The 181,325-nt window shown below is 66.2% G+C and carries 177 protein-coding genes, 2 tRNA genes, 1 pseudogene and 1 riboswitch (1 of these 181 running past the window's edge); of the genes and pseudogenes, 89 read left to right on the top strand and 91 right to left on the bottom strand.

Features of this window, described 5'->3' with window-relative positions; all coding sequences use genetic code 11:
• Positions 1-255 precede the first annotated feature (255 nt).
• From AAFN89_RS06265 to folB, 3 genes are all read left to right on the top strand, one after another.
• Positions 256-879 carry a ribonuclease HII gene (locus tag AAFN89_RS06265; RefSeq protein WP_347537026.1) on the top strand — a complete coding sequence of 208 codons (624 nt, stop codon included), beginning with the start codon at positions 256-258 and terminating at the stop codon, positions 877-879.
• A 144-nt stretch (positions 880-1,023) separates the two neighbouring features.
• Complete coding sequence (locus tag AAFN89_RS06260) at positions 1,024-2,064, top strand: DNA methyltransferase (RefSeq protein WP_347537048.1); 1,041 nt, start codon at positions 1,024-1,026, stop codon at positions 2,062-2,064.
• Positions 2,065-2,119: 55 nt separating this feature from the next.
• Positions 2,120-2,530, top strand: coding sequence for a dihydroneopterin aldolase (folB, locus tag AAFN89_RS06255; protein ID WP_347537024.1), 411 nt, complete (start codon positions 2,120-2,122; stop codon positions 2,528-2,530).
• A 13-nt stretch (positions 2,531-2,543) separates the two neighbouring features.
• Here folB and AAFN89_RS06250 read toward each other — a convergent pair whose 3' ends face one another.
• The 4 genes from AAFN89_RS06250 to mutY all read right to left on the bottom strand — a co-directional run bounded on the left by AAFN89_RS06250 (position 2,544) and on the right by mutY (position 7,561).
• Positions 2,544-4,256: a methyl-accepting chemotaxis protein gene (locus AAFN89_RS06250; RefSeq protein ID WP_347537021.1), complete on the bottom strand. Its 1,713-nt coding sequence runs from the start codon at positions 4,254-4,256 to the stop codon at positions 2,544-2,546.
• Positions 4,257-4,389: 133 nt separating this feature from the next.
• Positions 4,390-5,646, bottom strand: coding sequence for an MFS transporter (locus AAFN89_RS06245; protein ID WP_347537019.1), 1,257 nt, complete (start codon positions 5,644-5,646; stop codon positions 4,390-4,392).
• Between the two features lie 90 nt (positions 5,647-5,736).
• On the bottom strand, positions 5,737-6,150 hold the full coding sequence (locus AAFN89_RS06240; RefSeq protein ID WP_347537017.1) for a hypothetical protein: 414 nt from the start codon (positions 6,148-6,150) through the stop codon (positions 5,737-5,739).
• A 295-nt stretch (positions 6,151-6,445) separates the two neighbouring features.
• Complete coding sequence (gene mutY, locus AAFN89_RS06235) at positions 6,446-7,561, bottom strand: A/G-specific adenine glycosylase (RefSeq protein WP_347537015.1); 1,116 nt, start codon at positions 7,559-7,561, stop codon at positions 6,446-6,448.
• 82 nt (positions 7,562-7,643) lie between these two features.
• On the opposite strand from mutY, the gene AAFN89_RS06230 reads away from it, so the two are divergent.
• From AAFN89_RS06230 to smc, 3 genes are all read left to right on the top strand, one after another.
• Positions 7,644-8,102: a DciA family protein gene (locus AAFN89_RS06230; protein ID WP_347537013.1), complete on the top strand. Its 459-nt coding sequence runs from the start codon at positions 7,644-7,646 to the stop codon at positions 8,100-8,102.
• Positions 8,103-8,180: 78 nt separating this feature from the next.
• Positions 8,181-8,891, top strand: a complete 711-nt coding sequence (locus tag AAFN89_RS06225; protein WP_347537011.1) for a DsbA family protein — start codon at positions 8,181-8,183, stop codon at positions 8,889-8,891.
• A gap of 46 nt (positions 8,892-8,937) precedes the next feature.
• Positions 8,938-12,411, top strand: coding sequence for a chromosome segregation protein SMC (gene smc, locus AAFN89_RS06220; RefSeq protein ID WP_347537009.1), 3,474 nt, complete (start codon positions 8,938-8,940; stop codon positions 12,409-12,411).
• Positions 12,412-12,413: 2 nt separating this feature from the next.
• On the opposite strand, the gene AAFN89_RS06215 is transcribed toward smc, so the two are convergent.
• The gene (locus AAFN89_RS06215) at positions 12,414-12,746 is read right to left on the bottom strand and encodes a type II toxin-antitoxin system PemK/MazF family toxin (RefSeq protein ID WP_347537007.1); all 333 of its coding nucleotides are present in this window, start codon (positions 12,744-12,746) and stop codon (positions 12,414-12,416) included.
• Complete coding sequence (locus AAFN89_RS06210; protein ID WP_347537004.1) at positions 12,746-12,982, bottom strand: AbrB/MazE/SpoVT family DNA-binding domain-containing protein; 237 nt, start codon at positions 12,980-12,982, stop codon at positions 12,746-12,748. The genes AAFN89_RS06215 and AAFN89_RS06210 overlap by 1 nt, the downstream gene beginning before the upstream one ends.
• Positions 12,983-13,355: 373 nt before the next feature.
• Here AAFN89_RS06210 and AAFN89_RS06205 point away from each other — a divergent pair, with 373 nt between their 5' ends.
• From AAFN89_RS06205 to AAFN89_RS06180, 6 genes are all read left to right on the top strand, one after another.
• On the top strand, positions 13,356-13,709 hold the full coding sequence (locus tag AAFN89_RS06205) for an AtpZ/AtpI family protein (RefSeq protein ID WP_347537002.1): 354 nt from the start codon (positions 13,356-13,358) through the stop codon (positions 13,707-13,709).
• Between the two features lie 33 nt (positions 13,710-13,742).
• Entirely contained in the window at positions 13,743-14,465 is a 723-nt protein-coding gene (locus AAFN89_RS06200) for a F0F1 ATP synthase subunit A (protein ID WP_347536999.1), read from the top strand.
• A 68-nt stretch (positions 14,466-14,533) separates the two neighbouring features.
• A complete protein-coding gene (locus AAFN89_RS06195; protein ID WP_347536994.1) occupies positions 14,534-14,758 on the top strand; it encodes a F0F1 ATP synthase subunit C in 225 nt (74 codons plus the stop codon).
• 73 nt (positions 14,759-14,831) lie between these two features.
• On the top strand, positions 14,832-15,323 hold the full coding sequence (locus AAFN89_RS06190) for a F0F1 ATP synthase subunit B' (RefSeq protein WP_347536992.1): 492 nt from the start codon (positions 14,832-14,834) through the stop codon (positions 15,321-15,323).
• Positions 15,323-15,955 carry a F0F1 ATP synthase subunit B gene (locus tag AAFN89_RS06185; protein WP_347536990.1) on the top strand — a complete coding sequence of 211 codons (633 nt, stop codon included), beginning with the start codon at positions 15,323-15,325 and terminating at the stop codon, positions 15,953-15,955. The genes AAFN89_RS06190 and AAFN89_RS06185 overlap by 1 nt, the downstream gene beginning before the upstream one ends.
• Before the next feature lie 125 nt (positions 15,956-16,080).
• Entirely contained in the window at positions 16,081-16,989 is a 909-nt protein-coding gene (locus tag AAFN89_RS06180) for an SMP-30/gluconolactonase/LRE family protein (RefSeq protein WP_347536988.1), read from the top strand.
• Between the two features lie 234 nt (positions 16,990-17,223).
• Here the strand turns inward: AAFN89_RS06180 and AAFN89_RS06175 are convergent, their stop codons facing one another.
• Positions 17,224-17,397, bottom strand: a complete 174-nt coding sequence (locus AAFN89_RS06175; RefSeq protein ID WP_347536986.1) for a hypothetical protein — start codon at positions 17,395-17,397, stop codon at positions 17,224-17,226.
• Between the two features lie 482 nt (positions 17,398-17,879).
• Here AAFN89_RS06175 and dmeF point away from each other — a divergent pair, with 482 nt between their 5' ends.
• On the top strand, positions 17,880-18,803 hold the full coding sequence (gene dmeF, locus AAFN89_RS06170; RefSeq protein WP_347536983.1) for a CDF family Co(II)/Ni(II) efflux transporter DmeF: 924 nt from the start codon (positions 17,880-17,882) through the stop codon (positions 18,801-18,803).
• Between the two features lie 117 nt (positions 18,804-18,920).
• Here the strand turns inward: dmeF and gcvPB are convergent, their stop codons facing one another.
• From gcvPB to gcvT, 4 genes are read right to left on the bottom strand one after another with little or no spacing between them, the layout of a single operon-like run.
• The gene (gene gcvPB, locus AAFN89_RS06165) at positions 18,921-20,480 is read right to left on the bottom strand and encodes an aminomethyl-transferring glycine dehydrogenase subunit GcvPB (protein ID WP_347537045.1); all 1,560 of its coding nucleotides are present in this window, start codon (positions 20,478-20,480) and stop codon (positions 18,921-18,923) included.
• A 5-nt stretch (positions 20,481-20,485) separates the two neighbouring features.
• A complete protein-coding gene (gcvPA, locus tag AAFN89_RS06160) occupies positions 20,486-21,832 on the bottom strand; it encodes an aminomethyl-transferring glycine dehydrogenase subunit GcvPA (protein ID WP_347536980.1) in 1,347 nt (448 codons plus the stop codon).
• Positions 21,832-22,209, bottom strand: a complete 378-nt coding sequence (gene gcvH, locus AAFN89_RS06155; RefSeq protein WP_347536978.1) for a glycine cleavage system protein GcvH — start codon at positions 22,207-22,209, stop codon at positions 21,832-21,834. The genes gcvPA and gcvH overlap by 1 nt, the downstream gene beginning before the upstream one ends.
• Positions 22,210-22,248: 39 nt before the next feature.
• On the bottom strand, positions 22,249-23,370 hold the full coding sequence (gcvT, locus tag AAFN89_RS06150; RefSeq protein WP_347536976.1) for a glycine cleavage system aminomethyltransferase GcvT: 1,122 nt from the start codon (positions 23,368-23,370) through the stop codon (positions 22,249-22,251).
• 176 nt (positions 23,371-23,546) lie between these two features.
• Positions 23,547-23,652: riboswitch (glycine riboswitch) on the bottom strand.
• 175 nt (positions 23,653-23,827) lie between these two features.
• Between gcvT and AAFN89_RS06145 the strand changes: the two genes are divergently transcribed.
• Positions 23,828-25,234 carry a HAMP domain-containing sensor histidine kinase gene (locus tag AAFN89_RS06145; RefSeq protein ID WP_347536974.1) on the top strand — a complete coding sequence of 469 codons (1,407 nt, stop codon included), beginning with the start codon at positions 23,828-23,830 and terminating at the stop codon, positions 25,232-25,234.
• Positions 25,235-25,360: 126 nt separating this feature from the next.
• The gene (locus AAFN89_RS06140; protein ID WP_347536972.1) at positions 25,361-25,825 is read left to right on the top strand and encodes a hypothetical protein; all 465 of its coding nucleotides are present in this window, start codon (positions 25,361-25,363) and stop codon (positions 25,823-25,825) included.
• On the opposite strand, the gene AAFN89_RS06135 is transcribed toward AAFN89_RS06140, so the two are convergent.
• The 6 genes from AAFN89_RS06135 to AAFN89_RS06110 form a co-directional block, all read right to left on the bottom strand.
• Positions 25,819-26,778 (bottom strand): EamA family transporter, encoded by a 960-nt coding sequence (locus AAFN89_RS06135; RefSeq protein ID WP_347536970.1) that lies wholly within the window; start codon positions 26,776-26,778, stop codon positions 25,819-25,821. The genes AAFN89_RS06140 and AAFN89_RS06135 overlap by 7 nt on opposite strands.
• Before the next feature lie 283 nt (positions 26,779-27,061).
• Positions 27,062-28,429: a glutamate--cysteine ligase gene (locus tag AAFN89_RS06130; RefSeq protein WP_347536968.1), complete on the bottom strand. Its 1,368-nt coding sequence runs from the start codon at positions 28,427-28,429 to the stop codon at positions 27,062-27,064.
• A gap of 56 nt (positions 28,430-28,485) precedes the next feature.
• Complete coding sequence (locus AAFN89_RS06125; protein ID WP_347536966.1) at positions 28,486-29,241, bottom strand: 16S rRNA (uracil(1498)-N(3))-methyltransferase; 756 nt, start codon at positions 29,239-29,241, stop codon at positions 28,486-28,488.
• A gap of 3 nt (positions 29,242-29,244) precedes the next feature.
• Positions 29,245-29,544, bottom strand: a complete 300-nt coding sequence (locus AAFN89_RS06120; RefSeq protein ID WP_347536964.1) for a CcdB family protein — start codon at positions 29,542-29,544, stop codon at positions 29,245-29,247.
• Positions 29,544-29,786 carry a type II toxin-antitoxin system CcdA family antitoxin gene (locus AAFN89_RS06115; RefSeq protein ID WP_347536962.1) on the bottom strand — a complete coding sequence of 81 codons (243 nt, stop codon included), beginning with the start codon at positions 29,784-29,786 and terminating at the stop codon, positions 29,544-29,546. The genes AAFN89_RS06120 and AAFN89_RS06115 overlap by 1 nt, the downstream gene beginning before the upstream one ends.
• A gap of 225 nt (positions 29,787-30,011) precedes the next feature.
• Positions 30,012-30,659 (bottom strand): glutathione S-transferase family protein, encoded by a 648-nt coding sequence (locus AAFN89_RS06110; protein ID WP_347536960.1) that lies wholly within the window; start codon positions 30,657-30,659, stop codon positions 30,012-30,014.
• A gap of 158 nt (positions 30,660-30,817) precedes the next feature.
• Here AAFN89_RS06110 and ubiA point away from each other — a divergent pair, with 158 nt between their 5' ends.
• Positions 30,818-31,744, top strand: a complete 927-nt coding sequence (ubiA, locus tag AAFN89_RS06105) for a 4-hydroxybenzoate octaprenyltransferase (RefSeq protein ID WP_347536958.1) — start codon at positions 30,818-30,820, stop codon at positions 31,742-31,744.
• Positions 31,741-32,388 (top strand): methyltransferase, encoded by a 648-nt coding sequence (locus AAFN89_RS06100; RefSeq protein WP_347536956.1) that lies wholly within the window; start codon positions 31,741-31,743, stop codon positions 32,386-32,388. Before ubiA ends, AAFN89_RS06100 begins: the two co-directional genes overlap by 4 nt.
• Here the strand turns inward: AAFN89_RS06100 and AAFN89_RS06095 are convergent.
• Together AAFN89_RS06095 and mepA are read right to left on the bottom strand one after the other, a co-directional pair.
• The gene (locus AAFN89_RS06095) at positions 32,368-33,063 is read right to left on the bottom strand and encodes a hypothetical protein (protein ID WP_347536953.1); all 696 of its coding nucleotides are present in this window, start codon (positions 33,061-33,063) and stop codon (positions 32,368-32,370) included. The genes AAFN89_RS06100 and AAFN89_RS06095 overlap by 21 nt on opposite strands.
• Entirely contained in the window at positions 33,060-33,920 is an 861-nt protein-coding gene (gene mepA, locus AAFN89_RS06090) for a penicillin-insensitive murein endopeptidase (RefSeq protein WP_347536951.1), read from the bottom strand. Before mepA ends, AAFN89_RS06095 begins: the two co-directional genes overlap by 4 nt.
• A 199-nt stretch (positions 33,921-34,119) precedes the next feature.
• Here mepA and AAFN89_RS06085 point away from each other — a divergent pair, with 199 nt between their 5' ends.
• Complete coding sequence (locus AAFN89_RS06085; RefSeq protein ID WP_347536949.1) at positions 34,120-35,298, top strand: multidrug effflux MFS transporter; 1,179 nt, start codon at positions 34,120-34,122, stop codon at positions 35,296-35,298.
• Positions 35,299-35,308: 10 nt separating this feature from the next.
• The gene (locus tag AAFN89_RS06080) at positions 35,309-36,649 is read left to right on the top strand and encodes a metallopeptidase TldD-related protein (protein WP_347536947.1); all 1,341 of its coding nucleotides are present in this window, start codon (positions 35,309-35,311) and stop codon (positions 36,647-36,649) included.
• On the opposite strand, the gene AAFN89_RS06075 is transcribed toward AAFN89_RS06080, so the two are convergent.
• On the bottom strand, positions 36,605-37,522 hold the full coding sequence (locus tag AAFN89_RS06075) for a diacylglycerol kinase family protein (RefSeq protein WP_347536945.1): 918 nt from the start codon (positions 37,520-37,522) through the stop codon (positions 36,605-36,607). The genes AAFN89_RS06080 and AAFN89_RS06075 overlap by 45 nt on opposite strands.
• 162 nt (positions 37,523-37,684) lie before the next feature.
• Here AAFN89_RS06075 and AAFN89_RS06070 point away from each other — a divergent pair, with 162 nt between their 5' ends.
• The 4 genes from AAFN89_RS06070 to lpxK all read left to right on the top strand — a co-directional run bounded on the left by AAFN89_RS06070 (position 37,685) and on the right by lpxK (position 41,848).
• Positions 37,685-38,488 carry a UDP-2,3-diacylglucosamine diphosphatase gene (locus AAFN89_RS06070; RefSeq protein WP_347536943.1) on the top strand — a complete coding sequence of 268 codons (804 nt, stop codon included), beginning with the start codon at positions 37,685-37,687 and terminating at the stop codon, positions 38,486-38,488.
• 41 nt (positions 38,489-38,529) lie between these two features.
• Complete coding sequence (locus AAFN89_RS06065) at positions 38,530-39,528, top strand: glycosyltransferase family 1 protein (protein ID WP_347537043.1); 999 nt, start codon at positions 38,530-38,532, stop codon at positions 39,526-39,528.
• 86 nt (positions 39,529-39,614) lie between these two features.
• Positions 39,615-40,880, top strand: coding sequence for a 3-deoxy-D-manno-octulosonic acid transferase (locus AAFN89_RS06060; protein ID WP_347536941.1), 1,266 nt, complete (start codon positions 39,615-39,617; stop codon positions 40,878-40,880).
• Positions 40,877-41,848, top strand: a complete 972-nt coding sequence (gene lpxK / locus AAFN89_RS06055) for a tetraacyldisaccharide 4'-kinase (protein WP_347536939.1) — start codon at positions 40,877-40,879, stop codon at positions 41,846-41,848. Before AAFN89_RS06060 ends, lpxK begins: the two co-directional genes overlap by 4 nt.
• On the opposite strand, the gene xseA is transcribed toward lpxK, so the two are convergent.
• Positions 41,845-43,392 (bottom strand): exodeoxyribonuclease VII large subunit, encoded by a 1,548-nt coding sequence (xseA, locus tag AAFN89_RS06050; protein WP_347536937.1) that lies wholly within the window; start codon positions 43,390-43,392, stop codon positions 41,845-41,847. The two genes, lpxK and xseA, sit on opposite strands and share 4 nt — an antisense overlap.
• Positions 43,393-43,464: 72 nt before the next feature.
• Between xseA and purD the strand changes: the two genes are divergently transcribed.
• Positions 43,465-44,757 carry a phosphoribosylamine--glycine ligase gene (purD, locus tag AAFN89_RS06045; protein ID WP_347536935.1) on the top strand — a complete coding sequence of 431 codons (1,293 nt, stop codon included), beginning with the start codon at positions 43,465-43,467 and terminating at the stop codon, positions 44,755-44,757.
• Here purD and AAFN89_RS06040 read toward each other — a convergent pair.
• Positions 44,728-45,192 (bottom strand): nucleoside deaminase, encoded by a 465-nt coding sequence (locus AAFN89_RS06040; RefSeq protein WP_347536933.1) that lies wholly within the window; start codon positions 45,190-45,192, stop codon positions 44,728-44,730. The genes purD and AAFN89_RS06040 overlap by 30 nt on opposite strands.
• A gap of 81 nt (positions 45,193-45,273) precedes the next feature.
• Between AAFN89_RS06040 and AAFN89_RS06035 the strand changes: the two genes are divergently transcribed.
• The 3 genes from AAFN89_RS06035 to AAFN89_RS06025 are packed head-to-tail and all read left to right on the top strand — an operon-like array spanning position 45,274 to position 46,988.
• On the top strand, positions 45,274-46,056 hold the full coding sequence (locus AAFN89_RS06035; protein WP_347536931.1) for a pseudouridine synthase: 783 nt from the start codon (positions 45,274-45,276) through the stop codon (positions 46,054-46,056).
• On the top strand, positions 46,031-46,600 hold the full coding sequence (gene rsmD, locus AAFN89_RS06030; RefSeq protein WP_347536928.1) for a 16S rRNA (guanine(966)-N(2))-methyltransferase RsmD: 570 nt from the start codon (positions 46,031-46,033) through the stop codon (positions 46,598-46,600). Before AAFN89_RS06035 ends, rsmD begins: the two co-directional genes overlap by 26 nt.
• Positions 46,590-46,988 (top strand): GFA family protein, encoded by a 399-nt coding sequence (locus tag AAFN89_RS06025; protein ID WP_347536926.1) that lies wholly within the window; start codon positions 46,590-46,592, stop codon positions 46,986-46,988. The genes rsmD and AAFN89_RS06025 overlap by 11 nt, the downstream gene beginning before the upstream one ends.
• On the opposite strand, the gene mutL is transcribed toward AAFN89_RS06025, so the two are convergent.
• The 11 genes from mutL to AAFN89_RS05970 all read right to left on the bottom strand — a co-directional run bounded on the left by mutL (position 46,985) and on the right by AAFN89_RS05970 (position 60,452).
• Positions 46,985-48,775 (bottom strand): DNA mismatch repair endonuclease MutL, encoded by a 1,791-nt coding sequence (gene mutL / locus AAFN89_RS06020; RefSeq protein WP_347536924.1) that lies wholly within the window; start codon positions 48,773-48,775, stop codon positions 46,985-46,987. The two genes, AAFN89_RS06025 and mutL, sit on opposite strands and share 4 nt — an antisense overlap.
• A gap of 64 nt (positions 48,776-48,839) precedes the next feature.
• Positions 48,840-49,658, bottom strand: coding sequence for a M48 family metallopeptidase (locus AAFN89_RS06015; protein WP_347536922.1), 819 nt, complete (start codon positions 49,656-49,658; stop codon positions 48,840-48,842).
• A 105-nt stretch (positions 49,659-49,763) separates the two neighbouring features.
• A complete protein-coding gene (pgi, locus tag AAFN89_RS06010; RefSeq protein WP_347536920.1) occupies positions 49,764-51,413 on the bottom strand; it encodes a glucose-6-phosphate isomerase in 1,650 nt (549 codons plus the stop codon).
• Positions 51,414-51,494: 81 nt separating this feature from the next.
• Positions 51,495-52,892: a pitrilysin family protein gene (locus AAFN89_RS06005; RefSeq protein WP_347536918.1), complete on the bottom strand. Its 1,398-nt coding sequence runs from the start codon at positions 52,890-52,892 to the stop codon at positions 51,495-51,497.
• Entirely contained in the window at positions 52,879-54,336 is a 1,458-nt protein-coding gene (locus AAFN89_RS06000; protein ID WP_347536916.1) for a pitrilysin family protein, read from the bottom strand. The genes AAFN89_RS06005 and AAFN89_RS06000 overlap by 14 nt, the downstream gene beginning before the upstream one ends.
• A 58-nt stretch (positions 54,337-54,394) precedes the next feature.
• Entirely contained in the window at positions 54,395-54,517 is a 123-nt protein-coding gene (locus tag AAFN89_RS05995; RefSeq protein ID WP_347536914.1) for a hypothetical protein, read from the bottom strand.
• Between the two features lie 91 nt (positions 54,518-54,608).
• Positions 54,609-55,169 carry a DUF3035 domain-containing protein gene (locus tag AAFN89_RS05990; protein ID WP_347536912.1) on the bottom strand — a complete coding sequence of 187 codons (561 nt, stop codon included), beginning with the start codon at positions 55,167-55,169 and terminating at the stop codon, positions 54,609-54,611.
• 26 nt (positions 55,170-55,195) lie between these two features.
• Positions 55,196-55,675, bottom strand: a complete 480-nt coding sequence (gene lspA, locus AAFN89_RS05985) for a signal peptidase II (RefSeq protein ID WP_347536910.1) — start codon at positions 55,673-55,675, stop codon at positions 55,196-55,198.
• The gene (gene ileS / locus AAFN89_RS05980; protein ID WP_347536907.1) at positions 55,672-58,536 is read right to left on the bottom strand and encodes an isoleucine--tRNA ligase; all 2,865 of its coding nucleotides are present in this window, start codon (positions 58,534-58,536) and stop codon (positions 55,672-55,674) included. Before ileS ends, lspA begins: the two co-directional genes overlap by 4 nt.
• 275 nt (positions 58,537-58,811) lie before the next feature.
• Entirely contained in the window at positions 58,812-59,096 is a 285-nt protein-coding gene (locus AAFN89_RS05975) for a MarR family transcriptional regulator (RefSeq protein ID WP_347536905.1), read from the bottom strand.
• Between the two features lie 417 nt (positions 59,097-59,513).
• Positions 59,514-60,452, bottom strand: coding sequence for a bifunctional riboflavin kinase/FAD synthetase (locus tag AAFN89_RS05970; protein WP_347536903.1), 939 nt, complete (start codon positions 60,450-60,452; stop codon positions 59,514-59,516).
• Positions 60,453-60,573: 121 nt separating this feature from the next.
• Between AAFN89_RS05970 and AAFN89_RS05965 the strand changes: the two genes are divergently transcribed.
• The gene (locus tag AAFN89_RS05965; protein ID WP_347536901.1) at positions 60,574-60,951 is read left to right on the top strand and encodes a glyoxalase superfamily protein; all 378 of its coding nucleotides are present in this window, start codon (positions 60,574-60,576) and stop codon (positions 60,949-60,951) included.
• Positions 60,952-61,049: 98 nt separating this feature from the next.
• Entirely contained in the window at positions 61,050-61,556 is a 507-nt protein-coding gene (locus AAFN89_RS05960; protein ID WP_347536899.1) for a ferritin-like domain-containing protein, read from the top strand.
• 12 nt (positions 61,557-61,568) lie between these two features.
• On the opposite strand, the gene AAFN89_RS05955 is transcribed toward AAFN89_RS05960, so the two are convergent.
• The 3 genes from AAFN89_RS05955 to folK all read right to left on the bottom strand — a co-directional run bounded on the left by AAFN89_RS05955 (position 61,569) and on the right by folK (position 63,327).
• Entirely contained in the window at positions 61,569-62,021 is a 453-nt protein-coding gene (locus AAFN89_RS05955) for a MaoC family dehydratase (RefSeq protein WP_347536897.1), read from the bottom strand.
• Positions 62,022-62,102: 81 nt separating this feature from the next.
• Positions 62,103-62,765 carry a hypothetical protein gene (locus AAFN89_RS05950; RefSeq protein ID WP_347536894.1) on the bottom strand — a complete coding sequence of 221 codons (663 nt, stop codon included), beginning with the start codon at positions 62,763-62,765 and terminating at the stop codon, positions 62,103-62,105.
• Between the two features lie 16 nt (positions 62,766-62,781).
• On the bottom strand, positions 62,782-63,327 hold the full coding sequence (gene folK / locus AAFN89_RS05945; RefSeq protein WP_347536892.1) for a 2-amino-4-hydroxy-6-hydroxymethyldihydropteridine diphosphokinase: 546 nt from the start codon (positions 63,325-63,327) through the stop codon (positions 62,782-62,784).
• Positions 63,328-63,485: 158 nt separating this feature from the next.
• Between folK and AAFN89_RS05940 the strand changes: the two genes are divergently transcribed.
• Both AAFN89_RS05940 and AAFN89_RS05935 read left to right on the top strand, forming a co-directional pair.
• On the top strand, positions 63,486-64,346 hold the full coding sequence (locus tag AAFN89_RS05940; protein ID WP_347536890.1) for a bifunctional 5,10-methylenetetrahydrofolate dehydrogenase/5,10-methenyltetrahydrofolate cyclohydrolase: 861 nt from the start codon (positions 63,486-63,488) through the stop codon (positions 64,344-64,346).
• Between the two features lie 5 nt (positions 64,347-64,351).
• Positions 64,352-64,990 (top strand): cyclodeaminase/cyclohydrolase family protein, encoded by a 639-nt coding sequence (locus AAFN89_RS05935; RefSeq protein ID WP_347536888.1) that lies wholly within the window; start codon positions 64,352-64,354, stop codon positions 64,988-64,990.
• A gap of 232 nt (positions 64,991-65,222) precedes the next feature.
• Here the strand turns inward: AAFN89_RS05935 and AAFN89_RS05930 are convergent, their stop codons facing one another.
• The 3 genes from AAFN89_RS05930 to AAFN89_RS05920 are packed head-to-tail and all read right to left on the bottom strand — an operon-like array spanning position 65,223 to position 69,323.
• Entirely contained in the window at positions 65,223-66,452 is a 1,230-nt protein-coding gene (locus tag AAFN89_RS05930; RefSeq protein WP_347536886.1) for an MFS transporter, read from the bottom strand.
• Positions 66,453-66,460: 8 nt separating this feature from the next.
• A complete protein-coding gene (locus AAFN89_RS05925) occupies positions 66,461-67,852 on the bottom strand; it encodes a M20/M25/M40 family metallo-hydrolase (protein WP_347536883.1) in 1,392 nt (463 codons plus the stop codon).
• A 52-nt stretch (positions 67,853-67,904) separates the two neighbouring features.
• A complete protein-coding gene (locus AAFN89_RS05920; protein WP_347536881.1) occupies positions 67,905-69,323 on the bottom strand; it encodes an APC family permease in 1,419 nt (472 codons plus the stop codon).
• Between the two features lie 483 nt (positions 69,324-69,806).
• Between AAFN89_RS05920 and AAFN89_RS05915 the strand changes: the two genes are divergently transcribed.
• Positions 69,807-70,814, top strand: a complete 1,008-nt coding sequence (locus AAFN89_RS05915) for a crotonase/enoyl-CoA hydratase family protein (RefSeq protein ID WP_347536879.1) — start codon at positions 69,807-69,809, stop codon at positions 70,812-70,814.
• Between the two features lie 173 nt (positions 70,815-70,987).
• Here AAFN89_RS05915 and AAFN89_RS05910 read toward each other — a convergent pair whose 3' ends face one another.
• The 8 genes from AAFN89_RS05910 to AAFN89_RS05875 all read right to left on the bottom strand — a co-directional run bounded on the left by AAFN89_RS05910 (position 70,988) and on the right by AAFN89_RS05875 (position 81,529).
• Positions 70,988-73,537, bottom strand: coding sequence for an ATP-binding protein (locus AAFN89_RS05910; protein ID WP_347536877.1), 2,550 nt, complete (start codon positions 73,535-73,537; stop codon positions 70,988-70,990).
• A gap of 29 nt (positions 73,538-73,566) precedes the next feature.
• Positions 73,567-75,180: a response regulator gene (locus tag AAFN89_RS05905; protein WP_347536875.1), complete on the bottom strand. Its 1,614-nt coding sequence runs from the start codon at positions 75,178-75,180 to the stop codon at positions 73,567-73,569.
• A gap of 333 nt (positions 75,181-75,513) precedes the next feature.
• Positions 75,514-76,302: a heme ABC transporter ATP-binding protein gene (locus AAFN89_RS05900; protein WP_347536873.1), complete on the bottom strand. Its 789-nt coding sequence runs from the start codon at positions 76,300-76,302 to the stop codon at positions 75,514-75,516.
• Positions 76,299-77,363, bottom strand: a complete 1,065-nt coding sequence (locus tag AAFN89_RS05895; protein ID WP_347536871.1) for an iron ABC transporter permease — start codon at positions 77,361-77,363, stop codon at positions 76,299-76,301. Before AAFN89_RS05895 ends, AAFN89_RS05900 begins: the two co-directional genes overlap by 4 nt.
• A gap of 5 nt (positions 77,364-77,368) precedes the next feature.
• Positions 77,369-78,229: an ABC transporter substrate-binding protein gene (locus AAFN89_RS05890; protein WP_347536870.1), complete on the bottom strand. Its 861-nt coding sequence runs from the start codon at positions 78,227-78,229 to the stop codon at positions 77,369-77,371.
• Positions 78,229-79,296, bottom strand: a complete 1,068-nt coding sequence (locus AAFN89_RS05885; RefSeq protein ID WP_347536869.1) for a ChuX/HutX family heme-like substrate-binding protein — start codon at positions 79,294-79,296, stop codon at positions 78,229-78,231. Before AAFN89_RS05885 ends, AAFN89_RS05890 begins: the two co-directional genes overlap by 1 nt.
• A 22-nt stretch (positions 79,297-79,318) precedes the next feature.
• Positions 79,319-79,510, bottom strand: coding sequence for a hemin uptake protein HemP (locus AAFN89_RS05880; protein ID WP_347536868.1), 192 nt, complete (start codon positions 79,508-79,510; stop codon positions 79,319-79,321).
• 9 nt (positions 79,511-79,519) lie between these two features.
• On the bottom strand, positions 79,520-81,529 hold the full coding sequence (locus AAFN89_RS05875; protein WP_347536867.1) for a TonB-dependent hemoglobin/transferrin/lactoferrin family receptor: 2,010 nt from the start codon (positions 81,527-81,529) through the stop codon (positions 79,520-79,522).
• 300 nt (positions 81,530-81,829) lie between these two features.
• On the opposite strand from AAFN89_RS05875, the gene AAFN89_RS05870 reads away from it, so the two are divergent.
• Positions 81,830-82,306 (top strand): prepilin peptidase, encoded by a 477-nt coding sequence (locus AAFN89_RS05870; protein ID WP_347536866.1) that lies wholly within the window; start codon positions 81,830-81,832, stop codon positions 82,304-82,306.
• Between the two features lie 22 nt (positions 82,307-82,328).
• On the opposite strand, the gene AAFN89_RS05865 is transcribed toward AAFN89_RS05870, so the two are convergent.
• Positions 82,329-82,454 (bottom strand): hypothetical protein, encoded by a 126-nt coding sequence (locus tag AAFN89_RS05865; protein ID WP_347536865.1) that lies wholly within the window; start codon positions 82,452-82,454, stop codon positions 82,329-82,331.
• Between the two features lie 532 nt (positions 82,455-82,986).
• On the opposite strand from AAFN89_RS05865, the gene AAFN89_RS05860 reads away from it, so the two are divergent.
• Positions 82,987-85,254, top strand: coding sequence for a polysaccharide biosynthesis tyrosine autokinase (locus tag AAFN89_RS05860; protein ID WP_347536863.1), 2,268 nt, complete (start codon positions 82,987-82,989; stop codon positions 85,252-85,254).
• 100 nt (positions 85,255-85,354) lie between these two features.
• Complete coding sequence (locus tag AAFN89_RS05855; RefSeq protein WP_347536861.1) at positions 85,355-85,987, top strand: LysE/ArgO family amino acid transporter; 633 nt, start codon at positions 85,355-85,357, stop codon at positions 85,985-85,987.
• 37 nt (positions 85,988-86,024) lie between these two features.
• On the opposite strand, the gene AAFN89_RS05850 is transcribed toward AAFN89_RS05855, so the two are convergent.
• Genes AAFN89_RS05850 through AAFN89_RS05835 form a run of 4 tightly spaced genes read right to left on the bottom strand, consistent with a single transcriptional unit; the run spans position 86,025 to position 89,770 of the window.
• The gene (locus tag AAFN89_RS05850) at positions 86,025-87,248 is read right to left on the bottom strand and encodes an outer membrane beta-barrel protein (protein ID WP_347536859.1); all 1,224 of its coding nucleotides are present in this window, start codon (positions 87,246-87,248) and stop codon (positions 86,025-86,027) included.
• Positions 87,245-87,823 (bottom strand): polysaccharide biosynthesis/export family protein, encoded by a 579-nt coding sequence (locus AAFN89_RS05845; RefSeq protein WP_347536858.1) that lies wholly within the window; start codon positions 87,821-87,823, stop codon positions 87,245-87,247. Before AAFN89_RS05845 ends, AAFN89_RS05850 begins: the two co-directional genes overlap by 4 nt.
• A gap of 46 nt (positions 87,824-87,869) precedes the next feature.
• Positions 87,870-88,754 (bottom strand): metallophosphoesterase family protein, encoded by an 885-nt coding sequence (locus AAFN89_RS05840; RefSeq protein WP_347536856.1) that lies wholly within the window; start codon positions 88,752-88,754, stop codon positions 87,870-87,872.
• Positions 88,751-89,770 carry a glycosyltransferase gene (locus AAFN89_RS05835; protein WP_347536855.1) on the bottom strand — a complete coding sequence of 340 codons (1,020 nt, stop codon included), beginning with the start codon at positions 89,768-89,770 and terminating at the stop codon, positions 88,751-88,753. Before AAFN89_RS05835 ends, AAFN89_RS05840 begins: the two co-directional genes overlap by 4 nt.
• A 412-nt stretch (positions 89,771-90,182) precedes the next feature.
• Between AAFN89_RS05835 and AAFN89_RS05830 the strand changes: the two genes are divergently transcribed.
• From AAFN89_RS05830 to AAFN89_RS05810, 5 genes are all read left to right on the top strand, one after another.
• On the top strand, positions 90,183-91,685 hold the full coding sequence (locus AAFN89_RS05830) for a lipopolysaccharide biosynthesis protein (RefSeq protein WP_347536854.1): 1,503 nt from the start codon (positions 90,183-90,185) through the stop codon (positions 91,683-91,685).
• Positions 91,672-92,628 carry a hypothetical protein gene (locus tag AAFN89_RS05825; RefSeq protein WP_347536853.1) on the top strand — a complete coding sequence of 319 codons (957 nt, stop codon included), beginning with the start codon at positions 91,672-91,674 and terminating at the stop codon, positions 92,626-92,628. The genes AAFN89_RS05830 and AAFN89_RS05825 overlap by 14 nt, the downstream gene beginning before the upstream one ends.
• Positions 92,629-93,116: 488 nt before the next feature.
• Positions 93,117-93,812 carry a sugar transferase gene (locus AAFN89_RS05820; RefSeq protein WP_347536851.1) on the top strand — a complete coding sequence of 232 codons (696 nt, stop codon included), beginning with the start codon at positions 93,117-93,119 and terminating at the stop codon, positions 93,810-93,812.
• Positions 93,813-93,898: 86 nt separating this feature from the next.
• Positions 93,899-95,059, top strand: coding sequence for a glycosyltransferase family 4 protein (locus AAFN89_RS05815; RefSeq protein ID WP_347536849.1), 1,161 nt, complete (start codon positions 93,899-93,901; stop codon positions 95,057-95,059).
• Complete coding sequence (locus tag AAFN89_RS05810) at positions 95,056-96,618, top strand: hypothetical protein (protein WP_347536847.1); 1,563 nt, start codon at positions 95,056-95,058, stop codon at positions 96,616-96,618. Before AAFN89_RS05815 ends, AAFN89_RS05810 begins: the two co-directional genes overlap by 4 nt.
• A gap of 8 nt (positions 96,619-96,626) precedes the next feature.
• On the opposite strand, the gene AAFN89_RS05805 is transcribed toward AAFN89_RS05810, so the two are convergent.
• Positions 96,627-97,910, bottom strand: coding sequence for a hypothetical protein (locus AAFN89_RS05805; RefSeq protein ID WP_347536844.1), 1,284 nt, complete (start codon positions 97,908-97,910; stop codon positions 96,627-96,629).
• A 182-nt stretch (positions 97,911-98,092) separates the two neighbouring features.
• On the opposite strand from AAFN89_RS05805, the gene AAFN89_RS05800 reads away from it, so the two are divergent.
• The 3 genes from AAFN89_RS05800 to opgC all read left to right on the top strand — a co-directional run bounded on the left by AAFN89_RS05800 (position 98,093) and on the right by opgC (position 101,457).
• Positions 98,093-99,223 (top strand): glycosyltransferase family 2 protein, encoded by a 1,131-nt coding sequence (locus AAFN89_RS05800; protein ID WP_347536842.1) that lies wholly within the window; start codon positions 98,093-98,095, stop codon positions 99,221-99,223.
• A gap of 30 nt (positions 99,224-99,253) precedes the next feature.
• Positions 99,254-100,192, top strand: a complete 939-nt coding sequence (locus tag AAFN89_RS05795; RefSeq protein ID WP_347536840.1) for a glycosyltransferase family 2 protein — start codon at positions 99,254-99,256, stop codon at positions 100,190-100,192.
• An 80-nt stretch (positions 100,193-100,272) separates the two neighbouring features.
• Positions 100,273-101,457, top strand: coding sequence for an OpgC domain-containing protein (gene opgC, locus AAFN89_RS05790; protein WP_347536838.1), 1,185 nt, complete (start codon positions 100,273-100,275; stop codon positions 101,455-101,457).
• A 342-nt stretch (positions 101,458-101,799) separates the two neighbouring features.
• On the opposite strand, the gene AAFN89_RS05785 is transcribed toward opgC, so the two are convergent.
• Together AAFN89_RS05785 and AAFN89_RS05780 are read right to left on the bottom strand one after the other, a co-directional pair.
• The gene (locus AAFN89_RS05785; protein ID WP_347536836.1) at positions 101,800-102,417 is read right to left on the bottom strand and encodes a DedA family protein; all 618 of its coding nucleotides are present in this window, start codon (positions 102,415-102,417) and stop codon (positions 101,800-101,802) included.
• Between the two features lie 101 nt (positions 102,418-102,518).
• Complete coding sequence (locus AAFN89_RS05780) at positions 102,519-103,766, bottom strand: MFS transporter (RefSeq protein ID WP_347536834.1); 1,248 nt, start codon at positions 103,764-103,766, stop codon at positions 102,519-102,521.
• Between the two features lie 121 nt (positions 103,767-103,887).
• Here AAFN89_RS05780 and AAFN89_RS05775 point away from each other — a divergent pair, with 121 nt between their 5' ends.
• The 7 genes from AAFN89_RS05775 to AAFN89_RS05745 all read left to right on the top strand — a co-directional run bounded on the left by AAFN89_RS05775 (position 103,888) and on the right by AAFN89_RS05745 (position 110,086).
• Positions 103,888-104,805 carry a LysR substrate-binding domain-containing protein gene (locus AAFN89_RS05775; protein ID WP_347536832.1) on the top strand — a complete coding sequence of 306 codons (918 nt, stop codon included), beginning with the start codon at positions 103,888-103,890 and terminating at the stop codon, positions 104,803-104,805.
• Positions 104,802-105,617, top strand: a complete 816-nt coding sequence (locus AAFN89_RS05770) for a helix-turn-helix domain-containing protein (RefSeq protein WP_347536830.1) — start codon at positions 104,802-104,804, stop codon at positions 105,615-105,617. Before AAFN89_RS05775 ends, AAFN89_RS05770 begins: the two co-directional genes overlap by 4 nt.
• A 173-nt stretch (positions 105,618-105,790) precedes the next feature.
• Positions 105,791-106,144, top strand: a complete 354-nt coding sequence (locus AAFN89_RS05765) for a VOC family protein (RefSeq protein WP_347536828.1) — start codon at positions 105,791-105,793, stop codon at positions 106,142-106,144.
• Between the two features lie 186 nt (positions 106,145-106,330).
• On the top strand, positions 106,331-107,035 hold the full coding sequence (locus AAFN89_RS05760; protein WP_347536826.1) for an SDR family oxidoreductase: 705 nt from the start codon (positions 106,331-106,333) through the stop codon (positions 107,033-107,035).
• Between the two features lie 120 nt (positions 107,036-107,155).
• Positions 107,156-107,971 (top strand): MipA/OmpV family protein, encoded by an 816-nt coding sequence (locus AAFN89_RS05755; protein WP_347536824.1) that lies wholly within the window; start codon positions 107,156-107,158, stop codon positions 107,969-107,971.
• 10 nt (positions 107,972-107,981) lie between these two features.
• Positions 107,982-108,662 carry a response regulator transcription factor gene (locus AAFN89_RS05750; RefSeq protein WP_347536822.1) on the top strand — a complete coding sequence of 227 codons (681 nt, stop codon included), beginning with the start codon at positions 107,982-107,984 and terminating at the stop codon, positions 108,660-108,662.
• Positions 108,662-110,086, top strand: coding sequence for an ATP-binding protein (locus AAFN89_RS05745; RefSeq protein WP_347536820.1), 1,425 nt, complete (start codon positions 108,662-108,664; stop codon positions 110,084-110,086). The genes AAFN89_RS05750 and AAFN89_RS05745 overlap by 1 nt, the downstream gene beginning before the upstream one ends.
• Before the next feature lie 61 nt (positions 110,087-110,147).
• On the opposite strand, the gene AAFN89_RS05740 is transcribed toward AAFN89_RS05745, so the two are convergent.
• A tRNA-Leu gene (locus AAFN89_RS05740) sits at positions 110,148-110,232 on the bottom strand.
• A 149-nt stretch (positions 110,233-110,381) separates the two neighbouring features.
• Here AAFN89_RS05740 and AAFN89_RS05735 point away from each other — a divergent pair.
• Genes AAFN89_RS05735 through AAFN89_RS05720 form a run of 4 tightly spaced genes read left to right on the top strand, consistent with a single transcriptional unit; the run spans position 110,382 to position 113,651 of the window.
• Entirely contained in the window at positions 110,382-111,434 is a 1,053-nt protein-coding gene (locus AAFN89_RS05735; RefSeq protein WP_347536818.1) for a M35 family metallo-endopeptidase, read from the top strand.
• Positions 111,435-111,449: 15 nt separating this feature from the next.
• Positions 111,450-111,773 (top strand): hypothetical protein, encoded by a 324-nt coding sequence (locus AAFN89_RS05730; RefSeq protein WP_347536816.1) that lies wholly within the window; start codon positions 111,450-111,452, stop codon positions 111,771-111,773.
• A 53-nt stretch (positions 111,774-111,826) separates the two neighbouring features.
• Positions 111,827-112,330 (top strand): disulfide bond formation protein B, encoded by a 504-nt coding sequence (locus AAFN89_RS05725; RefSeq protein WP_347536813.1) that lies wholly within the window; start codon positions 111,827-111,829, stop codon positions 112,328-112,330.
• 58 nt (positions 112,331-112,388) lie between these two features.
• On the top strand, positions 112,389-113,651 hold the full coding sequence (locus AAFN89_RS05720) for a trypsin-like serine protease (protein ID WP_347536811.1): 1,263 nt from the start codon (positions 112,389-112,391) through the stop codon (positions 113,649-113,651).
• A gap of 5 nt (positions 113,652-113,656) precedes the next feature.
• On the opposite strand, the gene AAFN89_RS05715 is transcribed toward AAFN89_RS05720, so the two are convergent.
• Together AAFN89_RS05715 and AAFN89_RS05710 are read right to left on the bottom strand one after the other, a co-directional pair.
• On the bottom strand, positions 113,657-114,244 hold the full coding sequence (locus tag AAFN89_RS05715; protein WP_347536809.1) for an HNH endonuclease: 588 nt from the start codon (positions 114,242-114,244) through the stop codon (positions 113,657-113,659).
• 145 nt (positions 114,245-114,389) lie between these two features.
• On the bottom strand, positions 114,390-115,052 hold the full coding sequence (locus AAFN89_RS05710) for a dienelactone hydrolase family protein (RefSeq protein ID WP_347536807.1): 663 nt from the start codon (positions 115,050-115,052) through the stop codon (positions 114,390-114,392).
• 69 nt (positions 115,053-115,121) lie between these two features.
• Between AAFN89_RS05710 and gluQRS the strand changes: the two genes are divergently transcribed.
• Positions 115,122-115,973 (top strand): tRNA glutamyl-Q(34) synthetase GluQRS, encoded by an 852-nt coding sequence (gene gluQRS, locus AAFN89_RS05705; protein WP_347537041.1) that lies wholly within the window; start codon positions 115,122-115,124, stop codon positions 115,971-115,973.
• 333 nt (positions 115,974-116,306) lie between these two features.
• Here the strand turns inward: gluQRS and AAFN89_RS05700 are convergent, their stop codons facing one another.
• Both AAFN89_RS05700 and AAFN89_RS05695 read right to left on the bottom strand, forming a co-directional pair.
• Positions 116,307-117,152 carry a DUF4743 domain-containing protein gene (locus tag AAFN89_RS05700; RefSeq protein ID WP_347536805.1) on the bottom strand — a complete coding sequence of 282 codons (846 nt, stop codon included), beginning with the start codon at positions 117,150-117,152 and terminating at the stop codon, positions 116,307-116,309.
• Positions 117,153-117,159: 7 nt separating this feature from the next.
• On the bottom strand, positions 117,160-117,453 hold the full coding sequence (locus AAFN89_RS05695; protein ID WP_347536803.1) for a hypothetical protein: 294 nt from the start codon (positions 117,451-117,453) through the stop codon (positions 117,160-117,162).
• 184 nt (positions 117,454-117,637) lie between these two features.
• Between AAFN89_RS05695 and AAFN89_RS05690 the strand changes: the two genes are divergently transcribed.
• Entirely contained in the window at positions 117,638-118,039 is a 402-nt protein-coding gene (locus AAFN89_RS05690; RefSeq protein ID WP_347536801.1) for a hypothetical protein, read from the top strand.
• On the opposite strand, the gene AAFN89_RS05685 is transcribed toward AAFN89_RS05690, so the two are convergent.
• Positions 118,036-118,479 (bottom strand): hypothetical protein, encoded by a 444-nt coding sequence (locus AAFN89_RS05685; RefSeq protein WP_347536799.1) that lies wholly within the window; start codon positions 118,477-118,479, stop codon positions 118,036-118,038. The two genes, AAFN89_RS05690 and AAFN89_RS05685, sit on opposite strands and share 4 nt — an antisense overlap.
• A gap of 90 nt (positions 118,480-118,569) precedes the next feature.
• On the opposite strand from AAFN89_RS05685, the gene AAFN89_RS05680 reads away from it, so the two are divergent.
• The 4 genes from AAFN89_RS05680 to AAFN89_RS05665 all read left to right on the top strand — a co-directional run bounded on the left by AAFN89_RS05680 (position 118,570) and on the right by AAFN89_RS05665 (position 121,318).
• Positions 118,570-118,767 (top strand): twin transmembrane helix small protein, encoded by a 198-nt coding sequence (locus tag AAFN89_RS05680; RefSeq protein ID WP_347536797.1) that lies wholly within the window; start codon positions 118,570-118,572, stop codon positions 118,765-118,767.
• Between the two features lie 51 nt (positions 118,768-118,818).
• Positions 118,819-119,382, top strand: a complete 564-nt coding sequence (locus AAFN89_RS05675; protein ID WP_347536795.1) for a cob(I)yrinic acid a,c-diamide adenosyltransferase — start codon at positions 118,819-118,821, stop codon at positions 119,380-119,382.
• Between the two features lie 154 nt (positions 119,383-119,536).
• Positions 119,537-120,409 (top strand): 3-hydroxybutyryl-CoA dehydrogenase, encoded by an 873-nt coding sequence (locus AAFN89_RS05670; protein ID WP_347536793.1) that lies wholly within the window; start codon positions 119,537-119,539, stop codon positions 120,407-120,409.
• Between the two features lie 162 nt (positions 120,410-120,571).
• Entirely contained in the window at positions 120,572-121,318 is a 747-nt protein-coding gene (locus AAFN89_RS05665) for a PRC-barrel domain-containing protein (protein ID WP_347536791.1), read from the top strand.
• 122 nt (positions 121,319-121,440) lie between these two features.
• On the opposite strand, the gene AAFN89_RS05660 is transcribed toward AAFN89_RS05665, so the two are convergent.
• Positions 121,441-121,998, bottom strand: coding sequence for a TlpA disulfide reductase family protein (locus AAFN89_RS05660; protein ID WP_347536789.1), 558 nt, complete (start codon positions 121,996-121,998; stop codon positions 121,441-121,443).
• Positions 121,999-122,047: 49 nt separating this feature from the next.
• Between AAFN89_RS05660 and argH the strand changes: the two genes are divergently transcribed.
• The 6 genes from argH (at position 122,048) to AAFN89_RS05630 (ending at position 129,403) form a co-directional block, all read left to right on the top strand.
• Positions 122,048-123,457, top strand: coding sequence for an argininosuccinate lyase (gene argH, locus AAFN89_RS05655; protein ID WP_347536786.1), 1,410 nt, complete (start codon positions 122,048-122,050; stop codon positions 123,455-123,457).
• Entirely contained in the window at positions 123,454-123,591 is a 138-nt protein-coding gene (locus tag AAFN89_RS05650) for a hypothetical protein (protein WP_347536785.1), read from the top strand. The genes argH and AAFN89_RS05650 overlap by 4 nt, the downstream gene beginning before the upstream one ends.
• Positions 123,588-124,847, top strand: coding sequence for a diaminopimelate decarboxylase (gene lysA, locus AAFN89_RS05645; RefSeq protein ID WP_347536783.1), 1,260 nt, complete (start codon positions 123,588-123,590; stop codon positions 124,845-124,847). The genes AAFN89_RS05650 and lysA overlap by 4 nt, the downstream gene beginning before the upstream one ends.
• 16 nt (positions 124,848-124,863) lie before the next feature.
• Entirely contained in the window at positions 124,864-127,473 is a 2,610-nt protein-coding gene (locus AAFN89_RS05640; protein WP_347536781.1) for a TIGR02302 family protein, read from the top strand.
• Between the two features lie 145 nt (positions 127,474-127,618).
• Positions 127,619-128,143 (top strand): peptide-methionine (R)-S-oxide reductase MsrB, encoded by a 525-nt coding sequence (msrB, locus tag AAFN89_RS05635; protein WP_347536779.1) that lies wholly within the window; start codon positions 127,619-127,621, stop codon positions 128,141-128,143.
• A gap of 135 nt (positions 128,144-128,278) precedes the next feature.
• Positions 128,279-129,403 (top strand): hypothetical protein, encoded by a 1,125-nt coding sequence (locus AAFN89_RS05630; protein ID WP_347536777.1) that lies wholly within the window; start codon positions 128,279-128,281, stop codon positions 129,401-129,403.
• A gap of 56 nt (positions 129,404-129,459) precedes the next feature.
• Here AAFN89_RS05630 and AAFN89_RS05625 read toward each other — a convergent pair whose 3' ends face one another.
• Positions 129,460-131,685, bottom strand: a complete 2,226-nt coding sequence (locus AAFN89_RS05625) for a primosomal protein N' (RefSeq protein ID WP_347536775.1) — start codon at positions 131,683-131,685, stop codon at positions 129,460-129,462.
• Positions 131,686-131,764: 79 nt separating this feature from the next.
• On the opposite strand from AAFN89_RS05625, the gene fsa reads away from it, so the two are divergent.
• From fsa to AAFN89_RS05610, 3 genes are read left to right on the top strand one after another with little or no spacing between them, the layout of a single operon-like run.
• The gene (gene fsa, locus AAFN89_RS05620) at positions 131,765-132,454 is read left to right on the top strand and encodes a fructose-6-phosphate aldolase (protein ID WP_347536773.1); all 690 of its coding nucleotides are present in this window, start codon (positions 131,765-131,767) and stop codon (positions 132,452-132,454) included.
• Positions 132,455-132,494: 40 nt separating this feature from the next.
• The gene (locus tag AAFN89_RS05615; protein ID WP_347536771.1) at positions 132,495-133,214 is read left to right on the top strand and encodes a DUF484 family protein; all 720 of its coding nucleotides are present in this window, start codon (positions 132,495-132,497) and stop codon (positions 133,212-133,214) included.
• Complete coding sequence (locus tag AAFN89_RS05610) at positions 133,193-134,191, top strand: tyrosine recombinase XerC (RefSeq protein WP_347536769.1); 999 nt, start codon at positions 133,193-133,195, stop codon at positions 134,189-134,191. Before AAFN89_RS05615 ends, AAFN89_RS05610 begins: the two co-directional genes overlap by 22 nt.
• Here AAFN89_RS05610 and AAFN89_RS05605 read toward each other — a convergent pair.
• The 4 genes from AAFN89_RS05605 to AAFN89_RS05590 all read right to left on the bottom strand — a co-directional run bounded on the left by AAFN89_RS05605 (position 134,184) and on the right by AAFN89_RS05590 (position 136,794).
• Positions 134,184-134,459, bottom strand: a complete 276-nt coding sequence (locus AAFN89_RS05605) for a PGPGW domain-containing protein (RefSeq protein WP_347536767.1) — start codon at positions 134,457-134,459, stop codon at positions 134,184-134,186. The two genes, AAFN89_RS05610 and AAFN89_RS05605, sit on opposite strands and share 8 nt — an antisense overlap.
• A gap of 60 nt (positions 134,460-134,519) precedes the next feature.
• Positions 134,520-135,914 carry a dihydrolipoyl dehydrogenase gene (lpdA, locus tag AAFN89_RS05600; protein ID WP_347536765.1) on the bottom strand — a complete coding sequence of 465 codons (1,395 nt, stop codon included), beginning with the start codon at positions 135,912-135,914 and terminating at the stop codon, positions 134,520-134,522.
• A gap of 102 nt (positions 135,915-136,016) precedes the next feature.
• Positions 136,017-136,433 (bottom strand): VOC family protein, encoded by a 417-nt coding sequence (locus tag AAFN89_RS05595; RefSeq protein ID WP_347536763.1) that lies wholly within the window; start codon positions 136,431-136,433, stop codon positions 136,017-136,019.
• A 97-nt stretch (positions 136,434-136,530) separates the two neighbouring features.
• Positions 136,531-136,794, bottom strand: coding sequence for an usg protein (locus AAFN89_RS05590; RefSeq protein ID WP_347536760.1), 264 nt, complete (start codon positions 136,792-136,794; stop codon positions 136,531-136,533).
• Here AAFN89_RS05590 and AAFN89_RS05585 point away from each other — a divergent pair.
• The gene (locus AAFN89_RS05585; RefSeq protein ID WP_347536758.1) at positions 136,793-136,918 is read left to right on the top strand and encodes a hypothetical protein; all 126 of its coding nucleotides are present in this window, start codon (positions 136,793-136,795) and stop codon (positions 136,916-136,918) included. The two genes, AAFN89_RS05590 and AAFN89_RS05585, sit on opposite strands and share 2 nt — an antisense overlap.
• A gap of 16 nt (positions 136,919-136,934) precedes the next feature.
• On the opposite strand, the gene AAFN89_RS05580 is transcribed toward AAFN89_RS05585, so the two are convergent.
• Positions 136,935-137,903, bottom strand: a complete 969-nt coding sequence (locus tag AAFN89_RS05580; protein WP_347536756.1) for a DMT family transporter — start codon at positions 137,901-137,903, stop codon at positions 136,935-136,937.
• Positions 137,904-137,929: 26 nt separating this feature from the next.
• Here AAFN89_RS05580 and AAFN89_RS05575 point away from each other — a divergent pair, with 26 nt between their 5' ends.
• From AAFN89_RS05575 to AAFN89_RS05560, 4 genes are all read left to right on the top strand, one after another.
• The gene (locus AAFN89_RS05575; RefSeq protein ID WP_347536754.1) at positions 137,930-138,361 is read left to right on the top strand and encodes a hypothetical protein; all 432 of its coding nucleotides are present in this window, start codon (positions 137,930-137,932) and stop codon (positions 138,359-138,361) included.
• A gap of 193 nt (positions 138,362-138,554) precedes the next feature.
• Complete coding sequence (groES, locus tag AAFN89_RS05570; protein WP_347536752.1) at positions 138,555-138,866, top strand: co-chaperone GroES; 312 nt, start codon at positions 138,555-138,557, stop codon at positions 138,864-138,866.
• A 47-nt stretch (positions 138,867-138,913) separates the two neighbouring features.
• Positions 138,914-140,554: a chaperonin GroEL gene (gene groL / locus AAFN89_RS05565; RefSeq protein WP_347536750.1), complete on the top strand. Its 1,641-nt coding sequence runs from the start codon at positions 138,914-138,916 to the stop codon at positions 140,552-140,554.
• Positions 140,555-140,699: 145 nt separating this feature from the next.
• Positions 140,700-140,948, top strand: a complete 249-nt coding sequence (locus AAFN89_RS05560; RefSeq protein ID WP_347536748.1) for a YMGG-like glycine zipper-containing protein — start codon at positions 140,700-140,702, stop codon at positions 140,946-140,948.
• A 92-nt stretch (positions 140,949-141,040) separates the two neighbouring features.
• On the opposite strand, the gene AAFN89_RS05555 is transcribed toward AAFN89_RS05560, so the two are convergent.
• Positions 141,041-141,613: a DJ-1/PfpI family protein gene (locus AAFN89_RS05555; RefSeq protein WP_347536746.1), complete on the bottom strand. Its 573-nt coding sequence runs from the start codon at positions 141,611-141,613 to the stop codon at positions 141,041-141,043.
• Between the two features lie 465 nt (positions 141,614-142,078).
• Between AAFN89_RS05555 and AAFN89_RS05550 the strand changes: the two genes are divergently transcribed.
• Together AAFN89_RS05550 and AAFN89_RS05545 are read left to right on the top strand one after the other, a co-directional pair.
• A complete protein-coding gene (locus AAFN89_RS05550) occupies positions 142,079-142,615 on the top strand; it encodes a sigma-70 family RNA polymerase sigma factor (RefSeq protein WP_347537039.1) in 537 nt (178 codons plus the stop codon).
• Entirely contained in the window at positions 142,612-143,343 is a 732-nt protein-coding gene (locus AAFN89_RS05545; protein WP_347536744.1) for an anti-sigma factor, read from the top strand. The genes AAFN89_RS05550 and AAFN89_RS05545 overlap by 4 nt, the downstream gene beginning before the upstream one ends.
• Positions 143,344-143,377: 34 nt before the next feature.
• Here the strand turns inward: AAFN89_RS05545 and AAFN89_RS05540 are convergent, their stop codons facing one another.
• Positions 143,378-144,040, bottom strand: a complete 663-nt coding sequence (locus tag AAFN89_RS05540) for a trimeric intracellular cation channel family protein (protein WP_347536742.1) — start codon at positions 144,038-144,040, stop codon at positions 143,378-143,380.
• 106 nt (positions 144,041-144,146) lie between these two features.
• Between AAFN89_RS05540 and AAFN89_RS05535 the strand changes: the two genes are divergently transcribed.
• From AAFN89_RS05535 to AAFN89_RS05525, 3 genes are all read left to right on the top strand, one after another.
• Positions 144,147-144,956, top strand: a complete 810-nt coding sequence (locus AAFN89_RS05535; protein ID WP_347536740.1) for a DUF72 domain-containing protein — start codon at positions 144,147-144,149, stop codon at positions 144,954-144,956.
• Positions 144,953-145,591 (top strand): DNA oxidative demethylase AlkB, encoded by a 639-nt coding sequence (alkB, locus tag AAFN89_RS05530; protein WP_347536738.1) that lies wholly within the window; start codon positions 144,953-144,955, stop codon positions 145,589-145,591. The genes AAFN89_RS05535 and alkB overlap by 4 nt, the downstream gene beginning before the upstream one ends.
• Positions 145,592-145,759: 168 nt before the next feature.
• Positions 145,760-146,731 (top strand): amino acid ABC transporter substrate-binding protein, encoded by a 972-nt coding sequence (locus AAFN89_RS05525; RefSeq protein ID WP_347537037.1) that lies wholly within the window; start codon positions 145,760-145,762, stop codon positions 146,729-146,731.
• 47 nt (positions 146,732-146,778) lie between these two features.
• On the opposite strand, the gene AAFN89_RS05520 is transcribed toward AAFN89_RS05525, so the two are convergent.
• Complete coding sequence (locus AAFN89_RS05520; protein ID WP_347536735.1) at positions 146,779-148,065, bottom strand: FAD-binding oxidoreductase; 1,287 nt, start codon at positions 148,063-148,065, stop codon at positions 146,779-146,781.
• A 1,587-nt stretch (positions 148,066-149,652) separates the two neighbouring features.
• Between AAFN89_RS05520 and AAFN89_RS05515 the strand changes: the two genes are divergently transcribed.
• The 3 genes from AAFN89_RS05515 (at position 149,653) to AAFN89_RS05505 (ending at position 153,498) form a co-directional block, all read left to right on the top strand.
• On the top strand, positions 149,653-150,735 hold the full coding sequence (locus tag AAFN89_RS05515; RefSeq protein ID WP_347536733.1) for an IS630 family transposase: 1,083 nt from the start codon (positions 149,653-149,655) through the stop codon (positions 150,733-150,735).
• 412 nt (positions 150,736-151,147) lie between these two features.
• Entirely contained in the window at positions 151,148-152,338 is a 1,191-nt protein-coding gene (locus AAFN89_RS05510) for a glycosyltransferase family 4 protein (RefSeq protein WP_347536731.1), read from the top strand.
• Between the two features lie 101 nt (positions 152,339-152,439).
• On the top strand, positions 152,440-153,498 hold the full coding sequence (locus AAFN89_RS05505) for an IS630 family transposase (protein ID WP_347536729.1): 1,059 nt from the start codon (positions 152,440-152,442) through the stop codon (positions 153,496-153,498).
• Positions 153,499-153,521: 23 nt separating this feature from the next.
• Here AAFN89_RS05505 and AAFN89_RS05500 read toward each other — a convergent pair.
• The 16 genes and pseudogenes from AAFN89_RS05500 to AAFN89_RS05425 form a co-directional block, all read right to left on the bottom strand.
• Positions 153,522-153,692: pseudogene (locus AAFN89_RS05500) on the bottom strand (IS5/IS1182 family transposase); the annotation flags it as partial.
• 92 nt (positions 153,693-153,784) lie between these two features.
• Complete coding sequence (locus AAFN89_RS05495) at positions 153,785-154,654, bottom strand: methyltransferase domain-containing protein (protein ID WP_347536727.1); 870 nt, start codon at positions 154,652-154,654, stop codon at positions 153,785-153,787.
• 19 nt (positions 154,655-154,673) lie between these two features.
• Positions 154,674-155,828, bottom strand: coding sequence for a glycosyltransferase (locus tag AAFN89_RS05490; RefSeq protein ID WP_347536725.1), 1,155 nt, complete (start codon positions 155,826-155,828; stop codon positions 154,674-154,676).
• 28 nt (positions 155,829-155,856) lie between these two features.
• Positions 155,857-156,843, bottom strand: a complete 987-nt coding sequence (locus tag AAFN89_RS05485; RefSeq protein ID WP_347536723.1) for a hypothetical protein — start codon at positions 156,841-156,843, stop codon at positions 155,857-155,859.
• Entirely contained in the window at positions 156,840-157,988 is a 1,149-nt protein-coding gene (locus AAFN89_RS05480) for a glycosyltransferase (protein WP_347536721.1), read from the bottom strand. The genes AAFN89_RS05485 and AAFN89_RS05480 overlap by 4 nt, the downstream gene beginning before the upstream one ends.
• An 85-nt stretch (positions 157,989-158,073) precedes the next feature.
• Complete coding sequence (locus AAFN89_RS05475; protein WP_347536719.1) at positions 158,074-158,880, bottom strand: class I SAM-dependent methyltransferase; 807 nt, start codon at positions 158,878-158,880, stop codon at positions 158,074-158,076.
• Positions 158,881-158,926: 46 nt separating this feature from the next.
• Complete coding sequence (gene asnB, locus AAFN89_RS05470) at positions 158,927-160,912, bottom strand: asparagine synthase (glutamine-hydrolyzing) (protein ID WP_347536717.1); 1,986 nt, start codon at positions 160,910-160,912, stop codon at positions 158,927-158,929.
• Positions 160,913-160,977: 65 nt separating this feature from the next.
• Positions 160,978-161,745, bottom strand: coding sequence for a class I SAM-dependent methyltransferase (locus AAFN89_RS05465; RefSeq protein WP_347536715.1), 768 nt, complete (start codon positions 161,743-161,745; stop codon positions 160,978-160,980).
• On the bottom strand, positions 161,723-162,844 hold the full coding sequence (locus AAFN89_RS05460; protein ID WP_347536713.1) for a glycosyltransferase family 4 protein: 1,122 nt from the start codon (positions 162,842-162,844) through the stop codon (positions 161,723-161,725). The genes AAFN89_RS05465 and AAFN89_RS05460 overlap by 23 nt, the downstream gene beginning before the upstream one ends.
• The gene (locus AAFN89_RS05455; RefSeq protein WP_347536711.1) at positions 162,841-163,524 is read right to left on the bottom strand and encodes a class I SAM-dependent methyltransferase; all 684 of its coding nucleotides are present in this window, start codon (positions 163,522-163,524) and stop codon (positions 162,841-162,843) included. Before AAFN89_RS05455 ends, AAFN89_RS05460 begins: the two co-directional genes overlap by 4 nt.
• Complete coding sequence (locus tag AAFN89_RS05450; protein WP_347536709.1) at positions 163,521-164,300, bottom strand: TylF/MycF/NovP-related O-methyltransferase; 780 nt, start codon at positions 164,298-164,300, stop codon at positions 163,521-163,523. Before AAFN89_RS05450 ends, AAFN89_RS05455 begins: the two co-directional genes overlap by 4 nt.
• Positions 164,297-165,601 carry a lipid II flippase MurJ gene (locus tag AAFN89_RS05445; protein WP_347536707.1) on the bottom strand — a complete coding sequence of 435 codons (1,305 nt, stop codon included), beginning with the start codon at positions 165,599-165,601 and terminating at the stop codon, positions 164,297-164,299. The genes AAFN89_RS05450 and AAFN89_RS05445 overlap by 4 nt, the downstream gene beginning before the upstream one ends.
• Before the next feature lie 124 nt (positions 165,602-165,725).
• Positions 165,726-166,607 carry a Wzz/FepE/Etk N-terminal domain-containing protein gene (locus AAFN89_RS05440; RefSeq protein WP_347536704.1) on the bottom strand — a complete coding sequence of 294 codons (882 nt, stop codon included), beginning with the start codon at positions 166,605-166,607 and terminating at the stop codon, positions 165,726-165,728.
• Positions 166,608-166,782: 175 nt separating this feature from the next.
• The gene (gene metK / locus AAFN89_RS05435; RefSeq protein ID WP_347536702.1) at positions 166,783-167,952 is read right to left on the bottom strand and encodes a methionine adenosyltransferase; all 1,170 of its coding nucleotides are present in this window, start codon (positions 167,950-167,952) and stop codon (positions 166,783-166,785) included.
• 744 nt (positions 167,953-168,696) lie between these two features.
• Positions 168,697-169,272, bottom strand: coding sequence for an AAA family ATPase (locus tag AAFN89_RS05430; RefSeq protein ID WP_347536700.1), 576 nt, complete (start codon positions 169,270-169,272; stop codon positions 168,697-168,699).
• Between the two features lie 8 nt (positions 169,273-169,280).
• Positions 169,281-169,637 (bottom strand): ParD-like family protein, encoded by a 357-nt coding sequence (locus tag AAFN89_RS05425; RefSeq protein ID WP_347536698.1) that lies wholly within the window; start codon positions 169,635-169,637, stop codon positions 169,281-169,283.
• A 606-nt stretch (positions 169,638-170,243) separates the two neighbouring features.
• Here AAFN89_RS05425 and AAFN89_RS05420 point away from each other — a divergent pair.
• The 6 genes from AAFN89_RS05420 to AAFN89_RS05395 all read left to right on the top strand — a co-directional run bounded on the left by AAFN89_RS05420 (position 170,244) and on the right by AAFN89_RS05395 (position 175,250).
• Positions 170,244-170,420 carry a helix-turn-helix domain-containing protein gene (locus AAFN89_RS05420; protein WP_347536696.1) on the top strand — a complete coding sequence of 59 codons (177 nt, stop codon included), beginning with the start codon at positions 170,244-170,246 and terminating at the stop codon, positions 170,418-170,420.
• Positions 170,421-170,617: 197 nt separating this feature from the next.
• Entirely contained in the window at positions 170,618-172,447 is a 1,830-nt protein-coding gene (locus AAFN89_RS05415) for a hypothetical protein (RefSeq protein WP_347536694.1), read from the top strand.
• Positions 172,444-173,853: a hypothetical protein gene (locus AAFN89_RS05410; protein WP_347536692.1), complete on the top strand. Its 1,410-nt coding sequence runs from the start codon at positions 172,444-172,446 to the stop codon at positions 173,851-173,853. The genes AAFN89_RS05415 and AAFN89_RS05410 overlap by 4 nt, the downstream gene beginning before the upstream one ends.
• A 186-nt stretch (positions 173,854-174,039) precedes the next feature.
• On the top strand, positions 174,040-174,387 hold the full coding sequence (locus tag AAFN89_RS05405) for a hypothetical protein (protein WP_347536690.1): 348 nt from the start codon (positions 174,040-174,042) through the stop codon (positions 174,385-174,387).
• 74 nt (positions 174,388-174,461) lie between these two features.
• Positions 174,462-174,770 (top strand): DUF6634 family protein, encoded by a 309-nt coding sequence (locus AAFN89_RS05400; protein WP_347536688.1) that lies wholly within the window; start codon positions 174,462-174,464, stop codon positions 174,768-174,770.
• A 132-nt stretch (positions 174,771-174,902) separates the two neighbouring features.
• Entirely contained in the window at positions 174,903-175,250 is a 348-nt protein-coding gene (locus AAFN89_RS05395) for a hypothetical protein (RefSeq protein ID WP_347536686.1), read from the top strand.
• A 1,982-nt stretch (positions 175,251-177,232) separates the two neighbouring features.
• Here AAFN89_RS05395 and AAFN89_RS05390 read toward each other — a convergent pair.
• Both AAFN89_RS05390 and AAFN89_RS05385 read right to left on the bottom strand, forming a co-directional pair.
• Positions 177,233-178,618 (bottom strand): site-specific integrase, encoded by a 1,386-nt coding sequence (locus AAFN89_RS05390; protein ID WP_347536684.1) that lies wholly within the window; start codon positions 178,616-178,618, stop codon positions 177,233-177,235.
• A gap of 78 nt (positions 178,619-178,696) precedes the next feature.
• Positions 178,697-178,770: transfer RNA gene (locus AAFN89_RS05385), tRNA-Gly, on the bottom strand.
• Positions 178,771-178,837: 67 nt separating this feature from the next.
• Between AAFN89_RS05385 and AAFN89_RS05380 the strand changes: the two genes are divergently transcribed.
• Positions 178,838-179,047, top strand: a complete 210-nt coding sequence (locus AAFN89_RS05380; RefSeq protein WP_347536682.1) for a hypothetical protein — start codon at positions 178,838-178,840, stop codon at positions 179,045-179,047.
• 20 nt (positions 179,048-179,067) lie between these two features.
• Here AAFN89_RS05380 and AAFN89_RS05375 read toward each other — a convergent pair whose 3' ends face one another.
• Together AAFN89_RS05375 and AAFN89_RS05370 are read right to left on the bottom strand one after the other, a co-directional pair.
• Positions 179,068-180,102, bottom strand: coding sequence for a ribonucleotide-diphosphate reductase subunit beta (locus tag AAFN89_RS05375; protein WP_347536680.1), 1,035 nt, complete (start codon positions 180,100-180,102; stop codon positions 179,068-179,070).
• Between the two features lie 17 nt (positions 180,103-180,119).
• Positions 180,120-181,325, bottom strand: partial view of a ribonucleoside-diphosphate reductase subunit alpha gene (locus tag AAFN89_RS05370; protein WP_347536678.1) — the 3' portion only. Its footprint extends 624 nt past the window's final position; the window shows 1,206 of its 1,830 coding nt (coding positions 625-1,830); its start codon lies off the right edge, out of view; the stop codon is at positions 180,120-180,122.

The raw sequence follows: 181,325 nt of genomic DNA, 5'->3' as shown, positions 1-181,325 counted from the left end.
GGGAGGCAAGGATTCATGCGCTGGGGGTCTGGACGGCCGTCCAGACCCCATGCGCTACAGAACAAACCACAAAACCTGTAACCCATGTCTCCGGGCTAACTTGTCACCCCTCTTTCCGGTTGCTCATTGTTAGCCCTCTCCCCTCGTGGGAGAGGGTTGGGTGAGGGGGCGTTGGTTTTCCTCCTTCGGGCAGGTTGACTTCCCGCGCCGAAATCGGGTTATGGTCGGCCATCCTTCCGCAACCGATCCGCAACCATGCCCGACCTCTCCCTCGAACGCGCCGCCGGGGCGCCTGACCTGCTGGTCGCCGGGGTCGACGAGGTGGGGCGGGGGCCGTTGGCGGGGCCTGTCGTCGCCTGCGCGGTGGTGCTGCCGCTGGCCGGGCTGCCCGAGGCCATGGCCCTGCTGATCGACGACAGCAAGCGGGTCCGGCCGGAGGTGCGGGAAAGCCTGCTGCCCGTCCTCATGGACCTCTGCCATGTCGGGATCGGCCGGGCGAGCGTGGAGGAGATCGATACCCACAACATCCTCCAGGCCTCCCACCTGGCAATGTGCCGGGCGCTCTCGGCCCTGCCCCACGCGCCCGATTCGGCGCTGGTCGACGGCAACCGGCTGCCGCCGGATCTGCCCTGCCGGGGCCTGGCGGTGATCGGCGGCGACGGGCTCAGCCTCTCCATCGCGGCAGCCTCCATCGTCGCCAAGGTGACGCGGGACCGGGAGATGGCGCGCCTGTCGCTGGAGCATCCGGGATATGGCTGGGAACGGAACGCCGGCTACGCCACGCCGGAGCACCGTTCGGCGCTCCAGGCGCTGGGCTGTACGCCCCACCACCGGCGCAGTTTTGCGCCCGTGGCTGAACAATACGCCTTAACCCTCTGACTCGGCGCGATGAATCGCGAATAATGAGTTGACGTCGATTCGGGCTCGATTCATTTTGGGCCGGTGAACCGAATCGTCAGAATCCCCACCCCCGCAGCGGAGCTTCCGCTCGATCGCATCCTGATCGGCGATTGCGTGGAGAACATGCTCGCCCTGCCGGAGGGATCGGTGGATTGCGTCTTCGCCGATCCGCCCTACAACCTCCAGCTCGGCGGCGACCTGCACCGGCCGAACAACACCCGCGTCGACGGGGTGGACGAGGAGTGGGACCGGTTCGACGATCTGGGGACCTACGACGCCTTCACCCGCGCTTGGGCGGAGGCCGCGCGCCGCGCGCTGAAGCCGGACGGCGCGCTGTGGGTCATCGGCAGCTACCACAACATCTTCCGGGTCGGCGCGATCCTTCAGGATCTGGGGTTCTGGATCCTGAACGACGTCATCTGGCGCAAGACCAACCCGATGCCGAACTTCCGCGGCACCCGCTTCACCAACGCCCATGAGACGCTGATCTGGGCCGCCAAGTCGCCCAAGGCGCGCTACACCTTCAACTATGATTCCATGAAGGCGCTGAACGACGATCTCCAGATGCGCAGCGACTGGCTGCTGCCGCTCTGCGGCGGGCCGGAGCGGCTGAAGGATGGCGACGGGCGGAAGGCCCATCCGACCCAGAAGCCGGAATCGCTGCTCTACCGCGTGCTGATGGCTTCCACCCGGCCGGGGGAGGTCGTGCTGGACCCGTTCTTCGGCACCGGCACCACCGGGGCCGTCGCCCGCAAGCTGGGCCGCCATTTCATCGGGCTGGAGCGGGAGGAGAGCTACGCCAAGGTCGCCCGCGACCGCATCGCCGCGATCAAGGGGCCGGCCGATCTGTCGCTGGTCGCCACCACCGCGAAGCGGCAGGCTCCGCGCGTGCCCTTCGGGCTGGTGGTCGAGCGGGGGATGCTGAAGATCGGCCAGACCCTGTTCGACCAGCGCCGCCAGCACGCCGCCCACGTCCGCGCCGACGGCACGCTCATCTCCGTCACCGCCTATGGCGACCATCGCGGGTCCATCCATCAGGTCGGGGCCGCCGTCCAGGGCGCGCCCTCCTGCAACGGCTGGACCTTCTGGCATTTCGAGACGCCGCAGGGGCGCATGGCGCCGATCGACCTGCTGCGCGACCAGATCCGGGCGGAACGAGGCTGAGAGGCGTCGCAACCGCGCTTGTTTCGCCAGCCGGCCTCATGCTACCGCTGCCGCGATGAGCATCGTTCCCGCCACCCGCTCCTCCGCACCGCCCTCGGTCGCCCGCGCCGGCGTCCGCCACCTGTTCGTGCGTGACCTGGTGCTGGCCGCCTCCATCGGCGTCTATGAGCATGAGCACCGGCGTCCGCAGCGCATCCGCATCAACATGGATCTGGCGATCGAGGAGACCGGCCCGCTGTCGGAGGATTCGATCGAGGCCGTCGTCTCCTACGAACCTTTCGTCCTGGTCGCCCGCGACATCGTCGCCGCCGGACACATCCAGCTTGTCGAGACGCTGGCCGAAAGGCTGGCGGAGGAATGCCTTTCCGACCGCCGCGTGCTCAGCGTCCGCATCCGGGTGGAAAAGCTGGACGTCTTCCCCGACGCCGCCGCCGTCGGCGTGGAGATCGAGCGGATAAGGCGTTAGCCAGTCCGCCGGCTCAGGCCGCCCTGACCGACGCCAGGAATCGCTCGACCTCCAGCCGCAGCGTCTCGCTTTCCTCGCCCAGAGCGCCCGTCGCGTCCAAGACGCCGGCGGCGCGGCGGCCGGTATCCTCCGCGATGTCGGCGACCTCCGCGATAGTGCGGGATATCTCCTCCGTCCCCGACGCCGTGCGCTCGACGTTCCGGGCGATCGCTTCCGTCGCCGTTCCCTGCTCCCGGATCGCTCCGGCGACCGTCTCCGACATCGCGGAGATGTCGCGGACGGAGCCGGTGACGGCGGTGATCGCGGAAACCGCCTCCGCCATCTCCGTCTGGATGCCGGCGATATGGCCGGATATCTCCTCCGTCGCCCGCGCGGTCTGCCCGGCCAGCGACTTCACCTCGCCGGCGACCACTGCGAAACCGCGCCCGGCCTCCCCGGCGCGCGCCGCCTCGATCGTCGCGTTGAGCGCCAGCAGGTTGGTCTGGGCGGCGATGTCGCCGATGAGCTGGACGACCCGGCCGATCCGGTCGGCGGCGTCGGACAGCCGGACGATCCTCGCCTCCGCCGACCGCGCCTGATCGACCGCGACGCCGACCGCGCTTGCCGTCTCCGCCATTCGGCCGGTGATGTCCTTCACGGTGACGGCAAGCTGGGAGGCCGCGGCCGACACGCTCTGCACGCCGGCGGAGGCCTCGATGGCGGAGTGGGAGACGGCGGCGCTGCGGCCGCCGGTTTCCCGCGCGTTGGCGACCATCGCGTCGGAGGTCGCCTGCATCGTCCGGACGGCGGCGGCCAGCCTTTCGACCAGCACGCCGATCTTCTCGTTGAACGCGTCGGTCAGCCGGCCGCGCGCCTGCTGGCGGTCCGAGAGGTCGGCCTGGGATTGCGCCTCGCGCGCCGCCATCTCCGCATTCTCCGCCAGCCTGGCGCGGAAGATCAGCGCCGCCCGCTCGATCCGCCCGATCTCGTCGCGATGGTCGGCCTCGGCCAGCGGCGCGTCCATATCGCCCTCGCTCAGCCGCTGGATGCCCAGCGCCAGGGCGGTCACCCGCCGCGTCACCGTCCTGCCGGTCGCCCAGGCCAGCATCCCGCCCGCCGCGATGGCCAGCCCGGCCGTCAGCAGGAAGCGCAGGCGCGCGGCCTCGCCATCGGCGATACTCGCCGCCGAGGCGGCGTCGGCCTTCGCGGCGGCCGCCTGCTCCAGCGCGGCGAGGCGCGGCTGGATCGCGGTGAACAGTGCATCGGCCTCCAGCACCATCCGCAACGCCTGGGCTGAGCCGAGGGAGGCCATATCAGCGACCAGGGTCGCCTTCGATTCATATTCTTCCAGCCGGGCCGGCAAATCGGCGATGGCCGGGTCGGACGAAGCCGCCGGATTCTCCGCCAGCAACCGTTCCGCGCGGGACCGCAGATCGGCCAGCGCAGCCGCGATCTCCGCCAGCATGGCGTTCATGTCGAAGGCCGACCCGTCGATGACGTTGGTCGTGTTCGTGCCCTGCGCGGTCATGCGGTAGAGCATGGCGTGCGTCTTCGCCAGATCGGCGGACAGGGCGCTTGCCCGCAATCGCAGCCCGGCCGCCGCGCCGATCTCCCCGATCGCCTCCTGCTGACGGCCGATGCTGGATGTCGCGACGGCGGCGGTCAGCAGCAGCGCCGCCAGGATGACCGCCGGCGCCAGGGCGTATTTGACCGCGACCGGCCGGTCGTTGATCCATCTCGCGAACATCTGCCCTCTCTCTCCTGCCTGGAAAGCGGACGCCCCGGGGATTTGAGGGAGCGGCGCCGGACGGGCTTATCGGGAAAACCGGTGACTCGGCGCTGACTCTCCCATGAACCTTTTGTGAAGAGGGACGGGCGGCTCAACCCTCACCGGTCATCCCGTCCTCCGCGGAGGCGTCGGAGCCCAGGAGCGCCGCGCCCGGCGTCGCCTGATGGCTTATCGCGACGGCCGTCGCGGACGGTTCGGCCGGCGCCCTGCCGCGCCACAGGCGCAGCAGCGCCGACGCGGCGGTGAGGCCCTGGACGATCGCCAGCAGGTGGAAGAGGCCCGCCGGCCCGAACCGGCCGACCGCGAGGGAACCGAGGATCGGCCCGAAGACGATCCCCGCCCCCAGCACCAGGACCAGCGTGCCGCTGGCCGCCACGATCTGGCCGGGCTTCAGATGGTCGTTCATATGGGCGACGCAGATCGAATAGATCGGCAGGGTCAACCCGCCCAGCAGCGCCACGCCGGCATAGAGCGGGGTGAGGTTTCCCGCCGGCGCGCCCCAGACCGCCAGCGCGAGGCAGAGCGGAACGCCGAGCCCTGCCGCCACGGTGATGACCAGCCGCCGGTCGATACGGTCGGAAAGCCGCCCTAGGGGAAACTGGAACAGCATCCCGCCCAGCGTCGCGAAGCCGACCAGCGCGCCGACCGGCCCGGCCGCCAGGCCGATCGCCTGGCCGTAGAGGGCGAGCGCGATATAGAGCGCGCCCTGGGCGACGCCGTTGAGGAAAGCGCCCGACAGCGCCATGGGCGACAGGCGAAAGAGGCCGCCGATCGAGATCCATTCGGGCGCGGAGAAGGCAGGCGAGGCGTCGGCGGTGACCAGGATCGGCACCAGCGATATCGAGATCAGGACCGAGACCACGACGAACAGCACGATCCCTTCGGGGCTGGAGAATCTCAGCAGCGTCTGCCCCAGCGCCAGCCCGCCGGTCTGGATGACGAAATAGATCGACAGCAGGCTGGCCCGGCTGTCGTTGGTCGCCCGCCCGTTGAGCCAGCTTTCCGCGACCACATAGAGCCCGGCGAAGCAGAACCCCGCCAGCATCCGCATCGCCCCCCAGCTCCACGGATCGACGGTGACCATATGGATCAGCGCCGCGGTGCTGGCGGTGGAGGCGAGCGCCGCGAAGGTCCGGACATGGCCGACCCGCGCGACCAGTCGGGGCGCGACCAGGCATCCCAGCAGAGTCCCCACCGGATAGGCCGCCTGGACCAGCCCGATCACCGCCTCCCCGAACCCCAGCTCCGTCGCCCTGATGGTCAGCAGCGTCACTAGCAGCCCGTTGCCGACCATCAGCAGGGACATGCCGAAGAAGAGCGGCCATGAGGTTCTTATCGCGGCCCACATGCTTATGGCTCATTACAAGTTCTTGGCAATGAACCGAACGCCTTACGAGAGTGCTGAAAGGAAAAGCACCTCCATCCCACCACACTCCGCTCAGGTGATTGGAGTAGGCCCATTTACCGTCTCGGAATGATGATTATCACCTGTCAGCCTTACTATTTCAGAGAAAGTCCGTTTCTCCAGCATAGATACCAAAACAGATTCATCAACCGACAATCCAAAACGATCTAATATTTCTTGAGACAGATTATCTCCAAAGATTTTTTTAAAAATAAAGGCTATTTCGTCTTTCTCTATTTCTATTCTGACTCTGTAATCTCCATTTAATCTTATTTTGCGGCCATGAAATATTTCAAGTCTATCACTATTGATAAAAGCGGTGTTATTATCCCAACTGCTAGCGGCCGCGACCCAGGCATCATCACATATTACTAAATTTTCCAAATTTTTGTTAAAAATGGGATTGCTGCCCATGTGTCTAGACCAACCTGAAGCGGCGACTCTCATTGCCTCCTCCATATAATTTCACATTCATACATAAAATATAATTTAAATAGCTAATGAATGCAATATGCTTAGCTTAATCTGGAAACAAGGCTTTCCGAGAGTCAATCTCACCCCATTAACCGCCATTAAGCTAAGTTTAAACTGTCGGCACGCCGTTGCAGCCTACCTGCAGGCTTGGACGGGCAGCAACGCTCCTCCGAATCGTAGTTCCGCTGTCCCACAGGCCGATCGATATCGATCTGGAGTGAATGGCGAAAGCGACCCTGTCAGCGGGAAGGCCGGCCTTCACCTCTTCTCATGGTGACCCCGCCGGTCCACGCCCCGCCGCAGCCATCACATGGCGCGCCACCTTCGCCATCACGGTCGGCAGCGCCTCCTCGCCCAGCTGGTCGACCGGGACCCAGCGGCCGTTGAGCGGCGGTTCGTAGCCGACGCGGCCGACGGCGACCCGCATCTCCAGATGGAAATGCGTGAAGGTGTGGCGGACGATGCCGGGCAGCGCCTTCCAGGCCGTGCGCGCCGGGGCTGAGTCCAGCGCCGCCTCCACCTCCGGCAGGTCGGGGCGCGGTTCCCACGGGCCGGAGGGGAACTCCATCATTCCGCCCAGCAGCCCCTTCTCCGGCCGGCGGCGGATCAGCACCGCGCCCTTGCCGTTGACCAGCCAGAAGATCACCGCGCGACGGGTCGGCCGCTCCGGCTTCGGACGCTTCGCCGGCAGCCCCGCCTCGATCCCGGCGCGGCGGCCGGCGCAGCCGCCGCTCCATGGGCAGAGAATGCATTTCGGCTTCCTCGGCGTGCAGATGGTCGCTCCCAGATCCATCATCGCCTGGGCATGGTCGCCCGGCCTGTAGGCAGGCGTGAGCGCGCTTGTGAGGACTTTCAGCGCCGGTTTGGCGTCCGGCAGCGGCTGGGTGACGGCATGGAGGCGGGCGACCACCCGCTCCACATTGCCGTCCATCACCGCCGCCGGACGATCGAAGGCGATCGCCGCGACGGCGGCGGCGGTATAATCCCCGACGCCCGGAAGGCGCCTCAATTCCTCTTCATCTTCGGGAAACCTGCCGCCGCGATCATGAGCGACGACGCGGGCGCATTTGTGGAGGTTCCGCGCCCGGGCGTAGTAGCCGAGGCCGGCCCAGGCGCGCAGCACGTCGTCGAGATCGGCGTCGGCGAGGTCCTGGACGGTCGGCCAGCGGGCGACGAAGTCGCGGAAATAGGCGCCGACGGCCGCCACCGTCGTCTGTTGGAGCATGATCTCCGACAGCCAGACATGGTAGGGATCGGCCCGGCCGCCCGGCGGCGCGCGCCAGGGCAGCGTCCGCCGGTGGCGGTCGTACCAGTCGAGCAGACGGCGCTGAAGGTCGGCGGCGCCGGGGGAGGAATCTGGGGAGGAAGAGGATGAATCGGGCATGGCGCTCGAACCGGGATGACGGGGCGATGTCTACTACGCCCGGAGCCTCCGGTCGATTGGCAGAGCGATTTTGGAGGCGGCGATGAGCAGGCCGCGCACGCTGGCCGCGCTGATCCAGCCGATCGCCCGCCGCTCTCTCGGCAAGGCGAATGCCGGGCTTGGCGCGCTGCTGACCGATTGGGAGGCGATCGCCGGGGCCGATCTGGCCGGCCGCGCCGCGCCGGAGCGGCTGAGCTTTCCGCGCGGGCGGCGCGACGGCGGCACGCTGGTCCTGCGCACCGCCCCCGCCGACGCGCTGGAAATCCAGCATGACGAGCCGCGAATCCTGGAGCGGATCAACGGCCATTTCGGCTATCGCGCGATAGAGGCGCTGAAGCTGATCCAGGCCCCGCCCCCGGCGCGGAAGCGCAAAGCCGCGCCCCGGCCGCTGTCGCCGACCGACGAATCCTCCCTGGAAGCGGCGTTGAGTCGCGTGGACGACCCCGATCTTCGCGCCAGATTGGCTTCGCTGGGCCGTTCGATCTTCCAGAAGTCGCGGTAGGGATGAACGACATGGGGTCGCTTGCGGTTTCGAGGCCTCCGGGCATATAGTCAACATATTGTGGATAGGAGCGTTATAGTGGGTCGAAACACGCTACTTGTTGGTGTCGCGGTGATCATCGTGGTCGGCGCCGGCGCTTACTTTCTCACCGGCCGGAGCGAATCCGAGCCGACGCCGATCGCAACCGATGCGGCCGCCCAGCCGGCGGACGCCCCGTCGACCGACGAAAGTTCCGGCGGCGGCTCCGGCGAAAACTGGGACGCCGGCATCACCGATTTCGACGCCGTGCTGGGCGATCCCTCAGCACCGGTGACGATGATCGAGTACGCCTCCTTCACCTGCCCGCACTGCGCGGCCTTCCATACCGAGACGCTGCCGGAACTGAAGGAGCGGTTCGTCGACACCGGGCAGCTCAAGATCGTCTTCCGCGACTTCCCGCTGGACGGCGTGGCGCTGCAGGCCGGTCTGCTGGCCCGCTGCGTGCCGGACGACCAGTATTTCGACGTCGTCAACGTGCTGTTCGACACCCAGCGCCAATGGGCGACGGCCGAGGACCCGAGCGAGGCGCTGAGCCGGATCGGCCAGATGGCCGGGCTGGAGCAGTCCACGATCGATGCCTGCCTGGACGACCGGGAGATGGCCGACCGGCTGGTCGCGCTCCGGGAAGCCGGGGCCACGCAGTACGACATCAGCTCCACCCCCAGCTTCGTCATCGAGGGCGAGACCCATGCCGGCGCGTTGCCGCTGGAGGATTTCGTCGCCCTGATCGAGGAGGCGGCGGCGGACTGACCGTCCCAGTCCCGTCCCCCCGGCCAACCATGAGGGCCCGACGCGCTTGAAGTTCTCAAAGCTCCGTCTCACCGGCTTCAAATCCTTCGTCGATCCGACGGAACTGGTGATCGAGCAGGGAATCACGGGCATCGTCGGCCCCAATGGCTGCGGCAAGTCGAACCTCGTCGAGGCGCTGCGCTGGGTGATGGGGGAGACCTCCGCCAAGCGCATGCGCGGGTCGGAGATGGACGACGTCATCTTCGGCGGCACCACCGCCCGCCCGGCCCGCAACCTGGCGGAGGTGGTGCTGGAGGTCGACAACAGCCGCCGCACCGCACCCGCGATCTTCAACCATTTCGATTCGCTGGAGATCAGGCGGAAGATCGAACGCGGCGCGGGATCCGACTACCGGGTCAACGGCAAGTCGGTGCGCGCCCGCGACGTCCAGATCCTGTTCCAGGACAATGGCTCCGGCGCCGGATCGGCAGCCCTGGTCAGCCAGGGCCGCGTCGGCGCGCTGATCGCCGCCAAGCCGACCGAGCGCCGCCTGCTGCTGGAGGAGGCCGCCGGCATCACCGGCCTGCACAGCCGCCGGCATGAGGCCGAGTTGCGGCTGAAGGCGGCCGAAGCCAATCTCGTCCGGCTGGAGGACGTGATCGGCGCGATGGAGACGCAGCTTGCGGGCCTGCGCAAGCAGGCGCGACAGGCCGCCCGCTACCGCAACCTGTCCGAACGCATCCGCGCGACCGAGGCCATCGTCCTCCACCTCCGCTGGCGCGCTGCCCAGGCCGCGCTGGACGAAGCCCGCCGCGCCTATGAGGAGAACGAGGCGGCGGTCCGCGACCGGATGCTCGGCGTCAGCGGCTCCACGACGGAGGAGGCGGAGGCCGCCGCCGCCGTCCCGCCGCTGCGCGAGAAGGAAGCCGCCGCCGGGGCCGCGCTCCAGCGGCTGGCGGTGGCCCGGGAAGGACTGGAGGCGGAGGAACGCCGCATCCGCGATGCCCAGGCGGAGACGTCCCGGCGGCTGGAGCAGATCGAGGGCGACCTGAAGCGCGAACGCGGCCTGTCCGCCGACGCGGCCGAGGCGCTGGACCGGCTGGCCCGCGAACGCGACCGCATCGGCCAGGCCCAGGCCGGCGAGGAGGAGCGGGAGGCCAAGGCCGAATCCGCGCTGGCCGGCGCGACGGCGGAGATCGAATCGCTGGACTCCGAGCTGACCGCCCTGACGGAGAAGGTCGCCGCCGACGAGGCGGAGCGCCAGTCCCGCCAGCGCGAGACGACGGACCTTCAATCACGGGTCCAGGCCCTCCTCCGCCGGCAGGAGGATATCGACCGCCAGCGCGCCGCGCTGGAGAAGGAGATAGCCGAAAGCGCCGATGTCGCGGCGGCAGAGGCCGAGGCGATTGCGGCCGAAGGGGCGGTGGAAACGGCCCGGACCGCCGCCGAGGCCGCCGAGACCGCGCGGCAGGCGGCCGAGGCGGAGCGCACTGAGGCCGAGGAAGGTTTCCGCGCCCTCGACAGCGCCCTCGCCCGGCTGACGGCGGAGGCTGAAGCGCTGGCCGGCATCCTGGCCGGCGGCAACCGGGGCGACCATCCCCCGCTGATCGATTCGGTGACGGTGGAGCCGGGCTACGAGGCAGCGTTCGGCGCGGCGCTGGGCGATGATTCCGAACTTCCGGCCGACCCGGCGGCGCAGATCCACTGGTCCTCCCCGCCGGCCTACGAGAATGTGGCCGCCTTGCCGGACGGAACCGAGCCGCTGGCCGGCCGCGTGAAGGCCCCGGCCGCGCTTGCCCGTAGGCTCGCCCATATCGGCGTCGCCACCGATTCCACGACAGCGGAAGGGCTGGCGGAGTCGCTTCTGCCCGGCCAGCAGATCGTCTCCCGCGACGGCGGCCATTGGCGCTGGGACGGGCTGCGCGCCGCCCCCGGCAGCCCCAGCGCCGCGGCCGCAAGGCTGGAGCAGCGCAACCGGCTGGCGGGGCTGCGCCGGGAGAAGGACCGCATGGCGGCGGAAACCGAAGCCGCCCGCGCCCGCCGCGACGGCGCGAAGGCGCGCGCGACGGAAGCCAGGGAGGCCGAGCAGGCGACCCGCAGGGCGATGCAGGACGCCTTCTCCCGCCTCAACGCCGCCCGCGACCGGCACGCGAAGCTGACCCAGGCCGATTCCGGCCGCCGCTCCCGCCTTTCGGCCCTCATCGAATCGCTGGACGGGATCGCCGCCGACCGCAAGGCGGCCGAAGCCGATCTCGGAAAGGCGACCGACGCGCTCGCCGCCCTCCCCGACACGGCCGCCCAGCGCACCGCCATCGCCGACCGCCGCGCCGCGCTGGCCGACCGGCGGGCCGTCCAAGCCGAGAAGCGGAACGCGCTGGAGACCCTGCGGCGGGAGGCCGGCGGCCGGCGCAACCGGCTGCGGGGGATCGAGACGGACGAGAAAAGCTGGCGCGACCGCGCGGCCGGCACCTCCGACCGCCTCGGCGAACTCCAGTCCCGCGCCGACGAGGCCCGCCGCACGCTGTCTGGGCTCGAGAGTCGTCCGGCCGAACTGGCGGCGCAACGTGAAGGGCTGATCGAGGAGATCGAGGCGGCGGAGAAGAACTGCTCCGTCGCGGCCGATGCGCTTGCCGCCGCCGAAACACGGCTCTCCGAAGCCGGTCGCGCGCTGAAATCGGCCGAGGCCGCTTTGGCCGAGGCGCGGGAGGCGAGGGTGCGCGGCGAGGCGGAGGTGCGTGCGGCGATGACCGCGCTCGACGCCGTGCGCGACCGGATCGCCGAGCGTCTGGACTGCCCGCCGGAACGGACGGCCGCCATCGCCGGCATCGACCCGACAGCGCCCCTCCCCGACGAGAAGGAGCATACCGACCGTCTGGAGCGACTGATCCGGGAACGGGAGGGGATGGGGCCGGTCAACCTCCGCGCCGAGGTCGAGGCGACGGAGCTTGAGACGCAGATCGCCGCCATGATCCAGGAGCGCGACGACCTCGTCGCCGCCATCGCCCGGCTGCGCCAGGGCATCGCCAGCCTGAACAAGGAAGCGCGGGAAAGGCTCCTGGCCGCCTTCGACGTGGTCGACGGTCATTTCCGGGAGCTGTTCGTGAAGCTGTTCGGCGGCGGGCAGGCGGAGTTGAAGCTGACCGATGCGGAAGACCCGCTGAACGCCGGGCTGGAGATCTTCGCCAGCCCGCCGGGCAAGAAGCTCCAGCACCTTTCCCTGCTGTCGGGCGGGGAGCAGGCGCTGACCGCGCTTTCCCTCCTGTTCGGCGTCTTCCTCACCAACCCGTCGCCGATCTGCGTGCTGGACGAGGTCGACGCGCCGCTGGACGACGCCAATGTCGACCGTTTCTGCTCCATGCTGGAACAGCTCGTCCGCGACGAGGTCACCCGCTTCCTGGTCATCACCCACCATCGCATGACGATGGCGAGGGTCGACCGGCTCTACGGCGTCACCATGCGCGAACGCGGGGTCAGCCAGCTCGTCTCCGTCGACCTCCAGCGCGCCGAAACCATGCGCCAGACCTCCCTGGCGCTGGCTTGATCTTATAAGGGAAGCAGCGCCGCCAGCTTCGCCGCCACATCCTCCATGATGGCGGCAGGCGCCTTGCCCGCGAACTCGATCCGGCGCGCATGGCGGTCGATGCTCTTCACCTGGTCGGCCAGCACCGCGCCGGCGACCGGCAGCCCTTCCGGCAGCGCAACCTCGAACGGGTAGCCCCTGATCCGCGAGGTAATCGGGCAGACGATGCAGTAGGGCGTCTTCCGGTGATAGGCCCTGGGCGACAGGACCAGCGCGGGACGGCGGCCGGCCTGCTCATGGCCGGCCTGCGGGGAGAAGGATATCCAAACAAGGTCGCCCCGGTCGGGCGCGGCCATCAGAGCCGCTCCTCCCCGACCGGACCGTCATCGAAGCTCTCCGGCAGATTGTCCGGCCCGATCCCGGCCAGAAGGTCCTCCAGCCGGTAGCGCGGCCTGGCAGGCGTCACCTTCAGCGCGCCCTCCGCCACCTCGATCTCCACCGCTGAGCCCTCGGTCAGCGCCATGGCGTCCGCCAGCGGTTTTGGCACCCGCACGGCGAGGCTGTTTCCCCATCGGCTGATCTGTGCACGCATCACTCGTATATCCAAAGTTTCTACGTCGGCACTATACTGCGACGCTCAGGCATCGGTCAATCTTGGGAAGGACGGGCAAGGAAAGTCGTCATGCTGGACTTGATCCAGCATCCATACGGTGTCTATGGACATCCGGATTGCGCCTGTTCCTTCGCCGTTGGTGAAGCGGCGAGGGCCCATGGATTCCGGATCAAGTCCGGAATGACCCAACAACGAAACCTTCACGGCAGGCCTTCACGTCACTCAATATATTGAAAAACAACACAAAAAACCTTCTCCACCCCAAGCCTTGACAGGGTATGGGGCGCCTAACTAAGTTGCGGCGCGCCAAAGGTGCGGGCGCGGCAAGAATGCTGAGGTTTTTCCAGCCACCGTGGGTTCCGACGATCGCGACGATCCGGCATTGCCGGATGATTTCGACTCCCGATTGCGCGCTGCGAAGGCGCGGCGGCGGGAGAAGCAGTTCGGCGGAAGCTCCAGGGGCGGGATCAGATCGGAAGGCATGGCGGCCGGGCTGCGCATCGCGGTCGAATTGGCAGCGGCGGTGGTCGTCGGCACCGGTATCGGCATCGTGCTGGACCGGTGGCTCGGCACGGCTCCGTGGCTGCTGATCGTGTTTTTCCTGATCGGCTCGGCGGCGGGCTTCCTGAACGTCTACCGCGCCGCGCAGGATATCGACCGCAGGGCGAAGGAACGTAGGGCAGCCGAACGGGCCGCCGACCAGTAGGCCGGATTAAGGCGTCAGACCGGGAGAGACCGCGTGGCGGGTCCGCTAGAGCAGTTCGAGATCAAGCCGATCGTTCCCATCCAGGTGGGCGATCTGGATCTGTCCTTCACCAATTCGTCGCTGTTCATGGTGATCGCGGCGGTGCTGATCACCGCTTTTTTGACGACCTCCATGCGCGGCCGCGCGCTGGTGCCGACAAGGCTGCAGTCGCTGGCGGAGCTATCCTACGAAGTGATAGCCAACATGATACGCGACAATGTCGGCTCCGACGGGCGGAAATATTTCCCGTTCGTCTTCTCGCTGTTCATGTTCGTGCTGTTCGGCAACCTGCTGGGCCTCATCCCCGGCGCCTTCACCTTCACCAGCCACATCATCGTGACCTTCGCGCTGGCGGCGCTGATCTTCATCGGCACCACGATCATCGGCATCGCGCGCCACGGCACGAATTTCCTCCAGCTCTTCTTCCCGCCGGGCGCGCCCCTGTGGACCGCTGTCATCCTGGTGCCGGTGGAGCTGGTTTCCTACCTCTCCCGGCCGATCAGCCTGTCGGTTCGTCTTTTCGCCAACATGACCGTCGGCCACGTCATGCTGAAGGTCATCGGCGGCTTCGTCGTGGTGCTGGGCGTGTTCGGCGTGCTGCCGATCCTGGCGCTGGTGGCGATCACCGGGCTTGAGGTCCTGATCGCGGTCATCCAGGCCTATGTCTTCGCGATCCTGACCTGCGTCTATCTTCACGACGCGCTGCATCTGCACTGATCGCGGCGCCCGTCCCCGTTTCACCCTTTTCCCAAACCTTCAAAGCATATCTCAAGGAAGGAAGTACCATGGAACTCGAAGCTGCTAAGTTCGTGGGCGCCGGCCTCGCCGCCATCGGCATGATCGGCGCCGGCATCGGCGTCGGCAATGTGTGGTCCAGCTACATCACGGCGCTGGCCCGGAACCCGGCCGCGAAGGACGATATCGGCGCCAACATCTGGATCGGCTTCGCCGTCACCGAGGCCATCGCGCTGTTCGCCCTGATCGTCGCGCTGATCTCGCTGTTCGGCTAAGGCGTCCTGACGGAACCGGAATGCGCCGGCCGGCCCCTCGCGGCCGTCCGGCCGATCCCGTGAGGAGAGCCCGATGCCGCAGTTCGATCCCTCGACCTTCGCAAGCCAGGTCTTCTGGCTGGCTATCATCTTCGCCGCCCTCTACGTGCTGATGGCGCGCGTGGCCCTGCCGCGCATCGCCGAGGTGCTGGAGGAACGGTCCGAACGGATCGCCGACGATCTGGAACGCGCCGAAAGCCTCAAGAAGGAGGCCGACGCCGTGATCGAGCAGTATGAGGCCGCCCTGGCCAAGGCCAGGGGCGAGGCGTCCTCAGTGCTCGCCCAGGCGGCGCAGGAGATCGCCGAAATCTCGGCCAAGCGCCAGGCGGAATTCTCCGCCGAGCTGGGCCGCAAGACCGACGAGGCCGAAGCCCGCATCGCCGAGGCGAAGGACGAGGCCAAGGCCCATGTCCGCGAGATCGCGGTCGGCGTCACGAGCGAGATCACGTCCAAGCTGATCGGCGTCGAGCCGGCCAGGGACGAGGTCGCCAAATCCGTCGATGCCCAGTTGAAGGGAGCCGCCTGATGAGGGGCGTCGAACCCATCCTCCTGACCCAGGCCCCCGACGGCGCGCCCAATGGCGGGATTATCCTCGCCCAGGCCGGCGAGCCGGCGGTCGAGGATATCGAGACGCATGAGGTCGGCGGCGACGAGGCCCATGCGGAGGCCGAGCATCACGGCCCGCCGACGGAGCTGTTCCTCCTCGCCGCTTTGATCATCCTGATCGCCATCGCGTTCAAGCCGGCGAAGCGGGCGATCCTCGCCAGCCTCGACGGCCGCGCGGAGCGGATCAAGAACGAGCTGGAAGAGGCCCAGCGCCTCCGCGAGGAGGCCCAGGCTTCCCTCGCCTCCTTCCAGCGCCGCCAGCGCGACGCCATGGGCGAGGCGGAGGAGATCATCTCCCACGCCCGACAGGAAGCCGAACGGCTCCGCGCCCAGGCGGCGAAGGATCTGGAGGAGGTGCTGAAGCGGCGCGAATCCCAGGCAATGGACCGCATCGCCCAGGCCGAGGCCGCCGCGCTGACCGAAGTCCGCACCATCGCCGTCGACGTCGCCATCGCCGCCGCCCGGCAGGTGATCGGCGGCAAGCTGGACAAGGAAAAGGAAGCGGCCCTGATCGACCACTCGATCGCCGAACTCCCCTCCAAGCTCCACTGACCTCCCCCTATAGCCCTCTCCCCGCCGGGGAGAGGGTTGGGTGAGGGGTGTTAGTTAGCACCCTTGCCCCCGCCCCCTTCCCGGCCGATCCTGTCGCCCGTTCACGCAACCGCGCATGAAGGACGATGATGGCCGCTTCGGATTTCGAGATACTGGACGAGCGTTTCCGGCTCTGCGTGAAGCAGAGCGCCCGGCTGGAACGACTCTATGAAGGCTGCCGCTGGGCGGAAGGCCCCGCCTATTTTCCCGCCCACCGGTCGCTGGTGTGGAGCGACATCCCCAACGACCGGATGCTGCGGTTCGACGAGACGACAGGCCGGACGGGTATTTTCCGTCAGCCCGCCGGCTACTCCAACGGCAACAGCGTCGACCGCGAAGGCCGCCTGGTCACCTGCGAGCATGGCGGTCGCCGGGTCAGCCGGACCGAGCATGACGGGACGGTCACCCTCATCGCCGACCGCTTCCAGGGCAAGCGTTTCAACAGCCCGAACGATGTGGTGGTGAAGTCCGACGGCTCGATCTGGTTCACCGATCCGGCCTATGGCATCGATTCCGACTATGAGGGGCGGAAGGCCGAAAGCGAGATCGGCGCCTGCAACGTCTATCGCGTCGAGCCGGATTCGGACCAGGTGATCCTGGTCGCGGACGATTTCGTGCGCCCCAACGGCCTCGCCTTCTCGCTGGACGAGACGCTGCTCTACGTCACCGACACCGGCGCCAGCCATGTCGAGAACGGCCCGCGCCACATGCGGGTGCTGAACGTGTCTGACGACGGCAGGCTGTCCGGCGGCAAGATCTTCGCCACCGGCTCGTTCGACGGGTTCCGCCTGGATGACGAAGGCCGGATCTGGACCAGCGAGGCCGACGGCGTCCATTGCTACCACCCCGACGGCACGCTGATCGGCAAGGTGCTGGTTCCGGAGACGGTGGCGAACGTCGTCTTCGGCGGCCCGAAAGGCAACCGCCTCTACATCTGCGCCACCACCTCCCTCTACGCCGTCCTCCTGCCGGTCAACGGCGCAAGGACGTTCTGAGGGACACCGCCGGTCGTCATTCCAGCGAAATCGGGATCCGACACGACATTGTTTTTATTGGTCATTCCGGACTTGATCCGGAATCCATGGGCCGGAGACGCCGCGCCGGCGATGCAGGACCGGACGCGGCCCCGCCCGCCCTCGACGCCGCATGGATGCCGGATCAAGTCCGGCATGACCACAAATAATTGGGAGAAGCGGGAGGACGCAGGTATTTCGCGCCCTCCCGCCCCCTTACGGGCTGAGCCCTATGTCCCGCCGTAAATGCTCGCTCAGATGGTTGAGCGTGCGGGGCTTGCTGCCGCGCCGGGGGGACTGCCGGACGACCAGGCTCCGCAGGATGCGGAGGGTGCGGCGGATCGCCGAAGACGAACCGCCGGCGGACTGACGATAGCGAACGTCGTACATTTTATGCTCCCATAGGTTGCATGTTGATGGCCGGGAATGGCCGGGGCAGCCGGCATGCGGAAAAATTCCGCGAGGCCGGTGTTCGGGTGGACGGGGAAAGGGCGACGATCGATGGGAAGGACGGACCCGCGCCGATGCGACCGGAGTCGCGGCGTTCAGGTCGTCGATCGACCGGCTAGGATAGTTCTGGGTCTACGAGAAAAGGATCGCGAGAACCGGGAAGCGGCCTTAGCCGGCGAAGTCGCCCGTGCTGGAAAGTCGATAAACCATGCGTTCCCTCCGCGATCTGGAGTGCATCAAGGCGTCCAATATGCAGGTCCTATTGTCGCAGGCAAGGGGCATTTGTCGGCCATTCATCCGCACCTGCACTTTTCCCTGACCCTGTGGCATGGATGCCACGAGCCGTCGGGAACGGGCTTCCATTCCGCGCCGCCCGCGTCCATGTGTGACCGGAAGCTTCCATGTCGAGGATGATTCGCCCCATGCACCGACACACGCTGGATCGCTGGCAGACCGACCATGTCTTCGGCCAGGACCGGCCGCGCGCGGGGGAGCGACGGACGCTGATCGTCGTCGCCGTCACCGCTGCGATGATGGCGGTGGAGATCGCCGCCGGCCTCGCCTTCGGCTCCATGGCCCTGCTGGCCGACGGGCTGCATATGGGCTCCCATGCGGTCGCGCTGGGCATCGCGGCCATGGCCTATGTCTATGCCCGCCGCCATGCCGGCAACCGGCGATTCGCCTTCGGCACCGGGAAGGTGAACGCGCTGGCAGGCTTCACCGGCGCGCTGCTGCTGATCGGCTTCACGGTTCTGATGGCGGTCGAGAGCGTCGCCCGGTTCCTGGACCCCGTCCCCATCGCCTTCGACCAAGCGATCTTGGTCGCCCTCCTTGGGCTTGTCGTCAACGGCGTCTGCGCGGTGATCCTGGGCGGCCACGGCCACACACATGAACATGGGCACGGGCATGACCACGAGCACGACCACAACCTGCGCTCGGCCTATCTGCATGTGCTGACCGACGCCCTGACCTCGATCCTGGCGATCGCCGGGCTGCTGGCCGCGAAATATGCCGGCGCCGGCTGGGCCGATCCGGCGATCGGCGTGCTGGGCGCGCTGCTGGTCGCCCGCTGGTCCTGGGGACTGCTGAAGGACACTGCCGGCGTGCTGCTGGACCGGGAGGCGCCGGCGGAGATCCGCGACGCCCTCCGCCGCGCGATCGAGGATACCGGCGACGCCAGGGTCGCCGACCTCCATGTCTGGTCGATCGGCCCGGCGATCCACGCCGCTGAGGTGACGCTGGTCGCCCGCAAGCCGCTGTCGCCCGACGGCTACAAGGCCCTCATCCCCCGCCATCTGGGAATCGTCCACCTGACGGTGGAAACAAACCGCTGCCCGGATTGCTGAGGAACCAACCGCCCCTCACCCAACCCTCTCCCCGGCGGGGAGAGGGCTTTTCTTACCCTCTCCCGCCTGCGGGAGAGGGAGGGACCCGCGAAGCGGGAGGGTGAGGGCGGTTGGTTCCTATTCCGCCGCCTCCTGCATGCCCGTTTCCGGCCGCCAGCGCAGGATCGGCTTCCTCGCGGCGGCGGTTTCGTCCAGCCGGCGGCGGGGCGTGTGGTAGGGCGCGCCCCGGAAATAGTCGGCATCGCCCGCCTTCGCCCGGTCGGCCAGCGCGCGGAGCGTTTTCACGAACTCGTCCAGCGTCGCCTTCGATTCGCTCTCCGTCGGCTCGATCAGCATCGCGCCATGGACGACCAGCGGGAAGTACATGGTCATAGGGTGGTAGCCCTCGTCGATCATCGCCTTGGCGAAATCGAGCGTTGAGACATCCGTGCCCTTGAGGAACCCGTCGTCGAACAGCGCCTCATGCATGCACGGCCCCTCGAAGGAGGGCGTCATCGCGCCGCTGAGTCCGGCCATCACATAGTTGGCGTTCAGCACCGCATCCTCCGACGCCTGCTTCAGCCCGTCCGCCCCGTGGCTCAGCATGTAGGCCAGCGCGCGGACGAACATGCCCATCTGGCCGTGGAAGCCTTTCATCCGGCCGAAGCTTCGGGCCTGACCGCCCTCAATATGCTCCACCAGATGCAGCGCGCCGTCGGGCCTGCGGACCACCGTCGGCACCGGCGCGAACGGCGCCAGCGCCTCGGACAGCACCACCGGCCCCGCCCCCGGCCCGCCGCCGCCATGGGGGGTGGAGAAGGTCTTGTGCAGGTTGATGTGCATGGCGTCGACGCCCAGATCGCCCGGCCGCACCCGGCCGACGATGGCGTTGAAGTTGGCGCCGTCGCAATAGAAGAAGGCCCCGGCCGCGTGGACGGCCTCGGCGATCTCCACGATCTCGTCCTCGAACAGGCCGCAGGTGTTCGGGTTGGTCAGCATGACCGCCGCCACGTCCGGCCCCAGCTTCTCCTTCAGGGCCGCCAGATCGACCCGCCCACGATCGTTCGCCGGGATCGAATCGACGGTGTAGCCCAGCGCCGCCGCCGTCGCCGGGTTGGTCCCGTGGGCCGATTCGGGCACCAGCACGCGGCTGCGCGGGTCGCCCTTCGCCTCCAGGGCGGAGCGGATCGCCATCATGCCGCACATCTCGCCATGGGCGCCCGCCCCAGGCGTCATGGCGACGGCCGGCATGCCGGTCAGCAGCTTCAGCCAGCGCGCCAGCTCGTCAATCAGTTCCAGCGCCCCCTGGACCGTGCTTTCGGGCTGCATCGGATGCAGATCGGCGAAACCGGGCAGGCGCGCCATCTTCTCGTTCAGCCGGGGATTGTGCTTCATCGTGCACGACCCCAGCGGGTAGAGCGCGCTGTCGATGCCCATATTCTTCTGCGACAGGCGGGTGTAGTGGCGCACCACTTGCGGTTCGGAAAGCTGCGGCAATCCGATCGCGCCGCGCGGCTTCACCGGCCCCAGCCGGCGCTTCGCCGTTGCCGGCGGGGCCAGATCGACTCCGGTCGCGCCCGGATTGTCCTGCTCAAAGATCAGCGCTTCCTCGATCATCAGCGCCCGGTTGCCGGTGAAGGTCTCCGCCCCGCCTGCTCCGGCGCCGGACGGCCGCGTCGGGCGGCCCTGCCTGTTCATGCCGGTCATGCCAGCGCCTCCTTGAGACCATCCGCCAGAGCGTCCATGTCTTCCTCCGTCGTCGTCTCCGTCGCCGCGACCAGCATCAGGTCGGCCAGCGCCGGCCGGTTCTTGTAGAGCCGGGAGACCGGGACTCCCGCCAGCACCTTCGGGGCCAGCTTGTCGACGACCGCCGCCGCCGGCTTCGCCAGCCGCACGGTGAATTCATTGAAGAAGCTGTCGTTCAGCACCGTCACGCCCTCGACCCAGGACAGCCTGTCGGCCAGCAGCGAGGCGTTGGCGTGGTTGATTTCGGCCAGCCGGCGGAAGCCCTGCTCGCCCAGCAGGCTCATATGGATGGTGAAGGCCAGCGCGCAGAGGCCGCTGTTGGTGCAGATGTTGGAGGTCGCCTTCTCCCGCCTTATATGCTGCTCCCGCGTCGACAGGGTCAGCACGAAGCCGCGCTTGCCGTCGGCATCTACCGTCTGGCCGCACAGCCGCCCGGGCATCTGGCGCAGGAACTTCTCCCGCGTGGCAAACAGGCCGACATGCGGCCCGCCGAAATTGAGCGGATTGCCGATCGACTGGCCTTCCGCCACCACGATGTCCGCGCCCATTTCGCCGGGCGACGTCATCAATCCCAGCGACACCGCCTCCGTCACCACGACGACCAGCAGCGCGCCTTTGGCGTGGCAGGCCTCGGCCAGCGGCGACAGGTCGCGCACCTGGCCGAACAGCGTCGGGTTCTGCACCACCACGCAGGAGGTGTCGTCATCGATCAGGGAGGCCAGATCCTCCTCCCCCTCCGGGTCCGGGTCCGGCCGGACCAGGTCGAAGCCGACGAACCGGCCCTGGACCGCCGTCGTGTCGCGATAGTGCGGGTGCAGCCCGCCGGACAGCACCGCCTTCTTCCGCCGCGTGATGCGGTTGGCCATCAGCACGGCCTCCGCGCAGCCGGTCGCGCCGTCATACATCGACGCGTTGGCGACCTCCATGCCGGCGATCAGCGCCACCTGGGTCTGGAACTCGAACAGATATTGCAACGTCCCCTGGCTGACCTCCGGCTGGTAGGGCGTGTAGGAGGTCAGGAACTCGCCGCGCTGGATCAGATGGTCGACCGACGCCGGCACATGGTGCCTGTAGGCCCCGGCGCCCAGGAAGCTGGGAACCGATCCGGCCGGCACGTTCCGCGCCGCCATGACGCCGACCAGCCGCTCGACCTCCATCTCGCCCCGCCCCATGGGCAGGTCGGCGATGGGGCCGGAGAGGCGGGCCGATTTCGGCACGTCGCGGAACAGATCATCGATCGATCCCGCGCCGATCGCCGCCAGCATGGCCGACCGGTCGTCGAGGGTCAGCGGATGATAGCGCATCAGGAAAGCCCCTCGACGAACTCCTTGTAGCCGTCCTCGTCCATCAGCGCGTCGAGCTGCGACGGGTCGGAGAGCTTCAGCTTCAGGAACCAGCCCTTGCCGGCGGGATCGCTGTTGACCAGCCCCGGCTCGCCTACCAGCGCCTCGTTCGTCTCCACCACCTCGCCATCGGCGGGGGCGTAGATTTCGCTGGCCGCCTTCACGCTCTCGACGACCGCGGCGTCGCCGCCCTTGGTGATCGTCTTGCCGACGTCCGGCAGATCGACGAACACCACGTCGCCGAGCTGTTCCTGCGCGTAGTCGGTGATGCCGACGGTGCCGACATCCCCGTCGACGCGGATCCATTCATGGTCCTTGGTGTATTTGATCGTGCTCATGCTTGTCCGTCTCCCCAGAAAAGTTTGTCCAAGAGTTTGCTATCCGCGAAAATATCGATGCGCCACGAAGGGCAGTTCGGCGACCGTGGCGGCCAGCGGCCGGCCGCGCACCATGAGCGTCACCGCCGTTCCCGGCGCGGCGAAGTCGGATTCGACATAGCCCATGGCCACCGGCCCGTCGGCGCTGGGCCCGAAGCCGCCGCTGGTGACGACACCGATCGGCCGCCCTCGGCCGTCCCGGATCTCCGTCCCCTCCCGCGCCGGGGCACGGCCGTCGGGCCGGATGCCGACACGCTTCTTCTCCGGCCCTTCCTCGATCTGCTTCATGACGACGCCGTGGCCGGGAAAGCCGCCTTCCTCCCGCCGCCGCTTGCCGATGGTCCAGCCAAGGTCGGCCTCGATCGGGGTGGAGGTTATGTCGATGTCGTGGCCATAGAGGCACAAGCCCGCCTCCAGCCGCAGGGAATCCCGCGCGCCCAGGCCGATCGGCGCGACCTCCTCCTCGGCCAGCAGCCGCCGGGCCACCGCCTCCGCGCGATCCGCCGGAATGGACAGCTCATACCCGTCCTCGCCGGTATAGCCGAGCCGCGAGACGACGATTTCCGCCCCCTCGATGGTCATTTCGGCCGCGCTCATGAACTTCATGGAAGTCGTCTCGGGCGCCAGTCGGGCCAGCACCTCGGCCGCCTTCGGCCCCTGCAGCGCCAGCAGCGCCCGGTCGGTCAGTTCCTCCACCGCGCAGCTATCGGACAGATGCCGCCTCATATGCGCCAGGTCCTGCTCCTTGCAGGCGGCATTGACCACGACGAACAGATGGTCCGCGCGCCGCGTCACCATCAGATCGTCCAGGATGCCCGCCGTGTCATTGAGGAATAGGGTGTAGCGCGTGCGGTCCTGGCCCAGCCCCTCGATATTGCCGGGCACGATGGTCTCCAGCGCCTTGGCGGCGTCGGGGCCAGAAAGCCTGACCTGCCCCATATGGGAGACGTCGAACAGCCCCGCCGCCGCGCGCGTGTGCAGATGCTCCTTCAGCACGCCCATCGGATACTGGACCGGCATGTCGTAGCCGGCGAACGGCACCATCTTGCCGCCCAGTTCCCGATGCAGCGCATGGAGCGGCGTCGTTTTCAGAGAATCTAAGGATGTGGGGGAATCGGCCATAGGGTCTCAGCACCTCGCCCAAAGGGTTGCGCCGTCCGGCAACATTGCCGGATCGGTCACCCCCTCTGTCCGGGACCTGAGAGATTCACCGCCGGCGCCCGATCGCGCCGCTGCGGTTTACTCCTTCGGTGAGGTCGGGAACGGCCCCATCGCCGTCCGGCCTGCTTTCCAGAGTGCCTCCCCTTGCGGTCCTTTTGCCTGAGAGTTTCCGGGGCGTTTGCTCCTTCGGCGCCGGTTCCGGGGCGTTTCCGCCCCCTCGCCGGTCTCTCCCGCAAGGGTCGATGGCTGAACTTGTCGACCTTGAATTGGCGGTGAAGCTAGACGACCGGCCCCAAAAGTCAATCGGCGGCGCGCCCGTCATCATCCTTACCAAAGATTAACCTCCCTGCCCGGATAGTTCCCTTATCGCCGTCCGCGGCGGCCATCATCGCTTCCAGAGCCACCAGCCAACCGGACCATGCATCCAGCCTCCGGCGTCCCGACCGATCGCCGCATCCTCGGCGAACTGAACGACCTCTTCGGCAGGGCGCGCCGCTGGCACCTGCTGGCGCTCCACCTGGCGGTAGCGGGGCTAATCGCCTGGGCCCTGCGCGATCAGGCGAGCCCGGCCGCGCTCACCATCTTCCTTTCCGCCATCAGCGTTTCGGTCGCAATCAACGCCGCCGCCCGTTTCGCCTATGCCCGCGCCCGGTTCCGGCGGATAACGCCGGAGAAGTGGCGGCGGACCTTCGCCGGCTGCGCGGCGCTTGCCGGTCTCTCCTGGGGGCTGACCGGATCGCTGCTCTATTGGGGGCCGCCCTCGCTGGAGAAGACGCTGATCGCCGTCGCCTTCATCGGCCTCTGCTCCAACTCCGCCATGGGCTATGCGATGAACCGGGCGGCGGCGCAGGGTTTCCTCTTCGCCGTCATGCTGCCTTTCGCGACGGTCTGCCTCGCCCAGCCGACGGCGTTCAACCTGATCCTGGGCCTCTTCGTCTTGTTCTACCTGCGGGCGATGACCCTCTATGTCGATTCGGTCCACCGCGCGCAGGTCGGCGCCATCCGGCTGCGGCTGGACCGGGAAAAGCTGATCGCGGAGTTGGAGACGGCGAAGGCCGACCTCTCGGCGGCGGTCCTGGAAGCCGACCGCGCCAACCGCGCGAAGTCGGACTTCCTGGCGACCATGAGCCATGAGCTGCGCACGCCGCTCAACGCCATCATCGGCTTTTCCGAACTGATCCGGGATCGCGGGCTGGGCCCCGACGCGACGGACGCCTATGCGGATTATGCAGGCGATATCCATTCCAGCGGATCGATGCTGCTCGACCTCATCAACGACATACTGGACCTCTCCCGGATCGAGGCGGGCCGGTTCGAGTTGCAGGAGGAGACGGTGGACCTCGCCGCCGCCGTCAGGGGCGCCGTGCGCATGATGGCCGTCCGCTCGGAGAGCCGGGGGCTGGCGCTCGATGTCGAACTGCCGGACGACCTCCCGCCGCTGCGCGCCGACACTCGCGCGACGCGCCAGATGATCGTCAACCTCCTGTCCAATGCGGTCAAATTCACCCCGCCCGGCGGGGCCGTCCGGGTGAGCGCGAGGGCGGATGCGGATGGCGTCCGCCTGTCGGTGGCCGATACCGGCATCGGCATGTCGAATGCCGATATCGCCGTGGCGCTGGAGCCGTTCGGCCAGGTCCGCAACGACCTGCCCCAGGACATGCCGGGCACGGGTCTCGGCCTGCCGCTGGTCAAGTCGATGATCGAACGGCATGGCGGCCGACTGGAGATAGAGAGCCAGCCCGGCCAGGGTAGCGCCCTCACCCTCGCCTTTCCGCCCCACCGCATCCTCGCTCCGCGCCCGCCGCTCCGCGTGGTGAACGGCTGAGCAGTTGGCCGGATCGATCCGCGATACGGCGAATGGCGACGCTGAAGCGGATTCAACTCAAATACCCGATAGACAGCTTCTCATTCTCCTCCCAATAATCCGTTCGGGGTAAATGGGGAGGGAATAATGCGTACAATCGTGAAGAGATTGGTCGTCGCCGCGATCGTCGGCCTGGCCGCCGGGGAGAGCGCAGGGCAGGATTTCTCGCTGTCTCCCGCTTTCGGAAGCGCACGCCTCGCGGCGGGGTTCGTGGACGATCCCTATCTGGTGAACGTGCTCGCCGGCGGAGGCATCGATGTCAGCCGGCGGATAACCGGCTGCACCGGCTCCATCGCGGACGCGCCGGATTTCCGCCTGGACTATGAGGCAGGCGGCCTGCCGCTCAGCATCTTCGTGGAATCGGGATCGGACACCACGCTGGTGGTCAACGCGCCGGACGGGCGCTGGTATTGCGACGATGATGGCTGGGGCGATCTGGACCCGCTGGTGTCGTTCAACGCGCCCTTGAGCGGTCAGTACGATATCTGGATCGGGCAGTTCGACGGCGGATCGGGCGTTTCGGCGACCCTCGGTATCTCCGAGCTTTACTGAAGGCTCCGCGCGGAGCCCGCGCCGGCCGTCCGCCGGCGGCGGAGGACGGCGAAGGCGCGCCCGTCGATCGCCATCAGGCCGAGCCCGATCGCGCCCATACCGACCAGGTGGGACGGCTCCAGCCGCTCGCCCAGGAACGCCACGCCCAGCAGGATCGCGCTGACCGGCACCAGGAAGGTGACCAGGACGACGTTGGTCGCCCCGGCGGAGGCGAGCAGCCGGAAATAGACGATATAGGCCAGCGCGGTTGAGAAGACCGCGAGCCCCGCCATCGCCGCCCAGACCTCCCAGCCCGGCATCGCCAGCGTCCAGGGCCGGTCGATCCACAGCGCCAGCGGCGCCAGAAGGATGGTTGAGGCGGTGACCTGCCCGGTCGCCGTCGCCATCGGCGCCACGCCCATGCGCCGGAAACGCCGCCCGAAGATCCCGGCGCAGGCGTAGGAGAGCGCCGCGCCGAGGCAGGCGAGCTGCGCCCAGACGCCGCCGCCCAGCCCGTCCAGCGCGTCGGGCCCGATCATCGTCACGACGCCGGCAAGGCCCAGCGCCACGCCCGCCAGCTTGCCTCCGGTCATCCGCTCGTCCTCGGTGAGGAGATGGGCGACCAGCACGCCGAAGAGCGGCGTCGTGGCGTTGAGGATGGAGGCGAGGCCGCTGGCGATCTGCGTCTGTCCCCAGACCAGGAGGCAGAACGGGATCAGGTTGTTCAGCAGGCCCATCCCGAAGAAGGCGGTCCAGACTTGGCGGCCGCGGGGCAACGCCACCCCCAGCGCCCGGATCGCCAGATGCAGAACCGCCGCCGCCAGCGCCACCCGCAGGAAGACGATGGTGAAGGGCGGCAGATCGCCGACCGCGACGCCGACGAAGAAGAACGATCCGCCCCACAGCACCGACAGCCCCGCCAGGAACCCCCACTCCAGCGGCCCCATCACCCTGTTGACCGCACCCTCGCCCATGACCGTCCCCGAGCTCTGAATCCAAGGTCGACACCCTACCGCCGTCTACGAAACCCGCACCCTGCTTCTTGCTCGGAAAAGTCTACTCCCTCTCCCGCTGGCGGGAGAGGGCCGGGGTGAGGGTGGAAACCTCGCAGCAAACGCATTGATCTTTATTCGCCCGCCGGAACCACCCTCACCCCCAACCCCCTCTCCCGCGGAGCAGGAGAGGGGGCTTTTTGACTCCCTCCCCTGCAAAGCGGGGGAGGGGCGGGGTGGGGGTGTGGTTCAGGCGGCGCCAGCCTCAGTAAGCATATTCCTTGAACACCGGATCGACCGAACCGCCCCAGACCGTCTCGTACTTCCGCAGCAGTTCGTCGGCCGGGGTCTCACCGGTTTCCGCGATCGTCTCCAGCGCGGAGAGGAAATGGGCCTCGCTCTCGCCGAAGCCGTCCTTCCGCGCCCGGCGGTCCAGCCCGGCCCGGGCGATGGCCAGCGTCTGCCGCGCGATGTCGCGCACCGTCCCGTCGCGGAACGGCGTCTTCAGCGCGTGGCGCGGCACGTCGGCGCGCAGGGCCGCCCGCTCCTCCTCCGTCCAGCCCTTCACCAGATCCCAGGCGGCGTCCAGCGCGACGGAATCATAGAGCAGCCCGACCCAGAGGGCCGGCAGGGCGCAGAGCCGCCGCCACGGGCCGCCATCGGCGCCCCGCATCTCCAGGAACTTCTTCAGCCGCACTTCCGGGAAGGCCGTCGTCATATGGTCGGCCCAGTCCGACATCACCGGGACCTCGCCGGGCAGCGCCGGCAGCCGGCCTTCGATGAAGTCCCGGAAGGATTGGCCCGAGGCGTCGACATATTCCCCGTCGCGGTAGACGAAGTACATCGGCACGTCGAGCATGTAGTCGACATAGCGTTCGAACCCGAACCCGTCCTCGAACACGAAGGGCAGGTCGCCGCTACGGTCGGGGTCGGTGTCGGTCCAGATATGACTGCGATAGCTCTGGAACCCGTTCGGCCGCCCTTCGGTGAAGGGGGAGTTGGCGAACAGCGCCGTCGCAATCGGCTGCAGGGCCAGGCTGACCCTGAACTTCTTCACCATGTCGGATTCCGACGAGAAGTCGAGATTGACCTGGACCGTGCAGGTGCGGGTCATCATGTCGATGCCCAGCCGGCCGCGCCTGGGCATGTAGTCGCGCATGATCTTGTACCGGCCCTTGGGCATCCAGGGGATGTCCTCGCGCCGCCATTTCGGCTGGAAGCCAAGGCCGATCATGCCGACCCCATGCTCCTTCGCGACCGCCTTCACCTGGCGCAGATGCTCATGCACCTCGTCGCAGGTCTGGTGGATGGTTTCCAGCGGCGCGCCGGAAAGCTCGAACTGGCCGCCCGGCTCCAGTGTGATGGAACAGCCATTGTCGCTGGCCAGCGCGATGATCCGCCCATGCTCCTCCACCGGCCGCCAGCCGAACCGGGTGAGGCCGGACAGCAGCGCCCCGATCCCGTCCGGCCCCTCATAGGGGACCGACGCGAGGTCGGAGAGCCGGTAGACGAACTTCTCATGCTCCGTCCCGATCCGCCATTGGTCGGCCGGCTTGTTGCCGTCCTCCATATAGTCGACAAGCTGGCGCTTGTCCGTGATCGGGATGGCGCTCTTGGTGGGGGGAGCGGACATGGGCGTCGGTTTTCATGGTTGGCCGGCCGTTTCGGCGGCGGGCGCTGGTGTGGCGTTCAGGCTTCCCGGCCGGGAGGTCGCACGCGCCAGTCCCCCGCCAGACACTGCCAGCAGGCCAGCGCGGCCACCGCCGCCGTGTCGGCCCGGAGTATCCGGGGACCGAGGCCGACCGGGTGAACAAAAGGCAGTTTGGCGAGACCGTCAAGCTCCGCCTGCGCGAAGCCGCCCTCCGGGCCGATCAGCAGCCCGACCGGCCGCCCCGCCAGCGCCGCCGCCACCTCCGCGACCGGCCGGGCGTCGCCCGATTCGGCGCACAGGATCAGCGGCCTGTCGGCGGGCCAGCCGGCCAGCAGCCGGTCAAGCGTCACCGGCTGGTCGACCGAGGGCACGTCCAACCGCTCGCACTGCTCCGCCGCCTCGACCGCATGGGCGCGCAGCCGGTCGACATTGACGCGGGAGACATCGGTATGGGCGGTGAGGACCGGCATCAGCCGCGCCACGCCCAGCTCCGTCGCCTTCTCCGCGATGGCGTCGACCGCCACCTTCTTCACCGGCGCGAAACAGAGCCGGACATCCGGCCCCGCCGCCTGCTCCCGCAACCGCGTCTCCGCGATCGCCGTCGCCGCGTTGCGGCCGATATGGTCGAGCCGCGCCTTCCACTCCCCGTCCCGCCCGTTGAACAGGGTTACTCCGTTCCCGAGCCCGAGCCGCAGCACGTTCCGCAGATAATGCGCCTGCTCCGCGGAAAGCAGGACCGCCCCGCCTTCCGCCAGATCGCCGGCGACGAACAGCCGGGGGGTAGCACGGGCCACCGCTCAGAACCCCTGCATGAGCAGATCGATGGCGTCGACGATTTCGTGATGGCGGTGATTCAGAGTGGCTACCGGATTCTTTATTGTGGAGTTCGGCACGGCCGCCATGAACTGCGTCGCCATCAGAACTTCCTCGTCTCCTATCCGGAATCTCGGATTCAGTCCCTTGGCGGGCATCGGCGCATGCTCCAGGGGCAGCAGCGGCACCACGACCCTCGTAGTCAGATGACTGAGAAAGCCGGCTTGGATATCCAGCAGATAACCGAGACCATCCGGATTGGCGTAGACATCGAACCGAGCCATCAGAACTGTCGGTATTTGGCCAGCGGCAATCCGTTCTTCTCGACGTACTGATTGGAGCTTTCAAGCGCGTCCCTGTTCTCCTCCAGCCATGCCTCGGCGCGACGTTCGGCAACCGCCCGCGACAACCCTTGTTCGGCCGCCTGAGAAACGTTCACCCGTAATTTTCGGGCTTCGTCCAGTAGTTCTCGGCTGATGGAGACGTTAGCGGCCCGCTTCGGCGGACCCATGGTGGAACGGCCCATCTTCCCCATTATTTTTCCCCATATAAAGCGGCATTTATTATGCGCATAACTGGCAACAAAGCAAGCGACGTTCCAGCCGCTTCAGCACCGCCGCTTTAGCCGCCCGGCGGATGGAACACGACGTGCCTATGGAGCCGGATCAAGGCCGGCATGACATTGTTTTTATTGGTCATTCCGGACTTGATCCGGAATCCATGCGATGCTGCGTTCAGCCGCTATGGTGGATCATTCGCTCCCCTCCCGCCCGAGCACCCGCACCGCCAACGGCCGCGCCTTCATCCTCTCCCACCAGCCCCGCATCAGCGGGTGCGCCTCCAGCGCCCGCGCGCCTTCCGGCGCTTCGGCCAGGCAGGCGACCATCGGGGCGGCGTGCAGGTCGGCGAGGGTCAGGGCCTCGCCCGCCAGCCACTGCCCTTCGCCTATTAACTCGCCCAGCGCGCGGAGGCAGGCTTCGGCGCCCGGCAGGGCAGCTTCGATCCGCGCCTCGTCCACAAGTTTGCCCTCGCGCGGCTTGTCCACCCGCTCGACATAGATGTCCCAGACCCAGCAGCGATAGGCGTAGCTGTCCAGGATGCCGATCGCCTGGTTCATCCGCGCCCGCGCCTTCGGGTCGCGCGGCTGGAGCGGCGGCCCGTCGAACGTCTCGTCGACATAACGGGCGATGGCGGCCGTCTCGTAGATGACGAATCCGTCATGGTCGAAGGCCGGGATCTTCCCGAACGGGTGCCGCGCCGCATGGATGGCCCCGCCTTTGTCGACCGCGAAGATATCGACGCCCTCCAGCCGGAAGGGCGCGCCCTTCTCCAGAAGCGCGAGGAGGACAATGCGCGTATAGACGCTGTAGGCCGCGCCGAAGAGAATGGGCTCCATCATCCAACCGCCCCTACCGGATAAGGATTATCATCCTATATATTCATGAGTCACGGGATGGGAAGGAGGAACAGGATGACGACAAAAGCCTACATTTGCCAACATCTGCAAAATTCTTCTTCGCCGCCGTTCCGCCCGCGAATGATGACGAATGACGACAAATGATGACGAATGATGACACCGGGGAATCGCGGTCCGGCCATACCGACATCGTATCGGGCGGATGGATCGAGCGGTTCGCGCCCGGCTGGGTGGAGCCCTACCTGAAGCTGGCCCGTCTGGACCGGCCGATCGGGACCTGGCTGCTGCTGATCCCCTGCTGGCTGGGCATGGCGCTGGCCGGGTCGTTCGATCCATGGCTGGTCCTGCTGTTCACCGTGGGGGCGGTAGTCATGCGCGGGGCCGGCTGCACCATCAACGATCTGTTCGACCGCGACATCGACGGCAGGGTCGAACGCACGCGCGGCCGGCCGATTCCCAGCGGCCGGGTCAGCGTCCTCCAGGCCCTCCTGTTTCTCGCCGCCCTGCTGGCGGTGGGGCTGCTGATCCTGCTGCAGTTCAACGGGGCGACGATCCTGGCGGGCGTCGTCTCGCTGCTGCTGGTCGTGCCCTATCCGCTGATGAAGCGGATCACCTGGTGGCCGCAGCTATTCCTCGGCTTCACCTTCAACTGGGGCGCGCTGATGGGCTGGACGGCCGCCACGGGCTCACTCTCCTGGCCGGCGGTCGCGCTCTATGCCGGCGGCATCTTCTGGACGCTCGGCTACGACACGATCTACGCCCATCAGGACAAGGAGGATGACGCGCTGGTCGGCGTCAAATCCTCCGCCCGACGATTGGGGGAGATGAGCAAGCCCGCCATCCACGCCTTCCACGTCATTGCCACCCTGCTGATCCTCGCCGCCGGCTTCGGCGCGGGGCTATCGGCCTGGTTCGCAGCGGGCCCGCTGCTGGCGCTCGCCTTCGTCGTCCGGGAGGTCGCGGTCTGGCGGCTGGACGATCCGGCTGACTGCCTGCGCCGCTTCAAGCGCAGCAAGACTTTCGGCTTCCTGGTGCTGGCGGGCCTCGCCCTCGGTCACCTTCTTTGACCGACCCCACCGCCTTCGTCCGCGCCAATACCATCCTGGCCTCCCCGCCCCTGACGCCTGAGCTGACGCTCCATCTGGCGACGGAGGTGACGCCGCTCTGGGAAGCGACAGAGGCGACGCTGGCGCGGGCCAACCTGCCGCCGCCCTACTGGGCCTTCGCTTGGCCGGGCGGGCAGGCGCTGGCCCGGTACATGCTGGACAATCCGGGGCTGGTCGCCGGCCGGACGGTCCTGGATTTCGCCGCCGGCAGCGGAATCGTCGGCCTGGCCTGCGTCCGCGCCGGGGCGAAGGCGGTCCTCGCCTGCGATATCGACCCGTTCGCCATGGCGGCGATGAAGCTGAACGCGGCGGCCAACGGCCTCGCCCTCGACATCACGTCGGAGGATCTCGTCGGCCGGCCGATGGGCGGCGTCGACATCGTGCTGGCCGGCGACGTCTGCTACGAACGGCCGATGGCCGAACGGGTGATCGGCTGGCTCCGCGGTCTGGCGGAGGCCGGCAAGATCGTCATCATGGGTGATCCCGGCCGCGCCTACCTGCCGGCCGAGGGGCTGGAGGCGGTGGCCGACTACACCGTGCCGACCCCGCTGGACCTTGAGGACCGGGACCGCAGGCACACCAGCCTATGGCGCGTACTGGCGTGAGGAGAAGGCCGCCAGCGCCTCGGTCCTTTCCGCCCGCAAGGCGGGATCGTCGATGATCTCAAGGATGAAGAGGTCGAGGTCCGCGCCCGGCGCCAGCAGGTCCCGCGCGCGGGCCAGCGCCTGCTCCTGGGTCGCCGCCGGCCCGGTGCGTCCCGTCGCCGGGATCGCCGCCAGCGCCAGCGGCGGACCATCCGGCGCGAACGCCCCGCGCCGCCCGTGATAGCCGTAGAGCGCCGGCGGCAGCGGGCAGTCCAGCTCAAGCTCCGTCGCCTCGAACGACCCGTAATGATAGTTCTCGCCGCCCTCCGTCTCGTGCATCCGCTCAAGCTGCCGTCCGTCCAGCCAGACGATGGCGACGGTCACGGTGACGCCTCGGGCCGGCACGACCATGGCGGGCAGGGAGCCATAGGCCGTGAAATGGCAGGAATGGACGACATCCATCCCGCCCAGCCGCGCCACCGTCACCGGGATCTCCGTGCCCGCCGGCCAGCCGGCGTATTTCCGCGCCAGTTGCAGCGGCGAGCGGTTGGAGCCGTAGGCGATCACCGGCGTCCGTCCGGCCAGCGTGTCCGGCCGGAAGGGCCGCGTCTCGCCGTCCGCGAACAGGTAGGAGCCTTCCGGCGCCTCATAGGGATAGCCCTTGGCGCGGGCGAGCCTTTCCGCGATCGGGGTCATCCGGCCGACCCCGGCAACAGCGCCTGGCAGGCGGCGGGCAGCGTCTTCGGCGGCCGGGGTTCCGGCGGGGTCGTGGAAGGAGGCTCCGGCGGCCGGTCGGGATCGGGGAACCAGGAGGCGACCTCCCCGCCGCAGCCATCGCCGCGCGGCGGCGGAGCCTGCTCCACGCAAGTCTCGCTGCCGGCCGGGCAATGGAGGCGGACATGGAAATGATAGTCGTGGCCGTACCAGGGCCTGATAGTCCGAAGCCACGACCGGTCGGCCCAGTCGCGCCGGCACAGCGCCTGCTTCAGCGCCGGATGGATGAAGATGCGCGCCACCCTGGGATCGTCCGCCGCCAGCCGCACCATTTCCGCTTGGGAGTCGGTGAAGACCGTGGGATCGGCGCGGAAGGCGTCGCGGTCGATCATGACCACCGGCTCAAGATCCTCCCGTTCGTCGGGCGGCAGGAAAGGCAGGTCGAGCCTCATCCAGATATCGGCGTCCAGCCCGATCTGGTGGCTGGCGTGGCCATAGCTCATCGGCCCGCCGCGCGGCTGGGACATGTCGGCGATCAGCGCGACGCCCAGCCCGGCGGCGGCCATCCGCGCGCCGAAATCCTCCAGATACTCGATCAGCGCCGGATGGCCATAATAGCGGTGGCGGCTCGGCCGGATCACCTGATAGCCCAGCCCGTCGATCGGCAGCGGCTCGGCCCCGGCCACGCAGCCATTGGCGTAGGATCCGATGGAAGCCGCCGGCCCCGGCGCGGGTTCGCGCACATTGCTCCAGGCGACCTCCTCGGCGACCTCCTCGGCGACCGCCGGAAGGGCCGCGAAGAGCGCGGCCAGAAGGAGGACGAAAATGTGTGGGGCCATGGAAACTCCTGCGGGGAGCGAGTGTATGGGTTCAATTCTTCCCGGGCGGGATGGCGACATGAACTTGAATTTCCGACCATCATACCATTGTCTAACGGGCATATTCGCCTCTCCGGGCAGCGCCGCCCGTTCCCCGCCCCCTCTTCCGAGCCCCTGATCGATGCAGCCGCCGCCGCGAACGCCCCCGATTCCCATGCTGGTGGGCGTGTCCGCCCTGGGGCCGCTGGCGCTCAACATCCTGATGCCGGCGATGCCGATGATCCGCCGGTCGCTGGATACCGACACGGCGGCGGTCCAGCTCACGCTCAGCCTCTATCTCGTCGGGCTGGCGGTGAGCCAGCTTCTCTACGGCCCCCTCTCCGACCGGTTCGGCCGCCGGCCGCTGATGCTGGTCGGGCTCGTCCTCTTCCTCGCCGGCACGCTGGGCGGCCTCTTCGCGCCGACGATCGAGGTGCTGGTCCTGTCCCGCATGGTCCAGGCGATCGGCGGCTGCGCCGGCATGGTGCTGGGCCGGGCGATGGTGCGCGACCTGTTCAGCCGCGAACGGTCGGCCAGCGTCATCGCCTACATGACCATGATGATGGTCGTGGCCCCGATGCTGGCGCCGCTGATCGGCGGCTATCTGTCGGGATGGTTCGACTGGCGGGCGACCTTCGCCTTCACCGCGGTCGTCGCGGCGCTGGTGACGGTCGCCGGCTGGCGGCTGCTGCATGAGACGCATTTCGACCGGCAGGCGCTGCCCGGCATCGCGGGGATGGCGCGGTCCTACGATTCGCTGTTCCGGATGCCGGCCTTCCGCGCCTATGCGATGGTCCTCTCCTTCTCGTCCGCCGGCTTCTTCGCCTTCCTGGGCGGCGCGCCGCATATCGTGGTGGATCTGATGGGCAGGAGCCCCAGCGATTACGGCGTCTATTCGATCCTCGGCGCGCTGGGCTACATGATCGGCAACTTCTTCGCCGGCCGGTTTTCCACCCGCTTCGGCATCGACCGGATGATCGGCATCGGTGCGTTCGTCTCCTTCACCGGGGCGATGCTGATGCTGTCGCTCGCCCTTGCCGGGGCGATGACCGACCCGATCCTGCTGTTCCTGCCGCTGGCGATCTATGCGATGGGCAACGGGCTGACGCTGCCCAACGGCATGGCCGGCGCGATCAGCGCGAATCCCCGCGCGGCCGGCGCGGCCAGCGGCCTTGCGGGCTTCATGCAGATGACGATCGGCGCGCTGGCCAGCATCGCGGTGGGCTATCTCGTCGCGGAAAGCGCGACACCGATGATCGTGGTGATGGCCGGAGCCTCGCTCCTGGCCCTCTTCGCCTGGACGAACGTGCGGCGGGTTTCCCGCCGTCAACTGGACAACGCCGCCTACGCGGCCGAATGACTGGACAATCATGACCGACAGTTCCGACCTCGACATCCTTTCCGACCTGATCGCCCGCGCCAGGGCCGCCGGCGCCGATACGGCCGACGCGATCCTGGCCGACGGGACCAGCCTGTCGCTCTCCCAGCGGCTGGGCCGGCCCGAACGGCTGGAACGGGCGGAAGGCGGCGATCTGGGCCTGCGCGTCTTCGTCGGCAGGCAGAGCGCCATCGTCTCCTCCTCCGACCGCTCCAAGGCCGCTCTGGCGGAACTGGTGGAGCGCGCCGTCGCCATGGCCCGCGCGGTGCCGGAAGATTCGTTCGCCGGCCTGGCCGATCCCGGCCAACTCGCCCGATCCTGGGAGGATCTGGATCTGGACGATCCGGCGGAACCGTCGGCGGAAGATCTGATCGCGGCGGCGAAGGAGGCGGAGGAGACGGCGCTCGCAATCTCCGGCGTCACCAATTCCGAAGGGGCGGAAGCCGCCTGGGGCCGCACGAGGATCAGCCTCGTCGCCGGCAACGGCTTCGCCGGAAGCTATTCGCGGTCCAGCCGCAGCCTGTCGGTGTCCGTGATCGCCGGCGAAGGCATCGGGATGGAGACCGACTATGATTTCACCAGCGCGGTCTATGCCGAGGATATGGAGGACGCCGCCACGATCGGCCGGCGCGCCGGCGAACGGGCCGTGGCCCGGCTGGGCGCGCGCAAGGTGGCGAGCGCGAGGGTCCCGATTGTCTACGATCCCCGTGTCGCCGGCAGCCTGCTGGGCCACCTGACGGGCGCCATCAGCGGCCCCGCCATCGCGCGCGGCGTCAGCTTCCTCAAGGACCGGATGGGGGAGGCATTGTTCGCTCCGGGAATCGAGATCGTCGACGATCCGCACCGGCGGCGCGGCCGGCGGTCCAAACCCTTCGACGGCGAAGGGATCGCCAACCGGCGGCGGGAGATCGTTTCCGACGGCAGGCTCACCACCTGGCTGCTGGACCTCCGCTCCGCCCGGCAGCTCGGGCTGGAAACCACCGGCCACGCGGCGCGGGGCACCTCCTCCCCGCCCTCTCCCTCGCCGACCAACCTGTTCCTCCAGCCGGGGAAGGATGATCCCAAGGCGCTGATCGGCGGTATTGCGAAGGGTCTTTACGTCACCCAGATGATGGGCAGCGCCGTCAACGGGCTGACCGGCGACTACAGCCGGGGCGCCACTGGCTTCTGGATCGAGAATGGGGAGATCGCCTACCCGGTCAACGAGGTGACGGTGGCCGGCAATCTGAAGGAGATGTTCGCCCGGCTGGTCCCGGCCAGCGACCTGACCTTCCGCACCGGGATCGATTCACCGACCGTCATGATCGAGGGCATGATGGTGGCCGGGCGCTGAGGCGAAGACCGGCAGCCTCCTGTCGGCCACGGTGACGGTGAGCGGCAGGGTGGCGACAATGTCGCCATCGGTCTGGACTGGTTCTCCGGCCGGCCCCTCGACCGTCACCGACCGCCCGCCGATCACCTGGTAGCCCTTGAAGCGCGGCAGCAGCCCCAGCGCCATCGCCGCCATGTATCCCACCGTCGCGGGACGGCCGCCCCGCTCGAACAGGCAGATCTCGAACCCTGATCGCAGCGGCGTGGCGTCGGGCGCCAGGACGAACCGGCCGCCATAATAATGGCTGTTGGCGATCACCGCCGACGCCGCCTCGAACGGCCGGCCGTCAACCGTGACCCGGTACCGCGCCGCCGGGCCCGCGGCCAGTTGCCGGGCGGTCTCCCAGACATAGGCGCCCTTGCCGATCCGCCGTTTCAGGCCGGAATCCAGTCCGGCCACGACATGGGCATCGAACCCGACGCCGGCCATCAGGCTGAAATGCCGGCCATTAGCCAGGCCCAGATGGATGTCGGTCGACCCGCCATCCAGGATGATCCCGGCGGCGGCGGCCGGGTCCATCGGCAACCCCAGTTCGGCCGCCAGCACGTTCGCCGTGCCCAGCGGCAGGATGCCGAGCGGCGGGGGCCGGCCGGCATGGGCCATCAGCCCGTTCACCACCTCGTTGATCGTGCCATCGCCGCCGGCGGCGACCACGGCGTCGAAGCCCTCGGCCGCCCGCGCCACGACCTCCGCGTCGCGTGGGGCCGTCGTCTCATGGACCCGAACCAATGCTCCGCGATCGCCGAAGACCGCCATCGCGTGATGAAAGCGATGGCGGCGGCGGGGACCCGCCGTTGGATTGAAGATCGCCAGGAGGTTTCGGGGACGGGCCATTTGTGATGCTTTGACTACAGATCGATAAAGTAAATCGGATGAAATTATTTCATCGGAAAGAAGATTTCGTCTCTACACATCAAATAACTATTCCCATGATTGTCAATATTTTTCCTCAACTGTATATCCGGGCCACTGGATATTGTGTGTGAAGGGGAACCCATGTCGCGATCCGATACAGTCGACCGCTACCGCACGATCTGGATCTCCGACGTGCATCTGGGCACCAAGGCCTGCCAGGCCGGCCTGCTTCTGGATTTCCTGAAGCGCACCGAATGCGAGACGCTCTATCTGGTCGGCGACATCGTCGATGGCTGGCGGCTGAAGAAGAACTGGTACTGGCCCCAGGCCCATAACGACGTGATCCAGAAGCTGCTGCGCAAGGCGCGGAAGGGCACCAAGGTCTATTTCCTGCCCGGTAACCATGACGAGTTCGGGCGCCAGTTCCTGGGCCAGAATTTCGGCGAGGTGGAGATCGTAGACGAGGCGATCCACACCGGCGCGGATGGGCGACGCTACCTGGTCATCCATGGCGACCAGTTCGACGTGGTGGTGAAGTACGCCAGATGGCTGGCCCATATCGGCGATAGGGCCTACGTCATGCTGCTGGCGGCCAACACGCTGGTGAACGCGGTCCGGCGGCGGTTCGGCTTCTCCTACTGGTCCCTCTCCGCCTACCTGAAGCACCGCACCAAGAAGGCGGTGGAGTTCGTCGGCCGGTTCGAAACCGCGCTCAGCGAGGAAGCGCGCCGCCACGGCGTCGACGGCGTGGTCTGCGGCCATATCCATACGGCCGAGATCAAGGACATGCGCGGCATTCTCTACTGCAATGACGGCGACTGGGTCGAAAGCTGCACGGCGCTGGTCGAGCACGAGAGCGGCGAGATGGAGATCCTGCGCTGGACCGGCATCGAACAGACGAAGGCTATCACTCTTCTTCCCGCTGCCCGGAAGGCCGCCGCATGACGGCCCTTCTTGAGACCGCCGAAGCGCCTGCCGCCCTGCCCTTGAAGATCCTGATCGTCAGCGACGCCTGGAAGCCGCAGGTCAACGGCGTGGTGCGCACGCTGGAGGCGACGGTTCGGCATCTGGAGCTTCTGGGCCATAGGGTGGAGGTCATCGGCCCCGACCGGTTCAGGACGCGGCCGCTGCCCACCTATCCGGAAATCCCGATCGCACTGGGCGTCGGCCGCGCCCTGCCGCCGATGATGGAGGCCGCCGCCCCCGACGCGGTCCATATCGCGACGGAAGGCCCGCTGGGCTGGGGCGCGCGGAAATGGTGCCTGCGCCACAACCGGCCCTTCACGACATCCTTCCACACCATGTTCGCCGAATATGTGAACCTGCGGACGCGCATCCCGCTATCCTGGAGCTACGCCGTGCTGCGCCGCTTCCACGGGCCGGCGACGGCGGTCATGGTCTCGACCGACACGATGGAGCGGACGCTGGCGGACCGCGGATTCCGGAACATCGTCCGGTGGGTCCGGGGCGTCGACACGGATCTGTTCACGCCGGACGACCCGGTACCGCTCGACCTGCCGCGCCCGATCCAGATGTTCGTCGGACGGCTGGCGGTGGAGAAGAATATCGAGGCGTTCCTGAAACTGGAGACGCCCGGCACGAAGGTCGTTGTCGGCGACGGGCCGCTCCGCGCCGATCTGGAGGCCCGGTTCCCGGGCGCAATCTTTCTGGGCGCGAAACATGGGCCGGAACTCGCCCGCCATTATGCGGCGGCGGATGTCTTCGTCTTCCCCTCGCTGACCGACACGTTCGGCCTGGTGATGCTGGAGGCGCTGGCCTGCGGCGTGCCGGTCGCGGCCTATCCGGTGCGCGGCCCCGCCGACGTGATCCAGAATCCGAATGTCGGATGCCTGGACCAGGATCTGGGAAGGGCGATCCAACGCGCACTGTCGCTCGACCGGCAGGCCTGCCGGCGCTACGCGCTGAAATGGTCATGGACCGCCTCGGCCGCCGAATTCGCAGGCCACCTGCAACCCTGCCGGTAGCCGGCCTCCGGCCGTCATGCTAGCGTGCGCCTCCATCGGCGGCGGCATTGCGCGCGTCGCCCGGCTGCCTTCGCTCCCGTGGCGTGATGTTCTATCCGATCTATCGTCTGGTCACCGGGGTCGCCGGTCCCTTCATCCCCCTGCTGCTGAGACGCCGCACCGCCGCCGGCAAGGAGGATGAGTCGCGCCGGCCCGAAAGGCTGGGCCGGCCGTCGAAGCCGCGGCCGGAGGGCCGCCTCGTCTGGATTCACGGGGCCAGCGTCGGGGAGGCGCTGTCGGTCCAGGCGCTAATCGGCCGGCTGCTGGACGACAATCCGGACCTGTCGGTGCTGCTGACCACGGGCACGCTCACCTCCGCCCGGCTGATGGAGGGGAGGCTGCCGGACCGCGCCTTTCACCAGTTCGTCCCGGTGGACCGGCGGGACTACGCCCGGACCTTCCTGGATCATTGGCGGCCCGATCTGGTGATCTGGGTGGAGAGCGAGATCTGGCCCAACCTGCTGACGGAGATCCGCGACCGCGCGATCCCGGCGGCGATGGTGAACGCCAGGATGTCCGCTTCCTCCCTCGCCCGCTGGCGGCGCTTTCCCGGCCCGATCAGGGCGCTTCTGTCCGCCTTCGACGTGATCCTTCCCTGGGGGCCGGCGGAGGGGGAGAAGTTCCGGGCGCTGGGCGCGCGCCGGATCGGGCCGGCCGGCAACCTGAAATTCACCTCCGCCCCGCCCGACGCAGACGAGGCGGAGGTCGCGGCCTTGAGGGACGCCATCGACGGACGGCCGGTCTGGTTGGCGGCCAGCACCCATCCGGGCGAGGAGGAGATGGCGCTGGAGGCTCACCGGGCGCTCTCGGAGCGGTGGCCGGACCTGCTGACCATCCTGATGCCCAGGCATCCCGGACGCGGCGGCGATGTCGCCGTTCTGGCCTCGGAGATCGGCGTGACGCTGCGCAGCCGGGGGGAAGCGCCCGACGGGCCGATCCATGTCGCCGACACGTTGGGGGAGATGGGCCTGTTCCTGCGGCTGGCCCCGATCACGCTCATCGGCGGCTCCCTCGTTCCCCATGGCGGACACAACCCGATCGAGGCGGCCCAGCTCGGCTCCGCGCTGGTGCTGGGGCCGCATATGACCAACTTCTCGGAGATCACGGCCGAACTGGCGGAGGCCGGCGGCGCGATCCTGCTGGACGGTTCCGCCGGTCTGGCGGAGGCCGTGGACGGGCTGCTCCGCCGGCCGGAGGACCGGGCAAGCATGGCCGCCGCGGCTCGCGCGGTCGCCGACAGGCGGCGCGGCCTGCTGGACGAGGTGATGGCTGAGATCGCGCCGCTTCTGAACCGCGCGGAAGCGCCGCGATGAAGGCTCCCTCCTTCTGGCGATCCCCCAACGCGGTCGCGACCGCGCTTTCCCCGCTGGGCGCGGCCTATGGGCGGATCGGGCGGTGGCGACGACAGACGGCGAAGCCCTGGCGGGCGGAAGTCCCGGTGCTGTGCATCGGCAATCTGACCGCCGGCGGCGCGGGGAAGACTCCGGTCGCCCTTTCCCTCGCCCTTCGGCTGCGCGCCATGGGGCTGGAGCCGCATTTCCTCAGCCGGGGCTATGGCGGCCGGATGAAGGGGCCGGTCATGGTCGATCCCGGCCGGCATGAGGCAACGGATGTCGGTGACGAGCCGCTGTTGCTGGCCGAAGCCGCGCCGACCTGGGTCGCGCGCGATCGCGCCGCCGGCGCGAAGGCTGCGATCGACGCCGGCGCGACGGTGCTGGTCATGGATGACGGCTTCCAGAACCCGGCCCTTGCCAAGGATGTATCCTTGGTCGTCGTCGACGGTGAGACCGGCTTCGGGAACGGCAGGCTGATCCCGGCAGGGCCGCTGCGCGAGCCGCTGGCCGACGGGCTGGGGCGCGCCTCGGCGCTGGCGGTGATGGGCGACGACCGGGCGGGCGTCGGCGCGCTTGCCGAGGAGTGGGAGCTGCCGGTCCTGTTCGGCCGGCTGGTCCCAGACGGCGATGCCGGCTGGCTGCGCGGAACGCCGGTGGTCGCCTTTGCGGGCATCGGCCGGCCGGAGAAGTTCTTCGCCACGCTGAAGGCTCTCGGCGCAAGGCCGACCGCCGAATTCGCCTTCGGCGATCATCATCGCTATGAGGCGGACGAGATCATGCGGATGGTCGACCTCGCGAACCGGGCCAAGGCCGTGCTGGTGACGACGACGAAAGACCGCGCCCGCCTGCCGCCCGACGCGCGGCCGATGGTCCGGACTCTGCCCGTCCGCGTCTCATGGTCGGACGATGGCGCGGTCGACCGGCTGCTGGAACCGCTGCTGCCCTAAAGCAGCGTCCCCTGCTTCGGCGCGGGGGCTGGCCGCCGCCGCTCCGGCACGGCTCCCCCGGCCACCACCGCGCCGACCTTGCCGTCCGCGAACTCCAGCGTCACCTGCTTGCCGGGCGATGTCTTGGCGCGGCTGTCGACGATGTCGCCCCGATCATCATGGACGATGGCGAAGCCGCGTTCCAGCACGCCTTCATACGAGTAGCTCACCAGAAGCTTCCCCTGACCCTTCAGCCGTTCGTCCAGCCGGTCGAGTCGGCGCGCCACGATTTCCGGCAGGCGGCTGCCGGATTCGCCCAGCCGCCGGGCGCCATCCGCGATGGCGCGCTTCATCGGATGCGGGGAAAGGCGCGCGGTGCCCTCGAACCGCTGGCGATGCCGGGTCATCGAACCGTATCCCGCCGAGGATAGCCGGTGGCCAAGCTGGCGGAGATGCCGTTCGGCCTCCGCGAGTTGCTGGCGCGGATGGCGCAGGCGGGCCGACGCTTCGGCCAGCGCGCCCCGCCGACGGTCCAGAAGCACCGGCAGGCAACGCGCCAGCCGCTCCGAGCGGTCGTCCAGACGCTGCGAAGCCCCTTCCAGCAGGCGCGCCGGGTCGCCCAGACCGCGCCCCAGCCCCTCGACCCGCATCCGGCGTTCGGCCACCAACCGGCTCAGCCCGCCCAGCATCCGCACCTGCCGGTCCCGGATGGCGACCAGAAGGTCGTTCCGGACCGGCACCGCCATCTCGGCCGCCGCCGTCGGCGTCGGGGCGCGACGGTCGGCGGCATGGTCGATCAGCGTGGTGTCGGTCTCATGCCCGACGGCGGAAATCAGCGGAATGGCGCTGGCCGCCGCCGCGCGGACCACGATCTCCTCATTGAACGCCATCAGGTCTTCAAGGCTGCCGCCGCCGCGCGCCACGATCAGGACGTCCGGACGCGGCACGCCGCCTTGCGGCAGCGCGTTGAAGCCTTCGATAGCCGCCGCGATCTTCTCCGCCGCGCCCTGCCCCTGGACCGGCACCGGCCACAACAGGACATGGCGGGGAAACCGTTCCTCCAGCCGGTGCAATATGTCCCGGATGACCGCGCCGGTGGGCGAGGTGACGACGCCGATGACATCCGGCAGGAAGGGCAGGCGCTGCTTGCGGGCTTCGTCGAACAGGCCTTCGGAGGCCAGCCGGCGACGACGGTCCTCCAGCAGCTTCAGGAGAGCGCCTTCGCCCGCCAGCTCCATCTGTTCGACCACGAGCTGGTATTTCGACTGGCCGGCATAGGTCGTCAGCCGGCCGGTGCAGATGACTTCCATCCCCTCTTCGGGCCGGATCGACAGTCGGGAGACGGAGCCGCGCCAGCAGACGGCGTCCAGCACCGCGCCGTCGTCCTTCAGCGTCAGGTAGAGATGGCCCGATCCCGGCATCTTGGGCCGGGATATCTCTCCCCGCACCCGGACATGGGCGAAACCGTCCTCCACTGTTCGTTTCACGGCGGTGGAGATTTCGCTGACGGTGTATTCGGGCGTGTTGGGGCGGACGCCCCTGGTTGGAACGGTGTCTTGCGTCATGATGGCCGCATGATACAACCCCGACCCATCCTCTAGTAAAGCCAAGCCTTGGCAATTGAAGGAACGGGCCGAATGAACATCCTGGTGGTCGGATCGGGCGGGCGCGAACACGCTCTCTGCTGGGCGATAGAAGCCTCGCCGCTGTGCGACCGGCTCTATTGCGCGCCCGGCAATGCCGGCATCGCGGCGGTCGCCGAATGCCTGCCCGTGGCGGCCGACGATGTCGAAGGGCTGGTGGTGTTGGCGTCGGAAAAGGCGATCGACTTCGTCGTCGTGGGGCCGGAGCAGCCGCTGGTGCTGGGGCTGGTCGACCGGCTGGCGGCGGCCGGCGTGAAGGCGTTCGGCCCGTCGGCGTCGGCAGCCGCGCTGGAGGGCTCCAAATCCTTCATGAAGGGCCTCTGCGCCCGCTACGGCATCCCCACCGCCCGCTACGCCACCTTCACCGACGCCGAAGCCGCCAAGGCGCATGTTCGGGCGGAAGGCGCGCCGATCGTGGTCAAGGCCGACGGGCTGGCCGCCGGCAAGGGCGTCGTCGTCGCGGCGGGCGTCGAGGAGGCGGAGGCGGCCATCGACGCCGCCCTGCTAGAAGGATCGTTCGGCGAGGCCGGGGCGGAGATCATCGTCGAGGAATGCATGACAGGGCCGGAGTTGAGCTTCTTCGTGCTGGCGGACGGGGAGACGGTGCTTCCGCTGGCCGGCGCGCAGGACCACAAGCGCGCATACGACAATGACGAAGGCCCGAACACCGGTGGCATGGGCGCGTTCTCCCCCTCTCCCCTGCTGACCGACGCCCTCCGGCGCCGGGTGATGGCGGAGATCATCGAGCCGACGGTGGCGGCGATGAAGGCGGAAGGCGCGCCCTTCAAGGGCGTGCTCTATGCCGGGCTGATGCTGACGCCCGACGGGCCGAAGCTTCTGGAATACAACGTCCGGTTCGGCGATCCGGAATGCCAGGCGCTGATGGTCCGGCTGAAGAGCGACATCCTGCCCGCCCTGATCGCCAGCGCCGACGGCGCGCTGTCCACTGTCGACCTGCGCTGGCGCGACGAGGCGGCCATCGTCGTGGTGATGGCGTCGAAAGGCTATCCGGGCGCCTATCGCAAGGGGACGCCGATCAAGGGGTTGAAGAAAGCCGGGGAGACCGGCGCGACAATCTTCCATGCCGGCACTGCCTCCACCGATGACGGCGGCATCGTCGCGACGGGTGGGCGCGTGCTGGGCGTGACGGCGCTGGGTGCGACGCTGGGTGAGGCCAGGGACGCCGCCTATCGCGCGGTCGATGCGATCGACTGGCCGGAAGGGTTCTGCCGCCGCGACATCGCGGCCGCCGCCCTGTCAGCGGCGCGCGCGGAAGAAGGCGCGTAAAAGGTCCGCCGACCGTTCCGCCTGCGCGCCCGCCTCCACCGAGGGTCGATGGTGGCAGGTCGGCAGCGTGAAGAATCGCGGCCCGTTCTCCACGGCCCCGCCCTTGGGATCGGACGCCGCATAGACGACCCTGCGGATGCGGGCGAAGCTGATCGCTGCCGCACACATGGCGCATGGTTCCAGCGTGACATAGAGGTCGCAATCCGGCAGGCGCGGCCGTCCGCGCGCCGAGGCGGCGGCCCGCATCGCCAGCATCTCCGCATGGGCGGTCGGGTCCGCCAGTTCCTCCGTCCTGTTGCCCGAAGCGGCCAGGACGCGGCCCGTCTCAACCTCCACCAGCACCGCGCCGATCGGCACCTCCTGCCGCGCGGCGGCGGCCTCCGCTTCGGCGAAGGCGAGGTCGAGGAAGGTCTGGTCGTTGGGCAAGTCCGTCATGGCCGGCGACCTTTGCCCGTCCCGCCGAAGGCGGTCAAGCCGCCTTGGCGCGGCTTCCGTTCCGTGCGATAGCTCCCGCCCATGACCGAAGAGACGAAAGCCCAGGGCGGCGACCGCATCGCGAAGGTGCTGGCGCGGGCCGGCCTCTGTTCCCGCCGCGACGCCGAACGCTGGATCGCGGAAGGCCGCGTCGCCGTGAACGGCGCGGTGCTGACCTCCCCGGCCGTCACGGTGACCGAGGCCGACGCGGTCGTGGTGGACGGCAAGCCGCTGCCGGGCAAGACGCCGACGCGGCTGTGGCGCTATCACAAGCCGGCGGGGCTGGTGACGACGGCCCGGGACGAGCGCGGGCGGCCGACCGTGTTCGACCGTCTGCCACCGGCGATGCCCCGCGTCGTCTCCATCGGACGGCTGGATATCGCCAGCGAAGGGCTGCTGCTGCTGACCAATGACGGCGCGCTGGCCCGGCATCTGGAATTGCCGGCGACCGGCTGGGTGAGGCGCTATCGGGTCCGGGTCCATGGGCGGGTCGACCCCGCGAAGCTGGCGGAGATCGCGGGCGGCATGACCGTCTCCGGCCTGCGCTACGGCCCGATCGACGCCGCGCTGGACCGGCAGCAAGGCGACAATGCCTGGCTGACCGTGGGGCTGCGGGAAGGCAAGAACCGCGAAGTCCGGAAGGTCATGGAGGCGCTCGGCTATCCGGTCAACCGGCTGATCCGCACCTCCTACGGCCCCTTCCAACTCGGCAGCCTGGAGCGCGGGGATGTGGAGGAGATCAGGTCCCACGTCCTGCGCAGCCAGCTCGGCGCGTTCCTCGACCAGCCCGACAAGCCCCGTGCGGATCGTCGGCGGCGTTCATAGGGGCAGGCGGCTCCTGACGCCTGCCGGGCAGGACGTGCGCCCGACCGGCGACCGGGTGCGGGAGGCGCTGTTCAACATGCTGGCCCATGCCGGCTGGGCCGATGACCCGCTGACGGATGCCATCGTGCTGGACGCCTTCTGCGGCACCGGCGCGCTGGGGCTGGAGGCCCTGTCGCGGGGCGCGAAGCATCTGACGTTGATGGATACCGATCCCCGGTCGCTGACGCTCGGCCGTCAGAACGTCGCGGCGCTGAAGGAGGAAGGACGGGTCACCCTGCTGCGCGCCGACGCCGCCCGACCGCCGAGGGCGAAGCAGCCGGCGACGCTGGCCTTCCTGGACCCGCCCTATGGCAAGGAGCTCGCCCAGAAGGCGCTGCCGGCGCTGGCGAAAACCGGATGGCTGGCGCGAAACTGCATCTGCGTCGTGGAGACGGCGCGCGAGGACGATTTCACGCCGCCGCCGGGCTTCGCCCTCCGCGATGAGCGATGCTATGGAGAGACGAGGATCACCTTTCTTCAAAGGATCAACGGCGATGGCGAATGACGCGCCAATAACGGCGAGTGGCGGCTGCCTCTGCGGCGGCGTCCGATATGAGATACGGGGGCCGATGCGGCCGGTGGTCGCCTGCCATTGCGGCCAGTGCCGGCGCACCCACGGCCATTACGCCGCCTACACCAACTGCGCCCGCGTCGACCTGACGATGGTGGAGGACAGGAGCCTTTCCTGGTTCCGCTCCTCCGACAAGGCGCGGCGGGGCTTTTGCCGGGAATGCGGCGGGTCGGTCTTCTGGGCGCCCGAAGGCCGGTCCTATGTCAGCATCGCCGCCGGCACGCTGGACGAGCCTACGGGCCTCGCGACCGTCAAGCATATCTATGTCGCCTCCAAGGGCGATTATTACGAGATCACCGACGGGCTGGAGCAGGAGCCCTAACGGCGACCGAACAGCCGTTCGATGTCCGACAGCTTGAGTTCCACATAGGTCGGCCGGCCGTGGTTGCATTGGCCGGAATGAGGCGTCGCCTCCATCTGGCGGAGCAGCGCGTTCATCTCCTCCACCGTCAGCCGGCGGCCCGACCGCACGCTGCCATGGCAGGCCATGGTGGAGCAGACGGCGTCCAGCCGGTCGCGCAGCGTCATCGCCTGGTCAAGATCCGCCAACTCGTCCGCCAGATCGCGTACCAGCCCCTGCACGTCGGCCTGCCCCAGGAGGGCCGGCGTCTCCCGGACGACCACCGCGCCGGGGCCGAAGGCTTCCAGCGTCAGCCCAAGCTCCGCCAGTTCCGGCGCGCGGGCGAGCAGACGGTCCACATCGGATTCCGGCAGGTCCACGACCTCCGGCAGCAGGAGACCCTGGGTCTTCACCCCGCCATCGATCAGGGCCGCCTTCATCTTCTCATAGACCAGCCTCTCATGGGCGGCGTGCTGATCGACGATCACCAGCCCGTCCGGCGTCTGGGCCACGACATAATTCTCATGGACCTGCGCCCGCGCCGCGCCCAGCGGGTGGTCCGGTGCGATCGGCGCGGACGGCGGCTCGGCCCGCGCTGAAGGCGTCTGGAGCGGCGCGAAGTATTCGGCCGCCGGCTCGGCGAACCCGGTGGAATATGACGGCCGGGGCGGCGGCGCCTGATAGGCGAAGGCGAGCGCTGTGGTCGGCCGGAACGCGCCGAGCGTCGCCGTCCCGACGGTGGTCGAGGCCCGGTGGCCGGCCTGCGCCAGCGCATGCTTGATCGCGCCGACGATCAGCCCCCTGATCAGCCCGGAATCGCGGAAGCGGACCTCCGCCTTCGTCGGATGGACGTTCACGTCGACCTCTTCCTGCGGCAGTTCCAGGAAGAGCGCGGCCACCGGATGCCGGTCCCGGGCGAGGAAATCCGAATATGCGCCGCGCAGCGCGCCCAGCAGCAGCTTGTCGCGCACCGGGCGGCCATTGACGAAGAGGTACTGGTGTTGGCCCGTCGCCTTGTTCAGCGTCGGCAGCGCGGCATAACCGGTGAGGTGCGCCGTTTCCCGCGTCGCGTCGATGGTCAGCGCATTGTCCGCGAAATCGCGCCCCATCACGGCTGAAAGCCTGTCCAGCCGGGCGTCCAGGAGATCGCCCTGGCAGGCTGTCAGCCGGACGGGCGTGCGCTTGTCGTCGGACAGGGTGAAGGCGATCTCCGGATGGGCCATGGCCAGCCGTTGGACCACGTCGATTGCGGCGGCGAATTCCGCCCGTTCAGATTTCAGGAACTTCAGCCGCGCAGGCGTGGCGTAGAACAGGTCCCGGACCTCGACCCGCGTGCCCTCGCCGAAGGCTATCGGCTGCGGCTGGCCCACCGCCCCGCCTTCGACGGCCAGCGCCCAGGATTCGCCAGCGCCCCTGGCGCGGCTGGCGATGGACAGCCGGCTGACCGCGCCGATCGAGGGCAGCGCCTCGCCCCGGAAGCCCAGCGTCGAGATCCGCAGGAGGTCCTCGCCCTCCAGCTTCGAGGTGGCGTGGCGTTCGATGCAGAGCGACAGCTCGTCCGGCGTCATGCCGCAGCCATCGTCGGTGACGGAAAGGAAGGTCCGTCCGCCATCGCGCAACACCACATCGACCCGCCCGGCCCCGGCGTCGATGGCGTTTTCCACCAGTTCCTTGACGGCGGCGGCCGGCCGTTCGATCACCTCCCCCGCCGCGATCCGGTTGACCAGCGTCGGGGGCAGCAGGCGGATTGTCCGCATTATCGGAGTCATGTGGGCGACCATCCAGATATGGTAGCGCCGATGCCGCCCTATGGCGAGTGGTGGTGCGACTCCGTCAGGAGTTATAGATCGCCATCGCCTCCGGCATCAGGCTTTGAAGCTGCGCCACCCGGTTGCCCGGCGAGGGGTGGGTGGAGGCGAATTCCGGCGTTCCGCCTCCGGGGGCCTGGGACATCTTCTGCCAGAAATCGATCGATTCCCTGGGATCGTATCCCGCCATCGCCATCAGCCGCAGGCCCAGACGGTCTGCCTCCAGCTCCTGGTCGCGCCCATAGGGCATCAGGATGCCGTACTGGACCCCCGCGCCCAGCAGCGCCGCGATCTGGTCGGCCGAGGCCGCGCCGCCGCTGCCACCGCCCAGCGCGGCGGTGATCACCTGGACGCCGAGTTGCGACGCCTGTGAAGCGCTGATCCGCTGCGCGGCGTGGCGCGCCTGGTTGTGGCCGATCTCATGGCCGACGACCGCCGCAAGCTGGGCATCGTTCTCCATGTAATTGAATATGCCCTCATAGACGCCGATCTTGCCGCCGGGCAGGGCGAAGGCGTTCGCCTCCTGCCCTTCGAACACCACCATCTCCCACTGGTTCGGGTTCTCTCCGGCGGCGGTCAGGAGTCGGCTGCCGACCTGCTCCAGCGCCGCCTGCATTGATCTGTTGTCGGAGACCGGCGTCTCCTGCCGGATGCGCGCCCAGGTCTCCGCGCCAAGCTGCGCCTCCTGCTCGGGAGAGATCAGGATCGGTACCGCGTCCGCGATCTGGCTGCCGGTGGTGCAGCCGGCCATCATGATGCCGGCCGTGCCGGCCACGCCGACCATGAAGCCGCGCCGGCCGAGGCTGGGGTGAGAGCAATGAGCGTGATCGTGAGAGAGGCACATGGAGCTTGTCCCTGAACGGCATCGTTACGGTTCATCAACGCCTCTACGGGCGTTCGGTTCATCCGACGATGGCGCGGCCCTAAGGCGCTTTCATGGCGGGCCGGGTCAGCGAAGACGGCGCGTCTTGTAGAAGGCGATCAGCCCGTTGGTGGAGCCGTCATGGCCGTCGACGGGATCCGGGCTCTCCAGCTCCGGCAATATGCGGCCGGCAAGCTGCTTGCCCAGCTCCACCCCCCACTGGTCGAAGCTGTAGATGTTCCAGACCGCGCCCTGAATGAAAATCTTGTGTTCGTAGAGCGCGATCAGCATGCCCAGCCGCCGCGGGTCCAGCGTGTCGATCAGGATCGAGTTGGTCGGCCGATCGCCGGAGAACATCTTGTGGGGCAGCAGCGATTCCAGCGCCGCGCCCGACTTGCCCGCCTTCTCCAGCTCCGCCCTCGCTTCGGCCTCGGTCTTTCCGAAGGCCAGTGCCTCCGTCTGGGCGAAGAAGTTCGACAGCAGGATGTCATGATGCCGGCCCAGCGGATTGTGGCTGCGGCAGGGGGCGATGAAATCGCATGGGATCAGCTTCGTGCCCTGATGGATAAGCTGATAGAAGGCGTGCTGCCCGTTGGTGCCGGGTTCGCCGAAGATGATCGGCCCTGTCTGGTAGTCCACCGGCCGGCCGTCGCGGTCCACCGACTTGCCGTTCGATTCCATGTCGCCCTGCTGAAGGTAGGCGGCGAAGCGATGGAGATACTGGTCGTAGGGCAGAACGGCGTGGGCCTGCGCGCCCATGAAATTGTTGTACCAGACCCCCAGCATCGCCAGCAGAACCGGCATGTTCTCTTCCAGGGGCGCGGTGCGGAAATGGTCGTCCATCTCATGCGCGCCGGCCAGCAGCTCCTCGAACCTGTCCATGCCGATAGAGATCGCGATGGGCAGGCCGATCGCGGACCAGAGTGAATAGCGCCCGCCGACCCAATCCCAGAATTCGAACATGTTCGCCGGATCGATGCCGAACGCCGTCACCTCCTTCGCATTCGTCGACAGCGCCACGAAGTGCCGCGCGATCGACGTCTCCGCCGCGCCACTGTCGAGGAACCATGACCGGGCGGTATGGGCATTGGTCAGCGTCTCCTGCGTCGTGAAGGTCTTCGACGCGACGATGAACAAGGTCGTCTCCGGATCGAGGCGCTCCAGCGTCTCAGCGATATGGGTGCCGTCGACGTTGGAGACGAAATGCAGCGCCAGGCCCGGATGCCGGTAGGCGGCCAGCGCCTCCGTCACCATCACGGGGCCGAGGTCCGACCCGCCGATCCCGATATTGACGACATCGGTGATGGGCTTGCCGGTATGACCTGTCCAGTCGCCCGACCGGACCGCTTCGGAGAAGGTCCGCATCTGGTCCAGCACCCGGCGGACCGCCGGCATGACGTCCTCCCCCTCGACCGTCACCGGACGGCCGGAGCGGTTGCGCAGCGCCGTGTGCAGCACGGGGCGGCCTTCCGTCCCGTTGATCCGCTCGCCGGCGAACATCGCGTCGCGCCAGGGCTCCACCCCCTGCTGGCGCGCGAGGTCGAACAGGAGGGTCATCGTCTGGCTGGTGACGAGATTCTTGGAGTAGTCGAGGAGAAGGCTGTCGCCGAAGGTCAGCGACAAGTCCCGAAACCGGTCGGGATCGTCAGCGAAGAGACGCCGCAGGCCGGTGTCCTCCAGGCCGTCGCGATGGCGCTCCAGCGCCTGCCATGCGGGGGAAGCGGTAAGCTGCGACATCGGGAGCCTTCCGGGCTGGTGTGGGGAGTTGCGCGGGTTCGGGAAACTTAACTACCAACCCCCGGCCGGCCGTTCCATGGCTCAGGAGCCGCCGCGCCCCAGCTCGCGCGCCACGATGTCGGCCGCCTGCCGCGTTATTTCGGGTCCGATATCATCCGCCGGATCGCCGACCACCACGGTCGCCAGCGCGGCCGGATCGAGCAGCCGTTCCGCGACCGCGTTCACCTGTTCCAGCGTCACCGCCTCCACGCGATCGTTGCGGGTGTCGATATAGTCGATGCCCAGATCGTGAAGCTGCATGAAGAGCAGCGTGCCAGCGATCCGGTCGGTGGAGGTGAAGGCGAGCGGGAAGGAGCCGGTCATGTAGGTCTTGGCCCCGTCGACCTCCTCCTGCGTCGCGCCTTCCTCCTTCATCCGCCGCCATTCCTGGCGGATCAGGTCGATCGCGGTCGCGACGTTCTGGTTCGTCAGCGAAGTGTCGAGCATCAGCATCGTCGTCTTCTCGTTCTCCACCAGGTAGGAGGAGACGCCGTAGGTCAGCCCGCGTTCGGCGCGCAGTTCCTGGGTCAGACGGCTTTCAAAGCCGCCGCCGCCCAGAATGTAGTTCATCACCAGCGCCGGGTAGTAGTCCGGATCGTCGCGGGAGATTCCGGGCTGCGCCATCAGCAGGATGCTCTGCGGCCCGTCCCGTTCGACCAGGACCGTCTGTCCCTGTCCCTGCATCTCCACTGCCGGGATATCGAACGGCGCACTTTCGGCTGGCAGGCCGCCGAAAACATCGTCCAGCACCGGCGCCAACTCCTCGGCTGAAATGTCGCCGGTGACGCCGATCAGCAGATTGTCGCGGGCCAGCCTCTCCTCCACGAAGGTCCGGAGGTCCTCCACCGTCAGATCGTTCAGCGTTTCGATGGTGCCGCGCGAGGGGTCGCCATAGGGATGGTCCGGATAGGCCAGATCGTAGAAGGCCCGTCGGGACAGCCAACCGGGATCGCCTGTCTGCTGGCGGATGGAGGCGGCGACGGCGGCGCGCATCCGCTCGACCGGCTCCTCATCGAAGCGCGGCTCGTTGATGGCGAGGCGAAGCAGTTCGAACGCCTCGCCGGAGAAGCGGGAGACGGTCTGGAGACTGCCGAAGAAGGCGTCGGGGCCTGCATCGAAGGAAAGGGAGATCGCCGAATCGGAGAGACGGCCCTGGAATTCCTGGCTGTCCAGATCGCCCGCCCCTTCGTCCAGCAGGACGGAGACCAAGTTCGCCCGCCCCGCCTTGCCTTCCGGATCGGTCGCGGTCCCGCCCAGGAACGCGAACTCCATCGAGATCACGGGAATGGAATCGTTCTCCACCAGCCAGGCTTCGATGCCCATCGGGCTGACCACCCGCTCCACCTCCACCGCGCCGGCCGTGACGGGCGTGAGAAGGCAGAAGCCCGCCAGCAAGGAAAAAAAGAAAAAACGTAGGCTTTTGTCGTCATTTGTCATCATTCAGCGCCTCCTCGGCATCGGGCGCTTCTTCTGCCGGGGCGCCCGGCGGCGGCGCGGCGGCGACCGGGCTGGGCGGCGCTTCCGGCAGAAGCAGGCCGGTAACGGCGCGTTCGGCCGTCAGCACGGCCTCCGCCGCGGCGCGGACCTCTTCCGCCGTCACGGCGCGGATACGGTCGGGCCAGCTTTCCACATCCTCGATCGTCTGCCCCGTCGCCAGCGCCGCGCCCAGCGTTCGTGCCGGGCCGAACAGGCTGTCGCGGGCATAGTCCGCGGCGATGGCGAGACGGGTCTTCGCGGCCTCGACCTCCGCCTCCGGCACGCCTTCCCGGACGATGCGGGCCACCTCCTCCTCGAACGCCGCCTCGGCGTCCTCCAGGTCGGTTCCGGGCGTCGGGGCCAGGACGGCGACGAACACGCTGTAGTCCAGGTCATTCGGCGAATAGCCGGTGCCGGCGCTGACTGCCAGCCCCTGATCGATCACCAGAGAACGGTAAAGACGGCTGGTCGGTCCGCCGCCCAGCACCTCGCTCAACACCTGCAGGGCGTAGGCGTGGCCATCAGGATCGTTGGCGTAGCTGGGGGCGAGATAGAGCCGCCGCCACAGGGGCTGCTGCACCGTCGGATCGGTCACCACGACACGCCGCTCCCCTTCCGCCCCGGGCTCCATCGGCCGGACGCGCTCGGGCACCGGGCGGGACGGGATCTGGCCGTAAGTGGCCTCCGCGAGAGGGCGCAGCGTCTCCGCATTGATGTCGCCGGAAACGACGAGGATCGCGTTGTTCGGCGCGTACCAGGTCTGGTAGAAGCTTTCCACATCCTCCAGCGTCAGTTCCGCGATCTCGTGGGACCAGCCGATGATCGGGATGCCGTAGGGATGGTTCTGGAAGAGGGCGGCATACATCTGTTCGTTCAGCCGCGACCCCGGCACATTGTCCACCCGCTGGGCCCGTTCCTCCAGGATCACGTCGCGTTCCGGCAGCACGACCGCGTCGGAAAGGGCGAGGTTGACCATGCGGTCCGCCTCAAGCTCCATCACCAGCCTCAGCCGGTCGGACGCGACGTTCTGGTAATAGGCGGTGAAATCCCAGCTCGTGAAAGCGTTATCCTGGCCGCCTTCCCGGCTGATGCGTTGGCTGAACTCCCCGTCGGGAACGGTTTCGGTCCCCCGGAACATCAGATGTTCGACAAAATGGGCGATGCCGGACTTTCCCCACGGCTCATCCGCCGCGCCGACCTTGTACCAGACCATATGGCTGACGACGGGGGCGGTGCGATTGGTGACCACCACCACCTGCATGCCGTTGTCCAGCGTGAAGGTTTCCGGATTGAAGACCTCCGCCCGGACGGGCGGGGGCAGCAGCGCGACGAGAAGCAGAAGGAAGGCGGCCCCCGCTCGATGGATGAAGGCCCACGGCGTCGTTTTCTTCCCGTCGTCCCGCGTCACCTTATGTCCTCGCCTGTTCCGAGCCTGCGTCAGAAGGTGGGGCCGATGGCGCTGGAAATCAAAGGGTCATCATAGGATTCGCCGCTTCACGGATGGCGAAAGGCCGAGCGGGGTCTCGTTCGGCATCGACGCCGCATGGATGCTGGATCAAGTCCAGCATGACATTGTTTTTGTTGGTCATTCCGGACTTGATCCGGAATCCATGGGCCGCCGCGGCTTCACTGGCGGAAAAGAACGGGTGCGCTCCCCCGGCGTGCCATTGCCAATCAAAGCTAGAAATCAAACAGGCCTTCCAGCGGCGCGGGGTCCTTGCGCTCGATCACCGGGACGTCGCCTTCCGTGATCGGCCGGCCCAGCGCCTGGTTCGCCTGGATGCGCCGCGCTTCGGCCTCCGGATCGACGATGGTGCCGGCGGGCTGTTCGTCGCGCCAGAAGATCAGATTGTCGACGAAGCCCTGGTCGGCGACCAGAAGCTCCGTCGATTCCTGGTCCACGATCTGCCGGATGTTGGGGTCGGCCGAAGCGGCGCCGGCCTGGGCCAGAAACGCGTTCTCCCCGGCGCTCACGCCCGGGTCGATGACGCCCGCCGATTCCCCCATCACGACCTCCATTCCGCGCTGGGACGCCGTGCCTTCCTGGGGCCGGGGCGCGCCCGGGCGCGGCGGTTGCAGGCTGAAATCGGGCGGCATGGAAAGCGGCGCGCGGGAGACGACGGCGAATTCGTCGGGGACGTTGCGGTCCAGCCCAAACGCCTGGTTGACGCTGTCGCAGCCGGAAAGGACGAGGCCGCCGACCACGAAGGCGGCGATCGGGAAAAGCACGTTTCGGGTCACGGATCCGTCCCTTGATGTCTCAATTTTCATTTCGCGGTCTCCGCTGCGTCCCGGCGACCGAACAGGCTGTCACAGATCAACAGGACGACGCCGACCGTTATTCCGGCGTCGGCCACGTTGAAGGCGGGCCAATGATAGCCCAAAAGATGGAAATCCAGAAAGTCGGCGACCGCGCCGAACCGCAGACGGTCGACGACGTTGCCGATCGCCCCGCCGATCACCATGCCCAGCGCCAGCGCGACAAGCGACTTGTCGGCCTTGCGCAGCCAGTTGACGAGGAAGCCCGTGATGGCGAGCGACACCGCGATCAGCGCCCACCGCACCAGTTCCGCCTCATGGGCGAACATGCCGAAGCTGACGCCCTGGTTCCAGACCATCACGAAGTTGAAGAAGGACGTCACCTCGATCACGCGCGGCGGCTGCATGACCAGATCCAGCACCAGCCATTTCGTGATCTGGTCCAGGACGAGGACGATGGCCGCCGTGACGAGGCCGAGCCGCATCATCGCATCGCCTCCACCGCCTCGGCGCAGCGGCCGCAGAGCGTCGGATGGTCGGGATTTTCGCCGACCTCCGGCAGGACCTTCCAGCACCGCTCGCACTTCTCCCCCTCGGCCAGGCCCGGAACGACCGCCGCGCCCTGCGCTTCGGGCAGGCGGAAGGCGTCGGCCGGGCCATCGCCGGCGACAATGGTGACGGAGGACGCGATGACGATATCCGCGAAATCGACCGTGTCGACCACCGCCTTCAGATCGTCGGCCAGATAGACGACGGGATGGGCCTGGAGGGAGGAGCCGATCTTCTTCTCCGCCCGCATCAGTTCCAGCGCGCCCGTCACGGCCCGGCGCGCCTGCCGCACCTTCTGCCATTTGGCAGCCAGCGTCTCGTCCCGCCAAGAGGACGGCACCTCGGGAAGCTGCCGTTCGTGGACGCTGCCGGCATCGTCGCCCATCCGCGTCAGCCACGCCTCCTCCGCCGTGAAGCAGAGGATCGGCGCCAGCCACGCGGTCAGGCAATCGAACAGCCGGTCCAGCACGGTGCGGACCGACCGCCGGCGCAGCGAGGCCGGCGCGTCGCAATAGAGCGAGTCCTTGCGAACGTCGAAATAGAAGGCCGAAAGCTCCACGGCGCAGAAATTATGGAGCGCCGTCGCCATCGTGTGGAAATCGAAATCCGCAACCGCCTGCCGGACCAGCCCGTCCATCTCCGTCAGCCGATGCAGAACCCAGCGCTCCAGTTCCGGCATCTCGGATGGGTCGACCTTCTCAGCCTCGGAGAAGCCGCCCAGCGCGCCCAGCAGGTAGCGCAGCGTGTTGCGCAGCCGGCGGTATGAATCGGCCTGGTACTTCAGGATCTCCGGCCCGATCTTCATATCCTCGGAATAGTCCGACGACACGACCCAGAGGCGCAGGATGTCCGCCCCGCTCTGCGCGATCACGTCCTGCGGCGCGGTGACGTTGCCGAGCGACTTCGACATCTTGCGGCCCTGCTCGTCCATGACGAAGCCATGGGTCAGAACGGCCTCATAGGGCGCGCGGCCGCGCGTGCCGCAGCTTTCCAGCAGGGAGGAATGGAACCAGCCGCGATGCTGGTCGGACCCTTCCAGATAGAGCGAGGCCGGCCATTTCTGGTCGTCGCGCTGTTCCAGCACGAAGGCGTGGGTGGAGCCGGATTCGAACCAGACATCGACGATGTCGAAGACCTGCTCGTAATCCTCCGCCGAATAATCGTCGCCCAGGAAGTCCTGCGGGTCGCGGGAGAACCAGGCGTCCGACCCCTCGGCCTCGAAGGCGTCGGTGATGCGGTCCAGCACGGCATCGTCGCGCAGCGGCTCCCGCGTTTCCTTGTTCACGAAGATCGCGATCGGCACGCCCCAGGCGCGCTGGCGGCTGATGACCCAGTCGGGCCGCATCTCGATCATCGAGGAGAGGCGGTTGTAGCCCGAGGGCGGCACGAAGCGCGTCTCCTTCAGCGCCTTCAGCGCCGTCTCCCGCAAGTTATTCTTCTCCATCGAGATGAACCATTGCGCGGTGGCGCGGAAGATCAGCGGGGCCTTTGAGCGCCAGCTATGCGGGTAGGAATGCCGGAGCCGGCCTTCCGCCAGAAGTCCGCCCGCCTCCTTCAGCGCCGCGACCACGGCCTTGTTGGCCGGGCCGGGGCGGCCTTCGGAGGTATAGACCGGCAGCCCGGCGAAGAGCGGCATGGTGGGCGCGTAGCGGCCATCCTCCATCACCGTCTCCGACGGTTCGATGCCATGGCGGCGGCCCAGCTCGAAATCGTCCGCGCCGTGGCTGGGCGCGCAATGGACGATGCCGGTGCCCTGATCGGTCGTCACGAAATCACCCGGCAGGGCCGGCACCTCGAAATCGAAACCCCGGCCGCTCAGCGGGTGGCGGCAGATGGTGCCGGCCAGCTTCCCGCCCTCGAACGTCTCGACGCAAATCCATTCCAGGATGCCGGCGGTCTCCGCGACCGAGGGCGCCAGCTCCGTCGCCACGACCAGCAGTTCGTCGATTTGCGCGGCGCTGCCTTCCGCCACCTTCTTCACGCGGTAGAGGCCGTAGGTGATCTTCTCCCCATAGGCCACCGCGCGGTTGGCCGGGATGGTCCAGGGCGTCGTCGTCCAGATGAGGATCGACGCGCCCGCGAGCTCCGCCAGCGACGGCGTCACGATCGGGAAGCGGACCCAGATGGTGGTCGAGGTGTGGTCCTGATATTCGACCTCCGCCTCGGCGAGTGCGGTCTTCTCCACGACCGACCAGAGGACCGGCTTCAAGCCGCGATAGAGCCCGCCATTCTTCAGGAATTTGTGGATCTCCCGCGCGATCTGGGCTTCGGCGGGTCTGGTCATGGTGAGATAGGGATTCTCCCAATCCCCCATCACGCCCAGCCGCTGGAACTCGTCGGACTGGACATCGACCCAATGGCGCGCGAACTGCCGGCATTCCTCCCGGAACGCCAGGACGGGCACCTCGTCCTTGTCCTTGCCGGCGGCGCGGTACTTCTCCTCGATCTTCCATTCGATCGGCAGGCCGTGGCAGTCCCAGCCGGGGACGTAAACCGCGTCCTTGCCGGTCATCTGCTGAGACCGGACGATCACGTCCTTCAGCACCTTGTTGACCGCGTGGCCGATATGGAGATGGCCGTTGGCGTAGGGCGGGCCGTCATGGAGCACGAACGGCTCCCGCCCCTTGGAATCGGCGCGCAGCCTGTCGTGGAGCCCGGAATCGGCCCAGCGTTTCAGCAGCTCCGGCTCCTTCTTCGGCAGGCCGGCCCGCATCGGGAAATCGGTCTTCGGCAGGAAGACGGTCGCCTTGTAGTCGACGGGGTGGTCGGCGGCCGGCTTGTCGGTGGTGTCAGCGCTCATCGGAAACCTCGAACGGCCGATCGGCCGTGGCTCATGGCAGAGCCAATTTTGTTACGTGCATTGAAAATCGTCGCGGCGCGGAAACGGCCGCCTGTCCGGCCGCTCAAGTGAGGGCCGGGCGGCTAATTCGTTCCACAATGGGTATCTGACGCGCATTCCACCGCATGGCGCGCGGATGTTAGCGAATCGCCCCGGCGGGTCAAGGCTGGAGCGTGGGTCGGCTCGTCAGTCGGGTAGTCCCTCCGGCAGACCCGAGTAAGCGGGTTGCGCTAAAATCACTCCTCAAGCAAACCTTCGATAGTCGAAAGAACCCTTCGGCCCTGGTCAGTCAGATAGACAATCTTCTCCCGACGGTTGTTCGGGTTTTCCTGTGCAACAATCAGATTGTGGCCCAGTCTTCCTTTCCGATGCACTTTGGATAGGGCGGCGACGTTGCGAGAGATGCTCGCTTGCGCCAGTCCAAGGAGATCGCGGAGCTTCTGTTGTGAAACCCCATTGGCCCCCGCCTCAGCTACATGAATGAATATCAACGCGGTCTGCATTTGCATTTCCGTGTCCATCTTACGGAACTCGTCAAGAACAAGGCTCAGTTTCCTCGTTGCCCGAGACATCATTCACTTCTCTCGAATTGCTGGTTGCCGAAGCGGAAAAGGCCGCTCATCACTGCATGACGGTGGTTTCACAATGCCACCTCGAGCATCTGGGGAGGTGTATATAGGGCTTCCGCAATTTGCGCATTGAGCGTGTAAAGGGCGATTGCACGCTCGCGATCACCCTCGGCCCACTCCAGACAACGGTCGAACCGCTCAAACGAGAGCGCGTGCTCCAAATCCGTGCGAGATACAGCCTGATCCATTGAGCTTGATTTCTTACTTGATCCGGGCTGATTCTAGCTGCGTAAACCCCGGTACCGTCTCTGCTTCTGGCACGCGGCCGGGGTAAATTCTTTCCAGACACGCTGCGGTCGGAGATTCTCTTCACCGCGATAGTGCCTCGCGCGCCTGTTGGCTGTCCTCGTCCATTCGGGCGATTAGGGCGTCGAGGCTGTCGAATTTCATCTCGCCGCGCAGGAATTCGACAAGCTGGACCCGGAGGTGCCGGCCGTAGAGGTCGCCGGAGAAATCGAACAGGAACGCCTCCAGCAATGGCCGGGATGTCCGGAACATCGGACGGACGCCAAGATTGGCCACGCCGTCGCGCCACTCTATCGCCCCGCCTTCGTCGATGCCGGCGCGGATGGCATAAACCCCGAAGGCCGGGCGCAGATAATCGTCGAGGTCGACATTGGCGGTCGGGTAGCCGAGCTCGCGGCCGCGCTTGTCGCCATGTTCGACCCTGCCCTCGATCTCCCACGGCCGGCCCAGTATCTCCGCCGCCTCGCGCGGCTTGCCCTCCGCCAGCAGCTCGCGGATTCGGCTGGAGGAATAGGCGCCGCCCGTTTCGTCCGAGGCCTGGGTGACGACGCTGACACCGAAGCCGTAGGTCTCCCCAAACCCTCGCAGCGTGTCGGCGTTGCCCTGCCGCTTGTGGCCGAAGCAGAAATCATGGCCGATCACGACATGCCGCGCGCCCAGCCCGCCGACCAGCACCTCGCGCACGAAATCGTCCGCGCTGCGGCGGGAGAAGGCTTCGTCGAAATGCAGCACGATGTGGAGGTCGACGCCCAGCGCGTCGAGCAACCGCGCCTTGATGCGGAAGGGCGTCAGCCGGAAGGGCGGATCGTCGGGGCGGAAGATCGCGCGGGGATGCGGTTCGAAGGACAGGACGGCGAGCGGCGCGCCCAGCCGCCGCGCCTGCGACGCCGCCTCCGCCAGCACGATCTGGTGGCCGCGATGCACGCCGTCGAAATTACCGACCGCGACGACCGAGCCCCTGAGGTCGTCCGGCAGGCCTTCATAGTGCCGGAAAAGATGCATGGTCCTCTTCGAACGCGCCGGTAGGTCCCGCCGGCCGCCTTCGGGCCAGCGCGGAAGGACTATAGGAAGACCGCCGCCGCCGCACTAGGATTCGACGCCGTACTCCAGGCAAGGATCATCCATGAAGGTCGACCGCGCGATACCGCTCCTGCGCATCTTCTCGATCGAGAAGGCGCGAGAATTCTATCTGGACTATCTGGGTTTCACGGTGGATTGGGAGCACCGGTTCGATCCGGCCGCGCCGCTCTACATGCAGGTATCGCGGGGCGGGCTATCCCTGCACCTGACGGAGCATCACGGCGACTGCACGCCCGGAAGCGCGATCTTCATCGAGATGAGCGGCCTGTCGGACTTCCATCGCGAACTGCGCGGCCGAGACTATGCCTACCTCAATCCCGGCATCGAGGAGCCGCCCTGGGGCGGACGGCTGATGATTCTGATCGACCCGTTCGGCAACCGGCTGCTGTTCAACGAGCGGGAGGAAATGCCGCAACCTTAGGCGGAGTGGCCTCCCTTCATTCCGGAACCAGCCTGACTTTTTCCTGTTAGCGACCATTGACGAGGCGCCATCCGGGCGCCGGCAGGAAGGGACGCGACATGGCGACAGGCAATGATCGACTGATCCAGTGGCTTCGCGACGCGCATGCGATGGAGAAGCAGGCGGAAACCATGCTGGAAGCCCAAGCCTCAAGGCTGGAGCATTATCCTGAGTTGAGGCAGCGGATCCGGGAGCATATCTCCGAAACCCAGAACCAGGCCCGGCGGCTGGAGACCTGCATCGAACGGTTGGGGGCGGACACCTCCACCATGAAGGACGCGGCCGGGAAGATGAGCGCCATGATGCAAGGGCTCGGCGGCGCGCTCGCCGACGATGAGATCATCAAGGGCTCCATGGCCGGCTACACCTTCGAGCATTTCGAGATCAGCGCCTACACCACGCTGATCGCGGCCGCCGAGGAGGCGGGCGACCAGCAGACGGCGTCGGTCTGCCGCGAGATTCTGCGGGAGGAGAAAGCGATGGCCGACTGGATCGAACATCACCTGCCGGCCGTGACGAAGCAATATCTGGAGCGCGAGGAGTTGGGCGGCCCGGCGAAGCGGTAGCGGTTCGGAAGATCAGGCGGCGCGCGACGGCACCATCACCACGGCCTCTCCATCGACCACCAGCGTGTCGCCGACGAAGCATTGGGTCAGCAGCACCGCGCGGCGCTTCTCCGGGATCAACTCGATCACCGTGCAGCGCGCCACCACCGTCTGGCCATGGCGGACCGGCGCGGTGAAGCGCAGAGACTGTGAGACATAGATCGCGCCCGGCCCCGGCAGCTTGGTGCCCAGAACGGCGGAGATGAAGCCGGCGCTCAGCATCCCGTGTGCGATCCGGCCCTTGAAGCGCGTCTTCTCCGCATAGTCCTGGTTCAGATGAACGGGATTGGTGTCGCCGGAGATGCCGGAGAACAGGATGATGTCGGTTTCCGTCAGCGTCTTGCCGTAGCTGGCGGTCATGCCGACCGACAGATCCTCGAAGAACAGGCTGCCGACCTGATCGTCCCAGCGCCTTACGTCATCCATATATCGTCTTCCCTCGGCGTCATGCCGGTGCTGCATTGCAATATAGTCGATCGCTGAACAACAGCAAGCAGTCGGGGAATATTATGGAAAGGCAGCGGCCGCCGTCAGGGGCCGTGGACCGGACGCCGGCGCGCGGGCGACCGGGTCTTCCCGATGCTGTATCAGATAGAACGCCGCCACCGGAGAGTTGTCGGTGATGAAGAAGCTGACGGAGACGGTCTCGCCGGGCAGGATCGTGCCGCCGGTGAAGGCGACGCCGTCATGGGGTTCTTCCGTCGCGCCGACGCGGGGGAAGCGGTCGGAAGCGATCGTCCGGGCGCGTTCGTCGCCCTGGGCGAAGGACAGGCCGTCGCCATAGGAGCTGGGGGCGCCCAGCATCTCCTGCAGTTCCAGCGCATAGCCGCTCCAGGGCCGGTCGGTCGCGTTGGTGACGATCTTGACGATCGCGAAGCCCGTGGAATGGCTAGTCCGCGCGCGGTTGCCGAAGGTGAAGGACAGCCCCCGCACCGTCAGGATCGCCGGTTCGTCGCCCGTGATCTCCTCCGTAACCACGAAGGGATCATCGACCCTGCCGCTGCCGGTGACGCCGCGCAGCACCGCACCGCCCCGTTCGTCGGAAAAGGTGATGCCCTCGACGGTGAAGCTGTTCTGGGCGAGCGACACGGCCGGGCAAAGAGCGAGGAGGACCCCCAGGGCCAGCGCCTGGAGCCGGGAGCCTGTCTCGCGATCCGCCCGCCCCGTCATGGGGTGGAGTTTGGCGTCAGGGCGCGCGGGCGTAAAGGGGCTGGCCGCCTTCCGCATCGGAGGAGGAGGCGTCGGCGTCGAGATCGCCGCGCTTCTCGATGCCGCGCAGGGGACCCAGCGCGTCGAGCATCTGTGCGACCGTCCGTCCCGTCTCCGGATGCACCCAGCCCGGCGCGATGTCTGCCGCCGGGGCCAGTACGAAGGGCCGTTCGGGAAGGCGCGGATGGGGGATCTCCAGGCCGGGCTCGGCCACCACCTCCTGCCCGTAGAAGATCACGTCGATGTCGATCTGCCGGGGGCCGTAGCGGCGCGACGGCGTTCGGCCCAGCCGGCGCTCTAGGTCCTTGACGGCGGCCAGGAGGCGGTCCGGGCCCATTCCCGTCTCCGCCGCCACGGCCATGTTCAGGAACCGGTCCTGGTCCATCACATACATCGGCGCGGTTTCGTAGACCGGCGAAAGGGCGGTGACGTTCAGGAAGCGCCCGAGGCCCGATACGGCCGCCCGGAGGGCGGCGGCGCGGTCGCCCAGATTGGCGCCGATGCCCAGAAGGACGGGGGTCATTTTTGCTGGGAAACTCCGTGCCTGAAAAAGGGGCGACCAGCCGGGGGCGTGCCGCTCATGGAACATTAAGCGGAGGTTTATGGCCTTGTAAGGACGGAAAGTCGAGGCTATCCAAGCCTCTCCACGCCCTACCCGGAACCGACGGACGGATCGACAGCATGGCAGACGCCACTCTCCTGCGGGGCGCCCCGCTTGCCGAAACGACGCGCGGGATCATCGCCGAACGGACCGCCCGGCTGAAGGAGGAAGGCGTCGAACCGAGGCTGGCGGTGGTGATTGCCAGCGCCGATCCCGCTGTCGCCAAATATGCCGAGGCGAAGGGCCGCACGGCCGCGAAGCTGGGCATCGCGCTGGACGTGGTCCATGTCGATCCCGCCGACGGCCAGGCGGCGCTGGAGCGGGCGGTGGCCGGTCTTTCGGCCCGCGCCGATATCCATGGCATCCTGCTGGAACTGCCGGTCGACAAGCCGCTGGACGCCGAGGCGGCGATCGCGCTGATCGACCCGAAGAAAGATGTCGACGGGCTGACCGCGATCAATCTGGGGCTGATCGCCGCGGGGCGGGAGAAGGACGCCATCGCGCCGGCCACGCCGCTCGCCTGCATCCGGCTGGCGGAAAGCGCCACCGTCCTGCGCGGCAAGCGGGCCGCCGTTGTCGGGCGCGGACGGTCGGTCGGGCGGGCGCTGATCCCCATGCTGATCAACCGGGACGTGACGGTGACCGTCTGCCACACAAAGACGCCGGACCTGGCGGCGGCGATCGGCCCTTGCGAACTGGTCTTCGCGGCGGCCGGCGCGCCGGGGCTGGTGACCGGATCGATGCTGCGGCCGGGCCAGATCGTGATCGACGCCGGCATCTCCGTCGTGGACGGCAAGGTCGTCGGCGATGTGGACGCAGAGACGGCGATGCCGCGCGTCGCGGCGCTGACGCCGGTGCCGGGCGGGGTGGGGCCGCTGACCTCCACCCTCATCTTCGACAATCTGATGACGGCGATCGCGCTTCAGCGCGGGAAGGAATGACGGCCATGGCCAAGAGCGGGAGCGGAAGCGTCTGGGAATGGGGCCTTGCGGAGTTCCGGGACAAGGCGGCGGCCGACGCGCCGACGCCGGGCGGCGGATCGGCCGCTATGGTCAGCGCGGCGATCGGCATGGGGCTGGTCGTCATGGCGCTGCGCATCACAGCCCGGAAGGCCGACGATCCGTCCCGCTACGAGGCGCTGGTGCTGAGCGGGGAGCGGCTGATGGGTGAGCTGAGCGCCCATGCCGACGCCGATATCGGCGCGTTCGAAGGCTATATGGCGGCGCTGAAGTTGCCCAAGGAGACCGACATGGACAAGGCCGCCCGCCGGCAGGCCTTGCAGGACGCCTCCAAAGCGGCCACGGAGATACCGCTCAACGCGGCGGCGAGCTGTCTGGAGGCGCTAGACCTGGCACGGCAGGCGGCCCCGCTGGCCAACGACCATATCGTCAGCGATGTGGCGGCGGGCGCGATCCTGATCCATGGCGCGATGAGCGCGGCGCTGCTGAATGTCGACATCAACGTCAAGAGCCTGAAGGACGAGGCCGCGGTCGCCGACTACCGGAAGAGCCGGCGACGCCTCCAGGAATCGGGCGACGAGAGGCGGCGGGCGATCGATTCCTATGTCGCGGAGCGGCTGGCCTGATTTTTCTCAAGGAGGACGGGAATAGACGCCGCGTGCCGCCGTAGTCGACGTGGATGGACGCCCATGAGCGCCGTCGCCGAAGCGGCGTTCTTCTGTCCCTGCCTGGACGTCCATCCATCTTCCCGGCCTTCAATGAGAGGCCGGACCCGTGATGAATGCGAAGTCTTCTTCGCATACCTTCCAGAGGCCGCGCACCGTCGCGGCCTTTCTTTTTGACCGGGAGCCTTCCGGCTCACCCCGCCGCCAGTCGGTCGAGGCGCGAGGTCAGGAGCCGCATCCAGATTGCGGCGGCGAGGCAGTAGAGACCCAGCGCCAGCAACTGAGTCTCCAGCGCCACGCCGGCATCCATCAGCACGCCGATCAGCCCTGGCGACAGGGCGGAAGCGAAGACGATTCCTGCCATCGCAACGGCGCGGATCGCGCCCAGATGCTCCGTCCCGTAAAGCTCCGCCCAGAGCGCGCCCTGGATGGTGGAGGCGCTGCCCGCCGTCAGGCCGATCAGCGCCATGGCGACCGGCAGGATGTAGGGATCGGCCGCATAGGCGAGGACGCAAGCCGCCGCCCCCAGCGGAAGCAGGAACGCCGGCAGCAGGCGGCGGGCCCCGAACCGGTCGACCATCCATCCGGCGGCGAGCGCGGAGAGGATATTGACGCCGGCCAGCACCGGAAAACTGGCCGCGAACCAGGAAAGGTCCCAGCCCTTCACCGCCACCAGCGGCACCTGGTTGAAGAAGATGCCGGTCATGATGAAAGCCGGCGCCAGGACACCCGGCATCAGCGCGTAGAAGAGCGGGCTTCCCAGCACCTCGCCGCGCGTCCATTCCCGGCGGATCGGATCGACCTCCCCATGACTGTTCGGGACGGCGGGGCCGGCGGTGGGGATACGCTCCCACCACAGGAGGGCGATCAGGACGGGGATTGCGACGACCAGCAGCGCGACGGAGGCCGCGACCCAGCTCATCCGCCAGCCGATGAGGCCGATCAGCGTGACGGCTATCATCGGCAGCACGGCTTCGGAGACCGGAAAGCCCAACCCCGCGATCGAGACCGCGCGCCCGCGCTTCCGGTTGAACCAGCGGCCCATCGCCGTCATCGCGACATGGGTCAGCATCCCCTGCCCGAAAAAGCGCAGGCCGAACAGCACGAAGACCAGCATCCAGGGCGACGCGACGGCCGCCATCGCCAGCGCCGTGACCGCCAGCCCGGCCAGCATCCCCGCGCCCAGCCAGCGGATCGGGAAGCGGTCGGCGAACTTCCCCGCCCAGGTCAGCAGGGCGGCGCTTGCGAGCGTGCCGATCGTGTAGAGGCTGCCGAACTGACCGTCGGACATCGCCAGCTCCGCCTTCAGATGGCCAGCGAAGATGGCGATGAAGTAGGTCTGGCCGAAGGCGGAGCAGAGCGTCAGGAGGAAGCCGCCGGCGAGCCAGCGGATTTCCGGGCGCAGATCGCGCGCGAGCATCATTTTGGCGCTCAGGTCGCCAGCGCCTCCATGATCCGGGCCCATGAGCGGATGCCGCCCCGGAAGCTGGAGAGATCGTACTTCTCGTTCGGGCTGTGGATGCGGTCGTCGTCGAGGGCGAAGCCGACCATCAGCGAGTTCATGCCGAGATCGCTCTGGAACACGCCGACGATCGGGATGGAGCCGCCGGAGCCGATGACGACGGGCTTGCGGCCCCATTCGGCCTCCAGCGCGTCCAGCGTGCGCAGCAGGCGCGGGTCTTCGGAATCCAGCCGGAGCGCCGGGTTCACCCCGTGGGTCTTGAACTCGACCGAACAATCGGCCGGCAAGCGGTCCCTGACGAATTTGCGGAAGGCGTCGCGCACCTTGGCCGGATCCTGGTCGCCGACGAGGCGGAAGGATATCTTGGCGTGCGCCTCCGCCGGGATGACCGTCTTGAAACCCTGGCCGGAATAGCCGCCCCAGATGCCGTTCACGTCGCAGGTCGGGCGCGCCCAGACCTGCTCCAGCACGTTCCGCCCCTTCTCCCCCGCCAGTTCGCCGAGGCCGATGGGGCCGAGGAAATCTTCCGTCGACACGCCGAGCGCGCGCCACTGGTCGGCGATGTCGGGCGAAAGGTCCGGAACGCCGTCATAGAAGCCGGGGATCGCGATCCGCCCGTCATCGTCGTGAAGCGCCGCGATGATGTGCGACAGCACGCGGATCGGGTTCATCGCCGCGCCGCCATACTGGCCGGAATGGAGGTCGCGGTCGGCTGCGCGGACCGTCAGCTCCTCCTTCACCCCGCCGCGCAGCATGGTGGTCACCGCCGGGGTGGACCGGTCCCACATAGCGGTGTCGCAGACCAGCGCCACATCGGCCTTCAATTCGTCCGCGTTGGCCGCGATGAAGGGAGCGAGGCTGGGGCTGGAGGTTTCCTCCTCCCCCTCCAGAAGGATCGTGACGCGGACGGGCAGCCCGCCCGTCTCCTCCTTCCAGGCGCGCGCCGCCTCGATGAAGGTCAGGAGCTGGCCCTTGTCGTCGCTGGCGCCGCGCGCGACGATCGCCTTGTGGCCGTCGATTTCCGCGATCCGCGGGTCGAAGGGCGGTGTCTCCCACAGATCGAGCGGGTCGGGCGGCTGAACGTCGTAATGGCCGTAGAACAGGACATGGGGCGCGTCCTTCGCGCCTTCCGACGCCGGATGGTGCGCGACCACCATCGGATGTCCAGTCGTCGGCCGGACGCCGGCGTCGAAGCCGATGCCGGAGAGCGATGCGGCCAGCCAGTCGGCGGCGCGGCGGCATTCGCCCTTGTAGGCCGGATCGGTCGAGACGCTTTCGATCCTCAATATCTCGAACAGGCGCGCGGTCGATCCATCCAGATTCTCGTCGATCCTCCGGAGGACCCGGTCGATGTCGTTCATGCTTTCTCCCGAAGCCGGCCTTCGCCCCAGTTCGGGGGAGGCGGCTTCGCCTTCAGTTCACGGGGCCGGAGCGGCCGTATGGCGGAAGTTCGTCTTCCGAGGCCGCCTTCTGGGCGCGCATCACCACCACGGTGACGAACCACAATGCGACGCCCAGCGCGAGCAGAACGCCCGCAATGGCATATTGCACGGGATCGCGGCCGGTCCAAGGGCCGACGAGGAAGGCGCAGGAGATCGCACCCAGGACCGGCAGGAACGTGGGACTTCTGAAATGTTTGTGGTCGACCTTGTCCTTGCGCAGCATCAGCACGGCGATGTTGACGATGGTGAAGACGCCGAGGAGGAGGAGCGCGGTCGTCCCGCCCAGCGCCGGCACCGCGCCGACGAAGGTGATGAGCCCGAAGGCGAGGAGCGAGGTGAAGATTATCGCGACATAGGGTGTCCGCCGTCCGCGATGGACCTTGCCGAGAACCGGCGGCAGGACGCCCTCGCGGGCCATCCCGTAAACGAGGCGGCTGGCCATTAGCATGTTGATGAGGGCTGAGTTCGCCACCGCCAGCATGCTGATGACCCCGAAAACCCCCAGCGGGAAGGCGGGCGCGCCGACCTCCACCACCTTGAGGAGCGGGGTGTCCCCCTCGCTGAGCTCCGCCGCCGGCACCAGCGTGATGGCGGAGATCGACACCAGGACATAGATGATGCCGGTGACCAGCAGGCCGGTCAGCAGGACCTTCGGGAAGATTCGGGAAGGGTCCTTGCTCTCCTCCGCCATGTTCACCGAATCCTCGAAGCCGACCATCGCGAAGAAGGCGAGCGTGGTGGCCCCGATGACGGCCCAGAAGATGCCGCGATCGGCCGCGGGTTCGAAATTCATCGCGCGTGAAACGTCGCCCTGCCCCATGGCGATCGCCCAGAAGCCGATCAGGATGATGATGACGAGGCCGCTCAGCTCCACACAGGTCAGCACCACGTTGGTCTTCACGCTTTCCGCGACGCCGCGGAAATTGACGATCGCCACCAGCGCCATGAAGGCCAGCCCGATGATGGTGATGCCGACGCCTTCGAGGCCGAGGCCGAAGCCGGTGGAGAGGTTCGCCGCGAAGGCCCTGGAGGCGGTGGAGGCCGAGGTGATGCCCGACGATATCACCGCGAAGGCGACGATGAAGGTGACGAAATGGATGCCGAAGGCCTTGTGGGTGTAGAGCGCGGCGCCCGCCGCCTTGGGATATTTCGTTACCAGCTCCAGATAGCTGAAGGCGGTGATCAGCGCGACGGCGAAGGCGACTAGGAAGGGCAGCCAGACGACGCCGCCCACCTGCGCCGCGACCTCGCCGGTCAGGGCGTAGATGCCGGTGCCGAGTATGTCGCCGACGATGAAGAGAAGCAGCAGGCCCGGCCCCATCACCCGATGGAGGCTGGGCTCCAGCTCCGCCTTTCCGGTTTCCCCGCTGCCCGTTGCGATATCGCTCATGGAAGTCCCCCAACCGCAGGCTGCATTCTTCATTCATCCAAACAATTCAGTCGGTTGGTTCGTTCCTCCGGCCCCTCCAGGGCGGGAAGGGCGCGAGGGAGAGGCGATATCCGAGGCTGGGAGCGAAATTTCGAATCGATAGTCCCAGATCGGATTGATTCGCCTGATCCGGTAACGCGGCCGGCCATGAGGGGAATTACTGACGCGACGAGCGGTCTTTCTCCCCGTACTTGAGAAAAACCTCATACTCATTTGATCCGCAACTGCTTATGCAATCAAATTAAGAAAAATTTAAGCTATCCATGACTCTGACGATTCGGGATAATTACGGTTAATCGTTGTTAACTATTTTGTGAAGCCGGATTCGAATCTACCATCACGGGTAAAATTCTGTTTCCTACCGCCCCTTCGGGGGACGGCCGGAGGCAGAGAAAACCATCCCAAGCGTGCGCTCCCGCAACCGGCCAATATCTGGAGATTACCATGTCCGAAGTCGTCGAAGCCCTCCCTCCTTACGCAGCGCCTTCCTTTCGGCCGGTTGGCGTCCGGCCCTTCTCCCCCAGCCCCTTCTCCGCCCGCGCCCGACACCCGGCGACGGTGGAGCCGCTGCGCCAGGCTCCGGCGCAACCACGGTGGATGGCTCCCGTCGCGTCTTTCGAGCGCACGAGCGTGCGCTATGACGCTGCCGCCAAAACGCTGTGGCACCGCATGTCGATGGAAACGGAATCCTGCTACACGCCGGCGCTGCTGACGGAGATATTCCGGGTCTTCGATATCGTACGCGACGCCTTCGCCGCGCCGGAGACCGCCCGCGACCTCCGCTACTGGGTGCTGACCTCCGGCGGCGGGGACGTCTTCAACCTGGGCGGCGACCTTGCCCTCTTCACCCGGCTGATTCGCGAGCAGGACGCCGACGGGCTGCGCCGCTATGCCTATGACTGCATCGATTTGGTCCACAACTGGGCGAACCTGGAAGTCCCGATGCATTCGATCGCGTTGGTCCAGGGCGACGCGCTGGGCGGCGGCTTCGAATGCGCCCTGGCGGCCGACATCATCGTGGCGGAGAAGAAGGCGAAGTTCGCCCTGCCGGAAATCCTGTTCAACCTCTTCCCCGGCATGGGCGCGTTCAACCTCCTGCGCCGGCGGCTGGACGTGGCGCGAACGGAGAAGCTGATCCTGAGCGGCAAGGTCTATACCGCTGAGGAAATGCATGAGATGGGCGTTGTCGACTTCCTGGTCGAGAATGGCGAGGGCGAACGCTTCGTCGAAGACCACATCACCCGCTATGACCGGCAGTTCAACGCCCGGCAGGCGATGAACCGGATCAAGAAGCTCCAGGCCCCGATCTCGCGGGAGGAGCTTATCCAGATCGGCGATATCTGGGTCGAAACCGCGCTGGCCCTGCAGCCCACGGACCTCAAGAAGATGGAACGGCTGGTGAAGGCCCAGGGCCGCAAGCGAGACAAGCTGGAGATGGTCGCGGCGGAGTAGGTCTCTCCCTCACCGCTTCGCTGAGGGTCGTCGAAGGAGCGGGGGGTGGTTCTGCTTGCGTCGACACCGTATGGATGCTGGATCAAGGCCAGCATGACGGTTTTTGAGTACCGTGCCCGCATGGTTCGACGGGCTCACCATGAGAGGGGGAGAGGCGAAGGCCCCGCCCCCGCTCACCCCTGCGCGGCGCGTTGGGAGAGGTAGGCGGCGACGGCGCGTTCGTAGCGGGAGAGTTCGTGGTCCAGGGTCGCCGCGACCTCGCCGCCCTGGATCTCGAACTCCTCCCAGCTCAGCCGGCCGGCGGCGACGCAGAGTTCGCGGATCTTGATCGCGCCGACATTGCCGCCGCTGCTTTTCAGGGCGTGGATCTCATCCCGGAAGCGGGCGAGGTCGCGGGTCGTCACCGCTTCCTCGATCTCCTTCAGCACCGTTGAGCTGTCGACCAGGAACTGGCGGATCAGATCGTCGACGAATTCCGGCCCGCCCAGCGTCTGGAGCGACTCCAGGCAGCTCCGATCGACGATCCGGTAGTGCCCTTCGGAGAAGCGGGGGTGGGAGCTGATGGCGGTGACGTTCGGCGGCCCGGCCTGCGGGACCGTGGCCTCACCCACCCGCTCGCGGCCCACACCCATGCCGTCGAGGACGGCGAGCAGGCGGCCGGCGTCGATCGGCTTGGTGAGGAAGAGGTCGACCCCCGCCTCCTCGCAGGCAAGCCGCGCTTCCGGCGTCACATCCGCGCTGAGGATGATGATCGGCATCCGCTCCTCGCCCCGTTCCGTCATGCGGTGGAGCTTGGCCACGTCCAGGCCGCTTGAATTGGGCATGTTGAGGTCGAGGATGGCGAGGTCGAAGGTCTGTTCCTCCAGCGCGTCCAGCGCTTCCTCCCCATCGGCGGTGAGCGTCACCGTGTGCCCGCCGCTCTCCAGGATGCGGGTGATGACCTTGCGGTTGACGGCGTTGTCCTCCGCCACCAGGACGCGCAGGGCGGCACGGGCGGTCATGCCCGCCGCCGATCCCGCGGCGGAAGCGAAGGCGGCGTTGGAGAGCCGCGCGCCGAAATCCATCGCGCGGGTCAGCCGGGCCCGGTCGACCGGCGCCTCCACGGTCGCGGCGAACGCCAGCAGGGTGGCCGGATCCACGCCGTTGCCCTCATGCCGGCGGAGACGCAGGAACGGCACATGGTCGGACAGGACCGACCGCAGCCGCTCTGCGGCGTCGAGCGCCGCCCCGTCATCCTCGGCGTCGATCAGGACGAGATGCGCCGCCCCGTCGATGGATCGGCCGCCCGCCTCCGCCGCCACGGCTTCGTCCACCGAACCGAACACCGTCAGCCCGGCGCCGACGACCTGCCCGGCCGAAGCGATAACCGTCGGATCGCCGGAGACGAGCGCGCAGCGCAGGCCCTGCGGCATGGGTTCGGGCGTCACCTCCGAGAGGGCGAAGGGCAGGGAGAAATGGAACCGGCTGCCCGCCCCTTCGGTGCTTTCCACACCGATCGTGCCACCGAGTATCTCCACGAGCTGCTTGACGATCGCGAGGCCAAGTCCGGTGCCGCCATATTTGCGCGTAACGTCCTGGTCGGCCTGGGTGAAGCTGTCGAAGATCCGGCTGAGATTGTTGGGGGCGATGCCGATGCCGCTGTCGATGATCTCGAAGGTCAGCCAGCGCATCCCCGATTGCGGCTTTCCGCCGGCGCGGACGCGCAGCAGCACGAATCCTTCGTGAGTGAACTTCAACGCGTTCGACAGCAGGTTCACCAGGATCTGCCGCAGGCGGTGATGATCGCCGCGCACCATGGCGGGCACGGCGGGGTCCAGATGGACGCCGATCCTGAGTCCGCGCGAGGTCGCCTGGTGCCGGAAGGTGGCCAGCACCTCCGCCAGTTCCTTGTCGAGCGCGAAGTCGCCGAACTGGATCGCCGGAGCGCCCGCCTCGTTCCGGGAGAATTCCAGCACGTCGTTGATGATGTAGAGCAATTCCTTGCCGGAGGAGCGGATGGTGCCCACCATCTCCGCCTGCTCCGGCTGGAGCGGCGTGGCGTGCAGCAGGTCGCTCAGCCCGATGACGGCGTTCAGCGGCGTCCGGAGCTCGTGGCTCATATGGGCGACGAACCGGCTCTTCGCCCGGTTGGCCGCTTCCGCCTGTCGCTTGGCCTCCGTCAGCTTGCGGATCAGCGTGCCGCAATAGGCCGGAATGACGATCAGGCCGATCAGCAATCCTGTCGCCAGCGCCATATGGTCGTGCCAGAAGGGCACGAAGGCGATGACCGTCGCGAAGCAGAGCGAGGATACGACCACGGAGGCGAGGAGATAGCTCACGCCATAGCGGAAGCCCATGCCGAGCGATATCCAGAGATAGAGCGCGTAGAGCGGCGCGCCGGCCTCCCCCTCCGGTATCAGCCCCGTCGACAGCACGAGGAAGTCCGTGATCATCGCCAGGATCCGGCGCACGTGAGTCACGCCGGGCCGGGCGAGGATCCACGCGAAATAGCCCAGCGACACGATGAGATAGGCGCCGGAGAAGACCAGGCCGACATTCATGCGGAGCCCGGCGACCGTGACCTGCTGCCCGATGATGGCGAAGAAGCTCATCACCAGGACAAGGATCACGATCCGTACGAGCGCCTGTTCGTGCTCCGTATCCGGCCGCGCCTTCAGACGCGCCCATGTCGACTGCGCGATATCGAGAGGTCCGGCCGCGATCGCCTGTAGACGGGACGTCATTTCGGTCCTCCCGGGCGTGCTCCCGGCCGTCACGACCGGGACGCCGTCTTCGCCTCCGCGGCGGCCAGCGACGGCTCGGTGCGGGTGCGGTGGGGCGGGAAGGCGATGGTGACCGTGGTGCCGGCTCCGGGCGCGCTCTCCAGCGTCAGCGTGCCGCCATGCATGGTCATGAACTCCCGCGACAGGGGCAGGCCGAGGCCGGTGCCGGCATGGCTCTGCCGCTGGGGATTGCCGATGCGGCCGAACCGGGTCAGCGCCACATCCATCTCCTGTGAGGACATGCCGACGCCGGTGTCGGAGATGACGACCGACAGCGACCCCGCCTCGAACCCGTAGCCGACGGAGACGGACGCGCCCTCGCCGGCATAGATGAGGGCGTTGGTCAGGATATTGACCAGGATCTGCTTCACCTTGGCGGCGTCGGCGTGGATCAGCAGCGGGCAGGCCGGCGTCCGGTGGTCGATCGTGGCGCCCCGGCGCGCCGCGCCATGCTCCGCGATCCGGATCGACTGGGAAACCAGGTCGACCACGTCGATATCGGCCTCCTCCAGCGTCAGCTTGCCGGCCTCGATCGCCGAAAGCTGGAGGATGTCCTCGATGATCTTCAGCAGGTGATGGGCGCTGTGGCTGATGTCCGATGCGTATTCCAGGTATTTCGGCCCGATCGAACCGAAGATGCCGTTCCGCATGGTGTCGGAGAAGCCGATGATGGCGTTGAGCGGAGTCCTCAGTTCATGGCTCATATTGGCCAGGAACTCCGATTTCGACCGGTTGGCGATCTCCGCCTGGTCCTTGGCGGACAGGAGGTCCGTCTCGAAGGATTTGCGTTCCGTTATGTTGGTCGCGACGGTCAGCACCTCGACCGGCGCGGTGGGGGCGGTCTGGAGGGGCAGCTTCATGGTCTGCAGCCAGACAATCGCCCCGCCGGGGGCATGGAGCTGTTCTTCAGCGATCACGCTGCGTGCGCCGGAATAGAAGACCTTCCTGTCCTCCGCCAGGTGCCGTTCGGCGAAAGTCTCGTCCCCCACCGCCTCGGTCAGGGGCTGGCCGATCAGATCGTCCACCTGCCGGCCGAACGCCTTGGCGGCGGCCTGGTTGGCCAGGGACACGGTGCCGTCGCGGCGGGTCATGAAGATCAGGCAGGGCGCGGTGTCGATGACCTGCCGCAGCTTCCGCTCGCTGGCGCGGATCGTTTCCTCATGCTGGCGGATCGCCTCGTCCAGCGCCTGCTTCAGCGTCGCCGCGCGGCCGGCGATGATGCGCTGCTGGGTGCGCATGGTGATCAGGTTGCGCGCGCGGGTGAGGAATTCCCGATGGTCGATCGGCGACAGCAGGAAATCCGTCGCGCCCGCCTCCAGCGCATCGTAACGGAAGGCCCGGTCCTCATAGGCGGTGACGACCATGATCGGCACTTCCCGGCACCAGGGGCGGGTGCGGCAGGCGCGGATGAATTCCGCCCCGTTCATCGTCGGCATCTTGTAGTCGGTGACAATCAGGTCGGGATCGAGCTGCCCGTCGGCTTCAAGGGCGTCTTCGGGGCTGGCGAACGCCGTCACCCGCACGTCCGGCTCCAGGGACCGGGCGAGACGCGCGAGAATCTCGCGATTGCTGACGCGATCGTCGACGATGATGACGTGCGGCATGTGAAGATCAGCCCCTGCGATTTATCTAAAATAATGTCTATGCAAAGTATAAACGAAACGTTAACCAGGCTCCGCCCGCAGGAGTCCCGTACGGTCGAACAGCCAATACGGATTTACTTATCCACGGTAAAGTGTCAGCGGAGCTTTATTGTTCCGTTAAGCATGGGAGCCGGCCTCCGCGCGGCGATCGCCGGCGCGCCTTCCTTTCCGCCGGATTCCAGCGGACCAGTCGATAAAGCATATTAGAAGATTATGACGAGGCGGCGGCGGGTTGAACAGCCCGCACGAGGGTCCTCACGGCAGCGCAAACGGACGATGACCGTTCGCGGAGGTTCAATGCACCGGCAGGATCACCATCCGGTCCAGCGATTCGTGTCGTTCGACGCGCACGGGCACGCCATAAACGTCGCCGATCGTCTCCGCCGTCAGTACCGTCTCCGGCGCGCCGGAGGCCACGATACGGCCTTCGCGCATCACCACGAGATCGTCGGCGAAGGCGGCCGCGAGGTTGAGGTCGTGCAGCACCGCCAGTACCCCGACCCCTTCCGCCGCCAGGGCGCGCGCGGCGGCCATGACGGAGCCCTGATGGGCGATGTCGAGACTGGAGGTCGGCTCGTCGAGCAGCAGATAGCGGTCGAGCCCGTCCTCGGGCGGATCGGCGATCTGCGCCACGACCCTGGCAAGCTGGACCCGCTGGCGTTCGCCGCCCGACAGGGTCGTATGGATGCGCCCCGCCAGCGGCCCCACGCCCGCCAGCGCCATCGCCCGCGCTATTGCCCTTTCGTCATCGGCTCGCCGGGACCGGCCGTGATGGACGCCGCGGCCCAGCGTCACCACCTCCTCCACCGCGAAGGGGAAGTCCAGGCGCGGGTCCTGCGTCAGCACCGCCCGCTGGACCGCCTGCTCCCGCGCCGACCATGCGTCGAGCGGACGGCCGTTCAGCGACACCGTTCCCGAGGTTGGGCGAAGGTCGCCGGCCAGCAGCTTGAGCGCCGTCGATTTGCCGGCGCCGTTCGGTCCGGCCAGCACCGTCACCCGCCCGCGCCGCACGGCGAGGTCGATGTCCCGGACCAGCCACCGCCCCCCGGCGGCGTGGCGGACGGCGCTGAGGGCGTAGCTCATACCCCGCCCCGTCGCAGCAGCAGCCAGAGGAAGAAGGGCGCGCCGATCAGGCTGGTGACCATGCCGATCGGCAACTCCGCCGGAATGACCGCCGTCCGCGCCACGATGTCGGCCCCGCAAAGCAGGCCGCCGCCCAGCAGGGCCGATCCCGGCAGGACGAAACGATGGTCAGGCCCGGTGAGCAGGCGGACAAGATGGGGCACGACAAGGCCGACGAAGCCGATGATGCCCGAAACGGCGACCGCCGCGCCGACGGCCAGCGCCGTCGCGAGGATCGCCGTGCGCTTCAGCCGCCGCACATCGACGCCCAGATGCCGGGCCTCCGCCTCCCCCAGAAGGTAGATGTTGAGCGGCCGGGCGATGGAGAGCAGCAGGCCCAGCGCCACCGCCATCAGGGCCAGCGCCGGGGTCGCCGAGCGCCAGGTCGCGCCGCCCAGGCTGCCCATGGTCCAGAAGGTCAGTTCGCGAAGCTGCGTGTCGTCGCTGATATAGGTGAGGACGCCCATCGCCGCGCCGGCCAGCGCGTTGACCGCTATGCCGGCCAGAAGCAGCATCGCCGTCGTCGTCTCTCCGCGCAGGCCGGCGATCCTGTAGATGAGCAGCGTCACCCCGACGCCGCCGGCGAAGGCGGCGACCGGCAGCGCCGCCGTGCCGAGCATGCCGTGCAGCGCGCCGCCGCCCAGCACGATGACCGAAACCGCCGCCAGCGCCGCGCCGCTGGAGACGCCGATCAGCCCCGGATCGGCCAGCGGATTCCGGAAAAGCCCCTGCAGCACCGCCCCGCCCAGCCCCAGCCCCGCGCCGACCACGAGCGCCAGGATCACGCGGGGCAACCTTATGTGAATCAGGACGGAGGCGGTCATCTGATCCGCCGGACCGTTCCCGACGCCGATCGCGGCGGCCAGGGCGCGCACGACCTCAAGCGGCGCGGTCGCCACCGCCCCCTCGCCCATCGCAATCAGCGCAACGAGGATCGTGGCCATCGCCAGCAGGCCCAGGACCGCCGTCGCCCGATGCAGCCTCGACGCCCGGCGCGACGCCATGTCGAGCGCGACCGTCATCGCGCTTAAGATTCCCGGTCGGGGTGAAGCGCGACGAACAGGGCGCGCGCCGCCTCCGGCGTCCGGGGACCGAACCCCAGCAGCAGCAGCCCGTCCATCGCGACCAGCCGCCCGTCGCGGGCCGCCGGCGTCAGCCGTAGCTGGTCGAGCGCCAGCACCGCGTCGGCCCCGCCGGCTTCCTCCACCGTTTGGGACATCATGAGGATGACGTCCGGTGCGGCCGCCGCGGCGGCTTCGACGGAGAGCGGCTTGTAGCCCTCGAACCCCGCGAGGACGTTCCGCCCGCCGGCCAGCGCGATGATCGCGTCGGCCGCCGTGCCCTCGCCGGCGGCGAGCGGCGCGCCGCGCCCCAGCCCCAGGAGGAACATCACGCCCGGTCGTTCGGTGGTCGTGGCCATTTCGGCCGCCAGCGCGGCCATGTCCCGCTCGATCCCGTCGATCAGCGCCTGCCCTTCCCTGGCGAGGCCCAGCGCCTCGGCCACTTGCTCGACCTTGAGCGCGATGCCGTCGATCGTCGGCTCGTCCGGAACGACGATCACGGGCACGCCGGTCGATTCGATCTGGTCGATCACCGCGGGCGGCCCGGCATCGTCGGTCGCCAGGACCGCCGTCGGCCGCAGCGACAGCACCCCTTCGGCGGAAAGCGCGCGCAGATATCCCACCTTCGGCAGGCTGTCCACGGCGGCGGGGTAGAGGCTGGTGGTATCGACCGCGACGATGCGGTCCTCCGCGCCCAGCAGGTAGACGATCTCCGTCAACGCCCCGCCGGCGACCACCAGGCGACTGGTGTCGACCGTCTGCGCGGAGGCAGAAGCCGGGACCGCCATCGCCACCAGAAGGAAAACCGCGCGGAGGAACGGCTTCATCACGACGCCTTCGCCGGCAGCCGGTCGACCAGTTCCCGCCATTTCCCGTCCTCCGCCTTGCCCGGCTTGCGCACGCCGAACAGGGTGAGGAAGGCGACGCCGCCCGGCCCGTAAAGCTCCACCGAGGTGACGACACCGTCGACCGTCGGCTTCCGCACCACCCAGGCCGCCTCGATGGCGTCCTCACGCACATGCAGGTTGAAGGCGGGGTCCAGCACGTTGAACCACGGCCCCATCGCCGCCGTGCGGACGATCGGCCCGCCATGGATCTGGATGCAGCCCTCATTGCCGACGAAGACCATGATCGGCAGTTCCGTCTCGGCGGCGGATTCCAGCGCGAACCGGAAGGCGGAGGGGTCGACCGGATAGGCGAGGTCGTCGCCGATCAGCCGCAGCGCCTGATGCCGCCCGACCTTGTACCGGCGCAGAAGGCCGTGGAATTCATGGGTGTCATGGAGATTCTCCCAATCGGTCCGCAGCCCGGGAAGATCGATCTCGCTGTCCGCATGATCGGCCGCCGGCGATGTCGACGCGGCGACGGAAAGCGCGCCCGACTGGTCGTCCGCCCGGCAACTCGCCACCAGCCGGTCGAAGGCCGCCTCGTCGCTTTCCGGCCGCAGGTAGATCTTGTGGACCGCCCGACCGAACTTGTCGAAGAACTGAAGGGACTTGCGGATTCCGTCCTTGATCGGGTCCATCACCGCGAAGGCGTATTTCCAGCGGTTCATGAACAGGCGCAGGTCGATCTCCTGGTTGAGCACCAGCCCGGCATGGGCGCCGATAGAGATATTGTCGTAGCGCCCCACCTTCTCATGGACCGCATGGTCGTTCCGGGTCAGCGCCATCACCTCGCCGAAGGTCGGGACCTGCTCGATCAGCCATGCCGGATCGGCCTGGAGCAGCACCGCCCGCCCCTCCGGCGCGCCGGTCGCCAGCAACTCCGCCTCGCTGACGCCCAGCCTGGCCGCGGCGTCGCGGATGCGCAGCTTCGGCTCGGCCTCCTTCAGGGCCGCCCATCGCCCGGCCAGATCCGCCGGCGCCGGCCTCTCCCCAACGATCGTATCCATTAAATTGCCCTCCATTCGGCCATTACTTGGTCAGGATGAGCTTGCCCTGGCGGGTCAGCGTCAGGCGGTACCGCTCCACGCCATGGGCGATCACCACCTCCCGCCGACCCTTCAACAGCGTGCGGCTGTCGATGGTTCGGGGTCCGCCGCCCGTCGCGTCCGGCGACGCGGCGGGGAGGCCGGTGGAGGAGACGGTGTCCGCTTTCTCCGCCATGGGCACGGCTCAGAACTGGTAGCTGACGGCCAGCTTAATGGTCCGTCCGGGATCATTGAGCTGGGACAGATTACGGCGATAGCCCTTGTCGAAAATGTTCTCGACCGCGAAGTTGAACCGCGCGCCTTCCAGGCGGCCTTCATCGGGGGCCCAACTGACGAAGATGTCGTGGGTGGCGTAGCCGCCGGTTTCCCGGTCGCCCGCCGGCACGCGGTCCTGCGCCCGGGCGGCGATCAGGCGATAGCCGGCCTCGACATCCCATTCGATGAAGCGATGCCCGACCATGAGTGTCACCTGATCGGCCGGAATGGTCGCCAGCGGTTCGTCCTCGATCAGGTCGTCGCCCCTGATGTGGGCGTAGCCGAGGCTGCCGAACCAGGTTCCGGTGTCGTAGCCGACCTCCAGCTCGAAGCCCTCGATCTGGGCCTCCTGGACGTTCACCTTGGTGGTGGTGCCGCCCATGATGTCGACATCCATGTCGATGAAATCCTCGACATCGTTCCGGAAATAGGCCGCGCGGGCGGTCAGCCGGTCGCCTTCCCGCAGCACGTCGTCGCGGTCGACGGTGATGCCGATCTCCTTGTTTTCCGAGCTTTCCGGCTCAAGGTCCGGATTCGGCTGGAAGAAATTGTCCGGCGGGAAGGGGCCGGGGATGGCGAAGTGCAGGCCGCTGCCGTAAAGCTCCGTCAGGGACGGGGCGCGGAAGGCTTCCGCGTAGGTCGCATAGGCGGTGACGCCGTCCAGCACGTCGACGGCCGCGGTGATCTTCGGCGACACTGCAGAATCCGAGGCGCTCTCCTCCCCCGCCGCGGACCGGTCGAACCGGTCGTAGCGCAGGCCGGGGATCAGCGTGAACCGGTCGAAGAAGGTGATCTCGTCCTGGATGAACAGGCCGACCACATCCTGATCGGATTCCGGATATTGCGGCCGGGGCGCGCCGTCCCTGCGCCCTTCCTGGCTGTCGCGGTAATATTCGACGCCGTAGGTCAGCGCGTTTTCGACCGACCCGCCGAAGGCGAAGCGCGTCGTGTTGGCGGCGTCGATGCCGTAGGTCGTCAGCTCCGTATCGTCCGTCCGGCCGCCTGCGACCAGGACCTCCCTGATGTCGACGCTGTTCATATAGAGGGTGGCGTCGAAATCGATCCACGGGTTGGAGGGATCGCGGAAGGCGTAGTTGACAGAGCCGGTCTGCTGCCTCGTCTCGCGGTCGGCGATGTTGTCCGTGCTGTCGGTGTTGGCGGCGGTCGGCAGGCGGTTGTCGTCGTTGAAGACGAGGTAGGACGCCGTCACCTCATGGAACTCCAGCGGCCGCCACGTCCCCTTGACGAGGCCGGAGACGATCTCATCGCCGGAAAGTGGGATTTCGACGCCGTGCCCGTCCTCCAGATCGTTGGAACGGCGATAGACGACGCTGCCCAGTATGTCCGCGCTGTCGCCCGCCCTGGCGGCGCCGGTGAGGGAGCCGAACCAGAGATCGCCGTTGGAGTGATAGCCGGTGCCGATCTCACCGCCGAAGGTCTGTCCCGGATCGAGGAACCAGTCGGCCGAAGGCGTGGTGAATTCGATGACGCCGCCGATAGCCCCGCTGCCGTAGAGCGCGGAACCCGGCCCCCGCAACACGTCCACCCGGCCGATCAACGCCGGGTCCAGGAAGACCCGCCCCTTATGGCCGGAGGAGAAGTTCTGGCGCGCGCCGTCGATGCGGACCTGCACCCGTTCGCCGGACAGCCCCCTTATGTTCGGTTCGGCGGCCATGGCGCGCGGCCCGCCGCTCATGTCGACGCCGGGAATGCCGCGCAGCATATCGTCGATGGTCGCCGGCTGCCGGCGCTCCAACTCCTCCCGGTCGATGACGGTCACGGAGGCCGGCACGTCCGTAACCGGCCGTTCCGTCCGCGTCGCGGTCACCGTCATCTGCTCAAGCATCACCGGCTCAGCCGCCTCCTGCGCCGCCGCGCCCCCGCTTAGGAGCGCCAGCGCGGATACCGTCGCCGTCGCCCTGAAAATCCCCCACCCCATTGTCCTGCCCCTGCATTGCGCATCCGGCCCCGTCTTCAAGATCGGGGGCGGATTTCGCGCTGGCTGCCTGGCGGGATCGCTGGGGGGCTGGCGCCGATCGAATTCAAGTTGCAAGTGCGAATAACTCGCATTTGCGGAAATTGGTCTAGGCGCAAGGCGGGCCTGTGTCAAGCAGCCGAAAGGCCCGCTATTCCTCTCATGAATCGAAAGCTGTTAAGTTTCCGCCGGAGACCGGCTTTTCCATGAAGGACCGACCCCGTCAGTGAACCAGACCGTTCGAAGCACTGTCCGGCCGGGACGTTGACGGTTCCGGACTGGCCCATACTGGCGGGCTTCGCCCTGGTCAGCCTGCTCATCCTGTGGGCCATGGCGTCGGATATAGGATCCTACACAATCCCCAACCGGGTGAGCCTGGGGCTGGCCGCGGCGTTCGTCGCCTATGCGGCGCTGGTCCGGCCCTCCGGCCTGGCCTGGGATGTCGGGATCGCAGCGATCGTCTTCGCCGCCGGGATCGGCCTGTTCGCCGCCGGCCTGTTCGGCGGCGGGGACGTGAAGCTGGCCGGCGCGCTGGCGCTCTGGGTCGGGTCCGCCAGGATGATGGATTTCCTGCTGCTGACGGCGCTGGTCGGCGGTGGACTTGCCGCCGCGAAGCTGGCGGCGCGATGGTATCGCAAGCGGCGGGGCGGGCAGGCGGGCAGTGTGAATGCGGACGATCTGCCCTATGGCGTGGCGCTCGGCATAGCCGGCTGGCTCCACAGCCTGTGGCGCTGGTTCTGAGCAGGCCGGGGTCCGAACAGCTTCAGAAGAGGTAAAGCACCGCGGTGACGATCATCGCCCAGAGGCTGAGCGCGAGGCTGACGGAGAACAGCACCCTTTTCCACGGCGCCCAGCGCCGCGCGTGCCGGCCGTCGCCTTCAAAGGACATCGCGGCCTCCCAAATCTCCAAGGACCCTCTTGCAGGCGACATCGTCGATCCTCCTGGCTCCCGGCTTGACGCCGAGGCTTCGGCCGAAGGATTAGTCCTTTATCGTTAACAAGACGTTATCCCGGCCGCATCCTTTACTTGTACGATGCCATTGCGGACGCCGCACCGAGGCAGGGGGCGGACGCAACGAATCATGTCGTCGGCTGTTGATAAAGCGTTTCGCCTCGTCGGGCGCGGCATGTCGGTCCCATTCCGGGAGGTATCGAACCGGATGGGGAATATCGGCCTCGGGTGGATCGTCGGATAGGGCAATGGTCTTGAGACTGCCCTTGCGGTTTCTCCGAAATGCCGCATTTGACGGGTTTTATAGGCTGGACAATTCAGCGGTTTCCATCTTCTGATTGTGCAGCGCAGCATTTTGGGCAGCATATCGGAAGGATTCCGCGCGACGCCCCGACCGCCAGGCCGGCCGTCACGAACCCCTTCCAACGACAGGGCCGGTGCAAGGCCTGACCACGAGGATCGGATCATCATGGACGATGCCGCCACTCAACCGGCCCTCTACAGACGCCACCGTCCGGCGCCCTACATCCCGCCGATGATGCAGCCGGCCGCCCCGTCCGGCGGCGGGCCGGGCAGCCGCGACCTTGGCTTCATCGCCCTGCTGAAGGTGCTGAACCGGCACAAGCTGGCGCTTCTGCTGCCGATCCTGATCATCCCGGTGCTGGCCTATATCGGCGCGCGCCAGATCACGCCGACCTACACGACCACCGCATCGGTCATCGTCGATCCGCAGGAGATCCAGCTTATCGACATCGCCAGCGTGCTGGAAAGCATGCAGCCGAGCCTGGAGGTCCTGGGCAGTCAGGTCGAGATCCTGCGGTCCCGTGACCTGGCGGAGGATGTGGTCGAGAACCTGAACCTGACGAGCGTCCCGGAGTTCAACCCCTATCTGCAGCAGGAAGGCGAGGATCGTTCCTCGCTGGATCGCTTTACGGACTGGGCATACGCGACGCTGGGCATCGAACGGGCGGAGGAGGAACCGCCGCCCCCGCCCGAACGCCAGAAGATCGCGACGACCACCGTGTTCATGGAAGCCCTGTCCATCGTCCTGCGTCACGATACGCGGGTCATCCAGGTGTCCTTCACGTCTGAGGATCCCGAACTTGCGGCCGCCGGCGCCAACGGCATGGTCGAGGCCTATATCGACGCGCAGCTCGACGCCAAGTTCGAGGCGCTGAACCGGACCGACCAATGGCTCCAGGACCGCATCGTCGCGCTGCGCGAGGACGTGCAGCGGTCCGAGCAGGCGGTCGCCGCATACCGGGCCGAGAATGGCCTGACCCAGGGCTCCAACGCCGCGCTGGTGACCGAGCAGGTCTCGCAGTTCAACACCGAACTGACGCAGGCGCAGTCCGACCTGGCGCTGGCGCAGTCGCGCCTCAGCCAGGCGCGGGCGGTGGCGGAGAGCGGATCGCTGGCCGCGATCCCCGAAGTGCTGCAATCCTCCGTCATCCAGGGCCTGCGCCAGCAGGAGGCGGAACTGAGGACCCAGGAAGCGGACCTGGCCTCCCAGTTGGGCGACGAGCATCCCAGCCTGATCGACATCCGCGCCCAGCTCAGTACGCTGCAGAGCGCGATCGGTGCGGAGATGAACCGCATTATCGCCGGGCTGGAGGCCGAGGCCTCGGCCGCGCAGGCGCGCGTCGGATCCTTGAATTCCAGCCTCACCGGCATTCGCGGCGAGGCGTCGGATATGGATTCCGCCGAAGTGCAGCTTCGCGCCCTGGAGCGCGAGGCGGCGGCCCGCCGGACCATGCTGGAGACCGCCTTGCAGCAGGTCCAGGAGACGTCCTCCCAGATCGAGATCGCGCAGGCCGACGCCCGCATCCTCTCCTACGCCGTGATCCCTGGCGCGCCGTCCGCGCCGAACAAGAAGGTGATCGTGGCGGTGGCCGGCATCCTGGCCGGCTTCCTGGGGCTGGTGCTGGTCTTCCTGCGCGAATTCACCGGCCGCGGCTTCCGCGCCGGCGAGGATGTCGAGGACGCGCTGCGCCTGCCCTGCATCGCGCTGATCCCGAAGATTACCGACGTATCGCGAAAGCGGGCGCTGTTCGACTACGTGCTGGCGAAGCCCCTGTCCGGATACGCCGAAGCGATGCGATCGCTGAGGACGGCGCTGTGGCTGCGTGGCAGCAATGTGAAATGCCTCGCAGTGACCTCGACTAGCCCGGGCGAGGGCAAGTCGCTGACCGCAGTCTCCATCGCCCGCGTGGCCGCTTTGGGCGGGGAGCGGGTGCTGCTGATCGACGGCGACATCCGGCTGCCGTCGGTCGATTCCGCGCTGGCCGGGCAATCCTCTCCGGGCCTGTCGGACTATCTGCGCGGGACGGTGCCGTTCGATGAGATCGTGCAGCAGGACAACGCCACCTCCATGAGCTTCATCAGCGCCGGCAGCCTGGCCGCCGATTTCAGCGCGCTGATCATGACCGAAGCGATGGACCGGCTGATGCGGACGCTTCGCGCCCAGTACGATCTGATCGTACTGGACGCCCCGCCGACGCTGGCGGTCGCCGACGCCCGCATCCTCGCCACCCTGGCCGACGCCACGATCTACTGCGTCAAATGGCGCGGCACCGGACGGGACGCGGCGGTCAACGGCGTTCGGGCGCTGAACGAGGCGGGCGTCAATTTGATCGGCGCCGCGCTGACCCTGGTCAACGCCAAGGCGCACCGGAAGGCGAAATACAGTGACAGCGAAGTCTTCCACGCCCGCAACAGCGGCTACTATATCCAATAGCCTCCCCGGCTAGGCGAAAGCCCGCTCGGGCGTTATGATGCCGGAACAGCCCGCCCCATCCGGGGCGGGCTTTTTCCTTCCTTCGCGGGACCAAACCGTCATGACACCGCAGCTTCTCGCGGCCATGGAGGGCTTCGGCCTGGGGGCCGGGCTGATCATCGCCATCGGCGTGCAGAACGCCTTCGTGCTGCGCCAGGGCCTGCTGCGCCGCCATGTCCTGCCGGTGGTGACATTCTGCGCGATCAGCGACGCGGCGCTGATCCTGGCGGGGGTGCTGGGATTCGGCACGATCGTCCGATCCTCAATCACCGTCCTGCAGGCGGTCACGGTGGCCGGAGCCGCCTTCCTGGTCTGGTACGGATTCGCCGCGGCGAAGCGCGCGCTGGACCCCGCCACGCTGAAGCCCGCCGATTCCGGCGACCAGCCCTTGAGCCGCGTGCTGGCCGCCATCGCGGCGGTGACGCTTCTCAACCCCCATGTCTATCTGGATACGGTCGTGCTGCTGGGCGGCGTTTCCGCCCGCTACGGCGCGGCGGACCGGCTGTGGTTCGCCGCCGGCGCGGTCGCCGCCTCCTTCACCTGGTTCTTCGCGCTGGGATACGGCGCGCGCATCCTGACGCCGCTGTTCCGCAAGCCGGTTTCCTGGCGGGTGCTGGATGGCGTGGTGGCGCTGGTGATGTTCGCCATCGCCGCGAGGCTGCTGATGCAGATGGGATCGCTGAGCGCGGCCTGACCCGCCGGTTTGGCGGGCCAGGTTCCGGCACGTTGGATTACAGCTTCGCCTTCAGGCCGAAGGTGATGATGGAGCGGTCGAACTCCGCCGTGTCGAGGTTGGAGCCGCGAGTGGTGAACTCATAGGCGCTGAACACCGACAGGTTCCGGTTCAACAGCCATTCGACGCCGGCGCCGGCGCGGTAGGTGTCGTCGGTCCGGTCGACGCCGCGCCAATCGTCCTGGGTGTAGGAGATCTCGCCGTCGATGATGATGGCCCGCGTCAGCTCATGGGCGACGCCGACGAAGGCTTCCGTCTCCACCCGGCTCGACGCGCCGGCCTGCGTCGTGGCCTCATCGCTGCGCGCCAGCCCGAAGCTGACGGTCGTCTTGTCCGTCGGCAGCCAGTCGAAGCGCGTCCGGGTGGTGATTCCGGTATAGTCGTCGAACTGGTCGGAGTCGAAATCCTCCTGATAGACGCCGATGTCGATCTGCCCGATCCACAGCCCGCTGATATCGAACCGCGTCCCGACCAGCGCGCCGTAGATGTCGGCGTCGCGACTGTCGGCAGCCGTCTCATCATAGCGGCGGATGCTGTAGAAGGGCTCAGCGAAGACCTCCAGGCTGGGCGACAACTCATATCCGGCCAGGACATTCCAGCGCGTCGTGGACTGGTCCCTGTCGTCGTCGATGCTGTCGACGTAGTCCTGGCGGAAGAACTGCTGCCCGGCGCCGACGATCAGCCGGTTGAACTGCTTCTCGATCTCGAGGTCGGCGTTCAGCTCGTTGACCTCCGTCGGCTCGTCGCGGCCGGTATCGTCCGGATCGGCCCGGCCCAGAGCCTCCCGGGCCGCCCGCGCCCGGGCATCGACCTGGATCTGGTTGCCAAGGTCGAGTCGACCATAGGCGCTGGCGCCGTATTCCTCGGCATTCTCGCTGGTGTTGTCCAGATAGCGGCTGGCGCGGCCCCAGACCCGGCCGCCGACCTCATGGCGCGACCACAGCGTCTCGAACGATATCTCCGGCGTCAGCACGGTGACGAGGTCGCTTTCCTCGTCATCCTCCTCCGCGAACACGTTGTCGTTGAACGCGCTCTGCAACGTCACCTCCGGATAGAAGATGACGCTGCCGGCCCGAATGCCCCTGGCGTCGAAGAAATCCGGCTGCCGCCGTTCCTGAACCGTCTGGCCCCTCGGCGGGTCCTGGGCTTCGGCCGCCCCGCCGCCGCCGGCGATCGCCAGGACGGCGGCGAGGCCTACTAGAGAACGATCGCGGGGCGTCAAAAGAAGCGCTCGAACACGTAGATCACGTCGCCGGCGCGAATCGGCTGCGCGCGGTCAGCACGGTATTCCTCCGGCTCGCCCGTTTCGTCGGGGCGGGTGACCGAGACGTAGTCCGTTTCCGCCCGGTAGGTGAAGCCGCCGGCGACCGCCGCGGCGGTCAGCACGGTCATGCCCGGGGCGTAGGGGTACTGGCCCGGATCCTCCACCTCGCCCAGGATATAGAAGGGCCGGAAGGAGGTGATCTCGACGCTGACGTTCGGGTCGCGCAGGAGGCCTTCCGACAGGCTTGCCTCGACCGCGCCCTCCAACTCGTCGGAGGTCAGCCCTTCCGCGTCGACCCCGCCGACCAGCGGCAGGGAGATGTCGCCCGAATCATTGACCCGGTAGGTGCCGCTGATCTCCTCCTGCTGGAAGACCGTCAGCCGGACCTCGTCGCCGGTGTCCAGCCGGTAGGCGTCGGCCGCCCCCGCGGTCATTTCCGGCAAGGAAGCGCCGGGAGAGGCGCAACCGGCCGCCGCCGCGGCGACCATGAGGAGTGCAAGGCCAGCGCGGGCCCCGGATCGTAGAGACGGCATGAGGTCTATCCCCCTGAACGAGCCCGGAATTGGGCGGAAGTTGATTTTATGAAAATCCATAACGCAATGAGTCTCGACCTTGATCCATTCCGTTGTCGGAAACAACAGCTTTGCGGCCTGCATCGGCGACCAGAAACCTCTTTTCGCCCCCATCCAGCACCAGGCAGGTCAGCCTTCCGGTGGCGAAGGCCCCTGTGTCGATCGCGATGCGGTTCTTCTGGATTTCCGGTTCGTCGACCATGGTGTGGCCATGGACGACCATGCGCCCATGATCGACCTCGCTGGTGAGAAAGGGTTCGCGGATCGTCAGCAGATCCAGCGGATCCTGCCGGTCCAGCGGCAATCCCGGCAGCAGGCCGGCATGGACGAAGAGATAGTCGTCGATGGCGTGGGACAGCGGCAGGCATTTCAGGAAATGCCGGTGTTCCGGCGGCACGGCCTTGCGCAGGAGCGGCCTCACCGCCTCCGCCATGTCGATGATGTCGGCCGAGGGCGGCACGGCGACGCCGTAGCTGGCGGCCGTCGCGATCCCGCCATAGGTCAGCCAGTCTATCCCGTCGCCCCGTCCCTCCAGATAATCGACGAACGCCCCCTCATGGTTGCCCAGCAGGCAGGTCGTGGTGAATCCCTCGAAATTCCCGCCGCTTAGAAGTTCCAGGACATCGGCGGAATGGGGCCCGCGATCGATATAGTCGCCGAGGAAGACCAGCCGGGCGTCATCGACGCCGTGATAGCGTCGGTCCTCGTCGATCTGGTCGAGCATCCGGGTCAGGAGGTCCAGCCGGCCATGGATATCGCCCACGGCATAGACCCTGACGCCGCCGCCCACCTTATGGCGATGGCGGCCGAAGAAGGGCGTCTGGCGCTGCGCGGACCGCCGGCGCAGGCGAAGCGGCGGCGGCCCGGCCGTGAGACGAGCCGCCGCCTTCATGCCTGCCCCGGCAGCTTCACACCGAGACGGCGCACCTTGGACTGGAAGGAGTCGTTGTCCTTGAACTCATAGCGCCGGATGTAGGCGCGGGTCCGCTCCGTCAGGCGATAGGCGTCCTTGTTGGTCGCCGACCGGACATGCCGCCAGGCCAGGCCGAACGTCCCGGCGACTCCCTTGGCGGCCGGCAGGAGCAACCCGTTGTTCACGCCGCGTACGCAGAAGGCCGCCGCCGACACCAGCAGCCGCGCCGGGGAGGCGCCGTACTTGAACTGGCTGTAAAGGTTATTGCGGACGGTATATTCGAAGCGCTTGCCGCTCCAGTTCACCCGGTGCTCAGGCGACACCTTGTGGCGCACCACGATCTCCGGCCGGTATTCGATCGTCAGGCCGAGATTGAGGATGCGGTAGCAGAGGTCCAGTTCCTCCCCGCAGAAGAACAGGCTTTCATCGTAACCGCCGACGCGGTCGAACGCCGTCCTGCGGATCGCGTGGCCCGCGCCGATGAAGCGGGTGGTCGTGAAGCTGCGCCCGGCGTCGGCTTCGACCGGGTTGGGATAATCCCAGGAGCCCAGATCGTCGCCGCCTTCGTCGAAGGTGACGATGCGGAAGCCGATCGCCCCCAGCGCCTGGTTCTCGTCCATCCGGGCGACGGCATGCCGGAGCGTCTCCCGGTCCGCGAATTCGGCGTCGCTGTCCAGCGCTACGATATAGCGCCCCCGGCCGAGCGCCGCGGCGGCGTTGCGGCCGCCTGGAACGCCAAGATTGCGTCCCACCTCCAGCAATTCCACCATCGGAAGATCTGCCACCGTCGCGCGCAGCCGTGCCAGGTTTTCCGGCGAGCTGCCCTGGTCGACGATCTTCACCCGATGGTCGACGCCATCCTGCCGCGCCGCGCTCATGATGGCGGCGATCGTATCGTCGGTCCTGTTCCAGGACAGGATGATGACGTCAGCATCATAGGCGGCGACATCGCGGGCCGCGCTATCGGGGTGGTCGGTCGTCAATCGATCGGCCATGAACTCAAGCTCCCGTTTCTCTTATGCGACCATGCATCCCACGAATGGCGATGCGGTCGGGACGGGCCTGTCTCCTCCCCCGCCGGCCGATCTTCGGCCGGCCGGTTGCTTCTCCAGCGTCGTCGCTCTCCTTGGGCCCTCCTTGCCGGAGTGCGCGGAGCCGACGCCAGTGAGAAAAATGTGACCATCCATTCCAGTTCGGCATTCATGGGAACGGCCGCAAGCAGATATCAATCGTGCCAAACTTTAGCCATCGGCGGCGTTCAAAGGAATGGTATCTTTTGATATTTCGAGCTTCCGCAATGCAGCGACATGGCCGTGAGCCTCATATGGTCGGGGCGTTAAACTCCCGCCGGCCGATTTTCGTTCCGGCCTGCCTCCGCCCGCCGGCGGCCGGCGCGGCCGCGCGCTCATGACGCTGGAGAAGATCACGAAATCGGCCGGATGGTCGATGCTGGAGGCTTTCGGCCAGGTCGTCCTGTCGATGATCGGGCTGGTCGTTCTGGCGCGGATCCTGGGCCCGAAGGATTTCGGGATCGCCATGCTGGCCCTGGCGATCGTCCAGATCCTCAACCTCTTGATCGAGTACCTGTTCCGGGAGGCGATCGTGCAGCGGCGCGATTTGCAGCCCGGCCATCTGGACACCGCCTTCTGGACGATCGTCGGGCTGTCGATCGTGATCGTCGCCGGATGCTGGGTCGGCGCGGACCTCATCGCCCTTCCGTTCGGCGACCCGCGACTGGCGGGTCTGCTGCGCGGCATGTCGGTGACGCTGATCTTCAGCGCCGTCACAGGCATCACGATCGGCTGGCTGCGGCGGCAGATGATGTTCCGCCAGATCGCCATCGGCACCGTCTGCGGCCGTCTGGCGGGATCGGGGACCGCCATCGCCATGGCGTTGTCCGGCGCGGGCGTCTGGAGCCTGGTCGGCCAGCAGATCGCGACTTATGTCGTCGTCGCGCTGATCTCCTGGCATTTCACGCAATGGCGTCCGCGCCTTCGCTTCTCCATCCCCCAATTGAAGGAGCTTGGCCGCTTCGCGCTGCCGATGCTGGCGAGCGAGGCGATCCTGGTCGGCAATCAGAGGCTGTTCTATGTTGCCGTGGGACTGCTTTTCGGACCCACGATCCTGGGCTATTTCAGCCTCGCCGCCCGCCTGACGGAGACGGTGCGCGACGTGGTCGGGACCGTGACCCATCAGCTCACCATGTCGATCTTCGCCCAGCAGCAGGCCGACGCCGCGCAGCTGAGGCAGTCGGTCTACGCCACCATGCGCTTCACCTCGATCATCGTCGTGCCGGTATTCACCGGCATCGCGCTCTGCGCGCCGGAGATCCTGACCGTCCTCTTCGGCCCCACCTGGCAGCCGAGCGTGCCGCTGATGCGGCTGCTGGCGATCGGATCGCTGGTCGGGCTCGCTTTCGGCGCGGTCAACACCGCGCTGACCGCTACGGGCAGGCCGGTCTGGCGGCTGGTCAAGAACGCGGTCGACATGGCGGTCTCGATCGGCGGGCTCTTCCTGCTGGCGGGGTTCGGCTATGTCGTCGCCGGCAGCGTGCTGTTGCTGCGGCAGGTCTTCTCCCTGCCGCCGGTGCTGATCGCCGGGGGCAGGATCATCGGTGTCGGCATGGGCGGGATCGCGCGCAGCGTGGGGCCGGCCGCGATCGCGGCCATCGCCATGACCGCGGCCGTGCTGGCCGTCCGCGCCTTCCTGCCCGGCGACTTTGGCCCCGACGAGTTTGGCATGGTCGCCAGGCTGGCGCTGATGATCGCGACCGGAATGGTGGTCTATCCGATCGTCCTCCTTCTCGTCTCCCCGGACCTGATCGGTCATGGAAGGGCGATCCTCGCTTCGGTTCGCCGGCCGCCCCCCGGGTCGGTCGAACCTGCGGCCGAACCCGATGCCTCCATTTGACGGGGCGGTCGACCGGACGCTCCGCCGCAGCCTCGCCCTTCTCGCCCTGACCCTGCTGATCGGCGCGGCCACGCTGGCCGCCCTGGACCGGCAGTGGGTCGCGCTGGGGATCGCGCCGGACGCCGTGACCGCCGACGGCCCGGATGCCGCCGGGACGGCCGCCGACGGCACGGTCGTCGCCTACGACATCGCCGCGCCGCCGGAAGCCGATGCGGTCGTCCTTTCCGCCGATTACCGGGCGGACGGGATAGGGCCGGGCCGGCTGCCCTGGCACCGCGGACGCATAGCCATCGTCCCCCTTACGCCCGATGGATCTCCCGACTACGGCCGGACGCGAAACCTCGTCGCGGCGTCGGGAAGCACGAATTGGGAGGGTATCCAAATCGTCACCCCGGTTCCGGATAGCGGCCGGATACGCCTTTTGATCGGTGTCGACCATGCAACCGGAAGATTATCGTGGCGGGACATGTCGTTGGTCTGGGCGGAGAAGGCCGCATGGATGGTTCCGGTGACGTGGGCGCTGCTTTCCGGCTTCGCGGCGATGTCGGCTTTCGCCGCCTGGCAGGCGGCTTCCGTCTTTCTTCGAAGATGGCCGCCGGCCGTACTCCTGGGCGTCCTTTTGCCGGTGCTGGTAGTTGCAGGAATCCCACTCATCGAAATTTTTCTAAAATTCGACATGAGTCGAGAAACCCATTTCGCGATCTTCGCGTTGTTCACCCTGTCGCTGGCTGTGACCGGAGGAAGCCGATGGTCGCGAATAGCCGCCCTGAGCCTGGCGGCGACGCTGGCGATAGCGTCGGAAGGAGTACAGGCGCTGCTGGTCGGCGAAGCCTTCAGGGAGGATGGCGTCGACCTTGCCCTGGACATTTCCGGCATCGCTGCCGGCGGGTTGGTCGCCATGAAGGTGGCGGGCTTCAGGCAACGCCGCGCACAGGGAATGTGAAGGAGTTGGACCATGGAAGGATTTGACGGACCACACATCGACCGTCGCACCTTCCTTGCCGGCGTCGGGGCTGGGATCGGGGCGGGCGTCGGAGCCGGCGCACTGATTCCGAAGCTGGCCCAGGCGGCGGAGAGCGACGCGGAAAGGTTGTCCCTGGAAGGCCGAGGCCGCCTTCTGCTGGAAAACGGAACACCTTTGACGTTGTCGAGTTGATCGGTATCGGAGTTGACGGAAGTAATAAAAAGAGGCGGAAAGATGTCAATTCCGACAAAAATGTGAAACGTAAACTTTTAAGCTCCGAAGACAAAAAGTGGATAACCCTCTCAATACTATAATATCACGGGTCCACTAAGAAAAAGCGCTTGCGGCGACGGGCGTCGTCCGCCAGAGAGTGCAGACAAAAGAACGTTTCTTACGGGAAGGAGCGTACCGGGGAGGGACGTCGTCAAATTGCTTCGGCGAACGCTGGAGGAAAAAGGATGGATACGATGACCTTTTCCGAGGAGGTGAAGCCGCGCCCCACAGGTGGGCGCAGCTCTTCGGGATTCACGCAGACCCAGAAGCCCCGCGATGTGGGGACGGATCCGATCAAGCGCGTCGTCGACCTTGTCGGGGCGGCCGGTGCGCTGGTTCTTTTCGCGCCGCTGATGATCGTGTTGTATCTGATGGTCCGTTCCGATGGCGGACCCGCCTTCTTCGGTCATACCCGCATCGGCCGCGACGGCCAGCCCTTCAAGTGCTGGAAATTCCGGTCGATGTGCGTCAACGCCGACGAGGCCCTGGCGAAGCTGCTTGAAACCGATCCTGCCGCGCGGGAGCAGTGGGAGAAGGACTTCAAGCTGTTCCACGATCCGCGCATCACGCCGCTGGGCAACTTCCTGCGCAAGACGAGCCTGGACGAGTTGCCGCAGGTCCTGAACGTGCTGCGGGGCGAGATGAGCCTGGTCGGCCCCCGTCCGATCGTGGCGGCCGAGGTGCCGCGCTATCGGCACCGCATCGCCGCCTACCATCGCTGCCGCCCCGGCATCACCGGGCTGTGGCAGGTCAGCGGGCGCAACGATGTCGATTACGACCAGCGGGTGGCGCTGGACGCCACCTACGCCCGCAACTGGTCGGTCAGCATGGACGCGGTGATCCTGCTGAAGACCGTCGGGGTCATGGTGAACCGCCGCGGCGCTTACTGAGAAGCGCCGCCGCGGCCTCACCCCGCCGCCTCCATCCTCCCTTGAGGCCGCCGGGGACGGATACCGGAACAGACGGAAGAAGACAGATGAAAGTGGCGATGGTCGATCCATCACTCTTCACCCTGCCCTACGACACCGAACTGCGGAACGCGCTGGTCGACCGGGGGCATGAGGTGAGGCTGTTCGGCCGTCCGCTGAGGGGGGACGAGAAGAAGACCGTCAACGGCGCGGCCGCGCCGGTCGATCCGCATTTCTACCGCTGGCTGGACGGCGAGGGCTGGCGCCGCGCGCCGCATTCGCTCTACCTCGCCGCCAAAGGCGTCAACCATCTGTGGTCCATGACCCGGTTCCTGTCCGAACTGGAACGCTGGCGTCCGGACGTGGTGCATTTCCAGTGGGTGCCCCTGCCGGCGGTGGACAGGCTGTTCCTGGAGAAGGTGCGCAGGATCGCGCCGATCGTCCTCACCGTCCACGATTCCAACCCGTTCAACGGCAACCCGTCCTCCCGCCTGCAGAAGATCGGCGCGCGCGACATCTTCGGCCGCTTCGACCATCTGATCGTCCATACCGACGCCGCCCGCGACCGGCTGGCTGGCGGCGGGCTGGCGGCGGCGCGGATCTCCCGCATCCCGCACGGCCTGCTGCCGGCCAACGATCAGGGGAGCGAACGGCCCGAAGCGCCGCGCACCGACGGCACGCTCGACCTGCTGCTGTTCGGCAAGATCAAGCATTACAAGGGCGTCGACGTGCTGATCCGGGCCATGGCGCTGCTGCCGCCCGCCGTCGCGGCGCGAAGCCGCGCTGTGATCGCCGGGAAGCCGGAGATGCCGATGGGCGAAATGCGGCAGTTGGCGGCCGACCTCGGCGTCGCGGAGCGGATCGTCTTCGACCTGCGCTTCCTGGACGCCGACGAGATGCCGGGCCTGTTCGCCCGGTCGACCGCGCTGGTCTTCCCCTATCGCGCCATCGACACCAGCGGCGTCCTCCTGGCGGCCATGGCCGCCGGCCGGCCGATCGTCGCCTCCCGCCTGGGCACGTTCGCGGAGCTGCTGACCGATGGGGAGCACGGCTACCTCGTCCCGCCCGACGACCCGCAGGCCTTGGCCGATGCGGTCGCGCGGCTGTTGCGCGACGAGGACGGGTTGAAGCGGATGGGCGCCAACGTCCGCGCGCTGGTCGACAGCATCCCCAGCTGGCGCGACATCGCCGGCAGGACGGAGGACGTCTATCGGGGGCTGGCGGCATGACCGACCGACCGCTGACGCAGCTGACCCACGCCGACACGCTGTCGGCGGAGGATCGCCTCTATCTGGTCCAGGACGGGCAATCCCGGCAGGTGAGCCTGGAGCAGGTGCGCGGCGGCTATGTCACGCCGCAGGATTTCGGGGTTGTCGCGGGGGAGGACATGCCGTCGGAGCGGCGGCGCAGCAACCTCGCCAACTTCCAGGACTGCATCGAACGGGGCTTCGACGAGGGCAAGAGCATCGTCATCCCGCCGGGCCGCTATGAGATCGAGGGCGGCTTCCTCGACCTCGGCCAACGGTCGGGCATCAGGCTGATCGGCAGCGGCCGGTCGAGCATCCATCAGTTCAGCGACGACACGCCGATCCTGCATGTCGGTCCGCCCCACGGTTCGTCCAACGACAAATCGGTCCTGCTGGTCCGCGTGGACGGCGTCAATCTGCGCTACGCCAATCCGCAGGAGGGCAAGTCGCGGTCCAGGGCGCTGGAGCTGACCAACGTCTGGAACTCGATGTTCCGCAATATGGACATCAACAACGCCTTCGACGGCATCCACAAGGACGAGACGCCGGGTAACTGGCTGTTCTCCGTGGAGTTCGCCAATATCCGCGTGCGCAACTTCTCCCGCAACGGCATCCGCATGATGACCTATGAGGCGGGATCCACCGGCAGCGTCTTCACCAACATATACCTGACGAACGGCGGCAGCGCCGGCCGGCGGCAGTGCGAGGGTCATATCGCCGGCACCGATCTGGCGGAGGGCGCGTTCAACCAGCTCAACCTGGAATGGGCGGAATGCGACTATGCGCTGCGCTTCGCCACCTGTCGGAATCTCGCCTTCAACTCCGTCCATGTCGAGGGCAACCGCTTCTGGATGGATGACGGCGCGATGCTGCGGTTCGAATATAGCTGCGGCGCGGTCATCAACGGGCTGACGATCTACCGCAACACGATCGGCGAAGGCCGCCGGTTCGGGATCATCGGCGTCGATTACGGCGGGGAGGTCGTGGTCAATGGCGGCTGGGCCGCCATCGGCCGGAAGGAAGACGGCGCGTCGCTGGCGCTGGTCAAGGGCATGTCGCGGCCGATCAACGGCTACAACAACGTCTATCTGCGCAACTTCAAGGGCGCGGAAGCCGCCGGCGACGAACACCGCATCGAAATGATCGAGGATGTGGAACTGCCGACGGAAGGGCCGGGGCAGGCGACCTCCGTGATCCGGGAGTTCAATAGCGCCAAGGCGTCCGGCGACGACCTGACCCGCGTCGCCGACCGCGATTTCGACTATTTCGCCGACCGGGCCGGCAATGTCGTGCTGTTCGACGCCGACCTCAGCGAGGATCGGGCCATCACCCTTCAGGCGCGGGCGGCCCCGCCCTATCAGGAGGTGGCCAGCCCCGTCCTGCCCGCCGGCTGCCGTGTGAGGATCGTCCGCTCCGCCGGCGGCGCGGGCCTTGCCGTCCGCAACCATGACGGCGAGGAGATCGCGGCCCTGGCCCAGGATGGCTGGCGCGACCTGATGTTCGACGGTGCGGACTGGATCGCCGTGGGCGGCGCGTCGTGATGCCGCCTTCAGGCGGCTCGGCCGCCGTCGCGATTGCCGTCACGATCCACGCTCGGCAGTATCACCAGCGCATAGACCAGGAAGACGGCGTAGGGCGACAGGAACGCGCCGCTGAGAAGCAGGTAGAACATCAGCAAGGCGCTGGACAGGATCGGCACGCGGGAACGGGCGTAGAGCGCGTTCAGATAGAACAGCGTGAAGGAGATCAGCCCCAGGAAGCCGTATTCGAACGCGATCTTCCCGTAGGTCGGGTCGAAGGATTGGTAGGGCGTCAGCATCATATAGCTGAGGATCGTCCCCGGTCCCTTCCCGAAGAGGAAGCTGTAGAGATCCGTCAGGATATAGTCGTCGATCATCCAGAGCGGGGATATGAAGCGCGCGAAGGCGCTGGATTCCGTGCTGCTGAATTCCCCCAGCCGGCCGGTGATGAAGTTGAGGTTCAACGCCTCGCCGAACAGCACGACCACCATCAGGGCGACGATAGCGCTAGCGATCGCCAGGATCTGGCCGCGCGCAATCAGGATGACCGGCACGAAGATCGCCAGCAGCATCATGCCGGTGCCGGAATAGGAGACGAAGATCGCGACCAGATAGACCGCGATCCTGAGCGTGATGCCGAAGAACAGGATTTCGATCAGGATCGCAAGCGCCAGAAACTGGGAGAAGGTCGACGGCTCCAGGAAGACCATGCCGTTGGCCTTGTAGATGAAGACCTGGTAGGCCAGCTCGTTCTCCGTGTTGAAGCCGGTCAGCAGCAGCGGTTCGGGTACCAGCCAGTCGAAGGTGAACAAGAGGTCGGGCCCGATCGCGAATTGCAGGAAGAACTGGCAGATGCCTGCCACCGCGGTGATCACCATGATCCACTGGAACATGTTGAACATCCGGCGCCGCGTGGCGACGGTCGTCGACACGGTCAGGATGTGGGTGACGTAGATCACCAGCATCAGGGCGATCGACGGCAGGGAGATGGGATCCCTCGCCAGGATCGTGGACAAGGCCACCACCGTGCCCGCGATCGCGAACAGGAAAAGCCGCATGGGGTCGACGACGGCGCGGCCGGTCACAACCAGCACGCCGACCGCAACCAGCGCGACGACCATGGAGAAATGGACTTGTTCCTCGCCGCCCAGCGGCACCGCGAAGCGTTGCAGGAAGGTGACGCCGATCAGGATCGCCAGGACGCAGCCCATCAGCACCTTGTCCGAGGACGCGGCCGGCGCCTCGGCGCGCATCGCGCCATGGGCGGCCTGCGGCCCGTAAGGGCGGCTGTAAGGGCGGACGTCGATCGCCATGGCGAACCTTCAGATGTTCCGTGCGTTCTTCGGGGGACCGATCGGCGACCGGGCCTCATGAGAGAAAGAATTCGGCCGCGTCCATTTAAGGTTTTCAATGAGGCAAATTCAAGATCGATCTCACCATCGATTGAAACCACGATGTTCAGCGGTGATCAAAGATGCCTGAATACATTTTATTCTTGATCGCTTTTCTGTTTTTATTTGCGGCGCTGCATCCGTTCGTCACCTTCCCCCTCTCCCTGCGGCTGGCGAGGAAGGCGAAGGCCCGGCCGCTCGACCGCCGGCCGGAGATCGAACCGACGATGGCGATGTGCTTCTGCGCCTACAATGAGGAAGCCGTCATCGCGGAGAAGGCGGAGAACCTGCTGGCGCTGAAGCGCGCGATCCCGTCGCTGGAGATCTTCGCCTATGTCGACGGGCGCGGCGACCGCACGGGAGAGATCCTTCAGTCCTACGGGAAGGACATCGCCGTCGACTGGTCCGCCGAACGGCACGGCAAGAGCCATGGCATGAACCGGATCGTCGGCATGGCGACGGCGGACGTGATCGTCTTCACCGACGCCAACGTGATGCTGGACGGCGAGGCGCTGGCCAACCTTCGCGGCTATTTCGAGGACCCCTCCGTCGGCTGCGTCTGCGGTCAGCTCCGCTACCTGGACAATGCCGACAGCGCCACGGCGTCCACCGGTTCGCTCTACTGGAAGCTGGAGGAGGCGATCAAGCAGCTTGAGAGCGACACCGGATCGGTGATGGGCGCGGACGGGTCGATCTTCGCCATAAGGCGGTCGCTCCACCGGCCGGTCCCCGCCGACATCATCGACGACATGTACGTCTCCTTCTCCATCCTGCTGGATGGCCACCGCATCGTGCGCGCGCCGGACGTGGTCGCCTACGAGCAGTCGGTCAGCAGCGCGTCGGAGGAATTCCGCCGCAAGGTCCGCATCGCCTGCCAGGCGATGAACGTCCACCGGCTGCTGTGGCCGCGCCTGCGCGGGATGGATGGCTGGAACCTCTACAAGTACGTCTCGCACAAGCTGATGCGCTGGCTGTCGATCTTCACCCTGGCGCTTTCCGCACTGTTCTTCACCGCCGGCTTCCTGGCGCAGGGATGGATCGTGGCGACAATCGCCCTCTGGGCGACGGGGCTGCTGGCGATCGCGCTGGGCGCCATGGGGGTGAAGCCGTTCGCCCAGGGCTGGAACGTGCTTCTGGCGCTCATCGGCACGGGGTTCGGCGTCGTCAAATCCTTCACCGGCGAGAGGTTCCAGACCTGGACCCCCGCCTCCTCCATCCGCCGGTCGGCATCCTGACGGGCGCGCCGGCGGCAAAGGAAATCGCTCATGATCACGCTCATCGTCCCCACCCGTAACCGCGGCTACACGCTGCGCCTCACCGCGCGCAGCTATTACGAGCAGGCCCTGGTGACGGAGATCATCTTCGTCGACGACGCGGGAACCGACGACACCGCGGAAGTCGTCGCCGCCATCGCATCGAACTATCCGGAGACGGAGACCCGCATCCTGCGCAATGAGGAGCGGAAGGGCGCGGCCTACAACCGCATCGCCGGCTATCGCGCGGCGCGGAACGACTATGTCCTCTATTGCGACGACGACGAATATCTGGAGCGGGACTACGCGAAGGTCTGCCTGGAGAAGATGCACGCGACAGGCGCGGCGATCGTGTCGGGCCGCCGGATCATCAAGACGAAGGAGGAGCGGCCGGAAGACACCGTCCGCCGGTTCGGCGACGGGTTGACCGACGAGCCGCCCTTCAACTACCGGTTCTGCGAGTTCAACCGCGACGCTACCTTCTCCGGTGATCTGGCGCTGCCGCTGACCAATTCGATCATCCTGACCCGCCGGGAGACGCTGGAGCGGTTCGGCTACGATCCTTTCTACGCGAAGGCCAACGGCTATCGGGAGGAATCGGATTTCCAGATGGCGATCTACTGCGCCGGGCTGGACATACTGGTGACCAACGAGGTCCACTCCATCCATCTGAGCCGGGAGGAATGCCGCACCGGGGGCCAGCGCTTCAACCGGTTCAGCCGGCTCTACTGGAACGTCTTCTACACCAACTATTTCTACGGCAAGTACTGGGACCGCTATGCAGAGCGGGCGGGGCTCAGCCGGTCGAAGAACGCGGCGGTCGCCGCCTTCGCCCTCTATCAGGTATATTTCCTGTTCATCAAACCGTTCCGCCGGTTGCTGCCGGGCCGGGAAGAAAGCCGTCCGGCGGCAAGGCCGCGTGGGAAAGAAAGCGCGCCGCCCGCAATTTAGGCGGATTTCCCGGCTTTGATTTCAACCGTCACAGAGAACCCACTGTCCTTCCGCCATGAGGGGGCGTAGCGATGAGGCCGATGAGAGAAAGAGACCTGAGGATCGACTTCCTCCGGGGGATGGCCATCTTCATCATCGCCATCAACCACTATACCGGCCTGGCCGGCGAGTTGGACGTGGTGGGCGCAGTCAGGATCTACACGACCTCGCATATCGGCTGGTCGTCGGCGGCCGAGCCGCTGATGTTCTTTTCCGGCTACGTGTTCGGGATCGTCTATCTGGGCGTCTATCAGAAGCGCGGCATGGGGATGGCGTTCCTGAAGGCCGCCCATCGGGCCTGGCAACTCTACGTCATCATGCTGTTCACGCTGCTGGGTCTGATCGCCTTCGCCGTCTACCCCTTCGGCCGGCCGGAGATCGTGGAGTTCCTGCGCCTGGGATATGTGCTGGACGATCCGCTGATGGCGCTGTCGCGGTTCGTGACGATGACCTACACGGTCACCTTCTTCACCATCCTGAACGTCTACATCATGTTCCTGCTGGCAGCGCCCTGGCTGCTGCCCTTCGTGGAGAAGCGGCCCTGGGTGGCGCTGGCGATCTCAGGCGGGCTGTGGGCCGCCGTGCAGGCCTTCCCCGGCTTCAACATCACCTCGCTGGAAGGCGTCTACGAATTCAACCCCTTCGCCTGGCAGTTCATCTTCATCATTGGACTGGTGCTGGGCGCCGGCCGGTACCTGGAGGTGCTGAGCGAGAAGATCGATTGGCGCGGCATCTTCGCCCTGGGCGCGGCCCTGTTCGCGATCAGCGCCTGGAAGGCGATGAAGAAGGTCGCGGATTTCGGCATGTTCGGCATGGGCGACTGGGCGGATTTCTTCGCCACGCCGTTCGCGGAATTCACCAATCTGGAGCCGCTGCGCCTGCTGCACTTCCTGATCCTGATGACGTTCGTCTATGCGCTGCTGCCCGCCTCACGCCGGCTGAACGAATTCTGGATCGCGCGGCAGTTCATGCGCTGCGGACAGCAATCGCTGGAATGCTACTGCCTCAGCATCGTGACCTGCGTGCTGCTGGCCACCGTGGTGGCTGAGCTGAATGGCGGGCTGCTGCTCTACCTGGTCGTCTGCGCCGTCAATCTGGCGATCGTCTTCGCCGCCTCCCACTTCGTCGCCTGGATGAAATCCAGCCCTTGGGCCACGCCAAAGGCGGCGGCGCAGACAGGCTCGGCCGCATCGCCCTCCGCCCCCGACGCGCGGCGAGCAGCCTGAGCCAAGCCTGGACGCCGGGATTCGGGTATTTATGGATATCTTTTTGGGTAGTGCGTCTGTTTTCGGTTCATCACGGGGTTCAGTACCTCCACCCCGTCATGCCGGACTCCTTCGGGATCCATACGCGACGACCCATGGATTCCGGATCAAGTCCGGAATGACCAATAGAAACAACGTCATGCTGGACTTGATCCAGCATCCATAGGGCGTCAACGAAAGCCGCGACCGCGCGGTCCTTCGCCGCCGGTGAAGCGGCGCGGGCCTATGGATACGGCTCGGACGCCGGAATGACTTCTTGTTTTCGGTCATGCGCAGAGGAACCTGGTATGGCTACACCTAGCCTCAGCGCGCCGACGCCCGCCGCGATCGCCGGCCGAAGGTCAGGGCGCGCCAGGCATAGATGACGACCACCGCGATCAGGACGAAGTTGGAGACGGGATTCACATATTCTTCGACCCGATGGTACTGGCTTTCCAGCAGGTAGCCGGCGGCGGCGAGAAAGGCCGTCCAGAGGGCGGTGCCGATTGTGGTGTAGAGGAGGAAGGGGATGAGCGGCATCCGCGCGATCCCTGCGGGGACGGAGATCAGGGTCCGGATGCTGGGCAGCAGGCGGCCGAAGAAGACGGCCTTGCCGCGATGCCGATCGAACCAAGCGAACGCCTCCTCTACCTCCTCCGGCGTCATGGTGAACCAGCGCCCGTGCCGGGCGACGAACCGCTTCATCCGCTCCCGCCCCAGAAGCCGGCCGATATAGAACCAGAAGAGCGCCCCCAGGACGGAGCCGACCGCGCCGGCCAGGACCACCAGGAAAATGTTGAGGTCGCCGCTGGCTGCAACGAATCCCGCCAGCGGCATGATGAGTTCCGACGGGATCGGCGGAAACAGGTTTTCCAGCAGCATCAGGAAGGCGATGCCGAGATAGCCCGTCTGCTCGACGGCGGCGGTGATCCAGTCAAACAAGGGGCGAACCTTCCTTGGGCGCGTTCTCTCCAGTGAGCGGGAAACGCCTATACCCGAAACTTGTTCGAACCGTGCCCGATATTTGATCGGCCGCCGCTTCCTCAGGACGGCGATACGGAGAGCGCGCCTTCGCCGCGCGGCCGGTCGTCCAGCGTGAAGGCCAGCAGGCCGGCCAGGACCGCCAGCGCGAAGGATCCGCCCCACAGCAGGGCGTAGCCGCCGGTCGTGTCGAACAGGATGCCCCCGGCGAACGCTCCTGCCGCCCCGCCCAGCGCATGACCGCCGGAGATCAGCCCCATGACCAGCCCCAGCCGGTGGACGCCGAGATGGCTGGCCGCCAGCCCGACCGTCACCGGCACGGTCGAATAGTCGAAGAGCCCGTAGAGGACCGCGAACAGGTAGAGGAGCCTGATGTCCGGCGCGATATAGATCAGCAGGACGAAGGTCGCCGCGCGGGCCAGGTAGATCGCCCCCAGCAGCGTCGACCGGTGCATCCTGTCCGTCAGGAGGCCCGACAGGATCATGCCCGCCATATTGACGGCGCAGAGGATTCCGTAGGCGGTCGCGCTGGGCAGCGGCGGGAATCCGCAGAAGGAGGCATAGGGCAGAAGGTGCGTCTCGATCACGCCGGAGGAGGTGAAGCCGCAGATCAGGAAGCTCCAGAACAGGATGTGGAAGACCGGCTCCCGGACCAGGGAGAGAATGCCGGCCGCCATCGATTCCCCGGTTTCAGGCGGTGCGCCGACATTCCGAGACGGGCGACCGGGCAAGGCGATAGCGGCGACCAGGGCCAGGAGGAGGGCGACGGCCGCGAGCGCAAGGAAACCGTCCCGCCAGCTTCCGGTCTGCATCAGGACCGCCACCATGGGAACGACCAGAAGTTGCCCGGCGGTCGCGCCGGCCGTCCCGATTCCGGTAGCGAGGCCCCGGCCGGAGACGAACCGCTTGGCGATCGCGGCGGCGACCACGTTCGTTCCCACCGCCGTGAAGCCCAGTGCGGCGACGAGGCCGAACGCGACGATGAACAGCGCTTCGGAGGTCGCGACCGAAACCACCGCCGCACCGGCCGCGATCAGGACCAGCCCGCCCGCCAGCAGCAGGCGCGGCCCCCTTGCATCGATCGCGCGGCCGGCGAACGGCGCCACGATCGCGGTGACCATCAGCGCCGTCGCGCCGACACCGGAAAGGAAGGAATAGGACCAGCCCAGTTCCCGCTCGATCACCGGCATGGAGAGGCCGAGGATCGCCCGCACGGAGAACGAGACGGCGAGCGCCAGGAAGCCGACCGCTACCAGGAACCAGGCGTTGAGGGAGGTCGATGCGGGTTCTTCCGCGATCCGTGCCGTCACCTATCGTCTCTCCCTCTCTCGCCTGACTGATATAGCTGCGCTAAACTCCACTCCGGAATGTGGCTCCGAACTGTGCGCCTCTGCCAGCTATGAATTCTTTCGCAAGCGTTTAGGAAATCTAATGGGACCGGTACTGCCGCTACTGGGGCTGAGGACGCTGACGGAGGTCGGCCGGCGCGGCAGCGTGCGCGCCGGCGCAGAGGCGATGGGCGTAACGCCGGGAGCGGTCAGCCAGCAGATCAGGCTGCTGGAGGACAGGCTGGGCCTTACCCTGTTCGAACGTGCGCATGGCGGCATCTTCCTCAGCGAAGCCGGCGCCCGCGTCCATCCTGCGCTGGTCCGGGCGTTCGACCAGATAGAGCAGGCGCTGGCGACGCTGGAGGCGATGAAGGGAGGTGAGAAGCTGACCGTCAGCGCCTCGCCCGCCTTCGCCTCCTGGCTCGTCCCCCGGCTCGGCGGCTTCACGAAGCGGCATCCGGAGATCGAGGTGCGGATCGAGGCGACCACGGCGCTGGCCGACCTGAAGCGCGACAGGGTGGACGTGGCGCTGCGGCACGGGCTGGGGGACTATCCGGGGCTGCGGGCCGACCGGTTCATGGTCTCCGTCCTGGTGCCGGTCGCCAGCCCCGCCCTGCTGGCGGAGGGACCGCCCATCGCGAGCCCGGCCGATTGCCTGGACTACCCGCTGCTCCATGATTCCGATCGTGCAGACTGGCCTATCTGGCTGCGGGCCCACGGCATCGAGGACGATCGTCGCGCCGGCAAGGGCCCCAGCCTGGGCGACGATTTCCTGCTGATCCGCGCGGCGGAGGCCGGCCAGGGCATCGCGCTGATCCGCGATCTCTATGCACGGGAGGAGGTCGCGGCCGGCAGGCTTCGCATCGTGCTGGATTGCCCCTGGCCCACCCGTTTCGCCTATTATGTCGTGACGAGGCCGGAGGCCAGGCAGCGCCCGGCGGTGGCCGCCTTCGTGGACTGGCTGACGGCCGAGGCGACGGCGTCGGAAACGGCGCGGGAGAGCCCGGCGGCGGAGGCATGATGGAAGATGCGGCCGAAACGGTTCTGGCGGGCTGCGCGGGACGGTATCGTGAGTTCGCCCCGTCGCCGGGCTTGCGCGCCCATTTCCGGTGCGCCTGGCTGAATGAGATGCCGGCCGGTGAGGCGGCGACGATGGCCGTCGTCCCCGACGGGTGCGTCGATATCATCTGGATCGGCGGCCGGCTGGAGGTCGCGGGGCCGGACGTGACGGCCGCCCTGTCGCGGCCGACGCCGGGCGGGACCATCGCCGGCGTCCGGTTCCGCGCCGGGGCCGCCGCCCGATGGCTGGGCCTGACGATGACGGAGCTGGTCGGCCGGCGCGTCCCCCTCGCCGACATATGGGGCAGGCGCGCAGCCGGTCTTTCCGACCGTATCGGAGAAGCCGGAACGGCCGCCGACAGGCTGACCCGGCTGGAGCGGGAGATGGAGGCTTTCGTCCCGGACGAAAGTCCGCCGCCGGAGGCGACGGCAATCTTCGGCGCGCTGGGCGGCGGGGAAGCCGGCATCCCCGCCCTTCGCGACCGGCTGGAGATCAGCGAGCGGAGCCTGCGGCGGCGATGTCACGAGTCCTTCGGCTACGGTCCCAAGACCCTGGACCGCATCCTGCGCTTCCAGCGCTTCATGACGCTCGTCCGCAGCCCGGACGCGACGCTGTCCGGCCTGGCCGCCGATTCCGGCTACGCCGATCAGGCGCACCTGTCGCGGGAGGTGAAGCGTCTTTCGAGGTTATCGCCTGCGGCCATTCTTCGCCAGACGAGCTTCCATCGACACCACATGGATGCCGGATCGGGGTCCGGCATGACCAACCAATAAGAGGTCATTCCGGACTTGACCCGGAATCCATAGGCCCTGGCCCGCCCGCCGGCATCGCAAGTCCGGCACGGACAGTCCGAACAATCCCTTTCTCCTGGCCGTTTCGTTCAAGACGACACCGTGCTTCCGTGGGAGCATCGGGAACAGCGACCAACCGCCAAGAGGAAAGACCGATGAGCGCCCCCAGCGTCGACCGACGGATCGACAATATCGAGTTCGCGGTCGAGGACATCGCCCGCGCGCGGGATTTCTACGGCAAGGCCTTCGGCTGGACCTTCACCGATTACGGCCCCAGCTACTGCGAATTCACCGACGGCAGGCTGACTGGCGGCTTCGCGAAGGGCGGCCCCGTGTCGCCGGGCGGCCCGCTGGTCATCCTCTATGCCGACGATCTGGAGGGAACGCAGCGCCGGCTGGAGGAGATGGGCGCGCCGATCGTCAAGCCGATCTTCTCCTTCCCCGGCGGCCGACGCTTTCATTTCACGGACCCGGAGGGGTACGAGTTGGCCGTCTGGTCGGCGGGTTGAGACATCCCATGGATTCCGGATCAAGTCCGGAATTGCCAACAAAAACAACGTCATGCTGGACTTGTTCCAGCATCCATGGGCCATCGCCGCTTCGCCGGCTGACAAGACGACCCCGGCCCTTTCGGTTTGCAGCGGGGGGCCAACCCTGATGAATTAGCGCGAGCGATTCATCAGGAGGGAAAGACGATGTCGGAAGAGAAGGTAGCGATCGTCACGGCCGGCGGCAGCGGCATGGGGGCGGGAGCGGCCCGGAAGCTGGCGGCGGACGGATTCAAGGTCGCCATCCTCTCCGCTTCCGGAAAGGGAGAGGCGCTGGCCCAAGAGCTTGGCGGCCTTGGCGTCACCGGGTCGAACCAGTCCAACGACGATCTGAAACGGCTGGTCGATTTGACGGTCGAGCGCTGGGGCCGGATCGACGCGCTGGTGAACAGCGCCGGCCACGGTCCGCGCGCGCCGCTGCTGGACCTCAGCGACGAGGACTGGCATCGCGGGATGGAGGTCTATTTCCTGAATGTCGTCCGGCCGACGCGGCTGGTGACGCCGGTCATGCAGCGCCAGAAATCCGGCGCGATCGTCAACATCTCCACCTTCGCGGCGTTCGAGCCCGACCCGGTCTTCCCGACCTCGGGCGTCTTCCGCGCCGGGCTCGCCGCCTACACGAAGCTGTTCGCGGACAAGTACGCCGCCGACAATATCCGCATGAACAACGTGCTGCCGGGCTTCATCGACAGCCTGCCGGAGAAGCCGGAGTTCCGCAACCGCGTGCCCATGGGCCGCTACGGCCGGACGGAGGAGGTGGCGGAACTGATCGCCCTCCTCGCCTCGGACCGCGCCGCCTACATCACAGGCCAGAACATCCGCATCGATGGCGGGATCACCCGGGCGGTCTGAGGCGACTACCGCTTTTTCATTTTCATTCGCGGACCGTTTCAGGGTCCGGTCATTCCGGAAAGCTTCATGCAAGGTTGAGGGTCCATCCGGGCGTCGTTCCAACGATGCTGCGGAGTTCCCATGCCGAACGGAAGACTGTTTCTCGCCGCCCTCGCGACATCGTCGCTCGCCCTGCCCGGCCTGGCCACCGCCCAGGATGACGGGCCGCCAGCCGACGGTTTCCAGGTCACGCTGGGCGCGGGCGCGATGTATGCGCACGATTACCGAGGGGGCGAGGATTACGAATTCCAGCCCCTGCCTATCGTTGGTCTCCGCTACCAGCGCGGCGCGATGAGCTTTGAATTGCAGGGCCTGTCGGCGAAAGCGGGGATCGAGCCTGTCGAGGGTCTTCGGCTGGGGCCGATCGTCCGCTACGCCCCCGGCCGCGATTCCGACCTGGAGAACGAGGCGGTGAGCAGGCTTTCCACCATCGACGATTCCGTGGAGGTGGGCGGCTTCCTGGAATACCAACTCTATCGCGACCAATATGGCCGGGAGGTCGAGATGGGCCTGCAGGCGCTGGCCGATGTCAACGACGGGCATGGCGGCATGCTGGCGGAAGCTTCGGTCGAATACGGCATGCCTCTTACCGAATCGCTGCATTTCAGCATCGGCGCGAACACCGTCTGGGTCGACGGCGACTATATGAACACCGTCTTCGGCGTGACGCCGGAAGGAAGCGCCGCCAGCGGCCTGCCGGTCTACAGTCCCGGCAGCGGAATCGAGAGCGCGGGGCTGGAGATCGGACTGCGCTATGATCTCAGCCACAGCTGGACGGTCATGACGCGGGCATCCTATGAACGGCTTATGGGCGACGCGGCGGACAGTCCGATAGTGTCTGACGAGGGATCGCCAGACCAGTTCCAGCTTGGCGTGGGTGTCGCCTACAGGTTTTAGGATCGCGCCCATGAAGCTGCTGTTCGTCGAAGACAATGTGAAGCTGGGAGCCGCCGCCGTTCGCGCGCTGGAACGGCTCGGCTTTTCGGTCGATCTGTTCGGGACGGTCGAGGATGGCTGGCACGCATGGCGGTGTTCAGCCTATGACGCCCTCATCCTCGACATCATGCTGGAGGAGGAGAACGGGCTGGAACTGCTGGCGCGCGGACGTTCCACCGGCCTCTCGACTCCGGCCCTGGTGCTGACCGCCCTCGGATCAATTCCCGAAAGGATCGAAGGGCTGAACGCCGGAGCCGACGATTATATGGTCAAGCCCTTCGCCGTGGAGGAGCTGGCGGCGAGGCTGCGTGCGCTGGGGCGCAGGCCGGCGTCGCTATTGGACCCTGTGCTGCGCTTCGGCGATGTCGCTTTCGATCCCGGCGTCCGGGAGCTGGAGGTGGGTGGTCGCCGTGCGTCCCTGTCGCGGGCCGAAGGCATGGTGCTGGAGCGGTTCCTGCGCGCCCAGGGCCGGATCGTCACCAAGGAACAGCTTGGCGAAAGCCTCCATGCGCTGGCGGCGGAGTTCACGGAGAACAGCATACAGATCCATGTCCACAGGGTGCGCCGGAAGCTGGACAAGCTTTCCTCCGCCGTCTCCATCCGCGCCCTTCGCGGCATCGGCTACCTCCTGATCAGCGGCGGCGAAGCGTGATGTTCCTGGCCAGACGGCGCCGATGGTCGCTGTTCTCCATCATCTTTCCCATCGTCTCGGTGCTGATGACTTCCGGTTTCCTTATCACCGCGCTGCTGGGCGCGCTGGGCGAAGAAGGGATCTGGGGCGTGCAGGAGCGGGGGCTGGCCGAGCAGGGTCGCGTCATCGCCGAGAACCTGACGCTTGACGCCGATGGCCGGCCACAGCTGGACATGGCGGAAATCCGCCGGCGGCTGCCCCTCACCTCCGACGGCGACATCTACGGTTTCGCGCTACTCCGACCCGATGGGACGGTGGCGATCGGCGGATCAGCGCCCTACGCGCCGCTGCCGGCTCCCGAAAAGATGCTCGACCCCACTGAACAGTCCTTCGGCCTGCCGCTGTGGGACGATGAGGAATTCGACGCAGACGGCCTATATTTCTACGCCTGGACCGACCCGGAAAACGGCGATCCGGTGACGTCGGTCAACGTGCTGGTCGAGGTGCAGGGGAGCCGGTTCATCATCCAGCTCACCGCCCCACGAATCGCCGATCGTCGAATTCTCCTGGATTTCCTGGTGATCACCTTCGGCGAGGCGTTCATCCCGATGCTCATCCCGCTCGGCCTCGTGCTGGCGTCGGTGTGGCTGACGCTTTATCTCAGCCTCAATCCGCTGCGGAAGATATCGGCCCGCGCCGCGCTGATTGGTCCCGCGACGCTCCATGAACGTCTGCCGACCCTGGCCCTCGCGGAGGTCGCGCCGCTGATCGATTCCTTCAATATCGCCCTAGACAGGCTGGAGAGCGCCTGGTCGGCCCAGAAGGCATTCGCCGCGAACGCCGCGCATGAGTTGCGCACGCCGCTCGCCGTGGTCCGCGCGCAGCTTGGCGACTTCCTCAGCGGACGACAGCTTGAGGAGATCGAGGAGGAATTCGACCGCCTCAACCGGCTGATCGCCCAGCTTCTGGCGCTAGCCCAGGTGGAGGCGGGGACGGAGGACAAGGGGAAGGCGTTCGACCTGGTTGGGCTGGTCCGGGAGGTTACCGCCGACATGGCCCCCGCGATCGTCGGAGGCGGCCGGTCGATCGCGCTGGAGATCGAAACAGACAGCCTGCCGGTGACCGGCGACCGTCATTTCTTCGAGATCGCGTTCCGCAACGTGCTGGAAAACGCGACCCGGCATACACCCACAGGCGCGTCGATCACGGTGCGGGTGATGGCGCGGGGCGGTGTCCGGGTCAGCGATGACGGACCGGGCATCCCGCAGCGTCTCCGGCAGCGGCTGTTCTCCCGCTTCGCCAAGGCGGACCCGAAAGGTCCCGGCGTCGGCTTGGGCCTCGCTCTTGCGCTCGCAGCCGTCCGCGCCTCCGGGGGCGACCTTCGCCTGGCGCCCGGCGACGCCGGCGCGACATTCGAGTTCCAGATGCCGGTGCAGCAGGCGTGAAAGCTCCGGGGAAGGCGGTGCACAGCCACGACGAGCGAACGGACCGCCGACAGAAGAAGAATGGTGCGGGTGGTCGGACTCGAACCGACACTCCTTGCGGAACCGGATTTTGAGTCCGGCGCGTCTACCAATTCCACCACACCCGCATATCGCCGCCGGTCCCGGCCGATGCGCCGGGATGGGGGCGGCGCATGATAGCGGGCGCGGCGGGACGGTCAATCCCGCTTCACCGTCGCCCGGTTTCGACATATCGTTCCTGATCGGCATCGAACGCGAAAGGGCTGGGACGGCGGGAATGGATCACGCGAATACCGACAATTTCTCCGATGCCTTCACGGCGGCCCGCAAGGCGATCAAGGACGAGGCCTTCCACAAGGACTGGAAGAGGGTCCTCAACGCGCTTCAGCTCCTGGCCGGGCATGACGGGCTGAACCCCGGCAAGGCGTCGGCGCTCGGCGACCTGCGCAAGAAGATCAAGAAGCACAGCAAGGACCTGACCAAGGAGGATGAGGGCATCCTGCTGGGGACCGGAGACGTCGATCCGAAACGGGCCGTCGCGGCGCAGAACGGCAAGATTGCGGAGAAGGCGGCCGCGCTGAAGCTGCTTCGCCACGTCTACATGCTGCGCAAGTCCGGCAGCCATAAGGTGTGGATCTGCTCCCTGCCCGCCGGCTACCGGAACTGGCCCCATGGCGAGGTGAAGGGCGCCCAGGTAGCGACGCTGAAGGCCAAGCTGACCCAGACCGCCGAACGCTTCAGCGAGGATGACAAGAAGCACCTGTCCAACGCCACGCAGGAGGGGCTGAAATGGTGCCACAAGACCCTGATCTCCCTCGCCCAGGCCCGGAAGGACAAGGGCGACGGCCGGGCCTTCGTGCGCCGCTGGTTCGCCGATGAGAAGGCGTCCGACGCCGAGCTGGACGCCATGATCTCCACGCTTGCCGCCGGCTTCAAGAAGATCACCGCCGTCATGAAGTCGGGCGGGCTGGTGCTGACCGACCACCCGCTTTATCGCGGCACGCAGTTCGAGGGGTCGGAGGCCTTCGTCACCGTCGGCGCGAAGCGCGACCGGCTGGATGTCGTCTATGTCGAAAGCGCCTTCTTCGGAACCAACAACCTGCTGACCGGCCTGACCAACTGGACGCGCATCCTGGTCCATGAGTTGACCCATCGGGAAGCCGCGACGGTCGACGTGCCCGGCCGGTACGCCTGGGGCGGCATCAAGCCCACCTTCGCGGCCTTCCCTTCGGCCAAGGCGATCACCAACGCCGATAGCTGGGCGTGGTACTGCGCCGACGTGGCCGGAGCGTTGACCGACAAGAACCGCAATGACGCGCTCAAACCCTGATCCCTGGAGGCATCGATGATGCAGTTCAGCCGGCCGCCGCCACCTTCCGTCGCGCCTCTGGTCCGGGACGGCGTGCGGTATGAGCAGGTGATGAACGCCACCATTCTGGGCGAGCGGCAGGTCGGCGGCTTTCTCGCCGCCATCGACGACCGCTCCGGGGAGCGGCTGTGGACGCTCAAGATCTACGATGTCGCCGCCGACCCGGTGATGGAAGGCGACGTTCAGGACGTCTTCTTCACCCGGATGGCGTGGGCCGACGGCGTCCTGGAGATCGAGAACGAGGCGGGCGATCGCTACAAGGTCGACCCGAAGACCCGGGCGGTTACCCCCGCCGGGTAGGCCGCGACCAAACGGCGCTCGCCCCCGCCATCGCAGGACGCTATACCGGTTTCATGATTCGCTCCGGCTTTCTCCCCCGCATCCCCGCCCTGCTGCTCGCGGCCAGCGCCGCGATGCTGGGCGGGGCCTTCGCCTTCCAGTACATAGGCGGGCTGCGCCCCTGCACCCTGTGCCTGTGGCAGCGTTGGCCTCATGCGGCAGTGATCGTCCTGGCGCTTCTGGCGCTGGCATCGACGGGCCGCCGGCGGCTGCAGGCTGCGCTGGTCGCGCTGGCAGGGGCAGCGCTGCTGGTCGGCGCGGGGATCGCCTTCTTCCATGTCGGGGTGGAGCAGCAATGGTGGCAGGGCACCGCCTCCTGCGGCGGCACGCTCGCCGGATCAGGCGCCGGCTCCATCAGCGACATCACCGAGCAGCTCCTGGCGACGCCGGTGACCCGCTGCGACGCCGTGGCCTGGAGCCTGATGGGCGTCTCCATGGCCGGATACAACTTCCTCTTCTCCCTCATCCTCGGAATCGTGGCGCTGCTTTCGGCGGCTCGCCTCACGAAACGGGTCTGATTTCCTTCTCCGAGCCGATCCCTCCGGTTATCATCGTTGCGGGAAGGCGGGGGAGTTCATGGGAAAACCGGCGTTTCACTATTCCGCGGCGATCGCGGCGTTCGTCCTCTGGTTCGCCGGACAGCCGCCCGCAATGGCGCAAAGCAATTCCTGCCAATGGGCCAATGACGGCGAATGCGACGAGACCCGCTTCGGCGGGACGGGCGCATGTCCGGCCGGCACCGATACCGTGGATTGCAAGATGCCCCGCGCCACGGGCGACAGCTGCCGGTGGGCCTTCGACATGGAGTGCGACGAGCCCGGCCTGGGCACCGGCGCCTGCGATCCCGGCACGGACACGACGGACTGCCGCAGCCTGGCCGCCGGCGGCGACAATTCCTGCCAATGGGCCCATGACGGCGAGTGCGACGAGCCCTGGATCGGCACCGGCTTCTGCACCAGCGGCACCGACCTTGCCGACTGCCAGCCCGCCTATCCCTGGCGCAACCGCGACAATGACTGCGAGACGGCGTTCAACGGACGATGCGAGGAACCGGGCTTCGCCAGCGCCTCCTGCCCCGCCCTGTCCGACACGGTCGACTGCCTCGGCCGCGCCACGCCGGCCCGCATCCGCGACCATTATTTCGGCAGCGACGACCGCGTGCGCCTGCCGCCCGACGGCTTCCCCTGGACGGCGATCGGCCTGCTGCGGTTCGAGAATGGCGACTGCACGGCCGCCCTGGTGGCGCCCCGGATCATCCTGACCGCCGCCCATTGCTTCTTCAACGGGACGTCCCGCGTGCTGCCCACAGAGTTCCTGGCCGGCCATTACGGCGACACCAATGTCGGGCGGGCGCAGATCATCTCCACCTATGTCGCGCCGGGATACGACCCGCATGGAGAAGTGGACGACTATACGCAGGCCCCGCTCGACTGGGGATTCGCGCTCCTGGACCGGGATCTGGGGACGGAGATCGGCACGTTCGACATATTGGTGCCCAGCACCGAGGACGTCGCCTTCGCGGCGGATGGCGGCTGGCAGCCGGTCACCCAGGCCGGCTATAGCGGCGACAGCCCCGACCATCTGACCGGCCATGTCGACTGCGAGATCGTCCGGTTCAACGACAACGGCACGATGATCCACCGCTGCGACACGACCTACGGCGATTCCGGCTCCCCGATCTTCATCGAGCGGGACGGGCATCACTTCATCGTCGCGATCGATTCCAGCTTCGTGCCGAACGTCAAGGGCCCGTCCAGCAACCGCGCCGTCGATGCCCGCTCCTTCGGCGAGCAGTTGGCCCGCTACATCCGCAATGAAGGCGTGATGACGGTGAAGTAGCGGCGCTACCGGCGCGGCCAGGTGGTCTGGGACTGCTCCTCCAGCGGGATGTCCCAGTAGCAGAAATCCATCCAGCTCTCATGAAGGAAGTTCGGCGGGAAGGACCGGCCGTTCTCCTGGAGCTGGTAGGTCGTCGGCTGGCAGGGTTCGGTCAGCGGGGTCATGCCGCACTGGCGGGGCATCTTGTTGCCCTTGCGCAGATTGCAGCAGGAGCAGGCCGTCACGACGTTCTCCCAGGTCGTCTTGCCGCCGCGGGAGCGGGGGATGACATGGTCGAAGGTCAGCTCATGCGTCGGGAAGCGGTCGTCGCAATACTGGCAGGAGAAGCGGTCGCGGAGGAAGACGTTGAAGCGGGTGAAGGCCGGCCGCCGGCTGGCCGAGACGAATTCCTTGAGCGAGATGACGCTGGGAAGCTTCATCTCGAAACTGGGACTTCGCACCGCCCGGTCATATTCGGCGATGATGTTGACCCGGTCGAGGAAGACCGCCTTCACCGCCTCCTGCCACGGCCAGAGAGACAGGGGGAAGTAGCTCAACGGGCGAAAATCCGCGTTGAGAACCAGAGCCGGGCAACTCTCGGGCGGGGGCGTCAAGGACCCGTTCCTCCGTTGGCGTCTCGTTTCCGCCGCGGCCGTCCGCGACGTTCAGATCACTATACCGCCGCTTCCGGCGTCGCAACATTTTGTGGCTATCGGGGCGCAAATGTCACGTTGTTGTAATCGCTGTGGATAAGATGGCCTAGCCGGCGAGGCATTGCACGAGGAATCTGGCCCCGGCGGTCAGCCCCTCCGGATCGATCCCGTGGCCGAGGCCGGGCCGCGCCTCCGCCTCGACCGCGAAGCCCGCCCCGTCCAGCGCCGCCCTGGCCGCCCCCAGCGCGCCGAAGGGCACGACCTGATCGGCGTCGCCATGGATCAGCATCACCGGCGGCTTCGACCGGGCTTCGGCCGGCAGCAGTTCCGGCCCCAGCAGCGCGCCGGAGAAGCCGAGCACGCCGGCGCAGGCGCGGGTGCGCCGGGGCGCGACATGGAGCGACATCATCGTCCCCTGGCTGAACCCGACCAGCGCCAGGTCGGCGTCGGTCAGGCCGCGCTCGGCCAGCGCCTCGTCGATGAAGGCGTCGAGGATCGGGGCGGTCGCCTGGATGCCGGCCAGCATCCGCGACGGCGTCCGGTCCTGAAGGCTGAACCATTGACGGCCGAAGGGCGCCATGTCGCACGGCTCCGGCCCGTCGGGGGCCAGGAACTCCGCGTCCGGCAGCACACCCGACAGCGGCGGGGCGAGGCCGATCAGATCCTGCCCGTCGGCGCCGACACCGTGCAGCAGGATGACGAGCTTGCGCGGCGCGGCGTCGGAAGCGGGCGGGTGGGACGGGCCGGAAAGGCGGGGGATGACGGTCATGGCGCGCCATCGAAGAGATCGCGGCGCGGCTTGTCAACAGGAGCGCGGGCCGGCTATGCCAGCCGGCATATGGATGGCATCGTCACCCGCTTCGCCCCCAGCCCCACCGGCCTGCTGCATCTGGGGCACGCGCACAGCGCCCTCTTCGCCCGCGCCACCGCCGGGGATGGGCGCTTCCTGCTGCGCATCGAGGATATCGACCCCGGCCGCTGCCGTCCGGAATTCGAGGCGGCGATTCTCGATGACCTCGCCTGGCTAGGCCTCTCCTGGGAGGAGCCGGTCCGCCGGCAGTCCGACCATCTGGACGATTATCGCGCGGCGGCCGACCGGCTGGAGGCGATGGACGTCCTCTACCCCTGCTTCTGCACCCGCCGGGAGATCAGGGAGGAGATCGCCCGCATGGGCGGCGCGCCGCAGGGGCCGGACGGGCCGCTTTATCCCGGAACCTGCCGCAACCTGCCGACGGCCGAGCGCGAGGCGCGGCTGGCGCGCGGCGATTCCCACGCCCTCCGCCTGGATGTGGAGAAGGCGCTGGACCTGACGGGGCCGCTCGCCTGGACCGACCGCGAAGCCGGACGCCAGCAGGCCCGACCCGGCCTTCTGGGCGACGTGGCGCTGAGCCGCAAGGACGCGCCCACCAGCTACCATCTCGCGGTCACGGTGGACGACCACCTCCAGGGCGTGACGCTGGTGACCCGCGGCCTCGACCTCTTCCCCTCAACCCACATCCACAGTCTGCTGCAGGCGCTGCTGGGCTATGCCACGCCGGAATATTGGCACCACCGGCTGATCGAGGACGAATCCGGCCAGCGCCTCGCCAAGCGCGCCGACAGCAAATCCATCCGCGCCTACCGCGACCAGGGGCTGAGCCCGGAGGAAGTAAGGCGGCTGGCGGGGTTTGGAGAAAACTCCTCACCTTGAGCCTGTCGAAAGGTGCGGGCCCATGGTTCGACGGGCTCACCATGAGGCTTATGTGGTCAATCGGGGCTGGTCCGGAATTCATGAGCGCTCGCCGCTCCACCGCCGGCGTGGAAATGCCGCCGCCCCGTCCGCCATCGACACCGTATGGATGCTGGATCAAGTCCAGCATGACATTGTTTTTATTGGTCATTCCGGACTTGATCCGGAATCCATAGGCCAGCGCCGCTCCATCGGCGGTGCAGGAAGGGCACGGTCCGGGCCTTCATCGGCACTGTATGGATGCCGGATCAAGTCCGGCATGACGGTTTTGGGAAAAGGCAAGAACCCCGCCCCTTACGACCGCAGCTCCGTCAATATCTCCAGATAGTCGGGGTCGTCGGGGGTCAGGATGCCGTGGCGGATCAGGAAGTCGATGACGACGGGGGCGCAGTTGAACTTGAACTCGTCCGTGTCGCGCACCGTCTCGGCCGCCTTGGCGACCGGCCAGCGATTGAATTCGGAGACCTCGCCGTCCATGTTCACCGGCCGAAAATCCTCGGACAGCTCCAGATCGTAGAGGAAGAGGACGTCGCGCTTCAGCCCGTTGGGCTTTTCCAAGGCATAGGTGATGGCGCCGACCGGTTTTGCCTGGAGCGCCATTTCCTGCGGCAGGCCCGCCTCCTCCGCGCATTCCTTGACGACATTCTCCGTCAGGGTCAGCCCGTGTGGCTGCCCGCCGCCGACCAGATTGTCGAGCTTGCCCGGCGCGATCAGCCGGTCCTTCGCCCGTCGCCCGACCCACATCTCCAGCCCGTCATTGGTCCGAACGAAGCCGTTGAGATGGATGCCGAAGGAGAGAAGGCCGAAGACCGTCGTCGCGCCGCGTTCGACCCGGAAGAGCGGCGGTTCGCCCCAGCGCCGGCGGGCGGAATAATCCTCGCCCCGCAGATGCCGGACGATGCCGGCTTCCGCCAGGGAAACTGCCGCCTCCGCCATGGCGGCCGAGCGTTCCTCGAACCCCGTCAGCCGGCCGGAAAGGGCGACGGATCGGTCCGTCACCTCGAACGCGCCGTCCATGCGGCGGAGGTGCGACGCCGTTTCCGGCTTCACCCAGCCGATCCGCGCGCCGTCGGCCATGAAGGGCAGGAAGCCCGCCAGATCATGGCTGGTACAGGCGCGGATACGATCGAGATAGCTCATGGATCTCCTAGCCGGCGGACGCCAGCAGCACCTGTTCGACGCCGATCATCTGGCGCAGCCGGTCGGCGATATGGCGCGCCATCCCATCCTCCAGCCCCGCCATCCTGAGGTCGATCGACATCCGGCCGCCCTCCGTGACGGCATGGAGGGCGACCGGCGCCAGCCCCAGCTTGGCGAACGGCTCGATCACGCGCGGCAATGTGGCGGGCTCCGCCTGGGCGGTCACAGAATAATGGTAGAGGGGAGATGCGGCGACGGCGGACACGGCCGCCTGTTCTGTCGCCTGTTTGGGGGTCGTCATCGGAAAAATCCTTCGGCGATCTGAAGAAGGGAAAGCGTTACGCCCCGGTCCTCAAGCGAGAACCGGGCCCCTAATTCGCCGAAAATTTCCAAGCGCCTTGACCATGGCGTCACCCTACCGGCCGTTCCGCCGGATCGTCAATGGACGGTTGAGGGGAAGCCCGCATGAGGGCTTAATCGGGACCATGCGCCGTCGACCGACCCTGGTCCTCCTGCTCGCGCTCCTCGCGCCGCCCACTCCCGCCGGGGCGCAAGTGCTCGATCAGGCGGACCGCGCCGCCTTCCAGTCGATCCTGGAGACCAGGCCGACGGGCGTCCCTGCCACGCTGCCATCGAGCGGCCGGACGATGACCGTGACGCGGACGGAAACCGCGCCCCGCATCTGCCGCGACTATACGATTGACGAAGGATCGGGCGGCGCGGTGGCCGTCGAGGGAACCGCCTGTCGGCTGGGCGCGGACCATTGGGAGATCGTGGGCGTCCTGTCGGCCGCCATGACGGAAGCCCCTTCCTTCCCGATCCCGCCGCCGAAACCTGACCAAGGATTGAACTTCCCCCTGCCGGCGGAGAAGCCGGCGACTCCTTAACCGCCGGGCGTGCGGTTGCCCATGAACTCCGTTACGAAATACCAGAAGACGTAGAAATAGAGGGCCAGCAGGATGCCCGCGGCCGCCACGCCCAGAAAGGCCAGAACGGGACTGAACAGCATCCCCGGCCAGAACATGAGCAGCCAGCCGATCACCGTCGGCCCCAGGATCAGCGCGCCCAGGAAGGTCAGCCACGGCCCGCGCCCCAGCGCCAGCGGCGCGACGATATAGCCCAGATTGAAGGCCAGGATGGCCAGCCCCAGCCGGAACAGCGCCTCTCGCGGCGCGTCGGCCAGCGGCCCGCGCGAGGCGAAATCCTGCGCCGTCAGGTAGATGAAGACGAAACCCAGCGTGATCGACGCCGCCACCAGCAGGCGGGGCGGCCGGCGCGGCCGGGAGGCGAGGGATTCGGGAACCGGGGGCTGGGGCTCCGGCGACATCGGCTCTCCTTGCTTCCGTTTCCCGGCGTTCCGTTTCCCCTCGGCGGCCCCTGTCATTCCGCCGCGACGCTCGCTATATACTAACCCATCATGAGCACGGTCTTCCTCATTCTCGCCATCCTGTCGATGATCGGCGTGGTCGCCTCCCTGGGCATCGGGATGGTCGGCATGGCGCGGAACGGCGAGTTCAACGCCAAGTACGGCAACACCATGATGCGCTGGCGCATCATCCTTCAGGGCGTGGCCATATTGTTCTTCGCGCTGGCGCTATGGACGCGCGGCGGCTGACCCGCATACCCTGACGCCCGTATATCCTAACGAACGACAGGCAGGCGGCCGATGGTCCAGCTTACCCGCATCTATACCCGTGGCGGAGACAAGGGCCAAACGTCGCTTGGCGACGGGACCCGCGTGCCGAAGCATTCCCTGCGCATGGACGCCATCGGCACCGTCGACGAGGCCAATGGCGTCCTCGGCCTTGCCCGGCTGCATGCGCAGGGAGAGGCCGACGCGATGCTGGAGCGCATCCAGAACGATCTGTTCGATCTGGGCGCGGACCTCTGCACGCCGGAGCGCGAGAATCCCGAATACCCACCCCTGCGGATCGTCGATGCGCAGGTGGAGAGGCTGGAGCAGGAGATCGACCGGCTGAACGCCGAGCTTTCGCCCCTGAAGAGCTTCGTTCTGCCCGGCGGATCGCCCGCCGCGGCCTATCTGCATCTGGGCCGGACGGTGGCGCGCCGCGCCGAACGGCTGATGACGGAGCTGGCGACGGCCGAAGCAGTGAACGAGGCGGCGCTGCGCTACGTCAACCGGCTCTCGGACCATCTGTTCGTGCTGGCCCGCTGGCTCAACGACAAGGGCGCGGCGGACGTGTTGTGGAAGCCGGGGGCCAACCGCTAAGGGTCGAGTCCCAGCGAAAGACCGTCATTCAATCGTCATTACGCGCGTTGACAGCCTGCCCCGGCCACTCCTATCGTCCCCACTCTCATGTTGCAGCGCACTAGAGCGGTTGCGCGCCATCGGCGAAGAGAGAGAAAGCGGCGGGACAAACGGTATGATCCAGACCATCGGTGTTATCGGCGCTGGCCAGATGGGCAGCGGAATCGCGCAGGTCTGCGCGCTCCACGGCTTCGATGTCACCCTTCTGGACGTTCGGCCCGAGGCGCTGGAGAAGGCGGTCGCCGGCATCGACGGGCATCTGGCCCGCCAGGCTTCCAAAGGGAAGATCGAGGCCGCGGACAAGGACGCCGCGCTGAGCCGTATCAAGACCGGCACCGACTACCGCATCTTCGACGCAAGCGACCTCGTGATCGAAGCGGCGACCGAGAATGAGGACATCAAGCGGGACATCTTCAAGCAGCTGGTCCCGCACCTGAAGGCCGGCGCGATGGTCGCCACCAACACCTCCTCCATCTCCATCACCCGGCTGGCGGCGACGACCGACCGGCCGGAACGCTTCATCGGCATGCATTTCATGAATCCGGTGCCGGTGATGCAGCTTGTGGAGATCATCCGCGGCATCGCGACCAGCGAGGACACCTATCAGTCGGTCCGCGATCTCGCCCACAAGCTGGGCAAGACCTCCGCCGTATCGGAGGATTTCCCGGCCTTCATCGTCAACCGCATCCTGCTGCCGATGATCAACGAGGCGATCTACACCCTTTATGAGGGAGTGGGGTCGGTCGAGGCCATCGACACCGCCATGAAGCTGGGCGCCAACCATCCGATGGGACCGCTGGAGCTGGCGGACTTCATCGGGCTGGACACCTGCCTGTCGATCATGAACGTGCTCTATGACGGGCTGGCCGACAGCAAATACCGTCCCTGCCCGCTGCTGGTGAAATATGTCGAGGCCGGCTGGCTGGGCCGGAAGGTCGGGCGCGGCTTCTATGATTATTCCAAGGACACGCCCGTCCCGACGCGATAAAGAAAACTGACATCTTAATAAATATCTGAGAAAAATATGGACGGGTCATTAACCCGCTTTCAGTATTGAAAAAATATTAATTTTGTTTAACCCGCACACTTCTTAAATTGCGCCTCAACATTGTTACATGAATGTCTCCACGAACAAGGAGGGCATTCACCAATGACCTATAAAACACTTATCTCAGGCACAGCGATCACCTTGAGCCTCGGCTTCGCCGCCATGCCGGCGATGGCCCAGGACGCTTCCCAGGCGCCCACCGCGCTTGCGGAGTGGAACTATGACGAAATCTACTCCAATGGCTGGAGCGCCGAAGAGTTCATGGATGAGGTCGACGTCACCGGCGCCGACGGGGCGGAGATCGGCGATATCGAGAATGTCCTGATCGGCGAGGATGGCCGGATCCTGAGCCTCATCGTGGAAGTGGGCGGCTTCCTCGACATCGGCGATTCCCATATCAGCGTCCCCTGGGAAGAGGTAACGATCGCCGGGGAAGGCGATGACATCACGGTCCCGATCAATGAAGACAATATGGAGCGCTACTCGCTCTTCGGCGAGTCGGGCTACTTCACCATGCCCGAAGGCATGATCGCGGAGCAGGTGAATGACGATCTGCTGACCGGGCCACGGGTCTGGAAGGCCAGCGAACTGATCGGCGACTATGCGCTGCTGAACGACGGCGACGCCGCCTACGGCTATGTCGACGATCTGATCTTCGACGACCAGGGCATGATCATGGCCGTCATCGTCGATCCCGCCGTGGGGACCGGACGCTATGCCTATCCCTATTATGGCTACGGCTACGGCTTCCACCCGGGCTACACCTTCTACATGCTGCCCTACGCCGGCGACGAGGTGGAAATCGTCACCCCGTTCGATGAAACGCAGATGGAGTCCTGGGACGACTAGAACTGTTAACCCCCTCACCCAACCCTCTCCCACGGAGGGGAGAGGGCTAACAACTTCACCCTCTCCCCTTCGTGGGAGAGGGAGGGACCCGGCGAAAGCCGGGAGGGTGAGGGGGCTTTCCTTTACCCCTCCAGATACCTCCTGATTTCCTCGATCGAAGCCCGGCTGTCCCATTCCTTGGCGCCGGGATAGGCGGCGACGATGCGGCCTTCCGGGTCAATCAGGTAGGTGGTCGGCAGCCCCTGCGCACCGAAGGCGATCGGGGCGCGGGCGGTGGGATCCAGATAGATACTGAGATTGACCACGCCGACCCGGCTGTAGAACGGCTCCACTTCCGCCATGCCGCCGCGATCGATCGACAGCGCCACGACCTCGAATCGCTCCCCGCCGAGCGCCGCCTGTAGGCGGTCGAGCGAAGGCATCTCCTCCACGCAGGGTGCGCACCATGTGGCCCAGAGGTTGAGCAACACGTACCGCCCCTGGAAGTCATCCAGTGTCAGACTGTTGCCCGAGGCATCGGAAAAGCTTATGTCGGGCGCTGGCCTCGGCAGGGCGGAGCCGTCGGCGATGGGCGGAGGCAGCGTGGCGACCCTCGCCGGCGCCAGCGCGAAACCCAGCCAGACGGCAAGGAGCGCGACCACGCCCAGGATCGCGCTGAACCACAGAACCGGTTTGCTCACCCCGAAGAACCTTCCTATTTTCCGCTGACGCCCAACGATCGATCGAGCGATGCCAGACAAATCTACCAAACAAGACGGCGCCAGCAACAAGCTGTGGGGAGGCCGCTTCGCCGGCGGCCCCGACGCCATCATGGAGCGCATCAACGCTTCCATCGGCTTCGACAAGCGCATGGCCGCCCAGGACATCGCCGGATCGAAGGCCCATGCCGCGATGCTGGCGAAGCAGGCCATCATCACGGCCGAGGATTCCGCCGCCATCGCCGGCGGGCTGGACGCCGTCGCTGACGAGATCGCGTCCGGCGCGTTCCGGTTCAAGACCGAACATGAAGACATCCACATGAATGTGGAGGCGCGGCTGGCCGAACTGATCGGCGCGCCTGCCGGCCGACTGCACACGGCGCGGTCGCGCAACGATCAGGTGGCGACCGACTTCCGGCTGTGGACGCGCGACGCGCTGGACCGGCTGGACGAAGGGCTGAAAGCCTTGCAGGAAGCGCTGATCGCGCAGGCCGAGCGGCACGCCGACACCATCCTGCCCGGCTTCACCCACCTTCAGTCGGCCCAGCCGGTGACCTTCGGCCATCACCTCATGGCCTATGTCGAGATGATCGGCCGCGACCGGGGCCGCGCGGCGGATGGCCGCAGGCGGCTGAACGAGAGCCCGCTGGGCGCGGCGGCGCTGGCCGGAACGCCCTTCCCGATCGACCGGCAGGCGACAGCGGCCGCGCTCGGATTCGACCGGCCGACGGCGAACTCGCTCGATTCCGTCTCCGACCGGGACTTCGCGATCGAATATCTCTCCACCGTCGCGATCTGCGCCATGCACCTGTCGCGGCTGGCGGAGGAGATCGTGATCTGGACCTGCGACCAGTTCCGGTTCGTCCGCCTGTCGGACGGCTTCACCACCGGATCGTCGATCATGCCGCAGAAACGCAACCCGGACGCGGCGGAGTTGGCGCGCGCCAAGACGGGCCGCATCTTCGGTCATCTGATCGGCCTGCTGACGGTGATGAAGGGCCTGTCGCTGACCTATGCCAAGGATATGCAGGAGGACAAGGAGCCGGTCTTCGACGCCGACGACAGCATCAGCCTCTGCGTCGCCGCCATGACCGGCATGATCGCCGACATGAGCGTGAACAAGGAGGCGATGCGCCGGGCGGCGGAGAACGGCTTCCCGACCGCGACCGACCTGGCCGACTGGCTGGTGCGGGTTCTGGACCTGCCCTTCCGGCAGGCCCACCACGTCACCGGCCGGATCGTGAGGCTGGCGGAGGAGGCGGGCGTCGGCCTTGCCGACCTGCCGCTGGAGACGGTGCGGTCGGTCGAGCCGAAGATCACCGCCGACGTATTCTCCGTCCTCACCGTCGAAGCCTCCGTCGCCAGCCGCATGAGCCATGGCGGCACGGCGCCCGTCCGGGTCCGCGAGGCGATCGCCGAAGCCAGGAAGCGCTACCTATGATCCACCGCACACTCATCCTCCTGGCCATGGCGGCAGCCCTGACGCTGGGCGCCTGCGGCAAGAAGCCGAACTTCGTCGACCCGCCGCAGGGCGAGGAGAACGACACCTTCCCGCGAACCTATCCCACGTCATGAGCGGCTTTTCCTACAAGGGCGGCGTCCTCTGCGCTGAGGACGTGCCGCTGCCCACGCTCGCGTCGGAGGTCGGGACGCCGTCCTATGTCTATTCGACCGCCGGGCTACGGGCCAACTGGCGACGGTTCGCAGACGCGCTGACGCCGCGCGGGATCGCGATCAGCTACGCCATCAAGGCCAATTCGAACCTCGCGATCATCCGGACCCTAACGGGCTTCGGCGCGGGCGCGGATGTTGTGTCGGAAGGGGAGATGCGCCGGGCGCTGGCCGCGGGCGTGCCGCCGGGGCGCATCGTCTTCTCCGGCGTCGGCAAGACAAGGAGCGAACTGGCCGCCGCGCTGGCCGCCGGCATCCACCAGATCAATGTCGAAAGCCTGCCGGAGCTGGACCTGCTGAGCGCCGTCGCCGTCGAGGCGGGCGCGACGGCCCCGGTCGCCATCCGGATCAACCCGGATGTCGACGCGCGCACCCACGCCAAGATCACGACCGGCCGCAAGGGCGACAAGTTCGGCGTCGACCTGGATATGGCGGTCGAGGCGTTCCGCCATGCGCGGTCGCTGCCCGGCATCGACCCGCTGGGCGTCGCGGTGCATCTGGGCAGCCAGCTTCTGGAGCTCGACCCCTATCGCAGTGCCTATCGCAAGCTGGCCGAGCTGGTGCGGACGCTGCGCGCCGACGGGTTCGACATCCGCCGCGTCGATCTGGGCGGCGGCATGGGCGTGACCTATCGGGAGGAAGCGCCGCTGGACCTTGAAGCGTACGGCGCGCTGGTCGAGGCGGAGATGACGCCGCTGGGCGTCGAATTGATGGTCGAGCCGGGGCGCGCGCTGGTCGCCGAAGCCGGGATGCTGCTGGCCCGCACGATCTTCGTGAAGGAAGGCAGCGGTCACCGCTTCCTGATCCTCGACGCCGCGATGAACGATCTGATCCGGCCGGCGCTCTACGATGCCTGGCACGACATCCTGCCGGTCGCGGAGCCCGCCGCCGGTGGGGCCGTGACGCCCTATGACGTGGTCGGGCCGGTCTGCGAGAGCGGCGACACCTTCGCCCGGCAACGCGCGCTGCCGCCGATGCGGGCGGGCGATCTGGTCGCCTTCGCCGGCGCGGGGGCTTACAGCGCGGTGATGGCGTCGGAATACAACTCCCGGCCTCTGGCACCGGAGATTCTGGTCGACGGAAACCGATTTGCCGTCGTCCGAAAAAGGCCCACATTCGAAGAGATGATCGAACTGGAGGCGATGCCTCCCTGGTTCTAGAGGAGACACGAGCCCGGTGCAGCGCGCCCCCGACGACCGCCGGACCGGACGATCGAACAGCCCGGCCGAACCCAGGATCCGCATCGCCGGAGCCTGGGCGGCGCTGGCGTGGGAGCGGATCTGGCCGGCGCTGTGGCCGGTCGCGCTGCTTCTGGGCGGGCTGGTCGCCCTCGCGCTGTTCGATATTCTCCCCGCCCTCCCCGGCTGGCTCCACCTCTCTGTCCTGATCGCGGCGCTGCTCGCCCTGCTGGCGCTCGGCGCGCGCGGGCTGATAGGGCTGAAGCTGCCGACGGAGGCGGAGGCCAGGCGGCGGCTGGAGACCGACAGCGGCCTTGCCCACCGCCCCTTGAGCGCCCTTCGCGATATTCAGGCGACCGGTTCCGCCGACGCCGGCAGCCGGACGCTCTGGTCGCTTCATCAGGAAGCCCTGCGGCGGGCGGCGGGGCTCTGGCGGCTTCGCGTGCCCCGGCCCGGCGTGCCGGCAAGGGATCGCTTCGGGGCAAGCGGGCTGGTCGTCCTGCTGCTGGCGCTCGCTGGCGTGGCCGGGTGGGGCGAATGGTCGGAACGCGCGGCCCGCGCTGTCGCGCCGAACTTCGCGGAGGCCGCGACCGAACCGCCGCCGGTTCTCGACCTCTTCATCACGCCGCCGGGCTATACCGGCCTGCCGCCCCTCTATCTCCGCGCCGAGGGCGGCGGGGAGTCCGAGCCGGCGACGGCCGCGACCGAGCCGGTGGAGATCCCCGTCGGCAGCGCGCTACTGGCCCGCGTCGGCGGCGGCGAGGCGATTCCCGTCCTTCGGCTGGCTGAGGCGCTGACGCCCTTCACCGGCGTCGACGGCGATACGTTCGAGATTTCGAGCACGGTCACCAGCGGGTCGGCCATCGCGGTGACTCAAGGCGAGGAGACGCTGGGCGCGTGGCCGATCCGGGTGATCCCCGACGCCGCGCCGGAGATCGCCTTTTCCGAACCGCCCGGCGCGACGGAGCGGTTCGCGCTGCATCTCGCCTATCTGGCGACGGACGATTACGGCGTCGACACCGTACAGGCGACCCTGACCCTGCCGCCGGACGCGCCCGAAGCGCTGGACCGCACGCCGATCGTCATCGACCTGCCCGTGCCCGGCCGGCTGCCGCGCGAAGCGGAGGGATCGAGCTATCACGATCTGACGCCCCATCCCTGGGCGGGGCAGCGGGTGACGGTCGCGCTGGCCGCCACGGACGCGGCCGGCCAGACCGGCCGCGCCGAGCCGGTGGAGACGGTGCTGCCCGAACGGCAGTTCAACCATCCCGTCGCCCGCGCGATCATCGACCAGCGGCGCGCGCTGATGCTGGACCCGGCCAGCCGGGACGTGGTGGCGGAGGTGCTGAACGACCTCTCGCTCCGCCCCGATCGGTACTATGACGACATCGTCGTCTTCCTGGCGCTGCGCACGGCGGCGCGGCGGCTGGCGCTCCAGGACGATGTCGAGACGCTGGTCGATCCCGTGCAGCGGCTGCTGTGGGACACGGCGCTGAGGATCGAGGATGGCGATCTGTCGATGGCCGAGCGCGACCTTCGCGACGCCCAGCGGGCGCTGGCCGAGGCGCTGGAGAATGGCGCGTCGGACGAACGCATTGCCGAGTTGATGGATGAGTTGCGCCAGGCGCTGGACCGCTACCTCGCCGCCCTGCAGCAGCAGATGATGGAAAGGCTGGCGCGGGGCGAGGAGCTCCAAACCCTGCCCGTGACACCGGAGAACGCGATCACCCGTGACCAGCTTCAGGAGATGCTGGACCGGATGCAGGAGCTGTCCGAGACCGGGGCCCGCGACGCCGCGCGGGAGATGCTGGCCCAGATGCAGGAGATGCTGGAGAACCTGCAGAACGGCCAGATGGCGCAGTCCCCGCAGCAGGACCAGGCCGACGAGCGCTTCATGGAGATGATGGAGCAGCTCCAGAGCCTGACCGAGGCGCAGCGGGAGCTTCTGGACCAGACCTTCCGCAATTCCCAGCAGGACCAGCAAGGCCGGCAGCCGGGGCAACAGGGCGAGCAGGGCCAGAACCCGCCCGGCCAGAACCCGCAGCAACAGCCGGGCAACCAGCCGGGCCAACAGCCCGGCGACGAGTCTGGTGGCGGCAGGGGCGACGCCCCTTCGGATTTCCCCGCCCAGGGGGCGCAGATCCAGGAGGCGCTGCGCCGCGCGCTGGGAGAGATGATGCGCCAGATGGGGGAGATGACCGGCAGCATCCCCGCTCCCTTCGGCCAGGCCGAGCAGGCCATGCGGCGGTCGGAGCAGGCGCTGGGCGGCGGTCAGCCGGGACAGGCGGTGGGGCCGCAGACGGAGGCGCTGGACCAGCTCCAGCAGGGCATGGAAGGGCTGGTCGACCAGATGATGGAGCGGATGGCCCGCCAGGGGATGCAGCCCCAGCCGGGCCAGCCCGGCCAGCGGATCGAATCCGGCCGCGACCCGCTTGGCCGCCCGACCTCCGAAGGCGGCAACATCGATTCCGGCGACGTCCAGATTCCGGAGGAAGCCGATATCCAGCGCGCCCGCCAGATCCTGGACGAGTTGCGTCGTCGCCTGGGCGAACGCGACCGTCCCGAACTGGAGCATGAATATATCGAGCGCCTGCTGCGGCGATTCTGACGCCAGCCGCGCCCTCCGGCTCACCGCCCGCCCACGCGATCGTGAACCGGTCGGCTGGCAAAGTTGAAACCGGGACCCCACCTCAAGGCGTAGCATCGTCACATTCGGAATCCGAAGCCGGAATCCTAAGAAGGAGTCTCAAACGATGCTCACACGTCGACATCTTGGCATGACCGCCGCCGCGGCGGTCGCCCTTAGCGGAGCAGGCGCCATGAAGCTGTTCGGAAGTTCGGCCAAGGCCGAGAATCGCGGAAACTTCCCGGTGAGCCATACCGAGGAGGAATGGCGGGAGCTGCTGACCGACGCCGAATACCGGGTTCTTCGCGACCACGGGACGGAGCGTTCGGGCTCCAGCCCGCTTAACCAGGAACATCGCGCCGGAATTTTCATCTGCGCCGGCTGCAATCAGCCCGTCTATTCGTCCGAAACGAAGTTCGAGAGCGGGACCGGCTGGCCCAGCTTCTATGCCCCCATCGAGGGCGGCGTCGGCACGTCGGAAGACCGGAAGCTGTTCATGGTCCGCACAGAGGTCCATTGCAGCCGGTGCGGCGGCCATCTGGGCCATGTCTTCGAGGACGGCCCGCCGCCGACCGGCCTGCGCTACTGCATGAACGGCGTCGCGATGGACTTCGTGCCCGAAGGCGAGCCGATGCCGGACCTGCTCGCCTGATCGTTGCGATTTCCCAATAAATCGGCAGCGGGGCCAATTTCGACGTTATTTCAATTTTAGAAAACTGCTAGACTTCCGGTTCGGCTTTCAACCGCTCTTGGGGGCATGGGGGGTATGCGGGAGGCCATCCGGACGTTGTACGAGTACGCCCTGGCGGAAGATGGCTGGGAGCCGCTGCTCGGCCATCTATCGTCGGAGTTCGCGAGCGGCTATGCGGTGATCATGAGTCATGACCACCGCGCCGATCGCACGCGCGTCCATTGCGCCACCGGCCATGTGACGGCGGCGGAATGCAAGGCCTATGACGACCACTACAGCCGCACCAGCCCGATCCTGAGCCACCGGCGCGGGGACGCCGCCGGCACGATCTTCAGTGACCGCGACTATCCCGACTATGACGGCTATGTCCGGAGCGAGATCTACAATGATTTCTTCACGCCGCTGGACGCCGAGCACATGCTGGACGTCCACCTGCAGGTGTCTGACGAGGAATCGACCAGCCTGGTCCTCCGCCGCGGCCGGGCCGCCGGCGCCTACGGGCGCGCGGAGGCACGCCGCCTGTCCCTGATCACTCCCCATCTTCAGGCGATCCTGCGGCTGCGCACTAGGATCGGTGCCCTGAAGGCCGAGCGGGACGCCCTGCACGCGGCGCTGGACCAGCTCAGCGTCGGCGCGGTCGTGACCGATCCCAAGGGCGACATCGCTTTCGCCAACGATACGGCGCGGGAGATGCTGACCGCCGCCGACGCCGTCACGGTCGATCGTCGACAGCTTGTCCCGGCCAGCCGCCGGCATGCGCGGGAGCTTCACAGGCTGGTCGGTGAGGCGGCGGAGAGCGTGGAGACCGGACGCCCGCCGGAGAACCAGATCCTGGCCCTACCGCGGAGCGATGATCGGCCGCCGCTCACCCTGTCCTTCGCCGCCCTGCCGCAATCGGACGCGCTGGGGATGGAGACGGCGCGGGTGCTGGTCCTGCTCCACGACCCGGAGGCGAGCCCGCGGCGGACGGAGGATTCGCTGATACGCCTCTACGGCCTGACACCGGCCGAAGCCCGGCTGTCAGCCGAACTCGCCGCAGGTCGCACGCTGGCGGCGGTGGCCGAACGCAACGGCGTCTCCATCGTCACCGTCCGTTCCCAGCTTCAGTCGACCATGGCGAAGACGGGGATCAACCGTCAGGCGGACCTGATCCGGCTGGTCCTCGGCAGCGCCCGCATACCCGCTCCCCGGGAAAGAGCGCCGCTGGCCCTGGGAGTTTGAGAAGCCAGGGAAGGAGGGCTTTCCCTCCCCCTCATGGCGAGCCCGTCGAACCGCCTTCAGAGGAAGCTGTAGGGGTCGATATCGACCGCGATCCGGACGGAGCCCGGGACCTTCACCCGCGTCAGCCAGTCGGCGATCGTCCGCTGGAGCGCGATCCGGCGATCGGCCTTGACCAGCAGCCGACGCCGGTGCCGCCCGCGCAGCACGGAAAGCGGCGCGGGCGCGGGCCCCAGCACGTCGATCCCCTTCCCGCGCGGCGCGGTCCGGCCAAGCGCCTGGGCGACACGGTCGACATCCCCGGCGTGAGGGCCGGAGACGATCAGCGCCGCCAGCCGGCCAAAGGGCGGCAGCAGCCGCATCTCCCGCGCCTCGGCCTCCTGCGCCAGGAAGCCGTCCCGATCGCCGGCGACCAGCGCGCCCAGCACCGGATGTTCCGGCATGTGGGTCTGGAGCAGTACCCGGCCGGGCCGTTCCGCCCGCCCGGCGCGTCCCGACACCTGCTGGAGAAGCTGGAAGGTCCGCTCGCTGGCCCTGAGGTCGCCGCCCGACAGGCCCAGATCGGCATCGACCACGCCGACCAAGGTCAGCAGCGGGAAATGGTGCCCCTTGGCGACGAGCTGCGTTCCTATGATCAAATCGACCTCCCTCTCCTGGATGCGGCGAATGAGGTCGGCGGCCTGGGCGGGCCCGTGGATCAGGTCCGACGCCATCACAATCGTGCGGGCGTCGGGAAAGCATTCGGCCACCTCCTCGGCGATCCGCTCCACCCCGGGCCCGCAGGCGCGGAAGCTGTCGGGGGCTTCGCAGGTCGGGCAGACGGAAGGCAGGCGTTCGCCATAGCCGCAATGGTGGCATTGCAGGCGGCCCGCCAACCGGTGTTCGACCAGCCAGGCCGTGCAGTTCGGGCACTCTAGCCGGTGACCGCAGGAATCGCAGAGCGTCAGCGGGGCATAACCCCGGCGGTTCAGGAACAGCATCGCCTGCTCCCCCCCCGCCAGCGTCTCCGCCACCGCCTGCTTCAGCGTCGGTGAGAGGAAGCGCTGACGCTCCGGCTTGTCCTGCCTGAGATCGATCGTCTCCAGCGCCGGCAGGGTTGCGCCCGCATGCCGGTCGGGCAGATGGAGCCGCCGATAGCGGCCCTGGTCGGCGTTGACCACCGTCTCCAGCGCCGGGGTGGCGGAGACCAGGGCGATCGGGATCTCCCCCAGATGCGCCCGCACCACCGCCATGTCCCGGGCGTGGTAGATGACCCCGTCCTCCTGCTTGAAGGCCGTCTCGTGCTCCTCGTCGACGACGATCAGCCCCAGACCGGGGAAGGGCAGGAAGAGGGCCGAGCGCGCGCCGACGACGACCTTCGCCGAGCCTTCGGCGACCGCCCGCCAGGTCAGCCGGCGGCGCGCGCCCGTGAGGTCGGAATGCCATTCGGCCGGCGGCGCGCCGAAGCGCCGGGCGAACCGTTCCAGCCATTGCGCCGAAAGCGCGATCTCCGGCAGCAGCACCAGCACCTGCCGGCCCGCCTCCAGCGCGGCGGCGATCGCCTCGAAATAGACCTCCGTCTTGCCGGACCCGGTGACGCCGTCCAGCACCGTCGCGCTATAGCCGCCCTCCCTGACCTGCCCGGCCAGCATATCGGCCGCCGCCTGCTGATCGGGCGAAAGCGCCGCCCCCGCCTGGCTCCAGTCCGGCAAGGGAAGGTTCAGCCGCGCCGGCAGGGCCACCGCCTCGATCATCCCGGCCTCCGCCATGCCCTTCAGCACGCCGGTCCCGCAGCCGGCCTCCCGCGCCAGCTCCGCCGGCAGGCGCGGCGGTCCGTCTTCCAGCACCGCCAACACCCGGCGGCGCGCGGGGGTCAACTTTCCCGCCACCGATCCGCCGTCCGCCGCCCGATACGCCTGGGTCGGCTTCGGCGGGTTGAGCGCGGAGAGCGTGCTGATGCACATCCGCAGGACGGCGCCCGGCGGGCTCATCACATAGTTCGCCACCCAATCGACGAATCGCCGGCTGGCCTCGGGGATCGGCGGCGCGTCGTGGCGGGCCAGCACCTCCTTCAGCCGCTTGTCGGGAAGATCGCCGCCGCCTTCCCCCCAGACGACGCCGGTCAGTTCCCGGCTGCCCAGCGGCACAAGAACGCAGTCTCCGGCCGCAAGCGCCATCCCCTCCGGCACCGCGTAATCGTAGGCTTCCGCCAGCGGCAGGGGCAGCAGCACGCGCACGCGGCGGCGCGGGCCGTCCGCTTCGGCCGCCTGGGCATCGGCCTGGGAACTGGAACCGGGGGAGTCCATCGGCTACAATCGCCGGGACGTTCGTTCGACGCGCCAGGGGCCGGAGAATGGGCCCCCCGGACATTCACACGAGATCATCATGAAATTCTTCATCGACACCGCCGACCTGAACGAGATTCGCGACCTTGCCGCCACCGGCCTGCTGGACGGCGTGACCACCAACCCGTCGCTGGTCGCCAAGGCCGGCCGGAACTTCCTGGACCTGATCGCGGAGGTCTGCGAGGTCGTTCCCGGCCCGGTCAGCGCGGAGGTCGCCGCGACCGACTTTGACACCATGCTGGCTGAGGGCAAGGCCCTTGCCAAGATCGCCCCCAACGTGGCGGTGAAGGTGCCCCTGACGCCGGACGGACTCAAGACCTGCAAGCGCCTCTCCGACGACGGCACCATGGTCAATGTGACGCTCTGCTTCTCCGCGGCGCAGGCGATCCTGGCGGCCAAGGCGGGCGCGACCTTCATCAGCCCCTTCGTCGGCCGGCTGGACGATATCGGCCAGGACGGCATGGAGCTGATCGCCGACATCGTCCAGATCTACGACATGTATCCCGAGATCACGACGGAAGTGCTGGTCGCCTCCATCCGCGGGCCGCAGCACGTCATCTCCGCCGCCAAGATGGGGGCTCATGTGGCGACCATGCCGCCGACCGTGCTGCGCCAGCTCTATAAGCACCCGCTGACCGACAAGGGGCTGGAGGCGTTCCTGGCCGACTGGGCGAAGAGCGGCCAGACGATCCTTGGCGACGACGTGCAGCCGATCAAGAAGCAGGCCTGAGCGGCCGGATCAGGGGAAAAAGGGGCAGGCGAGACGCCGCATGGTTCAGGAAACCCGCCGAAGCGACGAACGCGCCGCGGACTCCGTGGTGACGGAGGGCGAGGTCGCGGCCTACCTCAACGCCCATCCCGATTTCCTGATCGACCATCCGGAGGTGGTGGCGCGCATGGCCGCCCCCACCCCCGACCGTCCGGACGGGGTGGTCGACCTGCAATCCTTCATGGTCGAGAGGCTGCGGTCGGAGGTCGACCGGCTGAAGGGCCAGCAACGGGCGATCATCAGCGCCAGCCGGGCCAACCACAACAGCCAGAACCGCGTCCACGCCGCCATCCTGTTCCTGCTGGACGCGCGCAATTTCGAGCAGCTTATCCAGACCATCACCACGGACCTGGCCGTGCTGCTGGACCTCGATGTCGCCTGTCTGCTGATCGAATCGAACGGGCAAGACCTGCCGCAGGCCCTGGCGTCGGGGATCAGGGTGGTCGACGAAGGGTTCGTGGAACAGCATCTGGCCCATCGCGAAGCCCTGCTCCAGGGCGACATAGCTGGATCGGAGGCGATCTTCGGCGCGGGAGCCGGCCTCGTCCGCAGCCAGGCGCTGGTGCGGCTGGCGATCTCCGCCGACACGCCGCCCTGCCTGCTGGCGCTGGGATCGCGGGAGCCGGACATGTTCCATGAAGGCATGCGCACGGAGTTGATGAGCTTCATGGCCCGTGTGCTGGAACGGTGCATCGGCTCATGGCTCGACCTGCCGGCGTGACCGCCGGTGAGGCCGCCGTGGCCGACGCCGGCGGCCTCACCTTCCTCTGCGCTGCCGACACGGCCGCCGCCGCCGGCCGCTGGCGGCGGTGGCTGGAGGTGGAGAAGGCGGCCTCCAGTCACACCGTCAGGGCCTACTGGACCGACCTTGTCGCCTTCCTCACCTTCGCCCGGGATCATCTGGGCCGCCCGCCCGGCCTCAATGATCTGGGCGATTTCACGCTCGGCGACTTCCGCTCCTATCTCGCCCGACGGGCGGGGCGCGGGGCGGGGGCCGTCAGCCGCGCGCGGAACCTGTCGGGCGTGCGCAGCTTCTTCGCCCATCTCGACCGGGCGGGAACCCTGCACAATCCCGCACTTGCGTCCTTGAGCAATCCGAAGCTGCCGCGCAGCCTGCCCAAGCCGCTGGCGGCCGGGGACGCGCTGAAGGTGCTGGACGTGGCCGCCGCGATGCCGGCGGAAGGCTGGGTCGGTCTCCGCGACAGCGCCCTCTTCGCGCTGCTCTATGGCAGCGGCCTGCGACTGGGAGAGGCCCTGGCGCTCGATATGGGCGACCTGCCGGAAAAGGGCGCGCTGACGGTCATCGGCAAGGGCCGAAAGCAACGCCAGGTTCCCCTTCTGCCGGAGGTGATCGCGACAATCGAAGCCTATCGCGCCGCCTGCCCTCACCCGGCTACCAGCAATGCGCCGCTCTTCGTCGGCGTGCGGGGCGGCAGGCTCAACCCAGGCGTCGCCGAACGGCAGATGCGGGTCCTGCGGTCTGCGCTGGGCCTGCCGGCCACCGCGACGCCGCACGCGCTGCGCCACAGCTTCGCGACCCACATCCTGCATGATGGCGGGGATCTGCGGGCGATCCAGGAGCTGCTGGGCCACAGCTCGCTCTCCACCACCCAGCGCTACACCGAAGTGGACGATTCGCGGCTGCTGGATATCTATGCCGACGCCCATCCGCGGGCGCGGAAGCAGCCCGCTACCTGATACGCCGCCCACGAAACCACGCGACCAGCGCGTCGGCCTTCCGTTCGGCGAAGGAATGGGCGCGGTTGACCGCCGGGTAGCGGCGGCGCGTCCTGACCACCAGCGCCCGCGCCCAGGGCTGGACGCGGGCCAGCAGGATCAGCCCGATCAGCAGGAAGAGGAGGCCCTGGAGAAACGGCAGGAAGATGCCGGCGACGCCCAAAACGACCAGCCCCCAGCCGAGGACCAGGAAGGCCAGCCGCTTGCGCCGGGACATCGTTTCGGTCATGCGGGCCGCCCCTGATCCCGCGGAGGGATCATCAGATAGTAATCCCGCTCGGGGGATCGGTCAGATATGCAGCGGCCTGCCGTCGACGGCCAGCGCCGCCTCCTTCACCGCCTCGTTCAGCGTCGGATGGGCGTGGCAGGTCCGGGCGATATCTTCCGCCGACGCGCCGAACTCCATCGCCATGGCGCATTCGGCGATCATCGTCCCGGCCTCCGCGCCCATGATGTGGATGCCCAGAACGCGGTCCGTCTTCTTGTCGGCCAGCACCTTGACGAAACCATCGGTCGCGTTCATCGCACGGGCGCGGCCGTTGGCGGTGAAGGGGAACTTGCCGGACTTGTACTCCCGGCCTTCCTCCTTCAACTGCTCCTCCGTCTTGCCGACGGAGGCCGCTTCCGGCCAAGTATAGACCACGCCGGGGATGGCCTCGTAATTCACATGACCCTTCTGGCCGGCAAGGCTTTCCGCCAGGGCGACGCCCTCCTCCTCGGCCTTGTGCGCCAGCATCGGCCCGACGATCACGTCGCCAATGGCGTAGACGCCGTCCACATTGGTGGCGAAGTGGCCATCGGTCTTGATGCGCCCGCGCTCGTCCAGCTCGACGCCGATCGCCTCAAGCCCCAGCCCTTCGGTACGCGGCTTGCGGCCTATCGCCAGAAGCACGTAGTCCGCTTCCAGCGTCTCCGAATCCCCGCCCCTGGCCGGCTCCAGCGTCAGGCTGACGCCCTTCTTCGAAGCCTTGGCCCCGGTGACCTTGGTCGCCAGCTTGAACTTCATGCCGGACTTGCCCAGCGTGCGCTGCATCTGTTTGGAGATTTCGCCGTCCATGCCGGGCAGGATGCGGTCGAGGAACTCCACCACCGTCACCTCCGCGCCCAGCCGACGCCAGACCGACCCCATCTCCAGCCCGATATAGCCGCCGCCGATGACCACCAGATGCTTGGGAACGCCCGGCAGGGCGAGGGCGCCGGTCGAGCTGACGATGCGATCCTCGTCGACCTCCACGCCCTTCAGCGGCGCGACGTCGGAGCCGCTGGCGATGATGATGTTCTTGGCCTTGTAGCTCTTGCCGGCGACCTCGACCATGTCCTTGGCGGTGAACTTCGCCCAGCCCTTCAGCCAGTCGATCTTGTTCTTCTTGAACAGGAACTCCACGCCGCCGGTGTTCGCCTTCACGACGCCGTCCTTGTGGGCCATCAGCGCCTTCAGATCCAGATCGACCTTGCCGACCTTGACGCCGAACGCGCCCAGATGATCGCGCGCCTCCTCATACTTCTCGGAAGCATAAAGCATCGCCTTGGACGGGATGCAGCCGACATTGAGGCAGGTGCCGCCCAACGTCTCGCGCCCCTCGACGCAGGCCGTCTTCAGGCCGAGCTGTGCGCAGCGGATGGCGCAGACATAGCCGCCGGGGCCACTGCCGATGACGATCACGTCGTAGGTGGCGTCGCTCATTTCTGTCCTCGGAATTGGAGTCGGTGCGGAAAGCGGCCGCACCATGCCGCAAGCGCCCCCCTCCAGGCAAGAGAGGGGCGGCCGCCGGTCAAGCGGAGAGGGTCACCATTCGCCGGTGTTGGGCATCGACGCCCACGGCTCCTTCGGCGGCAGGGATTCGCCCTTCTGCAGCAGTTCGACGGAGATGTCGTCGGGCGACCGGACGAACGCCATGTGCCCGTCGCGGGGCGGGCGGTTGATGGTGACGCCATTGTCCTGGAGCTTCTGGCAAAGGGCGTAGATGTCCTCGACCTCATAGGCCAGATGGCCGAAGTTCCGGCCGCCGGAATATTCCTCCGGATCCCAATTGTAGGTCAGCTCGACCTTCGCATCCTCGTTCCCCGGCGCGGCCAGGAAGACGAGCGTGAACCGCCCCTTCTCGTTCTCCATCCGCTTGACCTCGTTCAGGCCCAGCAGGTTGTAGAAGCGCAGGGATGCGTCGATGTCCGTCACCCGGACCATGGTGTGCAGATATCTCACGGGCAGGATCGTCCTTCGTTCGGGGATTGATGAGATTGGCACCCTTCACATAGGCGCGGGAACGCACCCGGCAAAGCCCCGATCGGCCAAGAACGATCTAATGCAGCCTCATCTCACCGTCGAAATGGCGGAGTTCGCCCGGCGTCACCAGCCCGGCATGGGCGACCTTCACCGAATGAAGCCGACCCTCGATCTCGCGCGCCCAGAAATCCAGGAAGCGCCGCAATTCCGGGAAGGAGGGGGCGATGTCCAGATGCTGCCAGATAAAGCTCTGGAGCAGGCCCGGATGATCGGGCAGGTGATAGAGGATCTCCGCTGTCGTCAGCCGGTAGCCGCGAAGCTGCAAGGACAGGTTGCTCATGAGTCTTGAGGTCTCCCTTCCTGCTGTTGACCGCCTCACCGGCCTGTCGCGCCGTTCCTTTTTGTTCATTGAAGTGTCACTTGAATTTCCCGCTTCCGCAAGAAAAACCATCAATATCAATTGATTAGCAGCGCAAGACGTTAAGTGCTGCCAGATTGCCAAGCCCGCCGACTCATGCGCGCATGCTCCCACGACATCAGCAGCACGCCGACGAACACCGTCCCGAATCCCAGCAGGTGCAGCCAGCGGAACGGCTCATCGAGCAGCAGGTAGGAAAGGACGAGCGCGGAGACCGGCATCAGCCCCATGAATCCAGCGGCGACTGCTCCCTCCGCCTTGGCGAGGCCGGAGTACCAGAGCCATGTCCCGAGCGCGAGCGTCCCCGCCCCGTACCACAGGAGCGCCGCCCAGACGCGGCCGCTTGTCTCCGCGACGGCGAAGCTTCCCCACTGCCACAGGGCGAAGGGCAGGAAGACCGGGATGGAGATGACGGCCGCCAGGAAGGCCACCAGGACGGGATCGACGCTTTCGGACATCTTCTTGCCCAGCAGGGTATAGGCCGTCTCGCAGCAGACCGCGCCGAAGACGAGGCCCGACCCGAGGAGCAGGCCGCCATTCCCCCCGCCGCCGGACCCGCCGCCCGATCCCTGGCGACCGAGATGGAGGATGAGGACGCCGCCGACCGCGAGCGTGACCGCCGTCAGCTTCCGCCAGGTCGGCCGATCGCCCATGAAGAGCATGGAGGCGGCGGCGGTGACGGCCGGCGTGGTGCTCATGACGATCGCGCCGACGACACCGGAGATCATGCTCATGCCGTAGAGCATGAGGGCGGAGAAGCCGAACATCCCGAAGAGGGAGATGAACGCGACCAGAAGCCATTCCCGCCGACCGAATCCCTTCACCTGCCGCCAGTTGCGCAGGGCGAACGGCGCCAGCACGAGCGCGCCGATCGTCACCCGCAGGGCGGAGGCCACGAACACCGGCACGGCGGCGGTGACGATCTTGCTGACCGGCGTCGCCGACCCGAACGCCGTCATCCCCAGCGCCAGTTGCAGATAGACCGTTGAGGATGTCGACGCTTTGCTCTCTCGATTTCGATCAACGGTCATGCCAAGGGCAATAGGGCGATCAGATTTTGGTTCGTTTCGCCGTCAGATTGTTGGACATTCCGCCCTATGTCAGGGTCATCGGGATGAGCGGCGAAACCAGCAAGGAAGTGTGGATCGAGCGGCGGCTGCCGGTATGGGTGGCGCTGTCGGAGCTGTTCATCGATACCGAGCTTCAGCCGGCGGCTTACGACGCCATCGCCAGGACCATCCGTCAGGCGGGGATCGGCCGGGCCGAGGCGCTGACGATCCTGAAGGAGGAAGTCGCGCCGGTCTTCTATTCGAACACGCTGTCGATCGCCGGGAACTGGACCGGCTGGCCCGAGGCGGAGGTCCGGGGATCGATCATGGAACATTTGTCGCGCGGACCGGTCAGGCGCCAGGTCGCGGTGGTGGCGGCGAAAATCTGGCGTTCCTATGCCGAACGATGGGAAGAGGTCGCCCGCCGGCTGACCGATTGAAGGCGTCCCGATAGGGCCCGTCGCGGCTTTTCGGTTCTCCGCCTCTTGACGGCCCAAAAATGGCTTCCCAAATCCGTTGGCACTCGATCGGCAGGAGTGCTAAAAGCAGCGCTTCCCGCCGCTTCGGGGGAACGTCATCAGCATGTCAATCGGCGCTTCACCGGCGACCGATCAATCGAGGGAGTGAAAGATCATGGCTTTTCGTCCGTTGCATGACCGCGTGCTCGTCCGCCGGGTCGAACAGAGCGAAAAGACGACCGGCGGCATCATCATTCCGGACACCGCCAAGGAAAAGCCCCAGGAAGGCGAAGTGATCGCCGTCGGCGCGGGCGTTCGCGACGACAAGGGCGCACTCCAGGCGCTGGACGTCAAGGCCGGCGACCACATCCTGTTCGGCAAATGGTCCGGCACGGAAGTGAAGATCGACGGCGAGGACCTCCTGATCATGAAGGAGAGCGACATCCTCGGCGTTCTGGACGGCAGCCGCGCCGCCAAGGCCGCCTGAATCTCGCCCGGTCGGTTTCCCTCCCTTTCTCATCAAGGTGAATGAACATGGCAGCCAAGGAAGTTAAGTTTTCGTCTGATGCCCGCTCGCGGATGCTGCGGGGCATTGACGTGCTGGCGGACGCGGTGAAGGTGACGCTGGGTCCGAAGGGCAGGATGGTGGTGCTGGACAAGTCGTTCGGCGCGCCGCGGATCACCAAGGACGGCGTCTCGGTGGCCAAGGAGATCGAGCTTTCCGACAAGTTCGAGAACATGGGCGCGCAGATGGTCCGCGAGGTCGCCTCGAAGACCAACGACCTGGCCGGCGACGGCACGACGACGGCGACGGTGCTGGCCCAGGCGATCGTCCGCGAGGGCGTGAAGTCGGTGGCCGCGGGCATGAACCCGATGGACCTGAAGCGCGGCATCGACCTGGCGGTCGAGGCGGTGGTGGCGGACCTCAAGGGGCGCAGCCGCAAGGTCGAGACCAACAACGAGATCGCCCAGGTCGGCACGATCTCGGCCAATGGCGACAAGACCATCGGCGACATGATCGCCCAGGCGATGGAGAAGGTCGGCAATGAGGGCGTGATCACGGTCGAGGAGGCCAAGAGCCTGGAGACCGAGCTCGAGGTCGTCGAGGGCATGCAGTTCGACCGCGGCTACCTCTCGCCCTATTTCGTGACCAATGCGGAGAAGATGGTCGCGGAGCTGGAGAACCCGTACATCCTCTACCATGAGAAGAAGCTGTCGAACCTGCAGGCGATGCTGCCGGTGCTCGAGGCCGTGGTGCAGTCCTCCCGGCCGCTCCTGATCGTGGCCGAGGATGTCGAGGGCGAGGCGCTGGCGACCCTGGTGGTCAACAAGCTGCGCGGCGGTCTGAAGGTGGCGGCGGTCAAGGCGCCGGGCTTTGGCGACCGGCGCAAGGCGATGCTCGAGGACATGGCGATCCTGACCGGCGGCCAGGTGATCTCCGAGGATCTCGGGATCAAGCTGGAGACGGTGACGCTCGACATGCTGGGCACGGCCAAGAAGGTGCAGATCACCAAGGAAGAGACGACGATCGTCGACGGCGCCGGGGCCAAGGCCGACATCGAGGGGCGGATCGGCCAGATCAAGGCGCAGATCGAGGAGACCTCGTCGGACTATGACCGGGAGAAGCTGCAGGAGCGTCTGGCCAAGCTGGCCGGCGGCGTGGCGGTGATCCGGGTCGGCGGCGCGACCGAGGTCGAGGTCAAGGAAAAGAAGGACATGGTCGACGACGCCATGCACGCCACCCGGGCGGCGGTCGAGGAAGGCATCGTCGCCGGCGGCGGCTCGGCCCTGCTCTACGCCATCAAGGCGCTGGCCAAGGTCGATCCGGCCAATCCCGACCAGAAGGTCGGGGTGGAGATCGTCCGCCGGGCGCTGCAGACCCCGGCCCGGCAGATCGCCAGCAATGCCGGCGTCGACGCCTCGATCGTGGTCGGCAAGCTGCTCGAGCAGGCCGACACCAACTTCGGCTACAACGCCCAGACCGGCGAGTATGGCGATCTGGTCAAGGAAGGCGTCATCGACCCGACCAAGGTCGTCCGCGCCTGCCTGCAGAACGCAGCCTCCGTCGCCGGGCTGCTCATCACCACCGAAGCCATGATCGCCGAAAAGCCGGAAAAGAAGGCCGGCCACAGCCATGGCGGCGGCATGCCCGACATGGGCGACATGGACTTCTGACCGGAAGCTCCATCGCCAAGGGAGAGGGACGCCTTCGGGCGTCCCTTTTTCTTGCGCCGCATCCCGCTCGGTCCGCTTCCGGAACCGTTGCGTGGCCGTGCCTGTTTAGGATGCCATGGAAACACTTCCGAGAAGGACGGCAGCCATGCGGAACAAGACGGGCATTCTCCTGATCGCCGGGGCCGCGCTCGCACTCGGCGCATGCGGCACCTCCACGGGCGACCGCACCGTCAGCGGCGCGGGCATCGGCGCCGGGACGGGCGCGGCTGTCGGCGCCATCTTCGGCGGTGTCGGCGCCATTCCCGGCGCCCTGATCGGCGCGGGGGTCGGCGGAGCGACGGGCGCCTTCACCAATGAGGAACGGGTCAATCTGGGCGAACCGGTCTGGCGCTGACGCCGGGTTCGGCGCAAAGAAAAAGGCGCGGCCCAGATGGGCTCGCGCCTTTTGTCCTTTTCCCGGACCCGAAGGCCCGGCGGCCGATCCGGTCAGGCGGCGGCCTGGATGTCCATCGCGTCGGTGAACAGCTTCAGGACGTCGTCCTTGAAGGCCCTCATATCGGCCGCGCTGGTCGCGGTGATCATCGAGCGATCGATGGTGACGGTCTCCTCCTCGCCGGCCAGCGTGGCGCCGGCCTGGGACAGAAGGTCCCGGATTTCCTCATTGGCGGCGACGGTGCGGCCCTGCGCCCGCTCCGCGGCGATCAGGAGCGCCGGCGCGTGGCCGACGGCGGCAACCGGCTTGTTGCCGTCAACGAAACCCTTCAGGAAGCGCTTGACGTGGGCGCTCTGGGCCAGCTTCTCGATGCCGCGCTGGCCGCCGGGGATCAGCAGGCCGTCGAAATCCGCGGCCAGCGCCTCGGAGATCGCAACGTCGACCGGGAAGTAATGGCCCCAGCTTCTGTCATGCCAGCCATTGACGAGGCCCTGTTCGGACGAGACCAGCTTGAGCGTCGCGCCCGCGCCAAGAAGCGCGCGCTGCGGTTCGGTCATCTCCGTCTCCTCGAAGCCGTTGGCCACCAGGATCGCGATCGTCCGTCCAGCGAGTGGTTGATCGGTCATTCCCCTCTCCTTTTCCTCTGTTAACAGGTTGACGGCGTCGCGAACCGGTCGCGCCGCCGATCCCAGCCATGCTCTTGTCCGGAGCGGGACGCGCTTCGGAACCCATTCAGGCGAATCGTCAAGACGATCGGGTCGGACGGTTATCCGCCGATCCGTTGGCCTGCGCGTCTCCATGAGGGAGATCAAGGTTCGGGGCCGCGACCGGGAGCCGCGACGCTCATGCCGAAGAGCGACGCAATAAGTTGCGTCTGGGTATGGCTTGAATACGCCGTAAGAGGTGGCCGCTGCACTGCGATATGTCAACGTCTAATCACCCGACTGCGACGCATAAGCGCCATGCCGGAAGGTTCTGGACCGCCGGAAATTCGGCGCGGCCAAGGCGGTTGCCGGCCTCGCCGGCCTTGTCCCGCCGCCGTCAACCGCTATGCTCATTCGCTGAACAGGGGCGGAGTTCCCGTGAGAGGCATGATCGCCTTGGAGCAATTGCTGCAATCCACCGCCGCCGGAGACCGGCAGGCGTTCGCTCAGCTCTATTCCCAGACGAGCGCGAAACTTTTCGGCATCGCTGTCCGTATGTTGAGACGGAGCGATTGGGCCGAAGAGGTCGTTCAGGATGCTTACGTCAAGGTATGGCAGCGCGCCGGCGACTACCGGCCCGACCGGGGTTCGCCGCTGGCGTGGATGGCGACGATCGTGCGCAATCGTGCGCTCGACGTGCTGCGCCGGAAGGGCGAGACGGCGGTCGACGATGTGGCGGGAAGCGAGCATTGGGCGGACGATGCGCCTGACCCGCTTCACCAGGCGGAGGCGAGCGCGGAGCTACGCGCCCTGCTCCATTGCCTGGGGGAGTTGCCGGAGCAGCAGCGCGACTGCATCGTAATGGCTTTCTATCAGGGTTATACGCATGAGGAACTTGCCCGCCGGCTGGACAGCCCCGTCGGCACGATCAAGAGTTGGGTCCGCCGAGGGCTGATCCGCATCAGAAGCTGCCTGGAACGATGACGACCGAGGAACCGCAGGATCGCGTGTCGCTGGCCGGGGAATATGTCCTCGGCACGCTGGACCGCTCGACGCGCCGCCGCTTCGAGGCCGACCTGACCTCGGACGCGGAGTTGCGCGCGCTGGTCGACGACTGGAACCGGCGGCTCATGCCGCTGGCGGAGATGTCGCCGGAGGTGGAGCCGCCGGCCCATCTCTGGGCCCGGATCGACCAGGCGACCGGCGGAAGCCGGCCCGCGCCGGCCGCGGCCCCGGCGGCGAGGGAAAGCGCGCTTGTCCGACTGTGGGACAGCCTCGCCGTCTGGCGGGGGGCCGCGCTTGCGATGACCGCTGCCGCGGCGGCGCTGCTGGTTTACGTGCTGGCAGCGCCGGTCGGGGAACCCCAGGGCCGTTACGTCGCCGTGCTGAACGATGCGGATAACCGGCCCATCTGGCTGGCGAGCGTCGATCTGGAAAGCGGGCAGGTGGCGATCCGGCCGATCGAGAACCGGGCGCAACCCGACCACAGCTTCGAACTCTGGCTGGTGTCGGCGGCCGGCGACCGGCCGCCCCTGTCGCTCGGCCTCCTGGACGCCGACCAGACCGTTCGGCACGCCCTGCCCGACCAGCTTCCGCCCGGCGCGGCGGCCGACGCGGTCTTCGCCGTCAGCCTGGAGCCGGAGGGCGGTTCCCCCACCGGCGCGCCAACCGGCCCGGTGGTCTTCAGCGGACCAATCCTGGAACAGCCCTGAACCGCCGTATCCCCCGGCTGGGGGATATCGTGAATCAGTCCGGCCGCCCGTCGCCATAGTCCCGGCCGGGCCGGCCGCGATAGGCCGGCAGGGAGAGGCCGAAGGCGAGCCCGACGGCGCGCAGGCCGAAGCCCGCCAGGAAGGCGAGGATGACGGTCAGGTCCCGCCCGACGCCGAGCGCGTCCAACAGGCAATAGGTCGCCGCGCCCAAAGCGGCGGCCGTGGCGTAGATCTCCCGCCGCAGGATCAGCGGCACCTCGGCGCACAGCACGTCGCGGACAAGGCCGCCGAAGGTGGCTGTGATCACCCCCATCAGCACGGCGACGCCGACCGGCGCACCCGAGGCCAGCGCCGTTTCGGCGCCGATGACGCAGAAGAGGCCGAGCCCAGCCGCATCCGCCCACAGGAGGACGCGATATCGCGATTCGACCACATGGGCGGTGAAGAAGACGATCAGCGCCGCGCCGCAGCCGATCGCCAGATAGAACGGGTTCGCGATCCAGAAGACCGGCGTACGGTCCAGCAGCACGTCACGGATCGTCCCGCCGCCGATCCCGGTCACGGTGGCGATCAGCGCGAAGCTCACCACGTCCATCTGCTTGCGTGAGGCGGTGAGCGCGCCCGACACCGCAAAGACGACGACTCCGATCAGGTCGAGCCAGAAGATGATGGAATCGAGGTCGGAGGCGACGGGCATGGCCCTTGTGAGGAAGCACGACTTCCCCAAGAGAGCAAGAGACGGAGTGTTTCGGCCCGCTGCCTGTTCTATCCTGCCTGCCGCCCGACACCAGGAGAATCCAGCGATGCCGAAAGAGAGCAAGCCCGCCATCCGCATCGGGATCGGCGGATGGACCTATGAGCCGTGGCGCGGAACCTTCTATCCCGAAGGGCTGGTGCAGAAGCGGGAGCTGGAATATGCCAGCCGCAAGCTGAACTCGATCGAGATCAACGGCACCTATTACGGATCGCAGAAGCCGGAAAGCTTCGCCAAATGGCATGACGAGACGCCCGACGGTTTCGTCTTCGCGCTGAAGGGCCCGCGCTTCGCCACCAATCGCCGCGTGCTGGCCGATTCCGGCGAATCGGTCGAGCGGTTCCTGACCAGCGGCATCGTGGAGCTGAGGGACAAGCTGGGGCCGATCAACTGGCAGTTCATGGCGACGAAGAAGTTCGATCCGGACGATTTCGCCGCGTTCCTGAAGCTGCTGCCGAAGAGCGTCGAGGGTCGCGCGCTGCGCCACGCGGTGGAGGTGCGGCATGACAGCTTCCGGCATCCGGACTTCGTCGCGCTGGCGCGGGAGCATGAGGTGGCGGTGATCTGCGCCGGCGACAGCGACCATCCGGTGATCCCCGACATCACCGCGCCCTTCGTCTACGCACGGATCATGGGCACGTCCGAAGGCGAGAAGGAGGGCTATACCGCCAAGGCGCTGGACGCATGGACGAAGCGGGCGCGGAGTTGGGCTTCCGGCGCCGCGCCCCACGATCTGGAGACGGTCGCGCCGAAAGATTCAGCGCCCAAGGGCGCGCGCGACGTCTTCCTCTACGTCATCAGCGGCTTCAAGGAGCGCAATCCGGCGGCCGCCGTGGCGCTGATCGACCGTATCGGATGACGGAAGACCTGTTCGCCTCGCCGGACCGCGAAAACCTCGCGCCGGGGGCGGTGCTGCTACGGGGCCGCGCCCTGCCGCTGGAAGGGCCGCTTCTGGAAGCGCTGGACGAGGTGACGGCCCAGGCGCCCTTCCGGCGGATGGTCACGCCCGGCGGGTACGAGATGTCGGTCGCCATGACCAATTGCGGGGAGGCCGGCTGGGTGACCGATCGGAAGGGCTACCGCTATGACCCGATCGATCCTGAAACAGGCAGACCCTGGCCGGCCATGCCGGCGGCCTTCCGGCGGCTGGCGGCGGAAGCGGCGGTCGACGCCGGCTACCCGTCCTTCGCGCCCGACGCCTGCCTGGTGAATTGCTACGAGCCCGGCGCGCGCCTGTCGCTGCATCAGGACAGGGACGAGCGCGATTTCGACCAGCCGATCGTCTCCGTCTCGCTGGGGCTTCCCGCGACCTTCCAGTTCGGCGGGCCGAAACGGTCCGACAAGCCGCGCCGGATCCCCCTCCAGCATGGCGACGTGGCCGTCTGGGGCGGCTCCTCGCGCCTCCACTATCACGGCGTTCTCGCGCTGAAGGACGGCGACCATCCGGCGCTGGGACGCAGGCGGATCAACCTGACATTCCGGAAAGCCTTGTGATCGAGCAAGATCAGCCTCTGACGGACCGGAAAATGTTCACTGAACTTGCAAACCCCCTGCCGGAATGCGAAGCCGTTCCGGTAACGATATCGAACAAAGGAAAAACCCGTGACCTATAGAGCGATCCTGACCGCAGGCGCGGTCATCGCCACCGCCGCCGGCGCGACCATGCCGGCCTTCGCCGGCGAGACGCTGGATGCGATCCGCGAACGTGGATATCTCCAATGCGGCGTCAGCTCCGGCGTCGCCGGCTTCTCCAACCCCGACAGCCAGGGCATCTGGTCGGGGCTGGACGTGGATGTCTGCCGCGCCGTCGCCACCGCCATCCTCGGCGATCCGGAGGCGATTCGATTTTCGCCGCTGACGTCGCAACAGCGTTTCACCGCCCTGCAGTCGGGCGAAGTGGACATCCTGTCGCGCAACACGACCTGGACCATCTCCCGCGATACTGCGCTGGGGCTGAACTTCGCGCCGGTCACCTTCTATGACGGCCAGGGCTTCCTGGTTCCCAAGGCGCTGGGCGTCACCAGCGCGCTCGATCTCGACGGCGCCGCCGTCTGCGTGCAGATGGGCACCACGACCGAACTGAACCTGGCCGACTTCTTCCGCGCCAACGAGATGACGTTCGAGCCGGTCGTCATCGAAGCCGTCGACGAAGCCCACGCTGCGTTCTTCGCCGGCCGCTGCGATGTCTACACCACCGATGGTTCGGCGCTTGCCTCCATGCGGTCGACCGTCGCGCCGAACCCGGACGACTATGTCATCCTGCCGGAAGTGATCTCCAAGGAGCCGCTGGCCCCGGCCGTGCGCCATGGCGACGATGAGTTCTTCGACATCGTCAAGTGGACGGTCAACGGCCTGATCGAGGCCGAGGAGAAAGGCATCACGTCTGAGAATGTCGAGGAGATCGCGGCGACGACGACCAACCCCGATGTCCAGCGGATGCTGGGCGTGACCGCCGGCAATGGCGAATCGCTGGGCGTTTCCGAGGACTGGCTGGTCCAGGTGCTTCTCGCCGTGGGCAATTACGGCGAGATCTTCGAGCGCAATGTCGGCGTCGACACGCCGCTCGGCCTGGAGCGGGGAATGAACGCGCTGTGGACCGATGGCGGCCTGATGTACGCGCCGCCGCTCCGGTAGGGAGTTGAAGGACAGGCCGCTCCCCGGGAAAGTCGGGGAGCGGCCCGTCAGGCGGCCTGCCGCTCCTTCAGGAAATCCATCATCTGGTACGTCCAGTAGGTAAGCTGGACGGCGGCGACGCCGGCCGGTCCGCCGTTCCAGACAAGGCCGAAGGGGGCGAACCGCCGGTAGCGGTCGTCCTTTCCGGCAATCGCCTCCGCGACGACCCGCCCGCCGATGGCGGTCGTGTTCATCCCGTGTCCCCCGAAGCCCATGCAATACCAGACCCCTGGCTGGAGCTTCCCGATCTGGGGCATCAGGTGGCGGGCATAGGACATGAGACCCGACCACGCCGTCTCCACCCCGATCCCCTTCAACTGAGGATAGGTGGACACCATGGTCCGGGTCAGCAGTTCGGCAAGGCGTCGGGGCTCCGCCGTCCGAGTGGTGATCTTGCCGCCCCAGAGGATTCGCTCCCCGTCATCGACCAGCCGGTAATAGTCGCCCGCGCGCCTTCCATCGCCGATCGCGGCATTGGTGCGGATCGCCTCGGCGATGCGGTCCTTGGCCGGTTCCGTCAGCAGCACATAGGTCGCGATCGGGATATGGCTGCGCGCCAGCTTCGGCAGGAGGCGTCCGGTGTAGCCCCCGCAGGCGATAACGACATCCTTAGCGGCGACGCTGCCCCCGGCCGTTCGAATGATCTTCGTCGGGCCATCGAGTTCCATCGCCGTCACGCCCGAATCCTCGAAAATCCGGCCGCCCAGCCGCACGATCTCTCTCGCCAGCGCGCGGGCGTAGTTGAGCGGATGGAAGTGGAACGCCGCTGAATCATAGAGCGCCTGATGATATTTCGGGGAGCGCAGCACCTCCCTGACCTCCTCGCGCGTCCTGAATTCCAGCCTGTATCCGAAATCCCGCTCCATCATCTCCTGCCGCGCCTTCAGGCCGGCGGTATTCTCGTAGCGGCTGGTCTTCAGGCTGCCATAGACCGGCTTGGCTTCGGCGATGCCGAGAGAAGCGATGTTCTCCGCGACGATGCCCACACCTTCGATCGACAGGCGCATCAGCGCCGCGGAATCGTCCGGTCCAACGGCCCGCCTTATGTGGTCGAGCGACGCCGAATAGCCCGGCGACACGAAGCCGCCATTGCGCCCGGACGCCCCCCACGCCACCCGCTGCGCTTCCAGCACGATCACCTGCCGGCCGCTTCGGGCGAGATCAAGCGCGGCTGTGAGGCCGGCAAGCCCCCCACCCACGATGCAGACATCGGCGGCCTGGTCGCTGTCCAGCGCCGGATAGGGATCGTCGTTCTTCAGGGTGCGCTTGTAATAGGTGTCGATATAGGCGGACATGGGTTCCCGTGGCCGGTGCAGTGGAGGAAGGCCGCGACAACCGCCGCCCTGCCCCCGTGACTGCCACGGAAACGCGACCAAGCCAAGCGGCCGACCCCATCGGGATCGCTGGTAATTTGCCGTAGGAAGCCACTCCATGCTTGCGGATTGCGCCCTCAATGGTCGCGGAAGGCGTTTGAGCACACTTTACGAGTGTGTACAGCTATCGTATTAGCTACGGTCAGTCTAGCGCAGGGGAGATGGAGCTAATGAGTACTCGAGAAGATCTTAAGGATTGGGTTCTCTCTGCCGTTAATGCCGCAGGTGGTCAAGCTACGGTTGTTGACGTGGCCCGCCACATCTGGACCAACTATGAATCCGAACTCAGACGCTCCGGCAACCTCTTCTATACGTGGCATTACGATATGCGCTGGGCCGCAACGAAACTGCGCCATGAAGGGCGCTTAGCTGCGGCCGACAGAAGCGGAATCTGGCGATTGGGCTGAAGTTGCGCCAAGTCGGATGTCGCTCCCATCGCGTCACGAGGCGCAGAATCCGAGATTCTGGGTGAGAGTGGGTGCTGGAGCGGGCGAAGGGAATCGAACCCTCGTCGTAAGCTTGGGAAGCTCTTTAGAACTCACAACGACATCACTAAACATTTGAAATAACTGCATTTCTCATGCACGTCAATGCTTGAGAATGCACCAGAATTTTTTCTCTTTGTCCCAAATTGTCCCAACGGGAGGCGTGGCCCGATCCCCTCGGCAGCGGTTCCCTGTCGCTCCCTCGATCGAAGCTTCGGGCTTCGGCGCCAGCCGCTTTCGGACAAGATCTGGGACAAGGTGGGTCCGCTCGACCGGCGCGATTTTTTGACTACGCCTCACTGGAGCCTCTTGGCGTCATCGGCATCATCACTGCCTGGAACTCGCCGATGGTTGGCGCTCGCCAATATGCTACCGATGGCTTTGGCGGCAGGTAACTCCGTAGTCGTGAAGCCATCTGATCATGCGTCCGCGGCCACGCTCGAGTTCTGCTCGCTTATGGACAAGGCGGGGTTCCTCGCTGGCGTCGTCAACCGGGGACGCACGGACCGGGCGGGCGCTGGTTTCCTATGGAGGGCTCGACAAGGCCAGTCTCACGGCAGCGATGGCGCGGGCCGCGAGATCGCGGCTGCCACCGGGGCGCAACCTTATCCGGTCACTCTGAAGCTCGGCGCGAATCGTCGAACATCATCTTCGGTCGCAGGAGATCAGGCGCGTGCACCGCGTCTCCCGCGCATGCATACCGGTGTGATGTGAGTCGACACCTACCGTGCAGTCGCCGTTCAACCATCGTTCGGCGGCGTCAAGGACAGCGGGTTTGGACGGGAGCGAGGCGTTCGGAAGGGTGCCTGAGAGCGGGATGGTTCTGCTCCATGTCGGACGTTCCGATGGTCGCCTTCTCCTCGAATAGTCGCCATGCTTCTCCTCAGTGCGCCAGAATGCGCTGCGTCTGATCCACAAGATTGCTGAAGGCAGCTGGTTACTACCTTTTCCTCTAGTGGATTGATCGGATCAAAAGAGTCCGTTTCGGGATTCCCGTTGGTGCGCTGATGTGCGAGTCCGAGGGATGCGCAGTGGCATCTCCTTCACCGTATCCGCCGGCGACCGTCAGCGATTGCGCGGCCTCGTCGCGGACCCCAAGAGCCGACAGAAGCATGTCTGGCGGGCCCGTATCGTCCTGCTGAGCGGCGAGGGTCTGGGCACCTCGGCGATCATGACCGAGACGGGCAAGTCCAAGACCTGCGTCTGGCGCTGGCAGGAGCGGTTTATGCACGAGGGCGTCGACGGCCTGCTTCGCGACCGGTCCCGTCCGCCCGGCAAGATGCCGGTCTCGCCGGCGCGCGTCGCCGAGATCGTCCGCCTGACGCAGGAAGGGCCGCCGCACGAGGCGACCCACTGGACGTTGCGCGCGATGGCGAAGGTCGCCGGCATCGCGGCGTCGACGGTGCAGGCGATCTGGAAGGCCCACGGCTTCAGTCCGCACCGCTGGCGGCGCTTCAAGCTCTCCAATGACCCGGCCTTCGCCGAGAAACTCCACGATATCGTCGGCCTCTACGTATCGCCGCCCGCGCATGCCGTAGTGCTGAGCGTCGACGAGAAGTCGCAGATCCAGGCGCTCGACCGTACCCAGCCCGGCCTGCCCATGAAGAAGGGCCGCGCCGGCGCCATGACCCATGACTACAAACGGCACGGCACGACGACGCTCTTCGCCGCGCTCAACGTGCTGGACGGCACGGTCATCGCGCAGAACATGCAGCGCCACCGCCACCAGGAGTTCATCCGCTTCCTCAACCGCATCGAGCGCGAGGTTCCGGCGGACAAGGCGATCCATGTCATCCTCGACAATTACGCCGCCCATAAGAAGGACAAGGTCCGAGCCTGGCTCGATCGTCATCCGCGCTGGACCTTCCACTTCACACCGACCTCCGCCTCCTGGCTCAATGCCGTCGAGGGCTTCTTCGCCAAGCTCGCCCGGCGCAGGCTCAAGCACGGCGTCTTCCATTCCGTCGTCGATCTCCAGGCCGCCATCAACCGCTTCATCCGGGAATACAATGTCGACGACCCGACGCCCTTCGTCTGGAAAGCCGATCCCAACGACATCATCGCCGCCCGTAACAGAGGGTTCCAAACGTTGGAATCAATCCACTAGGCCAGGATTTCAGCGACAGGGGTTTGAACCAGTGATCCCTACGATGTCAACGCAGTATCGCGGAGGAAAACTCAAGCAAAACTGCACTTCTCCGAAGCTTAGAGCGCCCAAAAAGCGTCGAAAATAGTATGTTTTTACTGTCGTTGCACTTCATTGCACCTCATTGCACTTCACACTTACCACGACTTAGCCGGGTGTTTGAGCAACTTGAGGTTGCCAAACAGAGAGTGTATTCGTTCCGACCTTCAGCGTCACAAAAGGACCACTTCCAACAGTCTTTTCTACCAACGGCCCGTATGATCGCTGCATCTCCGGCCAACGTCTTGGCGGATGGTTCTGGCGTAGGGAATGGGGTATGACGGGTCGTCCATCTTTGACATCCGCCAAACCTTCGACTGAACCAATCCCCCCGATGACTCCGAACGAGATCGATGCACCGACCCGGCGGCCGAAGGTAGTCTATCTGGTGACGGAGGACTGGTATTTCTGGTCTCACCGCCTGCCGATGGCGGAGGCAGCGCGGGACGCAGGTTTCGATGTGGCAGTTGCGTGCAGGGTGAATCGACATGGCGACAAAATTCGTTCGCACGGAATCGATGTCCACGCTCTCGACTGGACGCGCCGCGCGCTTGGTCCGTTCGAACTCCTGAAGTCGATCCGTATGGTGGCGGCGTTGTACCGACGTGAGAAGCCGGATATCGTTCATCACGTTGCCGTAAAGCCTGTCGTTATCGGTGCCGCCGCCGCGCGTCTCGCTCATGTTCCTGCGATCTTGAGCGGCATAAACGGGTTTGGCTATTCATTCTCAAGCAGATCATTGAAGGCGAAAGTAACGCTCGCTATCCTCGGGCATGTGCTGGAACGCCTTGCGGGAAGACCGCGAGATCGGGTTCTTCTCCAGAACCCCGATGACCGGGATTTCCTAGTAAGTGAACTCTCCGTCCCGAAGCACAAGTCGTGCGTCATCCTGGGTTCAGGTATCGACACCGAACATTTTAATTCGAGTCCCGAACCGGAAGAAGGTCCGTTCACGATAGCCGTGGTCAGTCGCATGCTGGCGATAAAGGGGATCGATGTCGCCGTCGAGGCGCATCGGCTCTTGCGCAGGCGTGGGTGCAACGTTGTGATGCTGCTGGCCGGTGGCCCAGACCCACACAATCCGGCGTCATTCACGGATAGCCAATTGAACGCCTGGGCGTCCGAACCTGGAATTGAATGGTTGGGACATGTTGATGATGTTCGAACTGTCTGGGGGCGTGCACATGTCGCCGTACAACCGTCCCTTGGCGGGGAGGGGCTACCGAAGAGCCTCCTGGAAGCGGCGGCCTGCGGTCGACCGATCATCGCCACGGATGTCCCCGGATGCCGGGAGATCGCCCGAGCCGACGAGAACGCTCTGCTGGTACCGCCGAACGCTCCGGGGACTTTAGCCGATGCGATTGAAGCTCTCTACCGAGACAGGCACCTGAGGGAGCGCTTTGCCCTTGCTTCTCGCCGGATTGTCGAGAAGGAATTGTCGTCCAAGCAGGTCGGCGATGAGGTGGTCGCTCTATATGCCGAGATGGTTGGCCTTGCCCCTGTCGTCCGTGAAGAATGCCGGTAACGCACTCTCATACCAGATCCCGTGAATGCAAACTCACGCGGGGGATTCCTTTGAGTGGCGGAATGTGATTCACCATGGCGGCGACAATGATGAGGTTCGCCATGGCCGCCTCGATCCCGCTGCGAGCGGATTTCGATGGTTCCCATCTTCGCCGTCTGGCCTGGTCGGCGACGGACCCGGGGCAGGTCCGGCGGCTGCTGGCGCTGGCGGCGATCCGTGCTGGCGAGCCGCGGTCGGCCGCAGCGGCGATCGGCGGCGTCGGGCTCCAGACGGTGCGGGACTGGGCGCTGAAGTTCAATGCCGACGGGCCGGCCAGTCTGGTCACCGGCAAGCCGCCAGGCAACCGGCCGATCCTCGATGAGGCCCAGCGCGCGGAACTGCGCCGGATCGTCGAGGCCGGACCGGACCCGGCGGTCCACGGCGTCGTCCGCTGGCGCATCGTCGACCTGACCCAATGGGTCTGGGACGAGTTCCGGCTCTCGGTCTCCAAGCAGACGATGAGCCGGGAGTTGCGCGCCATGGGTCTCCGCAGGCTGTCGGCGGCCGCGCCATCACGCCCAGGACCCCGAGGCGGCCATGGCGTTCAAAAAAACTTTCCCGCGACCCTGGCGAAGATCGCGGCGCGCGACGCTCCCGGCCAGCCCATAGAGGTCTGGTTCCAGGACGAAGCCAGGATCGGCCAGAAGAACAAGATCACCCGCCGCTGGGCGCGGCGCGGCGCAAGGCCGTCGGCGCCGCATGACCAGCGCACCCGCTCGGCCTACATCTTCGGCGCCATCTGCCCGGCCGAAGGAAAGGCCGCCGCCATGGTCCTGCCCCGCTGCACTACCGACGCCATGGCGCTGCATCTCCAAGAGATATCGCGCGCCGTCGCCCCCGGAGCCCACGCCGTCCTCCTGCTCGACCAGGCTGGTTGGCACACCACCGCGAAGCTGCCGGTCCCGGCCAACATCACCCTGCTGCCGCTGCCGGCGAAATCCCCGGAACTCAACCCCGTCGAGAATGTCTGGCAGTTTATGCGCGAGAACTGGCTATCCAACCGCGTCTTCACATCCTACCGAGACATCCTCGACCATTGCTGCTTCGCCTGGAACCGGCTCGTCGAACAGCCATGGCGCATCACCTCAATCGGACTGCGCGACTGGGCCCATCGGTCATGATCAGTGAGTCTTGGTATGAGGCCGCGCTTCTGGCCGGCGGCGTAGACCCTGAAGCCCTTCTCCTTGGGCGCGTTGTGGCCACGATAGCCGGCGTCGGTGACGATCTGGGCGAACTCGCCGCCGACGCTCGCCTCGATCGCGGGAATGACCATCGCCAGCGTGTGCTCGTCATAGGGATTGCCCGGCAGCGCCTTGGTCGTACTTCACGGACGATAAGCTCCAATCAAATGAGTTCGCCAGAACGATTTGCTCAAGCGATACTACTGATCGGCTCAGGCAACCCCAATCATCGTGATGCCCGCCTCAGCAATACATCAAAGCCTGACACGCAAAGTGTTTCCTCAGAAATCTCACGAAACACAGTTGCCAATTGATGACGGTTGATGGGCAGGGTTTTCCATCGTCGCATCTCACCTACCTCCACCTCGAATCCCGCCTGCCGGAACAGCCCGGCCATCGCCTCGAAGTTTATGCGGTTGGTGTAGAAGCCGGAGCGTGAGAAGAAATCGGATTCCCAGAGCTGCTCGCTGAACCTTAGATTGTTCAGGCTGCCACCCAGATGGTCACGAAGATCGATCTGGTGCGAGCACACACCATCATCCTTCAAGATTCGGAAGAGCTCACGTTGAATATCGACGAACTCCCGCTTGCGAACGTGCTCCAGCACCGCTTGCGAGTAGACGAGATCAACGGACGATTCCGGCAGTTCGCGCAGGCTCGTCAACCCCTCGGTCAGGTAGCTCGCCTCGCAGGCCTCGATCAGTTCGCGAAGCGTTGTCATGCCCTCGATCGTTGGCGGATTCAGACCGGCCTCCCGGAGCTGGTGTACCAGCGGGCCATAGGTTTCTGGTTGCGCCTTCGCGAATGGCCCCACATCGACCAGAATGGCACGGGCGCCACGCGCCCGCGCGATAATCGCGGCGGCAACGCTGTCGCCCGGCCCAAGTTCAAGGATGGTCTTTCTGGCCAGCCTGTCTGAAAGCCCCGCCTGGGCCACATGCTCATCGAACACCCGCAGCGCATAGCCGGGCTCGTCCATATCCCCGTGCCGGAAGAGGCCTAGGCGCTGCCACAGCCCGTAACTCGCCGGCAGCCGGCTCAAGACCAGCTTGGCGCCGATCTTTCCCCACCAGGGTATTCTGCGTTTGAAACCCATTCGTTCCCTCTAACTGAGATCAGATTGATTGGCCAAGACGGCCCGTCTGGCCCGCTGCTTCCTGCCATACCGCATGGTAGGCTTCGATCATGCGTTCGATGCTGAATTTCTCAAGAATATGCGACTGGCAAGCTTGGCGCCGATCCTCCCATGCCGCGGGATCGAGCCGCGCCCCCAGGGCGACGGCGAGAGCCCCGGCCAGCGCCTGGCCGTCCCGAGGCGGCACCACCCATCCCGTTTTTCCCACGATCAGCGACGCATCGCCGACATCCGTTGTAACGCACGGGATGCCGCACGCCATCGCCTCGGCCAGTACGTTGGGGAAAGCCTCGCTGCTGCTTGAAAGCACATGGACATCCAGCGCGCTCATGATCGCGGGGATGTCGCTTTGCTGGCCGAGCAAAAGCACCCGATCGCGCACGCCTGCAGCCTCCAGCCGGCCGCACAGTTCAGCATTTTCGGCATCCACTCCGTACCCCGCCAAAATGCATAGGAACTGCTGGCCGTTCAACGAAAGCCGCCCCAAGGCGGCAATCAGGTTGCCGTGATCCTTCTGCGGATCGAAGCGCGCCACCATGCCGATGACAGGAACATCCGAATCGGAACTCCAGCCCATCCTAAGCCGCAACCGTGCCGATAGATCGGGGGCGAAACGAGTAAGGTCATAGCCATTTGGGATGATGCGGAACTTATCGCCGGCATAACCTAAGGCCCGGTGAACCTCGGCCGCCTGGTGCGAGCAGCAGACGATTGTTCGCGGCACGACGCCCGAAAGCCACGCACATGTTTTCGCGACCAGTATCGTCGACCGGCGGGACTTTCCCAGAACTAGATTGCTGTGGCGAATTCCCCAGCAGACCTCCCGAATGCCCGCAAGCCGCGCTGCGAGTCCGCCGATCAGGTCGGCGTGGTACATCCAGGTTTGCACCACCTGCGGTCTCTGTTGCCGTAACAGCATCACGAGCCGCAACAGAGCTCTCAGGGTCACTCCGCCGCGCGGCATGCCGAGGCAATACACGTCAACGCCAGCGGCCCGCAGCAGAGGGCCGTATTTGCCCTCATCCATCAGGGAAACCACGGCGTGGCGATGCACATCGTCGTAGGTGCAAAGACGGTGAAGAACAGCCTCTGCACCGCCATCGCTTAGGCCAGTGATGACATGCAGAATTTTCAATCGCAATCTCTTCTGAGCCCACAACTAGCTAAAAGCCCCAAACCGGCTGCGCGAATCGCGGAACCCACTGGATTACGCCGAACCCGGCGATGCCCCCCAGAGCGGTCCATTTCCGCCACGATGTCAGATGCAGGCACGCCAGAAGCACCAGAATTAGGCCACTTTCAAATATTCTTGCCGCAACTTCCACAAGGAAATATGTAGACAGATAAAAGCAGATTATAGCAACTTCTAGCGTATGTTGGCGCAGAAAGCTTTTCCCTTGCATGATCATCAGAACTAGGATCGAGGCCCAGAATAGAAACCCAAGGCCGGATACGTCCGCTGCCGTGAAGGAGTATACCTCCGCCTGCCGGGCTCCCAATATGGAAGCAATCACCCCTAGGCTCCATCCCAGTCCGAGGCCGAGGCTGGCGAACGCGGAAAGGCGGACATCCGGCCCTAAGCGGGACCAGCGGCTCAATGCCGAAATGGCCACTAGAAGCAGGATGAAGAAGAAGGAAGCGTGAATCAGGGGCGTCACCGCCAGCGCGGCGATCCACCAAGTCTTCCTGCGACTGAACCACCCCAGCAGGAATACGGCGATTGCAACTCCTTGACGCAAATGGACGATGTGATTCTTTACGATCTGCGGCAAGAGCAGAAACAGAAGCAGCCAAAAGGCATTGCGGGCATCGGCACGCAGCACTCTATAGGCAACGATAGTTGCGGACACGAAGATCAGGACGCGGAGCACATCCGCCGGCACCAGCACCGCGCCCAGTGCGGAATTGATTAATAGCCAGACCGGCTCATTCGTTATGAGCGGCAGCACGCCACGCTCAGCGTAGCGCAATAGAATTGCGAGCGACTCATCTGCGTAAACCAGATAGTTCTCGCGATCCTGGAAAAGAAGAATCGGCAGGGATGCGAGCGCCGTCCCGTAAATCAACGCGAACACTGCCGCGACGAGTCGCGAAGGCAACGTAGCTTTGATGCTCCAGGAGCACGACAAAACATGGTCAGCGGACGTCACGGCACCGTCACTCCAGACGATTCGCCGTACCCGCCTCGGCCGAACATCACATCCAGATAGCCATCCACCGCCTGATCCATCCCGAAATCCAGGGCACGCCGCGCGACGTCCGGCGGGGCGGAATCGTCGAGGGCCGCCGCCATGGCTCCAGCCATGGCAGACACATCACCCACCGGCACCAGCCTCCCCCAGCGGCCATTTTCCAGAATCTCCGCCGGGCCGCTTGGGCAATCTGTACTCACAACCGGTGCATCGCAAGCCATCGCCTGGATCAGAACCCCCGGTAGTCCCTCAAAAGCGGAAGAGAGCACAAACAGGGATGACCGACGCATCCAGGCAAAGGGGTTATCTACGAATCCCGGCATGGCGACGTCTTTCTGAGCACCGAGTTCGACAGCGAGAGTCATAAGATCATCGCGCATTATCCCATCGCCGAGGATCATTAGCCGCGCAGGACGCACCGAACGCAAACGAGCAAAGGCATGGATCAGGGTTGCGAAATCCTTTTGCGGCGCCAGACGTCCCGCAGCAAGGATAAGCGGCGGCGCATCGGGAGCAAGCCAGGGATGTGTCAGTGGTTCGTTGCTCTGCCTCAACAGAGTTTCGGTAACGATCGGGTTATGGACGACGGAAATACGTTCGCGAGGGAGATTGATAGCGATAGCCAGATCATCGGCCACTCCAGCGGACACAGCCACGATCCTATCGGCTCTTGGATATGCGGCGCGCATGAATCTAGGCACGAGCCATTGGCGGAAGCCGGGGGAAAATTGTTGGGTAACCGACAAATTGGCACGTTCGGATATCACCAACCGGGTCGGAATCTCCGCCAATCCCCGCGCCCACACAGCCACCACGTTGGCGTGGCTGAGAGCCGAAAACAGAACTCGAGGTTGCTCATGCCTCAAATATCGGACCAATCCCGGCAAGCTAAAAAATACTCCCCGGGATTGGAGGTCCACCACCCGCACGGAATGGTGATCTACGTCTTCCAGATAAGGGCCTTCTGCATTGGCCAATACTAAGTCCACAGACAGGCCGCGTGCGGCGAAGCCATTGGCCAATGTCGCCATCGCCCGTTCGGCGCCGCCGCCGCGCAGGGACGGAAGGTAGATCGCAATGCGATTACTGTTCGAAAGATCCATAACTGCTTAATCCAGATCGATTTTCCATTCCACGGACCATTCGCGCAGTAAACTCCACAGACGATTAAGCACTGCTTGCCCTTATCTACTCTCGGAGGTAAAAGACAAATTCATTGCACCCCATCCGCCCGCCACACGTCTTCAGGTCTTGCAGAGCAAAACCTCTATCGCGGAAAAACCGAAACACCTCCTCTGGCTTAGCTACTTCGAAAGGAAATCCCCCAAGCCAGTCAAGCATGTCATGCCATAGTGACATGCCCCTTTGAAGAGAGAGTCGGTCAGTGAAGGCGCGAGCAATCCATCGGCCGCCGATCAAATATGGCGTATGAATAACTAAAAATAGAATCGCAAGAATTGCTGATCTATTATAGTATTTTTTAACGAACATCCAATATTTGCTGATAATTCTCTGATCGTTGTAAATAGCCAAAAACAGCTTTCCCTTCGGCCCGACGGCAGGCGCAACAAGCGAGAATGACGCATACATTTGTCCGGTGTGGTGAAGAACGCCCCAAGAATACACGATGTCGAACAAGCCCAGCGAAGAGATATAGCCCTCATCGAGCACCGATCCCTGCTCCACGACCCACTGCGGATCGTCGGGAAAGTATCGGCGCTTAAGTTCGCCGGTGCAGGAAACCGACTGCGGGTCATAGTCGAAAGAATGTACAGTCGCCCCGAGCCGTCGCGCCGCAAGACTAAACAGCCCGCTGCCGGACCCGATGTCGAGAAAGGTCTTTCCCTTCAGGTCCTCAACCTGCAGCATCCCACACAATGACTGTTCCGCCTGGCGCACCCGTTCATCGTTCAGCACAGTAAGAAAGCGTGACCAGTTTTCGCCGAAAGCGAAGCGTTGCCCCGCTCTGACGTCTTCGGCATGTTGCGTATTCATCGGCAGCCATATCCGGATTGGAATGTCATGTTACCCGTCCGTGGCCTCACCCCGCTGACCTCGGCATGTCCATCGCTCTTGGGGAGGCTTCCTCTCCATGGTGATGGTCCCGCCAAGCCTGGAACATCAGCACATCCCACAAGTAATAATGCCATTGACGATCACCGCGCTGATGCTCCTGCCATTTTTGCCGGATCGGCGCCGGATCGAAAAAGCCTTCCTCACGTAGTCGACGTTCACTCAGCAACTCCTCGGCCCAGTCGCGCAGAGGCCCGCGTAACCAACTGTCGATCGGCACGCCAAAACCCATCTTCGGCCGCTCGATGAGTTCACGCGGGACGTAACGACGGAGCACCTGCCGGAGTAGCCATTTTCCTTGTCCGTCGCGGATATTAAATGTGGCGGGAAACCGCCAGGCCAGTTCAACCACCCGATGATCAAGCAACGGTACACGAGTCTCCAGACTTACAGCCATCGCCGCCCGGTCAACCTTGGTCAGGATATCGTCCGGCAGATAGTTGAGAGCGTCGGTGAGCATCATATGGGGCAGCAGCCCGTTGTCGGCCTGAAGTGCCGGTCGGTCGGGCTCCACAGAGCCAGGCACAAGAGCGGCCGGATTTTTCCAGTGGGAGATCATCTGCCGATAAAAGGTCGTGCCATCCCGCGCCGACAGCATTTCCGCCAACTTATGCAAACGATCGCCGGACGCATTACTCCGCAACAGCCCCGGCATCAGCGAAAGCAGGGCATCCCATTGCGCCGGGCGGAGGTGACGCATCATCGCCGCGCTGGCCCGGCGGAGCGGGTAAGGAACGCGCCCGAATTTCCCCCACAGCTTCTGGGTAAGAAAGTAGCGGCCATAGCCGCCGAACAGTTCATCTCCCCCATCGCCGGAGAGGGCCACCGTGACATGCTGTCGGGCCAGTTGCGCCACCAGGTAGGTCGGGATCTGCGACGAATCCGCAAAAGGCTCATCCCAGATAGCGGGCAATTGCGGGATAACCGCCAGCGCCTGTTCGGGCGTGACGTACAGCTCCGTGTGGTCGGTGCCCAGGTGCCGGGCCACAGCCTTGGCATGCTGGGCTTCATTGTAGCCCTGTTCATGAAAGCCGATGGAGAAGGTGCGCACCGGTCGGGAGGAACGCGCCTGCATCAGCGCTACCACGGTGGAGGAATCTACCCCTCCGGAGAGGAACGCTCCCAGCGGCACGTCGGCGAGCTGCTGCCCGCTAATGGCCTCGGCCAGTTGCGCCTCAAGAGCGCCCACCGCCTCCTCCGGACTGCCTTCGAACGGAGCGGCCAGCCCGGCGGCGGCGACCTCCTGCAGCGACCAGTAAGGGCGCGGCTCCGGCCAGTCTCCCGGTGCCGCCGCACCGGAAAAGGCCACCCAACTGCCGGGAGTCAGCTTGCGGATGTTCCGGTATATCGAATGCGGGGCGCCGATGGCGTTGTGGCGTAGCAGCAAGGTCAGCGCGTCGCGGTCGATCTCGCCAACAAAGGCCGGGTGCATCTTTAGCGCCGTAAGCTCGGACCCGAACAGCAGCACCGGTCCCTGCCACCCGTAGTACAGCGGCTTTTCGCCCAAACGGTCGCGGGCCAGCGTGAGCGTGCGTTCCGCCCGATCCCACAGCGCCAGGGCGAACATGCCCATAGTCGCCTGGAGCGCCTTTTCCACGCCCCAGGCCTTGAAAGCCGCCAGCAGGGTTTCCGTATCCGCATGGCCACGCCATTCAGGCGCGGCGCCCGCACGCTCCAGCGCCGCCCGCAGCGCCATGTGGTTATAGATCTCGCCGTTGAAGGCAATCACGAACCGGCCGCCGTCCGACACCATGGGCTGATGGCCCGCGGGCGACAGGTCCAGCACCGCCAGCCGCCGATGCGAAAGCCCGATGCCCGCCTCGACATCCAGCCACCGCCCGCCATCATCCGGTCCGCGATGTCGCAGACACGCGCCCATGTTGTCCAGCAGCGACGGCCACCGGGATGCGGGCACACGAATATCAGGATCAAGGAAGCCGGAGAAACCGCACATCAGACGACCGTGTTCAATTCAATTCCACTCTACTGACACGAATCTTTCGACACATCGACTGAACGTCATTCATCGGCGTTCTTCTTCGCGATCATAAACACATTGTTATAAAATCCTTCGGTCCGGTCTAGTTTATCTAATATTACTCCTATAAAATTCAAAATTGCTGTGAATATGATATTAATCGGAAGAAGAAATGCCTTTGCCAGACGAAGAGGGAAATTCAGGTTGAGCGTGTTTTCCCACCAATTAAGAAGCATGATGGCAAGAGTTGACCCTATCCCACCCTGACATTCAAGAGACACGACCTGCATACGAGGAAACAACTGGCGCGCGCCGTATTTAGTGAATCGCCGAAAATCCCACGGCTTCCCATGTTCGTTATAAAGAAAGGGGAATGACACGATCAACGATCCGCCGGGCCTGAGAACCCGTCGAATTTCAGAGCATACGTGATTGAGGTCTTCCACATGCTCCAACACCTGCGTACACAACACTACATCGAAATGTTTGGAGGGCAGCGGCCACGTTTCGTAGCTGGTTACAACTACATCCACCGCAGGGCCGGCGCTAACGTCTAGCCCAGTATACTCGGCAACCGGTCCGAACCATTTTCGATAAGGCTTCGTGCCACAGCCGACATCGAGCACACGTCGATCCGCCTTTCCCGATCCGATATCGGGTAACAACGAATGCAATCGTGCATATAGCGGACGAGCGTCGAGCCATTGAAAATGCCAAGGCTGAACGTTCGGATGCTTGCCGCAGACAGCCTCATATACTCTGTGATATAGGCTCCCCAGTCCACTTTCAGTCATGGCGGGCGATGTCATCGAATAAATCTTCCCAAAGTTGCAGGATGTGCGGCTGCGAGAGACGCTCACGAACTTCGGTCGCCCGCAGAGCCATGACGTGGCGTCGTTCATCGTCGCAGATCAACTCGCACATCCCGTCGGCCAGACCGGACGAACCTTCTTTCAGCGGCACTAAGAGGCCATCGATTCCCGAACGTATGATGTCCCTGGGGCCGGTATCACAGTCGAAGCTGACGGCCGGACAGCCGCTGGCCATTGCCTCAGCAAGGACATTCGGAAACCCCTCAAACCGTGAACTCAGCACAAACAGATCAGCGCGAGCGTACCAATCCCGGATATTTCCGACATGTCCCGGCAGATGAACTCTGCCCTCAAGGCCCATCCTTGCGCGTTGCGTTTCTAGAGCCAACCGATCCTGCCCTTCGCCGACGATCACCAGATGCCAATCTGGATTGGCGCTAGCCAACCGTGCGAACGCATTCAGCAGCGAATCGAACCCCTTCTGCGGCACAAGTCGTCCCACTGCAAGCAACAGCCGGCATCCGTCGGCTAGCGTCCCGGCTGGCGACAATCGGGGCTCGCCATCGGGTAGCGGCCAGGGGACGGGGTTGGGGATCACCGTCGTTCGACTTCCAGGACAGTTCTGTTCAAGCCAGCGCGCGTTCTCAATCGTCAGGGCCACGACTGCCCGCGCGCGCGGATACGTCCAGCGACGCAAGGCCGCCCATGCCCGCCCGACAGGCAACATAGGGGGATAAACGCGCTCGGAAACCACGACCGGGATACGAGTGCCACAGACGGCGAGCAGCGCCAGAACGTTCGCCGTCGTCATCATGGCAAGCACGACATCCGGCGAAACCTGCCGCAGAGCACGACGGATTGCCCAAACGCGCCGAAGGTTGGCGGCAATCGCAGAAACGGGCGACGCTGACTCGCCCGCTGCGTTCAGCGCGATGCGCCGGACACCCGGATTGAAGGCGTAGGCATCCATCGATCTTGCGGCCAGCGTCAGGATGGTCACCTCCCAGCCTCGCCCGCTCCAGGCATTGGCCAGATTGGCTGTTACACGCTCCGCACCTCCCCCGACCATGGAATGAATAACGAAAGCGATTTTCAAGAACGACGCGCCTCGAACAAAAACGTCTCGTCTCTTCCGTGCACAGAGAGTGAAAGGAGAGCCCGTTTGATCAGCCACAGCACCTTGCCCTTCCAGTTCAGGCGCCGTCGGTCTGAGAAATGGCATCTCCGGATGCTCACGGAACCGAATCTGGTGGACAGCACTGTAGCGAGGCGTCCGCGGCTGAAGCTCTGTACATGCCCCCAGCGGTGAAACTGCTTACCGCAATCAGGACAAACCGTCTGGCTGGGAAGCAGGTTCTCGTCGGCCGGAACGGTTCCGAGAAAGCATCCGTCCGGCTTGAGGACCCGCAACACCTCAGGCAGCGTCAGGCTGATTGTTTCATCATCCAGATGCTCAAGAACCTCGCTCATCACTACGGCATCGAAGAAAGCGTCCGGGAATGGAATCGCCGTGGCATATCCGACCTTCGCCCTCTCCTTCAAATTGAGGGAATCACGCAGGTTCTGAATGCTGCGTTCGCTTGGATCAAGACTGAAGATCGAAACGCCAATTTTAAGCGCCATTACCTCGAAACTACCGTCTCCGACCCCGATATTGAGCACCTGGTTTCCTTTTCGGACATGTCGGAGAAGCGTAGTAAACCGAGGCGCCGCCCCGAAGGTTTCGCGTAGCTTCGGGTCGTTTTGAAAGGCATCCCATAATTTGTCCTGCTTCATAAATACTGCCCTATCCCAATGTCTTTGGTCGCCGTTGAAATTCCTTTGATCAGGAAGCCACTGCCTGCATCCAGCGCGACCATTTTTTCCGGTTTGCCCTCCAGAAACTCATCAATAGCCTTCGTCGCGCCCGGACACGTAGTGAACCCATAATCATCGCACAATAATATCCCACCTTGATTGATACGATCATAGAAAAACTCGATGCTATCGCGCGTGGGCTCATAGAGATCAACGTCTATATGGACGAATGAAAATCTTATATTTTCGCAGTTGGCGAACCGTTCCGGTATCCACCCCTTATGAACCTGGATATTGCCGAAATTCTCGAGATTGCGTCGAACTAAATCCTCTCCAACCGCAAGATTGCCCTTCGCCCAATGCGCCCCGTCCAAAACGCTTGGCTCGGACAGACCCTCAAATGAATCGAATAGATGATGAACACGAGCATAGTTCTTGTTCGATCGGTTGGCTGCACAGATCAACCATGAAGAAGCACCACGAAACACCCCACATTCCGCAGTGTCCCCGGGCACGCATGAGGTGAGCCGCAACAACTGAAGCAACATCCATTTTCTATGGGTATTGAACCCATCCGGCTCTTCGAATTTCCGCAGATATTCGTTGAATTCCGGATCATCCCACCAGTCAAGCTGCGGCCAGGAAAATCGATAGTTTGGAAATAACCAGTGACCAAACGTCTTCAACGCATTCAGTTTCCGGTCTTCTCTTCTGGAAAGACTATTTCGAAGAAATTTTAAAAACTTCTTGGTCATTTTTTCTTCATCAAGACAAAAATTTGGATAAACCAGGAGATCGCATAGATGGCGCTGGTCGCCAGGGTGATTCCCGCCGCGTCGAGATACCTTATCAGCACCGCGTTCAGCAACAACTTCGCAAGAATCGCCGCAATAGCCACCCCCAGCAGGACGTCATAGGCCTTCAGCACGGCAAACCATTGGACGAGCACGATTCCCGCGAAATAGAATGGCAACTGCACGAGCCCGAACCGCAGCACATGGGTCACTGCAACTGTATCGGCCGGAGTGAAGGCGCCCCGCTCGAACAGCAGCGCGACACCCCAGGGCGCCAGCGCCCAACCGACCAGCATCGCGAGCAGGCCCGCCCCGAACATCAACCAAGCCCATGTCAACGCCTGTCGGCGCCCCGTCCCGGCGCCATCTTTCGCCACCGCCCCGGCCAAGGTGGGCAGAATGGCGCGGGCGATCGCCACGGCGCCAAGTCCTGTGATCAGGGCGATGATCCGGTTGGCGTAGCCCAAGATGGCGATTGCGTGGTCACCTATGGCGGCGGCAAAGAACTGGTCTATCGGAGTCATGAACCCCATTACCAATTGTCCCAGAGCCATGACGCCGAAAGCGTTGTAGACGCTCGTCCAATGAGACGAACGATGGGTTGCGGCCACACCGCCCAGCCCGCCATCGGCATATCGTGTCATCCGCGCCAGCCAAGCGCTCTGTAGAGCCCCACCCAGCAAGGCTCCCCAAACCAATGGACCGGTGCCCGATCCGGCCGGCGCAAGCAAGACGAGAACGAGGATTCCGAATGCCGGCATCGCCTCGAGGAACGTGTACCCATATGTCTGGCGGCTCTGCAGGCGAATGGAGAGATAACCTGCGGCGATCGACAACAGCGCGAACGGCGCCAGTTGCCGAACCATGGACTGGGCTAGCACGCGGGTGTCCGCCTCCAGGTTGCCGGCAATGGCATCGATGATCCATGGCCCGGCGAAAAACACGAGACAGGTCGTGGCCAACCCCAGCAGCAGCGCCGTGCCGTTCAGTTCGGCAATGAAACGGGCACGTTCGGGTGCGTTGTGGGCCAGCGTCACCAGACGCGGGACCAGCACCATTGTCCCTGAAGACCAGAGCATCACCGGGAGCCAAGTGACAATGGTGAAAGCCAGCAGATACGCATCGACCTCGCCGCTCACCCCATAGCGCCAAGCAACCGCCATCTCCTTGCCCGCCGCAACCAGCTTCGCGGCGAGCACAAAACCGCCCACCGAAAACATGGCCCAGGCAATGCGTTGATGATTGGAATCCGCCTGTTGCAATCGTCGGGGCAACATCCTGACGAGAAAGGATTTCAGCGGGGAACTCCATAATTCCCTGTTGAAGAGACGCGATCCCTCCTGCGGCAATAAGCTGAAATCTCTGCGGCAGCGAGAATGGCCTTATTCATTGGGCGGAAACTTGTCTAGCTTTGGTAAAAAATTCTGCAACCAAGGCGATTATCAGGCCTCCGACCAAACCAAACGCAACCGACAAAGCCAGCACCAACGGAGGCCTTGGGGACGCAGGCACGTCGGAAGCCAGAATGCTTCCAACCTGATGGGAGGGAAACGTCATAGGCGAACTGAGACGGACACGTACTTCACTAATCTCGGCCTCAATTTGCGCGAGACGTTCAGCAAGATCACTCTTCTCGCTAAGCAGCAGCATGGCCAGTATTGGGTCTGTCGTGCGGAGCGCTTGGATGCCCGCATCGTACTCCCGCAAGGTTTCCTGAACCTCCGAATGGCGTTCCGCCAGAACGTTCGATCGGTCCAAGAAAGGGGAAATGGCGTCATCGTAGGCAATTTGATGAGCGCCGAGGAGTCGCGCTAGTGTCTGTTCAATCGTTTGGCGCGCCGCTTCGGGCGTACTGCCGACAGCAACAATATCAAGTATGGCGGGCCAGACGTCACTCTGAGCGGTTATGGAGACTGATTTTAACTCACCAGATCCTACCAGATCAGATGAAGACTGCAGCAGTTCTGCAGAAGCGACGGTTGCGGAGACAATCGGTATGGATGCGCGATCCTCCCCACTGTCACTCCTTACTTGGCCAATCTGAATCTTTGCCGAGGCTTCGAAGACGGGTGGAGAAAACAGAGCGAACGCTACACCCGCCGCGACAAACGCTATGAATCCCACAAGGACCCAGACCCAACGCCGCATCACAATGCGCCAGAGATCAATTAAGCTGATCTCGTCATCCGGAAAACGGGCATTCTCAGCGAGATTGCCCGCATAGGATCGATCAAGCCGTCCCTCGGTGGAGTTGGCATGTTCAGTCACATTTGGTCGCCTGGAAAACTGATGGTGAACTCTCTGGGCTTCTCTGATTGTGGATTGGGCAGCCTGATAGCATACATTGAAGGGCTGGCCAGCCTCATATTTGAGAAGCAGCCATATGGGATCGATGGTTCATATGGCCGGCGCGCGGCCGGCTGTCCGGTCCCCGACATGGGCGCTACGCGTAGGCGCTTTTCAGCGGGTCGACGAGATCGAGCCGTTCCCAGGAGAAGCCGCCATCGGCTTCCGGGGTGCGCCCGAAATGCCCGTAGGCGGCGGTGCGGGCGTAGATCGGCCTGTTGAGCCCCAGATGGGTGCGGATGCCGCGCGGCCTGAGATCCATCAGGTCCCGGAGCGTGCCCGACAGCCGGTCCTCGTCCACCTTGCCGGTTCCGTGGGTGTCGATATAGACCGACAGCGGCTCCGACACGCCGATGGCGTAGCTGAGCTGGATGGTGCAGCGGTCGGCCAGCCCGGCGGCGACCACGTTCTTCGCCAGATAGCGGGCGGCATAGGCCGCCGAACGGTCGACCTTCGTCGGGTCCTTGCCGGAGAAGGCGCCGCCGCCATGGGGGGCCGCCCCGCCATAGGTGTCGACGATGATCTTGCGTCCGGTGAGGCCGGCGTCGCCGTCCGGGCCGCCGATGACGAACCGGCCGGTCGGATTGACGTAGAACTGATCCTCCGGGCACATCCAGCCCTCGGGCAGGACGTTGACGACGTGGGGGCGCACGATCTCCCGGATCTCATCCTGGTCCAGCCCCTCGGCATGCTGGGTGGAGACCACGATGGAGGTCGCGCCGACCGGCTTGCCGTCGACATAGCGCAGGCTGACCTGGCTCTTGGCGTCCGGGCCAAGGGCGGGCTGCGCGCCGGAATGGCGCGCTTCGGCCAGGCTCTTCAGGACCGAATGGGCGAAATGGATCGGCGCCGGCATGAAGGCGTCGGTCTCCCGGCAGGCATAGCCGAACATGATGCCCTGGTCGCCCGCGCCCTCATCCTTGTTGCCCAGGGCGTCGACGCCCTGAGCGATATCGACGGACTGCTGGTGGACCAGCACGTCCACCTTGGCGTCCCGCCAGTGGAAACCGCCCTGTTCGTAGCCGATCTCCTTGACCGCCTGCCGGGCGACATCCTCCATCACCCTGGCCGTCACGGCCTCGGGTCCGCGAACCTCGCCGGCGATGACGATGTGGTTGGTCGTGCACAAGGTCTCGACCGCCACCCGGGCCTCGGGCTGGGCGGTCAGGAAGGTGTCGACGATGGCGTCGGAGATCCGGTCGGACACCTTGTCCGGATGGCCTTCGGACACGGATTCACTGGTGAAGACGTAGTTTCCCTGACGCACGGCGGGCCCTTCATTCTGACGGTCGGAAGCGGGGATGGCGTCAATCCATGGCGCGCAACCCGCCGTTTCTTGCAAGGAAGCGGCGGACGGTCAATGAAAAGCTTCATCGGTAGCAGCTTCATATTCCGCTCCGGAAACACGTAATACCAAGGTCCTCTAGTCATGGTTCATGAACGTTATTACAGCGTCTGAGTGTTTTACCATGAGCGTCACTAAACGCTATTGTCAGATATCTTGTTTCCACACGGATTCAGCGGATCCATGGCGCATACTGCGATCAAAATCGACCCGCCGAGTGCTTCCGATGAACAATTCCCACCCTCTTGCCGACTTCTCCCGAAACTTCCTGCGATTTCCGCAGACTGCCGGCTGGTGGGAGGAGTTGCCGGTTTCACCCGCACGGGGTGCCACTGACCATGTTTCCCATTTTGCCGACTCGTCCGCTCGTTTCCGCAAACATCCGTCCGTTGCCGCTGATCCGCTCCCACGGCCGGTTCAGAACGGTCTTTCCCGGCGCGCAATCGCCACCGAGCAGGGCCTCGACCAGGGCCGGCGCCTTCGCCATGCCGGCGCCAGAGACACGCATTCGCTTCATGGGCAATTTAGCGGGAAGTGGGGCGGCACTGGCAGCAGTTCCCGCATATCAGCGTCCGGACGCGAGAGGAGGTCGCCCTGATCGACACCCTCGCGGCCCCTGGCCGAGGCGCGTTACCGCCCCCGATCGCCATGGCCGCCGGCGGCGGTTTAACGGACGAGATCCTGTGCGTAGATAATTCTGATCCAATCCGGCAGGATGGGCAAAGCGGAGAGGAGCCACCCCTTGGCGAAGACGAGGCACTGCGTCGGGAGCATATTCAGCTTGGAGTTATCGTAGACCATACCGCGGTCAGCCTTGAGAACAGCCTCCCGAATGAGAGCCCCACCGCGTACGTAGCGGGCGCGAATCTTATCCTCTGGCACGGTGTGACCACCTTCACCGACACGCGCGGAAACACGGGCAACCGAGAGATCGGGAGAGTTCACGCCGACATGCATGACGATGACGGTGAAGCCTCTTGTGTGCGCCTCGTCGATGAGGTCGAGCTTCGAGGGATGTGAGAAAACGGTTTCGGTGACGAAATCCCGGCCCTGCGCGAGGAAATCGGCGCGGCGAGCGGTGGCCAGGCGGGCGGCCTGGTAGGAGGCGGCGGGAGAGGGGTCGCCCAACTCGTCGCGCTGGATGATGTCTGCATTAATGAAAGGACCCGCGAAGCGGGGCGCCACGCGGGTCACGTAGAGGGTCGACTTGCCGGCGCCATTGGGCCCGGCAAGCACGATCATGGTGGGACTCATGCTTCGGGCTTGGCCTCCGCGCGGACAAGATTGCCCGCGACATCAAGGCCCACACCGAGGCCGAGTTGGCGTCGCCGGGCGAAGAAGGCTTCCTCTTCTGGTCCGGGCCGGGCCATCATCACTGTGAAATTCTCGAGCCAGACGTCCTTCTCCTCGTCGGTCAGCTCGGTGGTCCCGATCTCTCCGGCCAAGGCCGCAGCGATCCGGGCATGGTCGAAGTTTCCGGATTTTTCAATGGCGCGGCCGATACGCACCCAATGGGTGATCTGGCCGGCAACGGAGCGGCTCTGTAGCTCAGACTCGCGGCGAACAAGGTTCATCAGATCGTCGCTGAGCTTCACGGATTGGGCCATAAGGAGAACCTCCTAGGGATATCATAGGTAGCATTTTGCCACCTATTCGTCAAGCTTGGCCATCGACGGCAAATCATTCGGCCGCATCGCCCATTGGCAGCCGTTCGCGGGCATGTAGAGGATCACATCCATAACGTAGTGGAGCGCCCTGGTCCGTAGCCGGCCAATCAGCTAAGCATTTGATATTAAATTGTTTTCCACTTTTTCATTATTTCGAGGCACAGAGAGTGGAAAACCCATTTGTTTCAATGGGCTACAGCAGAAACGCGTTCTCCACTCATCAATGCCCGGCAGGGTGAACCGCCTCCGGGGAAGCCGGGGCGGTTCAGGGTTGAAAAGCGCCTGAACTCATGAGCGCCCAATCCCGAGGCGACATCGGCGCATGGTCCAAGCCAATGTCCGCCTTGCCATGAGGCCGCGATCAACGCGTTCTTCTCAGCAAACCTCCCGACTACTCTCGATGCGGATTTCGAGACCTATATAGACTGACAAAAACCCCAGAAAATCAACAATTCCAAACATTCTATAAATTATTATTCCAAATTTATTTGTGTTGATGCCGATTGTTCCTAGTTTCTCTTGAGGAATTACCTTCAGGAGACTTCAATGACATCGATACCAACCTTCTACACTGTCGGCGAGACCGCCGAGTTGCTCCGAGTAAGCGACCGGACGATCCGCCACTGGATCGCCCGTGGGCACCTGCATGCCGTCCGCATGGGCGATCGCGGTATCTGGCGGGTGCCGGGCGACGAGATCAAACGGCTTCAACGCGGCTGGTGAGCAGCTTCCGCCATCATGCCGGTGTCGTCGGCTTGCGCTACCTCCGCCTCGTCCCTTTCCTGCCTCCAACCGCATTTCCGAACATTTCAGCAAACCGCCGGCGATTGCCGGCTATCCGGTCCCGCTCCGTGCGGCGGCGGCCCTGACGGGCGATCCGTCACCGCACGGAGCGGGACCCAATAAAGAGAAGATTTTCGATGAACCAGATTTCCAATCCCCACGACATTCTCCCCTGCCCTGCCTCGTCGACGCTGCTGTCGGCGGCGCCGACGCTAGCCGACGTCATCGCCGCCGTCCTCGCCTCCGAGATGAAGTCCGAAACGGCGACGCGGATCGCCGGCGACATCCGCATCGTCGCCAACTGGCTCGACCGGGATCCCGCCGACATCGCGGCCCACCCGGGCGTACTGCGCCAGAAGCTGACCAGCATCCACCACGAACATGTCGGTCTGTCGGCCAAGCGTCTGGCCAACATCCGCTCCAACATGCGGCGCGGACTGGAGATGATCGGCCATGTCGACAATCGTCCGTCGTCGAAACCGATCGATCGGCTCGACGGCCCCTGGCGCGATCTGTGGGACCGCATCGCCGGGACCTGGCGGGCGCCGCAGCTGTCGCAGCTGATCCGCTACTGCACCGTCCACGGCGTCGCTCCCGAGGAGGTGTCGGACCAAACGTTCGATGCTTGGGGCGCGTGGCGCGCCGCCGGCACCGGCTCGATTGCGAGCGATCCGCTCGTCGCCGTCGCCAGGGCCCGGCGGGCCTGGAACAACTGCGTCGCGCATGTGCCTGACTGGCCGCGCCAGCCGGTCACCGTTGAGTCCCGCCGGGTGCGGGTGACGCGCGACCTCGACGAATTCCCGGAAGGTTTCCGCGAAGATCTAGCGCTGTTCCGGGCCAAACGCGGCCTCAAGTCGGCGGGCGCCACCAAGTGGCGGTTCCACGAGGCGGCCGGAACCGAGGAGGAGCATGTGCTGTCGGCCAGCAAGACCGAGCATTGCATCGCGGCCCTTCGCCTCGCGGCGACCGCGGCCGTCGAAGAGGGGATGGTGCCGCTCGATGAGATCACCGATATCGGCTCGATCCTGAGCGTCGAAGTCGCCGACGCGACGATCCAGCACATCATCGACCGCAACGGCCTCTCCGAATATGTGCTGACCGTCGCCAAGAATCTCTCCAGCGTCGCCCGGCGCTGGCTGGATCTGTCGTCGGAGGACCATGCCGAATGGCGCGCGTTCACGAGCGCCGTGCTGAAAATGCTCAAGCGCAAGATCAACTTCGACAAGTTCGCAATGACGCGAACGAACCGCCGGCGCCTCGCGCAGTTCACGGACCCGCAGGCGGTCAGCCGTCTGTTCTCTTATCCCTGGTCGGTGCTCGACGAGCTCGAGATCGAGCGCAAGCTGCGCCGGACCGTCACGCACGAGATGGCCCTGAAGGCGATGTCGGCGGTGGCGGTCGCCATCCTGACGACGCTGCCGCTGCGCCGCGGAACCCTGCACCTGCTCCGGTGGGACGAGCACGTCACGCTGCCGCTGCGCAGGGGCCAGGGACGCCTCGCGGTGTCAGGGCATGAGGTCAAGAATCGCCGGGACCTCTCGGCGCCGTTGGCGCCCGAAATGGTGGACATCCTCCGGCTCTATCGGCGGCATTACCAGCCAGCGCTGACCGACGGCTCCGACAACCAGCATGTCTTCCCGGCCGGGAACGGCGCCGGGCCGCGCGGCCCTGGCCAGCTCGCGACGAACGTCGTCACCCGCGTCAACGCCCGCACCGGGCTGATCGTGAACCTGCACCTGTTCCGCCATCTCATGGCGACGCTGGCCCTGGCAAAGGCATCCGAGACTGTCGACATAGCCAAAGCCGCGTCGCTCGTCGAAGGCCTACTCGGCGCCTCGCCGGGCAGCAAGATCATCAACCGGTACGCGGAACTGACGACGTCGATGGCGGCCGCGTGGACGGACGAGAACATCGCTCGGCCGCACCGGCCCAAGAAGACACTGCACAGAAGGGAGTGGCGGCGATGACCCGCGCGACGATCCAACGGCTGCCGCTCGAGCAGTGGCCGGCCGCCTACCGAAACGCCTGGCGCGAGAACATCAGGCGCCAGCCCTGGAACGAACGCTATGCCCGCCGGATCCGGGGCGGGGTCGAGTGCTGGTTCGGCTTTGCCGGCGGCGATCTCCTGCCGACCCCGGATGACGTCTTCGCCTACGAAGCCGCCCTGCGCCAGCGTCTATCTGAGCGAACCGCGATCGCCTACATCCAGCATCTGGCGTATGGGATCCAGATCGCGGCGCCCGCGGGCGATTGGCGCTGGCTCGTCCGCCACGCCCTCGACCGGCTGCCGCGGCCCGTCCCCCCGGAGCGAACACCGGCGCCGCCGCGCAAGCGGCGGTACTGTCTGCCGGTCGCCGACTGGCCGGCGTCATGGCGCGAAGGCTGGCGCGACGTGACCGGCCTGGCGTCGGCGTCGCGCTACCTGCATCGCCAGTCCGGGCCGACAGCGGACTGGTCGGACAGCTACCGCAAGCGGATCGAGCGCGGCGTCGGCGTCCTGGCGGCTTTCGTCCGGGAGCATGACCGTCCGCCGGCGCTCACCGACGAGCTGGTGCACGAGTGTCTCGACTGGTGCGCCGACCGCGGCGTCAGCGGGCAGTCCATGGGCATGTATGCCGAAGAAATCCACCGCGCGTTCACGCTGATGAAGCCTGGCCTTGATCTGGGCTGGCTCCGTGATCTGGTCGACGAACTCGCCCGGGCGCCGGCGATCCGGAACAAGGCCGCGCGCATCGTCCGGGTTCATCAGCTCCAGCAGAAGGGCCGGGATTTGATGCGCGACGCCGGCCGCCGGCCGCTGACGACTGAAACCGCACTCCAATACCGCGACGGGCTGATCCTCGCGGTCTGGGCGGTGCGCCCGTGCCGCCTCAGCAACTTCGTCGCGCTGACGATCGGCGAGAGCCTGGTCGTCAGCGATACCGGCGCGTCGATCGTCATCGACAAGACCAAGAACGGTGATGGCTACACCGCATGCTGGCCACCGGTTCTGTTCAAGCCGCTCCAGATCTATCTCCAACTCTACCGGGAGTACCTCAGAAACGATCGGCCGGACGACAAGCGCCTCTGGCTCGGCCGTGACGGAGCGGCTCTGACGGCCGGAGGGTTGTCGCGACACTTCGGAAATCTGACCGTCCGCGAATTCGGCCATCGCATCAACCCACACCTGCTGCGCGACTGCGCCGTCACGTCGATCGTTGAGACGGATCCGCGGGAGGTGCTGAGAGCCTCGGCGCTCGCCGGCCATCGCGACCCACGCACCACAGACAGGCACTACCAGCACGCGACCAGCTATGCCGCCGCCGAACTCACATACGACCTATTGGCCGGCTACCGAATGCCACCGGCCCCGAAAACCAGAACCCGAAAGTAGGCCGGATTCCCTGAACGGACGCTCGGGGCTGTCTTCACGAAGCCCCGGACGCTCCGCTCAGGGGAAATATGGAGAATGAAGAAAACCACCTGATCGCTACGACAATGGCGTCGCAGGGCCGAAGCCCTGCACCGTAACCGACCCCGCGCTGCTCTTGATCGCAACAACCCATCAAGGAGCAACATCATGCATTCTTCCCCAGCCAGCGCGGGGGACCTGATCACAATTCCGCACTGGCGGCCGTGGGATCGCGGCGCCTACGCCACCCTCGCCACCGGCGGGCCGGTCCGGATCTATCCAGCCCCATGGCTAGCGCCTCACCAGGCTCGCCGGCTGCACGATCTTCTCGACGATCTACTGACCTACCAATGCCTCTACCGGCGGATGGACGATATTCCCGACGGCCCTCGGGCGGTCCGGACGCAAGTCCGGGAGATCACCGCCGACATCGCCGCGCTGGCCGAGCTCCGCGTCGCCGTTCACTGGCGCCCCGGCGTCGGTGGCGACGCCATCGAGTTGCTCTGCCGGCGCTAGGGCCGGCGAACCCCTTCATCCCGACGCGATCGGCGACCCATGCCGGCCGTCGCAACCCTTTCAGGACACCACCCATGTATCGAACCCGCGAGGAAGCCAAAGCGCTGCTCGAGCAGTTGCAGCGCGAATTCCCTTACCTGAAGCGCGATGAGATCCCGCCCGGCGTCGATCTCGACACCGCGCCCCTGCTCGACCATTGGTCCTATAGCCTCGACCCGCCGGATGGGCTCATCGGCGTCGTCACCGGCCATCCGCATCTGCGGGATGGGGGATGGATCACAACGTCCCAATTGGTCTGGATCGACGAGACACGCGGTATCGCCCGCACCGTCAGCCGCTACTACCGTCTCGGCCGGCCTCTCGGCGTGGAGCCCGACCAATAGCCCGACGATCCATCGGTCATGGAATGTCCCGGCCTCTCCTTCACGGAAGGCCGGGCCACCCTCCCCAGAGACACCCGCCAGGCCCCGCGCTGCTCTTGATCACAGTTGGTGATCGCAATCAAGGAGCAACTTATGCGCACATCGACAAACAGCGCGCGGACCCATCACGTCATCTGGGAACCCTGGCGGGACGACCTGTTAACGGTCATCGGCCGCGGCGGCGGCGTCGAGACCGAGCCCGTCTCATGGCTCGCGCCACGGCAGACCAGGCGGGTGGAGGCCCTGATAGAGGATCTTCACCTCTACCAGGCATTGGCCAGCGACGCGCCCGGAACAGCCGACGCCGCCCGGGCCCGCCGCCGCCAGGGTCGCGAGATCGCTGCGCGGCTCACCGACCTGCTCCAGGTCGGGGTCAAAGTCCGCTGGCATGCCGACAGCGATAAATCGGTCCGTCTACTCTGTCAGCGCTGCCGCCGGTAGCCGTCGCCCCACCATCGGCCCCAGTGGCCGGCGGTGGGGCAACCCCCGGACACCGTCCCGGCACGGGACGCACGAGCCTGGCGATGGTGAGCACGTTGCCAGCACGTTGGGGGGCACGTTGAACAACACTATTGTTACATTTCAGCTGGTTAGCTAGAAAAAACGAGAATTTTTCCGCTCTTTTGGAGCACAACCCTAGGCCTCAATTCCGTGGACACCGCACGACACGGCGTCCCCATGGCAAGCTGCGTATCGGTTCCTGATCTGCGCGGCCGAGACAAAAAAGCCCCGCCAAATTGGCGGGGCAGTTCTTGATGCTGAACGGTCGCTCCCATCGAACTTAGTTCTGGATCCAAGTCATTCAATCAATCCGGCCTATGCGATGCTGCGAGACGAACTTATAGTCCTCTGCCAGTCGTCTCATTGAGAGCGAGCACAAACCGATCGCCATAATTTCTGCACTCGGTTGCGAGAAGGTAGTTGCCGATGCCGACCCTCATTTCCCGAGTAACCACCGGATATCGGTCCACGTCTGCACTGCAGGAGCGCCGCCTCTATGAGATAGAGGAAGCGGCGGAGCTTCTGCGCGTCGACTCCGAGACGATCGAAGCGTGGACTGAGGCCGGGGTTATCGGCCACTGCCGATATCCGAACGACAAGATCGTCATTCCCAACGCCGCCATTACAGCGTTCATTCAAACGACGTGGAAAGGCCCCGCACCACGCCCCGCCACCGCAGCGCCAGCGGCGGCCCCTAGCGCGCCAGGCGCCCTAAGAGTTCCTTCTGGCAGATCCACTACTATGATCCCACCAAGCGCAACGTCCGGTTCGTACAGAAGGGGACATACGGCTTCATTGCAGCTCAAGAGCGGCAAATCAAGTTGCTCGGCAGGCGAACCGAAGCCGCGCCGGCCGACCCGACCGGGCCGGAAGAAGGCCTCACCGTCAGCGGTGTCCTCCGCACATACATGACCGAGCCTGCGGGCAAGCTGCTGAGTGGACAGCAAGGCTGCGATCACCGCGAAGCATTGGGATGCGGTTCCTCGATTTCGCGCCGATCGTCAGGCCGAGCAGCGGGCCTACGTCGTCGCCCGCGGCGACAAAGGGAATCGCGATATCTCTCGTCCCCGGCGTGTCGCCGATGCTCCGCGCTGCGCAGCTTAGCCCAGACCGAGCACCGGGATTCGGCCATCCCGAGGATCTTCGACACCACGCTGAACGGTGCGCAAATTCAGATCCATGGTTGGCTTGATCAGCGGCCGCACCCATGGGTTCACATAGCGCGCACCATCTTCTGCGCGGTGGCGACCAGAAAGCTGACCCGCCCTTGCCCACAGGTGAGGCACCGATCAGTTGTCAGGCCGCGCGCCAGTGCGGCGGCGCAGGATAGTCTCGGATTTCGTCGGACGCCCTCTTCGACGGCGCTTGGTCATCGTCGGAGAAATGGATCCGCCGCTTCCGTTACAAATCCCCTTCAACGCTACCATATAGGCGTCCAGGTCTTCGATGTCGTAGCGCACAAGCCGGGTTCCCGGGATCGCGATCGCTGGGGGTCCTTCGCTTGAGCCGCGTTTGTGTGCCAGCCATGAAACGGAAATTCCGAGATATTTGGCAGCGCCTTGCGTTGTGAGGTAACGTTGAGATGACAAGAATAGAACCCACGGTTTCTCGATCGCCGCGCTGCCACGCGTCGACTACCGTAGGCACCTGGAACTGTCGCACGCCTCCCGGTCGAGGCGTAACCCTTGCTCCGGTAGGTTGGTTTCCTACCGGCCGTACCGGGCGATGCTTTCCAGCACTCGCACGGCCCCGATGGCCAGTTCTCCCAGACGAACTACACCCTAGCGACTGCGAGGCGCTATTCTTTCAAGCGCACCGCTATGGGCTGGCAGATAAAGCCCATTTGGGTTCATAGGGCTGTAGGGCAAATTGAGCTGCCGCGTTTTTCCAAAAAATTCATCGAAGCCCGAAACGGACAGCCTTTACACCGCAGCCACCGCAGATCCGGAGGCATTGCGCCGCGACGTTTTAGCCAGCTTCTGCCGCCTTGACGGCTTGCGGACCACAGCCTCGGCGTCCTCCAGAATCCGGGATTCTGTCGGGAGCCCCGCCGCGACTCTGGTCACGACCGCCACGAACGCAGCGGCTGCGTCCTCGAGCACGCGGATATCGTCTTCCTGCAGGCCCTGGGATCTGAGCTCCACGATCCGACCGCCCCTATCGCCCCGAAACTCCACGACGGTGATCGCATCACCGCTCTCGTTCCATTCGACTGCGAGTCGGGGAACTGGAGACGTGGATCCGTTGAGCCGTGGCGCCAATCTGTTGCCCCGGAGGTGGGTGTACCGTGCCAGCATTGATGGCGTGAGATGGCCCGAGATGGCCATGATCTCGGTGTCGCGCAGATCGGTGGTCTCAAAAAGGCGGGAAATCGCCTCGTGGCGGAGGTCATGCCAGCGAAGGTCAGGAAAGGCTTCATCCGTGATCACCGAGCGGAAGGCTTGGCCGATCGCGTTGCCGGACTCGATCGGCAGCACCTTCCCCGCTCGCGGCTTCTCACCGCCATCGACCAGCTCCCGGAACGCCGAGACGGCGCGTGCCGACAACGGCGTTCTGCGCTTCCACTTATTCTTGGTCTTGTCCGGCTGGGCGAACGGGTACTTGCCGTCCAGGCGCACCCGGTCCCAAGTCAGTTCGGCGAGTTCAGTCTGGCGCAGGCAGGTTTCCACCGCGATGACCGCAGCGTCTGCCAGCCATTTCCGCGAGGAGGATCGGAGTGCGGCGAGCATTCGCTCTTCCTCATCGACCCCGCTGGTGTCCTGGTGGGGATCGAGCCGCCGATCTCTGCCCGCGGACGCGGATGGTCGAACACCTTTGCCGACCGGGTTCGCCAGCGATATCTCATGAGCCTGGCCCCAACGCTGGTAGACCTGCGAGAGGAGGTTCAGCCGATGAGTTGCCGTTTGTGCGGAGCACTCGGCTTCCGGGCCGACGGACTCTCCATCATCCGCGCCGTCTTCATCCAGAACGCGACGGCGCCAAGCGATCAAATCCCAACTTTTCAGAGATACGATTGACCAGCTCGCGAATTCTGTTCGCAGCCAGTAGTTGATTTTAGATCGCTCATTCTTCGCGTTAGGCTTGTTGTGCGCCATCCCGTGATCGCGATACCAGATGAGCGCTTCCCGGAGTGTGGTGGACTTCGCCCGGGTCGGATCGACGTGCTCATTGCCGTCGAGCTTGGCCTCGATCCTGGCAGCCCAGTCCCGGGCCGCCTTGCGCGTTTCGAAAGTTTCCGACCGCTTGTAGTCCCCTCGGCGGATCTTCGCCTGAAACTGGTGGGGACCGCGTTTTATGATGGATGCCATGGGACACTCGCTGGGGGACGCTCGCTGGAGCCGACTGGCGGCCAGTGTCCCAAATTGTCCCAAAAAATCAAAAAAACCTGGAGCGGGCGAAGGGAATCGAACCCTCGTCGTAAGCTTGGGAAGCTTCTGCTCTACCATTGAGCTACGCCCGCGCCGAGCCTCCTTATAGGTGACCGCCGTGGCCGCTTCAAGAGCGGCCGACGGACCATCCGCGGGTTCATGGCCGCCCGGCGAAGTGATACCATAAGAACATCGCTGCAAATAGAAGCTGCGGCAGCAACCGGCGAAGGTGTTGGCATGGCTCACCTTGATCACGATCGAACGACGTTTGTGACCAAGCGGGATCTTGAGATCACGCTGCGGACGCTGACCATTCGGATTGCCGTCATGGTCATCCTCGCCGGAGTTGCCCTTCTGACGCTGGCATGAGCTAGATTATCAGAGCCGCTTCAAGAGCGGCCGGGAGCCTGCGCCTTCTGCCGTTCGTCGAAGGCGGCCCAGGCGCCGTCGGCGCCGTGCCAGGAGCCCTTGGTGGCCGCCTTGGAATATTCCGTGGCGCGGGCCTCGAAGAAATTGGCGTGCTCCACCCCGTTCAGGATCTCCGTCAGCCAGGGCAGCGGATGTTCCGTCACCCCATAGAGCGCCGGCAGTTCCAACTGCCCCAGCCGCCAGTCGGCGATGTAGCGGATGTAGCGCTTGATGTCGTCGGCATCCATGCCCTCGACCGGTCCCAGTTCGAACGCCAGGTCGATGAAGCGGTCCTCCAGCCCCACGACCGTCCGGGCGTTCTCGACGATGTCGTCCTTCACGGCCTGCGTCAGGCAGCCGGTCTCCTTCGCGAAGGCGTGGTAGAGCTTGATCATGCCCTCGCAATGGAGCGATTCGTCCCTAACCGACCAGGAGACGATCTGCCCCATGCCCTTCATCTTCCCGTGGCGGGGGAAGTTCAGCAGCATGGCGAAGCTGGCGAAGAGCTGCAGCCCTTCGGTGAAGGCGCCGAACATGGCGAGCGTCCGGGCGATGTCGCCCGGCGTCTCCACCCCGAAGCCCTGCATGTAGTCGTGCTTGTCCTTCATCGCCTCATAGTCGAGGAAGGCCGCGAACTCCGTCTCCGGCATGCCGATCGTCTCCAGCAGCAGCGCGTAGGCGGCGATGTGGATCGTCTCGATATTGGAGAAGGCGGCCAGCATCATCTTCACCTCGGTCGGTTTGAAGACACGGGCGTAGCGGTCCATGTAGTTGTCGTTCACCTCCACGTCCGACTGGGTGAAGAAGCGGAAGATCTGGGTCAGCAGGTTCCGCTCCCCGTCCGACAGGCGGCCGGCCCAGTCGCGGCAATCCTCCCCCAGCGGCACCTCCTCCGGCAGCCAGTGGACCTGCTGCTGGCGCTGCCAGAAATCGAACGCCCAGGGGTAGCGGAACGGCTTGTAGCCCTTCGACGGAGTCAGCAGGCCGGGCGCGGCGACGGCTTGTTCGGTTGTCATTCTGAAAGTCTCCCGGATTACTGGCAGGACAGGCATTCGTCATAGTCGGTGCGGGCAAGCTGCCGTTCCGGCCAGGCCCGCGTATTGTCGGCCTCCACCCCGGCGAAGGACGCCCGCTGGACGGATTTCGACCGGCAGTAATAGAGGCTCTTCACACCGGCCTCCCACGCCCGCCAATGCAGCATCATCAAATCCCATTTCTCGATGTCGGCCGGCAGATAGAGGTTGATCGACTGGCCCTGGCAGATGAAGGGCGCGCGATCAGCGGCCAGATCGACCACCCAGCGCTGGTCGATCTCGAACGCGGTGCGGAAGCACGCCTTCTCGTCAACCGACAGCCCGTCGAGATGCTGGACCGACCCGTCATGCTCCAGGATCGAGGCCCAGATTTCCGGCCTGTCCATCCCGCGCCGGACGAGCGCCTCGCGCAGGTGCGGATTGCGGACGGTGGTCGATCCCGACAGGGTCTTGTGGGTGTAGACATTGGCCGGGATGGGCTCCACGCAGGCGCTGACGCCGCCGCAGATGATGCTGATCGACGCCGTGGGCGCGACCGCCAGCTTATGGCTGAACCGTTCCATCACGCCCGCGTCCAGCGCGTCCGGGCAGGGCCCGCGCTCCACCGCCAGCTTGCGCGACGCCTTGTCCGCGCCTTCCCGCAGATGGCGGAAGAGGGTGCGGTTCCAGCTTCGGGCGACGGCGGATTCGAACGGCACGCCCTGGGACTGAAGGAAGGAATGGAAGCCCATCAGCCCCAGCCCGACCGACCGTTCCCGCATGGCCGAATAGGTCGCGCGGTCCATCCCCTCCGGCGCGCGATCGATGAAGTCCTGGAGCACATTGTCCAGGAACCGCATGACATCCTCGACGAAGCGGGGATCGTCCGACCATTCGGGATAGCGCTCCGCATTGACGGAAGCGAGGCAGCAGACCGCCGTCCGCTCCCGGCCGTGATGGTCCCGTCCGGTCGGCAGCAGGATCTCGCTGCACAGGTTCGATGTCGTCACCTTCAGCCCCAGCGCCTGTTGGTGGCCCGCCAGCGCCCGGTTGGCGGTGTCGGCGAACAGCAGGTAGGGCTCCCCGGTCTGGAGCCTGATCTCCAGTATCTTCTGCCACAGCTCCCGAGCCTTGAGGGTGCGCAGCACCTCCCCCGTCTTCGGGCTCTTCAGCGGGAAATCGGCGTCTTCGCGCACCGCCTCCATGAACTCGTCGCTGATCGCTAT

Source organism: Inquilinus sp. CAU 1745, assembly GCF_039839375.1.
Classification (GTDB): Bacteria; Pseudomonadota; Alphaproteobacteria; order DSM-16000; family Inquilinaceae; genus JBDOQU01.
This window is presented reverse-complemented; position numbering and strand designations above follow the sequence as displayed.

Excerpts from the sequence above, each read along its gene's own strand:
- AAFN89_RS06265 (WP_347537026.1), top strand. The coding sequence starts at position 256 with ATGCCCGACCTCTCCCTCGAACGCGCCGCCGGGGCGCCTGACCTGCTG.
- AAFN89_RS06260 (WP_347537048.1), top strand. The coding sequence starts at position 1,024 with ATGCTCGCCCTGCCGGAGGGATCGGTGGATTGCGTCTTCGCCGATCCG.
- folB (WP_347537024.1), top strand. The coding sequence starts at position 2,120 with ATGAGCATCGTTCCCGCCACCCGCTCCTCCGCACCGCCCTCGGTCGCC.
- AAFN89_RS06250 (WP_347537021.1), bottom strand. The coding sequence starts at position 4,256 with ATGTTCGCGAGATGGATCAACGACCGGCCGGTCGCGGTCAAATACGCC.
- AAFN89_RS06245 (WP_347537019.1), bottom strand. The coding sequence starts at position 5,646 with ATGTGGGCCGCGATAAGAACCTCATGGCCGCTCTTCTTCGGCATGTCC.
- AAFN89_RS06240 (WP_347537017.1), bottom strand. The coding sequence starts at position 6,150 with ATGAGAGTCGCCGCTTCAGGTTGGTCTAGACACATGGGCAGCAATCCC.
- mutY (WP_347537015.1), bottom strand. The coding sequence starts at position 7,561 with ATGCCCGATTCATCCTCTTCCTCCCCAGATTCCTCCCCCGGCGCCGCC.
- AAFN89_RS06230 (WP_347537013.1), top strand. The coding sequence starts at position 7,644 with ATGAGCAGGCCGCGCACGCTGGCCGCGCTGATCCAGCCGATCGCCCGC.
- AAFN89_RS06215 (WP_347537007.1), bottom strand. The coding sequence starts at position 12,746 with ATGGCCGCGCCCGACCGGGGCGACCTTGTTTGGATATCCTTCTCCCCG.
- AAFN89_RS06210 (WP_347537004.1), bottom strand. The coding sequence starts at position 12,982 with ATGCGTGCACAGATCAGCCGATGGGGAAACAGCCTCGCCGTGCGGGTG.
- AAFN89_RS06195 (WP_347536994.1), top strand. The coding sequence starts at position 14,534 with ATGGAACTCGAAGCTGCTAAGTTCGTGGGCGCCGGCCTCGCCGCCATC.
- AAFN89_RS06190 (WP_347536992.1), top strand. The coding sequence starts at position 14,832 with ATGCCGCAGTTCGATCCCTCGACCTTCGCAAGCCAGGTCTTCTGGCTG.
- AAFN89_RS06185 (WP_347536990.1), top strand. The coding sequence starts at position 15,323 with ATGAGGGGCGTCGAACCCATCCTCCTGACCCAGGCCCCCGACGGCGCG.
- AAFN89_RS06180 (WP_347536988.1), top strand. The coding sequence starts at position 16,081 with ATGATGGCCGCTTCGGATTTCGAGATACTGGACGAGCGTTTCCGGCTC.
- AAFN89_RS06175 (WP_347536986.1), bottom strand. The coding sequence starts at position 17,397 with ATGTACGACGTTCGCTATCGTCAGTCCGCCGGCGGTTCGTCTTCGGCG.
- dmeF (WP_347536983.1), top strand. The coding sequence starts at position 17,880 with ATGCACCGACACACGCTGGATCGCTGGCAGACCGACCATGTCTTCGGC.
- gcvPB (WP_347537045.1), bottom strand. The coding sequence starts at position 20,480 with ATGAACAGGCAGGGCCGCCCGACGCGGCCGTCCGGCGCCGGAGCAGGC.
- gcvPA (WP_347536980.1), bottom strand. The coding sequence starts at position 21,832 with ATGCGCTATCATCCGCTGACCCTCGACGACCGGTCGGCCATGCTGGCG.
- gcvH (WP_347536978.1), bottom strand. The coding sequence starts at position 22,209 with ATGAGCACGATCAAATACACCAAGGACCATGAATGGATCCGCGTCGAC.
- gcvT (WP_347536976.1), bottom strand. The coding sequence starts at position 23,370 with ATGGCCGATTCCCCCACATCCTTAGATTCTCTGAAAACGACGCCGCTC.
- AAFN89_RS06145 (WP_347536974.1), top strand. The coding sequence starts at position 23,828 with ATGCATCCAGCCTCCGGCGTCCCGACCGATCGCCGCATCCTCGGCGAA.
- AAFN89_RS06140 (WP_347536972.1), top strand. The coding sequence starts at position 25,361 with ATGCGTACAATCGTGAAGAGATTGGTCGTCGCCGCGATCGTCGGCCTG.
- AAFN89_RS06135 (WP_347536970.1), bottom strand. The coding sequence starts at position 26,778 with ATGGGCGAGGGTGCGGTCAACAGGGTGATGGGGCCGCTGGAGTGGGGG.
- AAFN89_RS06130 (WP_347536968.1), bottom strand. The coding sequence starts at position 28,429 with ATGTCCGCTCCCCCCACCAAGAGCGCCATCCCGATCACGGACAAGCGC.
- AAFN89_RS06120 (WP_347536964.1), bottom strand. The coding sequence starts at position 29,544 with ATGGCTCGGTTCGATGTCTACGCCAATCCGGATGGTCTCGGTTATCTG.
- AAFN89_RS06115 (WP_347536962.1), bottom strand. The coding sequence starts at position 29,786 with ATGGGCCGTTCCACCATGGGTCCGCCGAAGCGGGCCGCTAACGTCTCC.
- AAFN89_RS06110 (WP_347536960.1), bottom strand. The coding sequence starts at position 30,659 with ATGATGGAGCCCATTCTCTTCGGCGCGGCCTACAGCGTCTATACGCGC.
- ubiA (WP_347536958.1), top strand. The coding sequence starts at position 30,818 with ATGATGACGAATGATGACACCGGGGAATCGCGGTCCGGCCATACCGAC.
- AAFN89_RS06095 (WP_347536953.1), bottom strand. The coding sequence starts at position 33,063 with ATGACCCCGATCGCGGAAAGGCTCGCCCGCGCCAAGGGCTATCCCTAT.
- mepA (WP_347536951.1), bottom strand. The coding sequence starts at position 33,920 with ATGGCCCCACACATTTTCGTCCTCCTTCTGGCCGCGCTCTTCGCGGCC.
- AAFN89_RS06080 (WP_347536947.1), top strand. The coding sequence starts at position 35,309 with ATGACCGACAGTTCCGACCTCGACATCCTTTCCGACCTGATCGCCCGC.
- AAFN89_RS06075 (WP_347536945.1), bottom strand. The coding sequence starts at position 37,522 with ATGGCCCGTCCCCGAAACCTCCTGGCGATCTTCAATCCAACGGCGGGT.
- AAFN89_RS06070 (WP_347536943.1), top strand. The coding sequence starts at position 37,685 with ATGTCGCGATCCGATACAGTCGACCGCTACCGCACGATCTGGATCTCC.
- AAFN89_RS06060 (WP_347536941.1), top strand. The coding sequence starts at position 39,615 with ATGTTCTATCCGATCTATCGTCTGGTCACCGGGGTCGCCGGTCCCTTC.
- lpxK (WP_347536939.1), top strand. The coding sequence starts at position 40,877 with ATGAAGGCTCCCTCCTTCTGGCGATCCCCCAACGCGGTCGCGACCGCG.
- xseA (WP_347536937.1), bottom strand. The coding sequence starts at position 43,392 with ATGACGCAAGACACCGTTCCAACCAGGGGCGTCCGCCCCAACACGCCC.
- purD (WP_347536935.1), top strand. The coding sequence starts at position 43,465 with ATGAACATCCTGGTGGTCGGATCGGGCGGGCGCGAACACGCTCTCTGC.
- AAFN89_RS06040 (WP_347536933.1), bottom strand. The coding sequence starts at position 45,192 with ATGACGGACTTGCCCAACGACCAGACCTTCCTCGACCTCGCCTTCGCC.
- AAFN89_RS06035 (WP_347536931.1), top strand. The coding sequence starts at position 45,274 with ATGACCGAAGAGACGAAAGCCCAGGGCGGCGACCGCATCGCGAAGGTG.
- AAFN89_RS06025 (WP_347536926.1), top strand. The coding sequence starts at position 46,590 with ATGGCGAATGACGCGCCAATAACGGCGAGTGGCGGCTGCCTCTGCGGC.
- mutL (WP_347536924.1), bottom strand. The coding sequence starts at position 48,775 with ATGACTCCGATAATGCGGACAATCCGCCTGCTGCCCCCGACGCTGGTC.
- AAFN89_RS06015 (WP_347536922.1), bottom strand. The coding sequence starts at position 49,658 with ATGTGCCTCTCTCACGATCACGCTCATTGCTCTCACCCCAGCCTCGGC.
- pgi (WP_347536920.1), bottom strand. The coding sequence starts at position 51,413 with ATGTCGCAGCTTACCGCTTCCCCCGCATGGCAGGCGCTGGAGCGCCAT.
- AAFN89_RS06005 (WP_347536918.1), bottom strand. The coding sequence starts at position 52,892 with ATGATGACAAATGACGACAAAAGCCTACGTTTTTTCTTTTTTTCCTTG.
- AAFN89_RS05995 (WP_347536914.1), bottom strand. The coding sequence starts at position 54,517 with ATGACCAACAAAAACAATGTCATGCTGGACTTGATCCAGCATCCATGC.
- lspA (WP_347536910.1), bottom strand. The coding sequence starts at position 55,675 with ATGATGCGGCTCGGCCTCGTCACGGCGGCCATCGTCCTCGTCCTGGAC.
- ileS (WP_347536907.1), bottom strand. The coding sequence starts at position 58,536 with ATGAGCGCTGACACCACCGACAAGCCGGCCGCCGACCACCCCGTCGAC.
- AAFN89_RS05975 (WP_347536905.1), bottom strand. The coding sequence starts at position 59,096 with ATGGACACGGAAATGCAAATGCAGACCGCGTTGATATTCATTCATGTA.
- AAFN89_RS05970 (WP_347536903.1), bottom strand. The coding sequence starts at position 60,452 with ATGCATCTTTTCCGGCACTATGAAGGCCTGCCGGACGACCTCAGGGGC.
- AAFN89_RS05965 (WP_347536901.1), top strand. The coding sequence starts at position 60,574 with ATGAAGGTCGACCGCGCGATACCGCTCCTGCGCATCTTCTCGATCGAG.
- AAFN89_RS05960 (WP_347536899.1), top strand. The coding sequence starts at position 61,050 with ATGGCGACAGGCAATGATCGACTGATCCAGTGGCTTCGCGACGCGCAT.
- AAFN89_RS05955 (WP_347536897.1), bottom strand. The coding sequence starts at position 62,021 with ATGGATGACGTAAGGCGCTGGGACGATCAGGTCGGCAGCCTGTTCTTC.
- AAFN89_RS05950 (WP_347536894.1), bottom strand. The coding sequence starts at position 62,765 with ATGACGGGGCGGGCGGATCGCGAGACAGGCTCCCGGCTCCAGGCGCTG.
- folK (WP_347536892.1), bottom strand. The coding sequence starts at position 63,327 with ATGACCCCCGTCCTTCTGGGCATCGGCGCCAATCTGGGCGACCGCGCC.
- AAFN89_RS05940 (WP_347536890.1), top strand. The coding sequence starts at position 63,486 with ATGGCAGACGCCACTCTCCTGCGGGGCGCCCCGCTTGCCGAAACGACG.
- AAFN89_RS05935 (WP_347536888.1), top strand. The coding sequence starts at position 64,352 with ATGGCCAAGAGCGGGAGCGGAAGCGTCTGGGAATGGGGCCTTGCGGAG.
- AAFN89_RS05930 (WP_347536886.1), bottom strand. The coding sequence starts at position 66,452 with ATGATGCTCGCGCGCGATCTGCGCCCGGAAATCCGCTGGCTCGCCGGC.
- AAFN89_RS05925 (WP_347536883.1), bottom strand. The coding sequence starts at position 67,852 with ATGAACGACATCGACCGGGTCCTCCGGAGGATCGACGAGAATCTGGAT.
- AAFN89_RS05920 (WP_347536881.1), bottom strand. The coding sequence starts at position 69,323 with ATGAGCGATATCGCAACGGGCAGCGGGGAAACCGGAAAGGCGGAGCTG.
- AAFN89_RS05915 (WP_347536879.1), top strand. The coding sequence starts at position 69,807 with ATGTCCGAAGTCGTCGAAGCCCTCCCTCCTTACGCAGCGCCTTCCTTT.
- AAFN89_RS05910 (WP_347536877.1), bottom strand. The coding sequence starts at position 73,537 with ATGACGTCCCGTCTACAGGCGATCGCGGCCGGACCTCTCGATATCGCG.
- AAFN89_RS05905 (WP_347536875.1), bottom strand. The coding sequence starts at position 75,180 with ATGCCGCACGTCATCATCGTCGACGATCGCGTCAGCAATCGCGAGATT.
- AAFN89_RS05900 (WP_347536873.1), bottom strand. The coding sequence starts at position 76,302 with ATGAGCTACGCCCTCAGCGCCGTCCGCCACGCCGCCGGGGGGCGGTGG.
- AAFN89_RS05895 (WP_347536871.1), bottom strand. The coding sequence starts at position 77,363 with ATGACGGTCGCGCTCGACATGGCGTCGCGCCGGGCGTCGAGGCTGCAT.
- AAFN89_RS05890 (WP_347536870.1), bottom strand. The coding sequence starts at position 78,229 with ATGAAGCCGTTCCTCCGCGCGGTTTTCCTTCTGGTGGCGATGGCGGTC.
- AAFN89_RS05885 (WP_347536869.1), bottom strand. The coding sequence starts at position 79,296 with ATGGATACGATCGTTGGGGAGAGGCCGGCGCCGGCGGATCTGGCCGGG.
- AAFN89_RS05880 (WP_347536868.1), bottom strand. The coding sequence starts at position 79,510 with ATGGCGGAGAAAGCGGACACCGTCTCCTCCACCGGCCTCCCCGCCGCG.
- AAFN89_RS05875 (WP_347536867.1), bottom strand. The coding sequence starts at position 81,529 with ATGGGGTGGGGGATTTTCAGGGCGACGGCGACGGTATCCGCGCTGGCG.
- AAFN89_RS05865 (WP_347536865.1), bottom strand. The coding sequence starts at position 82,454 with ATGTCCTTTGAAGGCGACGGCCGGCACGCGCGGCGCTGGGCGCCGTGG.
- AAFN89_RS05860 (WP_347536863.1), top strand. The coding sequence starts at position 82,987 with ATGGACGATGCCGCCACTCAACCGGCCCTCTACAGACGCCACCGTCCG.
- AAFN89_RS05855 (WP_347536861.1), top strand. The coding sequence starts at position 85,355 with ATGACACCGCAGCTTCTCGCGGCCATGGAGGGCTTCGGCCTGGGGGCC.
- AAFN89_RS05845 (WP_347536858.1), bottom strand. The coding sequence starts at position 87,823 with ATGCCGTCTCTACGATCCGGGGCCCGCGCTGGCCTTGCACTCCTCATG.
- AAFN89_RS05840 (WP_347536856.1), bottom strand. The coding sequence starts at position 88,754 with ATGAAGGCGGCGGCTCGTCTCACGGCCGGGCCGCCGCCGCTTCGCCTG.
- AAFN89_RS05835 (WP_347536855.1), bottom strand. The coding sequence starts at position 89,770 with ATGGCCGATCGATTGACGACCGACCACCCCGATAGCGCGGCCCGCGAT.
- AAFN89_RS05830 (WP_347536854.1), top strand. The coding sequence starts at position 90,183 with ATGACGCTGGAGAAGATCACGAAATCGGCCGGATGGTCGATGCTGGAG.
- AAFN89_RS05825 (WP_347536853.1), top strand. The coding sequence starts at position 91,672 with ATGCCTCCATTTGACGGGGCGGTCGACCGGACGCTCCGCCGCAGCCTC.
- AAFN89_RS05820 (WP_347536851.1), top strand. The coding sequence starts at position 93,117 with ATGACCTTTTCCGAGGAGGTGAAGCCGCGCCCCACAGGTGGGCGCAGC.
- AAFN89_RS05815 (WP_347536849.1), top strand. The coding sequence starts at position 93,899 with ATGAAAGTGGCGATGGTCGATCCATCACTCTTCACCCTGCCCTACGAC.
- AAFN89_RS05810 (WP_347536847.1), top strand. The coding sequence starts at position 95,056 with ATGACCGACCGACCGCTGACGCAGCTGACCCACGCCGACACGCTGTCG.
- AAFN89_RS05805 (WP_347536844.1), bottom strand. The coding sequence starts at position 97,910 with ATGGCGATCGACGTCCGCCCTTACAGCCGCCCTTACGGGCCGCAGGCC.
- AAFN89_RS05795 (WP_347536840.1), top strand. The coding sequence starts at position 99,254 with ATGATCACGCTCATCGTCCCCACCCGTAACCGCGGCTACACGCTGCGC.
- opgC (WP_347536838.1), top strand. The coding sequence starts at position 100,273 with ATGAGAGAAAGAGACCTGAGGATCGACTTCCTCCGGGGGATGGCCATC.
- AAFN89_RS05775 (WP_347536832.1), top strand. The coding sequence starts at position 103,888 with ATGGGACCGGTACTGCCGCTACTGGGGCTGAGGACGCTGACGGAGGTC.
- AAFN89_RS05770 (WP_347536830.1), top strand. The coding sequence starts at position 104,802 with ATGATGGAAGATGCGGCCGAAACGGTTCTGGCGGGCTGCGCGGGACGG.
- AAFN89_RS05765 (WP_347536828.1), top strand. The coding sequence starts at position 105,791 with ATGAGCGCCCCCAGCGTCGACCGACGGATCGACAATATCGAGTTCGCG.
- AAFN89_RS05760 (WP_347536826.1), top strand. The coding sequence starts at position 106,331 with ATGTCGGAAGAGAAGGTAGCGATCGTCACGGCCGGCGGCAGCGGCATG.
- AAFN89_RS05755 (WP_347536824.1), top strand. The coding sequence starts at position 107,156 with ATGCCGAACGGAAGACTGTTTCTCGCCGCCCTCGCGACATCGTCGCTC.
- AAFN89_RS05750 (WP_347536822.1), top strand. The coding sequence starts at position 107,982 with ATGAAGCTGCTGTTCGTCGAAGACAATGTGAAGCTGGGAGCCGCCGCC.
- AAFN89_RS05745 (WP_347536820.1), top strand. The coding sequence starts at position 108,662 with ATGTTCCTGGCCAGACGGCGCCGATGGTCGCTGTTCTCCATCATCTTT.
- AAFN89_RS05735 (WP_347536818.1), top strand. The coding sequence starts at position 110,382 with ATGGATCACGCGAATACCGACAATTTCTCCGATGCCTTCACGGCGGCC.
- AAFN89_RS05730 (WP_347536816.1), top strand. The coding sequence starts at position 111,450 with ATGATGCAGTTCAGCCGGCCGCCGCCACCTTCCGTCGCGCCTCTGGTC.
- AAFN89_RS05725 (WP_347536813.1), top strand. The coding sequence starts at position 111,827 with ATGATTCGCTCCGGCTTTCTCCCCCGCATCCCCGCCCTGCTGCTCGCG.
- AAFN89_RS05720 (WP_347536811.1), top strand. The coding sequence starts at position 112,389 with ATGGGAAAACCGGCGTTTCACTATTCCGCGGCGATCGCGGCGTTCGTC.
- AAFN89_RS05710 (WP_347536807.1), bottom strand. The coding sequence starts at position 115,052 with ATGACCGTCATCCCCCGCCTTTCCGGCCCGTCCCACCCGCCCGCTTCC.
- gluQRS (WP_347537041.1), top strand. The coding sequence starts at position 115,122 with ATGGATGGCATCGTCACCCGCTTCGCCCCCAGCCCCACCGGCCTGCTG.
- AAFN89_RS05700 (WP_347536805.1), bottom strand. The coding sequence starts at position 117,152 with ATGAGCTATCTCGATCGTATCCGCGCCTGTACCAGCCATGATCTGGCG.
- AAFN89_RS05695 (WP_347536803.1), bottom strand. The coding sequence starts at position 117,453 with ATGACGACCCCCAAACAGGCGACAGAACAGGCGGCCGTGTCCGCCGTC.
- AAFN89_RS05690 (WP_347536801.1), top strand. The coding sequence starts at position 117,638 with ATGCGCCGTCGACCGACCCTGGTCCTCCTGCTCGCGCTCCTCGCGCCG.
- AAFN89_RS05685 (WP_347536799.1), bottom strand. The coding sequence starts at position 118,479 with ATGTCGCCGGAGCCCCAGCCCCCGGTTCCCGAATCCCTCGCCTCCCGG.
- AAFN89_RS05680 (WP_347536797.1), top strand. The coding sequence starts at position 118,570 with ATGAGCACGGTCTTCCTCATTCTCGCCATCCTGTCGATGATCGGCGTG.
- AAFN89_RS05675 (WP_347536795.1), top strand. The coding sequence starts at position 118,819 with ATGGTCCAGCTTACCCGCATCTATACCCGTGGCGGAGACAAGGGCCAA.
- AAFN89_RS05670 (WP_347536793.1), top strand. The coding sequence starts at position 119,537 with ATGATCCAGACCATCGGTGTTATCGGCGCTGGCCAGATGGGCAGCGGA.
- AAFN89_RS05665 (WP_347536791.1), top strand. The coding sequence starts at position 120,572 with ATGACCTATAAAACACTTATCTCAGGCACAGCGATCACCTTGAGCCTC.
- argH (WP_347536786.1), top strand. The coding sequence starts at position 122,048 with ATGCCAGACAAATCTACCAAACAAGACGGCGCCAGCAACAAGCTGTGG.
- AAFN89_RS05650 (WP_347536785.1), top strand. The coding sequence starts at position 123,454 with ATGATCCACCGCACACTCATCCTCCTGGCCATGGCGGCAGCCCTGACG.
- lysA (WP_347536783.1), top strand. The coding sequence starts at position 123,588 with ATGAGCGGCTTTTCCTACAAGGGCGGCGTCCTCTGCGCTGAGGACGTG.
- msrB (WP_347536779.1), top strand. The coding sequence starts at position 127,619 with ATGCTCACACGTCGACATCTTGGCATGACCGCCGCCGCGGCGGTCGCC.
- AAFN89_RS05625 (WP_347536775.1), bottom strand. The coding sequence starts at position 131,685 with ATGGACTCCCCCGGTTCCAGTTCCCAGGCCGATGCCCAGGCGGCCGAA.
- fsa (WP_347536773.1), top strand. The coding sequence starts at position 131,765 with ATGAAATTCTTCATCGACACCGCCGACCTGAACGAGATTCGCGACCTT.
- AAFN89_RS05615 (WP_347536771.1), top strand. The coding sequence starts at position 132,495 with ATGGTTCAGGAAACCCGCCGAAGCGACGAACGCGCCGCGGACTCCGTG.
- AAFN89_RS05610 (WP_347536769.1), top strand. The coding sequence starts at position 133,193 with ATGGCTCGACCTGCCGGCGTGACCGCCGGTGAGGCCGCCGTGGCCGAC.
- AAFN89_RS05605 (WP_347536767.1), bottom strand. The coding sequence starts at position 134,459 with ATGACCGAAACGATGTCCCGGCGCAAGCGGCTGGCCTTCCTGGTCCTC.
- lpdA (WP_347536765.1), bottom strand. The coding sequence starts at position 135,914 with ATGAGCGACGCCACCTACGACGTGATCGTCATCGGCAGTGGCCCCGGC.
- AAFN89_RS05585 (WP_347536758.1), top strand. The coding sequence starts at position 136,793 with ATGAGTCTTGAGGTCTCCCTTCCTGCTGTTGACCGCCTCACCGGCCTG.
- AAFN89_RS05590 (WP_347536760.1), bottom strand. The coding sequence starts at position 136,794 with ATGAGCAACCTGTCCTTGCAGCTTCGCGGCTACCGGCTGACGACAGCG.
- AAFN89_RS05580 (WP_347536756.1), bottom strand. The coding sequence starts at position 137,903 with ATGACCGTTGATCGAAATCGAGAGAGCAAAGCGTCGACATCCTCAACG.
- groES (WP_347536752.1), top strand. The coding sequence starts at position 138,555 with ATGGCTTTTCGTCCGTTGCATGACCGCGTGCTCGTCCGCCGGGTCGAA.
- groL (WP_347536750.1), top strand. The coding sequence starts at position 138,914 with ATGGCAGCCAAGGAAGTTAAGTTTTCGTCTGATGCCCGCTCGCGGATG.
- AAFN89_RS05560 (WP_347536748.1), top strand. The coding sequence starts at position 140,700 with ATGCGGAACAAGACGGGCATTCTCCTGATCGCCGGGGCCGCGCTCGCA.
- AAFN89_RS05555 (WP_347536746.1), bottom strand. The coding sequence starts at position 141,613 with ATGACCGATCAACCACTCGCTGGACGGACGATCGCGATCCTGGTGGCC.
- AAFN89_RS05550 (WP_347537039.1), top strand. The coding sequence starts at position 142,079 with ATGATCGCCTTGGAGCAATTGCTGCAATCCACCGCCGCCGGAGACCGG.
- AAFN89_RS05545 (WP_347536744.1), top strand. The coding sequence starts at position 142,612 with ATGACGACCGAGGAACCGCAGGATCGCGTGTCGCTGGCCGGGGAATAT.
- AAFN89_RS05540 (WP_347536742.1), bottom strand. The coding sequence starts at position 144,040 with ATGCCCGTCGCCTCCGACCTCGATTCCATCATCTTCTGGCTCGACCTG.
- AAFN89_RS05535 (WP_347536740.1), top strand. The coding sequence starts at position 144,147 with ATGCCGAAAGAGAGCAAGCCCGCCATCCGCATCGGGATCGGCGGATGG.
- alkB (WP_347536738.1), top strand. The coding sequence starts at position 144,953 with ATGACGGAAGACCTGTTCGCCTCGCCGGACCGCGAAAACCTCGCGCCG.
- AAFN89_RS05525 (WP_347537037.1), top strand. The coding sequence starts at position 145,760 with ATGCCGGCCTTCGCCGGCGAGACGCTGGATGCGATCCGCGAACGTGGA.
- AAFN89_RS05520 (WP_347536735.1), bottom strand. The coding sequence starts at position 148,065 with ATGTCCGCCTATATCGACACCTATTACAAGCGCACCCTGAAGAACGAC.
- AAFN89_RS05515 (WP_347536733.1), top strand. The coding sequence starts at position 149,653 with ATGCGCAGTGGCATCTCCTTCACCGTATCCGCCGGCGACCGTCAGCGA.
- AAFN89_RS05510 (WP_347536731.1), top strand. The coding sequence starts at position 151,148 with ATGACTCCGAACGAGATCGATGCACCGACCCGGCGGCCGAAGGTAGTC.
- AAFN89_RS05505 (WP_347536729.1), top strand. The coding sequence starts at position 152,440 with ATGGCCGCCTCGATCCCGCTGCGAGCGGATTTCGATGGTTCCCATCTT.
- AAFN89_RS05495 (WP_347536727.1), bottom strand. The coding sequence starts at position 154,654 with ATGGGTTTCAAACGCAGAATACCCTGGTGGGGAAAGATCGGCGCCAAG.
- AAFN89_RS05480 (WP_347536721.1), bottom strand. The coding sequence starts at position 157,988 with ATGGATCTTTCGAACAGTAATCGCATTGCGATCTACCTTCCGTCCCTG.
- AAFN89_RS05475 (WP_347536719.1), bottom strand. The coding sequence starts at position 158,880 with ATGAATACGCAACATGCCGAAGACGTCAGAGCGGGGCAACGCTTCGCT.
- asnB (WP_347536717.1), bottom strand. The coding sequence starts at position 160,912 with ATGTGCGGTTTCTCCGGCTTCCTTGATCCTGATATTCGTGTGCCCGCA.
- AAFN89_RS05465 (WP_347536715.1), bottom strand. The coding sequence starts at position 161,745 with ATGACATCGCCCGCCATGACTGAAAGTGGACTGGGGAGCCTATATCAC.
- AAFN89_RS05455 (WP_347536711.1), bottom strand. The coding sequence starts at position 163,524 with ATGAAGCAGGACAAATTATGGGATGCCTTTCAAAACGACCCGAAGCTA.
- AAFN89_RS05450 (WP_347536709.1), bottom strand. The coding sequence starts at position 164,300 with ATGACCAAGAAGTTTTTAAAATTTCTTCGAAATAGTCTTTCCAGAAGA.
- AAFN89_RS05430 (WP_347536700.1), bottom strand. The coding sequence starts at position 169,272 with ATGATCGTGCTTGCCGGGCCCAATGGCGCCGGCAAGTCGACCCTCTAC.
- AAFN89_RS05425 (WP_347536698.1), bottom strand. The coding sequence starts at position 169,637 with ATGGCCCAATCCGTGAAGCTCAGCGACGATCTGATGAACCTTGTTCGC.
- AAFN89_RS05420 (WP_347536696.1), top strand. The coding sequence starts at position 170,244 with ATGACATCGATACCAACCTTCTACACTGTCGGCGAGACCGCCGAGTTG.
- AAFN89_RS05415 (WP_347536694.1), top strand. The coding sequence starts at position 170,618 with ATGAACCAGATTTCCAATCCCCACGACATTCTCCCCTGCCCTGCCTCG.
- AAFN89_RS05410 (WP_347536692.1), top strand. The coding sequence starts at position 172,444 with ATGACCCGCGCGACGATCCAACGGCTGCCGCTCGAGCAGTGGCCGGCC.
- AAFN89_RS05405 (WP_347536690.1), top strand. The coding sequence starts at position 174,040 with ATGCATTCTTCCCCAGCCAGCGCGGGGGACCTGATCACAATTCCGCAC.
- AAFN89_RS05400 (WP_347536688.1), top strand. The coding sequence starts at position 174,462 with ATGTATCGAACCCGCGAGGAAGCCAAAGCGCTGCTCGAGCAGTTGCAG.
- AAFN89_RS05395 (WP_347536686.1), top strand. The coding sequence starts at position 174,903 with ATGCGCACATCGACAAACAGCGCGCGGACCCATCACGTCATCTGGGAA.
- AAFN89_RS05390 (WP_347536684.1), bottom strand. The coding sequence starts at position 178,618 with ATGGCATCCATCATAAAACGCGGTCCCCACCAGTTTCAGGCGAAGATC.
- AAFN89_RS05380 (WP_347536682.1), top strand. The coding sequence starts at position 178,838 with ATGGCCGCCCGGCGAAGTGATACCATAAGAACATCGCTGCAAATAGAA.
- AAFN89_RS05375 (WP_347536680.1), bottom strand. The coding sequence starts at position 180,102 with ATGACAACCGAACAAGCCGTCGCCGCGCCCGGCCTGCTGACTCCGTCG.